Genomic DNA, 230,686 nt, shown 5'->3' with positions numbered 1-230,686 from the left:
TTGCTTTTTTTCTTCCTCCTCCTCCTGAAACAGATTACTACCGGAGAATCCTTCTGTATGGTAGTTCAGCATGATGATCTGCTCCGGCCTGTGCTGTTGATACAGGCCATCTAGCAAGATGTTTACATCCTGCTTGTATCGCTCCGGCCAAGGGAAGCTAGAAAAATCCTCGCATGCTTCCTGCAGGGATGCTGTATTTGCTGTCGTTTTAGCGGCCTGTACGTCTTTCCGATCCTCGGCAACCGAATCTGGCAGTTGTTCCCGATAGTTTGTGATCAGCTGGACCATCATTGCCACCATGCCATCCATTGCCGCGCATGCAAGTTCACATTTTTCCAAGAGCACATTGAATTCCTCTTCTGTAATTTCCACGGTCTCTACCTTCTTACCCTTGACGTAGCTTTGGTCTAACAAACGAAGCAGCTCGACGGATGGACTATCATAAGGGAAGATAGACAACAATTGGGGAGCCATTCCTTTTACCGATTTCATAAGGTGTTCTATGTTGTGTGATTTTCCCCCATTTATACCTACAGTAGCCTGGAAACCTTTGAGCCGTAGCTCCAAAAACTGATGCAACATAAAGGTTGCCTGTCCATAGTCGCCTTTGGCAATAAAATTATTTACCGCCTCCCTGAATTCGTCAGAACCCTTCTTGCATTTCTCGTAGTTTAACTGGGCAAGCTCTAGTAAACCTGTTATGGTTTTGTGTGATAACAACGGACTTTTTTTCTTTGATGCATTGAATAGCTCATGTTGAGGCAAGGAAGCATAGGTGTAGTATAGGCTCCCCTGCTTCAATTGATTTTGCCACTCTCCTGCAAGAATCATATCAAAAGGGATCTCAGTGGTATCCGACATGCACAGCGAGACGATGGGCGCCATCGTTTTAGGCGATAAGCCCTTGACCGGGTTGACGACTAACAAGAGATGGAGCTGCTCTTCTCCTAAAAAGGGGTAGGAAAAAAGAAAAATCCGGTGTAAGTCCATCCGCTTGGTCAATCGTTCGACAAGCAATTGTGTATTTAATGTTTTCATATAAATAAAGTTTATAAATATTTAGATTTTCTATACAAACGTATAGATAAAATTTAAATTAAGCAAATATATTTATAGATTTTCTATACAGAAAACAAGTTAAACTATACAAATGATTGCTCCCTTGCTACCACTAGATGAAGTTTTGGAACGGCGAAATACCTATTCTTGGCACTAAGGACGAATACATAACTTGTAAGACGATGTCAAAGGAACCTTTTCTTTAATCAATTTTTCAAGAAATTTCGTGTCACTTTTTCCTTCAAAAACTCATCGCGTGGAACTTTGCTTCATCAGTAGTGCCTCAACCTGCGTACAGCAAATTTTCTAGGCGATATTTAAGTGAAACGGAGGGTTTCTGAGGGCAGTCGTAAGAGGCCTAAACGTAGCGGAAACGGCCTGTAGGATACGCAAAGTAAGTGTATATTATAAATTTATGCGCATATTTGTATTAAATCAAGAATGGCTCATGAAAGCGAAACTAAATTTAACTATTGATGAACAGCTATTGGCGCAGGTAAAAGCATAGTAGTGTTTCCGAACTCGTAGAAAACTATTTTAAACCTTTTGTAAACAAACCGTCCGGAAAAGGAACCGTTCAGCTTATTGAGAGTTTATCTAAACCAAAAATATCACAGAGATACTTCGAAGATAACGCGGATAAATATGGCTTTTAATATCTTCCTGTAACATCACGCCCAGTCCGAGAAGGTATTAATGAAAATATAAGGGATATAAAGCTGTCCACTTCTGAACATCAACTGTTCGATATCGAACACATGGAAAACAACATTAACTACAACAAACTATATATCAGCAATTTAATATTTTGGCGTAAGATATGAAGCTACTTGGATCTTGATACTTGATAGTAAAAAACATATCTAAATACATTGTATTACATATTATGCTGAAAAACTACATCAAAATTGCTTGGCGTAACGTATTCAAGAACAAGAAATCTTCCTTTATTAACATTGCCGGATTGGCGATGGGGATGGCGGTATTTGTCCTGATTGCACTCTGGATATGGGACGAACTTTCGTACGACAAGTACCATAAAAACTATGACCGTATTGGACAGATCTTCCAAGCCAATCAATGGAATGGTGAAACGACCTCTCAGGAAGCCATTGCTGTTCCTTTGGGCGTTGAATTACGAACCAATTACAAAGATAATTTTGATTATGTTGTTCTTTCCTCCTGGCTGGAAAACCACGTGCTTTCAGACGACAAGCAAATCATCAAACAAGGAGGTATGTTTATGGACGTGGATGCACCCAAACTTTTTTCGTTAAACATTTTGAAGGGAAGCATTAATGGCTTAAATAACCCAAACAGTATCATGTTGTCTGCTTCTACAGCGAAAGCCCTTTTCGGAAATAACAACCCTATCAATGAGTTAGTGAAGATCGATCAAACACTTCCTGTGAAGGTTACAGCGGTCTATGAGGACCTTCCTTATAACACAAAGCTTAGAGGCACAAACTTTATTGCGCCCTGGCAATTATTTACAACCTCGCAGGAATGGGTAAAAAATGCGACTTCCCGCTGGGACAACAATTCTTTTCAGCTATTTGTCCAAATCAAAAAGGGACTATCGTTTGCGGAAGTGAGTAAACATATTGTACATGCTAAATCTAATCGTGTGTCGGATGAAGATAAACGCAAATTTCAACCGCAGATTATCTTACACCCAATGAAGGATTGGCATCTACTCAACGATTGGAAAGACGGCAAAGTCGTGGGTGGACTAATTGAATATGTCCGGCTATTTGCGATCATTGGCGTATTTGTGCTGTTATTGGCATGTATTAATTTCATGAATCTTAGTACTGCGCGTTCGGAAAAACGGGCGAAGGAAGTGGGGGTACGAAAAACCGTCGGATCACCGAAAAAAGATCTTATCTTCCAGTTTTTGAGCGAATCGATGCTTATTGCCTGCTTCGCCTTTTTCTTCTCCATTATATTCGTCGTTTTAGCATTGCCCTGGTTTAATGAAGTTGCCGATAAACAGATGAGCATGCCGTGGAATAATGGTTGGTTCTGGCTGGGGGGATTTCTGTTCACGTTATTAACCGGGCTTATTGCGGGCAGCTATCCAGCCTTTTACCTGTCATCCTTCAAACCCTTAATTGTTTTAAAAGGAACCTTCAAAGTGGGTAAATCGGCCACCCTTCCCCGTAAGGTACTCGTGGTTACTCAATTCACTATTTCCATTGCTTTAATTGTTGGCACCTTGATCGTGTTTCAACAAATTCAATATACCCAAAATCGCCCAGTAGGCTATAATCGGGACCGTCTTATGACGATGGAAATGTCGACTCCGGATTTTAATGAAAAGTTTGATGTATTACGCAGCGCCTTAAAAGAACAAGGAGCTATTGAAGAACTTTCCGAGTCTTCCAGTCCGCTTACTCAAGTAAATTCCCGTAACAGTGGTTATGATTGGGAAGGAAGGGATCCAGATCTTACGCCCGACTTTGCGGTGATCCGCGTGACGCATGAATTTGGGAAGATGGTCGACTGGAAGCTTAAAAACGGTCGGGATTTTTCGCGCGATTTTGCTACCGATTCAAATGCCATTATTATCAATGAAGCGGCAGTCAAATTCATGGGAATTCAAAATCCTATCGGAAAAAGCATTAAATCAGGGGCTGAGAAAACCTATCAGATTATTGGTGTGGTGAAAGACTTAGTGACAGAGTCGCCTTTTAGTCCTGTAATGCAAACCTTCTATTTTCTGGATTATAAAAACGTATACTATATTAATTTAAAATTAAATTCTCAAAAAAGCACATCGGAATGCCTAGCGACCATCGAAAAAGTTTTTAAGCAGGTGCTTCCGAATGAGGCCTTTGCCTATACATTTGTCGACAGCGACTATGCCAACAAATTTGCTCAAGAAGAACGGGTTGGAAAGCTTGCAAGTGTATTCGCTTCTCTTGCAGTTATCATCAGTGCGCTTGGTATATTCGGATTAGCCTCGTTCGTGGCCGAGCAACGAACGAAGGAAATCGGTATACGCAAAATCATCGGCGCCAGTTTTTTTCAGCTATGGCAATTATTATCCAAAGAGTTTATTTTACTAGTAGGTTTATCCTGTCTCATTGCCATACCAATTGCCTACTATTACCTGCACGAATGGTTACAAAAATACAACTATCACACCTCGATCTCTTGGTGGATATTTGCCATAACAATTGTCGGATCTTTACTATTGACCATTATAATCGTTAGTTTACAAACGATAAAAACAGTGCGGGCAAATCCTGTAAAGTCTTTGCGAAGCGAATGATCTGGGTTATTAGTTGCTCGTTATTGGTTAGTAGGCTAAAAAAAGATGTCGTCAGCGAGGTATAAGACTTAACTCTACAAATAGGGGTTTAAGAATATCTTGATACTTGATACTTAAACAAAAAAAGCCTGTATCTTTGTTCTGATATGAAACTTGATATTAGCTCCCTCAGGCAATACATTAGACCTTTCGATGCATTTAATCCTTATGAACTATATGCAATGTTAAGGCTTAGAAGTGAGGTTTTTGTGGTGGAGCAACAATGTGCTTTTTTGGATGCTGATAATAAAGATCAGCTTTCTCATCACTTATTAATTTATCAAGACGAACAATTAGCTGCTTATGCTAGGTTAGTTCCACCAGAAGTTTCTTATGCAGAAATGTCTATTGGGCGGATCGTTACCAGCAACCAGTCCAGAGGGACCGGCTTAGGCAAAGAACTAATGAAACGTTCCATCCAAGCCTGTTATGATCTCTTTGGGAAAGGCAATATTCGGATTGGAGCACAGGTGTATGCAATACCTTTTTATGAATCTGTTGGATTTATTCCAGACGGAGCAGTTTATGACGAAGACGGGATTGATCATATTGAAATGCTTAAGAAAGAAGAAATATAACCGACCTCATTGTTCGTTATCGAACACCCAGTGTTCAATAACGAACAGCATTTTCATTTAGAACCCCATTAATACCTTAGAAATCAATAGTTTTCATATTGGAATACTTTTAGCAGTTTCCCACTTAGCTTTTCCTTGCCTTTACAAGAGCTAAGAATTTATGCTTAAAAACTACATCAAAATTGCATGGCGAAATATGCTGAAGCATAAAACACATGCTGTTATCAACATCCTTGGGATGACCATCGCCTTCATTTGCAGTATATTACTGCTGCTTACCGTATATCAGGAATTTTCCTTTGATAATTTTCATCAGTATAAAGATCGTGTTTTTAAATTATATAATTTCTCTAATAGAGTTGAGGGTACGGAAGTGGGAACTTCCATGGGCTACCCGGTAGCCACCCATCTAAAGAAAGAGGTTTTAGGAGTAGATAAAGTAACACGGATAAAATCAAGGGGACGAGAAATTCGCTATCAGGATAAAGCATTAGACTTGGATATCCGTTTAGTAGACAATGACTTTTTTGATATTTTTTCATTTAAAATAGTAGATGGGCAACGCCAGTCGCCTTTAGCAAATCTAGGAGACATCGTAATAGATCAGAAAACCGCCAATAGCCTGTTTGGCAATCAGGAACCCATAGGCAAACCCGTTGAAATAAAAATAAATGGCGAATGGAAACCTTTAACGGTGTCTGCCGTCATGGAAGATGCTCCGCAGAATTCTTCTTTGCAATACCCGATTTTAGCGCGAACTGAGCTAGACCCCGATTGGAGTAGAACGAAAGAAGAATGGTATGAGCAACACCATGATGTATTTGTGCGCTTGGCATCGCAGGCATCACAGTCCCAAGTGGAGCCTCAGTTGCAGCAGTTTATAAATAAATACTTACATCTCGACAGTAACAGCTTGAAAAACCAAGGCTTTAAGGCCGATGCTAACGGAGCGTATCTGGGCATGAAATTACTATCATTAAATGATCTACACTTTAATAATAAATTAGGCCGGGGTGATACGGTAAGTAAAACTTATCTCTATATTCTCTTATTAGTTGGTGCGGTCATCTTATTTATAGCCTGCTTTAATTTCATTAATCTGCAAATAAGTTTGTCGTTCACTAGAACCAGAGAACTAGGTGTTAGAAAATGCATGGGCGCTCATGCAAGTCAGGTATGGGGACAGCTCTTTAGCGAAAATTTTTTACAGGTTGGCCTTTCTTTGCTTTTCAGTTTAGGCGCTGTTGTTTTGATAATTAGAGCCCTTGCACATCAGAGCATGGCTAAGCTGGATATCACCTTGCTTTACAATCCCACCATTATTAGCTGTTTAATCGGGCTTTTACTATTCGTTGCTGTGGTATCTAGCGGTTATCCTTTTTTTATTCTTAATAAATTAAAACCCGCAGCCATATTTAAGGGAAAAGTAGGTGTTGCCAAAGCAGGATTAGGTAGAAATGCGCTCATCTCCTTACAGTTTGTAATTGCAATAACACTTATCTGTACGACTGTTATCAGCTATTTGCAATTTCAATACTTACGCACTGCTTCCTTAGGTTATAACACCTCTTCCATTATAAGCATTCCTGTTAAAGATTTCATACACGGCAGAGATATTAGTGCGCAATTACGAAACCGTTTAGTCTCCAATCCCGCTGTTATAAGTGTTTCGGGGGGCGATGTTAACCTAGGTGTTGGTAAAGACGGAAGCACCAGTAAATCTCAGGTGGGGTTCGACCATGAAGGAAAACAAATTTTAACCACTTATATTTCGGCCGACTACGATTTTTTAAAAACACTATCCATCAAACCCATAGAGGGTCGTGATTTTTCCACTTCCTTTACATCGGATAGTACTTACGCGGTTATCATTACGGAAAGTATGGCAAAGCAATTGGGTAAGTCGCCGCTCGTTGGGCGTCTCATTAACACGGACTCAACGGGTACGCATGGTTGGCAGATCATTGGCATTATTCCAGACTTTCATTTGTATTCTATGTATGAAGAGACGAAGCCGCTTACTATCGCTTTGGAAGGGGATGCTCCGATTGACTATATTTTTGTAAAAGTGAACACACAAAATCCAGCCGCCACTATGGAGATGATAAAAAAGACATATGCAGGCTTGGAACCCAATGCGGAGTTTAAGGGAACATATGTTGATGAAAACATAGACCGCTGGTATAAAAAAGAAAAGCGCTTAGCAACCTTATTTTCGATCTCAGCCAGTATCGCTATTGTATTATCCTGCATGGGCCTCTTTGGTTTAGCGCTCATCATTATTGGTCAAAAAGTAAAAGAAATTGGTATAAGAAAAGTTTTAGGTGCTTCTGTTGCCCATATAACGAGCCGGGTTATTAGAGACTTTGTAAAACCTGTTATTATTGCCTTATTTATTGCGATTCCAATAGCGTGGTGGTCAATGAATTTATGGTTGCAAGATTTTATTTATCGCATGACAATGCCCTGGTGGGTATTTCCTATAGCGGGTATAATTGCATTAGCGATAGCTGTTTTAACGGTTGGCTTACAATCCTTGAAAGCAGCATCGGCCAATCCAGTGGACTCGTTGCGGAGTGAATAAGCTAGTTGCGAGTTACCAGTTGCCAGTTATGAGCTTGACCAAACGCGCAACACATAACTCATAACTTATAACTATAAAAAAAATGTTAAAACCATCCACCGCTGGTGGATAGCTGAAGCACCCTAAAAATAAACACGATGCTGAAAAACTATTTTAAAACCGCTTGGCGAAACTTGATGAGAACCAAGAGTTTTGCGTTCACCAATCTGCTGGGCCTAACGATTGGCATCACTTGCACCATCTTTATCTTATTATGGGTCAAAGACGAATTGACTTATGATAAATTCCATTCCAATTACAATGATATTCATGTTGTCATTGCAAATCGTGACTTTAACAATCGTGTTTTTACTGATTATAACATGGTGCTACCACTTGCAAAGGCCATTGAAGAAGAAAGTCCGCAAGTAAAAAACACTGTTGTCACGACGCAGTCGCAATCCATGGTATTTGCTTATGAGGATGTTAAGCTTAAAAAAAGTGGTTATACCGTTAGCGAGCATTTCTTTAATATGTTTTCCTGGAAATTTATAAAAGGAAATGCAGCAACTGCAATAAACAATCCTTCTTCGATTGTTCTTACCGAATCAGCCGCTAAAACCCTGTTTGGCAATGCCGACCCTGTAAATAAAGTAATTCGATTAGACAATAACAAAGATGTAAAGGTTTCTGCCATAGTAGCCGATCCACCCAACAATTCAAGTTTTCAGTTTGATTTTATCTTACCATTTAATTATGCCGATGAATTCACCAAACAGATGATGAACAATTGGAGTGGTTCTTCATGGCGGGTATATGTGCAGGCACAACCTGGCGCTAACATGAAACAATTGAATGAAACTATTAATGCCATAAAAAAACGACATGACCAGGGCGATAAGATCAGTACCTATTTTACTTTTCCCATGGAAAGATGGCGCTTGTACAGTGAGTTTAAAGATGGAAAAAATGTAGGTGGTATGATTGAATATGTCAAGTTGTTCACCATTGTCGCTATTATTATTTTATTGATCGCCTGTGTTAACTTTATGAATCTATCCACCGCACGATCAGAAAAAAGATCGAAAGAGGTAGGCATTAGGAAAACGCTGGGTTCTGGCAAAATGCAATTAGCACTTCAGTTCTTTTTAGAGTCAATGCTCCTGGTGCTGAGCGCATTTATACTCTCTATTATCCTCGTTTATTTTCTGTTAGGTCCTTTTAATTTATTGGTAAGTAAAAATCTATCACTCGAGATTAATCAACCCTATTTTTGGATAGGTTCGCTTATCATTATATTATTTACGGGAGCAGTTGCAGGTAGCTATCCTGCCTTATATCTTTCTTCATTTAACCCGATAAAAGTTTTAAAAGGGCTTTTTCAAACCGGTAGAAAAGCAGTTTTACCAAGACACGTTTTGGTAGTTCTTCAATTCGCTATATCAATTCTACTCATTTCGGCTACCTTTATTATTTACCAGCAAATTCAACATATAAAAAACAGGGATATGGGTTATGATGCCAGTAATTTAATTATGATTCCTGGTACTGCTGATATAAAAACGAACTATACAGTAATAAAACAGGAATTATTGGGAAGCAATTTAGTAAGTTCTGTTACCAAAGCCAGCTCACCTATTACAGAAGTGTGGTGGAAATCGGGAGCACCCGATTGGAATGGCAAACCAGCAGATCTTTCTATTATTGTTTCCGGCATACGTACGGATGTTGATTTCACTAAGACGATGGGTATAAAAATGCTGACGGGAAATGATTTTTCAGGAATGCCTGCTGATTCTTCGTCTATATTATTAAATAAAGCCGCTGTGGAAGCGATGAATCTAAAGAATCCCTTAGGCATGGAAATGCGTTTTGGAGACGAAAAATACAATGTCATCGGCGTAACCGACAATGTGATCATGGAATTACCTTATCAACCCGTAGATCCCATGTTAGTATTTTATAATTCCAACGAAGCTGGAATAATCAGTTTACGCCTTAAAGAAGGTGTATTACCACAAAAAGCACTACCATTTATCGAGTCAGTATTCAAAAAACACAATCCGGCATATCCGTTTGATTACCAGTTTGCAGATGCAGAATTTGGAAAGAAATTTTTAACCGAAGAATTGATTAGCACCATTACAAATATTTTTGCTGGCCTCGCCATTTTTATCTGTTGTATGGGTTTGGGTGGACTGGCCGCTTTCACTATTGAAAAACGTTTTCGTGAGATTGGAATAAGAAAGGTGTTAGGATCCACCGTTGCGCAAGTGCTGATGTTAATATCAAAAGAGTTTATGAAACTCGTTTTGATTGCTTTTGTTATTGCTGCTCCTATATCTTGGTGGCTCATGCATAATTGGCTGGCACAATATACCTATCACATTAATATAGGTATATGGGTATTCCTCGCCGTGGGTACTATTGTTTTATTGATCACACTGTTAGTGGTTAGTTTGAATACCATCCGTGCGGCAAACACCAATCCTGTTAGAAGTTTACGAACGGAATAGAAAGTTATGAGTTATCAGTTGCCCGTTGCAAGCATATCCGTCTCGCAACGCATAAAAAAGTATGTTGAAACCATCCGCCAACTAGCGGATAACTGGTTCGCTTTAAGAAACAAACACGATGTTAAAAACTCACTTTAAAACCGCTTGGCGTACATTGCTAAAAAGCAAGGGATATGCAGCCATTAACATATTAGGTTTGGCTATCGGTCTGGCCTGTTGTTTATTAATTAGCTTATATATACAGGATGAACTGTCCTACGATCGGTATCACATAAAAAAAGACCGAATTTATCGCGTATTACATGGATACAAAGAAAGTAGCACGGCCGGTTCAACAACAACGGATCAAAAAGGAAGTTTTACTTATCAGGTTTGGGGCAATGCACCAGTAGGCAAGGCATTAAAGGCAGATTTTGCAGAAGTACAAGAAGTGGTCCAGTTTTCTGGTCAATCATCTGTTCTGCTACGTTATGGCGATAAGGCCTTTCAAGAAGACAATGTTTTTTTTGCAGACTCAAATGTACTTGATGTATTTAATTGGAAATTACTTGCCGGCAATCCAAAAACAGCATTAACAACGCCCTATTCGGCACTGCTGACTGAAAGTGCCGCAAAAAAATATTTTGGTGATGAAAACCCCATTGGCAAAACCTTAGAAGGTGGCAATACTGGGGGAAGGGCTAACCCGGGACTCTACACTGTGACGGGTGTATTGGAAGATATTCCATCCAATTCTCATTTTACCTTCGACGTACTGATGTCTATGAGCTCTTTTAAGCAGTCGTGGGCAGAACCATTTGAACAATGGGGATATGTCGATTTCTACACTTATTTTGTGGTTCCTGAAAATTTTGATATCAACTCCTTATCCGCTAAAATACCGGCCTTCTTAAGCCGCCACCATGCAAACGATGATGGCCGTTACAGCATTTCGTTCGAACCAATGATGGGTGCTTATTTACATTCTACGGCCGAAAGACAACCAGGTGTTACCGGTAGCTTGGCTAACCTTTATATTTTCGGTGTAATCGGGATTTTTATTTTGTGTATCGCCTGTATTAATTTTATGAACCTGGCCACAGCACGCTCCATGGAACGTGCCAAAGAAGTAGGCGTACGCAAGGTTGTAGGCGCAGAAAGAGGAGAGCTGATTCGCCAATTTATGACGGAATCATTGCTGATGATTCTGATCGCTGCCAGTTTGGCTTTCCTGTTCATTTGGGTATTATTGCCGCTTACAAATAACTTTACGGGAAAACATTTTGAGTTTACTCGTCTGTTTGACTGGCACACCTTAGCGTTATACCTTCCCGTAGTGCTCGTTACGGGATTAATGGCAGGTAGTTATCCTGCTTTGGTTTTATCAGGGTTCAAACCAATTACCATCCTTAGAGGCGTGTTCCGCACTTCCACAAAAGGAATTGCCTTAAGAAGAGGGTTGGTGGTATTTCAATTCAGCCTTTCCATCGCACTTATTGCAGGCACCATAATCGTTATTTCCCAATTGGATCACCTACGACATAAATATCTTGGTTTTAAACAGGATAAAATGCTTGTCATAGATTTCAATTATGACCAATCAATAACTTCTCAATTGGAAGCTATCAAGCAAACCTTTCTAAACGAAAGAGAAGTACTTTCTATTTCAGCTTCACGCAGTATACCTGGCAGTTATTTTCCAAATGCAGGGACCAATATCGAAACATCAAATGGAACATCGGTTTCGGAGACTCCTGGTATATTCGAGGTAGATGTTGATTTCATTCCTCACTTTGGTATTGAAATGGCCGCCGGCAGGCCTTATTCAAGAGATTTCCCAGCAGATACAGTAAAATCACTCGTTATCAATGAAGCGACAGCGCGACTTTATGGTTACCGTAATCCACAAGATATTATTGGGAAACGCTTTTCGCAATGGGGCCGTGAGGGAACGGTAATTGGCGTGACTAAAGACTTTAACTACCTTTCGCTTCATAAACGCGTAGAACCTTTAACCATGCGATTAGCTCCTTTAGCCAGCAGGTTTCTTACACTTCATGTAAAATCTGAAAACCTGCCAGCAACTATCACTAAACTGGGAGAGATATGGGCAAAGCTCGCTCCTCATAGACCGTATTTATATAGTTTTCTTGATAATAGCTTTAACCGTCAATATGAAGCCGATCAGCGGTTTAGAAATTTATTTTCTGTTTTTGCCTCACTCGCCATACTTATCGCCTGTCTGGGGCTTTTGGGGCTGGCTACCTATACGGCTCAACAACGGACGAAGGAAATAGGCGTGCGGAAGGTACTAGGTGCTTCGGTGGGAAATATTGTTAAGCTGCTATCTACAGATTTTGTGAAGCTGGTAATAATTGCAGGCTTCATTGCCTCTCCCCTTGCTTGGTGGGCAATGAATAAATGGTTGGATAACTTCGCCTATCGAATGGAAATACACTGGTGGATATTTGCGGGAGCAGCGCTGACAGGGGTCATTATTGCTATACTAACGGTTAGTTTCCAAGCTATTAAAGCGGCATTGGCTAATCCGGTGGAGTCATTGAGGAATGAATAAATTTAGTTGTGCGTTACCAGTTGCCAGTTATGAGCTGGCCTAACTCGCAACGCACAACTCATAACTATAAAAAAGATGTTAAAAAACCATCTCAAAACGGCTTTCCGTACCTTACAAAAGAATGCGGTATTCAGCTTCATCAATATTACAGGTCTTACTGTGGGATTATGTGCTTGCATGCTCGTTTCAACAGTTGTTTTGGACGATCTGTCTTATGATAAATTCTGGAAGCGCTCCGATGATCTTTATCGTGTATCTGTTTCCAACAAAATGGGCGACGGGATTTATACCGAAGAAGCTTACTCCCCTGTGGGCTTAGGCACTGAGCTAAAAGAGCGGTTCCCTGAGGTTGAAACTTTTTCAACGGTTACGCCCTCCGTGTTACAACTTAAACCCACGGAAAAAGAAACAGATGGCATAAAAACACAAGTGCTTCTGTTGGATTCAGCTGCGACAAAAATGTTCGATTTCAAACGAATATCTGGACAAACCGACCACTATGTTCCCGGCCAACAAAATATATGGATAACAGAAAGTTTCAGTAAACGTTTCTTTAATGGAGTAAATCCGATAGGAAAAGTTATAACTGACGTACCATCGTGGAAAGAGGATGCCACTCCTTTTTTAATCACAGCAGTTATCCAAGACGTCCCTCAGAACACACACTTAAGGGCTGATGCTATTGTATTGAAAGCGCCGAGAATAGAACGGCTCAAAAAAGAAGGGGTTGCAGCATATGCTCCTGTTTATTATTTATTAAGGCCTGGTAGCAATGTCAAATCATTCGAATCAAAACTGAATGACTGGTATGCCCGGTTTCTGGATATTGAAAAAGGAAAAATAACCTTCTCTTTTCAACCTATTCGTGATATCTATCTCCACTCAGAATTTAATGCGCGGCAAGAAGTTCAGTCCAACATACGCTCGCTATATATTTTTGGAGGTATCGGCGTATTTATTCTAGTAATTGCCTGTATCAACTTCATTAACCTTAGTACGGCAAGAGCTATGCAACGCTTAAAGGAAAGTGGTATCCGCAAAATTTTAGGCGCTGAACGAAAACAACTAATTGGGCAATTTCTTACCGAATCGCTGTTATTCTTCTTTCTTTCTACAGCTTTTGCGCTGCTCCTTTACTTTGTATCGTTACCCACATTGGAAGTCTTTTTAGAACATGGGCTTACGGAAACAATCTTTGAGAAATGGCCTATTTTCATTTTAACCTTATTGATTATCTTGGTTTTAAGTTTATTTACCGGTTTCTACCCAGCAATATTTTTATCTAGATTCAATCCCTCCGATAGTCTTAAAGGACACTTGGGTAGTTCTTCCATGATTTCATCTACCATCTTCAGAAAGACTTTAGTGGTTATACAGTTTTCCATTGCTATAGTTACGCTACTAGCACTAATTGTCGTCCGTAGTCAGCTGCATTATATCAATCAAAAAGATCTTGGTTTTCGGAAAGACAATCTCCTTTATATAAATATGGTTTCCTGGCAGGGAAAAGGTGAGGCTATAAAGACCCGCCTAAACCAATTACCGGGAGTACTTAATGCATCGATCACCACTTGGCAGCCAGAGAATGGCACTAGCTCAGGGGGGATGACGATTGATCATCCCAGACGAAAAGGTGAACAGGTTCAGATGAATATTATATTCGGTGATGTCGATTTGGCCCAGACCATCGGTCTAGTATTAAAAAAGGGCCGCTTATTTAACAAGGCATATGGCACGGATACCCATTCTTCAGCCGCAAAAGACTCCACTTCAAAGAAAAACAACCTTTTTAATATTAATGAGGAAATGGAAGGTAGCTCACCGGCACTAATTACAGCAGCTACAGCGAGAGACTTTGGAATCGAAAAAGTCAATATGACGATTAGCGGTTCTTCTTATAGCGCCGTGGGCATTGTGAAAGACTTCTACTATGAATCATTGCATCATCAGCTCATGCCTACCATCATCACTATGGGAGAAGAGATCGATTTTGGAAGTATGTTTGTTCGTATAGTACCTGGTACTGAACAGCAGGTATTAACCGATCTACATAAAATATGGAAATCTTTTTATCCAGATAAATTATTAGCTACAAGCTGGATGGAAGATATTGTGCAACTCCAATACAAGAAAGAAGAGAAACAGCAAACCCTATTCACCATTTTTAGTGGGTTGATGTTTTTCATTTCTTCTTTGGGTGTCTTTGGACTGGTACTACATGCAGCAGAACAACGAGTGAAAGAAATCGGAATTCGTAAAGTACTAGGAGCAAGCGTTAGGAGTATTGTTGCATTACTGTCTAAAGATTTCGTGAAATTAGTGCTATTAGCCATCCTCCTAGCTATACCTGTAGCTTGGTGGGGTATGAGTAAATGGCTGGAGGCTTTTGCGTATAGGGTTGATATACAATGGTGGATGTTTGTAACGGCTGGAGGTATTGCAATTTTCATCGCTTTGACGACAGTGAGTTTCCATGCTATTAAAGCAGCCTTGGCAAACCCAGTGGATTCACTTAGGAATGAATAAATTAGTTGTGCGTTACCCGTTGCCAGTTATAAGCTTAACCTGACTCGCAACACATAACTCACAACTCACAACTATAAGGAAAATGTTAAAAAACTATTTCAAAATCGCGTGGCGTAATTTAATGAAGAGCAAGTTGTTCTCTTTTATCAACATTGCGGGTCTTTCTATTGGCATTACTGCCTGTCTCATGATTTTCTTGTTCGTGAAGCACGAATTTAGTGTCGATCGCTTTCATACGCAAGGTGATCGGATATACCGGGTTATGCGTGGTGTAGAACAGGATGGTGGTGGTCGGAAAGTTTCTTATCTATCCGCCCCCTATGCCCCTGCACTATTGAACGATTTTAAAGATGAAATAAAACGAGCTGTACGTGTGCGCCCGAATGATGGTTTAGCGAGCATTGGAGATCGATCATTTCGTGAGGAAAAGATTTATGACGTAGACGCCGACTTCTTCCAACTATTCTCTTTCCCATTGATAAGAGGTAATGCCGCTACTGTTTTAAAAGATCCAGCAAGTGTTGTCCTGACAGAAACCACCGCTAAAAAATATTTTGGAAGCGTAGATCATGCCATGGGCAAAGTAATCGAGCTTAACAAATACCTCCCTTTAAAAGTAACAGGTATTGCAAAAGATGTTCCATCGAATTCGCATCTTGATTTTGATCTTATCGTTCCTTTTTCCAACTATGAACAACAAGAAGGCATGAAAGTGTGGATCAATAATAGCTTGTATACGTACGTGCTATTAAATCCTGATGCAGATCCAAAAAAGATTGAAAGCCAATTCTCTTCTTTCATGAATAAATACATGGGAGAGGATATGCGACAGTTCGGCTATAAATTTACACTATCGCTTATGCCATTAAAAGATGTCTATTTTGATCATGCTTCTTTTGATGGAGCCAGACATACTGATCAAAAAGTCGTCTACATTTTTCTATCAATTGCGCTGCTTATACTATTAATTGCCTGTATTAACTTTATGAATCTTTCCACTATACGAGCAATCGAACGTGCTAAAGAGGTGGGCATGCGCAAGGTATTGGGCGCTTTGCGTAAACAGCTCGTTGGCCAGTTTATAGGAGAGTCCCTACTACTCACGTCTTTTGCTTGCCTGATATCCCTTGGGTTATTGGTATTATCCATGCCCCTTTACAGCCAATTATTGGGCTATCAATTGAGTTTTTCCTGGGGCAATTCTTACTTATGGCTTTTTCTTATTTGCTTAGTGCTATTTATTGGCCTTGTTGCCGGTAGCTATCCAGCGTTCTTTCTTTCTACTTTTTCGCCAATACAGGCCCTAAAGGAAAAACTAAAACTAGGAAGAGGGGCGTTCTTCAGGCAGGCCTTAGTTGTCGTTCAATTTAGTATTTCCGTCTTCTTAGTTATAGGAACGATCGTCATTTCGAACCAAATGAGTTACATCAAAAACAAGAATTTAGGCTACGATGAAGCCCAGACCCTGATAATACCTGTAAATAATGGAGCGATATACGACCATTTACACAGCTTCAAGATTGATCTACAAAAGGAAAGTGCCGTCGCTTCGGTATCGGTCATGTCTGGCGAGCCGGGAGGTTTTTTCGATGAACAAATATTCGAGGTGGACGAACATTCTGAAAAATGGCGAGGCCGCACTGTTTTTGCCGATGTTGATTACGTAAAAACGCTAGGCCTAAAGGTAATTGCTGGAAGAGATCTATCGCCTGCCTATGCTACAGATTCTACCGATGCTGTACTTATTAACCGAACAGCGGCTGCAAAACTAGGATGGGATCCCGATCTTGCGCTAGGGAAATGGATCAGAAATACGGTTCGGGATGATCATAGACGTAAAATAGTTGGTGTGGTTGAAGATTTTAATTTTGTTTCTCTTAAAGAAATTGTACAACCGCTGGTTATTTCGCCAAATGAAGATTGGCGAGTAATTCTTATCAAGTTAAATGCGGGAAACCTCAAATCTGGAATTGATTTGGTAAAACGCACCTATGAGAAATCAGCGCCCGACTACCCCTTCGAATATCGTTTTTTAGACCAGCAATTTGATAAATTATACCAAAATGATCTGCGCCAGCAAACGCTATTGAGTGTATTCGCAGGATTAGCCATATTCATTGCTTGCTTGGGTCTTTTTGGTTTGGCATCCTTTGCTGCTACCAAACGTATTAAAGAAATTGGCGTTCGGAAAGTGTTAGGATCATCCAGCCAAGAAATCGTAATCTTACTATCTAAGGATCTCATAAAACCAGTGCTTATTGCCACTTGTCTTGCCATACCTATCAGCTATTATGTCATGTATAACTGGTTGCAGAGCTTTGCGTACAGAATAAGTATGCATTGGTGGATATTTTTATTCGCGGCCTTAATCACATTTATTATCGCCTTAACAACGGTAGGTATTAAAGCAGTTAAAGCGGCTTTAGCCAATCCGGTGGATTCACTTAGGAATGAATAAATTAGTTGTGCGTTACCCGTTGCCGGTTATAAGCTTAACCTGACTCGCAACACATAACTCACAACTCACAACTATAAAGAAAATGTTAAAAAACTATTTCAAAATCGCGTGGAGGAATCTCCTTAGACAGCGGACTTTTTCGTCCATTAACATCCTAGGCTTGGCACTAGGATTAGCTACCTGTTTATTGATTAGTTTATATATATTCGATGAACTGAGTTTCGATCGATTCCATGAAAAAGCAGATCGCATTGTCAGAGTGGTCTTTAAAGGAACAACTCCTGGTGGTAAACTGAATGAGGCACATGTAATGCCTCCTGTGGCGCAGGCTTTGAAGACCGAATTTCCGGAAGTAGAAGACGCTACACGTTTTCGCAGGGCCGGTAAGCCGATTTTTCTTATAAATGGTAATCGCTTTTATGAAGAAGAAATGGCCTTTGCCGACGCCAACATCTTTAACGTATTTTCCCTACCACTTATCCATGGAGATTCAAAATCGGCTTTAAAAGAGCCTAATACGGTGGTTATTTCGCAAGATATGGCCAAGAAATATTTTGGTAGGATAAATGTTTTGGGAAAACTTTTGATCATCAAGGACTCCAATACGCCGTTAAAGGTTACTGGAGTAATGGAGAATATCCCTGCTAATTCGCATTTTCACTTTGATCTTTTTACCTCCATGGCGAGTTTTGGTCCAGCGAGCTCAACGTCTTGGATGGAATCGGAGTTTTTTACTTATTTATTACTTAAGAAAGGGGTTGATTATAAAGGATTGGAAGGTAAACTGCCTGCGGTATTTGAAAAATATGCGGGACCGCAGTTTCCGGAATCATTTGGTATGAGTTATGCTGCCTTCCAAAAGGCAGGCAATGCCATTGGCCTATTTTTACAACCGCTCACTGATATACACCTCCATTCGGATTTTGCATCCGACTTAAGTTCTCCCGGCGATATCCGTTACGTTTATATATTTGGATGTATTGCCGTATTTATGCTTATCATTGCCAGCATCAATTTTATGAACCTTTCTACAGCTGGGGCATCCAAACGTGCTAGAGAAGTTAGTGTACGTAAAGTTCTTGGATCGGGCCGTCAGGCACTCACTTACCAGTTTCTTATCGAATCTATCTTATTGGTATTTATTAGTTTGCTGCTCGCTGTCGGCCTTACTGTTGCCGGACTCCCACTTTTCAACCATCTTTCGGGAAAGGCACTCGATTTCCATGATGTTAGCAACCTTTGGTTATTGCCAGTGTTACCTGCTTTTGGACTAATTATTGGCTTGCTGTCGGGAAGTTATCCCGCATTTTTTCTATCGTCATTCAAACCGATTGCTGTACTTAAAGGAAAACTTTCCCCAGAAAATAAGGGATTAGGTATAAGAAGTGGCTTGGTCGTTTTCCAATTCTTTGTATCCATTGTATTGATATTTTGTACGATGGTAGTATACAATCAACTTTCCTATATGAGGAATAAGAAACTGGGTTATGATAAGAACCAAGTATTGGTTATACAGAGCTGGCCATTGGGCAAAAATGAAGCGTTGTTTCGCCAACAACTATTGGAAGATCCCCGTGTAGCGGATGTAACCAATTCGCCTTATGTCCCTGCCGGAGCATCGGGAAACAATAATTTTTTTGTTCATACGGAAGAAAAACCGTCGGAATGGGTAAAGACACTGCGCTACGATGTAGATGACCACTATCTATCAACGCTTGGTATCGAATTGAAGGAAGGCAGGAATTTCTCCAATACTTATGGAACAGATTCTTTAAGCGCTATTATTAACGAAACAGCTGCGGCCACCTTCAAATGGAAAGGTGGGGCATTAGGTCATACCATTACGAATAAAGATCATAAAACATTACGTATTGTAGGTGTGGTGAAAGACTTCCATTTTAGATCTATGCATGAGCGAATTTCGCCTTTGGTAATGGTAATGCAACAGAATTATGGCAACCTACTTCTAAAAGCAAAAACAGAGGATATCGATCCTTTACTTAAAACAATAGAGGCGCGCTATAAAGCACTACAGCCCGATCTGCCTTTCAGCTTTTCCTTTTTGGATGAAAGGGTTAATAATACCTATGCAACGGAAGCAAAAACAGGGTATCTCTTAGGCCTGTTTGCAGGGCTTACCATTTTTGTGGCTTGCTTAGGGTTATTCGGATTGGCCATGTTTACGGCAGACCAACGTACGAAAGAAATAGGTATTCGAAAGGTCCTCGGGGCTTCGGTGTCGGGAATTGTGAGCATGCTTTCCAAAGATTTTATTAAGTTGGTTCTGCTGGCATTTATCATTGCATCACCACTTGCTTGGTGGTTAATGAATCGCTGGCTGGAAGATTTTGCTTACCGCATCAATATCCAATGGTGGATATTCGCGAGAGCAGGAATAGGCGCCGTACTTATTGCTTTACTGACCGTGAGTTTCCAGGCCATTAAAGCAGCTCGGGCGAATCCGGTAGATTCGTTGAGGAATGAGTAAAGACAATAGACATAAGTAGCAAGACATAAGACTTAGATTCGTAAATAGGCCCTTAAGAATATGTTGATACTATTATAATAAAAAATTATTTCAAAACGGTACTCCGTACCCTCCAAAAGAAGGACGTATTCAGCTTAATTAAAATATAATGGGGTTACCAGAGAAGTGAGATATTATATAATTTAAAGTTTTTGTCTTTCGAAATAATTTGCAGATTCTTTGTCATAGATTGACAAAGAATTATTCTATCAAAAGGGTCGCGATGATGGAAAGGCAATGTTGAAATTTTTATTGTATCATCAAAGCTTATAGGCAAAAGTTGAAAACCGTTTGAGGATATAATATTTTCAATCTGAGCAAATGGCCTACCTAATTCGAGTTTCTGAAGACTAATTTTGATGGCAATTTCCCATAAGCTTGCAACACTAATGTAGTTTACGGTTCTTTCATTTTCGATACTTTTCTTGGCTTTTGACGAAAGTTGATTATCACCATTAACAAACCAAATAAAAGTATGTGTGTCAAGCAAATTGTGCTGCATTACATATACTCTTTAAAATCCTCCAATGGTTCGTCAAAATCATCATGCATTTTGAACATTCCTTTTGCACTGCCAAATTTTGGAGCTTTTGATTGCTGAGGCATCTCCTGACTTATTTTTGCTTTTGCCGTCAAAAAATCTATGAAGTCAGCTACTTCTGCTCTCATATGTTCAGGGAGAGCCTGCAATTTACTATATAGCAGACGATTATCCATAATATTCTTCCTAAGTATCAAAGATAGCAAAATTACTCCAATAATGTTCGTCTTATCCACACTCTATTTTTATAACATTTAAAGCACCCAGCCTAAAAAGGTAGCTGGGTGCGGCAGGGTTTACTTGACCGTTTGTCGTTTATTCAAATAGCTTCAATAGCTGTTCTTTATTCAAAGATTTCAGCACGCTGCTATCGGTTTGCACAAGTGTTTCTGCCAATGCTTTTTTTCCCTCCTGCAATTGTAGGATCCGTTCTTCGATACTATCCTTGCATACCATCCGGTAGGCCATCACATGCTTATCCTGACCAATACGGTAGCAACGATCGATGGCTTGTGCTTCTGCCGCAGGGTTCCACCAGGGGTCAAAAATATATACATAATCTGCTGCTGTTAAGTTCAATCCCGTTCCTCCGGCCTTTAAGCTGATCAAAAACACCCGACAGTCACTTTCTTCCTGAAAACGGTTCACTGCTTGTTGCCGCTGATCGCCACTTGTTTTTCCGTCAAGGTACGCATAGCCAATACCAACACTCTTCAACTCATCCTCCAATAAAGCAAGCATCTTGGTAAAGGAAGAAAAAATGAGCAGCTTATGTCCTTGCGTTTTCTCGAGGATATGTTCACGGATTTCTTCCAATTTGGCAGAGTGGTTTTCATACTTTTCGTTAGGAATAAGCGCAGGCGAGTTGCAAATCTGGCGGAGTTTCATGAGTGCTTCCAGCACGAACATCGTTGCCTGGTCTTTGCGCTCATCCATTTTATCCTCCAGCTCACTACGAAAACGTCTACGGTACTGCTCATATACCTTACGTTGTTCGGGTAGCATCTCACAGTAAAGCGTCATCTCTGTTTTTTCCGGCAAATCTTTGGCCACCTGCGCTTTGGTACGCCGCAGCATGAAAGGAGCGATAAGCTGCTGCAAAGATTCCTTCGTTTCTACGCTTGCTGTGCCATCCGCAATTCCGGGAAAGTTTCGCTTAAACTGGCCATATGTACCGAGAAACCCAGGATTCACAAAATCGAGCTGCGCGAACAGATCGGATATTCCGTTTTCTATAGGCGTGCCTGTCAACGCGAGTCGAAAGTCGGACCGTACCGCCTGTACACACTCGAACCGTTTGGATTGCGGGTTTTTGATCGACTGCGATTCGTCGAGAATAAGATAGCCGAATTTCTCCTTTGAAAGTAATTCTATATCTGAGATCAATGTACCATAGGTAGTTAGTAGGAGCTGGCCGGGAAATGTAGAAACTTCCATCAGCGATCGGTTAACACCATGGTGTACCAGCACCTTTCGGTGTGGGGTAAACTTTTTAACCTCCGCCTGCCAATTGAACAATAAAGAGTTAGGAACTACGATTAAAGAAGCGGGGCTATCTGGCGACTGTATATAATGGTATTCTAGCACCGTTAATATTTGAAGTGTTTTCCCAAGTCCCATATCATCCGCGAGCACTCCTCCCCAACCAAACTCTCGAAGAAAACCCATCCAACTAAAACCAGTTTCCTGGTAAGGGCGGAGAACTGCCTGAACTTTTTCAGGTTTAGGTAGTGGTTGTATCTTATCTAGCTGTTGGAGCTTTTTGCGCTGCAATTTCAACTGCTCGTGCAATTGCTTATCGGTAATTTTATTGGCAAACGATTGGATGGAGGTGAAGTGCTGAAGTGATATTTGTAGCAACCCGTTTTTTGTTTTCGTGGCAACAGCCATAAGTGGCAATATGCGCTGCTTAAACTCTCGTGGTATTCGGCCGACAGATCCGTCGGGTAACTGTATGATTTCCATCGTAGAGGCCAAGCAATCTCTTATGTCATCCAGGCCTATGCGCTGATCTCCGAAACAAATTTCCAATGCGATCTCTACATGATTCGTTTTTTTATAAATTTTCATATCCCATTTCATCGGATATGGATTAAAATGAAAGCCCACCAAGTTTTCCAATCCATCAATCTCGTAATTTTCTTCTGTAAAAAGTTTAACCGTATCTGCCAACCAGGAACCATGTTTTACTTTTTCAACAGGCAACCTAAACACCCCGAAAGGGACTTGACGTTGAAAGTCTTCATTGCAGGATAAAAAGATATTTCGCTCATTATCTTCGGACTCTTTATTCCTCAAGAATACTTTTTCATAACTGCCCTGCCATCCGAAAATACTATTTCCATCGGTAAAGGCGTCGATTATTACGTCGCAATCATAAACCAAATTAAAGGCAATCAAAAGTGTGTCTCCTTTAATAGTGAACATCACCTTTTTTTTCAGACAGTTTAGAATGTTCCTTACTTCGAAAAATTTATCATTTGCATCTCTGTTTTCACAGAAAATGGGATAGTGCACAGCAACTTTATCCAAGATTTCTCCTTTAAACTGTACATAGTCATTTGGCAACACAGTTATACAATAATCAATTTTGCTGAAACGACTTATTAACTCCGCGTCATGAGCTTTGTTCACGAGTGTGTATTTTCCTTTATCTTCTGTTGAAATAAAGAACCCAGAAGAGCTTGGAAATACCGAAGGATTTTCAATAAATTTATTCGCTATTTTAATTTGCATCCTAAATTTGATCACGCCTTCATTGTAAATCAATAAGAAAGAAATAATGGGATGTAGTAAACATAGGGATACACGAAACGATGGTAAAGTAACAGGTCGAATCAACGAAGAATCTTTAAGTGCTGAGTGAAAAGCAAGAACGAACTCGCTACTCAGAAGCGGTATTACCTCCTGCCACAATTCAAATAAAAGCTTATTTCTATAGCTTATAATAAGCTTATCCTCATCTAAATGTTCGTCAGATTCTCCATCTTCAAAATTAATCGACAACTTCTCCAATGAGAGGTTTGCAATAATTAACATTTCCTCACAAATTGTATTGATTGCACGTTGATTTTTAGTCAAATTTTTTGGTTTCTCTTCACTGGAATTCTGCAATAAAAAACTTTTATCATACTTAATGAAGGGCCTTTTTGAACCATGCCTCGGGTTTGGAGTTGCTAAGTATGGTATTAAAATAGGTTGCTGAAAATTGTAAGCGTCATCAGGTATTCCGAAAATTATTTTCTTATGGCTATCTGGCAAGGATTTCTTTTTTACAACTGGGGAGGAAAATCTGAATAGTAATTCCCTTTCATTTTTAAAGCCAAATACACGGCCATACCCTTCCTTAGGTTTAAATTGTATCCCATCAAAAGTAGTATCCACCGCCAATAAACGTCTATGCTCTAATGCAAGGTCTCTTATTTCTGGTAAATAAAACTGTTTAAAGAAGGTCTCGCCGTACCACCATAAGCAGTAGCGTAGAGAACTCCACAAGTGCAAACAAACATTTCCCTTGCACTTACAATCGCATTGAACAAATACACCATCTTTTTCTATTAAAAAATGAATCTGAAAAACACTTCCACAATACGCCTCTAAAGACAGGATATTTTCACAAAGATCGAAAGACAAATCGCGTGGATGAAAATAGCTTTTCTCGTATTTCTCATTTTTACTTTCTAGAATTAGGTTCTCTAACCTTTCTATGCTCAACTTAAAAGGCTTCCCATCTTCCCACGGAATAATAAAAGGATCAGAAGATTTCCTTTTTACAGAAAGAATTTCTTCCTCCCCATTAGCAATAATTTCATTCGCGTTTAAATTTTGTTCGGCTGTTTTCATATTAGATTTGATCATTTTAAGGTTTGGTTTCAGGCTGTATCTATTGAGAATTACAAAGACACATCACAAATATATATAATATTATTTAAAAGCATATTTAAATCTTTAAAAATAACTTTATAATATTAAATAATACACATTAAACAGTAGCCTCATCAGATTGGTTAAGGACATCTTTAGCTATGAGTTGCTTTCAAAAGCAAACCGTACGCCATCAAAAATTGTCAGCCAAAGCCTCAAAATACCGTTCAGATCTGAACAGCTAGTGTTCGGAAACGAACACCTTCCTATCAAAAAACGACACAACGAACACATTATCAATAAGTTATTATTTTGGCGCAATTCCTGTATTGGTTAATGGTGAGCATTGGCGATGCTAATTGCGTTGCTGAGCTAGCTAATCCTGTGGATCGTTAAGGAATGAGTGATCTGGTTATTAGCTGTTCGTTATTGGTTATTAGGCCGAATAAAGACATAGGCATAAAGACTTTGATCTATAAAAGCTCTTAGTAATATCTTGATACTTGATACTATAATGATAAAAAACTACTTTGGAACGGCGTGGCGCAGTCTTCTAAGAAATAAATATTTTACTTTAATCCATATCTTAGGACTTGGAATAGGCATTGCCTGCTGTATATTTATCTTTTTTTACATCCAATTTCATCTCAGTTACGATCGCTACCATAAACAAGCAAAGCACATCTATCGTGTTGTTCATGATCTCCATTTAGAAAAAATCGAACATGAAAGCGGCAGTTCTTATGCGATTTATGATGCCTTAAAATCGAAGGTTCCGGGTATTGAACACGCAGCCTTCTCCATGTCCCATCAAGATCTAACATTGAACGTTAACGGAAATCTCTTTTCTTCCAACAAAAAAGCTGCATTTACCTCTTCAGAATGGTTTAAACTATTTAATTACCATTGGCTACAAGGGAATGCAACAGCGTTAAATCAACCTAACACCGTGGCGCTAATGGCTTCGACAGCCGAACGTTTCTTTGGCAAAACGGAGGCAATGGGCCAAACTATTTACGTAGATGGTAAATACCCCCTTAAAGTAATTGGAGTTATTGACGACCAACCGACCAATACAGATCTCAAATCAGACCTCTATATTTCCGAGGCTTCCATTAAAACCGTTCTACCTAATATTCGGAACAACTATTTTACAGACTGGGGCTACATCAATACGACCAACCAGTTATATGTATCAATAAATGATTCATCCAATATAGCTTCCATTGAAAGTACATTACAACAATTGACCAACCGGTACTTTGGAGAAGAAACAGGTAAACTCTTCCATTTTAAACTACAAGCCTTAAAGGATATTCACTTCGATACCAATTTCGGGGGAAGTGTACAGAAGTCTCTCCTGTGGATATTAGGATTTATTGGTCTAAGTATATTACTAATTGCCACGTTGAATTACATCAATCTATCTTTGATACAGTATGCAAAAAGGAGTGCCGAAATAGGAACGAGAAAAGTATTGGGTGGATCGAGCAGTCAGCTATTTTTCCAGTTTATAACAGAATCCATTTGCGTTGTCGGCTTAGCTTGCCTACTGGGATTGGCTTTATTGCAGATTGTCTTTCCGATCGCCAATCAAATATTATTTATTAATGAGCCTATTGCTAAGCCTTCACTACTTGAATTATCCGGATTGAGTTTGGTTATTTGGAGCGTCATAAGTTTACTTTCTGGCATTTATCCCGCATATATGACCGGTAAATTGGCTATTGTAAACGCACTTAAGAACAATTTTTCACTCGGCTCAACAAATGGTAGGAAAGCGATGGTACTGGTGCAAAATATCCTATCACTGTGCCTTATCATTGCTACAATTGTAATGGTTGCACAAGTGCGTTTTCTCAGTTCAACGGATGTTGGTTTTAATAGAGAATCTGTTCTTCTAGTGCCACTACCAAAAAGGGCTATGGAAAAGGAGAAAGCGTTAAGAACATTTTTAGATAATAAGCTCTCCATTTCTAATTATAGTTTTTGTTTTAGGGCGCCAGCCATGCACGATTCAAGAGGTGGTACATTTTTGTTTGACCAAAGAGCCGATTATGAAGCTTGGGCTACCAAAGCCACGTTCGCAGATAGTGCATATATCTCTACACTAGACATCCCCTTAATTGCGGGTCGAAATATACGCGAAAACAAAACGCTTCCCGAATACCTGATCAATCAAAAAATGATGCATATGCTAGGATATAAGAACGAACAACAGGTCTTAGGAAAATCCTTACTGGGCGCGGGTATGCATGACGAAAAGCCAGGCATCATTGTAGGAGTAATTGCTAATTATAACACTAAATCTCTCCATGATCCTATTGATCCTACGGTTATTGGCTATGATAGAGAGTTATTTCAAACAGTAGCAATAAAAATCAATAGTCAGGGCTTAACTCATTTCATCAAACAGCTAGAACAAGAATGGCCTAAATGGTTTCCCAATACAATATTAAATTATCAATATTTAGATGAACAGATTGAAGAACTATATATTAAAGAAGCCATTCAACAAAAATTAATTTGGACAGCTGCAACCTTAGCTATTTTTATAAGTAGTCTTGGCTTGCTAGGATTAATTTCTCTGAGCGTATTACAGCGTACCAAAGAAATCGGTATCCGTAAAGTATTGGGAGCATCTTTATCCAGCATTTTAAACTTGCTTTCCAAAGATTTTATAAAGATTATTTTCATAGCATTGATGGTGGCGTCTCCAATTACTTGGTGGGCAATGAGCAAATGGTTGGAAGATTTTGCTTATCATATTGAATTACAATGGTGGATGTTTGTATTGGCCGGGTTGATGGCCTTAGTTATTGCTTTGCTTACCGTGAGCTGGCAGGCCATCAAAGCAGCACTAGCCAATCCGGTGGAAAGTTTAAGGAATGAATGATTTTAGTTATTAGTACTTGATTGCTGGTTATTCGTAGGCCTACCGACCAAGAATCAGAAGTCCGGCAATGAACGATGAATTGAACAACAAACAACGAAATGATAAAGAATTATTTCAAAATCGCTCTCAGAAATTTCAAAAAGAACAAGCTTTATAGCTTCGTAAATCTTTTTGGCTTAACGATAGGTCTGGTTACCTGTATGTTAATAGGTATTTACATCCGGAATGAGATCACGTACGACGATTTCCATGCGAACGCAGACCGCCTTGTTCGAGTAACGTCTGATCTTCGCATGTCTGGCTCTGAGCACCAGTTTGCACAGACGGGCACCAAGGTAGGACCTGCTTTTAAAAGAACTTTTCCACAAGTATTGCAGTATGTCCGTACCATGAAAAGTGCGGGTGCTATTACGGTAAACCAACAATCTTTTGATGAAAAGAATATACTCTATGCGGATGCAGCCTTTTTCCAAACGTTTTCTTTTCCGCTGGTACAGGGTAATGCAGCATCGGTGCTTAACGACCCGCAGAAGGCGGTGTTATCCCGTTCAACAGCAAAGAAATATTTTGGAAACGCAAACCCCATCGGCAAAACCATCCAATTGAACGGTGGCGAAGCGCATTATGAGGTGACTGGCATCAGTGAAGATGTTCCACTCAACTCCCAGATTCAATATGATCTGATTATTTCTTTCAATAGTTTGGATGCTGCAAAAACCGAAATATGGAGTACGGCTAATTATATTACCTACCTATTGCTTCAAAATTCCGATCAAATTCGCCCTTTGGCTAGCGCGATTACCGACTATATGAAAAAGGTAAACGAGGAAGAAATGGACATTCCGAAAACAGATTATTGGACCGTGCACTTAGAACCTCTAAAATCGGTACACCTATACTCTAAGCTGGCGGGTTTGGAAGCAAATGGTAATATCGTGTATATTTATGTGTTAACGATTGTTGCACTCCTTATTTTACTGATTGCCTGCGTCAACTATACGAATCTATCCATCGCACAATCAGCTAATCGTGGTGTGGAAATTGGTATCCGACAAGTGATGGGCGCTGAAAAAAGGCAGCTGATCAGACAATTTTTGGGTGAATCCACCTTAATCACTTTCTTCGCCCTGCTTATGGCCCTGCTCATTGCTACAGTTCTATTGCCGCTATTTAATAACATAACTGGAAAAGACTTTTCATTTAGTATATTCTTCCAGCCTTTATTTTTATTAGCCGCTATCTCATTAAGCCTTATAATTAGTTTGCTTGCTGGATTATACCCAGCCGTTATACTGAGTAGCAAACGATTAGCACTAACGTTAAAATCGGGCCTACAGATAACGAATTCAGGCGGAACGGTACGCAAGGGGTTAATTATCTTTCAGTTTTCCATCGCCATTTTTCTGCTGGCTACGACGTTCATTGTGCTGAAACAAATGAACTATATTCAAAATAAAAATCTAGGCTATGATCGCTCTCACGTTTTAGTTTTACCTGTAGATTCCAAAACCCACGGGGTATATGAGCAGCTAAAAAATGCATTTAAAGCGAATCCAAATGTATTGAGCGTTACGGGCTCTTATGAAGATCCTACATCCGTTGGCTGGGGGGATGGTATTCATGCAGAGGACGGTACAGGACCTAAAGATCTTTCGCTCAATGCAGCGCCAGTTGATCTCGACTATTTAAAAACCATGGGTATGGACTTAGTGGCTGGTAGAGATTTCGTTCCCGCTGATTTCGTCGCTGCCGAAAAGACTACCGTAGCCGGTTCACAGCATCAAACTGCTTACATTTTGAATGAAAAGGCTGTAAAAGAATTGGGATGGACTCCCGAAAAAGCCATCGGTCAAATTGTATCCAGAGGGATTCCCGGTCCGGTAGTAGGTGTCATAAAAGATTTCCATTTCGAATCACTTCATGCATCTATCGGACCGCTATTGATTTTTCCGGATACCTCCTTAGTGAGACAGCTTTTTGTGAAAATAAAGAGCGATCACATTGCCACAACATTAGGTACATTGGAAGAAGCCTGGAAAGCACGTGTCGGTCATCGCGCTTTCGACTACCATTTTTTGGATGACGACTTCCAATCGCTCTATAAGACTGAAGAACGGATTGCCCATTTGTTTTCAGTTTTCTCCGGTATCGCTATTGCTTTGGCCTGTATGGGATTATTTGCGCTTGCGGCTTTCACTACCATTCAACGGACCAAGGAGATCGGTATTCGGAAAGTGCTGGGTGCAGACGTAACGAACATCGTCATGCTGATCTCAAAACAATTTCTATTCTTGGTATTTCTCGCTTTTGTGATTGCCTGCCCTATAGCCTGGTGGATGGGTAGCGATTGGCTGAATGATTTTGCTTACCGGATGGAATTGAACAGCTGGATCTTTGCTTTCTCAGGTATAACGGCAATCTGTATCGCTGGAATAACGGTTAGCTTTCATGCGATTCGTGCCGCGTTAGCCAATCCGGTAGATTCGTTAAGGAATGAATGATTTTAGTTATTGGTGTTTAGTTGCTGGTTATTCGCAAAATATTTCTAGCAGCTCACACATAAAATAAAAACAATATCAGAAGTAAGATACAAGGTTAGGAACGGAAGCTGTACGCTTTTGCGCCATAAAGTGTACGCTTTCGAACACCAGCCTAAACAATACTCCCTTACTCAACTGTTAATCAGACATATATAATTTTGGCGCATTTCCTGATAAAGGTTTAACAGTATTTTATCTAAGCATTGTTAAGGCTTAACCATATATGAAACAACTGCACCTCACCTTACGTCATCTTTGGCGAAACAAATTGTTTACTGCCCTCAACATTTTAGGACTAGCCATTGGCATTAGCGCCTCCTGGATCATTTACCGAATGGTTAGCTATGAATTTAGCTATGATCAGCACGAGCCTGATAGAGATCGGATATTTCAATTTTATACCCACGGAGAAAAAGGAGATGGGAGCAGTAGAGATCAGATCTTCATTCCCAAGGCCATTCTTCCCCACGTGTTACATGACATTAGCGGTGTCGAAAAAACAGCGCCCTTATATTATCAAAATTTCTCCAGCGCTGTAACGCATGACGGCCGTACGTTAGATCAACTTGATGAGCAAGTAGCCACCCTTCCCGACTATTTTGAAATGCTCGGTTATCAATGGTTAGCAGGAAATTCAAAACAGGCAATCGCCCCAGATAAAGTAGTCTTGACAGCGAAACGAGCACAGCGTTACTTCCCCGGGAAAAGTCCGGACGACATAGTCGGACAAACCATCACCTACAATGATACGGTGCAGAAAACCGTCAGCGGGGTCATTGCCGATTTAGATTACCTGAACAGTTTCCCTGCCCAAGAGTTTTTCGCCCTTAACCAAGAGGATTTGGCCAATACCGACTGGCAACGTGTGTCATCCGAAGAATTGCTATTTGTCAAATTGAAAAAAGGTGTAAGCACAAACAGTGTGCTTGATCAATTGAATCGCATCAATAGCTCACTTAATCGTGATTTTTTCAAAGAGCACAAGTTCAAAATCGATTATAAGTTGCTCCCCTTGGCGGAGAAACATTTTGCCACACATTTAACCCTCCGTTCCCGCACAGTCAGCAAGCCGGTTTTGTTTGGTTTATTGGGCATAGCAGCTTTCCTATTGGCCTTGGCTTGTATCAACTATGTAAATCTCACCACAGCACAATTGCCCCAACGCGCCAAAGAAATCGGCATCCGAAAAACTTTAGGCGGTAAATCATCTTCTCTCATTTGGAGCTATCTCAAAGAAACCTTCGCTACCTGTATGCTGGCGGTACTTTTATCCGTCTTAATCACTACAATAGGCTTGCGCATCTTTGCAGAATACCTACCTGAGGGAATGAACCACTTTAACAATTATGCAGAGATGTTGCTGTTTTCTATAGCCTTAATTGTGGGAATCACGCTCATTGCCGGAATCTATCCAAGTTGGCTCGCCACACGCGTACAGACTGTACGCGTATTGAAAGGCGAAATTAACCAGTCGGTCGGCGGTTACCAGCTAAACTTGCGCAAAGGGCTTATCGTCTTTCAATTTGTAATCGCGCAATTATTCGCGGTCTGCGCCATTATCATCGGTCAGCAGTTACGGTATACCTTAAATAAAGATTTAGGATTTCAACATGAAGCAATCGTAACGGTAGACATCCCATATAAAGTACAGGCAGACAGCAGTTATCAAGGGAAACAGTTTGTTTTAAAACGTATGATCGAGCAACATGCTGAAATCAGCAATGTTGCTCTGGGCGACATCCCCATGAGTGACTGGATGAACGGTTGGGGGATGGATTATCGTAGCGATACGGGCACCGTCCAAAAGGGGCTACTATTTAAAAATGTGGATGCCGACTACCTTAAGGTTTATCAGATTCCTTTACTCGCAGGTCGAACGTTACAGGAAACAGACACCATGCAAGAGCTACTGATTAATGAAACAGCACTAAAAAATTTTGGTTTCCGTAAACCACAGGATGCGATCGGGCAAATCCTCTATCAAGGGGGAAGTCCGAGATTCATTGTGGGCGTATTTAGAGATTTTCATCAATTCAGCTTAAAAAGTGAGATCCCTGCGCTTGCCTTTTCCGCTGTAAAGCCACGCTTGTCGTCTTTCAACATCAAACTGGCGGGTAAAAGGTCTTCTTCTCTGGCAAGCACCATTGCCCTTGTCGAAAAGGAATGGAAACAGGTGTATCCCGGCTTTGATTTTCAATATCAATTTTACGATGATACCATTCGGAACCTGTACCAGCAGGAACGCCGTACAGCTAAACTCATCAGCGCAGCCACCATCGTTACCCTGCTAATCAGTTGTTTAGGCCTCTATGGCTTAGCCGCCCTAACTGCGTTTCAACGCACAAAAGAGATCGGCATACGTAAAGTATTGGGCGCTACAGTCAATGGTATCATTTCGCTATTATCGAAGGATTTTGTCAAGCTTGTACTAATAGCACTCCTTATAGCTACACCGATTGCTTGGTGGGCCATGAATAAATGGTTGGAAAACTTCGTCTATAAAATCGAAATCCAGTGGTGGATGTTTGCTTTCGCTGGTTTTGGAGCAATTTTTATTGCCTTGTTAACGGTTGGTTTCCAGGCAGTCAAAGCAGCGATAGCTAATCCGGTAGATTCGTTGAGGAACGAGTAATCTCAGTTGCGAGTTATGCGTTGCCAGTTATGAGCTTGACCAAACTCGCAACGCATAACTCACAACGCATAACTATAAAAAGATGTTAAAAAACTACTTAAGAACCAGTCTTCGCCACTTATGGCGCAAACGCTTATTCACCGCACTGAATATATTAGGTTTAGCTATTGGCATTAGCTCATGCTGGATCATCTACCGTATTATCCAGCATGAGTTCAGTTATGATGCCCAATTGCCACACAAGGAAAGCATCTATAAAGTTGTCTCCGCATTTGGTTCAGGCGATAAAATGGGGGGCATATCCGCGCCCTTATATCAAGGTATTCGAGAAGAAATACCTGGGTTAGACCATGTGGTGCCCCTGTTTTATCAATGGATCAATGCCGTTGAGATCAAGCGGGAAACCAAAACAGATTTCATCAAAGACGATCCACAACAAATAGCAGCAACTGATCGGGCTTATTTCGAAATGTTGCCCTATACCTGGCTTGCTGGGAGTAAGGCAAGCGCATTGAATACCCCCGAAAGTGTCGTGCTTACAGCAAGTAGGGCACAGGAATATTTTCCGGGGACCCCTCCAGAAGACATTCTACATAAAACCATCACCTACTTTGGGCGCGACACGGTACAACGAACCGTGACCGGCATTGTTGCCGATTATTATCGCCCTTCAGAATTTACCGCGCAAGAGTTTTTGACCTTACCCGAAAAAACTTTCGAAAAATATATGTGGACTAACACCAATGGTAGCGACAAACTGTATTTGCAGTTTAGAGCAGGAGCAAATGTTACTGCCATATTGGATCAAATCAATAAACTTGATCAAAGACATTGGAAAGCATTTGGAGAAGAACGGGGAAGTCCAATAAAAAGAGGCAAGTCTTACGAATTATTACCCCTTAAAGATATTCATTTCGCAACTGATGTTAGCGATTATGGGGTACGCAAAACAAGCAAAGCCGTGCTCTACGGGTTGGTTGGAATTGGTGTTTTCTTGCTGATTCTCGCCTGCATCAATTATATCAACATGAGTGTAGCGCAAATTCCCCAGCGGGGTCGAGAAATCGGTGTTCGTAAAACGCTAGGCAGTAATCGTTGGCACCTGATCGGTCAGTTTTTGTTAGAAACCTTCCTAACCACGCTCTTCTCATCTATACTGGCTTCCGCATTTATCCTATTGGGTTTTTGGATCGTAAGCGATATCATCCCGGAAGGCCTAACCCCTTATAGCAGCCCGCGCTTATTTCTAACTTTCACTTTAAGTCTGACGCTGCTGATTACCTTATTGGCGGGTCTTTATCCGAGCTGGCTAATCACCAGGGTAAAAACAACTTCTGTGTTTAAGAATTTCTTTTCAGGCGCAAGCGCGACGCGCCGCTTCAGCTTGCAAAAAGTGTTAATTGTCTTTCAATTTGTCATCGCTTTGATTTTTATCGTGAGCACCATCATCGTGAGCACACAATTACGTCATACGCTTAAAGCTGATATGGGTTTTAATAAAGAGGCTATTGTGCTCGTGGACGTGCCTTGGAAATATCAGAATAATCCTCGCTACAAAGACAAACAATTTACCCTTTTAAATCAGTTACGAAATCTACCCGGCATTGAGCATATAGCTTTAGGGTCTGCTCCCCTTTCTTCCGGCTATTCTTCGAGCCCTTTCGAGCTGATTTCGGATAAAAAAGATCCAGCCGGAATACAAGTTTTTAAAAAATGGATTGACACTGCCTATCTATCGATGTACCAAATGGAACTATTGGCAGGGAGGAACTTACATCATTCGGATACTACCAACGAATTTATCATTAATGAAACGGCAGCCAAGGCCTTTGGTTTCAAATCACCGCAAGAGGCCGTAGGAAAAATGATGCGGCAATCGGGAAACAGCGCGTTCTCCATTGTTGGCGTAGTAAAAGATTTCCATAGCCAAGACTTTTATACATCAATTGAACCCTTAGCCCTGATGTCGGACAAACAAAATTTACTTACCTTCAATATTAAGCTCAACACCCGGAATCCAAGCCAATGGCAGGCCACGCTAAAAACAATTAAAAAACAATGGGGCAATATTTATCCCCCCGATGCTTTTCAATATCATTTTTATGACGAAACATTGGAATCCCTATACATCCAAGAAAGACAACTGGCTAAGCTGATCAATCTGGCTACAGCCATTACAATATTGATTAGTTGCCTAGGCTTATTCGGTTTGGCTACATTAACCGCCTTTCAACGAACCAAAGAAATTGGCATCCGCAAAGTACTCGGAGCCACTATATCGGGTATTATAACCATGTTATCAAAAGATTTTATCCAATTGATATGCTTAGCTTTTTTGATTGCCTCTCCTATTGCCTGGTGGTGCATGAATAAATGGCTAGAAGATTTTATTTACCGCGTCGATATTGAATGGTGGATGTTTGCGGTGGCAGGATTGTCGACCGTATGCATTGCTTTACTTACAGTAAGTTTTCAGGCCATCAAAGCAGCGATAGCTAATCCAGTGGATTCGTTGAGGAATGAGTAACCTCAGTTGCAAGTTATCAGTTGCCAGTTGTGAGCTTGACCAAACTCGCAACGCATAACTCACAACGCATAACTATAAAAAGATGTTAAAAAACTATTTCAAAATTGCCTTTAGAAACCTGATTCGTCAAAAATCATTTTCGATACTCAACATCGCAGGTTTAGCGGTCGGTATGGCTGCCAGTATCTTAATTCTCTTATGGGTGCAAAATGAAAAAAGTTATGATCGCTTTCATAAGCATGCTGATCAGATCTATCGCGTTACCGCCGTTGCCACCGATGATTTCAAGGCGGCTATAAATGCTGCGGGCATGCCTGCCGCGCTTCAGGCAGAAATACCCTCCATAAAAAAAACCGTTCGACTGAGTCATCCTTCAAAAAAGACCTTTGAATATGGGGATAAAAAATTTGAGGAAGTAAGAGGCTTTTATGTTGATTCAACTTTCTTCGATGTTTTCTCTTTTCGTCTTATTTCAGGTGATATCAAAACAGCTTTGCAACGTCCAGATGGTATTTTGCTTACCGAAAACCTTGCCAAAAAATATTTCGGCGAGGTCCCCGCCTTAGGTAAATCCTTAAAGATGGATAACGATAAACTGCTTACCGTTACAGGTGTTTTAGCCAATACCCCTACAAATTCTCATTTACAGTTTAATTATCTGATGCCCATGGCAGCTATTGCCCATACGGATGAAGATCTAATTAATAATACTTGGCGTAATTTTAATTTTTATTCATACGTCTTATTCGACCGAGATTTCGATCCCAGTAAGGCTCATCTGTTATCACTGGAAAAACAAATAAACGAACTTTATAAGGCACATACCACTGAACAGAAAATAACCTTTCATCTACAGCCCTTAACTGATATCCACCTCCATTCTCATCTACAAATTGAGTTGACAGAGAATGGAGATATTCAATATGTTAATATTCTCTTTATCGTCGCCATATTTATATTAATTGTGGCATGTATCAACTTTATGAACCTCTCTACCGCTAGGTCTGCAAAACGTGCTAAAGAGGTCGGCTTACGAAAAGTAGTTGGCGCAGCGCGTGGACAACTTATCGGCCAGTTTTTGGGCGAATCTATCTTGATTGCGTTTCTGGCACTTTTTATTGCTATTGGACTGGTTTGGCTGGCACTACCTGCCTTCAATCATCTCGCAGGGAAGGAATTAGGTATTAGCTTATTTGATGGTAAGATGGTACTTATGCTAGTTAGCATCGCCCTCCTCACCGGGTTAATCTCCGGCAGTTACCCCGCTCTGTTCTTATCAGGTTTCCAACCGGTAAAAGTATTGAAAGGAAAAATGAATTTAGGTGGAAGGGGCGATTTGATTTTCCGTAATACATTAGTAGTCTTACAATTTACCGTTTCTATTATACTACTAATTGGCACAGTCGTAGTATATAATCAGTTACAGTATATAAAAAACATGAACTTAGGATACGAACGCTCAAATTTAATATATGTACCCATGCGGGGTGATATTTTCAATAAGTTAGATGCTTACAAAAGCGAGCTGGAGCAACATCCCCTGACAGCCAATTTCACGCTGACCAATATAATACCCACTAATGTTATGTCGGGCTCTTTTGACGTAGCATGGGAGGGAAAGGACCCTAACAATCAGCCCGTTATACCTAATTTGGATGTAAGTGAAAGTTTCTTTAAGGTGTTTCAAATGAAAATGGCTGCGGGGAGAGTCTTTTCTACCGATTTTAGGGGAGACTCAAGCAATTATATAGTCAACGAAAAACTTGTCAAGATGATGGGGCTGGATGCAGCTGAAGCTGTTGGAAAGCCAATTGCTTTGTATGGTAAAAAAGGTACTATCATCGGTGTGGTTAAGGACTTTAATTTTAAGCCTATACAACAAGCGATTGAACCACTCATCATGCGTCTAAACAATTACGGAGGCAATGTGGTGGTACGAACCCAACCGGGTACCACAGAGGCTACGATTAAAGTTTTGGAACAGATCACCACCAGCCTGAATCCAGAGTTCGCTTTCTCCTATGGGTTCTTAGATCAAGATTTGGATAATTTATATAAAGGAGAGCAACGTATGGGCAGCCTCTTTAATCTATTTGCCCTGTTAGCAACTTTCATTTCCTGTTTAGGGCTATATGGCCTGTCAGCATTTATGGCGGAGCAACGGTTCAAGGAAATTGGTGTACGCAAAGTATTGGGCGCTACGGTGTTTAGTGTGGTATACCTGCTATCGAAAAACTTTATCAAACTGGTATTAATTGCAATTTTAATTGCAATGCCTGTTGCCTGGTATACGATAGATAGTTGGTTGAATGGCTTTGCCTATCGGATAAATATAGGATGGATTGTATTTATTTTTTCCGCGTTAACCACAATAGCCATCGCCTTACTCACCATAAGCTATGAATCTATTAAAGCAGCACGTTCCAATCCAGTAAAATCGTTGCGGAGTGAATAAACTTAGTTGTGAGTTACCGGTTGCCAGTTATGAGGCTAACCAAATTCGCAACGCACAGCTCACAACTCAGAAACTATAAGCAGATGTTAAAACACTATCTCAAAACAACGCTTCGCTATCTATTCGAAAACAAACGTTTTTCGATCATTAACATTTTTGGGTTGGCGGTAGCGCTATGTATCGTTTATCTCATCTTTTTCTTTGTACGCTTCGAACTGAGTTATGATCAGTTTAACAAAAATGTCGATCGTATCTACCGCATCAGTACAGATATCAAAGGAGCCACTGGTGTCAACCAGGAAACGAGCGCTCCAGCTTTAGCAATTGCACTCGAACGGAATTTTCCCGAAGTGGAAAAAGCGGGTCGCTTCCTGCTCGATTATTATATTATCTCCAAAGAACACGAAAATTTCGGTGAAGAGACCTTGGCCTATGCTGATTCTTCCATTTTTTCCATCTTTTCTTTCCCTTTGTTAAGAGGCAATGTAGCTACAGCCCTTAATGCACCATTCAATATTGTACTCTCAGAAACTGCTGCAAAAAAATACTTTGGCACCACCGATTGTCTGAACCAAACCTTAACACTGGATGGAAAACATCCAGCGACCGTTACCGGGATAATGAAAGATATTCCAAGCAATTCGCATTTTAGAACGGACATACTGCTGTCTATGTCCACCTTGTTCTCTTCTCCTAACGCCAGTTATTCTACCGAAGATTGGAAAAAGTTCGGCTTCTCTACCTATCTACTACTAAAAGATAACACAAATATCAAACAGTTTCAACAAAAAATTGATGCATTCGCCAAGATCATTCCTATTGATAGCAAGCTGGAATATCGTTTTGTTCTGGAACCCTTGGCAGACTTGTATCACCACGGAAGTTTAAGAGGTAATAAAGCGGGATCAACCACCGTAGGAAATTATACCAACATCTACGTTTTCTCTTTTATAGCACTCTTTGTGCTCTGTATTGCTTGTTTTAATTACATTAATTTAACCACAGCACTGTCTATTAAAAGAGCTAAAGAAATCGGTGTGCGGCAGATGATGGGTGCTACTAAAAAACAACTGACCCTTCAATTTTTTATGGATGCAATCCTACTTGCTACTTTAGCCTTTCTTGTATCCATTGTTTTATGTGGGATTGCGATCCCCTGGTTCCATATCCTGACAGGAAAAACTATTATAGACGACATTAAAACTTATATTGCCTACCTGCCATATGCATTGTCGATCGCCTTACTTACCGGACTGCTTTCTGGTATCTATCCAGCTTTTTTTCTTTCTCGTTTTAAACCAACAGCTACTTTAAAAGGAAGGTTTATTGTCAGTAGCAAGGGACAAGATTTACGCAAATCCCTCGTAATTATTCAATTTGTTATTTTCATACTATTAACAGTGTCCACCTTGGTGGTATATCGGCAGTTAAACTTCATGCGTAATGAGAATTTAGGTTTTAAAAAGGCCCATAACTTAGTGATCGATTTTCACTATGATGAACGTATTAGAGAGCACCAAGATCAAGTTAAACAAGCACTTACCGAGATAGCAGGTATCGAACAAGCAAGCTTTTCAGCTTATATTCCAGGAAAACCCAACAGACAATTTGCCACCACTATGGAAGGGAAGAATGGAATGATGGAAGAATTTCAGTCGGATGTATATTTTATTGACGACGCTTTTTTGAAGCAATATGATATCCAGGTCATCGCAGGCCGAGGTTTTTCAAAGGCTTCCCCAGAAGATCTCCGCAAGACGATGTTAATAAACGAGTCTTGTCTTGCGCGCTTAGGCTATGCAAACCCGCAAGACATCATCGGCAAGCGCTTTTCTCAACGAGGGGGGACTGGCGAAGTCATCGGCGTTGTAAAGGATTTTCACTTTCATTCTATGCACGAGGAAATACAACCGCTGACGATGCAAATTTCCCCAGGATTCTTCACGTTCTTAACCTTATCGATTTCTTCTGAGCATATACCCGAAACCATTAAAGCAATTGAACAAAAATGGCATCATATAGCGCCGGGCCTTCCACTCATCTACTATTTTGCTGATGAGGCTTTCAATGCTCAATATCAGGCAGAAGAACGTTTTGGCAGGTTATTCATTTCCTTTTCGATATGTTCTATTTTTATTTCTTGTTTAGGACTATTGGGGTTGGTTTCTTTCAATACGCTACAGCGAACGAAAGAAATTGGAATAAGAAAGGTATTAGGCGCCTCTTCCGCCCATATTTTTACGCTGCTTACAAAAGAGTACATCTTTTTGGTAGGAATCGCCTTTCTCCTGGCCATTCCGCTCACTTGGGTGGTGATGAATCAGTGGCTCAAGGATTTTGCTTACCGTATCCAAGTTCAATGGTGGATGTTTCTGATTACTGGATTTGCAGCCATTGTAATTGCCTTATTAACCGTTGGATTTCTAGCCTTAAGAACGGCTGTTGCTAATCCCGTGAAATCACTGAAAGATGAATGAATTTAGTTATTCGTTATTGGTTGCTCGTTATTGGTTATTGGGCTGAGGCGAATAAATTGAAGCAAATGGAACATAAGCCTTAGAGTCATAAACAGCTCTTAAGGTGTTTTGTTTATTCGTTTTACTTCTTCCTCAAATTTTTTGATAAGACGTTTCAAACAGATGTTCCATTTTGCTTTATATAAAAAAAATATTGCTCTTTACAAAAAGCAAATTTTAAGAATAATGCTTTATATATGCAGCAATTCATTTATAACGAGTTACAGCTGTTGCTTTTCAAGATAGGCCTTACCTAATATAAAATGCATTACTCCGTTCGTAGTTTTCAATATCATTTTGCCTGAATGCAAAAAATCATGTAACACCTGCTTTAAATAAATCGGATAAATAGTGATATTACGGTCAACATATTTTGCTACTTCCTTGTATATTACATGAGGTGCCTGCTTCGTTTGGAAAAAGCCTCTGTTTATTAACCTTTGTAGCACGTAACGGATCTCGCTCTTGACTTTTTGCTCTTCATAAGGGGTGATTTTTCGAATGATTTCATAAAATTTGATGGGATCATTTACCTTAATCTTATCTTTTCTGATGAGCCAGGGATGTATAATCTTATAAAACAACATACCATCTTTTATTTCTTTTTGTACCCGAATCAATCTTTTCTCTTGATAGGTGTAAAATTCATCCCTCTCAAAAGGAGCCCCTTCTAAAAGCTGTCCGTAAAAGATACGGGATAAGATTTCTATGTCTTCATCCGACAGTCGGGATCCGTTCTCCATACGTTCATAATCTGTAAAATAATAAGGCGCTTTTCCCATCAAAAAAGACAATTCTTCTTCCGTATAATCGAATTTTATACGTGCATTAATATAAGCATAGCGTTGAGCAAGCTCATCCTGTGTAAGCATTCCTCCGTAGGTATCTGTTAGATTAGGTGTCATGTGGTTTAAAATTGATATACCACAAATATATAAAAATATTATTAAAAAGCATATTTAAATCTTACAAAATAATTATTAAACATCTATAAATACATTTTTAAAACAAATCGATAAATAAAAAATTAATACCTATATCGTTCTCTTTCACCCTTCTAAAAAGCTGAAAATCACAAAAATTATAACTTTTGTGGATTTGATTCCATAAAAAGCATAACTTTTGTGGATTTGATTCCATAAAAGTTATATATTTGAGTCATAATATTTTAAAATATGATACAGAGGAACCTAAAAGCTGGGCTACTAAAACGCATTGATTATAAAAAGGTTCTTATACTCTTTGGCCCCAGACAAGTGGGAAAAACTACACTGGTCAAACATGTCATCTCTGAGTTACAAGAAGACTCTATTTACTTTAATGGAGACGATGTAACTACGCGAAATATCTGGCGTCTAGATCAGATAGCTCTATTAAGACAAAGTTTTGAGAATAAAAAAATCATTGTGCTGGATGAAGCGCAAATGATCGCTGATATCGGTCTTATCTGCAAGCAACTCGTAGATCAAAATTCAGGTATACAGCTTATACTAACAGGTTCATCAGCATTAAATATTGCGAATATCACTCAAGAGCCGCTCACAGGCAGAAAATGGGAATATTTTCTTTATCCTATTAGTTTTTCGGAGCTAATAAGGTACGAAGGCCTGCTAACAAGTATACAAAAACTTCCACTATATCTCATCTTTGGCACATACCCTGAAATTATCACCTCACAACAAGATGCTAAGCAATTGTTAACGAATTTAACCAATAGCTATCTCTACAAAGATATTTTAACTCTTACCGGTGTCAAAAAGCCAATGTTGTTGGAGAAAATCCTAAAGGCGCTGGCATGGCAGGTAGGTGCAGAGGTCTCCTTAAATGAATTGTCAAAGATAGTAGCTGCAGATGTCAAAACGATAGACCAATATATCTACTTACTGGAACAGGTCTTTGTTGTTTACCGTATAGGAACCTACAGTCGAAACTTAAGAAACGAAATCAACACTAAAAAGAAGATTTTCTTTTATGATAACGGTATTCGAAATAGCCTTATTGGAAATTACAGTCCGCTAGAAGCCCGTCAGGATATTGGAGCACTATGGGAAAATTTTCTACTGTCTGAACGAAAAAAACTGCTTGCCTACAATGGCTTTTACGGATCAATCTATTTTTGGCGAAATAAGCAACAGGCAGAAGTGGATTATATAGAAGAGATTGATGGTAAATTATACGCTTTTGAGTTTAAATGGAATCCACGGACTAAGGTAAACTTCCCTAAAGCTTTTGTTGAAAACTACAAGCCAGAAAGGACTGAGGTTATCCATCGTGACAATTTTTGGGAATGGTTGCAGACATACCCATATTGATGCATAACTTTTGTGAGTTTGCTTCCACAAATTTTTTTGTATAAATCCCCGCAGTTTATGATAGCTGCGGGGAAAAACCACTATCTGGCAATTAGTGAAACAGGATCACACCAATCTCCTACACCATTACTATTTATTGCCCGCACCCGCAGATAATAGGTAATGCTTGGTTGTACTGCTTGCAGCATATTCTTCACAGAAGACGTGGTACTCATTCGATCGCTCCATAACAGTTCTCCGTTAGCATCTTTTTGGAAAGCATAACAATACTCATATATTGCATTGGAACCAACTTTATCGAAATCAAAGCGGATCTGTCCACTCAAAGGCCCATCACTCATACGTAAACGTGTGGGAATAGAAGGAACCAGGCCCGATATCGGTTGTGCAAACAAGGAAAAACCCGAGCTCAGCAACATCGGCATATTGCCTTCTGCTATGCTATTTACATAAAAAGCTAGCTTCTTCAAGACATTAGCCAAAATCAATTTACGCTCATTCTTTAGGCTAATATCCAAGGGGCTTCCTTTCTGACTGGCTTTGGCCAGTTTCTCTTGATAATCTTCAATAGCTGCTTGTACATCTTCCAATGCAGGCGTAGGATCGGGAAAATTAGCATTGCCGGTCATAGCTTGTGTAGGTCTGGGTGCGTAGCTAATCTGAGTATAGTTAAGATACTCGCGTTATCAACTGATATCTATCGCTATTTTTGCTACGAATCCCCCTTTTTTCATGAGTCTGTGTGCTTCCGTTAACTGTTCAAGCGAAAAAGTATGTGCAATATGCGGTTTGAGTTGTCCTCGTTCAATGAAGCCCTTTAATGCCAATAAATCTTCTGCATTGGGTTTTACGAAAACAAACTTCATATTCGGTTCGAAAACAACGTCAACAGCCGTTTTTACAATGCCTTTTATGTTATTCGTTTCGCCTCTGGTGGTAACAAAGAGCCCATGTTCTGCTAAATGATGTTTTAGGTCGCTATACGTATACATCCCTGCTGCATCAAAAATTAAATCAAACCGAGCGCCCGACGGGATTTGTTGGTTTTTATAATCAATTACTACATCACAGCCTATAGCATTAGCATAAGCACGGTGATTTTCGCTACAAAGCCCACTGATATGGGCATTCATGCTTTGAGCTAACTGCACCGCTGCAGCTCCCACCCCTCCTGTGCATCCCGTTATGAGTACATTTTCTTTTGCCTGCAACCTGCCCACTTTAAATAGTGCCTGATAAGCCGTTAAGCCAACAAGTGGAATAACCCCCGCTTCCAGAAAAGTTAAGTTTGTCGGTTTTAAAACAACTAAATCATCATCAATAACCAACTCTTCCGCATAGGCCCCTCCTTTAATTATTGGCCTCATTCCATATACTTCATCACCTTCCTTAAAAAGCCTGCTTTTGGATGCTATTACCCTGCCTGAAAAATCGCTTCCGATAATCTGGTTTGACAACCCCGCTGATGCTAAAACGGCCTTTCCTTGCCTTATCATCGTGTCTACCGGGCTTACAGACGAGGCATAATTTCTTATCCGTACCTGTCCGGATTTTATCGCTGGGCTTGGTAATTCTTTTATCTTAAATTTCGGAGATGCCCCAATTCTTTCCAATACTGCCGCTTTCATAGTTATTGTGCTATCTGTTAACAACATACAAATTAGACATTTATGCTTAACGGATTGTTGGCTCGGTCTCATATTGCTCATGGTTTTGTTACTTAAGTGTAAAGAGTTTTTGTCCACTTCCGAACGGCCACTGTTCGAAATCGAACACTTTCATTTCGACTACAAACCATAAACAACTCACAATCAATACATTGAATATTTGGTGATGTTTTAGTTATTTGCTAATTGTCTGTACTTGTGTTGCAAATGCTTAAAGCCTAAGCCTCGCGTAAAACATATAAGGATAAAAAAAGCAAAAATCATGATAAAAAACTATCTCAAAATTGCTTGGAGAAGTCTACTAAAAGGAAAAGGATATTCATTTATAAATATTTTCGGCTTAGCGTTAGGTTTATCCTGCTTTATGCTTATCAGCTTGTGGATAAGAGATGAGCTAAGTTACAATCACTTTTTAACTGATGCCGATAGAGTTTATGCCGTGCGTATAAACTCACTTTTTAATGGGGAAATACAAACTGGAAACATGACGCCTGGGCCGCTTGAACCAGCCCTTCGTTCTGATATTCCAGAAATCGAAGCCGTTACAAAATTAGGTTATGCGCCCAATCTCCTGTTGAGTACTGAAAATAAATCTGTAAAAGAAGTGGGTTGGTATGCCTCTTCCGACTTTTTTAAGGTCTTCCGTTTTAAACCCCTCAGTGGCAACCCCGCTCAGGCCTTGGCCTCAATTGATCAGATAGTAATCACGAAGACATTGGCGCTTAAGCATTTTAACACCACCAATGCAATAGGTCGGACAATCGAAGTGGATAAAAATAAAGTCTATACCATAGGAGCAGTAATTGATGATATTCCAGAGAATTCTACTCTACAATTCGCTTGGCTGTTAAATTTTAAAATCAATGAGCAGGATTGGATGAAAACTTGGGGAAATAATTCATTTCAAACCTATGTTAAGCTAAAGCCCAACACAACTGCCGCTCAGGCCATGGCTTCCATGAAAAACATTTACAATCGGTATCAAACCGATATGAAAAGTACTCCCATTCTTCAACCGATCAAGGATATTTATTTATATGGGAGTTATAAAAACGGCCAGCCGGATGGCGGCAGGATAGCTTATGTTCATATATTTCTGCTGGTAGCTTTATTTATTCTAGTAATTGCATGCGTTAACTTTATGAATCTGGCGACGGCACGTTCAGCAAAAAGAGCAAAAGAAGTGGGGGTTTTAAAAACTGTTGGTGCTCCACGTAAAACACTTATTATACAGTTCTATATCGAATCGTTGTTAACGACTTTAACTGCCGTCATATTGGCTTTTATATTTGTATGGTTATTTCTTCCCTACTTCAATAGTTCCTTTGAAAAGCATATCGCTTTAAGCAGTAGTGATCCTATTCTTTGGTGTGGCATTCTTGTTCTGGTTTTCTTCACCACTTTTATTGCTGGCAGCTATCCTGCTATCTTTTTATCTTCCTTCCAGCCAATAAATATTCTGAAGGGTACTTTCACGTCGAGAAACCGCGGACTGAAGTTAGATGTATTAACCATACGGAAAGGTTTAGTGGTGTTTCAATTTACATTATCAATTTTTCTTATCGTTAGCATTCTCGTTATTGGTAACCAAGTAAATTATATCCAAAACCTGAACTTGGGAATGGATAAGGAAAATGTCTTATACGTTCCTTTGGAAGGAAATTTATATACTAAATCTGAAACATTTCGCCAGAAGGCTGCATCCCTACCTTCTGTTGTTGCGGCGAGTACGGTAGGGATGTTACCCATGAATCTTCAAAGTACCTCCAACGATCTTTCCTGGGAAGGCAAGGACCCAAACTTACAGACTGCTACTACTGTGGCTTTAGTTGGTTATGATTTTACTAAGACAATGCATATTGATATCGTTTCAGGTCGAGATTTTTCTATCGAACATCCAGCTGATACCAGTGCATATGTTATTAATGAAACAGCAGCTAAGCTCATGGGGATGAAAGACCCAGTGGGTAAACAGATCAATTTTTGGAATGGTAAGCAAACCATCATTGGCGTGATGAGAGATTTTCACACGGAATCATTACATACACCGATCAAACCACTTGTTCTTTGTTTTTCGAATAAGGAAAACGGTTATATGATGGTAAGAACGCAGGCTGGAAAATTGAAAGAAGCATTAACCGCGCTTTCAACACTCACTAAAAACATGAATCCTGATTATCCTTTTGAATATCATTTTGCTGATGAGACATATGAAGAGATGTATAAAAGTGAACAACAGGTAAACCTGCTGGTTCGTTATTTTGGTGCACTTGCGATCATCATCTCTTGTATGGGATTATTCGCTTTGGTGTCATTCGCCGCAGAGCAACGAACAAAAGAGATCAGTATCCGAAAAGTAGTTGGAGCATCCTTAATTAATATTGTAAACCTACTCTCTAAAGATTTTTTAAAACTGGTTCTCGGAGCGGTATTTATTGCTTTCCCACTCGCCTTCTGGGCTGTGAACAAATGGCTTAATAGTTTTGAATATAAGATTGACCTTGGTTGGGAAATATTTGTGCTAGCCGGAGCAATTTCACTATTAATTGCCTTGCTTACGGTAAGCATACAAGCAATTAAGGCCGCGCTGGCCAATCCAGTCAATAGCTTGCGGAATGAATAAACTTAGTTGTCAGTTACCCGTTGCCAGTTATGAGCTTAACCAAAAGCGCAACACATAACTCACAACTATAAAAAATGTTAAAAAACTACATCAAAACAGCATGGCGTAACTTGTGGAAAAACAAGTTTTACTCGCTACTCAATATTTTGGGATTAGCCATTGGCATGGCTGTATGCATCGTGATCGTTCTTTTTGTAAATTATGAACGAAATTTTGATGCGATACATAAAAGGAACATCTATCGATTGAACGAGGTTCAAAAACCAGAGGGAATGGTATCACCTCAAAAAGTAGCCCTTTCTATGTATCCTATGGGCCCCGCTCTTCAGCAGGAATTTTCTGAGATTACGAACTTTACAAGAGTCAATCAATTTGGAAAAGCTTCTTTTCAAATAAATGGCATTCGACATATACTTTCTTCTACTTTTCTGGTAGATTCCACCTTTTTACAACTTTTTGATTTTAAACTGTTAAAGGGCGACCGGAAAACAGCACTTCAAAAACCGAATAGCCTTCTGCTTACAGAAAAAACCGCTGCCAGCATCTTCGGAAAAAATGAGGCCTTAGGAAAAACCATCACAACTTATGGTAGAGACACCACCAGTTTTACCATTACGGGCATTTTAGCTGATATACCCGAAAATTCACATATTAAGTTCGATGCCTTATTTTCTATTAATACTTACGTTGGCCCTCAACAGATGCAAAATTGGGGAAGTAATTGGCTCACCACTTACCTTGAAATAGATCCAAATGCCAATATCAAAAATCTCGAAAAGAAATTTCCCGTCTTCCTTAAAGAACATATGGATGAAGATCAGGTGAAAGGATATGAATTATTTTTACAGAGCCTTCGAGATGTTCACGCAGGATCTACCGACATTACACACGACTATATCAATTATCAGAAATTTAATAGCAAATACACCCTTGTCTTTTTAGCGATAGCTATTGTTGTACTTATTATAGCTTCTATCAATTTTGTGAACCTAACGACCGCCCGGTCAGCCGGACGAGCGAAAGAAATTGGTGTTCGAAAAAGTACCGGTGCAAAAAGGGAGCAACTTTATTTCCAATTTATTGGCGAGTCAATTTTTCTTTGTTGCATTGCTTTGATCTTATCCTGCGGGTTGGTAAAGCTAATGCTCTTATACGTTAACCATATAAGTCTTAGAGCAATAGACTTCCCTTTATTTAGCAGCCCGAAACTGGTGTTTTCTTTGTTTTTAGGCATGGTACTTTTAGGCCTTTTGGCCGGTCTTTACCCTGCAGCCTATTTATCTTCGTTCAAGCCGTCAACCGTGCTTAAAGGCACGGCTACCACAGGGAAAAGTAAAACATTTTTCCGTAATGTTTTGGTGGTTGGACAGTTCACCTGTGCCATCGTGCTCATCACCGCAACTTTGCTAGCGATCAAACAACTTCGCTTTATGCAGAAGAAAGATGTTGGTTTTACCCGTGAGCAGATTGTTTCCGTTGTTCTTGACAAGAATACCAACAGAAACTATGCAGCTCTGAAACAAGAGCTTCTAACGAATAGCTTAGTCAAAGGCGTTACAGCCAGTCAACAAAAGATGGGTAATAACCTGCATCAAACGGGTGTTCGATTCTATGGGGATGGCCCGGCCAAAGATTTGGTAACTTCCCAAATTATAGTAGACCCCGATTTTTTAAGTGTTTATCAGATTCCGCTCCTTGCTGGTCGCAATTTTTCAAAGGACAGACCAGCTGAAAATGGAAAAACTTATATCATCAATGAAACATTAGCCAAAGAGCTACTAAAGGAAAGCCCTAACCAATCGATTGCCTCTTTAATTGGTAAGCGTTTTGGGTTTAATGGTTTAGATTCTGCCAGTACTATTGTAGGTATTGCTAAAGATTTTAATTTCAATTCCCTACATCATAAAATTGAAACACTTTGCCTGTATAATCAAACGGAATTCGGGTATAATGAGCTTTCTATCAAGATTAATACAGCTAGAGCACAAGATGCTTTGGCATACATCCAATCCGTTTGGAAGCGTACCAGCCCCGACAGCGATTTTGAATATCAATTTTTAGACGACCATTTTGCCGAGCTTTATAAAACGGATCAAACAACCAGCGAAATTGTTGGCATATTGGCAGTACTCTCGGTTCTAATTTCCTGTATGGGCCTATTAGGCTTAGCCACCTTCATAGCCGAACAGCGAATCAAAGAAATTGGCATCAGAAAAGTGCTGGGAGCAAGTGTTCACGGCCTCGTTCAACTATTGTCGAAAGACTTTTTAAAACTAGTGGCTATTGCGATCATGATTGCTGTACCAATTGCCTGGTTAGGCATGAATAAATGGCTGGAAGATTTTGCTTATCGAATTGAAATCGAATGGTGGGTGTTCGTCGTTGCAGGTCTCGTTGCTATTTCTATTGCCATGTTAACGATTAGTTTCCGAACAATAAAATCAGCTCGAGCTAATCCCGTTAAGAGTTTAAGAACCGAATAAATTTCGTTATTAGTTCTTGGTTGTTGGTTATTCGCGATGCCTTACCAAGAACAAACAACTAACAACAAATAACTACAATGTTAAAAACGATCGTTCGCCAGCTTTGGCACAATAAGCTTTTTACATCCTTAAATATTTTAGGTTTAAGCATTGGCATCAGTGCCTGCTTTATCATTTACCAGTTAGTGAGTTTTGAATTCGGTTTTGAAACAAGAATTCCAATGCATGAGAACATCTTCAATGTGGTAAGCCATCTAGAATTTGATGGACAGGAAGGTCATAATGTTGGGGTACCTAAACCACTTGGACAAGCAATTGAGGCTGAAGTGCCGGGAATCAAATTTGTCGTACCGGTTGCAGAACAGTTTATGGAGGAGGTAACCGTTCACCAGATAAACGGTAAGGATAAGACTTTTAAATCGCCGGATCGTCAGGTGATGACGCAAGCGAGCTATTTTAACATGCTTCCTTATGAGTGGTTAGCCGGAACGATAGATCAAGCGCTCAGCACCCCCAATACCGTTGTCTTGACAAAAAGCCGAGCTGAAAAGTACTTCCCCGGCGTACCTGTCAACGACATCCTCGGCAAAACATTGATATATAACGACACCATTCAAAAAGAGATCAGTGGGGTTGTTAATGATTTAGCCTTTGCGACTAGTTTTTATGGCAAGGAGTTTTTTGCGTTGCCGAAAGACTATTTTTCACAGAGCGATTGGGGCTCCACTAACTCGAATGATAAACTATATATACAATTAGAAGAAAAAAATGCCGCATCAAAAGCACAGCAACATATAAATGCCCTTTCTGTAAAAAACACGAAAGACTTATTTGCGAAATGGCGATTTAAGCGCGATCAAAGAATTATTCCAATAGCTTCAATGCATTTTGCTACTCAATACGGAGAAAGCAATGTTCATAAAGCCAACAAACCAGTTCTATTGGGCTTAGTTGGCGTAGCAATCTTCTTGCTGATATTGGCCGTAATTAACTTCATTAATCTTAGTACCGCACAATTACCACGACGAGCGAAGGAAATAGCGGTTCGTAAAACGATGGGTAGTTCGGGTAAGCGATTAATTTATCAATTTTTAGGGGAAACCTTCTTTACGTGTATCCTTGCAGCCCTCTTTTCCGATCTTCTTACCTATTTGTTTCTTCTTTCGTTTAAGGACTTGTTCCCTGAAAATATGCAGGCCTACATTAACTATTATCAGGTTTTCGTATTATTCTGGCTTTTCTTGTGGCTCACAACTCTATTTGCCGGTCTATATCCCGGTTGGCTCATTTCCAGGGTTAACCCCATTCAGATTTTACGAAATCAAACCCTTATTTCATTTAGAGGAATCCGCTTGTCACTTCGTAAAACTTTGATAATTTTTCAGTTCGTTATCGCTTTGTTATTTATTGTATCCGCAATTATTGTGGGCCAGCAACTTCGATATACTTTAAATAAAGATTTAGGTTTTGAGAAGGATGCTATCCTTCTTGTTAATATTCCGTGGCGGAAAGTGAATGATGATAAAGGCACGAAATACGCCTTATTAAATGAATTAAGAGCTCTGAAAGGAGTAGAAGCCGTTTCACTTGCTGCTCCACCTTTAAGTAGTAATACGATGAGCAATAACTACGATTATATACCTGATAACGGCACTGCAAAAAAGGAATTACAACCCTATATAAAGAATATTGATACCGCCTATCTTGCTCTTTATAATATGCATTTACTAGCTGGTCGTAACCTTCTTCCCTTGGATACAGTAAAAGAATACTTAATCAACGAAACAACCTCAAAAGTACTCGGTTTCAAATCGCCAAAGGAGGCCATTGGAAAATTCATAGGGCCACAAGACGGTCAGCAAAGTCCTATTGTTGGTGTCGTTAAGGATTTCCATAATAAGAATTTCTATCAGTCGATTGATCCGATTGTTTTAATCATAGATAAGCAAACCTCTACTTATAATATAAAATTAAATGAACACTATCCAAAAAGTTGGCAAAAAACCATAAGCGAAATAGAAAAACACTGGAAAAAATTTTATCCAGAGGAGTCTTTTGAATATAAATTCTACGATAACAGTATTGAGGAATTATATACGCAAGAACATCATATGTCGAAGATTATTAATTTGTCAACGATGGTCGCCGTTCTGATCAGTTGCTTGGGTCTACTTGGGCTGATTACCCTAACGGCCTATCAGCGAACAAAGGAAATCGGTATACGAAAAGTGCTGGGGGCTTCTATATCAAGTATCGTTCAATTATTGTCGAAAGATTTCATACAACTAGTATTGATAGCTATTATTATTGCTTCACCCATTGCTTGGTGGGCCATGAATAAGTGGCTGGACGGTTTTGCTTATAAAATAGAAATACATTGGTGGGTTTTTGCTTTAGCAGGGTTTGTGGCAATTTGTATTGCATTTTTAACAATGAGTATACAGGCCATCAGAGCAGCAAGGGCTAATCCAGTGGATTCGTTGAGGAATGAGTAATCTTAGTTGTGAGTTATCAGTTGCCAGTTATGAGCTTAATAAAGTTCGCAATGTATAACTATAAAAGATGATAAAATCATGAGCCATGGAGGCCAATAGCTGAAACACCATAAAAGACGAACGCAATGTTTCAAAACTACATCAAAATCGCTTGGCGGAGTCTCATAAAGAACAGATTACACACAGTAATTAATATTGCTGGACTATCTACTGGTCTCACTGTAACATTACTAATTAGCCTTTGGGTACGAGATGAGTTAACTTTTGATCGCCAGCATCCCAACTATCAAAACATTGCGCAAGTAATGATTAATACACAGCAAAATGGGATCTTGGAAACATCCAAAACAGTGGCTGCTCCATTGGCTGAAGCCCTAAGAAGCAATTATAGAGACGCGTTTAAATCGGTTGTATTAGCCAGGCAAGCAGGAGATCATCTCTTACACTATGAGGATAAAACATTGCGTGCTACTGGTAAATTCGTAGAAAAGGAGGGTACAAACATCCTTCCTTTACAAATACTAAACGGCAAAAGAGATGGACTTATTAAGCCCAATAGCATTATGCTTTCGCAAGAAATGTCGCAAGCTATTTTTGGTGAGACCGATCCTATTGGGAAAACACTAAAAGTTGACGATAATATGCTGGTATCGGTAACCGGTGTTTATAAAGACTTGCCTAACAACTCGACATTCAAAGAAGTAAAATATTTAATTCCATGGTCACTCTTGGCAGCAGTCGATAAAAACTACAGCAAGCTTGAGAAGAGCTGGGAGTTCAATTGGTTTGAAATTTTTATTGAACTGAATCCTCAGATCTCTATGTCTAGCGTCTCAAAAGAAATAAAAGATCTTCAGAAAAATATTTTAAAAGACAACACTCCTCTTTCGACTTATAGCCCTTCCTTATTTCTACATCCTATGGAAAAATGGCATCTATATGGTGATTGGAAAGATGGTAAAAATACTGGTGGGCTTATTACGTTTGTTTGGCTTTTCTCCATCATTGGTTTTTTTGTCTTACTGCTAGCTGCTGTCAATTTCATTAACCTAAGCACAGCGAAGGCACAAAAGAGAGCAAAAGAGGTAGGAATCCGTAAAGCCATCGGTTCGAATCGGAAACAATTAATGTTACAATTCTTCTGTGAGTCTGTCTTAACAACCTTTCTATCATATTTATTGGCTTTGGCACTTGCTTATTTTTCTCTTCCTTTCTTTAATGATCTGTCAGTGAAATCTTTATATATACCATATACTGATCTTAATTTTCTTTTGATAAGTATCGGTTTCGTTCTACTTATTGGACTATTGTCCGGTGCTTATCCAGCGCTATTACTCTCATCATTTAATGCTATAAATACCTTAAGGGGCCTTTTTAGCACAAGTAAGAAGATGGTTACGCCACGACAAGTATTGGTTGTTATCCAGTTTACGATTGCTACTATATTAAGCATAGGTACGATTATCATATTTCAGCAAATTCAACATGCCAAAAATCGGCAGCTTGGATATAACCAAAAGGACTTAATAAGTTTCCGAATGAGCAATTTTAATGGCCGTAATGAAGCTTTCCGCAATAATTTATTACAAACAGGGGTATTATCCGATGTCGCACAAACTACCAGTCCGGCTACGGATAACTGGTCGAATGCTTCCGGTTTTTTTTGGGAAGGTAAAAATTCAACTTTCAAAGATAATTTTTCATTAGTGGCTGTGTCGCCCGATTACGGGAAAACACTTGAATGGAAAATGATGGCTGGACGCGATTTTTCTAAAGATTTTGTCAGCGACTCCTCTTCAGTCATACTAAACGAAAGCGCTATCCGCTATATGGGGATTAAAGAGCCTATTGGAAAAACGATTCGATGGAAGGATGAGACATTTAGTGACGCCTCTTATACAATCATTGGAGTAGTAAAAGATTTAGTGTCGCAATCGCCTTATGAGCCGGTGTATCAAACCATTTATTTTATGCAACCTGCAGCGAATTTTCTTTTAGCGAGACTCAAGCCTGGGATTAATACACAAGACGCATTGACAAAAATAAAAACTGTTTTTAACAAGTATGCGCCTGACGAGGCTTTTGAATTCTCCTTCGTAAAAGATGATTTTACGCAAAAGTTTTCTTTTGAAGAGCGAGTAGGCAAACTAGCTCTAATTTTAACCTTACTTACTCTTTTAATCAGCTGCATGGGCATTTTCGGGCTGGTAACATTTATGGCTGAACAGCGGAAAAAGGAAATTGGTATTCGAAAAGTCCTTGGTGCAAACATCCAGTCTCTTACCCAATTATTATCTTTTGAATTTGTTAAACTGGTAATCATTTCTACATTGATAGCTATTCCTTTTGCTTGGTGGCTAACGAATAAGTGGCTCGAAAACTTTTCATTAAAAATAACAATTTCTTGGTGGACCTTTGCCTATACAAGTCTAGCTATTCTCTTAGTTGCTTTATTCACCATCAGTTTTCAAACAGTAAAAACAGCCCTAGCAAATCCTGCGGATAGCTTGCGGAATGAATAATTTGGTTACGCATTGCTAAACTAACTCGCAACTCATAACTAGAAGGACTGTCCGTTTCCGAACACCGGTTGTGCACTATCGAACAGCCTAAGTATTTGCTGAAAACATAAAAAACTAGTTTACAATCAATTAACTTTTTTGGTTCCATTTATGCCTCTTTTGGTACGATTGGTTATAAATGACGGCTTCGAGTGGGGAGTACTACCTGCTCTTAGCCTTTTTAGAAGAAAGACAAACACGACGCTGAAACCACCCCGATCACTATCGGGATAGCTGAAGCACCATAAAAGATAGACACGATGCTGAAAAACTATTTCAAAATCGCTTGGCGAAATTTACAAAAGCATAAGTTTCATACGTTCATTAACGTCGTAGGTTTGGCTTGCGGTCTAAGTTTTGCTTTAGCCATCGGTGCTTATATCTGGCAAGAGTCAACCTTTGACAGTCAATTAAAAAACGTTAACAATCAGTATGTGCTACAGAGTGAATGGAAAAGTCCGGAAATGGGCATGCCTATTACGACACTCGGTGCTTTGCCAAAAGCTCTAAAAGAAGAATATCCAGATCTGGTACGAAATTATTACCGTTTTGATGGGATTACTTGCGTTTTATCATATGGCGACCAAACCTTTAATGAAGAAGCTGCCTTAGGTGACAGCACCCTTTTAAGTATGTATGGTCTTCCTCTTTTATATGGAAATGCAGCTACTGCTTTAAAAGATCCTTTTTCTCTGGTTATAACAAATGACATCGCCTTAAAGTATTTTGGCAAGACTGATGTGCTCGGCCAACAAGTGAACGTAAAAAACTTTACGGGAGAAACCCATCCATTTACTGTAACCGCTGTGTTAGATAAACTACCTAAAAACTCGGTTACCAACCTGAACGAATCGTTAAACAACAAGGTGTTTCTATCTTCTGAAGCTGTCGACTTCTTTAAGCGGAACCTAGATAGTTGGCAAAATGCCTTTATTGTTGGCTATGTGGAACTACAAGCAGGGATAAGCCCTGAGATGCTAAAGCAGCCAATGAAGGATCTATTAGTAAAACATACGGATGAAAAAGTTGTCAACAATCTTATACCAACGCTAAACCCACTATCTAATTATCATTTAAAAAAAGATAATGGTCTTATTGAAAAGATGCTATTTACACTTGGATGTATTGCTGGATTTATTCTATTAATGGCAGTCGTTAATTTCATAAATCTAAGTATCAATGGGTCCACTAGTCGATTAAAAGAAATTGGTGTCAGAAAAGTGATGGGTAGTAGTCGAAAGCAATTAGGTTTTCAATTTATCGGAGAATCCGTTTTGATGGTCTGTTTGGCTTTTTTTATTGCTGTATTGTTATATCCATTTATTTCACCAGCATTTTCAGCTATTTTGGGCCAAGAATTGCCGAAAATTTACACTTTTTCTTATTCTATTTGGTTATACATTTTTCTAGCATGTCTCGCCATTGGTTTATCGGCTGGGCTTTATCCTGCATTTCGCCTGTCAGCATTAAAAACAATAAACTCAGTGAAAGGAAAAATCCCACATAATCTAGGAAACACTTCCTTTCTAAGGTCATTAGTAGGCTTTCAATTCGTCGTTGCACTGAGTGTTATCATGGCAGCGGGGATTATTTCCCGTCAAGTTTCATTATTCTTCAGCAATAATTTAGGCTACGATAAAGAATCGCTAATCACCGTGAAGGTTCCTAGGGATTGGTCTGAAACCGGATTAAGTCACATGAAAGCCGTTCAACAAGCGTTAAAAGATCTTCCCCAAATCGAAAATATTAGTCTTTCTTACGATACCCCAGGAGGACAAGGTCAGATGGCTACCGGTGTTTTAAATTTTGCTCAAGACACCGGAAATGAGCAACCTTCAGTATCGGCTCAATATATCCTTGCCGACACCTCTTTTGCGGCTACTTATAAAATTCCTATGCTGGCAGGGAAATTTTTAGATGACAAGATTAATCAAGATTTGGCGAAAGTAGTTATCAGTGAAAAAGCATCTCAATTATTGGGTTTTAAAAATCCCAATGATGCACTGAATCAGCAAGTTTACTTAAAGCCCAATGATTTCCCAGCAACAATTGTAGGAGTAACTAAAGACTTTTATGCTGCTTCCATGCGAGACGCACAAACTCCGGTAATCTGGACAAATATTAAAGCCGACAATCTTTTTCGCTATTTCTCTATTCGTTTAAACGCTGGAAATTTAGGACAGCATCTAGCTAGCATAGAAAAAGAATGGAAAAAATTGCTACCCAATACGCCCTTTGAATACCAATTTATGGATGAAAGCATTGATGCTTTGTATAAAACTGAATTACAATTAAAAAATGCCGCTTATACGGCTACAATACTATCATCTCTTATCGTTTTTTTAGGTATTGTAGGTTTAGTATCTCTAAATGTACAAAAGCGAAGGAAAGAAATAGGTGTTCGAAAGGTTTTAGGATCAACAGTGAATGGTATTATTTCTTTATTTATGAAAGACTTGCTGATCACCTTTATCGTAGCTATTGTTATCGCCTGCCCGTTGGTATATCTGTTCATCAGCAAATGGCTTCAAAGTTATAGTATTCAGATTACGCTTACACCCTTATTTTTCATCCTTCCGATTTTGCTATTAGCATCCGTTGCAGCCGCCATTATCGGTTTACAAACAGTTAAAGCAGCAAAATCAAATCCGGTAGATAGCTTGAGAGATGAATAAAATAAACATAAGACGTAAGTATCAAGACATAAGATTATAAAGCGGAAAACAGAGAGATGAAAGCCCAAAAGATTTGACGTGCCATGAGTAGAAGTCTACTTAAAACGTATAATTGGAAAAAAGACACAAGGCAACTTAGATTCGTAGATACGCTTTTAAGAATATCTTGATACTTGATACTTGATACTTGATACTTGATACTTGATAAATAAAATATGAACACCAATAACCTAAAGATCGCATGGAGAGCAGCTTGGAAATCCAAGCTGTTTACTGTGCTTAATGTTTTTGGCTTAGCCATTGGGTTTGCCGGTTTTATTTTGGCATATGCTTATATCAATAGACAAAACAGTTATGATGCTTGGAACCCTCACTATGATAATATCTACCTGATTGGCCTGGAGGAAAATGGTAAAGCTTCCGACCTTAGCCCAGCGGCGCTCGCTCCTGCTATTAAAACTACTCTCCCCGAGGTCGAGCTTGTTGGCCGGATCGCCCAGGCACCGTTTGAGACACCATTCATTTCCAATGACGACATGTTTTATATAAAGCATTGGTTAGGCGCTGATCGTTCGATCGCTGAAATTTTTGATATAGAGGTATCAGGCATTTCCTTAAATGCTTCGCATGAAGGACAAATCGGCATACTCTCACCAGCAGTAGGAAAGAAATTATTTCCCAAAGAAAAACAGGGGGCCTTTACGGTGGCAAAAACGGTGGCCCTGTTGAATGAACAGAGCGGTTTTACGGAGAATATCCATGGGATCAGTAAACCACGACTCTTGTCGAATTTTGAATTTGATTATATTGCCCTTACGGAAGACATTGCTGCAGGCAGAAGAGACGGTGATACGCCAGTTTATCAAACCTATATACAGGTAAAGTCTGGGACTGACACTAAATTGTTGGCTTCAAAAATAAACAGCCTTTACCAAAACGACATCGCAAAGGAAAAGGAAACAACAAACTCATCGCGTGCAGAAAGTCAGGTCTACTTAGATCCCCTTAAAAATCTTCATTTACGCCCAAAACATGGTTCCAATATCGCCTATAAAATAACAATCGCCTTGGGTACTCTTTCCTCAATCATCTTATTATTAGCATGTATTAACTTTGCTAATCTAATGATTGTGCAAGCGCAGAAACGTTCAAAGGAAATTGGTTTGAAAAAGGTGTTTGGTGTTTCCAGAAAACGATTAATATTTCAATTTCTTTCAGAAGTCTTTGTGCAATGCCTATTAGCAGCTGCCATCTCAGGTTTCTTAATTATCCTTGTCTGGAATACGATGAATCGATTTTATGGTTATGATCTCTCGGCCTTTGATTTCACTCAGACAATTCTTGCTCAACTTTCGGTCGCTGTCTTATTTACTACCTTACTTTCCGGTTTATACCCGGCCATCATATTATCTAGATACAATCCTTTGGTGATTATTAAAGGAAATCTTCAGAGCGGACAAAAATCATCTGCTTTCAGAACGGCATTGTTAGTTTTTCAGTTTATTATCGCTTTTGTTTTTATAAGCTCCATGTTGATCATTAGTCGACAAATGGCTTTTATAAAAAGGGGTGACCGTGGCTTTAACCTAAGTGAAGTAGTGCATATTAAAAATTTATCTGTTTTCGATAAACCTGCCAAATTTATAGATATTCGAAATAAGATGAAATCGATTCCAGGCATTTTGGATGTAACCGTTACTACTAATATCCCCGGCGGTTTAGCCCCGAAACAGGAAGAATTTAGCTATTTGAATAAAACATATGGATTAAATCATATTGGTGTAGACTTTGAGTACTTCGAAACCTTGGGAATGAATGTACAAGAAGGAAGAAGTTTCTCTCCCCAATTTCAAAGTGATACAACAGGTGGGATTATTCTTAATGAAACGGCAGTTAGCACGTTAGGGTTAGCAAATCCATTAGGAGAAATGATCAGTATTTGTGACAATTCCTATAGGATTGTTGGTGTAGTGAAAGATAGCAAGATGCAGGGCTTTGAACATTTGGTAAAGCCAACGGCTTACACTTTACAGAGCAATTGCGGAATGCCAAATCATCCACCTAAATATGAAATCCTAGCTAAAATCGAAGCTGGAAAAGTACGATCTGCACTAACTGAATTAGAAAAACAGTGGCCAGCCATCAATAAAAAGGACGGAAAATACTTCTTATACGATTTTGTTGATCAAAAATATGCCGCGCTCTATGCGAAGCAAGAACAATTGCAACAAGCCTTTAGAGCTTTCACTTATCTTGTAATGCTCGTTGCACTAATTGGTCTCTTCAGTATGTCGGCCTACTCCATTAGTCGACGAGAGAAGGAAGTGGGTATTCGCAAAGTTTTAGGAGCAAATGCCCAACAGATATTATTTTTACTTAATAAACCTTTTATCAAAGTCGTACTGATAGCCATACTATTTGCAACACCTATCGCGTGGTGGATTGGCAATAAATGGTTGAATACTTTTGCCTATCGTATCGAATTACCTTGGTGGATATTTGCGGTTGGCGCCATATGTACCTTACTTTTAGCCTTTATTACTATAAGCTATCAGGCAATTAAAGCTTCTATTGTAAATCCGGCAAATAGCTTAAGAGATGAATAAATTTGGTTTTTAGCTCCTAGTTATTGGATATCCGTCATCCCTACTAAGAACTAGCAACGAATAACGAACAACTAATATTTTGATACTTGATACTCGATACTTACATACATGAAAAAGATTATATTTACTCATAACTAACGAAAATAACGTATAAAAACATATGATTCAACTTAGCAATATTTTTAAATGGTACAATGTGGGCGGTAACCGTTCCTTTGTGTTAAAGGATATCAATCTGACTATCAACGAAGGTGAATTTGTTTCCATAATGGGGCCATCCGGTTCCGGGAAATCAACCTTATTACATATTTTAGGGTTATTAGATGAGCCTAATGAAGGAAGTTATCTGTTCCAAGAACAAGAGGTGCTGCATCTAAAAGAAAAGCAGCGTTCAACCCTTTATAAAGAACATATAGGCTTTGTATTTCAGGCATATCATCTGATTGATGAGCTCACAGTCTACGAAAACATTGAAACACCTCTCATTTATAAAAACTTGAAAGGAAGTGAGCGAAAAGCCATTGTGGCAGATTTAATAGACCGTTTTGGCATAGTGGGAAAAAAAGACCTTTTCCCTGCACAACTTTCAGGCGGACAACAACAGCTGGTAGGTATCGCCCGTGCTTTAGCAACCACTCCCAAGCTCTTATTGGCTGATGAGCCAACAGGAAACCTTAATTCCAAGCAAGGTGAAGAGATAATGGAGCTTTTTAAGCAATTAAATCAAGAAGATGGTGTTACTATTATACAGGTAACCCACTCAGAGAAAAATGCAGAATATGGTAGTCGGATCATCGAATTGTTAGATGGGCAAGTTGTCAAATAATTTATAGTTAATATATCTTTTCAACCAAATAGGCATAAGGCTTAAGTGCGTGATGAATAAACACATTGGTCCCTGTGTCAGGGTATAATTTATAATATGCTTCATCGGGCTGGAGTACTATAGGGATTCCAGCTCTCATATAGTTCATACTCGGAGCATATGCGGGCTCTTGCATTTGGAGTAAAGTTTTCTTTACCTGCTTGAAAAGTGTCTTTCCCAGGTATTTATCAAAATTCTTTCGCGACTTCTTAGAAGACTTATCCAGCTTTCTGAAAGCGTGTTGTAAATACCATCTTACATAGAAGGGCTTTTGTTTTTTTAATGCCTCATTAACATTACTAAAAGGGTTTAATTGATTAAAATCGTCTAACGTTTGTAAAGAAAAGGGTGTTTCTGGAACCCAATCTGCGGCATTAACCACATTAAAAGCCCACCCGCCTCTTGTAAGGTAATCAAAATCATAAGCATAAAATATATTGCCCGGCTTTGGCGCCGCACTACAATACGTCTTAAGAACGAGCTCGTTTGGTAATTCACCGTCTGCTATTTGATATTTTAAATAAGAGGTTAACAGAAAGGCCAAAGCCCCACCTTGGCTATGCCCTATTACGTAAAGATTTTTCGTCCCCGTTTGCCTATACTGATTCTTGATTTTTTCAACGATGTCAGGGGCTAGAGAAGCAATTCCAACAGCCCATCCCACATGCACGCTCGCTTTTGAATCTTTTGCAAACTTATAATTAAAAGTAGTACTGTCGTTCAATTTTATCACACCACTCGCAGGTATCATCGCACTATAAAAATTCTCGAGCCAGCTCACAGCATTATTCACCGTTCCCCTAAGCGAGATAACCATCGTTTGTTTATCCCGACTAAGCCAAAAATCCCATCTATTTTTCAAACCAACCTCGGGAGATCGATATTGTCGTTCATAGTTTTTAGACGGTTCAATATAATTCGGCCCTGGTTTTAAAGTATCTGCTTGTCCCGCAAAAACACTTAATAACTCCAAATACTCTTCCTTACTAAAACCTGGCTTTAGCGATTGAGCAACAGTCGTTTGGACGACTAGAAGCAAAAGCACGATGGCGGCACAAAACTGTTTCATTCTATATTTTCTGTAATATCATTAGCAAAGTAATAAATGTATATGATAATAATATGAAGTAACCTCAGTATTCTCAATATTTTTTTAACTTCGTTTTTTAGCCCTTATTATGTACAAGCTGTTCAAAAGTCTATATTTCCAGGTAGTGGTAGCCATTTTCATCGGCATCTTAATAGGTCATTTCTTCCCTTCCGTAGGTGTTTCATTAAAACCTTTAGGAGACGCCTTCATCAAGCTGGTAAAAATGATCATTGCCCCGCTCATTTTTTGTACCGTAGTTCTGGGAATTGCCGGTATGCAAAATGTTAAAAAAGTAGGTAAGGTTGGCTTAACCGCCATTATCTATTTTGAGATCATGACAACCATTGCATTGCTATTGGGCTTATTAATTGTAAATGTCATACAGCCAGGGACCGGTATGAACATCGATCCCAAGTCGTTAGACAGTTCAAGTGTTGAAGATTACATTGTACAAAGCAAACATCAGGAAGGTTTAAAGGATTTTCTGCTACATATCATCCCAGATAATGTGATAGGAGCCTTGGCACAAGGTGATTTATTACAAGTATTATTCTTTGCTATTTTATTAGGTTTTGGCCTTTCTAAAATTGGCAAAACAGCCGAACCGCTTATGACTGTAATGGATTCCTTCCTTAAGGGCATATTCGCAGTTATCAAAATTATTATGCGAGCCGCACCTATTGGAGCTCTAGGTGCAATGGGTTTTACCATTGGGAAATATGGCTTATCTTCTCTCTCCAAGCTGGGTATGTTAATGGTTTGCTTTTATCTAACTTGTTTGATTTTTATCTTTTTGGTAATAGGAGCAGTTTTATATTTCAATGGCTTTAGCGTTTGGAAAGTGTTGAAATACATTAAAGAAGAGCTTCTCATTGTTCTTGGCACCTCTTCCTCCGAATCAGCCTTGCCCGGTATCATGCAGAAATTAGAAAAAGCCGGCTGCTCTAAACCCGTTGTTGGTTTGGTAATCCCTACGGGCTACTCCTTTAACCTCGACGGAACCTCTATCTATCTTACCATGGCCGCTGTTTTTATTGCGCAAGCATTGAACATGCATATGAATTTCAGTCAGCAATTAACCCTTTTGCTTGTTCTTCTTCTTACATCAAAAGGAGCTGCGGGCGTAACCGGAAGTGGTTTCATTATACTGGCAGCCACCCTTCCTATGGTGGGCCATGTTCCTGTTGAGTCTGTCGCATTAGTTTTCGGTATTGATCGTTTTATGAGTGAAGCACGCGCACTAACAAATATAATTGGCAATACTGCAGCAACAGTAGTTATTGCTAAATGGGAAAAAGAAATTGATATGGAGCAAGCAGCAATAATACGGATAGCTAAATAGTCGATTAACTAACAGCCAATAAACTGTCAAGTCTATTCAGTATCGGGTCACGGGGTCACCCTCACAACTCGCAACCCACAATTGACAACCCTACTGTCCGTTTTCGAACACTTGTTGCACGATTCCGAACGAAATAAAACGATCAAACTTTAATAACTTACTGTAAATAAAACATATAAGAATTTGGCTTGGGCTATGTATTCATTTGGCATAACAAAATTGCTACATGAATACTTTAAAAAAGACCATACTGTTTTTTCTTTATACATTTCCTTTGTTGGCTTACGGTCAGGATTCGCTGAAAACACATTACAATCTTGAAGAATGCATAAACCTGGCACTAGCAAACAATGCAGACGCGCAAAAAAGTGCAAATGCCAGTGCCTTATCCTCCTTGGATCTAAAGCAGGCAAAGGCGGCATTATTACCAACTTTAAGTGGAAACATGGGGCATGGTATTAGTACAGGATTCACGACAGACCCTATAACGAACGAAAATGTTTCTCGTAATATTACTTCAGGTACGCAACGATTAGATGCAAATGTCCTGCTATTTAATGGTCTTAATTTACTTAGAACCATTCGGCAACAGGCCTTTGCGTATAAAGCAACACAAATGGACGAACAGCGGATAAAGGATAATTTAACACTAGACATCATCTTAGCTTATTTACAGGTTATTACTACCCAAGATGTATTAGATCGAAACAAACAACAAAGGGATGTCACCTCAAAACAATTAGAACGATTAGCCTTAATGAATCAGGATGGCGCAATTGCTCCGGGTGATTATTATGATGTGAAAGGTCAGTTCTCAGGCGATCAGGTGGCCGTTTTAACAGCTGAAAACACATATAGGACAAATGTAATCACACTCACAAGATTGCTGAATATTCCTTACACTAACGATCTTTCTTTTGAGCCCATCAACCAACTCCCAGATGTCAACAACGAAATTCTCAATAACCAAACCTTATATGAGAATGCGGCAACTTCTTTAGGAACATTAAAAGCAGTCAAGTTCTGGAAAGAAAGTGCTGACTATGAATTGAAAGCCGCTCGTTCACTCTATTTTCCCTCGCTTTCTTTAGGGGGTAGTTTAGATAGCCGGTACTCTAACAGCGGTGATGGCACATATGCAGACCAGATTCGTGATAACCTTGGTAAGGGAGTGGGTTTAACATTGAGTATTCCTATACTAGGAGGTTTTCAAAAGCGCATTAGTGTCTCTCGAGCAAAAATAAAAGTACGAAATGCTGAAATCGATCTTGAAAACACGGAGAACAACTTACAACAGCAAACGGCGCAGGTATTGATCAATCTAGAGACAGCCAAAGAAAAATATTTGGAATTAAAAAACCAAGTAGAAGCCTATCAAGAATCGTTTCGTGTAGCAGAAGTACAATTTGAAGCTGGTGCGATCAATTCCGTAGAATTTCTTTTGCAGAAAAATAAATACGATCAGTCAAGTATAGATCTTGTTGTAGCCCAATATGAATGGCAGTTACGTCAACGTATTGCAAACTATTATAATGGTTCCCGCTAGGCACCGATGTCCTAATTTGTGCAGAACAGTCAAGCTCCCAAGGGGTGAAGTCACGCAAAAAATAACTATCTTGCGTGACTTATGGATGGTTTTGATTTTAGCTTTTTTAATGTCAGACTTCTAGATGTAATTGACATCTTTTTGGTGGCGATAATCATCTACTACATTTATAACCTGATACGGGGCACCATTGCTGTTAACATCCTTATTGGCCTATTTATTATATACTTGGCCTATTTGGTAGTTAAGCAATCTCATATGCGATTGTTGACTGAGATTTTTGGTGGCTTTATAAGTGTAGGATCTATCGCGCTAATTGTTGTCTTTCAACAGGAAATTCGCCGATTCCTAATCCATATAGGAAAAAATATATCTTTCCGGCGAAATCGAAAACTATGGACCCTTTTTTTGGGTAAAAAGGAAATTGAGAAAGACAATACCGCTCGCCTTAAACCCATTGTGGATGCTTGCCGAAGTATGTCGAAATCACATACCGGTGCATTAATTGTTTTCTCCAAATTTTTTGATGAAGAGTATTACCAGAACAGTGGCGAGTTTATCGATGCAGAAATTTCTAAACGTTTATTAGAAAGTATTTTTCATAAAAACAGTCCGCTTCATGATGGTGCCTTGGTAATAGTAGATTTCCGTATCAAGACGGCCAGCTGTATCCTCCCTCTCTCAGACAGCGAAGATCTACCACTCCAATTTGGACTTCGGCATCGGGCAGGCATTGGCGTTACAGAAATGAGTGACGCTGTAGCCGTAATAGTTTCTGAAGAAACCGGTGAAATTTCTTACGCAAAGCAGGGTAACGTCAACATGAACATCACGCATGAAGAATTGGAGCGCTTGCTCAACGAAGATGTTTAGTACTTAAGACAACGGGCTCCCTCCTCCTAAAAAAGGATTGTCCTCTTCTTGGAATTATAATAATCTTGTTATAATTTAGTATTATCTAAATCTATTTTCTATTATGACCAATTTGTACGTTAAGATACCTAAAAACCGTTTTTATAAAGACCGTTCGTATACGATCTTCATTGACGCAGAAGAGAGAGGAGAATTAAGTTATTACAACCCTGAATTAAGCGTAGATTTAGGTGAGGGAGAATATCTGCTCACCGTTGAATCGGATCATTATTTTTTTGAGGAAGTCATTTGCATCAGTGGTGCTACAAGCAAAACAATAAGTTTATACCCAACTGCCAACATAAAAATGATGGCTTTTGTTTTCTTCGGAATCATTGCGCTCAGTTTTATTTCTGCATTCTTTACAAATTTAAAAGCAAACGCATTAATTTCATTGGTGTTTTTTATGATTCCAACTTGTCTATTGGTTTACCAAAGCATGATAAGGGGCGAGAAAGAAAAATTGGTGTCTATTAAACCACATAAATGATAAATCCCGAGAAATATTCGTTTCTCGGGATTTATCGCATGTCATACTGTTTGTGTCCGACTAAACTAACAATATTCGTTAAAAGCGGCTATTAAATTATCCGCAATCATTTGTGCAGGTCTTCCTTCAATATGATGCCTTTCAATCATATGAACTAATTTACCATCTTTAAATAAGGCCATGGATGGCGATGAAGGAGGATAAGGTAACATATAATTTCTAGCTTTATCTACCGCATCTTTTTCCATACCAGCAAATACAGTAACCATTTTTGCTGGTTTCTTTTCATTCTGAATCGCCGCCTTAGCCGCCGGGCGAGCATTTGCTGCTGCACATCCACAAACAGAATTCACCACTACAAACACCGTTCCTTCACTGTTAATTGCTGAATCCACCTCTTCTGGCGTTGTTAGCTCTTCAAAACCTACCGTTGTAAGTTCCTTACGCATAGGTTCTACTAAATATTCTGGATACATCTTTTTACTTTTTTACGTTATATAATAAAAGCAAAGATACTAGATCCGAATTGGATAGGCAACACGACTATTTCAACATAATGTCAGATTCTATGCGGGGTAAATAAACCATCAGTTCTCCGAAATTATCTTTTCTGATCCAACTTTGCTTTAAATTCAGCGGCTGCTTTTGCTCGAAACTCCTCAGACCGCTGCGCCAGCGCAGCTGCTTTCTTTGCAAGCGCGTCTTGCTTTGCTTTAAATTCTGGTGATTCAAACTGCTTTTGAAAAGCTTCAGCACGCTCACTTAAATCTCGCGACCTTCTCTCTAAGGCCTCTCTTTTTGCCTTTACTTCGGGAGCATTTATTTTCTCTTCAATTCGTTTAGAAAGTTCTTCCAGCTTCTTGCTCTTCTCCTCCATTTCTTTTTCTTTCTGTTTCCACCCCTTGGATTCAAAATAAGTAGAATCGTGACCGCCTATCGCTTGAAGTCCCATCCCTAGTGCATGTTCTTGCACATCTTTCATCGCTGCCTTCCACTCAGGTGAATTGAAAAATTCGGTAGTCCCTAGCTGTGCCATTTCTGTAGCATTTTCTCCAAGCTCTTTTTGAAAGGTCTTCCATTCGGGTGTCTCAAATTGCTTCGCTACTGTTTCACCTATTTCTTTGCCATTGGCTTCAATCTCCAATTGCAAAGCCTTCCACTCTGGAGAAGAAAACAATTTGGCAACACTTTCAGTAGCGCCTAAATCGTCCAAGGTATCTAATTTTGGTAAAGGTGGCAATGGAGCTATAGGTGCTTTTGGCGCTACAGGCGCAAGCGGCACCACATTTTTTACTTTCGGAGCTGCTGGTGCTTCCGGTGTTGAGGGCATTTCTGGAGGAAGAGGTTTTACTTTAATTGATTTAGATTGAGACAATAATGTATCATTCGAAGGATGATAATTTGGCCCTGTCCATGCCAATCCAATCACTCCTGCTATTAAAAATGTCATCGCAGCAAGTTTATGCCGTGTATGAAATGTTGTTGTTTTCATAAGCGTAATTCTTTTAATTCGGTCAAGTAAATATTCTTTTTTATTGAATGCGCCAAGGGCAAAAACAGGGAGTTTCTCCGATCGAATACTTTCCAGTATCAATAGTGCCCTTGCATACACCAGTGCATTACCCGTAGTTTCCAGCACTTGATCGTCACAACTGTGCTCCCTTTCCTTTTCAAGCAAGCGCCCGAGAAACCACACAAAAGGATTAAAGAACAATAAAGCTTCTATCAAGCATTTTATAAGATTTATCGCATAATCATGTCGGCGGATATGGGTAACCTCATGAATCAAAATGCTTTCTACCTGTTTTATATCCAAAGCTGTCACTGCGGCCAATGGAAAGAGAATGATCGGCTTGAAATAGCCAATTACTGTAGGAATCTGTACCTTTTCCGATAAATAGAACTCTACTTTCCGACTGATGTGGAATTCCTTCAATAAAGCATTAAAGATATGTAACCATTCGTTGGTGACAGCATGCTTTTGTCCCCTTCTTAATTGGATAATACGAATATAGCCATACAATAGTGCAGCAAGCTGAAAGATCAAGCCTACCACATAAATGCCTGCTATATGTGGAAAATAGGATTCGAGTGAAAAAGAAGTGCTGTTAACTGCTGCTCCAGCTGCGCCATCAATTAGAAGAATTGTACTTCCGCTCCCCTTAGGAATTTGTGCCGGATTCAGCAAATAAGACATATACGTTCCCACAAATGCTACCAACAATAGGCATAATAGCGTAAACAATAGATTTGCTTTCTCTTTAGATGATAGATAGAATACTGATATCAGCACATAAGCAATTCCGCAGAGCAGCGCACCTTGCCATAATGAGTGGATCAAACTCCAACCCAGTGCAAAAACAAACGGTGTGATAAGCATATTAATTATTTTTTATTTTCCAATTCGTTCAATAACTGTTTTATCTTCTCCAATTCAGCATCGCTCGCTTGATGATTTCCTAATGCCTGCATAACCAATCGGGCGGCCGAGCCATCAAACACATCCTTAATGATCTTATTAAGCACCTGCTTCTCTGCTTTATCACGACTCACCAATGCTTTATAAATATGCGTCTTACTACTTTCATCACGCTCCACCAGCCCTTTCCCGTGCATAATTTGCATTAATTTTAAGGTGGTCGTATAGCCTATCTCTTTATTTGAAGCAAGTATTTCATGTACTTGGCGTACAGTACAATCACCATTCTCCCATAAAATCTTTAGAATATCTAACTCGCTTTCTGTCGGTTTTAACACTTTCAATTGATCAACTATTTAATACGAATCATTTCGTACATCAAATATACGAAGAGTTTCGTAATTCCAAAATAAATTTAATTTTTTCCTTATAAATGTCCCTTATTTTACCAAAGCAATATCTGTAACTCCTTAATATTACGCCTCGTAAACACAATTACTCCCAAATAGTTAGTAAATTTACATCGGTTTTAAGCGCAGCTTTGTGCTTTTGTGTGTCTTTTTTTAAAAGAGAAAGATTGTAAATTTTTGAATATTAACACTTTATATTAATAAACTATGTCATCAGTAGAGACAACATATGTACCTTACAAAGTGAAGGACATCAGCCTTGCAGCATGGGGCCGTAAAGAAATAGAATTAGCGGAAGCAGAAATGCCTGGTTTGATGGCACTTCGCGAAGAATATGGAGCATCAAAACCTTTAGCGGGTGCGCGCATTGCAGGCTGCTTACATATGACAATACAAACCGCCGTGCTGATAGAAACACTGATCGCGCTTGGTGCAGAAGTAAGCTGGTCGTCTTGCAACATCTTTTCGACCCAGGATCATGCAGCAGCAGCTATCGCAGCAGCAGGAATATCCGTGTATGCATGGAAAGGCCTTACGGAAGAGGAGTTTGATTGGTGTATCGAACAAACTCTTTTCTTTGGTGAAGATCGCAAACCATTAAATATGATTTTAGATGATGGTGGCGACCTTACAAATATGGTTTTTGATAAATACCCAGAATTGATCGAAGAAATCAGAGGGCTTTCAGAAGAAACTACAACCGGTGTTCACCGCCTATACGAACGTATGAAGAAGGGAACGTTACATTTACCCGCCATTAATGTAAATGACTCGGTTACCAAATCAAAATTTGACAATAAATATGGTTGTAGGGAATCTTTAGTAGATGCTATCCGCAGGGCAACAGATTTAATGCTTGCTGGTAAAGTAGCTGTTGTAGCGGGCTATGGAGATGTTGGCAAAGGTTCTGCAGAATCGTTAAGCAGCGCCGGAGTAAGAGTAATCGTAACTGAAATAGACCCAATCTGTGCATTGCAAGCTGCAATGGAAGGATATGAGGTTAAAAAGTTTGCCAATGCAGTTAAAGAGGCTGATATTGTAGTTACAACGACCGGCAATAAGGATATTGTTCGCGCAGAGCATTTCAAGACAATGAAAGACAAAGTGGTTGTTTGTAATATTGGCCACTTTGATAATGAAATCGACGTTGCGTGGTTAAATAAAAATTATGGCCATAGCAAAGTTGAAATTAAGCCACAGGTTGACAAGTATACCATCGATGGAAAAGATGTAATATTATTAGCGGAGGGTCGCTTGGTAAACTTGGGTTGTGCAACCGGTCACCCATCTTTTGTGATGAGTAATTCTTTCACTAACCAAACACTGGCTCAGTTGGAACTCTGGACAAACACCGGCCAATATGAAAACAAGGTGTATACTTTACCAAAGCATCTGGATGAAAAAGTTGCTCGTTTACATTTAGCTAAAATAGGTGTAGAATTGGATGTGCTATCGGAAGAGCAAGCGGCTTATATCGGGGTTACGGTTGAGGGACCATTCAAACCAGAACACTATCGTTACTAAAATAGAAAAGGAAGGGGCCTAGCGTCTCTTCCTTTATTTACCCTTTAATATTTCATACACATTTCCAAGATAGGCCGACTCGGTCAGTAAATCTTTCAGGTCTTCCCACTCCTCTTCAGCAAAGGCTAAATTTATTTCACTAGCTGGGCTTTGCATAATCAATCGCTCCTCACCATCGGGAAACGGTATAGCCCTTTCGTGAAAAACATAGCCTTTTATATGTGCTAGAAAAAGATAAAATTCCTTGTTTCCAAAATTCAACAACACATTATTATGCCAGATAAAATACATTCCACACTCCATGCATTGGCTTACCGTAGTACGATTCGTTTGACATAAGATTCTCGTATTGCACATATTGTCTATTTTACTTGCGCCTGGTTTACCCACGCCTATTTTAGTGCGTGGGCAAACAGGACTTTCTTTTGCTCTACAAATATGGATCTTATTTTTAATCATTCTAAATAAGATATTCGTTGTGACATTCAGATTACAATTGTCCCTTTAATCCGGTTCGGATGCGAAGAACAGATTTGTATTTTTGTTTTCATTTATATGCAAATGACAAAATTATCTGTAAATATTAACAAAATAGCCACCTTGAGAAACAGTCGTGGAGGCAATAATCCGAATCTGCTTAAAGTTGCATTAGATTGCGAAAAATTTGGTGCACAAGGGATTACTGTGCATCCCCGTCCAGATGAAAGACATATACGGTACCAAGATGTTTTTGATTTAAAGGCTTCTATCAGTACCGAATTTAATATCGAGGGAAACTGTAGAGAACAGAAATTTGTGGATCTTGTTATTGCGAACAAACCAGCCCAAGTTACACTGGTACCTGATGAGTTAGGGCAAATAACCTCTAACCATGGTTGGGACACGATTAAACATCAATCCTATCTACAAGATATGACTGCGCTATTTAAAGAAGCGGGTATCAGGGTTTCCATTTTTGTAGATCCGGATGTAAAAATGGTAGAAGCTGCCGCAAAGACAGGTACCGACAGAATCGAATTATACACAGAATCTTACGCAAAAAATTATCTGGATAATCCATTAGAAGCAATCAAGCCGTATCGAGAAGCGGCCCTGGTTGCAAACGAATTGGGACTTGGTCTAAATGCGGGACATGATTTAGATCTGGATAATCTTCAATACTTTTATACGCACATTCCTGGCCTTTTGGAGGTCAGTATTGGCCATGCCCTTATATCAGATGCTTTGTACCTAGGTTTAGAAGAAACCGTAAAACGTTATAGGATGCAATTGGTTTAAAGGTGAAAAATAAACAAATAGAAGTAAAGGTTCGAGCCTGCAATTAGGTCGATTCCTCTACCTCTATATCATCATGTTAGTACCTTTCTAATGCAGAGAAAAAGAAATTACCTTCTATTGCTGCATTCTCATCCGAGTCAGAACCGTGAACAGCGTTCGCTTCAATCGATTTTGCGAACTTGTTACGGATAGTACCGGCATCTGCTTTAGAAGGATCGGTAGCTCCAATCAATTTACGGAAATCTTCCACTGCATTATCTTTTTCTAAGATTGCGGCAACAATTGATCCTGAACTCATAAAACGAACCAAATCAGCATAAAAGGGCCTTTCCTTGTGAACCTCATAAAAAGCACCAGCCGTTTCTGCCGTCAAGTGCGTATATTTCATTGCAACGATTTTAAATCCAGCGGAAATAATATCATTTAAAATAGCTCCGATATATCCGTTATCAACGGCATCGGGTTTAATCATCGTGAATGTTCTGTTGGTAATCATCTATTTATCGTATATTTTTTGCAAAACTAAAGATTTAAAGCCACTTAATTTTCCTATTTTGTAATATTGTGCATATATATACAAAGACTATATCCTTTTCTTTGAATATCTATAAAAAATTTTAATAGCTTTGCAATCTTTAAAACGCTGCATGTTAACGATAACCACGCTCAAACAAATATTAGCCGAACCAAAGAAAATAGTTGTAACGACGCACTATAAACCCGATGGAGATGCACTAGGTTCTTCTTTGGCGATGTTTATGTGGTTAAAATCGAAAGGCCATCAAGTCCACCTGATTGTTCCATCGGATTACCCTGCTTTCCTTCATTGGATGCCTCAACAGGAGCAAGCTATTATCTACACCGAGAATAAGGTCATCTCTGATGAAATCATTGCACAGGCAGATTTACTTTTCTGTTTGGATTTTAATGGATTGGCGCGTACGCATGATATGCAAGAAGCCCTAAGAAAGGCTACTGCTCTGAAGCTTATGATTGATCACCATTTAGATCCAGAAGGTTTTGATGATTTTAGGCATTGGACACCCACTGCGGCCGCCACAGCTTTTTTAGCATACGATTTTATCGTAAATCAACTAGACGATCGAGCCAGTATTACACCGGAAATTGCTTCTTGTCTCTATACAGGTATTATGACCGATACAGGTTCCTTCCGATTTAGATCCACAACAGCAGAGGTTCATTTAGTAATTGCCGATCTGATTTCACTTGGAGCAGAGAACGCGCAAATACATGAATTTGTTTTTAATAGTTCTTCCGAAAACAGACTAAAATTTCTAGGTTTCTGCCTTTTAAATAGATTGGTGGTGCTCCCGGAATTTAATACCGCTTATTTTTCTATAACAAAAGACGACTTAACACGTTTTAATATTGTAACAGGCGATACAGAAGGCCTTGTAAATTATGCTTTATCCATCAGCGGTATCAAATTAGCTGCCCTTATCATTGACCGAACAAACCAGATAAAACTATCCTTACGTTCAATTGGTGATTTTCCCGCTAATGAGATATGCGCTAAATATTTTAATGGAGGCGGCCATAAAAATGCTGCCGGAGGGCATGATAATTTGCCTTTAGAAGAGGTCGTGCAAAAATTTAAAGCTATATTACCTTTATATACCGAACAACTAACTTCGTAAGTATTTCTAATAAACATAACAGATAACAAATATTCGAAACAAGTAAAAAGAAAACAAATAATGAAAAAGACAACCCTTATTTTAGGTTTGGCAGCTTTAACGTCGTTAGGAGCAACATCATGCCAAAGTTTTAAAGATGGCGAAGGAGGCATGCAATATAAGATTGTAAAAGAGGAAAGTAAAACCAAAATTAAAGAGGGTGACTTCATCTCTTTAGGTGCAATCATTACAACCGAAAATGATTCTCTTCTTAATAGCAGCTATGAAATGGAACAACCTTTTTATTTAGCAGCTCAAAAGCCAATGTACAAAGGTGATATTTTTACAGCTTTATCGATGCTTGGAGAAGGCGATAGTGCTGTATTCAAATTAAATATTGATTCCATGGTAGCGAAAAGCGGCCAACCAAAACCTCCATTCAAAGGTAAATACATTGTACATACCTTTAAAATAAACAAAGTAATTCCAAAAGGAAAACTTACGGATAGCTTGTTTAATATGGAAGTTGAAAAATACATCGCCCAAGATCGCGAAAAAGCAAAGAATTCAGAAGCAGGAAAGATCGAAAACTATATCAAAAAGAACAACCTTGACGTTCAAACAACTGCTTCGGGACTAAAATATAAAATTGAAAAGGAAGGCCAAGGGGCAAAACCAAATGTAGGCGACACTGTAGTTGTTCATTATACTGGTAGATTCTTAGGCGGAAAGGTTTTCGATACGAGTGTAAAAGAAGAAGCCAAAAAACCTGGAGGTACTTACAATGCCATGCGCGAGCCTTATGATCCAATAAAAATCCCTATTGGTGTTGGCGCCGTTGTCCCTGGCTGGGATGAAGGTTTAGCCTTACTTCCAAAAGGAGCGAAGGCCTTATTAGTTTTACCTTCAAAATTAGCTTACGGTGAACAAGGAAGTATGGGAATTCAGCCTTACACACCTCTTGCTTTTAGCGTTGAGATAATAGATATCGTCCCACAAAAAGCGAAACCCGCACCAACTGCGGCTGTTCCGCCAAGTGCAGGTCAAAATAAAAAGTAATAAAAGAAAAACGCCTCTGAGAATCTCAGGGGCGTTTTTCTTTTATTACTTTACATACATTTTATTCTTTAATATTTTTACATAAGTTTGCTCACATGCAGCTTACTGATACCCATACCCACTTATATTATAACGAAGGAGATATACTTGAAGAGCAACTGGCACGCTGTCTAAAAAACAATATTACCCGTTTATTTCTTCCCAATGTTGATACAGAATCTATTGAGAAAATTTTCAAAACGGTTCTTGCATACCCAGATTACTGTTTTCCAATGCTCGGCCTGCATCCTTGTAGTGTGAAAGAAAACTTTCGCGAGGAATTAGATATCATAAAAAGAAATCTTGATAACACAACGGTTTATGCCGTAGGAGAAATTGGTTTAGACTTATACTGGGATAAAACCACCTTAGCAGCGCAACAGGAAGCCTTCCGTATACAAGTTAATTGGGCAAAAGAACGTAATCTACCAATCGTTATACATTGTAGAGACGCTTTTGACGAGCAATTTGCCTTATTGGAAGAATTAAACGACGATAAGCTGTTTGGCATTTTCCATTGTTTTACCGGAAATATAGAGCAGGCGAAACAGGCTATTAAGTTGGGGTTCTATCTCGGAATTGGGGGGGTGGTAACGTTTAAGAATGCAGGACTTGATAAAGTTGTGGAACAAATCGATCTAAAGCATCTCGTATTAGAGACGGATGCACCTTATTTGGCACCCGTACCCTTTAGAGGGAAGCCAAATGAAAGCAGCTACCTGCTTTATATCGCGCAGAAAATAGCGGATTTACATAATACGTCGGTAGAGAACGTCGCAAATATTACCACACAAAATTCTAAAATTGTTTTTGGTATTTAATATATTTACATTTGGCTTCAACCTATAATGTCCATGTTAATATGAATAATGAATAATATACTAATTATCTATACTGGGGGGACGATTGGAATGGTTACTGATGAGACATCAGGAACTTTCGTTCCGTTTGATTTTGATCTGATCCATAAAAATGTGCCCGAACTAGGCCGCTTGAATTACCACCTTACCATTCATTCTTTTGATCCCATCATTGATTCGTCTAATATGCAACCCGCTATATGGGTACAGATGGCTCAATTAATTAAAGATAATTACGATCTTTATGACGGTTTTGTAATATTACATGGATCTGATACCATGGCCTTTTCTGCATCCGCATTAAGTTTCATGTTAGAAGGCTTGCAAAAACCTGTCATATTTTCAGGATCTCAATTACCTATAGGAGAGATAAGGACAGATGCACGAGAAAACTTGATAACTGCCCTAGAAATAGCATCAGCGAAAAAGCAAGGAAGATCCTTAATACAAGAGGTTTGTATTTACTTTGACAGCAAATTATTTCGAGGAAATCGTTCTTTTAAATATAACTCCGCTAAATTCGAAGCTTTTAGATCGCCAAATTACCCCGTGCTAGTGGAAGCAGGCGTTCACTTAAAATACAATCGCCCGGCACTCATGAACAATACCGGTAAAGAGTTTATTTTGCATACAAACATTGACAATTCTATATCCGTACTTAAATTATATCCAGGAATTAGCAAGCAAGTAGTAAAGGCTGTATTGGAATCGGATGCGAGGTCCGTCATTATGGAAACCTTTGGTTCGGGAAATACTACTACCGATGACTGGTTTTTAGATATGCTGAGAAGCGCTATAAAAAACGATAAAAACATTGTAGATATTTCTCAATGCAAAGTGGGCTCCGTAGAACTTGGTAGGTACGAAACAAGTCATTGGCTTAAAGACATGGGTATTTTAAGTGGCTTTGACATGACCTTTGAAGCGGCAGTAACCAAGCTCATGTATTTACAGGGTGAGTTTGAAAGCCAAAGTGAGGTTGCAAAATGGGTGGAAGTAAATATCAGGGGCGAGCTCACCGAATAGTTTACGCATTTAACAAGTTGAGTTGTTAAGTAGAGAAATAGTTGAACGAGCATTTATTGACAGCTCAACCATTCAACTACTTAACCATTTAACTAACCAACTATTCCACTATTCCCTCCAATGCAAACAGGAAAGCATAATTTAAGGCGATGTCTTTAAGATAATCGAATCTACCCGAAGCACCGCCATGTCCTACTTCCATATCCGTTTTCAATAAGAGCACCTTTTTATCTGTTTTTGTCGCACGAAGTTTAGCTACCCATTTTGCCGGTTCAAAATATTGCACCTGGCTATCGTGCAGCCCCGTCGTCACTAAGAGATTAGGATATGCCTTGGCTTCTATATTTTCATATGGAGAATAACTTTTCATATAATCATATGCCACTTTGTTTTTAGGATTTCCCCACTCGTCAAATTCATTTGTAGTCAACGGGATTGTTTCATCTAGCATCGTATTAACCACATCTACAAACGGTACCTGGGCAATTATGCCATTCCATAATTCAGGAGCCATATTCATTACAGCACCCATTAATAGCCCACCAGCGCTCCCGCCCTGTGCATAAAGATGCCCTTTAGACGTAAACTTCTGGTCGATTAGGTATTTCCCGCAATCAATAAAATCCGTAAATGTATTTATCTTCTTCATCATCTTACCATCTTCATACCATTGCCTACCCAGTTCCTGTCCCCCTCTTATATGTGCTATCGCATATACAAACCCCCTATCAAGCAAGCTTAAGCGTGTGCTACTGAAGGTAGGATCCATAGATGCTCCATAAGATCCATAGCCATAAAGTAATAAAGGAGTTGATCCATCCCTTTTAATACCCTTTTTATAAACCAGTGAAATAGGAACCTCCGTGCCATCCTCGGCCTTTGCATAAAGTCTTTCCGTTTTATAATCCTCCACATTATAACCACCAAGTACTTCTTGCTGTTTCAACAAATTCTTTTTACGATCAGCCATTTGATAGTCATATGTAGAAGAGGGTGTGGCGAGCGATGTGTAACTGTATCTTAAAACAGCGCTATTATACTCCATATTTGCAGTAGTATAAGCTGTGTAGGCAGCTTCACCAAAATCCAGGTAGTGCGCATCCCCGGTTTCTAGATTCCTTATGCTAAGCTGCGTAAGTCCATTTTTCCGTTCAGAGACAACCAAAAAATCCTTAAACTCATCCACCCCTTCTAATAATACCTCTTTCCGATGAGGAATAACTTCTTTCCAGTTTTCAATACCTGTTTTGTCAAGCGGGCATTCCATTAGCTTAAAATTTAAAGCATCTTTATTTGTTACGATTAGAAACTTATCTTCCAACGCCGTTACATCATATAAAACATCTTTTATTCGAGGTTGAAATATTTTGAAGGAAGCGTCAGGTTCATCTGCTGATATAAATCTAGTGTCGGAGCTTGTAGTGGCGCCTGAATAGATATAGATAAATTTACCAGATTTAGCCCTGCCCACTCCTATATAATTACTATTGTCTTTTTCTTCATATACTATCTGATCCTTTACTACATCTCCCCCTAAACGATGTTTCATGATTTTTTCCGTCAACAAGGTGACAGGATTTTTCGCCGTGTAGAAAAAGGTTGTATTGTCATTTGCCCAGGCAACACTTCCCGTAGTTCCCTTTATAACCTCCTTATATAACTCGCCCGTCATTAAGTTTTTAATGTAAATCACGTACTCTCTACGCGAAACTGTATCAACGCCATATGCCATTAATTTGTTATTCGGACTAATACTGAAGCCGGTTGCACTGTAATACGCATGCCCTTCGGCCATCTCATCCACATCTAATAAGATTTCCTCGGGCGCTTCTAGACTACCCTTTTTACGACAATATTTGTAATACTGTTTCCCTTCCTCTGTTCGGGTGTAATAGTAATAGCCATTTTTAAGATAGGGTACCGATTCATCCTTCTCTTTAATCCTTGCTTTCAACTCCTTGAATAGGCTTTCTTGAAAGGCCTTTGTTCCAGCCATCATCGTATCTAGATAGGCATTTTCGGCTTTTAGATAATCAACCACTTTATTACTATCAGGGCCTTTCTTAAAGTAGTCTATCATCCAAAAATAATTGTCGACTACCGTATCACCATGAGTTATTCTTTTAAAAGGTGTTTTTTCTGCTATAGGGGCGGTTACATTAGGCCAACTATAGGCTTGTTTATTCGTTTCTTTATCTGTACAGGAAGCGAAAAGGGTGAGTAGTATCATAGAAATATAGTGCTTGTTCATAAATTTAAAACAGGGTTAGGTCAACGTCAAGTATTTAAATTTTATTCCAATAATGACTCTAATATAAAAATAACTTTGATCTTTATTAGCGTGCTTTCCTATTTGCATATAAAAATCAATTTATCTATGTTTGAAAGATACCTTAACGTTTATTTTTTATCTTCTTTCTTTCTCAACATGAATCGTAAATTTTTAATGTTTCTCTGTGCATTTTTTTATTTCTTCCCCCTTTCCGCCCAAGAAAAATTATATGAAGAACAGCACGGGAAGTACGTACTTACGCCAGCTGGAGCCTCCCATTTAGCAAAGCTTCCGTTGAAATGTATGCAACAGGAGTTTCCTTATAAAACGAGTGTCACTTTTTCCGATTCTTCACTAATAACTAAACCGAAAGCCTATCATCCTGCTTTCTACGGATGTTTTGATTGGCACAGCAGTGTACATGGCCATTGGATGCTGGTAAGATTACTGAAACTTTATCCCGGGTTACCGGAGGCACCTGAAATTCGTTCCAAACTAACCGCCAATTTATCTGCCGAAAATATCGCTAAAGAGGTAAAAATTTTTGAAGAAGATGCTCAAAAAGGCTTTGAGCGCACATATGGCTGGGCATGGCTACTGGAATTACAAAGAGAGCTTTTAACATGGAATGATCCGTTAGGTAAGCAACTTAGTACCAATTTAGCCCCATTAGCGAAACAGCTAGTCCGCTTATATATCAATTATTTGCCGAAGATGAATTATCCAGTAAGGGTTGGGGAACATAGCAATCTTGCTTTCGGACTAACCTTAGCTCATGATTACGCTAAGCAAACGGATAACGATTCGCTTTTAAATATCATCAATGAAACGGCCATTCGGTTTTATAAAAATGACAGTGCTTGTCCTATTACTTGGGAACCTGGGGGTTCCGACTTTCTAAGTCCTTGTTTGGAGGAAGCAGACCTCATGTGGCGTATATTACCTACGAAAGTATACCAACAATGGATAGAAAAATTCTTGCCTAGTCTGTTTACGGGCGAAGTTACCTTACAACCTGGCACTGTCAGTGATCGAACAGATGGTAAATTAGTACATCTTGATGGTTTAAACCTAAGCAGGGCCTGGTGTTTATACGGTATCGCTCATCACACAAAGGAGAACAAGGCCTTCTTGATTAAATTAGCAAATGAGCATTTATTGGCCGCCTTGCCCCATGTAGCCAGTGGTGACTACATGGGAGAACATTGGCTTGCTTCTTTTGCTGTATATGCATTGACGATGCAATAATATATATGGGGAGGTAGACCGGTTTTACCTCCCAGCACTAAAATTTAAGGTTAAGTCCTAAAAGAAAATTCGTACCCGCCTGTGGGAAATAGAAGTTATTAGTATACACGGCAGGATCTCCTTGATAGATCGAGCTATATGTATATCCATTCGATTCATATTGCTGATCAAATAGGTTATTAACCAGCAATGATAATCCTACATTTTTTACGCCTTTAAAAGCTAAGTGATAACTTAACCGCAGATTATTAACAAAAAATGCATCCAAACTTCTGTTGGTGTCGGAAGTATTATCTAAATATTGTCTTGACACATATTTAGAAATAAAAGCTATTTCTGCTTTTGCAATAGGTCTATATGCTATTTCGCTTGATCCAACGAATGAGGGTGACAATGCAATATTAGTATTTGAATAATGGTTGACCTGTTGATCAGCAATACCCCAATTTTCATCATATATATTGATGTATTCGTAAAAATCTTTTATTTTATTTCTACTCCATGCAGCCGTTACTGCCCAAGAAAAGTTACTTATTGGTTGCCACGTTACATCTGCTTCAACTCCCATACGATAGCTATCCGGAACATTCATGCGTGTTTGTGCCCCTACATCATTTATTTGTCCGGTTAAAATAAGTTGATCTCTATAGAGCATTGCATAAGCATTTACACCTGCATTAAAATTAGCATGTGTGATGCGATAACCCATTTCAATATCTTGCATATGCTCATGCTTCGGCCTACTATCGGGTGTAGAATTCTCAAAATCGTCCCGTACGGGCTCTTTGTTTCCTATGGCATAAGAAATATAGGCATTACTGTTATTTTCGAACTGATAACTTAAGCCTATTTTAGGATTAAAGAAATTCATCGTACTGTTTTGCTGAACATTGTTTAAGTTGCGATCGAATCCGAGGAAGGAATAGGCAACCCTTCTGTATTGTAGGTCTGCAAAAAAACTCGCATTCCCTATTTTATACGCTCCCTTACCAAAAACATTGAAATCTGTTTTTTTAGCATCATTGAAATAATAGCGATATTTTGTGTCAAATGAATGATCTATCTCAAAGTTGTAGTTTTCCTGGCGCGTGAAAAGCGGATTTCTTGACCAGGTGATATCACCAAAATGGTCACCTTTATATTCATTGTAGGCACCTCCTAATGTGAAATTCAACCGATCACTCGGTTTATAGTCCGCAGAATAAGTAATACCGTAAAAATGATTGGATAACCAGCGCTCCCTTACAAGGTCTGTTTTGTTCAAGGTGCTGTCACCAATAACAACAGGCTGCAGACCGTAATCTCCATAGGAGGCCCCTGGCTTATATTCTTCGTAATAGCCCCTTCCTCGTGTATAATGTAAGGCGGCATTTAACACTAAATTAGTAACGGCATTGTTCGAGTACAGTAATTGATAATGATCTTGCTGATAATTATCATTTTGGTCTTTGTAAAGAAATGAGTTATACGTTCTTGGATTCGCATTCAGGATATTCTCTTCATCCCTGCCACCTAAACCATTTGCTGAAATATACCCTTCTAAATCGTCTGCATTACCAAACAATTTCTCCTCAGGAACACCATTCCAGGCCTGATATGTTTTCTCTTTACCTGAGAACACGTTTGCTCGCAGCAAACTATTCTTCCCATACCAGGCACCACTTAGAAAAAATGACTTTAGATCAGATGCACCCCTGTCTACAAATCCATCTGATTTAATGCTAGATAAACGGCCGTCAAATGTAAACTTATTGTTTATAAGTCCGGTGCCTATACGCACGGTATGTTTCCAGGTATTAAATGACCCAAAGGTATTATCCAGTTCTGCATAAGCCGTATCCGTTTTTGTGTTGGTTTGTATATTAATACTGGCACCAAAAGCCCCAGCACCATTTGTAGACGATCCAACTCCACGCTGAATCTGAATATTGTCAACAGAGGAGGCGAAATCGGGAAGATTTACAAAAAAAGAACCCATGCTTTCTGCATCGTTATAGGGTATACCATTAACAGTAACATTAATCCTTGTCGGATCACTACCGCGAATGCGTATCCCCGTATAACCAACGCCGGCTCCCGCATCCGAATAAGTTACGACTCCAGGGGTTTGGTCCAATAAATAGGGTAAATCTTGTCCGAGATTAGATTTAGCAAGCGTTTCTTTATCTAAATTCTTATAAGTTGTTGCGGAATTTGCATTTACCCTTGTAGCACTTACAACTACTTCATCCGCAACAAATTCCCTTGATTCAAGCATTAGTACTACTTGCTCATCAGCCGTTATTTCAATTTTCCTCTCAGCAGATCTGTATCCAAGATAACTGGCACGAATAAGGTATGTGCCGTCCTTTATATTTTTAAATGAGGAGTTTCCGAGGTGATTGGTCTGGCCATTTGCAAGTGATCCAACCAGCGAAATCGTTGCCCCAACCAAAGGCTTTTCATTCTTTTCATCCATAACTTTCACTGTTAGACTATTCTGAGCCCACAATAAAACCGGACTTGCTACTGCGATAGCCAATAGTGATAATACTTTCTTCACGATAATAATTTTTGTTAAAGTTCTTACTGCTTGCTGGGGTTGCAACAGCTTTTTCCAATAAATTCAATTAACCTTTAACGGTATTCCCTCCCTACGCCGGCATTATCCGGATCAGGTGCTCAGCAGAAAGCAACGATAGCCGTTCACTTCATACTGACGGGTATAATCTCAGCCTTGATTTGTGTTTTATAAAAAACAAGGCACCCCTTTAGCGATGTAGAAGCAAAGATAAGAAATAGTTTTCAAAATTGACTTGATGATTTGGTTTCAACCTCAGACGGCCTAACGTTCGATAAATCTCAACACTGCATAGCCTTCATTAAAAGTCAGTTGCCAAATAGAAAAGGAATATTTAATTTTTTCCACTTTCTTCCGCGGAAAGTGGAGCAAAGACTCATCGCTTGGAACTTTGCTTCATCGGTAGTGCATCAACTTGCTAACCGCAAATTTCCTAGGCGATATTTTAAGCAAAACGTAGGGATAATGCGCGCAAGCACAGATGTTCCAAAGAACGAAAAGGGCAGGAGCTTGTATAGAAAGCAATAGGCCCTATAGTCCGTCTCCAACATACTATGAGGTGGTTAAAAACTTAAATCCAAAAAAGAATTCTACTTGTAGGGAAAAAACACAAAATTCGCTCCTTCAGGTACCACTACAAACAAACACATATAATCTTCCGGCCTTTTATAGGTTTTTATGAAATGGTCTTTTCTATTCTTAAGAATAACACCCTTTTCGATAAATTCTTCTAGGGTAGATGCCTGTATCGTCCATTGCGTTCCCAACTCATTTCTATCCAAAATAAGTTCGCCTAGGCTCACCTCGTGCTGATGCGCAACAAAAATAGGATACTGAGAAAGTCCTTCAGCCATTATCTCGATCGCTACTTCTTTAATAGAATCCTTATAAAAGTTTAAGTCTGTCTTTAAACTTTTTAAAGGGCTTTCCTTTTTTGGTGTCTGGCCATCATCTCCTGCTTGGGCGGCTAATAATTCTTCTAAATCCATTTTATATTTAGTTATGAGCTACGAGTTGTTAGTTGCGAGATCACTTACGAGAACCAAATGTGTTTTTGCTCATAACACACAACGCATAACTATTTTAGTTCTAACAAAACGACATTTTCCACATGTTGCGTATGTGGAAACATATCCACTGGTTTTATTCGTTTAATCTCATATTTCTCAGCCAACAAAGCTAAATCCCGTGCCTGCGTAGCTGCATTACAACTTACATATACAATTTTTGGAGAGGCTAACTCAAGTAATCTTGCTATAACGTCAGGATGCATTCCAGCGCGTGGTGGATCTGTTATCACCACATCGGGTTTACCGTGTTCGCGCATGAAATCAGGCGTCAGCACGTCCTTCATATCCCCGGCAAAGAAACTCGTGTTGCCAATACCGTTCAGTTCCGAGTTCAGTTTAGCATCATCAATCGCCACCGGCACATATTCAATTCCTATTACCTGCTTTACGTCACGAGCAATAAAATTAGCAATAGTACCTGCTCCCGTATATAAATCGTAAACAAGTTCATCTCCTTTGAAACCAGCAAATTCTTTGGTTATCCTATATAATTCATAGGCTTGTTCAGAATTTGTTTGATAAAACGATTTGGCACCAATTTTAAATTTTAATTTAGTCCCCTGGTTATTAAAAGGCATTTCTTCAAAAATATGATCTATGCCCGCATAAAGGATGATATCCTGGTCGAAAATCGTATCGTTCTTTTTTTGGTTAACAATATATAACAACGAGGTAATTTCTGGAAACCTATTCTTTAAAAAATCCATTACCAGCCTTATTTGCTCTTCCTCTGCATAGGCAAAAACCACCACTACCATTAGATCTCCAGTAGTAGATGTCCTGATCATTAAATTACGCAAAGCACCTTCGTGATTTCGAAGATCATAATAACTTATCTGATTTTCGAGCGTAAAGCTTCTCAGTTCATTGCGAATGTTGTTTGAAGGATCTTGTTGAAGATAGCAATGTTCTATATCAAGAATTTTATCGAACCTTAAGGGAACATGGAAACCCAAAGCATTCATATTATGCTCTTCTTCGTTTGCAACATCCTCTGTTGTTAACCAACGTTTATTAGAAAAAGTATATTCTAACTTATTTCGATAATAGGTTGTTTTTTCTGAGGGAAGAATGGGTTCCATTGTGGTAGTATCTACCTTACCAATTCTAGTAAGCGCGTTATCCACACTCTTTTGTTTATAAAGCAGTTGAGCAGTATAATCCATATGTTGCCATTTGCATCCACCACAAACGCCGAAATGATCACAAAAGGCATCTCTCCTATGTTCAGATGTTTGTTTTATTTCTTTAATTTTTGCTTCAGCAAAATTCTTTTTCTTACGAAAAAGCTCCACATCTACGATGTCACCGGGTATAGCCTTTTCAATGAATAGCACCATATCCTCTGCTTTTCCTACACCTTTTCCCTCTTCAGCAATATCAATTACGGCTATATTTTCAATTACTCTTCTCTCTTGTGGATTTTTTTTTCTCATGGAAATGCAAAATTACACTTTTAGCAACAATTTTGCATACTTAGCTCATAAATGGTGTAAAAACCATTATTAAACATTTAGGAGAAGGTTTTCAAGAAAAAAGGGCTTTAATTAAAAGCCAAAAGTTTCTTTTCCTTACACTCCCTTTGTCGAAACGGCTGTCAATCATCATTGAAAAATGAAGTAGTTCACGGCGCATAACCTTCAAATTTCAATAAAAATAATATTTATATACCAAAAACCAAAATAGTTTTTTGCCTTAACACAAGTTTGTTTAACATCTATAGCTTGATGATTTTAAATGAAGGATTTCCTATTCAATTTTTTCAATTTGTGTTACTTTTTTCCGCAAAAAGTAACCAAAAACTCGCCGCTGCAAAATTTACAGGAACGTTAGTGCCTCCCTGTGCTAGACGTAAATTTTGGAGGCGGCATTTTCGACAGCCAATGGTAGGTGCTTTTAACAGGACGTGCCGTTGTTAGCCTATTTCAACGACTTCCCAGATAATTATACTGCTTGGCATAGCCCCTCCGTTCCATTTAAATATCGCCTAGGAATTTGCGATTTGCATGTTGATGTACTGCCGTTGTAGCAAAGTTCCAAGCGATGATTTTTTTGAATACTTTTTTTGCGGGAACCTCGAGCCTGTTGGCGAGAAGCTTGAATTCCTATGAAAACGAACTCGTTATGAAAAAAAAATATTTGGCGATGTCGCTGCCATTAAACGACAAATTAACCTTCATTTTAAAGACGCTTGCCTTCACACCTTAAACACATATACACAAAAGTATAAACCTTGACTTAATCCAAAGAAGGAAAAGAAATTCCCTTTATCTTTCTAAAAAGCTCTACAGCATATAAATCAGTCATGCTCGAAACAAAGTCCAAAACGGACCTTATTTTTTCATAGGTTGTTTTGTCGGTATTTTTATACTGACTGGGAATCAGGGCTACTACTTTTTTATCGTAAGCGGAGGAATTATGAATATATGCTGGTACAAACTCTTCCAACAAGCCGCTCATTACTTTATAACCTGCAACTTCAATTTGCACTACAGTGGGTGCATTGTATATTTTTTCGACCGAAATTTCCTCAATCTTATTCATAACCTCTTTTAGATGAGGATTTATATTGTCTATCAGTGATGCTTCGAATGTTCCATTCAGTATTGCCTGTTCATTTTCAAAAAATACTTGTGAACATTGTTGGATTAAAGTACTAATAGATTTTGCTCGAAGCAAACTTACCCGACTATCAACATCTTCAATGCTAGCTAATCGTTTAAGGATATTGTTGTCATTGGTTAACGGAATAAGTAATTCCTCCACTCTTTCGGGAGATAGGATGGATAAACGATGCGCGTCTTCCACATCAATAATATTATAACAGATATCGTCAGCCGCTTCAACGAGGTATACCAATGGATGGCGTTTATATACATCGCTATGATTTGCGTCTTTTAACATGCCGAGCTCTTCTGCAACCTTTATGAAAGATTCCTTTTCCGGTTGAAAGTAGCCGTATTTTTTACGGTGTAAGCCTTGTCCTTTCAGGTTTCCATCTATCGCTGCACAAGGATATTTCACAATTGCTGCCAACGTACTGTAGGTCAACGCAAATCCTCCACCTTCCTTTCCACTAAACTGGTGGGTTAATATCCGAAGCGCATTGGCATTGCCTTCAAAATGAACTAAATCCTGCCATTCCTCCTCCGTTACTTCCGACTTAAATTTAAGTCCTTCTCCATTAGAAAAGTAATGAGAAATAGCCGATTCACCGGAATGCCCAAAAGCGGGATTCCCCATATCATGGGCCAAACAAGCGCTAGAAACGATGTTTCCTATTTCTTGCAAATATGGGTATCTCTCATCTACCCCTTCCTTCGCTTCTTTGTACTTTGTATAAAATATACGCCCCAACGATCTACCAACACTTGCTACTTCAAGGCTGTGGGTAAGTCTATTATGTACAAAAACGCTGCCTGGCAAAGGAAAAACCTGTGTCTTGTTCTGTAGCCTTCTAAATGGAGATGAAAATATTAAACGATCGTAATCGCGTTGAAATTCAGATCTTGCAATGTCTTGATTTTTTATTTCGCGATGTTCATATCCCCAACGTTTTGCAGAAAGTAGCTTTTTCCAATCCATTCTCTAAGTTTTGCAACAAAGATAAGAATATCTTTTCTACCTCATCTCCAACCGTAAAACCTGCCGCCCTGCTGTTATGTAGAGTGTTTTTCCGTCATCAGCCAAGCAACAGTTAGATACGGCGTGCGACAGCTTTATTTTACCTATGGGAACATATTCATCGTTAAAAATCCATATTCCTCCAGGCCCGCTAGTAAAGATATTTCCTTGATCATCAATTTTAAATCCATCTGGTGCCCCGCCATACTTCTGGAAATTAAAAACTATTCCTGCTGCCTTTAAAGAATCGTTATTATCAATGTCGTAAGCGTATAACATTGGCTTTTGACCGTCAGAATTGCTTACGATGAGTTTATCTTCATTCGGACTAAGTGCCAATCCATTTGGTCTGCTTAAGGTATCGATAAGTAACGTTAACGTTCCCAAGGTATCAAGCTTATAAACACCATTAACACTTAGTTCCTTTTTCTCTATTTCTTGGTCATTTAAGCCATACGGTGGGTCCGTAAAAAATAGGTCGCCATTACTTCGTTGTATAATGTCATTCGGACTATTAAATTTTTTTCCATTAAATCTGTTTGCTAACGAAATATAGCTTGACTTAGGTAATACAAGAGGAGCATCCATCTTAGCTATTTGCCTATTGCCCTGCTGACACAGTACAAGGTTTCCATTTAAATCAAGAAGTAAGCCGTTCGAACCCATTTCTCCTCCTCTTTCAATTTTACCTGTGTAGCCAGCCAGTGTAAGATACTCCTCTAGTCCTTTTCTTTCTGACCACTTATAAACCTTATTGTTGGTGACATCCGAGAAGAGTAAGAATTGGTGTTCATCTACCCACAAAGGTCCTTCACTCCAGGTAAATCCTTCCGCAATTACTTCTACCTTAGCCGTTGGATTGATCAGCTTGTCGAGGCTAGTATGTAATCTTTCAACCGTTCCAACTGTTTTCCTTTTATCAACTTTTTCCTTATTATTATTGCTCCCACAAGCGATTAACATTAAAATTGCACAGATTTGAAGAATAGTATTCATTTAACTATAACTCACCGGTTTTAAATAAGTTTTTTTCTCTACATTCTTTTGCAACAAACGGAAGTGAGAGATAAATGGTGCGCTGCATAATGTGTATAAAAACCCTACAATGTTTAAGTGTTTGTAATAATCAGTTAATAGTCTTTTTATAACTTTGCACACAAATCAATCAAATGACAATATACACCAAATAAATGGTGGCTACAATAATTCTTATGACGGAATCAAGAAGATCCTTTTTAAAAAAAGCATCCCTATTGGCTGGCAGTACCGCGTTAGCCAATAACCTACCCGCTTCCATTCAGCGAGCTTTGGCGATCAATGCACTTCCCGGCACCACCTATTTAGATGCTGAGCACATCGTATTTCTAATGCAAGAAAATCGCTCCTTTGATCATTGCTATGGCACCCTTAAAGGTGTAAGAGGTTTCAATGATCCACGAGCTATCCACTTACCCAACGGCCTTCCCGTATGGTTACAAACAAACAAAAAAGAAGAAACGTTTCCTCCTTTTCGTCTCGATATCAAAAATACAAAAGCCACCTGGATGGGATCTTTACCCCATGGATGGAACGATATGGTAGAAGCCCGTAATTATGGAAAAATGGATACTTGGCTAGAAGCCAAAAAAGCTGGAAATAAAACCTATCAGCATATGCCATTAACGATGGGTTATTACGACAGACAGGATATTCCGTTTTATTATGCCTTGGCGGATGCCTTCACTGTATGCGACCAACATTTTTGCTCATCGCTCACCGGTACCAGCGCAAACCGCTCCTATTTCTGGTCGGCCTCCATACGCGAAGAGGCGCATAATCCACAATCAGTAGCTCATGTTAATAATGATCAGATTAACTATCAGAATGTGGGATGGAAAACCTTTCCGGAACGATTACAAGAGGCCGGTATTCCATGGAAAGTATATCAGAATGAGCTGAGTCTTCCCGTTGGTTTTGAAGGAGAAGAAGAAGATTGGTTAGCCAACTTCACCGATAATAACTTGGAATTTTCTAAGCAATATCATGTTCGATTTCATTCCGCCCATCGGGCATTTATGGAATCCGAATTGAAACGTTTGACGACTCTTTTAGAAAGGGGTAATTTAACCAAGAAAGCATTAAAAGAAACGCAAGAAAAAATTGCTACTTTGGAACAAGATATAGCATTGTACAGTGTGGCCAATTTTGATAAACTAAGTACACTAGAAAAGGAAATACATGCACGCGCTTTTGTGACAAATACTGCAGATCCGCATTATCATGAACTGGAAACTATCGCCATTGACGGCAAAGAAGTAAAGGCTCCAAAAGGTGATATCTTCCATCAATTTCGAAAAGACGTTACCTCAAATCAATTGCCTACGGTATCGTGGTTAGTAGCTCCCTGCAATTTCTCCGATCATCCAGGAGCGCCTTGGTATGGTGCATGGTATGTTTCGGAAGCTTTAGATATTCTAACGAAGAATCCTGAAGTTTGGAAAAAAACAATCTTTATCTTAACCTATGACGAAAATGACGGATATTTCGACCATATTCCTCCTTTCGTTCCACCGCACAGCGACAGAAAGGAAGACGGCGCGCTAGCTGATGGGCTGAAGACAGCCGATGAATTTGTGGATGAAAAAGATGCGATAGGTCTCGGCTTTAGAGTTCCATTGGTGGTGGCCTCACCTTGGTCGAAGGGTGGCTATGTAAATAGCGAAGTATTTGATCACACCTCTTCTCTACAATTTCTAGAGCACTTTATAGAACACAAAACAGGAAAAAGAATTATCGAGGAAAACGTGAGTGCTTGGCGACGCACTATATGCGGTAACCTAAGCTCCGTATTCCGCCCAAATGGTGAAGAGAAAGCGCTTAACTCTTTGACAATAGATAGAAATCAATATATTGAAGGTATTTTTTCAGCAAAAGAAAAAATGTTACCCGGCAACTTTAAAAAAGTTCCTCAAGATGCCCTGGATGAGATGGCAAAAAACCAAGATTGGCATGCAGTATTACCCAGACAAGAGCCCGGCATAAAACCCGCATGCTCCATTCCATACAACTTGGTTTTAAATGCTTTTTTAGACAAAAAGAGTCAGCAAATAAATTTTCATTTCTTATGTAAAGGTGATTTGCCAAAAACGAAGGCAATAGGTGCCCCTTTTCAGCTATACGCAATCAATTTTTTCGGCAATGAAAAGGAAATCGGCCATAACTGGAACTTTGCAGTAAAAGAAAATGAGCCGCTATCCTATCAGCTTCCATTAAACGCGTTTGATCAAAACAACTATCATTTCAGGGCCTACGCTCCAAATGGTTTCTACCGGGAATTCAAAGGTAATGATCAGGATCCTGAAATATTGGCCGAAGTAAGTGCTTTCAGCGATAAAACAAAGCTAAGGCTTCATCTTGAAAATCGATCTGTTAAAGAACTGTCATTGACAATAACGGATAGATCTTATAAGCAGGAGCCCAAAACCCTGCAACTTCCTGCTGGCGCAAGAGAAGTGCTCATGGAATTAAAAAACACTTCGGGATGGTATGATTACAGCGTACAAGTTGAAGGATATCCTCATTATGAGCAACGTTTCGCTGGTCATGTCGAAACAGGTACCGTAAGTACAACAGACCCCTATATGGGAGGTATGATTTAATAATACGTCTACTAAGTAGCGCTAAAAATGCGACTAATGAAGCAAGGCGATTAACCTCCCTCATCGATTTACGTTAATTCAACAAGGGACTTTACAGCCCCCTGTTGAATCAATTTATTGAACAGGTTTCTCCAGTACCTGCTCCTCATTTTTCAGTTGTTTTTCCAATGCGGCATAGGCTACATCCTGCACACCCACACCTTTATCAATAGCCAAGGAAGCGGCTAACGAGGCACTTTGACCGAGAATCATAAAAACGGGTTCCATACGGATACTGCCGAAAGCGATATGTGAGCTGGAAACGCAGACAGGCACCAATAGATTCGTGCATTCTTCTTTCTTAGGAATAAGAGCGCCATAAGCTATTTTATAAGGTCCTTTTTTCGGGGAGACGCCGATGTCCCCTTCGTTTTGAACGAAGCCATCTTCTTTCACATAACGTTGTACATTATGTGAATCCAAGGCATAAGATCCCATCCCAACTGGATCCTTGATTTCACGGTCGCTAAAGGTATCATGCTCCGTCATCACATAAGCACCAACTAACCTACGTGCCTCCCGCACATAAATCTGATGAGGCCAATTGCCATTGTCTTTAAATTCATCCTTTGCCAATCCCCATTGCGCCATTTCAGTACGTACATCGTCTGGCACCTTTGGATCATTTGCTAAGAAATACATCAAGCCCTGCTGATAATCCTCATGTTCCTTGATAATCTCCTTCCTTCGTTCATAACTGGCTTCCGGATAATCATAATTCATTCCAATGAAATCTGTGCTAAAAGGCCCATGGTTATTTGTGTCCGTTTTTCTATTGGGAATAGGATCGTACTTCTGGAAGGTCTCTCGCCAACCTGAAGCATATACACGAGCTAACAACTCATAGTTTTCTGGTTTATAGTTCTCAGGTTTAGGAAAGGGTACGCGATTGTCTGGATGATTGCTCAAGCACATACGGAAACAATAGGCTTGTACACGCTTATCGGCTTCACCGTAGTTACCTGGATCTTCGGCGGAAACACCATAAAGTAAACCACTTGTACTATCGCCCGCCACTTTGTAAGGACTGATGTTCGACTTAAACCAGTGCCCATGATGTAAGACACCTGTTTGCACGCCATTCCATTTTTCGCCATATTGGCTGTTAGCCTCGCGCCCTACATGGTAACTCACGTCTGCAGCAGCCATCAAATCACCTTCATAAGTAGCGTCAATAAACATCTTACCACGAAACACCTTCCCGTTTAAGGTCTTAATAGAAACGATTCTTCCGTCCCTTTTCTCCACCCCATTTTCCCGGTCGAGCCATTCGTCTCGGCGTATATCTATATCGAATTCCTTTACATAATCTTCAAAAACCAGTTCTGCCACGTGTGGCTCAAATATCCACATGGTTCGTGCATTTCCATCAATGGCGGGTGTCCCCTGTCCTTTATTGCCATATTCAGAATGCTTCTGCCAGCGCCAAGTAGCGCTGTCCTGATAGGCCATATAAACCCTATGATAAAAATCACGAGCTAAGCCACCAATAACCGACTTATCTCCCGTGTCAGTAAAGCCCAAGCCCCCCGATGAAAGTCCGCCTAAATGATTATCCGGAGAAACTACAATAACAGATTTGCCCGACTTTTTTGCCTGTACAGCGGCCGTAATTGCGGCCGATGTACCACCGTAAATAATAATGTCTGCTTCTTCTCCCTCTTGTTGTTTAGGGCTACAAGCACAAATGCTCAACAAGGTGAGGATACTCAAAAGTAATTTTTTCATCTGTATATAATTTGTTTTTTAAAGGTGATGAAGCTATCATGATTTATTTTTCACTTTTTGTATGTTTTTCCGCGGCGTTCAAGAGCGCTACGCTTAGTTCATTTTACTGTGTGATTGGCAAATCATGATGGTTTCATAAAAAGGAAAGTATATTGGTTAAAAAATTAATTCATGTCTTCTATATAATCTAAATCTTTGTGGAAGGTATCTTTCATTCCTCCTACGGCCCAGAAGGCTAAACCCAATAATAGTCCCCCTACTAAGGCTCCTCCATAAATCATTGATCCCGTCCATTGCGTCAGGAGGTGAAACAAAATAGTAGAGGGTACCAAGGCGCCCCTAGCGAAGTTGGGTGCAGTGGTTGTCACCGTCGACCGTATATTCGTCCCAAACTGCTCGGTGGAAATAGTCATAAAAATGACCCAGTAGCCTACAGAAAACCCTAGCAAACCGCATAAAGGGTAAAACCATGTTAAGGAGATGCCGGGCACAAAAAAGTAAACCGATATACTAGCCACCGCCAAAAACAAAAAGAGATATACCACTTTGACGCGGCTTTTCAGCGCCTGACTTAACAGCCCACTTGCAATATCTCCCAACGCCATCCCGCCATAACACCAAGCTACCGCAACACCCGCGTTAATATCACCCTTCACCCCTAAAAGTTTACCAAACTCCGGGGATAACGTAACCAAGATACCCACTACATACCACAAAGGCATCCCGATAAGAATACATCGGAGGTATTTTAGGAGATTAGCTTTCGATCTAAATAAACCCATAAAATCCCCGCGGCTTTCGGCCCTTTTGGCTTGATAGAACATCCCCGATTCGGCAACTCCCACTCGCAACAACAAAAGCAAAAGCCCCAAACCACCACCAATGAAAAAAGAGGTACGCCAATGAAATAAATCAGAGACAAAATAAGCAACCACAGCACCCGATATGCCCACCGACGCGACAAGCGTTGTTGCATACCCCCGTTTCTCCTTCGGCATTAATTCAGCAACAAGTGTGATACCTGCACCCAACTCACCCGCCAAGCCTAATCCTGCGATAAATCGATAAATGGCATATTCCGTAACTGAATGTGCAAAACCATTGGCCACATTGGCTAAGGAATACATCAAAATAGATCCGAAAAGCACCGATAATCGCCCCTTCTTATCCCCTAATATCCCCCAGGCAATTCCACCTATCAGCATGCCAACCATTTGAATATCTAATAACAAAATACCGGTGTCCGTCAACTCTTTCCCCGTCAAGCCCAAATCTTGGAGGCTCGCTACACGCACAATACTAAAAAGGAGCAGATCATAAATATCCACGAAATAGCCGAGGGCCGCAACGAAAATAGCGGCAGCAAGTTTAGTTTTTTGATTCATTTGTCGTTTTTTTCTTTTCGGATATGGAATTTAAGCGCTATTATTTTAATGTTGCTCAAACTAAAACCATCTAAATATACATTTTATCTTATAACTCTATTATTTAGCACCTTAATCCTCCGATGGAACGAACAAGACAGCGTTGGCAGCAACTGTCCCTTCCGTTCCTGCTGTTCCAAATTCTACATAAACGGGTTGTTCCGTCTTCACTGTTTCGAAAGAACCCACGGGAACCCACGTACTGGATGTCTGGCCTTTAATCTGTACCTCAGATAAGGCTAACAATTGTTTTTTCTCTTCCTGACCATTAAAAACCGTTAATGGTATTTGTGGTGCGCTCGTTTCTGTTTTGGGATAGTAAATATATACCTTGTATTTCCCCGAAGGTATGGTCTGGAAATTAAAGCGTGCTTTGTCTGCACCGTCGTTCGCCTTGCCTTCCAAGTAACTGTTTCCATAGCCCTTTGATAGTCCTTCTTCCCACTGTCCTTCTAGTTTAACAGACTTGCTATCTGTAGATAATACCAGGTAATCAACCTTCCGCAAGTCTGCTTTAGGGTTTGCAGCCAATACAGCCTTAATATCATCCGTAGCTACCTCCTGAACGTTGACATTTTTATCTATCGCTAAACAGGCCGCTACCGCAGCCGATTGCCCTAGCACCATGAAAACTGGCTCCATTCGGATCGAACCATAAGCTATATGGCTTGCAGACAAGCACACAGGCACCAGGAGGTTGGTCGCCTCGCTTCGTTTCGGCGTGATAGACCTATAGGATATCGGAAATGGCGGAAATCCACCAACCTCCACATTTCCCTCATTTTTCACTTGCCCATTTACCACTATACGGTCGCAATTATGCGAATCCATCGTATAAGCAGCGTAGCCCACCTCATCTTTTACCACTTCCTGGCCTTGACAGTGACGCTGTGTCATCACCAATTCTCCGATCATCCGTCGTGCCTCGCGAACATATAGCTGGGGGCTCCAATGGCCATTATTCACATATTCGTCTTTGGGGTAGCCCCATTTATTCATTTCCTCTCGGATGAAGGCCGGTACTGAAGGATCATGGCCAACAAAATAAAGTAGACCCTTCGTATAATCTTCATGCGCCTTGATAATTTCCCTACGACGCTCGTAGCTGGCATCCGGGTATTCCCAGCTCATTCCAATCATATCTGTTGAAAAGCCATTCCGATTATTGATATCGGTTTTGCCGTTCGGCATTAAACTCCAAATAAACACATCATTTAGTTCCTTCCATGGTTGAAGCTGCTTTTGTCTCCTCAACAGCTCATAACGCTTAGGATCATAGTTATCTGGTTTCGTAATAGGAATTCGGTTCGCCGGTACATTGGTCAGTGCTATCCGGTAATTATACGCCTGCACCTTTTTATCGCCCTTTCCTTTAGCGCTTACTGGCGCTGAATTGATTCCCCATAACAGCCCGCTATTTGGATTACCCGGCACAACATAGGGGTCAACTCCGTCTGGAAACTGGTGCCCTGTAAGCAGCTGCACGCCGTTTAAAGTTTCACCATATACCTTATTGTCTTCCCTTCCAACATGATATGACACCCCGGCTTTTGCTAAGAGATCACCCTCATAAGTACAATCCATGTACATCTTGGCCTTCACCTTCATTGAAACCGTTCCCAGCTTATTAGCCGATTGCAAGGTAATATCCGTAATCTGGGTACCTTGTTTCGATACATCCATTAACAGCTGCTCATAAACAACCTCTGCCTTGCACTGATCTATATACCATTTAAAGGTGTTCTCAGCTATATGCGGTTCAAAGATCCATTGTTCAAAGGAACTATAATGTTTTCCCAATCTCCGATAAAAATCTAACGCCAGGCCACGTACTACATATTTGTTACCAATGTCCGTCTGTCCAAGCCCACCGGAACTCATTCCTCCCAGCATTTTTCCCGGCTCAATAAGCAATACTGTTTTACCGGCCTTCGATGCCGTATAGGCTGCCATAACACCCGCGGAGGTACCGCCATAAATACATAGGTCTACTTGCTTCACAGGCTGAGCGAAGGAAGCGCTAAGCAAAAAAACGAGCCCAGTCAATATTAACCATCTTCTTTTCATCTGTAAATAATTATTAGTATCCCGGATTTTGTTCACCTTCCATTGCCTTGTTATATAATATCTCTGAATTTGGTAGCGGCCATAACATCACTTTATCCGCTACGGTAATGCCTTTAATCTCTAGAATCCGCTCTTTTGCAATACCCAACCTTACCATATCCAACCAACGTTTCCCTTCGTACATCGTCTCGTAACCTCGTTCTTCGATCACTTTATCCAAAAATGAATCCAGGGTAAAATCCTGTAACTTGAAATCAACCGGCGAAGCAACAGTTGAAGGATAGCCATATGCCCGTCTATGTACCTTGTTTAAACTTTCTAGTGCCGCATCTGTAGGAACTCCCTTTGCTCGCGCGTCTGCTTCCGCATGAAATAATAATAAGTCAGCATAACGATACCACGGGTAGTCGTTCGCTGCTCCGGCCGTTGCATCTGGATCTCTAAATTTTCTAAACAAACAGGTAGTAGGTCCTAGACCAATATCTACATTGTAAAGAATATGTTCTTTTCTAAGATCGGCATTGTCCCAGCTTTTGATGAAGGGGTTTTTCAGTGAGTCCGTATACTGCGCATATACACCTCCCGGTCCGTAGTAACTGTATTGAGCAGTTTTCCGATGCGCATAGCTCACCAAGCCAAAACCTTGCTGTCTATTAAACTTTAAATAAAAGATTTCTTCCGGTGTATTCACCACATCAGGGCCGAATATTTTCTGGAAATCTTCCGATGCAGAGACTTCGACCAAGCCAAACCTACCAGAAGAAATTACTTCGGATGATTTGGCGGCCGCCTGCTCCCAATTTTGCTGATACAGGTAGATTTCCGTCAACAAGGTCTTGGCCGCCCATACCGTCGGCCTTCCGAGATCTTGCACGGTAGGTGGCAAGCCTGCCTCTGCATCTATTGCATCCTGCAATACCAAATTAAACACCTCGTCCACAGAAGATCTTGGAACATCAGAAAGGTCTATATTGGCCTCTGTTCGAATCGGTAATCCGCCAAAACATCGAGCCAATGAGAAATACATCATCGACCGCAGGTATTTTGCCTCGGCGATGAAGAGTGCCTTGTCTTCATCGCTTATTTCTGTGGCTGAAGGCACTTTAGAGATAACGATATTAGCATTCCGAATGGATCGATATAAACTATCCCATACGGTGCTGACGCGGTTGATATTCGTATTGTCTAGTCCCTGGTAAGTACTTACCGGTGCTTGCGACCCCCTTGAGCTTCCATAATCGGGTAAGCCTTCTAATTGCGCCGGATAATTTAGTCCAAATGCTCCATCACCACGCATGGGCCCATATATCGCATTAACAGCAGCCTTCGCTTCAGCACTTGTATTATAAAAATTATCCTCGGCTTGGGATTTCGGTTTTTCTGTCAACTCATCTGAGCAGGCCGAAACAATGAGTAATAATCCTATAAGTCCTATTATTAAATTCTTCATCTTAATCTCTTTATTAAACGAATCCATTAAAAACTTGCTTTTATCCCAAACGTCAAGGTCTTTGCTGTTGGGTAAACATAGTGGTCTATACCAAGTACAATCGAATTATTACCCCCATAGGAATTCACCTCTGGATCATACCAAGAATAGTCTGTTAGCGTGAATAAGTTTTGCGCGCTTATATATACTTGCCCGCTCGATAACCACTTCAACTGCCATTTATCCGTTGGCAGGTTGTATGCCAGTTGAATATTCTTCACACGTAAAAAGGATCCATCTTCCACAAAACGGTCAGACATCTGTGCTTGCGAGTTGGTTTTAATGACGGGATATTTTGCGTTGGTATTTGTTGGTGTCCAATGATCGGTATACACTTCACGTAACATATTAAGCGCCTGCCCGTAATCATAACCCTGCCCTTGCGCACTCAGGTTATAAATATCGTTGCCCTTGCTTCCCTGCACAAAAATGGAAAGGTCGAAACGCTTGTAAGACATGGAAGAAGTAAGACCATATGTGAAGTCGGGATTCGGGTCACCAATAATTTGCTTATCTCCTTGATCTCGACTTCCATTATCATTGAAGTCTTTGTAAATAATATAACCATTCGCATCATAACCGTCTTCTACATATCCGTAAAAAGACCCCAGGGGATATCCTTCACGTAAGATATTGATATTATCGCTGAGCGCTGCACCGATAACACTTCCCAAAATATCATTCCCACTATAGAGTTCCATCACTTTATTCCTATTAAAGGATATATTTCCTCCAAGTTGCCAATTAAAATCTCCCTTTAATACCTCGCCCGTTACATTCAGATCAATCCCTTTGTTTCGAATTTTACCTACGTTCTGCACGGTGAACGAATAACCCTGCGAGGCGGGTAAGGTAACGTTGTTCAGCAAATCGCGCGTATTCTTTACATAAAAATCGGCTGTTATGCTTAATCTATTATTCAGCAATCCCAAATCAATACCAATATCCGTTTGCGCTGTTGTTTCCCATTTTAGGGGGCCAGCCAAGCGGTTGCTAGGTGAATAAGCAGGTACCAGGGCGTCGCCGAATACGACCTGACTAGAGACCAGCTGATTCAATGTAAAATATGGATCGATGGCCGTATTCCCTGTTTCGCCGTAACCAACACGCAATTTTAAGTCAGAGATCACAGGAATACTTTTAATGAAAGGTTCTTCAGAGAGACGCCATGCCAAAGCGGCAGAAGGGAAATAGCCCCATTTTTGCCCTTCGCTGTATCGCGAAGAACCATCCGTCCGAAAACTAATCGTAGCTAAAAAACGATTATCAAATGAATAATTTACCCGTGCTAAGTAAGAGATCAAACTCCATTTTGTATAAGATGACTTAGGTACGTTCTGTGTAGCCGCCGCTCCAATGTCATAGGTTTCTTGATTATCACTGATGAAACCCGTTCCTGAGGCCGAAAAAGTGGTTGCCACATAGTTCTGATAAGTAAAACCAGCCAGTGCATTGATATTATGTTTACCGAAGTCCCTTCGATAATTAACGGTATTTTCGCTCAGTACACTGGTTACTTTTGGTGTCGAAATGCTTGCCGAGCCTGTGGAATTGACAAATCTCGTTGTTCTATATATGTCCGTACGCTCATTTCCATTTTCGATGCCTCCTAAGGTTTTAAATATCAACCCTTTTATGGGTTCATAGCTCAGAGAAAGATTTGCAAGCACATTATCCGATTTCGTTTTGTTAGATTCTTGATGTAAAAAGTTCAAGGGATTCACAATTACGTTCGACCCCCAAGTATAAGCCTCTGTTAGGTTTGTATAGCTTCCATCGGCATTGTACAAGGCCATTGTGGGGTAACCTGAAAGCGCCGCCGAGATCAACGAACCTCCCCGATTTCCCTTTTCTGATTCCTTTCTGTTTTCATCAAAGCGGCTTAAAATACCACTGAAATCAAATTTTAATTTATCACTGATATCCGAATTTAAATTCACGCGCAAAGAATTCCGAACATATTCACTCCCTACGATGATTCCTTTCTGATTAAAATTGCCACCGGAAACAGAAAATCTTGTCTTATCATTTCCCCCACTGATTGTTACAGTATTACTGATGATCGGTGCACTACGGAACACCACGTCCTGCCAATCGGTACCTTCGCCAAAAGAAGCAACTTCATCCGCCGTAAAATGAGGCGCAAGACCATCGTTAGCGGCCTGTTCATTATAGAAATTCGCATATTCCGTTGCATTCATTAAGTCAAGCTTTTTACGCAAAGACTGACTACCGATGTAACCGTCGTAATCCACTTTAACTTTTCCCGATTTTCCCGTTTTTGTTGTGATGAGTACAACGCCATTTGCGCCCCTAGATCCATAAATGGCTGTGGCCGAGGCATCTTTTAAAATCTCAACCGATTCGATATCGGCGTTATTCAACAGTAAGGGAGAGCCGGAGTAAGGAAATCCATCTACCACGTAAAGAGGCTCATTACTGCCTTTTATGGAATTTGTACCCCGAATACGAACGCTGACAGGGCTTCCCGGTGAACCGGTATTTTGCGAAACATAAACACCTGAAGCTCTACCCGCCAATGATTGAACCATATTCGAGGAAGGTACCTGGCTTATTTCATCCGCTTTTATAGAAGCGACAGCCCCTGTGAGGTCGCGCTTTCGAGCGGTACCATAACCTACTACCACCACTTCATCTAAATCGCTTACCGACTCTTTCATCGTGACATTAATAGTTGTTTGATTACCAACAGCTTTTTCGATGGTTTCAAATCCTAGAATAGTAAATACCAGCACAGCCCCTCCGCTGCTCATGTTAATTTGGTAATTACCTTGCGCGTCCGTTGAGCTTGCCACCGAGGTCCCTTTTACTAATACTGTAACCCGTTCGATGGGTTTACCTTGCTCATCTGTCACCCGGCCGATTACACTTTTGGGTTGCATTTCTACAAATTTGGGTTGGTAAAGCCTGCTTGACTGGCTAGCTTTAATCACAATGGTGCCATCTTTCAGCGTCCATTCTAGCGACAAAGGTTTCAATAAAACGGTCATTGCTTCATCAAGTGGTGCATTTTTAAAATCCGCCTCCACTTTTTTATCTGCCAAATCTTTCCCGTTCAGAAAAAAAGGATGGCCACTTTGCTTCTGAATACCCCGCATCACCTGTGCGAGGGGAATATTCTTTGCTTTCAGCGTAATGGTTTGAGCAAAACTACCCGCAACCGCCTGCATCACAGAAAGAAGTGTAATGAAAACTGCTAGTTTCATAATCAGTAGCCATCGATAAGTCAAAGGCCAAAATGAACCTTTAACACATGCGTAAAAAATCATATGTTTGTACTGTTTGAATGGTGTAATATAAAATTGGTTAGATCCTTTTGCTACCCTCGTGGCAGCGATATTGCGCATCCAAATCTGCCGGGTAGTGTCTCCAGCACTATCCGGTTCATTGATGCTTTGGTTTACGTTACGTTTTTTTGTGCTTCATCATAATTGCATCTCCGTTTAATGGTTAATAATTTCATTTATCTCCTGTTGTCTCTATTCACCGCCCCCGTTTATTATGCGTACCTAGTACACAATAAGTTTATTTTTACCTGCTGCTTTTTCAATCTTAAACCTTACCCCTCCCTCCTGTAAAATTTTTAGTACGGCCGATAATGTTTTAGCTCTGCTTATTTCACCGTAAAAATAGGTGTCAGGCACTTTGCCACTATATACCACCTCCACATCATACCATCGGCTCAATTGTCTCATAGCATCCGCTAACCTCGTTTCATCAAAATAAAAAACACCCTTTTTCCAACTGATATAGGGTGTAAGATCTACTTTAGCAATTGACATTTCACCGTTTAGCACCGTACTTTGTTCACCTGGACTAAGGATTGTTGGTAAATTGCCAGCTTTATTTCCTATTGAAGAAGAGGGTATCACACGAACAGCTCCTTCTACCAAAGTGGTCTTCACTGTTTCTTCCTCTGCATAAGCCGAAATATTAAATTGTGTACCTAATACTTGTGTTAGTTGTCGGTCGTTTTTTACCAGGAAGGGCCTTTGCTTATCAGATGATATTTCAAAATAAGCCTCACCCTTCAGCTCCACCGTTCGGTTTTTATTATCAAAATTAGTAGGGTATTTCAGGACACTGGCAGCGTTAAGCCAAACACGCGAACTGTCGGGTAACACTATTTTATACTGTCCCCCTTTGGGTGTTTCTATGGTATTATATGAAATTGCTTCACTTCCATTCTTCGGAGTCGGCATCACCTCGTAAACAATCTGGCCGTCTGCTGTTTTGCTTATTTTAATCCCTTTTTCTTCCGCCAACGCTCCATCAGTAGCCATATCTAAATTTATCTTACGCCCGTCAGCAAGCGTTAATATCGCTTTATTACTGCCCGGATCGATATCTTCGCTGGCAGCCATTCGTTCCTGCTTAAAACCAGCAGATTCTTTCCTATAGAAATAGGCTCCTATACTCAACATAACAAGCAGTACAGAAGCTGCCGCGATCATGGAAATAACGCGCGATCTGTTATATTTTTTTTCTGAAGGGCCTGCATGCATATGCGACATCAGCCGGCTAAGCAGCCTATCCTGAATCACTTCCTCCCCGTCATAATTCGTAGGAAGCTCGGCGCTTTCATCATCATGGTTGTTGTACCAGGCTTCAAAATCGGCTTTTTCCGATTCTGTCAATAAGCCTCTTTCCCATTTATAGGCCAATTCCTTAATATATGCGCTGGAAAACTTCGAAGCCATTATATAGTACCTTTTATCTATAGTATCATAATTGACCAGACAACCTTAGTCGTACTGGATTTTTTTTAAAAATCTAGGGAAAATTTCGAAAGACTTATAAAAAACGGTATAAAGAAGCGATGGCGAGGCTTAATATAAAAGTTGGGTATTGTTTGCCTAATTCATTTCGAAGGTCTTTGGTGGCCTTCGTTAGATGTGCCTGGACTGTTTTTTCAGAAAGGCTTAGCTTTTTTGCGATCTCTTTGTAACTCATTCCCTGTTCGCTGCTCATTCGGTATACCAACTGACATTTATCCGGCAATTGTTTAATCGAATTTTCCAAGCTTTCCATCAATTCCTTTTCAAAGATATATTCGTCTACTGAAGACTCATCGTAACCGTATAACTCATCGTTCATTAGCTCTATGGTATGTGGCAAGCCTTTTTTATATTCCTCAGCCAGCATACGCATGCTTCTGTATTTCACAGCAACGGCCAAATAAGTGGCAAGAGTGTGCCGAAGGTTGATACTTTTTCGCCTTGCCCAAACAGAGATTAAAACATCAGACACGCACTCTTCCGCTCGCTCCGGAACGGATAAGCGGTTCAGTGCAACACTAAAGAGCTTTTTCCAATAGCGGTCAAAAATTTGGCGCATAGCTCCTTGATTGTCTTGTTTTAGCAATTCCATCAATTCAGCGTCAGAGGTTTGCCTATGCATATTCATTATCCATTAGATTGATTAGCATAAAGCGCAGCAATAGTTAAACTGGATACAAGGTTTAATTGGTTTTATGCTTTGCTTAATAATATTCCTCGAAAATAAACTATTTTTTTTGTTTCCAAGTATTCTTCCGCCGTAAATATGCTTATTCTATATGAGTGATTAAATACTTCTCTTTTAATTCAAGGCCGGCATTTCTATTACATGCCCGTTCAAATAGGGCTTCTTGTTTTCATTCCAATTTAATAGAATAAAGAAGAAACATCTATTGGATGAAAGCCCTGGAGTAAATAAAAAAACATTATTATTGTTCGTACTAAATGTTTCTAATAAAGAATAAATATATTAGATAATTAATCGTTAGCGATGCTTAAAAGACCTTACGACAGGCAAGATTATTTATTACTTTTTATCTTCAGTGGGATTCTCGGACTTGCAGCTAAATTTATCAGAAGAATAAATCATGTAGAATGCGATCTTGTTCGTATTTTACTAGGTTCATTTCCCAGTTTCTTTGCGGTTATTGGTATCGCTTTTCTTTCTTTGGCTTATACAAAGGTTAAGCATCAAAAAGGCATCTTTTTTTGTTTTTTGGGATCATTAATCTACGAGTTTGAACAAGTTTGGAGCAGCCGTGTATTTGATATTTATGATATTATAGCACTTCTATTAGGGTATCTTTTCGCTTTAGCCGTTTACAATTATGGAAAACCTAACATCAGTAACACCTTAGAGTTAAAAAGCTCCTCCTGCATAGATTATGTGGAAAAATAGCGTAAAGCAGTAAGATCTTTACTCTACACGTAGCCGAACTTTTCGCTTCGCTTGCAAGTAAATAAGCCCTCAGCATGATCGCCTAAAAAACAAAATGCCTTTGTATATTTACAAAAGTGTTTTTTTATTTATATGGAAGTACAAGCTTTATTACCAAATCTTTTTAGAACAGAGTATCAGAAGATTGTTTCGGTTCTTTGCTATTTATTTGGTATACAACATATTGAGATTGCAGAAGATATTGTGAGCGATACTTTCCTTTCTGCAACGGAAGATTGGAGTTTGAAGGGTGTGCCTCAGAACCCTACCGCATGGCTTTATACTGTTGCAAAAAATAAAACAAAAAATTATTTAAAAAGGAATACGCTTTTCGAGCAAAAGCTTGCGCCCGAAATAAGGTATACGGCTCCTAAAACGGAAGACATTGAAATTGATCTTTCTACCAAAAATATTGCCGACAGTCAGCTGGCTATGATTTTTACCGTATGTAATCCCAGCATTTCCTACGAATCACAAATATCTCTCGCTTTGAATCTATTATGCGGATTTGGTGTACAAGAGATTGCTGATGCGTTTTTAACAAATAAAGAAGTTGTTTATAAAAGAATCAAGAGGGCTAAAGAAAAGTTGAAAGAAGAGGATATCAAGATAGAGCAGCCAACCGTATCACAAATAACTGATCGACTGGAAACAGTGTTGACCACTTTATACCTACTTTTTTCCGAAGGATATTACTCCGCATCACAAGACACGCCCCTTCGTAAAGATCTTTGTGCAGAGGCCATGCGATTGACTTACCTACTCGTTGAAAATCAAATGACCAATAAACCAGCCGTAAATGCTCTATTAGCATTAATGTGCTTCCATTCTTCCCGCTTTGACGCACGAACAAACGATAGCGGTGAAATGATCTTATATCAAGATCAAGATGAAACACGGTGGAACAGCGAACTGATCGAACAGGGAAAGTATTACCTGAATCGGGCCTCTACCGGCAATGAATTAACCAAATACCACTTAGAGGCAGGAATTGCGTATTGGCATACTCATAAGGAAGATTCGGAAGAGAAATGGGAAAACATACTTCAGCTGTATAACCATTTGATCCTTTTAGCATATTCACCTATTGCTGCGATGAATAGAACCTTTGCGCTGGCAAAAACAAGTGGAAAAGAAGTCGCCATTATCGAGGCAGAAAAATTGAACTTAACCGATAATCACTTTTATTATTCCCTATTAGGTAATTTATATAGCGGTCTTGATAACAAAAAAGCATATGCACATTACCAGGCCGCGTTAGCCCTTGCGCGCTCACCCGGAGACAAGGCAACCATACGGGGAGGTATGAAACTTATTTCCAAAACACCTTATGTCTAACAAATAAAGGGGCTTTGGAATAATCCAAAGCCCCCTTGACACTTATTCTAATCCTTCGGGTGTTACAGCCATTCGAATTTCAACGTTCCCACCTAAATCTAAAATAGGACAACCTTTGGCTATTTCTGCGGCCTCCTCATAGTCTTCTGCCTTGATTAGGACCATGCCTCCAATGGATTCCTTAATCTCCGCATAAGGGCCATCTGTCACTACTTTACCTGATTTTACAATTTTTCCTTTCCCATCCCAACGCTGTAAAGGTCTGGCCAACTTATCTTGTGCAACAATTCCACCAAACCAATCTTGCCAACGCTTAAGCGAATTTTGTAATTGTTCTGGGGATGGCTGATCCTCCCTGGTTGAGAAATCTCTACGGAAAATTAATAAGAACTCGTTCATTTTATTTTTTATTAAGATATTTAACTATGCTTATCCGAATTGCCCTACCCTATAATCTCCCGGAATAGCTTGGAAGGCAATATTGAATCGGTTCCACGTATTTATAGCGGTGATAGACAGCGTTAAATCAATCAATTCCTCCTCAGAAAAACTTGCAATTGCTTGCTGAAAGACCTCATCAGATACCGTACAAGCATTTACCGCTTCCCCCCAAGCAAGAGCCGCCTGCTCGCGCTTGGTATAATAAGGCGTTTCCCGCCATGCACTCAAACCATATAAGCGTTGCTCTGTTTCTCCCGCAGCTCTTAACTCTTTTGAGTGCATGTCCAAACAGTATGCACATCCATTGATTTGCGATATCCGAAAGTTAACTAATTCTAACAAATTTTTGTCAAGGTTAGATTTTTTTAAGTAAGCACCGATTCCGAAAACAGCTTTTAACGCATTTTGTCCTTTTTCTTGGATGTTGATTCTTTGTTCCATGATATTAAATATTTATTTGTTTAAAACCCAATAACAATCAATCTTCAGAGATTGGACATTTTATTTTATTTTTTTTTCGATTTAACCTTTAAATGTTCCAGCAAGCTTAAATTTAGGCAGATAGAAAATCAAGCAGGATCCAAAACCACTGTAGCATAAGTCTATTTCTTCCCGTTTAGACCTTAGCCAAACCAAAGTCATAAAATCTCTTGGTCAAGGCCGTGCTTATTTTACTAACAGAAAACAAACAATATATGAAACACACAAACAAACTATTCCTCCTGATTTTTGGAGTAATTATTCTTTTTTCCGCATGTAATAAAACCGACTTTGACGAATTGGCAAGAGAGCAAGAAAGACAAGATTCTATCGAAGAAGCTCGTATAAAAAACCTTATAAAAGAACAAGCGCCCCTATTGAAAGCTTATGTAGAAAATCCTTCAAATGGATGGACCAACCCTATTTTGGATACTTCGAGGGGCATTTGGTATGAAATACTTACTCGCGGGCAAGAAGATTCTTATACTTACAAGCGTAGCGGTTCGGGGCAGATAGTCGCGCCAAAAATCGAAGTCAAATATAAGGGTCAATTGCTTAACGGAACTGTTTTTGATCAAACAGACGAGCAATCGACCAACAAGAAAACATTTATTTTCAATTTAGCACAGGACATCATTCCCGCTTGGACAATTGCCTTTTTACCGCAAAAAATTCCCTATAACGGACAGGATTACGCAGTAGGCGGATTAACCTCAACTGGATTAAAAAAAGGGTCTAAGATTCGCTTTGTCGCCCCTTCTCCTTGGGGATATGATACCAGAGAGCGCGATAAAATTCCCGCAAACTCCCCTTTAGTATTTGAAATTGAGGTCGTGGATATTAGCGATTCACAATAAACATCTGCGATTTATAGCACCATTATATTAACATCTCCTAGGTTTAAACCTTGGGGATGTTTTTATTTCAAATCATCCCTAATTACCATTCGTTGCTCCTCCACCTGCAAACATCTTGAAAGCTTAGTGTTTATTTTGTATAATAGCCGAACAGAAGTATAAGATTATGGAGGCGCTCACCACAGCTATTAAATCATTTATAAGGCTTTCTACTGAAGAAGAAAAGCTCATCTCAACCTTGTTTCGGGAAATGGAACTCAAGCCCGGCGAATATTTTTTAGAAGAAGGAAAGGTGTGCAAATACGTTGCTTTTGTCGTAAAAGGCTTATTGCGTTTTTACATAAACGACGATGGCGAAGAAAAAACAGGATATTTCAGTAACGAAGGGGATTTTTTATCCTATTACCCAAGCTTTCTCACTCAAACGGTGGCCGACAAATACATTCAAGCGCTGGAACCAACCAAATTATTTGTGATCGATTATGATCGTTTGCAGCATCTTTATAAAAACATTCAAGAAGGAGAAAGATTCGGTAGGCTAGCCATCGAACAGGTATATTTGTCGGCCGTTAGGCAACTTGATTCATTTTATAACGACCCGCCTGAAAAAAGATACCAGCAATTTCTTAATACCTATCCAAATTTAGTGCAAAGGATACCGCAATATTACATAGCCTCTTATGTAGGCATAAAACCACAATCGCTTTCCCGCATCCGTAAAAGACTCGTAAAAAAGCATTAATTAACCTGGGTGAACGACATTCACTTTTGAGTACAGGATATTTGTGTCATAAAATTTATGACACAAAATCAAAATTGATGAAACAGCAAGAATTTACATGGGGACCGCGTTCCCTCTCGTTTTGGCTAGCAGCCCTAATCTCCGTTGGAATAATTTTTATAGGTGTTCGTTATTCCCTTTCACCTATTGATGCCTCAAAAGACTTTGGACTTTCTTTACCCAACGATAAGACGGCATTGTATGGTAGCATTAAAGGTATTCGTGATATTTTTTCCGGACTAGCCCTTGCCTATCTCTTATATACTAGGAATGTGCGGGCCACCGCCTTTATTTTCATGTTTGCAACCTTAATTCCTATAATGGATGCCTACGTAGTTTATCAAGCAAACGGCCTTAGCAATATGCCGGCATTTCTCATACATGCATGTACAGCATTTTATGGTATCATGAACGTCTTTTTGTTATTTAGAGATAGCAAAAAATGATAAAAGTGATACCAAAAGATGAAGATCTTAAAAAGAAAGCTAATTAGCTTTCTTTTTAAGATCGCGCATTAGTTTCTTTACAACGGCCTTCCCGGCGTTAAATCCATTGGTACCATTTGGACTTGCCTTATAAGTATTCGATTCCCAGATTACCGCATCCTTCTTATCGATTAATTTGCCTACCAGCTCGTAAGAAGTGCCCCCCCAAGAGGTCGCGGTAATTCCTTTAGAAGCTGATATATCCACTTTTAGCTTAAAATCAGCATCTTCCGGGTTCTTTACTATTTTCCAATAGCCCCACTCATTTAAGCGGCCAAGCAGCTCGTCGATAGTTTTTACCGCGTTCTCATTTTTAGAGTCATTTTCTAGAAACACTTTGCTATCTTTTGAGACGGCAGCCAAATCTTGCGCAAAGCCCCCTTCTATTAACAGAAAAAAGCAGATGCAACTAATTATTTGTTTCATATATATTTTTAATTTAGCTGAATAAAATTCACGTATAACAAAACGTTGTATTACCATCAGCTAAAATTAAAACGAAACAAGTTAAATTCCTATCCCTTGAAACTGCCATTTTTTAGGATTGTAAGTATTAACAACATAGCGTCCTCATTCGTTTTGTGAGTTAGGGTCATTTTCTGTGCTACCAATAAAATTCATTATCTTTTCTAATACCAATTTTTGCTGTGCTTCTCTACTGATGTTCGCACGGCTATCTCCTAACTGGAAGCCATAATAACCAAATTGTGCGTGGTTACCGCCTTCTATTGTGGCAAATTTGGTGCTATCTGGTAACATGGTTTTATTCGCCATTACGTCCCTTAAACTCGCCACACCGTCCATGCTTCCGCTGATTTTCAGAATGGGGATGGTCAAAGCAGACATGTCTATATCCCGCGGATGTGTAGTACCCATTAAGATCAGTTTACTAATATAGCTAGGGTTTTCAAATACAAACTGAGCGGCCATTTTAGCACCTTGTGAATGACCTGCAAGGATGTAGGTTTTAGTGTTATCCTTAAACAGGCCAAGCTCTTCTGGCTTGTTATAGCCCAAATTGGCCATACGCCAAGGCATTTTAAAAATATGCACCTGCAAGCCCTGAGCAGCTATACTTCTACAAAGGGGCGCATAGGCCTTTGGGTCTACCATTGCTCCCGGATAAAAAATCAACACCCTCGTATACGCTTTATTAGGTGTAAAACTTATTACATCCGCTGTGTTAGATACTTTTACCTGTCCGTCGCTTACAAAAGTATCGGGAGGAAGATCTTTGGCCTGGTACGAATAAACCATCCAGCCAACGAATATTAATCCTAAACATATCCAAATGGTTCGAAATACTTTCCAGAAACTCCTTTTGCGTGCCTTATTTGTCATTTGCTTATAATTTAGCCAATTACCAGTATATTGCTCTTTATTTTACGTTTTTTAGGCGTAAAAATTACAAATGAGAAACGAAAATGACGAGTTCCATTAGAAGGGCTCTATCAAGAACACCCCTTTAGAAGTTCTTTGGAATCATCTAATGGCCTATCGACAAATAATATAAAGCGAAAAAGAACAGCGGATAAGACGATAAAAATGACATCATAAACGTATTCAGTCCCATAATAAAAGCCATTGCCAAATGAAAGGCCACTCCCATCACAAGCCAGCTAAATGAGAGAGGTGCAGCAACAAGAAAAATAATCGGAAAAGTAAGTTCCCATAACACAATCGTCCAACAGGTGAAACGCGATAAGTAGCTATTTTTCATTAAAAAAACCAGCGACGGCTGCCCGTAAATTTTTGTAGCCAGCACATTTTGAATGGCTTGGCCAGATCGCCATGTTTTAGATTTAATTTTATAATAACCAGAGATAAAGTAAGACAGACTAATCTGCGCAATAATGAACGCAATACCCACGAATCGCAAAGATGATGTTGGTCCGATAAGGTAATAAACAGTTAGTCCGAATAAGAGTACAGTAAGTGATTCATCAGCACCGTCCTTGCCCTGAAAATGGCGGATATTGAGCAAACATGACATACCAGATAATAAAGCCAGGCAGCTCCCTAAATAAGCATCCTTTCCCATACAGACAAAAGCTATAACTATCAGTAAAAGTCTCGTACCAATTAAAAAACCGAAACCATGTTTATCAAAAAGGTGATTTAACAAGCGGAGGCTCCACCCCCGGTATATCCAACCGGGTCTACTTTGGGTTACACTCCAAGAAAAAAAAGTCTCCTCACTAAATTTCCCTCTTTTCCAACTGAAGAGGTATTCAATGCTCATAAAAAAGGCAGTACACAATACCATCGCCGTTGTAATCCACACGGCTTTTTCTTCCGTTATAAATATATTCCACATAATATCTTTAAAAATTAAGTTAACAGATGACTATTCGAAATAAAAGCGATAGACAGCTGCCCATCATCTTCTATCGGCACGATCCTGCCTATCGCAAATTGCACATACTCACCTATATCATTAGCGCATAAATGATTTACATGATTCAGTAATAGCAAGTAAGGCATGGAGTAAACCAGTTCGTCTTGCTCGGTTGAAGGTCTGCTTACCAGCATCTGGCAAAGATCAAATAAAGATTTTCGGTCTCTTCTATTTGGATTCCAAAGAAAAGCATACCATTTGCGACCTTGTCCAAAACTAACGCTTCGCCAATAGGAGTCACTGTGCTCGGAGAATACTCTATAATAAAGGTAGTAATCTGTTTTATTAGGTTCCGGAGCGAAGAAGTTCCAGGTCGGAACAAGTTGTAAGCCATCTTTTGCGATGATCCAATCCTGAGCAAAAGGGAAGTATTTAAGAACCGAAAATAAGAACCAGCAACCTAACATGCCTGCCAGTACCAAAGCCATGTAATCGTTCATCTCTGTATCTTTTACCTTATACGCATATTTTTCTGAATAGCCTGCTGCCGAATGTTTACCAGTTGTTTTACCGAAATCATTCTGCCAGCGTCTAGCTGCGGGTTTATTACCTCTTCTCCTATCTTACCAAAATGCTTCGCACAATTACCTGCGGCAGTACCAACCGTAGCTACCAGTACACCAACAGTGACAGTTGCTACCAATGCTGCAGGTGTACACATTACTTCGCCTCCCACTTTACCGAAGTGCATCCCTGCCAATTCTTTGGGAATTCTAATTGCCTGAAGTTCCAATCTAGACAAGTTTGGCTGGTGTAATACCACCATGACTTTCGGAGTGGGTTGATCTTCTTTTTTAGACAAAATGGTAGTCCTAAATCTCTCTGGCTCAAATTCGCCACCGGTGAAGGAGAAAAACGCTCTCGTTATGTCTACCCCATTTACCGTAAATAGGTTTACAGCAATATTTTTGGTGTCATAATTAAGATCTACATAAGCCGGTGCTGCACCAAGTTTTTGTAGCGCCTCCCTATTAGATACCTTTTTTAATCTGCTTACACTGCGTTTGTTTCGCGTTACAATTTCATTGATTTTTTCCGCATCTTGCGATTTTACCGCACGTTCCAGTTCATCGAATAGGCTTGATGTAGGGTCGGCCATGATAACAGCACCACTGCCCGGAGGTAATAATTCTGTGGCGACACCACTTAACGTGTATACATTTGGCGTTTGGACCGACTCGATTCTTGTTGCCCGTTCATTTCGAAGGGACTTCTGTAATGTTTCCATAATGATTCCATTTGATTAATAATTACACTATTAGTCGGAAGGGAAGATCTGGAGGGAAACAAATTAGAAAAATTAAATTTCAAGCAAGTTTTAGACTACTTACCTGCGATCATTAATATTCTTTTTTGTTACTTAAATATTTGCGAATCGGTATATCATAGATAACCATTACCAGATACGCGAGACCAAACAAAAGAACGGTTCCTATCGTTACGATGAAAAATAATTGACCGGAACTAACTTGGTGACTATTGTAATAATTTCCAAACATCCAGATTGCGGGAATATGTGTCATATACAGTGGATAGGATATTTTTCCTAAAAAAATGCATAGCTTTTTATACCCTTTCGTAAGCGTTGCTCCCGCCCCAATCGCGATAAGTAGCGGAAAATAAAATAATACAATCATCGATTCTACGAGCCAGTTCCATTTAAAATAAGGTACGATAAACGTTAGCAGTAATAATATAGATAGGCCAATAAAACGAATTCTTGTTTTGATAATCCAATTAAAACGGTACACCAACAAGCCAGCTAAAAAAGAATAAGAGATCCGGGCACAACCATCCCAGAAACTACGGCCGTCCCACCCACCAATCAATGTTCCCGCACGATAACTAACAAAGCAAAGCGCACCTGCCGAAAGTGTTAGTAAGAGAAGTAAAGGGCCTCGTCTCATTTTATAAAGAAAGAGAACGTAAAAAATATTGGCCACATACTCAAAAAATAATGACCAAGACGGTGTATTAAAGCCAAATAGACCGAAGCCCCGTTCGGGCATCACAGGAAACGGGATAAGAAAAATAGAACTGAGGAATATGAGAAAAAGTTTTCCAGCACTGTAAGGCACCTGCTGTTCGGAAAATGGATCAACAAGGAAGCCTAGTAACCCAAATACAGCACCTAGGATAACCAATGGATGAAGTCTTATTAACCTTGCTTTAAAAAATTTCCAAACGCCAATTTTTTCAACACGATCATCATAGGCATACCCAATAACAAATCCAGATAAACAGAAAAAAAAGTCGACCGCCAAAAAACCATGGCCAAGGAAATTCTTACTATAGTCAAGATAAACAAACTCCAAAAAGTGAAAAACAACAATGGACACGGCGGCAACACCCCGTAATCCGTCTAACACTTCATAATGTGGCTTACTCTTCAGTTCAGAGGCAAGAAATTGTTTCATAATTATTCTCTATGGCTAGCGTACATAATTACTATAATTTTATAACAAAGCACTAAGAGATCTTAGCAAACTATTCAGTTAAGTTGGTAAAACACTCATTTAAGTAAAATAAAGCACTTCAATCTCCGTTAAAAGGCACTAAAACACTTCGTTATTTTCGAGAATTAGTGAAATATACTTTATATTTTTTATCTTGTCGTCATCATCCCCATTGATAATGGTGAGGTTAATAATTAAATTTAGTTCTGATTACAAAAATGACGAAAAATCAAGAACGTATACCTTTTCTCCAAGATGCTGGTACGTTTTTAGCTAGAAAATAAGACAGTAAATATAGCAAGCATTCCATTCGCGTAGATATTAATATGACAGACCGCTTTATCATCCATACATCTATAAGCCGATACTTCCTTATTTTCTGTTTTCTGTTCATTGCAGCTCATGCGGAGGCACAACTCCGAAAAGAAGGTTGGATAAAACGCTATGTTAACGCTGTTATTAACGATACTACCGGTACAGAGAACGCGACCTTAACTATTTATCCGACTTTTGCCACGGCCCCTGAAACAGGTATAGAACTTGGAGCCTCCATCATGAAGCTATTCTATGCCAATCGTGATACACTTAACCGCTTAAGCGAACTACAGGCGTTTTCATTTTTTACCTTCAAGGGACAGTACGGTCTTATCCTAGAAAATGCGATCTATGGTGACCAAGATAAATGGTTTTTTCTAGGGGACATGAAAATACAACAGTTTCCACTTTCATACTACGGGATAGGACCCAATTCACCGGAAGACAACCCGGCCTTGGTAAACTCCTTTAACGTATTATTTCGACAGCGAGTGCTCCGAAAGCTTCGAAAAAACTTTTTCCTAGGCCCGGAAATTGATTATCAACTAGTATCGGGCGTTCGGTTTGAACAGCCGGAAGAAGGCAATCCACATTATATCCCGCTGGGGGCGGACGGCACCAGCAATCTCGGATTGGGTATGGCATTGGTGTACGACGACCGGCACAATGTGCTGAATGTTCGCAAAGGCCGGTTCGGCGAGGTTGCCTATCTGCGTTATATGGACGATTTCGGTAGTGAATATAATTTTGGCAGTGTTAATATAGATCTCCGTTCTTATCATCCAATCGGAAAAAAGAATGTACTAGCATGGCAGATCAAGGGTAATTTTCTTCATGGTGAAGTCCCCTTCAATCAGTTGGCCCAACTCGGTGGCGATCGGTTGATGCGGGGATATTACCTAGGTCGCTTCCGCGACAAACATGCTATCGCTGCCCAAGTGGAGTATCGGATTCTTCCCTTTGCCTTTAGCAAAAGACTTGGTGCGGCCGTTTTCGCGGCCGCAGGAGCAGTTGCTCCTAAATTTAATGCCTTTGAAACCCGAAATATAAAGGCGACTGCCGGTGTAGGCTTAAGATATCTTCTTTTTCCTAAAAAGGATATTTACCTCCGTTTTGACATTGGCTTCACAAAAGAAGGCGCCAACTTTTATATTTTCAATGGCGAAGCTTTTTAATATCACAGAGGATTTATATATATCAATCTGAAAGCTCATCTACTTCTGCATCATTAAGCCAGCGACTGTACCTCCTTACTTCATCTATCCTACCACGAAAATGATTGGGTGATCCGGTATGTGACCCTTCGTAATTATAACTATAACACATATTTTCAGGCGGCTCTGAAGGATCTAATATTAAATCGCTCTGGTAATCATTAGAAAGGACCTTTTTTCCATTTACAAAAACCTCCAATAGCGACCGGCTCTTTGCCCAACGGAGCAAAATATGTTGCCATTTGTTTGGCTTAATTACCTTCTGGGTCTTTACAGTAACATCTCCTTCAGTATCCGCCCAATAAACCGTTAACGCGCTGTCGGTCGTTACAAACAAATTATTTGTCCTAGCGCTAAAATTATGGAAATACCCTTTAAGAAATAAAGGATGAAGCTTATTCAGCTCATATAGATTTATCCAAAAAGATAAACTACCTTCCTTTTCTCCAAGGCCTGAACCGACATTTACTCCTTGTTCATACAAGGTAGTATCTGCAATTCTAAGTGCACCATCCGGATTATTAAAGCGATCAGCGTCGAACGTTGCTCCCTTAACATCATAGGTTTCTTGACTTACCTGATCTATACTATTTCCATCGAACGGAAAATAATATACTAACCCGCTATCAAGGTTGGTAACGGGTTTTAAATCGTCATGGCCTTTATCACAGCCACTAATGAGCACACCCAAGAAAAGGATACCCATCAATTGTGAAAAACAATCAGCATTTTTCATAACTACTTATTTATTGGTTCATAAAAATTTCTTGCACTACACTTATGCAACGGGAGTTAGCCAAAGAGCAATGCACTAATTCAGCACAAAAACTTGTCCGCAATTGACTTTTTAGTTGGCAAATAAGGAAATTGTATCGTAGTAACATCTGTTCTCAGAAAATGGAGAAAAATGAGAATATTTGAGCACAAATGAGTATTAATGATGATCATTCTACGTTAATTTGAGCCTATGGCTTAAATCAAAAAGAAGGCGCTGGTTACGGCGCCCTCCTCATAGCGTAAAAGGTCTTCCGATAGGAAGACAAGGATATTAATTTTCAGCTAAGCGCTTAAAAATCCGCTTTCCGATATCGCTATTTTGCATAAAGCCCGTAAAATCAGTAGCCCCCACCCCATAACTGTATACAGGTATGGGAGCGCCTGTATGGTCGTTCGTGATGAACTCACCCAGCACAAAACCCTTTTTAGCGTCCCCGTCAACCAATACCAATCCACCGGTTTCATGGTCGGAAGTGACAACAATTAAGGTCCCCTCATGCGTATCAGCATACTGCAGTGCCTTGCCTAGTAATCTATCAAAACTCAAATATTCCTCTATGCACTGCGCGATTTTGTTGCTATGTCCCCCACCATCGATTTTGGCTCCCTCTACCATCATAAAAAAATCGTCCCCTTCTTTGTCCATTCGGCGGAGAGCTATCTCAAATGCATCTTCTAACATATGATAATCTGTCGCTGGATTGTCCTGTGCGAAACAAATAACCTGCTTGTCCATCGGTATCGCTTCAATGTCACGCAGATTATCTTGAATAAGGGTGTTCTTTCCTATTAATTGCTGCTTTAATTTTGAACTATCGGCAGCTAAAGCAGGATGACCTCCACCAATAAAGAGCTTTACCGGACTGTTCATTATGTCATAGGCAATTGCTACCGAGTGGTCCCGCTCGCTTTGATGCGCATAAAACGAAGAAGGTGTAGCGCCGGTAAGTTTATCATTGGTAAGGAGTGCGCTTGGAATGTTCAGATCGATCAGCCTTTCAGGTAAATTCGGCAACGCTTTACCTGTACTATCATTGCCAATATAGCGATTACGGGTCTTTTCTCCAGTAGCAAAAGCAGTAGCTCCGGCCGCAGAATCCGTGTTGTAATCATCTGCCGGCGTCGTATTCTGAAAACCTATATGCTTGAACTTCGTCATATTCAGTTGCCCACCATTAATGGTTGCAGCTGCCCATTGCTGGTTAAATCCCGCCCCATCACTGATCAACAAAATCACTTTTTTCACCTTTCCCTCCACACCATCATACTCGTAAGTTGGTTGGTATACCTCGTGCTTGCCTTTCCGCGTATAACTATTGGCGCTGTACTTATTCAAAAAAGTCGCTAGGGTATTTGGTGAGTCGGTATTTAAATAATCTACGCCCAATTTGATAAAGGCTTGCCAGGCAGTCTTCGTATCAGGACACCCCCAGAAACGTACTGGCTTACCAAGGCGATGGATCGAATCGACGAAAACCTTTACTTTCTGCCTTTCAGGTTCTGTGATCCTTCCCAATCCATTCCAGACGCTGAATGCCTGAAAGGGAGCACTGTAAAATGCAATTCTTTGCAGTTGTTCCGTGCTATAGTCGATATTGGCGCGTCCGTCAAAGAAAAATATCGAATCAAATTGTTTAAAGCGATCCGGCGAAGGCATATCTCCACTGATAACCAGACGTACTGCTTCTGGACGCTGATTCACGTCAAAATAAGCTCTAATCGGTGCCAATTGTTTTTCTAAGGCCCTTAAAGTAGGTTCTCCTTTTGTTTTCAGATCTATTAAAAACTGCAGTTTCCCCCCATCAGGATATATTTTTCCCTTTTGTAAGGAGAGTTCTTGCAATAAAGGCTTCAAGTACAGGTTTTGAATGGTGTGCCCTGGTTTGATTTCTTGTGCGTCATGCGCCACATAGAGTGAATCGTTCTTTAGAAATACATCAATCTCAATAGAGGCAAAACTATTGGCGTAGGCCGTATAAAACGGCTGGGCCTGTAGGTAATCGTTATGCGAATGCGCGTTCTTGTTTACCGAATACTGTTGCGCATGTGTGAGCAACCCGATACCTGCCAGGCTGCACATCATTATCCACTTTCTTATTTTCATTTATTCTATCTATGGTTGAAACCAAACTTTTGTATTATGAGTAGGCATCGTGCCGCCCATATTTTCATTTACCCATTTCACTAAATTGGGATTATTTTGCTCATTATCCGAATATACGTAACGGACGGGTATAGCTGCAATGACAGAAGGCCCCGGTTTTAGCTGTGGAAAGCCGGTGCGTCTCCAGGAGGCCCATGCTTCATAGCCATTCAAGAAAGCATCTATCCACTGCTGTTCCGCAATTTGCTTCAATGCTGTTTCCTCTCGAAGTGCTACGTCCGTGCGCGCCAAAAAGGTTGCCACTTCTGTTTGGCTAATATAGGGCATTTCTTCGTTGGATGCTTGAGACACCTGCGGCCACTTTGCCAATGAGGCGGTCAATCCCTCCGAGTAAACAGCGGCAGCATCTCCTTGAACACCCATATTGCGCACAATGGCTTCCGCTTTCAAGAACAAAAGTTCGCTATAAGAAAAAAGAAAGGCTCTGTTTTCCCTTCTAATACGTTTGCCGAGAACCGAAAAATCATCTTTATTCAACCCCGCTTCCTGATACAATGCGTTCTGTTCGAGAGAGCTCAACCCAACCTGTTGTCCGCGATATACATAAGTTGCATTAGGATTATTACGACTTGCATTGTATGAATTCTTAGTTGGTGCTACATAAATCTTTAAGCGAGGATCAGCAACATCTTGAAGCATGTTGACCATTGTTTCACTGACACGATCATTTCCATCAAAATTAACACCACTGCCATCCGCAGGAGGGTTGAGAATGAACCAGCGATATAGATCGGCATTGTTATTATATACTAAAGTTACTTGATCTTCTATCTTTTCGAACACCGGATACTCTGCAGGGTTATTGAACAGGGCGCTTACCGCCGCCGCGACATCCACCTTTTGCGATTCACGCATTAATATACGTAGCTTCAGCGAGTTGGCAAACTTCCGCCAAGCGCTTGTGTTGCCGTTATACAAAATATCGCGTTTAATTGTTAAAGAAGGATCTATGTTTTTCAACAATTGATTTGCTTGCTCCAGATCGACCAGCATAAGCTCATATACTTCCTGTTGCGATTGATAATTCGGGAATTCCAAACCCGCTACATCACCCTTTCCCGCTTCATTATAAGGTATATCGCCATATGCATCGCTCATAATAGATAAAATATACACCTTACAGATCAAAGCGACTGCTTCATAATGAGGCAGTTGATTTTGTTGTGCAAGCAAACGCAGTTGATTTACATCCTTTATAAGCCTCATAGCACCGTTCCACTCCTCACGGAAAGAGGCCCCTGTCAAATTATACCGACCATCTTCCTCGCTTGTACCTCCCAAATAAGCGATATGCTGAACAAATTGTCCCGCGCGGCTTCCGCCGCTTGCGGTCATAGTACTCACGGCTCCGCTGATAATTGGGGGCAGCAACATCTCAGGAGGCACCACATCTGGATTATTGGGATTCACATTAATGGCTTCAAAATCTTTACACGATCCCAATGTGAGTAGGAGGATCGATACCGAAAAATAGATAAACTTTTTCATCTGTTTATTTTATTCGTTTTTTTATGTTTTCTACGGAATTCATAACCCACTAAGTGAGCTATTTTTGTTCTAAAAGTTAATATTTAATGCGGCACCATAGCTACGCAGGGAAGGAAGCGAAAAGGCTTCTAACCCTTGAAATTGTCCATCATAGCCCGATACTTCCGGATCTATATTCGGTACGTCTGACCATAGCACCAGGTTGCGACCAACCAATGAAAAGCTCGCCTGCCTTATTGGTGTACGCTTCAATAATTTTTCTGGCAATCGATACGTAATTTTTACTTCCCGTAGCTTTATGTAAGAGGCGTCGAACGTGGCGATACGATCGTTATTATAATAAGCACGCCAATAATTGCGTACCGTAACTTCTGTAGTATTTGGCTCTCCAGTATCGATATCGGTCCCCCCTCCAACCATCGTTCCACCCCCATTTTCATCTCTGTTTACCAAGGATTCTTTTAAAGAACCACTATTTATCCCCTCAATATAGGTGCGGGAATGTACCACTCCACCTTTCTGAAATCCGAAAAGGAAACTCAGATCGAAATTACGATAGGAGAACTGGTTCGTCACGCCCCCCGTGTAATCGGGATTCACATTGCCCAAATAACCCCAATCGCCATTCTCTTCCTGAGGCAATCCGTTGCGATGCGTGAGATTGTCATTTTGGTAAATCAGGTAATCACCATATAAGGAGCCAAAAGAGCCATCTCCTTTGGTGTTCTCTGTCCGCATTTCAAGGGAAGCCCAGCGTTCGATCTGACGAATGCGCGAAATACCTATGTTTTCAGCTAAAGAGACCACTTTGTTCCGGTTTAATCCGAAGTTCACATTTACGTTCCAGCTAAACTGATTCGTCTTGATAGGTGTTAGGTCAACCATCAACTCAATCCCTTGGTTTTTCATCTTCCCTACATTCATAAGTTTTGTATCATAGCCCGCAGAAGGATTCAAGGTAACGGGAATGATCAGGTCTGTAGTTGTACTTCGATAGTACGTAAAATCGATGCCAACGCGATTATCGAAAAAGCGCGAGTCAAAACCAAACTCATAGGAGCTTACTTTTTCCGGTTTTATATCAGGATTCGGATAGTTATTATTATGTATCGCAACGGTTTCGCCGTTCCAGCCTTGTGTTATCTGGAAATTAGGCATCGTTTGATAAGGCTCTAGGTCGCGACGGACGGACGACAAGCTGCTACGCAGTTTCAAATAACTTAAGGCCTCACTACGCCAGCCAAAAAGTTCAGAAGCAACCACACTCAACGATGCCGATGGGTAGAAATAAGATCTATTCTGTTTAGGTAAGGCACTTGACCAATCGTTACGTCCGGTCAAATCCAGAAAAAGCGCATCTTTATATCCTATCTGAGCGGTTCCATAAAGAGAGTTTATTTTTTTCTGCTGGCGTATATTCCCCGCTACAATTGGGGAGGCATTATTTGTGAGGTTGTATACATTCGGGATCGACAAACGGTCCACGATGGCACCAAGTCTTTTCGACTCTTGGCTCATCAGATTTCCTCCCAAAGAGGCATTTACACTGAAATCGTCATTGATCTTGGTGTTATAAGAAAGCAAGGCATCGTGGTTCGTTTCCAGAAAGTAAACATCATCTTCCTGATAGTAACCATTAACATACTGGGCCGACGATACCGCATGACGCATGGTACGCTTATCATTGTAAAAATCACGTCCAGAACGGACCATTAAACTTAAATTTGGCAAGAAATTATAGGTGAATTTAACATTACCATATACCCTGTCGCGGTTATTGCCGTTCAAGTTTTCATAAGCCACGAAATAGGGGTTATTCAGCCGACTGCTATTCAATCCCCAGATAGGCGAACGTTGCTGGGTACGCTGTGGACCATCTGCCCAATAATCACGCAAACTATTAACGTCCACATTTCGCGGCATAAATAAAAATATTTTCATAATAGCATCATCATTCTTCGCCCCATAACTTGCCCGGTTATCACTTCCTGAATTCACATAATTCATATTTACATCCACCTTTAATTTAGGCGTAATAGCGTAACCGGTGTTCAACCCTATAGCATTCCGTTTCAAGTCGGTGTTAGGCACGATTCCTCGTTGTGATGTGTTCGTATAAGAGAATCGAAAGTTCAATTTTTCATTACTTCCGGCAATGGCAAGGTTATTTGTAAAAGTTGTTCCCGTTTGGAAAAAGTCTTTCAGTTGATTAGGATAAGCAACGAAAGGAGTTGCCATCCGCTCACCCGTATTCGGGTCCACTGGTGAATCATATTGTGGTATCAGCTGACCATTCAAGCGAGGCCCCCAGTTTTCCATCACGTTATCATTCAATCCTCCTCCCATGCCATCCACATAACTGTATTCACCATCTCGCCCTTGCCCATATTCGTACTGATAATCTGGCAGCTTGAGTGGCGTTTCGGCACTCGCTTGCGAATTAAAGCTCACACCAACCCCCTTTGTTCCTTTACCAGATTTTGTGGTGATCAGCACCACGCCGTTTGCGGCACGTGAGCCATAAAGAGCCGCTGCATTTGGACCTTTCAGCACGGTCATGCTTTCGATATCGTTGGGATCAAGTTCCCCGGCCGCGTTTCCATAATCCACTTCACCCTCACCAGCCGTGAAGTTCGGATTATTAAAATCCTGTCTTCCCGTATACGCCCGTGTAGATTGCTCATTGTTATTACTAATAGGCACCCCATCTACCACAAATAAGGGTGAATTATTATAGTTATAACCACTTACAAAATTCTGTCCACGGATCTGTATATTAGCAGAAGAACCGATCCCACCACTGGAATTGGTGATACGCACGCCAGCCACACGTCCGTTCAACGTATTGAGCAGGTTCGTTTCGTGCGATTCCTGAATGGTTTGACCGTCTACCTTTTGTTGCGAGAAACCGATCGACTTGGCCTCCCTCGATATTCCTAAGGCAGTCACTACCACCTCATTTAAGGGATTATTATCTTCTGTTAAGGTTATATTTATCTGCAGCTGTCCACCAACCTTCGTTTCATGTGATCGATAGCCCATATAACTAAATACCAACACGCTTTCTGCTCCAAGTACCTGCAATTGGTAATGACCACCATTATCTGTCACCGTTTTCTGGCTACCGCCTTTCACCTGCACATTCGCTCCGGTAATAATTGCGTTTGTGTTGGCATCGCGCACCTGCCCCTTCACTAGCAGCCCCTGCTGTACACGACGAAGAGAAATTGTTCCGCCTTGTTCGTCAAAGACTATATGCTCCTTCTTAAACAAATCACTAAGTATATCAGAGAGCTTACTGTTTTGATAATGTACATTGTTCAGTACCATATTCTCAAGGCGAATATCTTCCGTAAAGGCAAAATCTACTGCTGCCTTCCGTTCTATTTCTTTCAAAAGCGTGCGCGCATTTACTTTACTAAAAGAAAGTTGTATCCGTTTGTCAAGTACTTGTTCAGGTGTACGTGCAGAGGCGGTAGAATATACTGCCCATACATTTATCACCAATACAAGTATTAATAATGTTTGCTGCTTAAAGCACCAGCGTGTTAATTTCATTTGAGTTAATGGTTGAGATTATTAAAGATTGATTGTTTTTGTCTTCCTTTATGGAAGCCACGGAAAAAAATATAATGTTAGAAGATGGTCAAGTCTCCATTTTCCTCCTTTCTGTATTGCTTGTTCAACATGTGACAGATTAGCTGTGCCGTTTGCGTGGCACTGCGCTGATATTTTAGTTTGAGTGTATATCGACTTTTTAATACGGTTGTATCGTTGCTGAGTAGGGCTATACCGTAAACGTCCCGAAAGGAAAGAGCTAGATCTAAAAAGGCGGCCCGTTCTAGACCGATATCGCTGTTAAGCCATACACCATCACTACCGCTATTGCGTTTCTCGAACGATCGGCTAGTACGGTCATAGTCATATTTTTCACCTTTGTGCAGCAGAAACTTTTGGGTCTCAACCGCATCACTGATTTGCACTTTACCCGTGCTTACCGCTATTTGGACTTTCCTTCTATGGCTGTAGGCTTTTACATTAAAGGAAGTACCCAAAACCTGTACAGATACATCCTTGGTTTCCACATAGAATGGGCATTTAGCGGCAGTTTTCACCTGAAAAAAGGCCTCTCCATCCAATCGCACTAACCGTTGCCCATCACCGTAGCCAGCTATGATATCCAAGGAAGAATTAGCATTTATCCTTACCGTCGATCCGTCTGATAGCTTCAGTGTTTTACGTGCTCCAGGTCCGACAGAAAAGTGCTGAACGTACCGGCCTGTTTCATGGCGCTCATGAGCAGGCATACCGAATGGTTTATACAGCTGCCAATACGTTATTCCGCACAATAATATAACAATGGCCACCGCCGCCACCTTCGCCCATTGCCCAAGCCGCCGAATATTTCTCTTCCGAGTAGGAAGCGAAGCCTGCACATGTATGGCTAGACGACCTGCTAACCGCTCTTTGATACATCTCTTTTCTTCCGCATTCGGAAAATCTTTTGCTACACGTTGATCCCTTTCAAACGAATCGTACCACGCCTCCACCAATTGTTTTTCAATATCAGAGCTTTCTCCTGTATAGTACTTTTTTAATAATTTCTTGTAACCGTTAAATTTCACACGTTCCGTTTTTATATACCTATAGTGTATAAAAAGACCGTTCTCTACTTCAAGAAAAGATGGTTAAATTGTTAAGTTTTTGTAAAGAGGATGGTTAGTAAAGAATAAATAGGCAGGTGGGGATACGTTTCAATAAGTTTGTTTTTCAATCGTCTCAACGCTTCGGTATGGTTATTCCGGATAGTTTGATCGGCCAACTGTAAGGCAACAGCTATTTCAGCTACCGTATAATCCTGCATGCGCAATAGAAATACTTTACGCATATTTTCGGGGAAAGTACTTACCACTTCTGCAATGGTTTGCTCGAGCGCTACTACTTCTAGCGCGCCGAGTATGGTATCTTCCATTTCTTCCATCCGTTCAAAGAGATGTACCTGTAGGGCTTCTTCCCGTGCTTGCTGACTGGCCCAGTAGATAATTTTATATTTAAGCATCGCTTGCAGGTAAGACGTTAAGCCCCTGTGCACCTGCAACGCTGCCCGCTGGGTCCATAGATCAGCAAAAACATCCTGTACCATATCTTCAGCTAGCTCTCGGCTTCTTAATCGGTAGTAAGCACTTTTGTAAAGGCCGTCCCAGTAGTCCTCGAACAGTTGTTCGAAAGCTACCGCATCATCGTTCCGCATCTTATCCAATAAAGCAGACTCATATATGTTTGGGGCAGGTTGCATTTACATTACTCTTCAAGCAAAGATAGGTAGGTAATATTATGAAAATGTTAACCTTGTTATAAGGTAAAACTTAAGGCTTGGTAAGCTTGATGTTGCGACCATTCATCTCACTTTTTGTTTAATAATTTTTCAAATGCCATACGTGCCCCACCTCGAAAATGAACTTCCCCGCAATACTCATAACCCAGTTTCTCAAAGATGCGTAGCATCCCTTTGTTATCAAAGTTCGTATCAACTTTGATGCTGTAGACACAGCGGGCAATAGCAAGTGTTTCGACCTCTTTCATCACAAAGGTCGCCGTTCCTTTTGTTTTGATATCTTGTGCTACGGCCAGTCGATGTATTACCACATATTCCTGATTACTGAGCCATTTTCCCTCAAGTTCTTGATAAGCGGGTTCGCCATCAAAAATAACAGCCACATATGCTAAAATTTGACCTTCCGAAAGCAACACGTAGCCGTACCCTTGATTAATATCCTGCTGAACTACCCCTGCGTTGGGGTAGCCATCTTGCCATTGACTGCTTCCATCTTGTTTTCTTAGTTTGATAGCCTGTTGAAGAATCTCCCAGATTCTATCTTGATCTTCGTTTGTCGCTTTTCGTAAAGTAAATTCGCTGGACATATATTTTTTTACTGTAGATTCAAATGGATAGGAACGGAATGGGATACCCTAACAGGAATTCCACGTAATTTTCCTGGCACCCATTTGGGGCTACCACGTAGCACACGTACACCTTCTTCGCCAGTACCATGTCCGGCATCCTGCAATATCGTTATTTCTGCTGGCTTACCCAACGTATCCACGATGAAGCTTAGTATAACCGCGCCGGAAGCTCCTTGTTGATATGCTTGTCGTGGGTATCTGTAATTCATCCCAATGAATCGGTATAAGTTCTGCATCCCACCGGGATATTCTGGTCGTTCTTCTACTTTGCTGTAATGTACCTCTTTTCCTGTTGAGTCAATGCTTGTCCCTTCCAATAGTCTGCACTGTTCGTAGCGTTCTGTATACCTATATTTTTTTTTCAGAAATGTGCCTTTCCAATTGCCTTCTTTGTAACCATCCTTATATTCTCCCTCTTCACTATCTCCGTCATCATTGACCTCATGTACATACCCATTTCCATTTTTTACCAATTGCGTTCCAAGTGAATCATAAAACGACAATAGTTTCCTGGAAGGCGCACCCATTTTGAGGTTTCCGCTTTTTACCTGCTCAGATACCAGTATCTCTGATTTTAAATTCCCATTTTTATAATAGTATCGGCAAGAACCTTCCTGCGCACCCTCTTTATAATATTCCTCACTTATTTTTTTACCATCAGGTTGATAGGTCGTTACTAAACCTATTAATGTCATTCTATCATGACTAAAACGGGCTGTTCCTTTACGATATATCTCCCCGGTTTTATATTGTTCCGTTAAACTATAAGGCGCTTCCGGTTTCCCGTCAGGCGTTAAAATGCGTATATATACTGCACTATCCTTCTCTGCTACAATGTATTTATTTTTGTTTAGGTAAGTAACAATCTGATTTTGCGCAAGAATAGGCTGGGCAAAAAGACTCAAAAAAAATGTTAGCCCAGTTACTGCGAGAAGGCGGGAAGTAAAAATGTTCATATACCATCGTTTTAAACAATGGCTAAGATAGTATCCATTCGGTCAAATATCACCATTCGGATACAATTTCTTTTACATCCCTAAATTTCTTTAGGGTTATCGTTCGTCATTCTCCAACCTGCTCACTATACCGGCGGAAAAAAGACTGATTATAATAATAAGTAGTGCGTCCATCTATTAAACATTGATATTCCCAAAGGTAATAGAAGCTATATCTAGCTGGCCATACAAAGTAACCCAAGCAGCAAATATGAAGTGCGAAACAGCCAAAAGATTATATGAAGCGATTAGTTAAACAGGAGCCATGCGCTATATTAATGTCTATTTAACACTTTAGTGTAAGCCAAACCACTTTTGGTGTAACTTTTTTTACGCACAATTAAATATTTACTTTCTTGTGGAACATAAATAAATACATAATGTCTAGATGTCTTTAAAGCACTGTATTTATCATTTATGTTAATCATGGAGGCAATAGCAACAATTATGCATAAATCATTAGCCCTTACCTATTCAAAACAGCTCCATTTGCTTCAATCTGAAAACGGTGGTAGGTGCTTGAATCAAACCGAAATCTTTGATCTGATAGACGTCCATTTACCTTACTATGCCTTAATGGATGTATGTTTACATTCAGAAAGTGTTGTCACTGCCAAAATCTCTCCCGAACATCCGATTGGAAAAGAAGTTAATCCAATTGCATCCGCCGAAGCTTACCGACACCTCGCCACACTTGGTTCCGTATCTTGTGCGATGGTGAACCCCATTAAATCAAAGCACTACTATCTCGCTCGCAAAGGTGCTTTTAAGCGGGTTTCCCACAAAACCTATTCAACAAGTAAAGAGCTGATCTTGGTTGCTGAGTGTATATCCTTCGAAAAGGAAATCGCAACAATTAGAGCTTACATTCTTGATGGAGAAGATGATCTCATTTGTGGGATTGATATTAGTTTTCAGGTCATTCCCTCTGCTGTTTTTGCGGAGCTTTTCGCCAATACCTATCAACCCTTCTTTCCGGCTACTGAAAATCCATTTACAAAGAAGAATCAGCTCTCCGATATACAATTATCAAAAAATGGTGCTAAGGCCTTCTTAGGAAAAGTTTCTGCATATGATTCCGGGCACTTTCTTAATCACCCGGCCCTGCCAATAGCGATATTGCTGGGAGCACTTCTTGACCTTTGCGTCCACCTTATTCATCACACAACTAATAGTAAGACCCATATAAAGGTTAGAGAATTCACCTTACTCGCCGACAATCACGCCTTCGCAGAAGAGACCATTTTTTTACACGTTATACAGGAAAATTACACACAGCAGCCCTTTAAACTCCGGTGTACCGCTCAAACAGATACCGGAAAAAGTGTTGGAGATGTAACAGCAATTATCGATGTTATACGTTAGGCCAAAGCAAACGAACCGAATTTAGAGTTAGAGGGTGTCCGAAAAGTCGTGATTTCGAACACCCTCTACGGATTATTCCAGCTATTTTTTATTCATTTTCCATTAACTTTGTGGCCGTTTCCCCTTCTATTTCTGCCAGCTGTGTTTCTTTTGTCATCAAGAAACTTCCTTGCGTACGTGCCTTCGTCCATCTACCGAGTGAAAGATTATACTCCCCTCCAAGCATATAGAAATACCCCGCGTCGGACGGTGTGTGATAGGTTAGGGCTTTCACATTTGTACCGGCCCTATAAAAAGGCTGCTCTTTCATATCAACCGGATTGATGATATCATACCAATCCGTATTTGTAATACGGTAACCTATATTTGAGCCATTGAAAAGGCTTCCTCCTGTACCAACAAAAATGACATCAACTGGAACAGATTCTTTCGTAACATCCGTCCCCTCAAATACCGCAATACCAGATGCATTACCTGAATTTGCCAATAGATTGGTGGTGGCATTTCCGTAATCGAACCCAGGATTGGTATTGTATGCGTACGAGGTAATCCAATTAGCTTCCGCAATCACCGTTGAGTTGGTGCTGTTTATGCGCTTATTTGTGCCACCAACATAAAAATAGGTACCCTTTCGCGCAATACCTGTGTTAAGGTTGAACTTGTACGTACGCACACCGCCTGTGGCCCATCCATTTGCGGGAAACCCTGTAGGAGTCGAGGCGTTTGCATTGTTGGTAGTAACCAGTGAAAAGGGTGTCACCGAAAAATCGATATCTTCAGTTACCAATAACTGAATATATTCATTATTAGCATCTGTTCCCCGTGGGTCGCTCGCAAACCCAGAGATGATTACTTTTGGAACTGCGTATTCCGATAGCAAAGGCACAATATCCTCCTTTCTCCGGGGTTTATGATAAGGCACCAATGTACCGCTATCGCTTACATGGTTAAAAATTACACCAAAATAATTGGCCATTTTATAAAGTGTTTGCCCCGCAAAAGCGGCGCTGGCATCCGTCTCAATAGATAGATTACCAAATCCATCATTGATGGTTCTAATACCCCCCAAGGTTTCGCCCGGTTGCGGCATTGGGTTGAAGCCCCCTTTTACAATAGCCACTAAGGTGCTTTCATAGTCATTAGGTCTTTGCAATATTTGATCAATCGTTACAAGCCGAGCAGGCGTAGGAAGGCCATTTGCAACCCGCATTATCTTATCAGTACCTATACCCGTTAATTGCAATATACCATCCACCCGTTCCAACTTTGCTCCAAGAACATCGATCACCACCGAATCTCCAGGTAAGTAATCCGTTGCCGCACTACCAATGGGGATTGCTATCCCCCTTTGAAAGTCTAAACGACGCTTATCTTGCACGATGAGCAGACCATCAGGAAGATTACCTCCCCGGTGATCGGAAATGACCCAACCTGTGATCTGGCTGGAGCCTCCCAACGATTCCGCTGTCAATGTTATCGGGTGGTCCTTATACAAAGTACGCACATCATAAATGCCAACATAAGGACTCACATCCCCTCCAGGATAATTTGTTTTGGCACATGCCGAAAGCAACATAGCCATGGTTAGCATTCTTATTAATTTTTTGATCGTTTTCTTCATGTTTTTATGGTTTTTGCCACCAGACTCTCGTATTGATTTCATCAGGTCCTTGCTGTGCAAGGGCTAGCTTGTAATTCGTCGGATTTGACGACTGTACATATACCGGGTAATATAGGCGCGCCGGCATTTCGGCGTTATTTACCAATCCATTTCCTTTAGGTAACACCGGATAACCCGTACGCCTATATTCAAACCACTGCTGCAGATCTACTAAAAACAGTGCATAATATTTTTGTTGATGGATACGTGCCAATTTTTCCTCAAAATCGCTTGCCTCATTCCACTGCACGTCCGATGCTGCTAAGTGGGTTCTAATGGGCACATCCCATGCTGGAACCCACTGCTTAATACTGCTCTCAGCCCCACTATAAAAATAATCTTCCACAGAGCCCTCTATCCAGCCACGAAGCACTGCCTCCGCCTTTATAAACTGCAGTTCAGCATAATTCATGATCATCCCCGTCATAGGCTCGGTTTGCAAGCTATTCACGCCGCTATTCTGATCGTAAGAATAAAAATAGGACATTTTCGTATAGTCTTCAGAACCAGCCGCGTAACCCGAAGGTACGCCAACGAAATTACCCGATACGGGTGCGATTCCCAAACGGTTGATACCTGATGTACCATACTCAGGGATATTAATGCGCGGATCATTTGTATCGCGGAGAAAGTCTATAAAGAAGCTGCAAATAGCTGTTGCCCGGAAATCTTGTGCACGTGTAGTCATGTACGGCGATATATAAGCTCCTTCACCCGTCCACCGCAAAATGGCAGAATCATCGTTGCTTGCAAATACAGGGTATTTGGACGTATTTGTCAAGATCTCTTGTATTTTTGGTAAAACGATATCCTGCACGTCAGTCTTATGAGATATGCGCAGCAACAAACGTAAGTAGAGTGAATTGCAAAATTTTCGCCATTGACTCACATTGCCTGCATAAACTGGATCGTGTACTGCCTCAATAGCATCCCCGCCACTCAGCAAGGTATTCGCAGAATCCAGCTTCGCAAACATGTCCAAGTAAATATCCCGTTGAGCATCGAAGATTGGTTCGAGAATCAACGAATCACGTCCCATATTCGATTGCGTATAGGGAATGTCACCATAGGTATCCGTAAGGATGGAGTAAGTCCACGTCTGTAAAATCAAGGAAATACCCTGGTATGATCGATTAAAATTAATTTGATCCACGGCCTTGGCATACATATCCTTATAATTGGTTAATTGCGTATAGTGCCCGTTCCATAAATAATCTGCCCAGCTTCGTCGAAAATCATAGCGAAATACTCTCCCATCGCCATCGCCAATAGCCACCGTTACCTGCATCAACTCATTATTAAATGTGCGGTTGCGCGACATATTATACTCCACCGAGCTAATAAGCCCATTCGCCATAAATTGGTAAGGATAGGCATTTGTTGTTTTCGTTGGGTCTGTATTCAATTCCTCAAACCCTTTATCGCAAGAAGCAAAAAGGACGGAAGCAAGAAAGAATAACCCATATATAATATATTTGTTCATATGCTTAAAGCTTTAGAAGCCAACAATCAAGTTAAATCCGTAAGTCCTGGTAGAAGGAAACTGGGCAATCTCAAACCCTTTTACAATGTCTGCGCCATCGAGCGTGCCGAATTCCGGATCAAAACCAGGCCATTTACTCCAAATAAAGAGGTTTCGCCCGTATAGGCCCAGTGTAACCCGTTGCAATCCCCATCGCGATACGATCTTGGTAGACAGTGTATAGTCGAGCCGCGCCTCTCGGAATTTTATAAAATTTGTAGAATAGGTACTTCCCTCGGCGTTATCTGCACCGTAATGCGATCGATAATATTCATCAATATTTGTTGCAATCACATCATTTGGCCGATAAGACCCGTCTGCATTTTGGATCACACCTTTACCGATAATGCCGCTATAACGACCTGGAAGGGTGTTTTTAGTCTTACCCTGTTCAGCAAGCTTATAATGCGTCAGGGAATGCGCCACGGCACCCCATTGCGCATCGAAAAGCACGTTCAGCCGTAGGTTTCGATAGGAGAATGTATTTCCAAAGCTTATTTTTCCTTTCGGGATAGTATTTCCCAAATAAACAACATTGTTCGTAAGCCGGGCATAACCCGTATTTTCGTCGTAAACTACCTGCCCATCCGGCGCTCTTAGATAACCGATACCATAAAGATCTCCCATGCTGCCGCCCTCATATGCTACCAGTTGGCCAGAACCAACCGAGCGCTGCTGCAACACTAAGGAGCTATCTGCTAATTGCTCGATGCGGTTTTTGTTCATGCTAAAGGTGATCATGGAAGACCAGCTAAATCCGTCTTTGTTGTCAACCTGCTTTGTGTTAATTGCTACTTCCAATCCACGGTTACTCACTTCACCAATATTCATTAAGTAATTACGGTAGCCCGATGCCGCATCGATAACGCGGTAAAGGTGTTGGTTAAAAGTATTACCTTTATAAACAGCGACATCCACATTCAAGCGGCTATCGAACAAACGAACATCTGTACCAAATTCGATCGATCGCGTACGCAAGGGTTCAATATAAGGATTCACTAATGTTGTTGGATTCGCGAGCGACCCACCGATGAGGCTATTGGGAGAAGTATATACAAACTGTGTTTGATAAGGTCGTTGCACCCCCGATCCTACCTCTGCAAAAGAGGCTCTTAACTTAGCAAAGCTGATGACCCTTGGTAGATCAAAGAACTCCGACAATACAAAACTTCCATTCACCGAAGGATAAAAGAACCCTTTGCTCTTATTCGGGAACTGTGGTGTAGCGAGCGTACTGGTCCAATCGATACGACCCGTAACATCTAAAAATAGATAATCCCGATAAGAGCTCGTTAACAAGCCATAAAAACTGTTGATTTCAAAACGATCAATCACTTGGTTCGTTTTTACACCGTACTTCGAATTATTATGGTTAAAAACACCTGGGTAGCTCAAGCCATCAGAGCTGAGCGATTCCCTTCTATATTCATTTTGAAGGGTACTACCACCCAAAGTGGCACTAAAATCCACCGGCCCTTTTGATGCTGCATTATACCGAAACAAGAAATCGGCTGATGATTCTTTCGAAAAAAGTTGCTGTGTACGGTGGCTTCCCTCCGGAAGTCTAGATCCCGCATCATAGGGACGGTTCTGCGCGCGGTTTTCATTCGCAAAGTCAAGTGAGGCACGCAGCTGCACATTAAAATGTTTATCGAACTGATAAGCTGCCTGCGCATTTCCAGTAAAGCTATGACGGTTATTGCTGTTGATAAACTCATAAGAAACGGCATAAGGATTTTCAGGATACGTACTGTAAGGATATTTAATCTCTAAATTTTCCTTGCCATTTACCCAGTAGTTTTTCAACCAATTCAAATCCGCATTGGGTTGCCAAAAGATAAACCAATACATGAGCGACTGGTTACCATAGCCTGCTCCTGGTAAGTTATCGCTCCAGCGGTTATTATAATTGATCTTTGAACTGATACTCAACTTATCGCTTACCTTCGAATTTACAGATAAAGCAAAAGTATTACGCTTATATCCTGTATTCGGGGTAATCCACGAATTCTGCACATTAGTGGCAGAAAAGCGCGCAGATGTGCGCTCTGTACCACCGTCAATCGTTACACTGTTTGTAAAAGTCTTACCGGTTTCAAAGAAACTCTTAATGTTTTCGTGCGGTTGCCATAGCGTGCGCTCACTGCCCACAGCTTGTTTTTCAGGATCATATTGAAAAAAATATTGCCCATCAAATTTGGGTCCATAGGCAGAACTTGTACCGCTGGTACTAGCACCATCCACAGAAGTTCCATAAGAATAGTAGGCTGCCCCTCCCAAGCCCTGTCCGTATTCGTACTGAAGATCTGGCCAGCGGTTTACACTTTCAAGAGACGTATTTGAATTGAAGGTAATGCCGAGCCCTTTTACTTTACGGCTACCCGATTTGGTAGTAATTACCACGGCTCCATTTGCTGCGCGTTGACCATATAACGCCGCAGCCCCTGGCCCTTTCAATACCGTAATGCTCTCCACATCCTCTGGATTGATATCATCCATCCCAGACCCATAATCCACAGGCATATTATCGCTACCTGTGCCGTAAACAGCATCCGATCCATTAGCCGACCGACGCCCCGATCCATTGTTAATAACCACCCCATCCACCACAATTAGGGCCTCATTTTCTCCCGTAAGGTTATTTTCTCCACGCAAGATAATTTTTGTGGACCCTACGGGTCCTGCATTGGATCGCATTAGGTTCAGTCCGGCCACCTTACCCGAAAGAGCATCCATCCAGTTACCTGATAACGCATTCGTTAGTTGTTCACCTTTCACCGTCGTGGTAGAATAACCAAGCGCCTTCTCTTCGCGTTTGATACCTAAAGCTGTAACCACTACCTCACTTAGTTCACCCACTTTTCCCTTCAGCATCAGGTTCATTACCAGATTTTTTCCAGCTTCCAATATTATCTCCCTACTTACCGTTTCAAAGGCGAGGTGATTAACAGTCAGCTTATATGTCCCAGGTTGCAAAGACAGTGCAAAGTCTCCATTCTGATCAGTCATCGCACTCCGATTTCCTGCGACTAAAGTTGCATCGACCACTGGTTGTCCCTCTTCGTCTGTTACTTTTCCCAGCAATTTAACAGCCTGTTGTTTCTTATTCAGTATGATAAAACCATTCGCTTCTGTGTAACTTACATCTGTTTGTTTTAACATATATTGCAAAATCTGCTCTACACTTGCCTCCTCAAATGAATGGTCGGGTACTTCAATCTTGCCTAGACCAAGCTGTTCGGCGTTATACGCAAATCGTATTGCTTTTTTTTCCAGTCGCTGTACAACCGACCATGCATTATCTCCGGCAAGGCGAAGACTCACTTGCTTCTTTAGCAATTGTGCCACTGCCCCTTCGGCAGAAAGCAATTGCGTGATCACCAGCATATTAAGTATGATAACCGAAGATATTTTCATTGCTTGTTTAAAGTAGCATTTATCAATTTTCATTAAATTAGTAGTAGCGCCACTCTCTATTAGTAAAAAATAGGTTTGCAAACCACGCGAATTCCTATCTTTACTGTTAAAAAGTAGCTTTGCGTTTAACATCATTGCTATTTTTGCGATGGCAAGCGTTCCAAGGTATGCCATCTATTTTATCGGTTGGCGATTGACTTCGTCAACCGTTCATTCTTATCTAATAAATTATAATTGCATCGCCCTCCTTTCTAAATCGATTTTTATGAATAGCACATATGGCTTTTATCAGGTCTTCCTGCCGGATACTTCTATCCAGCTGGATGCTATAATGCTGACGTGCAACAGCCCTTTTTCCGGCTTTCAACAGCACACCATAGTTATTATGGAAAACCACAGACAATTCTGCAAAGGAGACCTCACTCAAGTAGGTTACGCCCGAGATCCAGGCTGTGCGCGTTTCCATGTCAACCTGCTTGGTAGTGCGCGCAAGGGTCGCTTTATCATACACGATTTCTTCTCCGGGTCGCAACACACCCAACAACTGTTTTTGGCTACCGCTAACCTGGACCATTCCTGTAGCCACCGATACACGTAACTCATTTAGGTCCTTATAAGACCTCACAGAAAACGAGGTACCAAGCACTCGCGTATCAAGACCATTCGCATGTACAATGAAGGGTTTTGCTGCATTAGGGTGTACATCAAAGAAAACCTCTCCTTCTAACAGCGTCACTTCTCTCGTTGTCCTGTTGTCAAAAGGAAGCGGAAAACCAATTTTGGTGCCGGCATTTAGCCAGACAAATGTGCTATCAGGTAATTGGACTTTTTTCAGCTTTCCCTGACCAGCACTCAGCTCTACCCATTTCTTCTTTTCCAACCCCGCTCTTGCCCCGCCATAATAAGCAAGAAACCAACCGCCTATACCAATAACTAAGAGCACGGCTGCGGCACCAACAATCTTAGGCAGTAGAAATCGAATTTGCTTTTTTTGCTTAGGCATATGGTCTGGAAATAGCTCTCGTTGGAGGCGAGTATGCAGCTCCTTGCGGAGCACTGCCTTCATTTTCCGGTCCTTTTCCGGGAACGTTTCGCCAAACGATGCATACCAATCTTCCACCAATTTTGTTTCTTCTGGAGAAGTTTCGCCTGCGCGGTATTTCCGCAATAACGCTTTAAATAAATGTGCTTGCACGTATCTGCCTTTTTAACAATACGTCTGCCCGAGGGAGGAAAATTACTTCTCGAAATTGTTATTTATTTATTAATAAATTATTAACAACCTGAAGAAAAGTGATCAAGATAGGTACCGTGATACCACGCAACCTGTGCAGCAGTTTTTTCCGTAGGCGTTTACCTGCTTCCGTATGGAGGTTGCTCACTGTCTGTTCAGCCAGGTTTAGACGTTTAGCAATATCAGGGGTACTTAGGTTCTCTAACCGCAGTAGAAAAGAGTTCCGCATATTTTCTGGCATTTTTTGTAATTCGTCTTCCAAAACATCCTCCACTTCGCGGTGGGACCAAGAGGCATCGGCTTGCTGTATAATTGTGTCCATCTGTTGGGAGGCACGGTCCAATACCCGCTTTTTCACCTGCTCAGATTGAAAATAATCGATCAGCCTATTTTTCAAAACACCTGTGAGATATTGCTTTACGGTGGTTCGGATAACAATGCTCTTTCGTCGTTCCCAAAAACTAATAAAAACCTCTTGGACAATATCCTTTGCGACATCTTCATCTTTGGTTCTATTCCAGGCAATCGCATAGAGTAGTTCCCAGTGTCGCAAGTAAAGCTGGTTAAATAGCTGCTGGTCGTCCCTTTGCCGGACAGCCTCCCACCAGCTAAAATCTAAGGTTTGATCCATCATTTTTAGATTGACCTAGCAAAGGTATGTGTGCTAAGTTAAGCTAATGTTAAATCTCCAGTGAAATAGTGATCGGCAAGCAACAGGATTGAACCCAAGCAAAAGCATTGTGATACTGCAAATCTATTTGTATTTTTAGAAAGTAATAATTTTTGCTTAACAAGGCTGTTCTACCTACGGAAACAGACATAGATACTTATGGCAAAAACATTGCATAGCAACATTAAAACATAAGGTTATGGTACAATTAATCGCCCAGATACTGACAGGATTAGTTGCATTAGAACATCTTTATATTCTATGGATGGAGATGTTTGCCTGGGAATCCACTGGTAAGAAAACTTTTAAGACCCTACCAGCAGAAATATTCAAGCCCACCAAGGGCATGGCGGCCAATCAAGGGCTCTATAATGGCTTCCTTATGGCGGGCTTGATCTGGTCATTCCTGATTGAAGATAGCCATTGGTCATTTAATGTGCGCCTATTTTTTCTCTGTTGTGTAGCCATTGCTGGTATTTTCGGTGCATTCACCGCCAGTAAAAAAATATTTTTCGTACAAGCACTCCCTGCGCTCTTAGCAATTCTATTTGTGCTAATCGCCCATTAAGTCTGAATAACTATTATTGCTTATCTTTAAAATTTCAGAAGAACATCCGTTATGAGCCGATTAGGATAATTAATCGGCTCAAAAGATCAAGAAAATATTTAATTTAATTTCTCCCTCAACAATTTCATACTTGCAGCAAAAAGCGCATCCACACGCTCCTTCGCCTGTAAGGCTTTTAGTTTTGCTCCTTCTGGATCGGTTGCCAGGGATAATACAGCCGGAAGAATTCGTTTAATATCTCCTGGTTTATCGACGTCGAATAACCACTCCTCTAAGCCAATATCTTTCCACATAATACCTTTAGATGTCTGTTCTTCAAACCTCCCCACTAAAGCCGGGATCCCATTGCCTATGCACATGATGGGCGAATGCATTTCGAGCCCAAATAGCCCTGCAGATTGCTTGTAAGTGCTGACGGCTTCGTCTGTTAGCCAATAGCTATCTTTCCAGACCACCTTGTTTCTTACATCTTCGGGCAGCTTGTCCATAATAATTTGCTTACCGAGTTTTACCTGCGTTCCATCTTCAGGACACACCAACACTTTCATAGACGTTTGACGTACCACAGCTATGATTGCTTCTCGAATGGGTGCATTATCATGCTCACGCATCTCCTCATTACGTGCGTTCTTTCGTTCGTTAAATTTCGCCTTCTTTTCGGGTAGCTCCCACCAGGGCGTGTAGCGCTGCCGAGGAATAGCACACAAGAATTTGCCTGGTTCCAGTTGATGTTCTTTTAAAAATTGCAACGCCGCGGCATCGTTGCTAAGGTCAACAGCAAAGGCGCCATCGGGCCCAAATTCCATGATAGGGCATTTTGCTCCATGCTCTTCGGCGAAGTGGAGCGAAATAGAATCTCTGAAATAACAAAACTGGGCAGCACTCAATAAATCAATATTACTCGCTAAGGCTTTCTCCTGTGTGGGCGTGGGTGGACCATAAAAACCGGGAAAAGTAATGCCGTAAATGCCGTACGGTTTACCGGTCTCATCTTTCCAGCGAGCAACGTCCCGAGCAGCCACCAAAGATGGTCCGGAGCCGTGCAGCAGAAAATCACTTTCTTGCCAGGCAAGTGCCACATCCGCTTCGCTTTGTACAATCTTGACCTTTGGAAAGCGCTTTTCCAGCATTTTATCAACACCGTTATTCACACTCATGGGCCATAGTCGAACCTCTACATCAGGCAAATGTTTTTCAAGCAATGCTAGCACACCAGGAGTATGCCCAATGTCACCAATATTAACCGTTTGCCATGACGACCGCAGCAAAATCACTTTTCTTTTTAAGCTGCCCGAAAATAATGTGTGAGAAAGCAGCATTCCTGCCGTTAATGCACTTAGGTTTTTTATATATTTTCTACGAGTTAACATATCTTTTACGTTTAATGTATTTGTTAATAACCTGGGTTCTGTTCCAATAATGGATTTACATCGATATCAAGTTGCGGCATAGGCAATAGCACATGGTAGGGTTGAATTTGAGCATTCCGATTAAAACTATTCTCCGCCTTAACGGCCTCAACCAGCCGACCAGTACGGATTAAGTCGAATCGACGGTTGTTCTCGAAAGTTAGTTCCAGGCGCCGCTCCAACCACACGGCCTCTTTGAACGACTGATAGTCGAGCCCTGATAAAGGTTCCAGTCCGGCTCTCTGGCGTACCCTATTAAGGGCTTCATAAGCGCTTACTGAGGGAGTGCCTTCGCTTTCGTTACTAGCCTCAGCATACATAAGCAGGACATCCGAAAAACGCAGTATTGGAAAGCTGGTACCTTCCCCACCATTCGTAGTAGCGCTTTTATCCCATAGCTTTTGGAAAGACACCGCATTTGCCGGATTCGGATCAGTCACTGATAACTGAACGGTTTTTCCTTGATAGCTATAGGAAGAGATAAACGACACGGCCTTCCGCTGGTCGTTTTCTTGATAGAGATTAAACAAGCTAGAAGTAACGCGTGCAATGCCAGCGCCACCACCTGGATAGATTGGTGCCGCTCGTACACCATATCCCCTGCCAAGACTATGTCCTCTCACATCTGTCAAATACTGTATTTCAAAGACGTTCTCTACACCTCCCCTGGCCGATAGGGAAAAAGCTTCCGCAAAAGTTGGGTAAAGGTCATAAACGCCTTGATCGATCACTTCCTTTGCTTTTATTACAGCCTGTTGCCAAAAAGGAGAACCACTTTCAGTGCCAGCCCTCGTGAGGTAAACTTTTGCCAAGATTCCCTTAGCAGCGCCCCGTGTAGCACGACCTTTATCTACCGCATCGTAGTTAACTGGAAGCACCTGTTCGGCGTCTGTCAAGTCCTGCTCAATCTGCGCATACACCTCCGCTACGGATGATCGTGGAATTTCCAGTCCCGCTAATCCTGCTGTTTCAGTCGTAACGATGGGTACTCCGCCGTAAAGTCTTACTAGATTGAAATAAGCAAGAGCACGCAAAAATTTTGCTTCAGCTATATAACGTTGCTTGAGCGTTTCGTCCATCTCAATTGTGGGCAAACGGTTGATAACAATATTGCAATGATTGATACTGGTATAAGCGCCCGGATAGAAGCGTATGAATCCGTTGTCGGGTGTGATATCGTAACGCCATAAAAGCGGTCGATTAGCATCCCCCGTAAGAAAGGGCACCGCATCGTCCGATCCTACAAGATCAATGAAGACATCTGGATTGCTTACACTATAATAACAGGCACCCAATGCAGCCTTGGCATCTTCCGCCGTGTTGTAATACGTAGCGTCTGTGAGGTTAGACTGCGGTGTGACATCTAACCGGCTCTCACAGGCGACACAGAGTAGCAGCAAAGCGCATAACATGCTACCAATCTGACTATATAAAAATGGTAATTGCTTTCTGTATTTCATGATCTGCATAATTAAAATTTAACATTAAGACCAATCAGATATGTTTTGGCCGCAGGGTAGGCCCCATAGTCAATACCTTGGCTGACAGTATCGTTACCAAACCGATTCACTTCCGGATCATAACCTGTATAAGAAGTAATGGTAAAAAGGTTTTGTCCAGTGAGATAGATTCTGCATTCACTTACGGAAAGCGATTGCAGCCAATGTTTAGGAAAAGTATAACCAAGCGATATATTTTTAAATCGGATATACGATCCATCTTCCACATGTAAAGTAGAAAGAAGCCTAGATCCACCTGCTGCATTCGCCCTTGGTATGGTATTGCTTGGGTGTTCAGGTGTCCATCGGTCTAAAACACGGGTCGACTGATTATTTCCACCTGTCATATTCATCTGATCGAACGTACCGTAATTCAGTATTTCATTGCCAAAAGTGCCCTGAATAAAAACATTCAAATCGAAGCCCTTATAAGTGAACGTGTTATTTAACCCGCCAAAAGCATCTGGATTGGCATTTCCGATAATCGTTCGATCATCGTCGTTGAATATGCCGTCACCATTAATATCCACATAACGTAAATCACCCGGCTTGGCATTCGGTTGTGCAGAGGCCGCAACCTCAGCTTCATTCTGAAAGATGCCATCTGTTTGAAAACCATAGAAATTTCCGATGGGTGTACCCACGCGCATCAAAATAGGGCTCACATTGGTATTATGTACCCGTGCGTCGCTGCCGCTTCTGAATTCCGTTCGATTATCCAACGCAAGCACCTTATTTTTATTAAAGGTGAGGTTGAAAGCAGTTGTCCAATGAAAGTCGTTCCCATCGATATTTATACTGTTGAGGGCTAGCTCGATACCACGATTTTGCACCCGACCAATATTTTGTAACATAGATGAGAACCCTGAATTGGTGGGGACACCCACACTGAACAGCAAATCGGATGTAGTTTTGGTATAATAATCACCAGTGAATAGCAAGCGATTATTAAAGAAGCCTATGTCAAAACCTAGATCTAACTGTGCATTTTTTTCCCAACGTAAGTTTGGATTAGCGATGCCCGATGGTCCATTCCCCGTTAGCAATGCACCGCCTAAAACATAAGACCATGGCGTTATATTAGCTAAAAAGCGGTAATTATCGATTTCCTGATTGCCCGAAAGCCCATAACTTACTCTTAGTTTAGCGTCCGACAAATGCTGGGCACTTGCCATCCATTTTTCATTTTTTAGTTTCCATGCGATCGCGCCAGATGGAAAAAATCCGAATTTATTATTGGGGCCAAAGCGGGAAGAGCCATCTCTTCTGCCGGTGAGCGTTACCAGAAACCGATCATCATAACCATAATTCACCCGTGCGATATAAGAGATCAACCGCCATTGATTTGCCCCGGAGCTCGCGGGTACAAGCGTTGAGCCCGCTTCTAGGTTATGATATTTTGCAAAATCATCATTAAATGTATTGGCCCTGCCGCTGACGGTTTCGTAATCCGATTGTTGATATGTATAACCAAGCAGCGCATTGATTTGATGTACATCGGCTATTTGCTTATCATAGGTAAGCGTATTTTCGTTTAACCAATTAATCGTTTGCGCAGATGACACTTCCGCACTTCCGCCCAAGGTAGCTCCTGCTATCACCAAGCGGGAAATATAGCTGCTTGCTTTATTTGCTTGTAAATCCGCTCCCAGTGTAGTGCGGAATTTGAGGTCATCCGTTATTTTAAATTCAGCATAAGTATTGGCCAAAAATCGGATCAATGATCCTTTATTGGTGTATTCCTGTGTCATCGCATAGGGATTATCGGCTCCTAAACCGTTCAATGGCCCCTGATTACTGAAATAAGTACCGTCGGTATTAAACACTGGAAAAGTGGGTGAATAATTCAGGGCAGAAGGAATGATACTTCCGTAAGCGGTATTACCTGCTACTTCTGTCTGCGCATTATTGCTGACCGTGTGTACCCCTTGTGCTGAGAGTCCGACCTTCAAGCGGGACGACACATCATTATCCAAATTGGCTCTCAACGAATACCTTTTGAAACCAGATCCGATTACAATTCCATCTTGCCCAAAATATCCCAGAGAGATCGCATAGCGTGTTTTTTCTGAACCGCCAGAGGCACCCAGTTGATGGTCTTGAATAGGAGCCGTACGGAGTATCACATCCTGCCAATCGGTGCCCTCTCCTAAGCTAGAAGGAAGTGCTCTCTCCTCACTACTCCCGTCAAAATAAGGTGCTATGCCATTATTCACGTTGGCTTCATTAACAAATTCCGCGAACTCCTGTGCATTAAGCAGGGGTATTTTCCGTCGCACAGATTGCTCCCCATAGTAGCCGTCGTAAGAGATAATGGAACGGCCTGCCTTACCTCGTCTGGTCGTCACCATGATCACACCGTTCGACCCCCTCGACCCATAAATAGCAGTTGCAGAGGCATCCTTAAGCACCTCCATTGATTCGATATCGTTGATATTAATGGAGTTAAGATTGCTTGTAGGAAATCCGTCTATCACGTAAAGCGGCTCGTTTCCCGCATTTACAGAACCTGTACCGCGGATGCGCACGGTGGTCGCTCCACCAGGTCTTGCCGAATTGGTCGTTACGTTAACACCGGCCACACGCCCTTGCATGGCTCGATCGAGTGCTACGATGGGTGTGGCTTGGATATCCTTTTCAGCCACGGTAGAAACCGCGCCCGTCAGATCGCCCCGTTTAACCGCGCCATAACCAACCACCACCACCTCATCCAACACCGATTCTTCTTCGCTAAGGACAACATTGATTTGTGTTCGACCATTGATAAGCTCTTCTTTCTTTTGATAACCGGTATAGGAGAAAACCAATGCTCTACCGCTCTTTACGGCAATTGAATAGTAACCATCCCTGTTAGTAATTGTCCCTGTTTTCGAATTATCTTTTAAAACGACGGACACACCTTCGAGTGCCTTGCCAAGATTATCTACCACGCGACCTTCCACAACCAATTGCAGCAGACCTTGCCCGCTGATATTTCTTTCCCTTGTACTAGAATTTTTACTTAATTTGAGCACAACCGTTTTATCTTCCTTTGAAATGACATCCACCACAAGTGGAAAAAAACATTGTGCCAACACTTCTTCGATAGGTTTTTCTTTTACATCAATGCTAATTTTTGGAAGCTCGCGAGAAAGATCAGCGTTGTAGATAAAATCATAACCACTGATTTTGCCCAGCCTAAATAACACCTCTTTTAATGAGGCATTGGTAGCCTTTATTGTAACGCGTTGGGCCTTGCTCGCTGCAAAGCAATGCGTAAATAGAATGGTTAGGATGAAGATGAGTTTCATTACCGCTAATAATTTCAAGAAATAGCCGCTCCTTGCATCGCTATTCCGTGCAGTATTTTTTTTGTACATTTGAATATTAGGTTATATGAAATATAATAGAGAATTTGACCTAATGTAAAGCGTAGCGCTAGCATACCAGAAGTGTTGACGCACTTCTGGTGTTGCTTATGCTTTGGTTTTTTATTCAGACATGATCTTAACCCTCCTTCCTGCTATTTTATAAGAAATCTGCCCCGTAGACGCAAAACTATCTAACAGCTTCTGCAGGCTTTTTTTCTTTGAAAAGGTACCAGCAAAAATTTTGCTTTTTACATTCCCTTGATAGGACACTTCTATGTCGTACCATCGACTAACCTTGGTCATTATATCGACAATACTTTCGTTATTAAAAATGAAGTACCCATTTTTCCAAGCGATGGCCTCATTAACGTCCCCAGCTATGATCTCCAAGTTATCGGCATTGGCATATGTTCTGGCTTCTTGCCCTGGCTGCATCAATTGTTTATGCGTGGCAGTATGTACCTGCACAGAACCTTCCAACAAGGTAGTTTTCATCATCTGGTCTTCCTCATATGCCCGAACATTAAATTTCGTACCCAACACGTGAATGGTTTGTTTAGTAGTTGACACAACAAAAGGAATTTTAGCATTACCCGTTATTTCAAAATAGGCTTCGCCAATAAGTGCTACCTTACGCTCTTTTGCGGGAAATCGAGATGGGAAACGGAGAGACGAGTTGGCGTTTAACCATACGTTAGATCCATCCGGTAACACCACCTGATACTCGCCACCGAGCGCCGTTGAAATGGTGTTAAAGGCAGGCTGTGCATCGTTGTGTACATCCGTCGGCATGTAGTTACAGCTAATTTTGCCGTCAGTTGTTTTAGTAATCTGAATACCCGCTCTATTGGTGGTTGCTCCAGCGGGTAAACTATCCAACGAAAGGATCGATCCATCCGTTAATATTAAATTCGCCTTATTTTGGCCACGCTCGATCGTTGGCTGCACAATTGTATCCAACAGCTGAGGGTTGTTACTCCATAATATTCCAACGCCCAGAAGCAATATAATAGAAGCCGCAAAAGCATAGTAGCGTCTTTTATTTTGTTTTTTTTGTGCTACCATACGATCTTTCCAACGGCCAATGGCAGGCTCCGCGTCGTACTGCTGCATCCTCTCTATCAACGGCTTAAGGGATCGCTCATCCCTTAACTTCTCGAAGAGCATGCGATTTTTATCGGATGTTTCCCGCCATTGTTGGATTTCACGCTCCTCATTATCCGAAAGTGTTTCTCGCAGTCTTTTAGACAAAAGATAAATAATCCGCTCCTCATCAAAAGAATTGTACGTCATTTCTGGCAAATTGGTTATAGATGAATACGACAATCCATCAAAAACGTACCTATAACATGATGTTTTTTTACGATAAGAAAAAATGAATGATGGCTATAATAGACATATCACCTGAGAACCGCTGTTTAAGCATCTTTAATGCCCTTACCTTATGGTTTTTGACGGTTTGGATAGACAAGGAAAGTTCTTTCGCCACCTCTTCATTACTCAAACCATCCACAAATTCGAGATGCATCACTTTTCTGCATTGTGTGGGTAGCTGGTTTATGGCTCGGTGAATCTCTGCAATCACTTCGGTGTGTATAAAGTTATGAAGATAATCTTGGTCTACCGCATCTATTTGCAAGCAGAGAGAGGCGTACCTTTTATCTTTTCTTCCCTGAATTTTTATAAAATCGAGACAAGCATTTTTGGTCGACTGATAAAGGAAAGATTTTAAATGAGCATTATTAAGCAGTATTTTTTTTTGTTTCCAGATCCGGAAAAAAAGATTTTCCACAATATCCTCGCTTTCGTCATCGCCAACATATTTAGACGCAAAGAAACAAAGAGCTGGATAATATGCACGATAAATCTCTTCAAATACAGCACAATCTCCTAAATTAATGACACTATCCATTTGGATGTCTTATGATCGATTATTGTTTATAATTGTGATTAGGCACCAGGAGGAATAGGGTGTACCCATACCTCACCATAAAGATATAAAAATTGTTTTCATTTCCCTGGCTCTAAGCCTCAAAAAAATCAGCCATCCAAAAGTCAATCGTCGACAAACTCTTCCTATTTCCCCAGATCCGTAAATCCGATATCATCCAGAATAAGTACACCGGAAGGAGATCGGTCAAAAATAAAACGGATGTTACGCAACCTATTCATTATAAATTCTGGGTGCTTTTTCTGTAGGGCATCCAGGTCAAAATAATAGAAATCTGGAATAGATTCAGCATCATCATTCGCATTTAAAAAAGTAAACTTCGTCAGTTTCTTCTGTATTTGGGGCTGCAAAGGACCGCATTCACTTAATGGAAAATGAACCTGGTTTCCTCCCCGGTCTGTTAATTCCACTGTAAAATCGATGGATTTCTTTTCTTCCTCATCTGTTTTAGCAGCCTTTTTCTCCGCTTTCCGCTCTTGCTTTTTTTCGGCTTTTGACTTTTTTCCTTTTTCAACATGAATAGAACTTTCATCGCTTTCTGCGAGGCTAAAGATAAGCGATTTCCCGTCTAACTGAAGATCTACACTGTCCGGCAACGTGAAGGTATACGTTGCTATTGCAGTATTGTTCTCATCTTTGTTCCACCCAATATAGGCAGCGCGGGTAATATGGTCTTTCCACATTAGCTCATGCAATGCTTCTCTCCAAACGCTTAAGTGATCGGAAGTGATGGAAACACCAGGCATGGTGGCGGTATGCACATTTAGGTCCTCTTCATAACGGGCGATGAAAGTCGACTGACTTTTTTCAAATTGATTAAAATAGATCTGATTTGGTAGCCATTGACGACCATAACGATAGTCAATAAAAAGTGGCCTATAGGCGGTCACCCCCTTCAGGTTCAAATCTAGAAAGGCGCTGATATACACCTTAGCGATCTGCTGTTGATCCTTGGCAGACATTAAATTGGTTATGTTATACAAATTGGCATAGGGGCTGCTTTGATCATATTTCCCCCAAGCCGTACTAAACTGGCCATGGTTGGCATGGTGCACATATAACCCTGCCTTCACCCCATTGTAGGAAGGAGAATACGAAATACGGTGAAAGGGTGCCAATCCCCCATATGATTGCATATCCATATCATGAGTTCCCTGGATAACAAAATAATTAATATCCCTGAGCGGAGCTCTGACCGTGGCCGGTTTATATTGTGCGTCCACGGGAGCAATAGCCACATATGCTTTTATATTGAAGTTAAAATTGAACACTTCATTTGCATTATCGGGATGATTGGGTAATGTATTAAACAAAGCAGCATGAGACATGGCCTCTCCTCCTCTTGAGTGGCCCATTAGAGCAATACGGTCCATATCTATCAGATGGAAAAAGGGATTGCCAGGCTCCTGGTTCCATTCTCTCCAAAGCTCCAGGTGTTTCAGCATTAGCCAACCTCTTACGCCATTTTCATCCTTTAGTCCTCCCCAAGGCATGTCTGTAAAACTCGTATTCATAAAATTCTCATCTACCGATGCAACAATATACCCTCTACTAGCCAATAATTCGGCTAGGTAATCATAGCCCTTTTCAGACCAGTCTTGTGCTAGGTGGTTACCATGCACCACGAGCACCAAAGGAGCGGGTCTCTGCAAATTTTCCGGATACCATACCATGGCATTCAAGGGTAATTCAGTTTGGTCAAACCCAAAAAACCAGGTGCGCAATTTACCAAAAATACCACTCCACGATTTAAGTAGCAGGGAAGCATCTACAGTAGGTGTTTTTATTTTTGCATCCTTGCCGTATATCGCACGGTTTTTGTCATTTCCTGATCCATAGGTGAGAAAGGAGACCTTGTAACTTCCGGGGAGGGAGGGGTCGTCAATAGTAATCGGCTGTGGTAGTTTAGCCTGCATTTTATAATTAGTGATAGGTTTTATAGGAGTGCCGGGATACAAGAAAAAATACAGTCCAATTATTGCACCTGCCAACCCTATCAGGAACGATAGTACGGTGATGGTTTTCTTACCCGTCCAACCAGCGCTACGGTGCCTCCACCAGTAAGATAGCCCTCCAAAGATCAGCGCGGGAAATACGATCAGCATCGTTATCAGCGGCCAGTTTGCCGAGCTTAGTCTGTAGAAATAAAAAATGCAAAAGATTGTAAAAACCACGCCGGTCCTAAAATAAGGGTGAGCTTTTGCTATCACAAAGATGGCCCAACTTATTATATAGGCCACCAGCAAGGCTGGAATGGCACGAACTAGAAAAGTAATTAGGACATAGCCAAATCCTACCCCCTTTAGTAGCCCGTCCGCCATGGTAAGAGCAAAGAAAAGCAAAGTAGCAATCAATATTCCACTGCCACTGGCCTTCATTGTTGCTTGTTCGGGAGTGATAAAAGAAATAGCGTTTTGAAGCCGATTCTTTATCCTTTTCCAGATGGGATGCGGGTTATGCTGCATGTTTTATTCGTAATTATGATAAACTTCAGTCCGTTTCCTATACTTAACACAGGACCAATTTATACAATTTTATAAAAAAATATCTTTTTTCATGGAAAGGAATTGTTTTACAGGCAGTTTAATAGGTTATGATTCATATAAGATATAAAAGAAGCCGTCCCCTCTGTTTTATAGGATACAACGGGGATTGTCACAGTAGGTTCTGATGGTTTCTCTATAGGCATTACAAGAGAGTCAATCGCTTCTACTTCATAGCGATCTAAGGCATATTCCAACTAAGCCGTAATAAATATCACCCACATTTCCTTTGATATGGGTGCAAAACAGGTAAATAATTGATTTTGCGAATTAATGGCGATTGTCCATTACGATATGAGATGAACACTTTTCTATCTGCATAATATTCTTCGAAATATCAAGTTTAAACTTCGGAGAGAAATTTTCCATTATTTCGATAAATTTCGGATAAAAGGAGCCAGTTCTTTTTCCATATTATTGGTACCTTTCTCCAAATGCTGAATGATTCTTTCCCGTTCCTCTTCCATTTTATTTTGACTCAACTTTTGCTGCCCCTGTAAAGATGTTATTTCCATTTCAAAAGCTACAATACCCTGCATCATTCCTTTTTTAAATTTTTCAGAAAGATCTTGCCACTGTTCCATATAAGACTGTTCATAAAAAGTTATCATCTGTTCTAAAGCCTTAAGCTTGGATGCATCATCTTTGATAATCTTGGCTCTTCCATAGGCATGTATGGCAATATAATCCCAAGTGGGTACACTTTCCTTCTTATTATAATGTTTTGGTGATATGTACGCGTGCGGCTCGGCAAATATAACAAGAGATGTGTTTGCTTCGATATACTTGGCCTGCTCATTGGCGATAGCAAAATGACCGCTTAAGCTCAACCCTTCGGAACTGCCATTCACGACAAAGGGTAATTGGGTAGCTATTGGAATCTGATCTTTACAGGTTACGATGGTAGCAAAACTGTACCGTTTCATAAAGGCAATCTTATCGGCCAGATTTTCGAATTTAAATGCATTGGGTATGTACATCGTGTTATGTTTTTTTTACAAAAATAGCTAAGGATATTCAGCAAATACAGTCTCAGTTTTGTTTTATTCGATAGATACAGTCAGTTAACCTTGTCGCTTTTTGTTTCATACATTCTCTAAAGAAAAAACAAGGGTTTAGACAAAACGCAATTTCATCAGAAAAGCCATCTCCCTGAAATAAGAGATGGCTTTTTTGGGTTCTAGACATGGGGGGGATTTTTACTTCCATCCGCCCCCTAAATCCCGATAAACATTCGTTACGGCATTGAGCTGTTCTTTTTTAGTTTCTATTAGTTCCAATTTAGAGGCTAAGGCATCTCGTTGCGTCATTAAAACCTCAAGGTAGTCGGCCCTCGCAGATTTGAACAGATCATTGGAAACGCCAATAGATCTAGTAAGTGCCGCTACTTCTTTTGACTTTAAATCATAACGCTGTTCAAGGTTATCGATTTTGGAGAGTTGGGTAGAAACCTCTAGATAAGCATTTAAAATGGTTCGCTCGTAATTATACATGCTCTGAAGCTGACGGGCATTGGCATTATTAAATTCTGCTTTGATACCCTTCTTATTAATTAGTGGCCCGGCGATATCTCCAGCTAAAGAGTAGAGGATTGATTCTGGAAATTTCACCAAATAGGATGGCTTAAATGCCTGTAATCCAAAAGCGGCAGAAATACCGAAGGATGGATAAAATTCAGCCCGAGCCACTTTTACGTCTAGCTTTGCTGCTACCAGCTCTAGTTCTGCTTTTTTGATGTCTGGGCGGTTTGCTAATAACTGTGACGGTATGCCTGAACGAACGGTTCCAGGTACTGCGCTTAAAAAACTATTTTTATCTCTTAGTATTTCTTTGGGGTATCGACCTAGCAAAAAGTTGATCCTATTCTCTGTTTCCTTTATCTTTTGAAGAACTTCAAACTCCAAGCTTTGCGAATTCAACACTTCCGCCTGAAATTTCTGAACAGCCAGTTCGGTTGCTCTGGCGGCTTCTTTCTGAACTTTTAAGATTCCCAAAGCATTTTTTTGCAGTTCGATATTTTGCTTAATAATTTCCAACTGGTTATCCAATGCCAGCAATTCATAGTACGAATTAGCCACTTCGGCAATCAGGCTGGTCAATACAAAATTTTTACCTTCCACTGTTGCTAAATACTTGGTTACAGCTGCCTTCTTTGCATTATGTAGTTTTTTCCAGATATCTACTTCCCAGTTAGCAAAAACCGCCGCAGTATAATCCATCAGCGGATCAGGAACCTCCTTTCCTGGTTCAATCTCTGTTGATGCATCGCCTGCACCTTGACTGGTATATCTTCCTACTTTTTCAACGCCTGCCCCCAATTTTGCACCAACCGTTGGAGACAACGGGCCTTGCTTGAATCGGATATCGTTCCTGGCGATTTCGATCTCCTGTAGCGTGATCATGAGCTCCTGGTTATTTTTCAGCGCCGTATCGATCAGGTCTACCAAGTTTTTATCTGTAAAAAAGCTTCTCCACTGAATCGTAGACATGGTGGTTGTATCCCGATTATTATTATAGGATTGGGGGACGGATTTGTTTTCTCTTTGCTGCACGATAGCGGGAACCTTACAGCTTGCCACAGCCAGACAAACACCCAGCAAGCTGATTTGCCGATATCTCCTAAATTTATGCATAGTTATCAATTTCTTCAGTTAAAGGATTTTCTTCTTCATTTTTAACAAGTACACGACCCTCAGCAATTTTGCCGAAAACGTAGTATAATCCCGGTATAAGCAGCACACCGAAAACAGTACCGAAAAGCATCCCTCCAGCAGCTGCTGTACCGATTGTTCGGTTACCAATGGCTCCTGGGCCTGAAGCAAAAACCAATGGGATCAGACCTGCAATAAAGGCGAAAGAGGTCATAAGTATTGGACGGAACCTTACCATAGAACCTTCTTTTGCTGCTTGCAAGACGGTCGCACCCGCTCGATGCTGCTGAACAGCAAACTCCACGATCAGCACCGCATTCTTACCTAATAAACCAATAAGCATAACCATCGCTACTTGCGCATAAATATTATTCTCTAATCCTAATAGCTTCAGTAGTAGGAAGGCTCCGAAAATTCCAGCCGGTAAAGAAAGAATTACTGCCAGCGGCAAAATAAAACTTTCGTATTGCCCTGCTAGAATGAGGTAAACGAAACCAAGACAGATGAGAAAGATATAAATGGGCTGATTACCTTGGGCAACTTGATCTTTGGATACACCTGCCCAGTCTATCCCAAAGCCTCTCGGTAGCGTTTTTTTCGCCACTTGGTTGATCGCTTCTATGGCTTCATAGCTACTATGCCCCGATGAGGGCGCGCCACTTATTTCTGAAGCATTATACATGTTGTACCTAGTGATTTCTGAAAGTCCGTATACCTTTTCCATTTTCATAAAAGCGGAGAAGGGTACCATTTCGTCACGATCGTTCTTCACGTACAGCTTCAATATATCTCTAGGCAACGCTCTATACTGGGGTAGTGCCTGTACCATTACCTTATAAGGACGGTCATATTTGATAAAGCTTGTTTCATAATTACTCCCTACCAATGTGGAAAGCGTGTTCATAGCATTTCCAATGCTCACTCCTTTTTGCTGCGCAATTGCATTGTCAATACGCAGCATATATTGAGGAAAACTTGCACTATAAAAGCTGAATATGGACGATAGCTCAGGGCGTTTGCTTAGTTCTTTCACAAACTCGGTGCTCACTTCTTCCATTCTTTTATAATCGCCAGACCCTTCTTTATCTAGTAAGCGCAGCTCGAAACCACCAGCAGCCCCATAGCCTGGCACAGCAGGTGGCTGGAAGAATTCAATGGTGGCTCCAGTTATGTCTTTGGACTTTTCTTCTAATTCTTCAATCACTTCACTAGCGGAATGTTTTCGTTCTTCCCAGCTTTTCAGGTTGACTAAACAAGTGCCGGAATTAGCTCCGGTTCCTTCCGTTAGGATTTCATAACCGGCAAGGGAGGAAACAGATTGTATGCCTTCGATACCTTCGGCTATTTTTTGTAGCTTCTCGGCAATTTGATTCGTTCTTTCTAATGATGAACCAGGCGGCGTTTGAATGATGGCATAGAACATGCCCTGATCATCATTAGGAATGAATCCTGAGGGAAGGCTATTATTTAGGAACCAGGTTCCAGCGCAAAAGGCTATCAGCACAATAAATGTAATAGCTCTTCGGTGAACAACAAGCCCAAGCACTTTTTGGTATTTGCCGGAAAGCCTATTGAATGCCTTATTAAACCCTCCTATAAATCTATCTACAGGCGTGATCTTCTTAGGTTTTCCGTGGGCGTTATTGAGAATAATCGCGCAAAGGGTGGGCGTAAGGGTAAGGGCCACAACTCCCGAAAGGATAATGGCGGTTGCCATCGTTATGGAAAATTGCCTATAAAATACCCCTACAGGTCCCGACATGAAGGCAACAGGAATAAATACCGATGCCATTAAAAAAGTGATAGCGACGATGGCACCACTTATCTCCTTCATTGCTTCCTTAGTAGCCTTGACTGCTGAAAGATGTTTTTCTTCCATTTTCGCGTGAACCGCTTCAATGACGACGATGGCGTCATCTACTACCACACCTATTGCCAGCACTAATGCAAATAGGGTAATGAGGTTTAAGGTAATGCCGAAGAATTGCATAAATAAAAACGTTCCTATAAGGGATATTGGCACCGCAATAGCAGGTATAAGGGTAGAACGTAAGTCGCCCAAGAACAGAAATACTACCAAACCTACCAAGATGAAGGCTTCCACGAGGGTGTGAATCACCTTGTCAATTGAAGCGTCCAGAAATTTAGAAACGTCATAGCTGATTTCATAATCCATTCCTTTTGGAAAAGAGCTTTCTTTAATTTCCTTTAATTTGGCTTTTACGTTATTGATGACTTCGCTGGCATTACTTCCATACGACTGCTTTAACACGATGGCTGCAGAAGGCTTGCCATTGAGATTTGAATAAATATCGTACATCGAGCTTCCAAGTTCTACATCTGCAACATCTTTCAGATGAAGTATTTCACCGTTCGCGCTGGACCTTAAAATGATGTTTCCATATTGTTCTTTTGTACTGAACCTTCCAGGATATTTTAGGACGTATTCAAATGCTTGCGATCTTTTACCTGAGCTTTCTCCCGTTTTTCCGGGAGAAGCCTCCAAGCTCTGTTCACCCAGTGCCTCCATTACTTCTTCAGCAGAAATCTTATAAGCCAACATGCGATCGGGTTTCAACCAGATCCGCATGGCATATTCACGAGTGCCTAGGATATTTGCCACCCCAACCCCGTCTACTCTTCTCAGCTCCGGTAAGATATTGATATCTGCATAATTATAAAGAAATTTCTCATCGGCATGTGGATCGTCACTGTGAAGGTTAACATACATAAGCATGTTGGGTTGCTCAAGGGTAATCTTTACCCCTTCTCGTACGACCAATGGCGGTAGTTTATTAACCACAGATGCGACCCGATTTTGAACATTTAAGGATGCTTGGTTAGGATCGGTTCCGAGATTGAATACCACCTGTATGCTCGCCTCACCATCGTTACCTGCATCTGAGGCCATATATTTCATCCCTGGCACACCATTGATGGCTCTTTCTAGAGGAATAACTGCCGATTTGATTAATAGTTCGCCATTTGCTCCAGGGTACTCTGCTGTAATATTTACTGTAGGCGGTGAAATCGAAGGAAACTGTGTTACTGGTAACTGGATTAGGGCCAGAATACCCAGAAAGACAATAATAAGCGATAAGGATATAGAAAGAACCGGTCGCTGTATAAATTTGTTAAACATAGTTTGTACTTTTTTAATTAAACTATTATTCCGTTCTCAATCGTAAATGGGAAATAACTTCGTTAGGTGCCTGATATTCATAATGAATCTTTTCATCATCTTTTGCTTTCTGAACACCTTCGAGCAATATCTTGTCGCTCTCTGAAAGGCCGCTTTCTACCACGTACAGATCAGGGATTTCGCCACCGATCGTAATATTTCTCGATTTTACTACATTATTTTTGTCTATTACAAAGGCATATAGCTTATCTTGGATCTCGTAGGTTGCTTTCTGTGGAATAACTAATGCCTTACTGAGTGGAACGGTCATGAGCACCTTTCCCGTTTCACCATTTCGCAAAAGTCGATCTGGGTTTTGAAATCGCGCTCGGAAGGCAATATTTCCAGTCTCGCTGTCGAACTCACTTTCAACGGTTTCCACATCTCCTTTGTAGGCTAATACCTGGTTGTTTGCTAATAGTAAGCTTACCTTAGTATTTCCACGACCTTTTTTATTGGTTTCGTAATCGAGGTACTCAGGTTCGGATACATTAAAATAAACGAACATCTGACTATTATCCGAAAGACTCGTGAGTAATTCGCCTTCGTCAATTAGGCTTCCTAATTTTAATGGAATACGGTCGATAGTTCCGTCAAAGGGAGCCCTGATCTCGGTGAAAGATAGGTGGAGTTTGGCGAGGGCAACTTCGGCCTTTGCCTGTTCAAGTTTGGCCTGTGCCATGGCTTGCTCATTTTTTGAGACGACATCTTTATCCACCAAAGTCTTGGTATTCTGCAGCTCTATCTCTGCCGCTTTAGCTTCAGACTCTGCCTTCAGCAATTCTGCTTCATACATCTTCGGCATAATTTTAAACAGCAGCTGACCTGCTTTCACAAACTGGCCCTCATCTACATAAATGTTTTGTAGGTAGCCTTTTTCTTGCGCTCGAATTTCAATGTTCCTAACAGATCGAATCTGTGAAACATACTCCTTAGTAAATGAAGTATCAATTTTTAAAGGACTGGTAGCCGTATATTTACTGGCTTCTTCCTTTTTTTCTTTTTTGGACGTGCAGCTTGTATAAGCAAATAGCCCACACAGACCCATGAGCATTAGTATTCTGTTCATGCTTTAAGTAATATTATTAAATGATTTGATGACTCGGAATCTAAATTCCGTAGAATGCGAAGAGATATCAGTTTACAGGTTTGAACCGGGAATTATTACGGTCCACACGCTGTCACTGACGTATTTAATGAATCAGATTCTTAATGTTCTTTGTAGAATGTACTTATAAGATGCTGTGTAAGAAAAATGTTTACAAAGAGGTAAACGCTTTTTTTCGTAATAGTATAAACAAAATAAAATAGATCCGTAGACTATTATTACAGAGCTATCGACTAGCAATATATCTTTTCGGGAAAAGACTTGACTATCATCTTCATTTTCGATATCGAAGAATTCTTCTTCTTCAATTAAGATCGTATTTTTTTTGATGATATGCCCTCGTTCGACCTTGCTTAATTTTGATTTTGCAATCTTTTGAATAGGTTGAATCTGGGAGTGGTAAGTACTACTATTATATTTTACCCCTGCATATGCACTATCATGCGCTTTTAGAAGCAGGGAAAAGAGGAATAAAAAATAGATAACTACAACTTTCATAAGTCGGCCTCAAAATTAATATCTTGCATGACAGTTATAGTGTACATAACATTTTTTTCAGTCAGAATTTTGTCATTAATATTAACTGACTTATGCGTACTTTATTGTGTTTGAAAAAGAGTCTATCACGTAGCCCTGAAAAAACTTCCTCTCACAGCGGTAATGGAATTCGTTTCAGCACTTGATCCTCTATTTTAATAGTGAATATACCATGTGTCTGCTATCTCTGAAAAAAGGAGTTTAATTTCTAAAAAGTACACAAAATCCTTTTTAGACAAATTTTACTTAATTTAAGCATCGTTTTTCGTTTTAGCATGGTGTCTTTATGCTAAAACGTGGATGAAGAAGATTTAACTTGTTTAGCTTTTATAATTTTAATTCGTTAACCATAAAAAATGATTACCAGAAGGGACTTTATCTCACATACCTGCATCGCTGCATCAGGATTTTTAATAGGTGGTACTACCTTAGCAGCGGCACCTAAACCAAGGTATAAAATGGGCCTACAATTGTTCACTATCCGCGATGCAATGGCTAAAGATCCTATTACGACTTTGAAAGAAGTGATGTCTATTGGCTATGAAGATACGGAGACCTATGGCTTTGACCCCAAGGTAGTTTCTTATTATGGTTTAAAAGCAAAGGATTTTAAGCAATTATTGGACGATAATGGATTGACCACCACGAGCGGCCATTATGATCTGTTTCGCTATTTAAATGTTCCCGACGCTGAATTGCTCGCTTATGTAGACCAATGTATCGTGGGAGCAGATGTGCTTAAGCAAAAATATATCACTTGGCCCTGGCTGGATCCCAAGGATAGGGACATCGAAAAATTTAAACTACTTGCATCAAAATTGAATACTGTTGGGGAGCGGATCAAGAAAGCAGGATTAGGGTTCGCCTATCATAACCATAACTTCGAATTTATCGACCATGATGGCGAAATCGGTTACGATATCATCATGGGGGAAACAGACCCTAACTTGGTAAAATTGCAAATAGATCTTTACTGGGTAGCGCGTGCATCGAAGCGTACACCCGCTGAACTTTTTAGAAAACAACCTGAACGTTTTGTGATGTGGCATATAAAAGATATGGACAAGGTCAGCCAAGACTATACAGAACTTGGAAACGGCTCGATTGATTACACGGCAATTCTTCCTGACACGGAAATTGCAGGAATGGAATTCTACTACCTCGAGCAGGGCGGTAATTTCCGTAAGAATTCTATGCAGAGTATAGCGGAGAGTGCAGCGTTTTTTAAAAGTAATTTACAAAGCTATTTATAGCGCACTGTGCGTCTGCCTCTTCCATAGCTACCATCCATGATTTTTTCAAATTCATAATCATAGTGTATTTAAGATAAATCACGGGAATCAGTGATCTTCCATTCGAGACAAGCCGTTACCTTTGAAAATAATTTTTAAAGAATGAGTAAGATAATCACTTTATTCGCTATTGGTTTCTATTGCACTGTTGGAACCGTTTCCGCACAACATCCTATCCCTGACTTTATAAATCACAGCATCGACACCGTTAGCTATACCGACAAATCTGGAAATCATATACTATTACTCAGCAGCTCAGGAGAGATCTCCGGATCTGAAGATGGCACCCACAGCAGCTTTATCCACATGACCCATCAACTCACCAGAAATGATAATAACCAAACACTTTGGGAGATTAAAGATGGTGTAGAGGATTGTCCGGTAGATGTGGAAGCCAAATTCCTAGCTAAACCTCGGTTTACAGATTTTAATAATGATGGCGTCATGGAGGTATGGATTATTTATCAAATGGCTTGTAAAGGCGATATTAGTCCTTCAACCGTTATTGTAAAAATGATGGATGAAAGGGGTATACCCTCTACATTGGAAAGTGCACAGCTTATAGAGTATCCTGACGGAACAACAGAAGGAGGAGATTCTTCTTTCGACATTAATTTTATGCAAAAAAGCGATATTTATCGAGCGTATGCACTTGCTTTCATAAAGGAATTTTATATGGTGAAATTTAAATAATTAGTAAATAAACTCTTCTTTATAGCCCAATCAACACCTAAAATCGTAGGCATATTTCACAAATATCAATATTAAATATATTTCGAATCATATCATTAAAATATATTTGTTGGAAGACATCGTTTCTGTATTCGATCTTTCCGTAACTTTAAATTTTTTTTTTACACTAAATTAAAAATAGCTTATTTTAATAAGGACCGTTATTTTCAATAAAGAACAAAAAACAACATCTTCTCTGAACTTAGTATATTTCCTCTATTACAATAAGCTCCAAATGGCAGAGGAGAGAACCAATAAACTGCTTTTATATGCCACGCGATTATATTGCATATAAAAAGCAATTTATCTAAGTTTGAACCTTACATTTATTAAAATGACGCTCAAGGCAACATGAAAATTGAAACACATAGAATAAACGACACAGAAATTGCAGAAATTATTTCAGAAGAGGTAATAATTGAATCTGCAGAAGATGGATTGGACTTATTGGGCAATATATATTATCTGGGCTTCGATAAAATGATCATTCACGAGAAAAACATCACGCCCGCTTTTTTTGATCTAAAGAATGGAATGGCTGGTGAAATACTTCAAAAGTTTTCTAACTACCGCATCCGGCTTGCATTAGTAGGTAGTTTTAATGACTATCTAGGAAAAAGTATAAAAGACTTTATTTATGAAAGTAACAACGTTGGACATATCAATTTTGTGCCTTCTGTAGAACTCGCTGTACAGGTACTTTCAAATTAAAGCATGCTGAATATGTCAACACATAGGATGGTTTCATGCTATGTGTTTCGATAGAAAAAATATATTGCCATTGGGTATCTATACTATAAATCGAATCTGATTAATCTTGATTTCGGAATGGTAGCATTGAATAGACTACACAAGCTAACAGACTACATAAATCCTAAAAGAGTATTAAAATACTTACTTGTTTGGTGTGAAAAAGGTAGTGCCACAATAATGGTTGACGAAAATCAGTTTTATCTCACCCAGCATCAAGTACTTACCATCACTTCTGGACAGGTTCACTTTTTTAAGGATATCAGTGGCCTTATTTATGTCTTGGAGTTCTCTCTTGATTTTATTTGCAAGGATGATAATGACATTGAACTTATCTTTCACAATGGTTTGTTCTGTCATTTCGGGATGAATGAAATCATCACCGTAAACCCGCCCGGTAATTTCAAAGCCCTACTAACAAACATAGCCAATGAATTACTGGTAAAACCATATCAATACTTCATCTCAATCCGTTCTTATATTCAACTCCTGTTAGTTGAAATGAATAGAGTAAAGATTAATAAGGGTGACAAGATATGGAAACCCGATGCTTTATTTCTCCGTTTTTTAGAAGAAGTACGAAATAATTTTTCAGCGAATTATTCTGTCGCCCAAATTTCGTTCAAACTACATACTACCGAATATGGCCTTAATGAGCTATCAAAAATACATACTAATAAAACAGCCCAAAATGTAATTTATAGCCTTATCATTTCAGAAGCTAAGCGTATGCTCATTTATCAAAATCTGCCAATAAAAGAAATTGCATTTCAATTAGGTTTTAATGATCCCTTCTACTTTTCTAACTTCTTTAAAAAGCATACTGACTTTTCGCCTAAAGACTATAGGAAAAGGTTTGCTATCTGATTTTATATGTTTTTTTGAAGATTATCTATTTTTTCAGCAGGTCTAACAGTGCACCTTTGTATTGTTGTTTGTATTGCTTTTAGATTCGAACGTTTTATTAGCAACATCCCAAGCCATATATAGGCGATAAATAATTTATTGAATGCTTAAATTATAAAAATTATGAGTACTGATATTAATGATTACATCGTAAAAAGCACAAGCACTGAATGGTTGCCGCTGATTGAAAAGGGGACACATTATGAAGGGATATTCGTAAAATCGCTTCGATATGATAAAGCTACACAACGCTCCAAAACTATTTTACTTAAGTTTGAGGCTGGTGCTAGTTACCCCTATCACATCCACCCAGGTGGTGAAGAATTATTTGTTTTAGAAGGGAATGCCATTATCGAAGGGACATTGCTCACTGAAGGAGACTATTTATATACACCACCAGGTTTTAAGCATGCTGTAAAAACTGATACTGGTTGCCAAATACTGCTTGTTATACCCCAAGAGGTTGAAATATTGTAATTGATGTTTCTCTATTAAATTGCTGTGATTTTTGGCATTGAAATTATAGTAGGAAATAACCGGTTTACAATCATTAGGCGATACCTATTTTTTTTGTTGAAAAATCTAATTCAATAGTTTAATAAAATTTTAAATGATTACCTCTGAAAGTCTCTTAGATATTGTACTTGTTCCCGGCTTTATGGCGGATGAAACATTATGGGCAGATATGGACATGGCACTACGAGAAGTTGGGCGACCTATAAATGCCTCGTTAACACATGGAAACACCATTCAGGAAATGGCTGCTCACATCCTTAATTCCGCTCCTCCGCATTTCATACTTATTGGTTTTTCTCTGGGTGGTTATATTGCCAGACAAATGCTACGTATAGCACCCGAAAGAGTAACAGCGCTTATCCTCATAGCGTCTTCCTTGCACCCAGATACCGTTGAACAGAGAAGAAGCAAAATCTCGGCTGTACAAGCGATGTCTTCTGCTTCTTTTGGAGGTTTAAGCAAGGCGGCTATAAAACTTTCCTTACATCCGCGGCTGGCTAATAACAATGCGTTATTAGAGCGCATCCGAATGATGGGAATAAGGCTTGGCAAGGATGTGTTTGTTCGCCAATCAATGCTGCAACGCGAAGACGATCGGGAGTGGTTAGGTGGCATTAACTGCCCAACTTTGGTTATCGGTGCAGACGAAGATCAATTGCGAAGCTTAAACGAAACGAAAGAACTGTATCATGCTATACCGAATGCTGAACTAAAAATGATATCCAATAGTGGGCATATGATACCTGTTGAACAGCCGCAAGTTCTCGCTGAAACAATAATTTCATGGATTAGAAAAAGGACTTAGCGAAACAAAGAGCTTTATTTTTATTTAAGGCCGCTATTAAAAAAAATAATCCGATGATAGTCGAACTTGCTGATGTTTATCGGAAAGTGAGGGATTACCTCGCTTTGTTCAGTGATCCCTGAAAAGGGGCTTCAAAGCAACATCAACCGCTCACCACGTTCGTTATTTTTGTTGTTTCTGATCTTTTGTTCGAGCAAGCTCGCAAAAGGCTAAAAACAACAAAACCCGGCTGTTGCCGGGTTGATATTACTTTGGCGGAAAGTGAGGGATTCGAACCCCCGGTCCTGTTACAGACAACGGTTTTCAAGACCGCCGCATTCGACCACTCTGCCAACTTTCCAGCGGCAAAGATATAAATTATATTAAGATGTACACATCTTATTTAATTTCTAGAATAGGACGTTTTATTTCCGGCGTTCTTTGGCAACAGAGATTATTTCCAATTAGTTTATCCTGCTAAATTTTCCTACACTTAATGGTTATAATATGATACTATTTTTAAAGGTATAACAAATACCACTACATGATTAAAAACCAATTCTTGGAAGGAAATCGCAGCATTTTTTATCTAAAGGTTAGCAAGCGAGCCTTATAAAAACTACTATTGTAGTTGTATAATTACAAAAATAGTTATATAATTGCTGTATGAAAAGACTGAGTGAAAAAGAAGAAGCTTTAATGCAAATTGTTTGGACGCTTAAAAAAGCCTTTGCAAAAGAAGTACGCGAAGAGTTACCGGAACCAAAGCCCCACATCAATACTGTTGCGACAACAATGAAAAGACTCGCTGATAAAGGGTTTTTGAAATTTGAAGATTTCGGTTCTACATATCGATACGCAGCCGCCATTACTAAAAAGGAATATACAACCCGCTTTGTAAAGCCCTTATTGACCGGATTGTTCGGTAATTCAATGAAAAATGTGGTTAGCTTTTTTGCTGAGGAAGAAGATATATCAGTAGAAGATCTTAAGGAAATCATGGATATGATTGAAAAGAAAAAAAGATAAAGCTATGGAATCATTGACTATATACTTTTTGAAAGTTAACATAATCGTATCTAGTTTCTATTTTTTCTATTACTTATTCTTTAGGAAAGAGAAATTCTTGGTTTGGAACCGTATCCTTTTACTTGCCGCCATCATATTATCTTTCACTCTGCCATTAATCCCATTAGATAATATTTTCAACTTTTCAAACAACCGTCCTGTACTCTTTCATATTAGTAAACTTTACGAAGTATCTGCAAAAATTAGCACCGTCCCAAACCATGCTGTGGTTGAAATCCAAAAGCAGGGGTCTTCTATTTATCAAGGCTTTCCTATATTTAATATATCCGCCAAACACCTAACTATCATTCTATATTTATTAGTAAGTGTGATATTAGTCGTTAGGCTTACTATACAGATGTTGAGAGTTTTACAGATAATTAAACGAAGCGAAAAATATAGATTAAAAGGCATTGTTTATTGTAATCCGCAAAAAAATACTGCTGTTTTTTCTTATTTTAATTACATAGTAATAAATGAAGAAAACTATAATTCGGAGCAGTATAAACATGTAATACAACATGAAGAAGCACATTGCAAACAATGGCATAGCGTTGATATCTTATTGATTGAACTTTTGCATATTCTTCTTTGGATAAATCCGCTAGTTTTACTATTAAAAAAAGACCTTAAATTGAATCTCGAGTATCTGGCGGACGAAGCCGTGATAGCTTCTGGTACCCCTATTAAAAATTACCAGTATTATATACTTGAGAAATCTATGAAGTCGGCCAATCTATTCTTAGCCAACTCTTTTAATGCCTCTAAAATAAAACAACGTATATGGATGATTAACAGAGAAAGACCTTCGAATATACGGTTACTTAAATATTCAATGCTTATTCCATTACTGTTTAGCATATACATCACACTTCAAGCATCACATAACATTCAAAAGCCAGAAAGTAATAGTGCCCTTTATAAACTTTATAATACTTTAACTGGTTACTATCAATTTATCAATGCCAAACATGTGCTTATACATATTATAAACCAAGATGGAAAACTTGTGTTGGAACAACTCTGGAATAATGAAAAGATCATTTTTGAAGAAAAAGATAATCTTGAATTCTATAATGAACACAGAGACTTTCCATTAAAATTCATTAAAGCAGGAGATGGAAAAATAAGACAGCTGTTAGCATTTGACAAAGATCTATGGAATAAAGTGGATGATTATAATGCCTTTCGTAAACACGAAATAAAATTGCCACAGGCACAATTAAAAGCAATGGAAGGTTATTATCAATTTGGAAACGACCCCAAATATTTTCAAATTATTTCTGATAATAAACATTTGATACTTAATGAACTATGGACAGGAAAAAAGATAAAATTATTCTCCGAATCCCCGTTCCATTTCTTTTCTAAACAAGGAATTTTCCCCTTGGAATTTATTTGTGAAGAAGATGGAAGCATTACTAAAGCAATAGCTTTTGACAAAGATCTATGGCATAAAGTAAAGGATTATAGACCGACTGTTAAACGAATTGTAGCACTCACTAATGCCCAATTGACGGGTTATGCAGGCAAATATAGTTCTAGAACGGATTGGATTTTAACTTTTAAAAAGGAAGGTAAACATTTACGAGTGTTCGCAAATGGAGAGGACCATGGCGTTATATTAGCTGAAAGTCAAAATAAGTTTTTTATGAAAGGAGATCCAACAACAACGGTCGAATTTATAAAAACACTAGATGGTACTTATAAAGCTCGTTTGATGCAGGAGGGTATTCCTATAGATGCTAAAAGAATTTTATAAAATATCTAAAATAGTACTATAATTTATAAGCTTGTCTATTTTTTGTATAAATCAAATATAATTAATCCTTACTAACCGCTTAAATATGAAAAATGTGCACCTAGCAGTATTGATTTATTTATTGTTTATAGCTCCTTTTCGTCCTTTGTCAGCGCAAACAAATGTACAACGTATAAATGTTACTGAACTAATAGATTCGCTTACGAGCACTTTGGATAATTATTATGTTTTTCCAGAAAAGGCTGAATTAATAAATAAGCATTTAAGACAGCAATTAATAAAAAAAGCCTATGAAGGAATAAGTGATCCCATGAAGTTGTCGGAAAAATTGCTTGATGATATACGATCTGTTCATACAGATCCACATATGCGGATCTATTATGACTCACTTTTCACAAATAGAAATAAAGGCGAACAGAAACCCTCGGCGGAAGAAATAGAAGAACTTAAGAGATTAGAAAAAGAACAGAATTATCTTTTTAAAAAGGTGGAAGTATTACCGGGAAATATTGGCTATCTTCTTTTCAATGGATTTTCAGGTGATATAGAGGGCTCTAAGTCTACCGTATCATCGGCACTCAAATTTCTAATTAATACAACGGCTATTATTATTGATCTACGATCGAACGGTGGCGGCAGCCCCGAAATGGTTAGTTATATCGAAAGTTATTTCTTCCAACAAAAAACACATATGAATGATATTATTGACCGACTAAGTAAGGATACTAGTTACTTTTATGCTGATCCTGCAAAGACAGCAGGAATAACACTGAAAATGCCCGTATATATCTTAACTAGTAAACGAACCTTTTCGGGGGCAGAAGATTTTAGCTATGGGATGCAAAGTGTAAAACGGGCAATTATTGTAGGTGAAACTACTGGCGGTGGGGCACATCCAACGAAGCCTTTTCTCCTTGGTCAGGGATTTCAGATTAATGTCCCTTTTGCAAGGTCATTAAATCCTTATACCAAAACGGACTGGGAGGGAACTGGAGTAAAACCTGATATTCAGTCTTCTGCAAATGAAGCATTGAAAATCACACAAACAACAATCTTGCAAAAACAACTCGCAGGTATTAAAGATGAACAACAAAAGAGAAAAATTCAATGGGCAATAGACCGATTATCTGCAAGTGAAGAATTTACCTTGTCTTCTGAAACACATAATCTATTTCCAAGTACCTATACGGGTGGATTGAATTTTTACGTTGAAAAAGACAAAATTTTATGTAAAAATAACGAAAGGGGTGGAGAAATTTTTGAGTTAAAGCCTATCAAAAAGAGTCTTTTCACACTGGATGAAAATGCTCACGTTGAATTTATTAAAGATAAAAGCGGAAAGATATCCTCCATCAAGTTACTTTTCGAAAATGGAAGGATTGTAGATAAACCGCGAATTAATTAAACCATTATAAAATCCAAATTATGCTGGCTAAGTCATTTAAACTTCTTTTGCCAATTTTCCTCTGTTTTTCTTTAATGGCAAATATTGTTGTAGCACAGTCTAATATTGACAATTCTTTGCTTAAAAATATGACTGGCTACTACAAACATGAGCAATTAAATGACATGTATATACAAATACTTGTTGAGGGAAATCAGCTCAAGCTGATTCAACAATGGGATTTTAAAGAGATACTTTTTAACCAGCAGTCGTCTTTTGAATTTATTAATACGGAAGAAAACTTTCCGTTAATATTTAGTAAAAATAAAACCGGTGAAATAGATCAGTTCTCCGCTTTTGGAAGAGATCTCTGGATCAGAGATCATAATTATAAGCCTGAAAATCCTAGAAATTTGAGTCCTTCCGAGGCGAAAGCCTTACAAGCGCTAATGGATAGCAAGGCAGAAAAGTTAATAAAATTAATTAATAGCCATTCTAACGATAGTATTAAAGCATTTTTGAAAGAACATTGTTCCGTATCCTTTCAACAATATCACAGTGACTATTTCAGAAATCGTATCCATATGGCCTATCGATTTACAGGTGAGCTCAATATTTGCAAAAACACTAGGTTTATTCATAAAGCAGCGCTAGCGGATTACCAGGCTAAAGGTAAAATCTTTAATAATGCTTTTGAGTTCAATATAAAACTGGATAAAGACAATAAAATTAAACTATTTAACAGTAGAGTGATTGCCAATAAATACCAAACAAAAAAGATAAAAACGGAGAAAGACTTGATAGAAGATGTTCAACATATCTTAACAACACTACAACAAAAAGATCTTTTTTCAGGAACTATATTAGTGGCAAGGGGAGATAGCGTGCTCTTACAATATGTCTGTGGTGACGCTGTAAAAGAATCACATAAAAAGAACGATTTGGATACACGAATTAATCTTGGTTCAATGAATAAAATGTTTACGGCGTTGGCAATTATGCAACTAGCTGAAAAAAATAAACTTAAAGTAGCTGATACCGTTTCTAAATATTTGGATACTAGCTGGCTGTCTAAGGAATTAGCTGATAAAATAACAATCCATCATTTACTCACTCATACTTCTGGTTTAGGAGACTTCTTTAACAGAGATTTTGATGATACCTCGGATGATACTTTTACAACTCTTGACGGATATAGACCCTTTATAAAAACAAGCAGCTTATCTTTTAATCCGGGATCAAATTGGCAATATAGCAATACCGGCATGATACTTTTAGGTGCAATTATCGAAAAGGTTTCTGGAATGAATTATTTTGATTACGTCAAAAAGCATATTTATACACTGGCAGGAATGACAGCAACTGATGTGTATAATATCGACGATAGCCCTCAAAATGTCGCTCTTGGATACACTTTTCAAACTGATGATAGTTACAAAAGCAATTTACACTCCAGTTATACAAGGGGTTCATCTGCCGGCGGAGCTTATTCTACAATAGGTGATCTGCACCGTTTTGCTATTGCACTCACTTCAAATAAGCTTGTTTCGGATTCCTCTCTCACAAAAATGTTTACCTATTATGCTGGAAAACAATATGGTTATGGCTTTCAGCTCTGGAGCTCTTCTAATAATCTAATTGTAGGTCATTCAGGTGGTGCTCCTGGTATCAGCGCTGTTGAATATATATTTCCTAAAAGCGGTTATACTATAGTTGTTCTATCCAATTATGACGTAGGATCTTATTATTTAGGGGAATATATATTAAATAGTGTGAAAATATTATTATCTACGAAGATATAGGCTAGTTAATTTTTTGTTGCTTTTTTTGTCACGGCAAACATGGTTCTTGTTAAAAGAGCTCCCATTTTTTACAGAAGCTCTTCTTTTCATTGTCGGGATGGCCGGATTTGAACCGACGACCTCCAGCACCCCATGCTGGCGCGATACCGGGCTACGCTACATCCCGAGGTTTTTGGGATGACAAACATATACAAAAAAAAATTTATTCGCAATTGTTTGCTAAATGGACTAATATAAAACAGCTGCCAAAAACTTTTATTCTTCTCACATTGTTTATAAGTATCTTATATGATTTCACATTAAAGTAAATGATAACCTGAGCAACTAAATATCAAACTATATATTTTAAGGTATATCTTCTGATTTTTATGCATTATATATCCATTTTTTTATAGGAAAATACGGATTCATATCGGACTTACTATGGACTCACTACGGACTCATTCATAATTTTATTATAATAGTGTCCTACTTTGGTTCTAACTTATACGAGCCATAATACAGTAACTATAACAAATTGGCAAGAAAGTATCAGATATCTTATAGGTTAGTCTAGTTGATGTCACTAAACATTGTACCTTTGAAAAAAAATAAAGGAATGCCCATAAATTTTTTTTCAGAAGACATTGTTTTCACATTGAAGAATAAAATAGCTATTAGAGAATGGATTAAAAATACCATTCACGCGGAAGGATTTAAAACTGGAGAAATCAGTTTTATTTTATGTAGTGATGAATACTTACTCAAAATAAACGTTGAATACTTAGATCATGATACCTATACCGATATTATAACATTTGATAATAGTGAAGAACAGGACGTAATAGCGGGAGATATATTTATTAGCTTGGAACGAATACAAGAAAACGCTGATAAGTTTAAAGTATTACTACAGGATGAACTTTGCCGGGTTATTATCCATGGAATTTTACATTTGTGCGGTTATGCAGATAAAACACCTAATGATAAAAAATTAATGACGGCAAATGAAAACAAGTATTTAGCATTACGAACTTTTTAACATTTTTTTTGCTGTTTAACAAAAAGAGCTCTAAAATTTAGAGCTCTTTTTGTTAAAAATACTATTTATGTATTAGTCTCTTGACCTAAATAATATACTTGCATAATAAACAAGTGTTGCTAATGATGATAATGCAGCTACTACGTAAGTCATTGCTGCCCACCATAATGCATTTTTAGCGCCATCATGCTCTTCTTTGCTCGCCATAATACCTTTATTCGTTTCCAACCAAGCCAATGCTCTGTTTGAAGCATCAAACTCCACTGGAAGTGTTACAAAACTAAATAAAGTAACTAATGCTAAAGCCGCTACACCAACCGCTAATACGTATATATTACCCGAAAAAATAACTAACATCACACCAATCATCAGTGTCCATGACGTGAGTGTTGAAGCAACATTAACAATAGGAACCATGGCAGATCTAAATTGAAGCCATGTATACGCTTTCGCATGCTGCACAGCATGACCGCATTCATGTGCTGCTACAGCCGCTGAGGCTACGCTTCTTCCGCTATATACTTCAGGACTAAGATTAACCGTTTTATCCGCAGGATTATAATGATCTGTTAACCTGCCTTCCACCGACACGACCTTCACATCATAGATATTATTATCGTGCAGCATTTTTTGGGCGATTTCACTTCCTGACATTCCACTACTTAGAGGTGTTTCAGAATGCTCCTTAAATTTACTTTTAAAGCGCCATTGCACTATAAAACTTATGATCGCGATCCCTATTAATAACAAATATTCTACTGGCATATCTTTTTATCCTTTTAATTCTTTTTATTACATCAAACTGTATACCGATATATGCTCATTTATTTAAACTAATAAATTTACCTATTTTTCTGATATTTTTAACCAAAATAAAACATTCATATTAGAATTGAATTAAAAATAACTGCTTAAGTGTCATCACTTTTGATATCAAACTGACATATTATCAGTTAACAATACATACATGATAAGCTATCATAACAAAATATTCAAAGCTAAAAACTAAAGGACACGGATATTTTGGTAAACGATAATATATTATAGCATTACAATAATAAGATCTTTTCTAGCTAACTTTGTCTCAAATTCATGCACAACCTATGGAAAATTTAGTTATTGTTATTTTACTGCTTGCTCTTCTATTTATTCTTTACAATTTCACAAAACGTACTAACCAAAACAATGAGGTCATTATTCAAGATAATCAGCAACGGGATGAGCTATTGATAAAAGTAGCGAAAGCCGAACAAAAGGCTGAAAGCTATCGATTGGAAAACGAACGTTTATTAACTGCAATTGAAACAGAAAGGGAAAGAGCTGCAGCTGCTGAAAGAACAATAGAAAGTATGAATGCATACTTTGAATCACAGAAAGATAAATTAGAAGAACAGAAGTTAGAGTTAAGTAATATTAAAAGTCATTTTAACAAAGAATTTGAGCTTATTGCAAATAAGATATTAGAAGAGAAATCAATCAAATTTACAGATACCAATCACAAAACAATCAATCAATTACTTGATCCTTTAAAACAGAATATTAAAAATTTTGAGGAGAAAGTTGAAAAAACATATACACACGAAGCTGCTGAAAGAAATTCACTGAAAGGTGTAGTTATGCAATTAATGGAACAAAGTAAATTAATTAAAGATGAAGCAATTAATCTTACAAGAGCGTTAAAAGGAGATCAAAAGAAACAAGGAAACTGGGGTGAAGTTATTCTAGAACGTGTTTTGGAACGTTCCGGACTTATAAAAGACAGCGAGTACCGATTACAGGTAAGCTACAATACAGAAGATGGAGCACGCATGCAACCAGATGCTATAATTGATTTACCTGAAGATAAACACTTAGTTATTGATGCTAAGGTATCACTTATTGCCTACGAGCGCTGGGTCAATACACCATCGGAAGAAGAAAAAGAATTATATGCTAAACAACATAGTACCTCTATTAAAAATCATGTGACTGAGCTGTCACGAAAAAACTATCAAGACTTATACAAGATAAATTCACCCGATTTTGTTTTGATGTTTATGCCTATAGAATCGGCTTTTAGTATGTCTATTACGTATGAGCCAGAACTATTTAGTGATGCTTGGGATAAAAGAGTTGTTATTGTTAGTCCATCCACCCTCCTTGCTACTTTAAGAACAATTGCAAGTATTTGGAAGCAAGAAAGACAAACACGTAATGTACTGGAAATAGCAAGAGAAGCTGGAGCGCTTTATGATAAGTTTGTCGGTTTCACTGAAGATATGGACAAAGTAGATAAGCAAATAACTATCTTAGCACGAACACATGAAGATGCAAGAAAAAAACTAGAAACAGGAAAAGGTAGTGTGATTTCAAAGGTAGAAAAACTTAAAAAGCTAGGTGCTAAGGCCAGTAAGCAGATAGATATTAACTTATTTGAGGATGATGAACTTATAGAGAGTCAACCCGTTTCACGTGAAACGGATTAAAAAACAGTATGAAATTTTTAAATATCTAATTATACACTCCCAGCATCTATCACTTAGAATATCTAGCTAAAAGCATTCCAGCCTTGCGCCTTAATCGGATGCATATTTCCCGCTTTTGAAATCAGATTACAGCCAGCATTTTCCTCTGTTATATAGCCTATTATACTTATATCAACGTCACCTTTAATCTTGTCATAGTCGGCTTGTTTCACCGTAAATAGTAGCTCATAATCTTCACCTCCACTTAATGCACAAATAGTAGGATCTAATCCAAATTCCCTAGCAGTATCAAAGGTCATCTGATCTATAGGAATTTTATCTTCATATAATTTACAACCTTTTTTCGATTGTTTACAAATATGTAATACTTCAGAAGCTAATCCATCTGAAACATCAATCATAGCAGAAGGTTTTATACCGATATCTTTAAACAAATGAATAATATCTTTACGCGCCTCAGGCTTCAATTGCCTTTCAATTATATAATCTTTACCTTCTAAATCTGGTTGGATATTAGGATTTTCCAAAAATATTTGCTTTTCTCTTTCTAGAAGTTGCAAGCCAACATATGCTCCTCCTAAATCTCCTGAAACGCATATTAAATCACCTTCCTGAGCACCATCACGATACGTTATATCCAAGTCATTAACATAACCAATACTTGTTACGCTTATTATTAGTCCCTGCTTCGACGCAGATGTATCGCCTCCAACTAAGTCTACATTAAATTTTTTACAAGCTAATATGGCACCTGCATAAATCTCTTCAACGGCTTCTAAAGGAAATTTACTTGATAGTCCTATAGAAAATGTTATTTGCGACGCAATACCGTTCATCGCATATATATCACTTAAATTTACTTGTACAGCTTTATAACCCAAATGTTTAAGTGGAACGTAACGTAAATCAAAATGTACCCCTTCGAGCAGCAAATCTGTTGATATAAGTGTTTGATTATCACCATAATTCATAACAGCCGCATCATCTCCAATTCCCTTTACCGTAGAACTCTCCGTTAATTCTATAGATTTAGACAGCAAATCTATCAGTCCAAATTCTCCTATCTTTTCAAGGTCAGTATTTTCTTTATTATCAAACATTACGAATTATTTATAATCCAAGCTTTTCTGAAATTTCCAACATTCTTTCTATAGGTTTGCGTGCTCTAAAAATGACATCTTCCGGTAAATCTATTTCAGGTAACTCAAAGCGCATAGCATTATAAAGTTTCTCCAATGTATTTAACTTCATATGTGGACAATCGTTACAAGCACAAGCATTATTAGGTGGTGCTGGGATAAACGTTTTACCTGGATTAGCTTTCTGCATTTGATGAATAATACCGCTTTCCGTAGCCACAATAAATGTATCTGCATCCTGCTGAATAGTATACTTAAGTAAACCTGTAGTAGACCCTATGTAATCTGCTTCACTTAAAATATGTTCTTCACATTCAGGATGGGCAATAAATTTAGCACCGGGATATTGTTCCTTCAATTTACCTATTTTTTCTTGAGAAAAAATTTCATGTACCATACATGCACCATTCCACAATACTAAGTCTCTACCAGTTTTACGTTTTACATAATCTCCTAGATTCTTATCCGGACCAAAAATTATTTTTTGATTTTTTGGAAGGCTTTCTACGATCTGTACTGCATTAGAAGACGTACAGACAATATCACTTAACGCCTTTAATTCTGCAGTACAATTTACATATGTTATCACGATATGGTCGGGATATTGCTCTTTAAACTTTGCAAATAGATGCGGCGGACAGCTATCGGATAAACTACACCCAGCCTTTAAGTCTGGTAATAAGACTTTCTTTGTTGGAGACAGTATTTTAGCAGTTTCTGCCATAAAATGAACACCAGCAAAAACAATAACTGATGCATCTGTCTTAGCCGCTTGCTGCGATAGCCCTAAACTATCTCCTATGTAATCAGCTATATCTTGTATTTCTGGCTCCTGGTAATAGTGCGCCAGTATAACTGCATTTTTTTTCTTTTTTAGTTTGTTGATTTCCTCTACTAAATCCAATCTGGGATCTATAGCCTCATCTATATAACCTTTTGCGTTTAGCTGTTCAGTGTAAGCTTCCATTATTTGGGGCTGTTATTTTTACATTACAAAAGTAAGCAAAGAAATTGAATTCGGATTTTCACAGTTTTTCACATACCAATAAAGAATAATAATCTTTTTTATAAAAAACTTTTTATTGTTTATTAGGGTGTTAGTATTGTTAAGAATTTGATATCATTTCTATTTGGTTTTACCTGTAGAATTAATTTGTTAACATTTTTTTAACATTATTTAAACCGTAAACTACTGATTTACAAACGACATTTATTTCAGCAGATTTTCTTTCAATATTTTTATGTCAGTTCTTTTAACAAATGTAATCGTTAATAACTGCTATATAAAGTTCTGAAAAGTAAGGCATAAATAAGTCAGCCTTGTGTGAAAAATGACTTATCAACTATTTATACATTTTATTCCACCGATATTTTACAAAAAAATCCACATCTTTAACATGGTTTTCCACCGTTTTGGTTACTTAATGCGCTATATAAATTTTTCAAGATGAAAGATGTTGATTTCTTGGTTGTAGGATCTGGTATTGCAGGTTTAAGTTTTGCACTTAAGGCTGCTAAACATGGTAAGGTACTGATAGTTACAAAGTCTAATGAAGATGAATCGAATACTAAATATGCTCAAGGTGGTGTAGCGGTAGTTGTGGATAAGTCTGACAGCTTTGAGAAGCATATCGCTGATACTCTGATAGCTGGAGATGGGTTGTGTGATGAAAAGATTGTGGAAAACGTTGTGAAGGAAGGACCGGATAGAATTAAAGAAATTATTGAATACGGTACCCATTTCGATAAGGTTAAGAAAGGAAGTTATGATTTAGCTAGAGAAGGTGGGCATTCTGAGCATAGGATTTTGCATTATAAAGACGTTACTGGTTTTGAGATAGAACGAGCATTGTTAGAAGAGGTACATCGTTCTCCGAATATAACCATTCTCACACATTATTTTGCGGTAGATTTAATTACGCAGCATCATTTAGGTTTGTTTGTTAATAAAACGAGTGATAATATCAACTGTTATGGAATATATGCTTTTAACACACGGACAAATGTTGTTGAAAAAATTCTAAGCAAGGTTACTGTGATGGCTTCTGGTGGCGCAGGACATATTTATGCTTCCACTACGAATCCAGTTATAGCTACTGGTGATGGTATTGCTATGGTTTATAGGGCGAAGGGAAAAGTTCGTAATATGGAATTTATTCAGTTTCATCCTACGTCGTTATATAATCCAGGTGAATATCCTTCTTTTTTAATTTCTGAGGCTTTACGAGGTTTTGGGGCTGTATTAAGGCGGCGGAACGGAGAGGAATTTATGCAAGAGTACGACGAGCGAGGTTCGTTGGCTTCGCGTGATATTGTGGCACGTGCTATTGATAACGAAATGAAGAAGTCCGGTGACGATTTTGTTTATCTGGATATTACTCATCGGAACAAAGCTGATTTATTAAACCATTTTCCAAATATTTATGCTAAATGTTTAAGTGTTGGTATTGATCTTACACGTGATTATATTCCGGTAACCCCTGCTGCACATTATTTATGCGGTGGAATATTAGTAGATGAATACGGATTGTCTTCTATTAGTCAGTTGTATGCTTGTGGAGAATGTTCATCTACCGGACTTCATGGTGCTAATAGATTGGCTTCCAATTCTTTATTGGAAGCATTAATTTATGCGCATAGGATTTATGAACATGCGGTGGCCAGCTTTAATATGGTAGAGATACCTAAAGGCATTCCTGACTGGGACGATACAGATACTTATTTATCTAATGAGGATATTTTGGTTACACATAATTTGAGAGAAACGCAGAAGATAATGAGCGATTATGTAGGTATAGTTAGGTCTGATTTTAGGTTAGAAAGAGCATTGAGAAGATTGAAGTTACTGTATGAAGAAACAGAAGAATTCTATAAGAATACTAAACTATCCGTCAAGCTATGTGAGTTGAGAAATGTTATTCAGGTATCTTATATAGTTATAAAGTCGGCCATGGCCCGAAAAGAGAGTAGAGGATTACATTACACGACGGATTATCCAAATCATTCTGAAAATATAGAAGACACAATATTTTAAATTAAGTTATGGCCTTAATAAAATCTGTTTTAGATAAAACGCCTCTAATAGGAAATGATTGTTTTGTAGCTGATAATGCTACCATTGTTGGTAATGTTGAGCTTGGTAACCATTGTTCTATATGGTTTAATGCTGTTATTAGGGGAGATGTTAATTACATAAGGGTCGGGAATTATACGAATATACAGGATGGTGTGGTAATACACGGAACCTATTTAAAAAATGGAACTGATATAGGAAGCTTTGTAAATATTGGACATAATGCGCTAGTACATGGTTGCGTATTAAGAGATCATACGTTGGTTGGCATGGGGGCTATTGTTATGGATAGGGCAATTATAGAGGAGTACGTAATTGTGGCGGCAGGTGCAGTAGTGTTAGAAAATATGGTGTGCGAAAGCGGATATCTATATGCAGGAATACCAGCAAAAAAAATTAAACCTTTAACAAGAGATCAGAGGCTTATGTTGGATAAGCTACCTCACAATTATGTAATGTATGCAAGTTGGTTTGAATAGTAAGATTTAAACTATTTTGTAAGTGTGTCTAGTTGTGGAATATCTATAGGCTCTTCCTGTTCCCAATTAGGTCTTACAGTGACGGTTTTATTGTGATACCATATTTTTTCAGGTTGCGTTTTATTTTCTACGTCGGCAGGATCCCATTGTTTATTGCGATTGATATCATATACTATTCGGATAGTGTACTTTCCACCAGGAAATTGCTTATACGTGAGTTTTTCCGATTTATTGATAGATCTTGATTCATAAATAATATCTTTTTTATCATTTGTAATCTGTACAAGATATTGGTTATCAATTGTATCGGGTGTATTTACTTTTAGAATGATGTCTCCAAAGTTTTCTGTTTCATCTAAAGTGAATTTTCTTTTAACAATTTTAGACTTCTCTCCAAAAAAGCCTAAAAAAGCTTCGTCATTTAATTCGAGTTCGTAGTTTCTTTTTGCACGCCATGCATAACGAATAATATACTTTTGATTATTGGCAGTGTCTGGAAATAGTTGGAAATTTGTTCGTGCAACAGAATCTTCTGTCAGTATTATGTTGGATTTATTTGCTGATTTTATTGGTGCTGTACTATTTAGTATGATATGCGTTATTTTATTTACTTTCTGGCTATTTAGATTGTCGGTAATAATTAAATCGCGATCGTATTTTTCATTTTTACTGCGTCTGATAATAACGGTATCTAAGGGCTTTTTATTTTCTACTAATTCAATTTTCAATGAATCAAATGACATATCAGATAACCACATGGAAGCGCTGTCATTTTTTAAGCTGTAATTGATCAGTTTATTTTCGTTAAGCGTTTGCGGAACAAGTACGTTAATCGAAGGATTTTTTAAAGGCTTGTTAAAAATGAAATTAACGGTTCCATTTTTTTGTATTTTTCTGTCTATTAATCTAAAATCTTTTACTATCGGTTTAGATATAGCTAATTTAATATTACTGGTATCTTTATTTAGATGGAAGGAGTCTGTAAGAAATCCAATTTCTTCTTCATCTGAATTAAATATTCTATCATTGTTTTTTTCTTTAAGCGCGTATATACGATAGGTATCTTCTTTTAAATTTTTAAGCTTAAAGTTTCCAGATGAATCTGTTAGGGTAAAAATATTTGCTTTTTTCTTTCCAAAAATTGAATCTTGTCTGGTTGGAATAAGCATCACCGTTGTTTCCTTTTCATCTTCGAGTGTCAGCGCATTGGTAACTTTACCTGTGATATTTAGCGAATCTATTTCATTGCCCGTGGCGAAGACATAGGAATAATTCAATAGCGGATTACCTTCGTTAAAATCGCCTATTGCTTTTCCAAAATTTATAGTGTATGTTGTCTTTTCTTCTAAGGTGTCGGGGAGTGTTATAACTAAATTTTTTTTCTTTACTTTATATATGGGTGCTTTCTCCATATCCGGCGTTATGCTTATTTCTTTTAGTTCATTTTGCAGTTTAACGAATTCATCGAACTGAATAACTATTTCCTTTTCTTTAAAATTTCTAGAAAGATTAGATGGGGTTTCTTTCAGAATTTTTGGAGGTATACTATCTTTTGGACCACCCATAGGTTGTTGGATGCTTGCACAATGTGTATTAAATAATAAGATACCTAAAAATAAAGCTAATATTAGCCATTTTAAATTTAAAGCCTTTTTTAGACGTTTTAAGGATGTTTGATGTTTTTTGGATATCTGCATTAAAATTACGAAAATAGTTTCTTATATCTATTTATTTTAAGTTGTAAGTTTTTATGTTATCGTATTGAAAATCAATGGTTTATAATTTTAAGACATATGAACCATTAAAACACTTACATCTGCTGGTGAGACACCGGATATTCTTGATGCTTGACCTAGCGTTCTTGGTTTTATTTTAATTAGTTTTTCTCTGGCTTCTTTTGATAAAGAGATTAATTGATTGTAATCGAAATTCGGATTAATTTCTTTATCCTCCATTTTTTTCATTCTACCTACTATTTCAACCTCTTTTTCGAAGTAGCTTTCATATTTCACTTTAATTTCGGCTTGCTCTATTACCTCTTGGTTATATTGTGATAACAGATTTTTAAGACCTTCATTGGCTTCAGCTATATTATGTATATTAACTTGAGGTCTTGTTAGGACATTAAACATTTTAATATTTTGAGTGAGTGAACTTGAGTTTAGTTCAGCTAATATTGGATTGATATTAGTTGCCTCAACAGATGTTTTCTTTAGATAGTTAACAATAACTTCTGAGTCTTGTATTTTTTTATTAACCTTTTGGAGTGTGTCATCATTTACTAAACCTAATTTATATGCTATAGGTGTGAGACGCGCATCCGCATTATCTTGTCTTAAAAGTAAGCGATGTTCGGCTCTTGATGTAAACATACGATAAGGTTCTTCTGTGCCCTTAGTAACCAGATCGTCAATTAATACCCCAATATATGATTCTGATCTTTTTAATATTAATTCGTGTTGGTCATTAATTCTTTGGTGAGCGTTAATTCCAGCAATCAATCCCTGACTAGCCGCCTCTTCATAGCCTGTTGTTCCATTTATTTGGCCCGCAAAGAATAGATTTTTAATTGTAAATGTTTCTAAAGTTAAATCTAATTGTATAGGAGGAAAATAATCATATTCGATAGCATAACCAGGACGGAACACTTTGACATTTTCGAAACCTGGAATTTTTGTCAATGCTTTATATTGTACATCTTCGGGCAGGGACGTCGAAAACCCATTTACATATATTTCATTTGTTTTCCATCCCTCAGGTTCTACAAATATTTGATGTCTATCCCGCTCGGCAAATCTGTTTATTTTATCTTCAATGGATGGGCAATATCTTGGTCCTAGGCCTTTAATTCTACCTGTGAACATAGGAGATTTTTCAAAACCTTCTTTAAGCGTTTCATGGACCTCATTGTTTGTATATGTAATCCAGCAACATCGCTGTTCCGTTGGAAGATCAATATCTTTGAAGGAAAATTTACTGCGTTTTTCGTCACCCCATTGTTCTTCCATTTTTGAATAATCGAGTGTTCGCCCATCTACTCTTGGTGGAGTGCCAGTTTTCATTCTGCCTGATTCGAAACCAAGACTTACCAATTGCTCTGTTAATCCAGTTGCTGCTTTTTCAGCAGTTCTTCCCCCACCGAATTTTTTTTCTCCAATATGAATAATGCCATTTAGGAAGGTTCCATTAGTAAGGACTACTGCATCACTCTCTATCCGTATACCAAGAGACGTTACCACTCCATTTGCCTTACCATTTTTAACTATAATTTCTTTAACTGTATCTTGCCAGAAATCAACGTTTGGAATATTTTCTAATTGTAGGCGCCATTCTTCTGCAAATCGCATCCGGTCGTTTTGCGTTCTAGGACTCCACATAGCAGGACCTTTGGATAGATTGAGCATTCTAAACTGTATAGTTGTTTTATCGGCAATTATTCCAGAATAACCACCCATTGCGTCGATTTCACGAACAATTTGGCCTTTAGCCACTCCACCCATAGCAGGGTTGCAACTCATTTGAGCAATAGTTGCCATGTTCATGGTTATTAATAAAACCTTCGAACCTAAGTTTGCCGCTGCTGCCGCTGCTTCGCAACCTGCATGGCCTGCTCCTACTACGATTACATTATATCTATTGAACATATTTTTATTGAAGTTTCACGTGAAACTAATCTCATTGTTTCACGTGAAACAATATTATATTAATTCCCCTAATTCTAACCAGCGTTCACTTTTAATAGCTAACTTATTGTTTAGTTCCTTTATTTCGTCTGCGATACTAATTAATTCAATATGGTTGTCCGTTTTATTTAAGGCTTGTGTTTTTGTCTTTAATAAATTTTCCAAATCAACTATTTCCTTTTCTAAATCATTAAACTCTTTTTGTTCTTTAAAACTGATTTTAGTTTTATTTTTTTCTTCTTTTACAGCAACTATTTGAGGTTTAGTTGTTTTTTGACTTTTTTTAGCTAATTCCTCTTCATACCTGTAGTCAGAATAATTTCCATTATAAATTTTAATTGGTTGATTGGGTTCTATTATAAAAAGCTGATCAACCAATTTATCTATCAAGTAACGATCGTGTGAAACTAATATTAGTACTCCCGGAAATGAAATTAAAAAATTCTCTAAAACATTAAGTGTGTCTATATCGAGATCATTTGTGGGTTCATCCAGGATAAGAAAATTGGGATTCTGCATTAAAACACGCATTAACTGTAATCTCTTTTTTTCCCCTCCGCTCAAATTTTCTACAAAGCCAAATTGTTTTTCGGGTGGAAATAAAAAGTGAGTTAGTAATTGTGAAGCAGTAATGGTTTCCCCTTTTGCCATGGTGATGTACTCCGCAACTTCTTTTACAATATCAATGACACGTTGGTTGCTCTTGAAGTTAAGTCCACCCTGTTTATAATAACCGTATACGGTTGTTTCACCGGGAATGATCTTTCCGTTATCAGGCTCTATTTGTTGCGTTATCAAGTTTAGAAGAGTCGATTTTCCACTACCGTTTTTCCCTGCTAAACCTATTCTATCTCCTTTTTTAAACGTATATGTAAAGCTAGGGATGATGGTTTTTTGATTAAAGGATTTTGTAGCATTATGTATTTCTAATATTTTGCTACCTTGCCTACTTACTTTAATACTTAACTCTACAGCGGCGTTATTATTCTGTGTTTTTGTCTTTTCTTCTAAGTCATAAAACGCATTGATACGCGATTTTGATTTAGTTCCACGTGCTTGAGGTTGCCGTCTCATCCATTCCAATTCTTTCTTTAAAAGATTTCTATTCTTTTCAAGAGTTGAATTTTCTGAGATTTCTCTCTCTGCTTTCTTTTCTAAAAAATAGCTGTAATTTCCTTTATAAGCATAAAACGCTTGTTGGTGAAGTTCTCTTATGTCCGTACATACATTATCTAAAAAATAACGATCGTGCGTTACTAACAAAACGGTTTTTTGACCTGTAGTCAATAGTTTTTCTAGCCACTCAATAGTTTCAATATCCAGATGATTTGTAGGTTCATCTAATATATAAACATCTGGATCGTCTATAAGTAATTTAGCGAGTGATAATCTTTTTTTCTGACCACCGGATAAAGAACTAATATCTTGCGAAAGGTTAGTTATACCTAAACGATTCAATATTGTTTTCAAATTGTCATCGTACGTCCAAGCTTCTTTGATGGTCATTTCTTCCATCACTTGTTCAAACTCTTTTTTGTCTGGATTTACTTGATTTAGTAGGGTTTCGTATTTTAAAACTAACTGCTGTATTTCATTTTCATCATTATAAATAAAATCATTGACTTTAGAAAGATTAGAAAAGTCAGGATCTTGTTCTAAATAACCTATTCTTATATCTCTTGCTTTTACTACAGCACCTTCTAAAGGATTAATTTTTCCAGCTAATATTTTGAGTAGTGTAGATTTTCCTGTTCCATTAATACCAACTAATGCTGTCCTATCTCCCTTTTGAAGTCCAAAAGTTAAACCCTTGAACAACCACTTGTCATTAAACGAATGACCAACCTGTTCTGTAGATAATATGCTCACGCTATTTTATTTAGTTCTTCTGGTAAGAAGATATTTATTCCTTTTGAATTATTAAGAGATTGATTATACATGGCTTTTGCAACGGTAAAAGCCTTTATTCCTTTATATTTCTTTAATGGTCCAATTAGGGCCGGATTAAGAACATGTAATATCTTGGCTGAAATATCTTCTGCACTACGTTTTTCTCTTCGTTGACCCAGAAGTAAAGAGGGTCTATAGATATTAATACTTTCAAAAGGTAAAAAAGATATGTCATTTTCTAATTTGCCTTTAGTTTTAGTATAAAAAAATAGCGATTCTTTGTTTGCGCCAATGCTTGATACTAGGTGAAAATGTTTGCAGTTATTTTCAATAGCAATAGCTGCAGCTATCAAAGGATAATCATGGTCTATCTTGTAATATTCTTTTTTGTCTGGGGTTTTCTTACGTGTTGTCCCTAAACAACAAAATACATGATCCGCTTTTAAATTATTTTTATGCTTTTTTATTGCATTGAACTCATCCAGAATTATCTGAACTTTTTTATTTTCAACATCAATTTTTTTACGAGTAAATATAATAATATTCTGATAATCAGTACTTTCTATTAAAAGTGAAAGTAACTGACTTCCAATTAATCCGGTGGCTCCATAAATTAATGCTGTCATATATACGGTATTGTCCCAAATTTATTGCAAAAGTACGCAATAATATCTATTATAATGTGGCAGAACAGCGGATAAAAGATAGCATGAATTTACTTTTACCTACCATTTACAAATTGAAAGAAATAATAGGGAATCATTTTGAAGGGTTAGGCCAAGCAATGCGATATTAATTGAGCTTATGATCAGGCATTAAATGAAATTTAGGAATAGTAACGTCAAATAAAGCACCATCCATCTCCCTAAGCATTTTATAGCTTCCTTGCATACTCCCCATATCACTCTTAAGATTGCAACCTGATACGTATTCATACTGCTCTCCCGGAGCTATTATAGGTTGTTGACCTACAACACCTTCGCCTTCAACCTCACGGTGTGTTCCGTTAGAATCAAAAATATACCAGTGCCTGCTTAGTAGCTGGACACTATATTCTCCAACATTTTCAATTGTAATGCGATAAGCAAACATAAAATGTTCGTTTTCTGGGTTAGAGTATTCGGGTTGGTATATTGCCTCTACCGAAACTTTTACTCCTTCGGTAATTTCTGTGACCATAATAAATGGATTTTTTGCCAAGATAGGAAATGAAGGAATAAAAGCGAAATATTGATTTGTTAAATTTATTTATTGGTGAATTTATCACGTTTATAGAACATGTTTTGATCTTTAATTACGTTAATAGGCTTACGTCAAAGCAACTTGATATTTCGTCCAAAGTTTCATGAATATGCTCAGCCTTATCAAGACTTACCAATCTCATTCTATATTCTTTGAAATTTGGAATTCCTTTGAAATAATTAGCATAGTGACGTCGCATTTCGAAAATACCTGTTTTCTCCCCTTTCCATTCTATTGATTTCGTAAAATGGGTACGGCAGACTTCTACTCTTTCTTCTATACTTGGACCAGGCAAATACTCACCGGTTTTAAAAAAATGTTTTATTTCTCGAAATATCCATGGGTAACCGATGGCGGCTCTACCAATCATAATACCGTCAACCTCATATTCCAAACGCCAAGCGGCTGCTTTTTCAACGCTATCGACATCACCGTTACCAAATATCGGAATGTTGATACGCGGATTTCTTTTAATCTCTTTGATAAGCTTCCAATCGGCTTGCCCTTTGTACATTTGTGATCTTGTACGGCCGTGTATGCTAAGCGCTTGTATACCGATGTCTTGCAGTCTTTCTGCTACCTCGTACACATTTTTGGTGTTATCATCCCAACCTAATCTTGTTTTTACAGTTACGGGGAGCTGAGTAGATTCTACAACAGCCTTAGTCATGGCAACCATTTTATCAATATCTTGTAAAAGGCTTGCGCCGGCACCTCTGCAAGCAACATTCTTTACGGGGCAGCCATAATTAATATCAATTAAATCTGGATCTGCTGCGCTGGCAATTTCGGTGGCCTCCCGCATGCTGTTGATCTCGCTTCCAAATATCTGAATACCAATTGGGCGTTCATATTCAAAAATATCTAATTTTTGCTTGCTTTTTGCGGCATGTCTAATAAGCCCTTCGGAAGATATAAATTCTGTATACATCATATCAACACCATTTTGCTTACATACAAATCTAAATGGAGGATCGCTTACGTCTTCCATTGGTGCTAATAATAATGGGAACGCTCCTAAATCAATATTATTTCCTATCTTAACTGACATTACCTATATTCAACCCAAAATTGTTTTAATAATTTGCAAAAATACAAAATTTTGGAAGCTTATCCTCATAATCGATCTGATAACCATCCAAGTATCTCATTATTTTATTTATTAATAACTGTATTGCTATCTGCCATTGTCTTCAGTTTTATAGGATTGGGGGTTGGTTATGCATTCTATGGAAAGGAGGCAATGGTTATTTCTGAAGCTAACTTTACGCAGTTGACGGATGATCAGCTTAATTTTCTAAGTATTGCTCAGATCTTTTCAGCAACGGGAACATTTGTTGTTCCTGCTTTACTTTTAAATAGGATTGAAAAAAATAATGCTGCTTATTTTGACCTTAAATTGCCCGATAAAGCAGTGTTATTTCTTTTTGTATTAGGTATTATGATTGCTTATGCTGAATTTTTTGAATGGACTATTTTCTTGAATGAGCAGATGAAATTTCCTTCCTTTTTAAAAGAAGTTGAGCAATGGATGAGAAATAAGGAAGATGAAACAGCTGCGTTAACAAATGCACTTTTATCAAGAAGTTCAATTTCTGGGTTTATAACGAACCTGTTCATGGTTGGGTTTTTAGCAGCAGTTGGAGAGGAACTCTTATTTCGCGGATGTCTTCAAAATATATTAAAAAAATGGCTTAATAATCCACATTTAGCTATCTGGATTAGTGCGGGGGTATTTAGTGCCATCCATTTGCAGTTTTATGGGTTTTTTCCTCGTATGTTAATAGGAGCATTATGCGGTTATTTATATTTTTGGGGCAAAAGTATTTGGCTCCCTATTCTAGCACATCTAACTAATAATATTTTTGCTATTGCTATCGCATTTTACTTAGCTAGATCTGGAAGACCTTTAAATTATTTTGAATATGACGCTAGTGAATGGCCGTTTGCAATAGCGGGATTCATTGCTGGCGGGTTATTATTATTTGCCTATAAAATTTATGCTAAAAAATTAAATCAGCTATAAGACTTTATTCATGAAAACACGGGCGATTACAGGATTCTTTTTTGTTGTTGTAATGTTAGCTTCCTTATTATTAGGAGCATATACCTTTAGTATATTCTTTTTACTACTTGCACTGTTCAGTGCAGAGGAGTTCTTTAAATTGATTGAAACGGATAATATTAAGCCAAATAGAATCTTTGGCTTTTTATTGGGAGCTACTTTATTCACTTGTGTGATATTACTGGAATTGAATTTAGGTAGCATAAGGTATCTAGTGTTTACGGTACCTTTTATTGTCCTAGTTTATGTAAGTGAGCTTTATAAAAAAGCGACTCAACCTTTTATAAATATAGCACTTACTTTCTTCGGAATAATTTATACAGTAATCCCTTTTCTTTTCTTCTATAGTTTGGGTTTTTTAAAGGGAGACTACAATTATCATTATCCATTGGCCTTTTTATTAATTTTATGGACAAATGATACAGGAGCTTATTTAGTAGGAATGAAATTGGGCAAAAACAAACTTTTCGAAAGGCATTCACCGAAGAAAACATGGGAAGGTTTTTTTGGCGGTGTATTTTTAAGTATTGTGGTTGCTTATGTAATTGCCCACTATTATACGGATACTGAAGTATGGAAATGGATTGTCATAGCCTTGATTATTTCCGTATTTGGAACTATTGGTGATTTGACCGAATCTATGTTAAAGAGAAGTTTTCAAGTAAAGGATTCCGGTTCATTGCTACCAGGGCATGGAGGATTATTGGATAGATTTGATGGTTTATTGGTAGCGGCACCTCTGGTTTATACCTTTTTGTATCTTACCAGCAGCTAAGATTTGTTCTGGAAAAACCTTAACTGCTGAAGAATATCTGTTAATTATTTTTTATCAAAAAGGTTAATAAGTCCTGTTTGGATAATTTCTGTTGCTCACCAGACTTCATATTTCTTAACGTTACTAAACCGGTTTCTAATTCTTCTTGTCCCAATAAAATAACGAAGGGAATCATTTTGTTATCAGCGTAAGCGAGTTGCTTTTTAAGTTTTGTTGTTGTTGGATAGAATTCTGCGGCAAATCCTTTTGAGCGGATTAGTTGTAAAATGTCAAGTGCAAGGTCTTCTGCCTTTATATCGAAATTGGTAATAAGCACTTCAGTACTTCTATTGGTGTTTTCTGGAAATAAGTTCAGTTCCAATAATACATCATAGATACGATCTGCTCCGAAGGAGATACCTACTCCTGTTAGGCCTTTTAAACCGAACATACCAGTGAGATCATCATATCTGCCTCCCCCACCGATGCTTCCTATATTTGCCTCATTCGTCTTTACTTCAAAGATGCTCCCAGTGTAATAATTTAGTCCTCTTGCAAGGGTAATGTCCACTTCGATAAAAGAGTCGACGAGCCGGTTTAATTTATGTGCATAACGAAGAACGGTTTCTAATTCTTGTATTCCCAATTTTCCAATTTCAGAATGAGCTAGTACTTTTTTTAATGTTTCAATTTTTGATTGATTAGTTCCCGTTAGGTCGATAATAGGACGGATAATGGATATATCTTGAGCATTAAAACCCTTCTCTTCCATCTCTTTAATGACGCCTTCTACACCAATTTTATCTAATTTATCTATTGCAACTGTCAGATCAATAAGTAAATGTGGTTTGCCTATTATTTCGCTAAAACCAGCTAAAATTTTTCTGTTATTGATTTTTATATGAAAGTCTGTTAACCCTAAATTAGCGAGGGACTCATGATAAATGAGAATAAATTCAGCTTCATTAATTAAGCTTTCTGAACCAATAACATCCACATCACATTGATAAAACTCTCTATAGCGGCCTCGTTGAGGTCTGTCCGCCCGCCAAACGGGTTGCATTTGAAATCTTTTAAAAGGCAAATTGATCTCATTTTGGTGCATGACAACGTATCGGGCAAAAGGCACGGTTAAATCATAACGTAAGGCTTTCTCCGATAAAAGCGGTGTCAAACTTTTAGCGGTAGAAGCAGCATACTTTTCTGGACTTATTTTAGATATGAAATCACCTGAGTTAAGAATTTTGAATATCAGCTTGTCGCCCTCTTCTCCATATTTACCCGTTAAAGTACTTAAGTTTTCAAATGAAGGTGTTTGAATTTCCTGATAGCCATATTTTTTAAAAACTTTTTTTATAACTCGAAAAATGTAGTTTCGCCTCTCCATTTCTTCCGGAGAAAAATCTCTAGTACCTTTAGCTAATGAAGGTTTAATCTGTGCCATAGCGCAAACTTAGAGAAAATTTTGTGGATATGAATTATTGAATATATCCTTCGGTCTTTTAAAAATATAAAACTTTTAATCAAATTGATTGTTTACAGTTGGAAATTAAATTCTTATCCTCAAAACATGAAAAATTTTTTTGTACTTTTTACCGTATTATGCTTTACTGCTCTGGGAGCATGTGCACAGCAAGATAAAAGTAAAAGGCCCAGTCCGCCTGCTAACGTAAACGTGGAAACAAGCAGTGGCGTTACCATCACCATCGATTATAGCAGACCTTCAGTTAAGGGCCGAACTGTTGGTAAAGATATTGCTCCTATTGGAGAAGTATGGAGAACTGGGGCAAATGAAACAACCACTTTTGAAATTTCAAAGGATGTAACGATTGATGGTAAAGCATTAAAAAAAGGGAAATATGGGCTGCATAGTATTCCCGGAGAAGGAACCTCAACGATCATTTTCAGTAAGGATTGGGATCAATGGGGTACTAAGTATGATGAGAAAGCGGATGTATTGCGTGTCGACGTACCAACTGTGGAAAATAGTGAATTTGTAGAACAGTTTACTATTACGGTCGACAAAGAAGGGTTGGTTCAATTACTTTGGGGAAATTATAAAGCGTACTTTACTGTTAAGTAAATCGTCAATTTAATTATAATATTGGGTTCGCTGTATAGGCGGACCTTTTTTATGCCTTTTATTTAGGTTGGTAATAAATCATTTGTGCAATCCGTATTTTACTTTTTCTATTACATAGCATTACTGAAGTGATGTAAACACTTTTTACGGATTAGAAATATCTAAGAAGTGGTTTGTAAGTTATTTTTTACATATATATTAAAATAAAAAGAAGAAATTTCGCCGAAAAGAAGAAAAACTCAGTATTTTTGAAAAAAATTTTAAATTTAAGGCGTTTGATTAAAAATTATATATTTACGAAGGTGATGGCTAGGGTTCAGATATTAATTTTTAAAAAAAGAAGAAGCTCCTTTGGGAGAGGAGCTTCAACGCTAACCAATTATAAACCTATATTAAACTGAGGGGGCAATTCCATAACAAAAGTTGAATAATGTCTTTTCGTCTTTTTGAAAAATTATTTCCTTTTGTTTGATACAAACATAATAAAACTTCATAATAATTACCAAATATTAAATTATAAAATTGAATTTTTGTTAAATTTTTAATATACATAGCTAATAATTTAGAAATACTTAAAAATCATGGAAAAAAAGTCCCAATATTTAGAACTTGATAACCTTGATACCCAAATTTTATCGATTTTGATGAACGATGCATCGGTTCCGTACACGGAAATTGCTAAAAAACTAGTAGTTTCTGGTGGAACTATACATGTTCGAATGAAAAAAATGGAAGAATTAGGGATTATTAGAGGTTCTAATCTAATTATTAACCCTCAATCTGTAGGTTTTGATATATGTGCCTTCCTAGGTATCTATTTAGAGAAGGGTTCTCAGTATAAAACAGCAGTTGAACAACTAAAACAGGTTAAAGAAGTAGTAGAATTACATTATTGTACGGGTCAATATAGCATGTTTGCTAAAATTATATGTAGAGATACTAACCATTTACGCCATGTTTTGAATGAAGACATCCAAGCAATCAAAGGAATTGCCAGAACTGAGACAATAATATCGTTGGAAGAGAGTATAAAGCGACAAATTAGTCTCATTTAATGTAGTTTTTGTTATAAAAACGATTAAAATGCGATTTTTTATAAAAACTACTATCAAACTAAAGTATATAAAAGATGTCTTTTTATCGTTTATATATTTTTTGAAGTTTTTGTTGTCGGACGATGATAATAATATAACGAGTGGATAATGTCGTTTTAAGAATATTCGTTTTGTAAACGTAAAAAAGGTCTGGTTACAACTAACCAGACCTTCTCTGTATTTTTATTGGGAAGCTTATTTAGCGTAAGACACTTCTTTTACAGCATTAACAATCTTCTTAATGCTTGGTAATGCTTCTTCAATTAGTGTGGGGGCGTAAGGTAAGGGTACGTCAGCGGAAGTAACTCTAACGATAGGAGCATCCAAATAATCAAAAGCGTTCTTTTGTACATTGAATGAAATTTCCGAAGAAATCGATGCCAAGGGCCAAGCTTCTTCTACAATTACCAATCGGTTGGTTTTTTTAACGGATTCGATAATTGATTTATAGTCAATAGGCCTAACAGTTCTTAAATCTAACAGATCTACTGAAATTCCTTCTTTTTCTAATTCTTCAACAGCAGGTTTTACTACGCGAGGGATCATTTTTCCAAAAGAAACGATAGTAACATCAGACCCTTCTTGTATTTTATGCGCTTTACCTAATTCAAGATAGTATTCTTCTTCAGGGACTTCTCCTTTATCTCCATACATTACTTCTGACTCCATGAATATCACTGGATCTGGATCAAGAATCGATTGTTTTAATAAACCTTTTGCATCGTAAGGATTTGATGGAACTACGACCTTTAGACCTGGACAGTTAGCATACCAGTTCTCAAAATTTTGGGAGTGTTGCGCACCAAGTTGCCCTGCATTACCTGTTGGTCCTCTAAAGACAATCGGGCAGGAATACTGACCGCCGCTCATAGAATGTATTTTAGCTGCGCCATTAATAATCTGATCTATTGCGACAAGGGAGAAGTTAAAGGTCATAAATTCTATGATTGGCTTTAATCCCTGCATGGCCGCACCAATACCGATACCAGCAAAGCCTAATTCGGCAATAGGGGTATCGATAACACGCTTAGCTCCGAATTCATCGAGCATACCTTGGCTTACTTTATAAGCACCATTATATTCTGCAACTTCTTCGCCCATCAAGAAAATCTTGTCGTCTTTGCGCATTTCTTCGCTTAGTGCTTCTCGAAGTGCTTCTCTGAACTGTATTTCTCTCATTAGATATAAGTAATGTAATGTAAAATCAATTTTTGTACGCAAAAGTACTTTAAAAAGTTGAAAATATGAAGGATGTTCTATATTTCATTTTTATTAAATTTCTACTTCTGGGCTAGTTATAGAGGATGTTCTGAAAAATTCTTCATATGATTCATTATAAGGTAAAATAACACCCTGATTGTGTTTAAAAGGTACAGCTGTATTAAAAATTTCTTCTAAAGTCTCTTTGAGTTTGATAACAAAAATTTCTTTCAATGTAGTTAATTTTTCACCTGCTAAAGGTTCTTTATCATTATAAAAGAAGGAGCCTTCTTCTTTTAATTTTCTTATCGTATATAAATGTGGTTCTACATTTGTTTTGCCACTTCGTTTTTCATAGATGTAGGTATAAAATAAAGTCTGAACAAGTGCTTTATTGAATTTAGTATCTGTGGCGTCAAATAGATCTTCATTGTTTTTCATGTATTCTAATGTATCGCTTCCGGTTTTATAGTCTACAATTCTAATATTCCCCCCTTTTTCGTCAACACGATCGATAATACCTTGCAGTTTTACTATTTTTTCCATCCCATTTACGATAATGGGAAAATCTACAACATAATCCTGATTGTTTTCAAGTTCAATGATTTTAAAGGGGGCGGTGTTTATATCTTCCTTTAAAATGATATGCGCATAATCCTCAACAATCTGTAGGATAATTTTTTCCATACTATTGGTTTTCTCGAATGTTAAGAAGTCTTTATCGTTGTAAAAGGTTTTCGAAAGGGCTTTTAAACAAAGATCAGCTAACTGAAGTTGCTTTCCTTTAATTCGGTCTGCTGTTATATTAGCATTTTCTTTTTTTAATTCTTCATAGAACCATTGCAATACTTCATGTAAAATGGAACCAATTTTATTCACTTGAAAATCTTCAATTAAAAGATCCGGTTCTTTAATTTGAGCAATATTTTTTAGAAAAAACAACAAAGGGGATTGTAAATAATTAGTCAGTGCAGTAGCTGAAATTTTTTTATTACCGTTTAAAAACATATTCAGTGTTTCGGCTACTTGATCTGTTTTTTTAATACTTAATGGGAGTGGCAATTCTGAAGTAGTTGTTTCTTGCTGTTGTTTAAGGATATTAAAGGTAAATTTGCTTTCAAAGGATAACTGTTTAATAAAACGGCTTATTTCACCTGTACTTGTGTCATCTATCTGGTTATTGTATACGATTGTTAACCGTTCTGTTCTATGTAATAATCTGTAGAATAGATATGCAGAAAGTGCTTCTTGATTTTCCAGTACGGGAAGACCATATGCTCTTCTGATTGCATCAGGAATGAAAGTACTAGCAAAATTCTTTTTGGGAAGAACACCGTCGTTTGCACCTAATAGATAAACCTCTTCAAAATCGAGATTCCTGCTTTCAAGCAATCCCATAATTTGTATACCTTTTAAAGGATCTCCCTCTATGGCCGCATTTATACTTTGAAAGTGTTTTCTAATCATAGCGATTATAAATGTAAGTGCTGCCTTTTGCAGAGAAGGATAGGAAGATATACTATCATATAAGTTATTTAATTCTTGAAATGTTTTAGTCAAAATACTTGCTTCTATTAGCGTTAATTGCCCATCTTCTCTTCTTTGTTGGAGTGTATTTTTCAATAATTCTTCGAGAGCTGTTATCAAGGAAAGCGCATTATATTCTTTCTTGAAAAAAGGGTTTACATCCGCATATTTTGCCATTTCTTCATAAGGGAACTGAATGAGATTATTTTCCTTTATTTTTTGTCGTATCGCTTTTTTGTCGGTCGAGGCCACCTTAATAAAAGGATGTGTTAGATAACGTTCAATATCTTTATATGAAATAGAATGGCTTTTAGTATTAAGGTAAGACTCTTGTACATTTAACCATATGTCAATAATGCCGTAAATGGGTGATTGATTTAAGGGGAACCCCATGGTAATATTAATGTCTAGCTCTTGCGGGATGCTTTGTAAGGTAGGTACCAATAAGTTCTCATCGGCAAGTAAAATGGCGGTAGAATCCACCTTATTGTGCAATAAAGCATCTAAAATCTTAGTCTGAGCAGTAAAACCAGAGGCTTCTACGATATTTATTTTTGCACTTTTAGTTTTAAGTAGATCTGGAAAATCTTCAAAAGCATTTTTCAATTGGAACTGATATAGATTTTTGCGAATAAAAAGACCGGCCTCTTGTAACTTATCCAGCACATAATATTGATCTGCATCGAAATAGAACAGTGCTTTACCTGTGTCTTGCCATTTTTTAAATAAGATTCCTTCTGCTTTGTTTAATGCATTAAAACCAACAAAAATTAATTTTATGAATGGATCTGTTAATTGGCTATTGGGATTCTGAGCGAGAGCCGCTTTCCTGTACATGCTTGCTGTAGTTGTTTTACCCTGCTTCTCAAGTGTGTTCTTGAAATGGGTATATAAAAGAGGCATTATCTTCCATAATTGGATGAACTTTTCTCTAATTTGTTCTTGCCCATACTGATTGAAGGATTTCCAAAAATTTTCCAAAAAGGAAATTTGCTCTTCGGTAAGAAACTGGAATTGCTTTTCAATTTTTGCAAGATCATGAACGTCTTGAAAAATGGCTTCAGGATCAACCAATTCGTAATCTATTTGTGAAAAATCGCTCAGGATGGTTTCAGCAATAGGAAAAAAGCGATCTATGCTTAAAGGTTCTTGTTTTTGTTCATGCAAAAGCTTCGTATAACAATCATGCAGTAACACAACCTGACTTATTTTGTCGGCCTCAACTTCTATATTACCCTGTTTAAAAAAATCTTGTATGGTATAAAATGAAGGACTCCAAATAGGTTTATTAAGTATTTCAGCGAAGTACTTTTTCATATACACTTCTGGCCGTTTGTTATTAAAAATGATGGCAATATCCTTTAGGTTATCGCCATATCTTCGGATTAGGTCTGCCGCAACGTCTTTTAAAAAGGGAATCATGTATTAAATATTTATTAATTCTATTGAACCGGAACTAATGTGTTAAAGAATGCATAGAACAGATAACCTTGAACGCTTGGGTATCCCATTTCTGATAACAGATTTTTGTATTCCTTTACTTGATTTATATGATCTTTATTAATGAAGCTTTCGTTCTTCTTGCCAGTAAACTTAAAATCAAGTATAATAGTTTCTGAGGGGCCAAAGAGTACTTTATCTGGACGGAATACCCTGCCATCTTTGTTTATTATACTTTGTTCATTTAGGCTTTTATATCCTCTTTCAAAAAGTTCTTTAATATCTCGATTATCAAGAATGAGAAGAATTCTTTCCTTAAGTATTGAAACCTCTTCCTTTTTGATAAAACCTTCTGCTAGCATTTTAGTCAATAAATGCGGTAAATCTTGAGGCGACATAATCTTAGATAATAATTCATGAAGCAATAAACCTAATCGGATATTTGCATCTTGCTCTCCAAGGACGAGAAGCTCTGTTTTGATTTTTTGGTTATTTAATGCATGATTAAGATGCTCACTAATAGGATATCTTGATAAGCTCCAAGTCCACAGCGCTCCATTACCCCAAAGGTTTACGCTTCCCTTTGCAACCTTTTTTGTTGTCATGAATTGTTTCTTTTTAAATGGATATTCTTCTTTTGGAAAGGTAATCCCCTGTTCATAAGGTACGTTTAATTCCTCATTGAATTGTTTTAATACATTGATTAATAAATCGGCAATGAGATTAGGGGAAGAAGTTTCTCCAGGTACGGTTATATAAAGTTCTCGAATGGTTCGAGTTGTTGCAACATATAACATATTTAACGCGTCTAGATAATTAAAGAGCATCTCTTCAAAATATGCTTTATATAAGCTTGACTTCCCTACTTTATTTGCATTATATTTAACAGGTACTGCTTTTAATATATCATAACTAGTATTTGTTGTATTTACCCAAAAGTCTCTTAAATGATTAGCATCTAAGCTCCAGGAGCAGAATGGAATCATTACGACATCGAAGGCGAGTCCTTTCGACTTGTGTATAGTAAGTATTTCCACGGCATCAATACCTTCTCCAGCTGGGAGTGCTTTTTTTACTCCTTCTTCTTTCCAATAAGTTAAAAAGGAAAGTATACTTTGTTCTCCCTGATGGGTAAATTTTGCAATAAGATCTTTAAAAGCTAGTAAATAAGGTATATCGCTTTCATTTGTATCGAGGCCATAACCACGAATAAGAAGTTCAATTAACTCACTGAGTGGACGTTGTTGAGCGGTCTCCCAATTCTCTTTTATTGAATGAGGTAAAGTGCGTCCCCATATATTGATATCTTGGCTATCTGTTAAATTAAACCAAATATTATTATTTATATCAAAGGATTCGTTTTCCTTTTGATGAAAAAGGTATAAGCAATTGGCTTTGAAAGTAGCCGCATCCTTGGCATTGCTTATCATTACGGTTAAGCTATTAATGAGGAGCTTTATGGCTCTGTTGTTAAGCAGCATCAAGGCTTCACCAGAAATTACATTAAACCTTTCTTCTGTAGATAATGATTGTTGAATGGATAGCAAATGTTCGATAACGTCTTGAGCTTCTTTATTTGTTCTTACAAGAATACCTATTTGGCCGGGCAGGTATTTGCCTATTTGTATCCACGCTAAAATTTGATTACCTAAAGCGAGCAAAGCGTGTTCTTTTGTTTGGGTTTGCCTGGAAGACCTGTTGCCTTTTTCTATAGGAAGCATTTTTACATTTACTTTCCCTCCTTTATTGCCACTGCCTTTATTAAGGGGTTTCTGTTGAAAACTTGTTTCATATGCCCTAACGATACTTTGATTAAAACCTTCTTTTTGCCACCATTCTTCATATGCCTCCTCTCCTATCCCATTTTTTACCTTATCATTGAGCTGTTCTTGTAACCACCTTGGGCCATGTTTATACAGAAAATTATTAAAGTCAATAATGTTTTCTAAACTTCTATAGTTCTCCTGTAAGCTATCTTCTTGTGTACGGTTTTTTCCTAAGTCGGAAACTACCTTTTTATCCAATAAGGTCCAGTCTCCACTCCTCCAACGGTATATACTCTGCTTAATATCTCCCACAATAAGGTGATCTGCTAGTGAAGTATTGGGTTCGGCTTCCGCCAACATATTTAATAAAAGAGGAACAAAATTGCTCCATTGATTGGAAGAGGTGTCCTGAAATTCGTCAAAGAGGAGATGCTTAAAATGAGTACCAACTTTCTCCCAGATAAAAGAAGTATTATCTAAGCTGGTTTTGTTTATTTCGTTCAGCAAAGTTTGAGATTCGCTTATAAGCATTACACCATTGTCCTCTCGGTAGTCACGTAATAGCGAACCCATTTCTTGTAAAAGATTTAGGTAATAAATATTCTCCTTTAATGCTTGTGCCAAATAATATTCCGGAGCATTTTCTTGATAATAACGGTGGATTTTTTTTAAAATAGGATTTAATTCATCGTAAAGGAACTGCATTTGATCACCAAGCCTTTTGGCCTGCCATTTCTCTGGCACATCAATAAAAGGCACTAATTTTTCATAAAGTGTAAAAAAGTTTATCGATTCAAAGGATTCTCCGAGCTTCGAGATAGGGTTTCTTGTTTTTCCCTGAAATTGATTAATATCAACGGCATGTTTAATGTAGCAGTTTTTTGCTTCTGTGAAATAAACAACAAAATCGTTTTCAAAGGATTTAATACTTTCTCTATTTATATCGCTAATGGTTTCAAAAACAGTAAACCTATCTTCCTTTTTTAACTCTTTGATTGCATTGTGAAAGGGCTGATAACGCTCTTTAAAAAGTTCGTTAGATAATTCTAAGAGCGTATTTGTATAATTCCAATGTTTACCGTTTTCAATTTGTTCCCGTGCGTAATTTATGACCCACTTAAGGAGATCAGGTCGATCATTTAATACGTTATTTAAACGCAAAGCAAGGTCCTTTTTAACCTTGTCTATATTCATCTCCAACCGGTAAGAAGAGCCTATTTCTAATTCATAACTAAAGCTCCTAATAATTTTTTGTACAAAACCATCAATGGTACTTACTGCAAACTGTCCATAATGATGAAGTATTTGTCTGTAAATATGTTGCGCTCGTAGGCTAATTTCAATGTTTGACAACTGTGGATTCAGTTTCTGTATAATATTTTTGTAATCGTCATATTCGCCGTTATCTAATGCCAAGCTCTCTAATACCGAAAGTATCCTGTGCTTCATTTCAGCTGTAGCCTTATTCGTAAAGGTTATAGCTAAAATTTGTGAAAAGCTACTATTTTCCTTGAAGAGCAACGAAATATAATGTGCCGTCAGGTTAAAGGTTTTTCCCGAACCTGCAGAAGCTTTTAATATTTTTACTGGTGATATATTGGCCATGTTGATAGAAAAACTTTACTTTGTAAAGTACGTAAAATTATAGGATGTGATGAAAAAAATCATAGGGATATTCTTTTTATATTGTTTTGTTATGAGTGTTGGCGTATCAGCACAGCAAGAAAAAAAGAAACTTTATAACCCTGATGCTGATGCTAGGTTAGCTATTGCCACTGCCGTGCAGAAAGCTAAAGCTGAGAGCAAGCATGTGTTTTTGCAGATTGGTGGTAATTGGTGCGTATGGTGCTTAAGGTTTAACGAGCTAGTAAATAGCAATGATACCTTGCGAAACTATATGCAAAAGAATTATGAGATAGTGCATGTCAATTATAGCAAAGAAAATAGAAATGAACAGGTATTAGCTTCTTTAGGGTATCCACAGCGATTTGGTTTTCCCGTTTTTGTGATTTTGGACGGTAAAGGAAATCGAATACATACACAAAATAGTGCTTACTTAGAAGAAGGGAAGGGACACGGTTCTCAAAAGGTTTTGGAATTTCTGAAAAACTGGTCGCCTCAAGCACTTGACCCTACCTCCTACAAGTAGCTATGCTAATTTTTTTCTTCTTTGTCTGCGTAGCCAAAAACTTTCTGTAACAAGGGCGTTGTTCGGCTGCCCCCTAAATTATCTCTTATTTTTAATTCTTCCTGAGCTATTTGGTAAAATAGACCATCTATAGCTTTTTGTGTTACATAGGTATTGAGATCTGCCTCCATCTTTTCTCTAACGAGCGGAATCTGATTATAGCTTGTTGCTACAGCATTCCAATGCTTAGAAACGTCAAATTTCTGTAGGTTTTCTGAAACGATCGGTTTAAATTTATTTGATAGTTCCTGGCTTGTATGCCCTTTAAAGTAAGTTGTTGCCGCATCTTTTTCACCCCCCAACAAGATCTTTGAAGCATCGGCTATGGTTAGTTGTTTTAAGGCGCTAACGAAAACAGGTCCTGCTTCACTTACGGCCGATTCGGCTGCTCTATTCAAGCTGGTGATAAGCTGATCAGTGAGCGATCCCAAACCAATTGCTTTTAATGCTTTTTCAGCTTTTTGCGCTTGAGGAGGTAGAAGAACTTTTATAGCTTGATTTCCTAAGAAACCGTCTTTTTGTGATAAAGATTTTATGCTTGACTGCAAACTCTTTTCCAAAGCTTGTTTTAAACCAGAGGATATCTCACTGTTATTAACACTTAGTGAGCTATTTGATGGCGTTTTCGTAGATGATGATGTTTTTGTGGATGTGGTATCTCCCTTTAACAGTTTACGCAGATTGATTTGGGCGTATGATACCTGATAAGAAAAGAAAAAGATATAGACAAGAATGGTTGCGAAAATTTTCATTATTCTGAGGGTTGTTTCTTTATAAAAATAATAGACGGAATGTTTTAACAAAGCAATAAATATTTAATAAATAAACCAAACAAATTTTTTATGGTTGTAACAAAAATACCCGATCAGCACTCGAAGAATAATACAATTATAAAAAACTAAAAAAATGAACGAGCGGAAGATTTTAATAGCGATACCCGACGTAACGCCGGACGAAATGATGCATATAATGCATGTAATAAAGGGGTTGAAGGAAGAAGATCTTGATCAATTTCTTTTTTTATACAAAGGTAAGAGAAAGAGTACGCAGGAGATAATGATAATGACATTGATTGGATTTTTAGGAGTTGCCGGTATTCAGCGCTTCATGGTAAAGCAGACCGGAATGGGTATTATTTTCTTATTGACATTGGGATTCTGTTATATAGGAACTATAGTAGATCTTGTGAACCACAAAAAATTAGCAAATGATCATAATCAACAGATGGCTGTTGAAAGTATTCAATTAATGAACATGTATAAAACCTAAAAGGTTGTATTGTTCGTTAGTTGGCAAGTACGGTTTGCATATTAGAAGGACTACTTTCATTCTTTAAGCGATCGACTGCTGTTACGACATATATATATCTTGATCCAGAACGGACCGACTGGTCGGTGTAAAAGTTGCGGTTTACGTCATAGATAATTTCTAGGATATTCCGAGCATTGTTTAAATTAATCTGCTCTCCCTCATTAAATCGATAAATCACATAACCGTACGCTTTTTCTCCATCAGATGCTGTTTCCGAGGCTATCCAGCGAAGAGAGATTCCTCCCGTGTTGAGGTTATGATAAGTGAGGTTTGTAGGCGCTAATGGAGGGACGCTATCCAGCCAAAGCATTGAAGGAGGTAGGGCCTTGTATCGATAAAAATTATACTGTAAGGAATCTCTAAAGCCACCGAGATTATTGACTAACGATCTGGAACTGAAATAAACGCTTCCTTGAATCTGGCTTTTTGTACGAAGAAACCTAATTTGGTCGGGAAGTTGATTTCTATTTCTCCATCCGCTTGTATTGTCTGCAGCCCTATAAGCAGCCTGACCAATATAAATATGCTTACCATAAGCATGCAGGCTCCACCAATTTATAAGCGTTTCAAAGGCAGCGGCTCTATTATTAAAGGGAAAATATATTTGAGGGTTAATGTAGTCAACCCAACCATTTTGCACCCAGGTTCTGGCGTCTGCAAATAGCTGTGAATAACCACTTAATCCCGAAGTTTCCGAGCCTTCTGGGTGTTGTTTTTTGTTTTGCCAAATTCCAAAAGGGCTAACACCAAACTTAACGAATTTTTTTTCTCGGTGAATACTATCGCTTAAGTTTCGGACTAATTGATTAACATTGTCTCTTCTCCAGTCGTCAATGCTAGAAAAGCCTTTATTATAACGTGCAAAAGTTTGTGCATCCGGTATAGATTGGCCGCCTGCCGGGTAAGGATAGAAATAATCATCAAAATGGACACCATCAATATCATAATTTTTGACCACATTGATGATAACATCAATAATATATTGTTGTACAGCAGGTATTCCAGGATTGAAAAGCTTCTTCCCCGCATAAGTGAAAAACCACTCAGGATGCTGTTTTGTAATATGCCCAGGGCTTACGTTGAATTCATTAAGATCAAAAGTTGCTCTATAAGGGTTAAACCATGCATGCAATTCCATTCCTCTGTTATGAGCTTCTTTTATGGCAAATTCAAGCGGATCATATAATGGGGAAGGACTGTAGCCTTGTTTTCCTGTTAGGAAGCGCGACCATAATTCTTTTCCATTTGAATAAATAGCATCTGCTGATGGTCGAACCTGCAAAAATATAGCATTTATACCCGCCCTTTGGTGGGCATCTAATAAGCGTAATAGCTCCTGCTTTTGCTCTGAGGAAGATAACCCTGGTTTGCTGGGCCAATCAATGTTGGCTACGGTGGCTACCCAAATGCCTCTCATCTCTCGTTTAGGTACGAAAAAGTTATTCACCTGCGAGTAAACTAGAGAAGAGTTAACTAAAAAAAATGCAATTAATAAGAATATATGGGATAAATCTTTGCGCTTCATTAATGGGAAATATAAATATATAAGTTCTTCGTAAGTAGATGTTATTAAAAGGCAGTAAAGATAAGTATATCATTGAGTATGAGAAAAAAAAAGCACAAATGACGGAAGTTAATAGATTGTCCTATTCCAGATACAAGAATAAGGAGGGTAAATCAAAAAACTGAGAGATAATTCGTATGAATGGTAATAAAATATGTTGGAACAATTTTTGCTTAACGGTAGAGAACCTAACGTGCTAAAAGTGGAAAAAATGGAAGAGAATGATGTTAAATATAAGCGTTCTTTTAATGGGGAAATTACTGTCAATGAGCAGAATAAAATGAACGATGGAGAAACTCCAGATAAAAGTAAGGATACAACAAAAATTTATTTTTTTATTGTAGCAATAATTACTTTGCTAGCCACAAATGTATATTTTTATGTGAAATATAGAAATTCTGACAGCCAGAATGTTACTATTCTGAGCGAAAAAAGCCAGATGGAATCTGAGCTTGACAGAATTGAGGTGGAATTAGATCGGGTAACAAAAGAAAATGTTAAGCTTACTGAGGATCTGAAACTAGCACAAGAAAGTGCCCGTATAAAAATCGATGAACTCCGAACTAAATTAACGCAAAATGAACTGGACAGGGCTGAAATTGAAAGGGCTCAACAACAGATTATTCAGTTGAGAGAAGCTGTCTCTAAGTATAAAAAGGACATAGAAAAACTGAAAAGTGAAAATGCATTACTTGTTTCTGAAAGAGATAGTTTAAAGGTATCTGCAAATAGCGCTATAGCCAAAGCGGATGAGTTGGAAAGTATCAACCATGATTTGGAGCAAAAAGTGGATGTTGCATCTGCTTTAAAAATTTCATCCATTAATGTAAACGCTTTGCGTGTGCACAGAAGCGGGAAAGAAAGTAGCGAAACGCGTGCTAAAAGAACTGATAAGCTGAAGATTGATTTTAATATTGCCGATAACCCTTTGGCAAAAAAAGCGATTTATGAAGTTTACATTAGGGTAATAGAACCAAGTGGCAATTTATTAATAGCAGATAATAATATTTTTGAAGTTGATGGTATTGAAATGCAATATACCGAAAAAACCGGTATTGAGTTTTCTAATGATGGAAAGTTATATTCTTTTGAATGGAAAGGCTTTGAAGAGTTTAAGTCAGGAACATATACAATAGTTCTTTATACGAGTAAAGGAACAATGGGTAAGGCCACCATCAGATTGTCTTAAGAAGTTATATTATTTTTTTATTGGTACATCAATGAAGAAAGTGGTTCCGTAACCAATATTGGTTGAATAAGTGATTGAACCCCCCATGCTTTCGATTGTTTGTTTAACAAAAGCCAAACCTAAGCCGGTTCCTGAGCTTTTGGTTGTAAAATTTGGCTGAAATATTCTATCTCTGACAGTGTCATCTATACCATTACCATTATCCTTTATCGCGATAAAAAGATGTTGGCTCTTTACATTTATTGAAATGGTTATGATACATTTTCCTCTTCCAAATTTTGCCTCTATGGCGTTTTTTAATAAATTACTAAAGGAGCGGCGGAGCTGATCTTTATCTCCACGAACGAGAACTTCAATCGGTTCCGAATAGAAGTGTATATCGACCGCAGCGCTATTGTTATAGATAGGGATAACCTTTTCTATCACATCAATGATATTAACATCCTCAAGCTGTGTGTCAGGCATTTTAGCAAAGTTGGAAAATTCGGAAGCGATGGTAGATAAGCTATCAATTTGTTCAATAAATGATTTACTGAATCTTTCAAATTTTTGATTAAACTTTGGATCATCCTCTTTCCATGACCGTTCTAAAAGTTGGATACCGAGCTTTAAAGGAGTTAATGGATTTTTAATTTCGTGGGCTACCTGCTTGGCCATTTCCCTCCATGCGGATTCACGTTCTGATTGGGCAATTCTATTCGCGCTTATTTCTAAGGCAGCAATCATATTGTTATATTCTTTAATCAGTGAACCGATTTCATCATTTCTTTTCCAAAATATTGGTTCATTAGATTTTCCAATAGAAGTTTTAGCAAGACTTCGTTGTACAAGTGTTAGTGGAGAAGTTATTCTATTAGCAATAAAAACTGCGAAAAGACCAAGAGCAACAATAACCAGGGCATAGATATTTATAAGCGTATTTAACAACATTCCTATACGTTCGGCATAATCCTTATCGTTGGAAAAATAAGGAAGGCTAAGGTAAGCTATCGTTTCATTCTGATCGTTTTTAATAGGAGAATAGGCTACCGTATAAGCTAAGTCGCCAATATTTTCCTTGTGAAAATACTCAGACCGTTCAAATCTTGACATATGTAACCATGCCTTCGCATTCATATATCTTGAAGTTAAGCCGAGTTCGTAAATTTTATTTTGTGTACTATAAAATAGTATACCATCAGTATTATATAATGTAATGTCAGCCGCGTTGGAGTTTGCGGTATTATGAAGCTCTTTTTCTATTTCAGCTGGCGGCTTACTTGCGGCGTACTTAAATACGGTAGATTCTAATCCAGAGGCGAGTTGATTTATCCTTTTTACTGTATTAATTTCTTGTTGGTAAGCATATTGGTTGCTTATGCTGAAAAATGTTATTACACCCGCAATAATTAAGGTGATAACAACTGCAAGAACAACAAAAGCCTGAATTCGTGTGCTATATAATATTTTGTTTTGCGTAATCCAAAAAGATCTTCTAACATTTCTTAGACTAAAATCGTAATTTTTTAACGTGATGATTAGCCACTGGCTAGCATAGGCAAGAATTGCAAAGATTAGCAATACAAGAAATAAAAAGGATAAAGAAGCAAACTGAACCCAAGTGCCTTGACTGTCCTTGTTTAGAACCATTAGTATATGATTATTGGGTCTATACATAAGTTCAATTTCTCCCCTATTATTGTTTATTTTTACGTATTGCTGTTGTGTTTTTGGGTATAAACGATCGGTTGTTGCAAAGAGATGATCTCCAAACTGGTTAACTAATTTTCCGTCTCTATACAAAGCAAAGGAATATTGTTCTAGGTTTTCCTGTCGGTTTAGTCGGCCATTACTTAATATCTCGGGAAAGGAAACATACCGCTCAAAGGCCTTACTATTAAGCTCTATTAATGTCGTACCAACTTCCTTTCCTTTTACTATAATTGGTATTAAACCGAAATACAATAAACTGCCAAAATTATTGTTTATTCGATAAAAATATTCTGAAACCTTAATGGAGCCTGATTCTATTTTTTGTTTGTAATAAGATAGTTTCTGGTAGCCTTTCGTATCCGCAGCATACTTTTCCGTTAGTTCATAAATGTTGTATTCATACCTCGAAAGATAGCCACTAAAATATTTTTGTTTAATATAGTCGTTCAATACATGGATATTATAACGCTGCGGAGCGTGGAAATAATTTAGCAGATAATGATCTTTTGCTACATTATTTTCAATACTATAAAAAATGAATACGGCATCGGGGTCGTCTGCCGATTCTAGTTTCTGCAATGATAATTTTTGAGCTTCAAGCGCTTTATCATTTATAAATTCAGTTTGCTTTAACGAAGCAATACAGGCAAATAACAGTAATGTGGCTATAAAAACAACTAAATTAAACTGATGGTTATTATAAAAGGTATACGCTCTTAAGAGGATAATGATGCTAAATAAGAAAAAGGGAATGGATAGGTGATTAAATATTAATTGGGCCGTAACGTAAATAGAAATAGTAATAAAGAACAAGATAAACCAAGCACGTTTGTCTATTTTAAAATTTAAGGAAATAGCAAACAGAATTTCTAGCAAAAGATATATATTTAGTATTACAAGACAGAGTGACAATATTCCCAACCAACTAAAAACATCTAATTTTAAAATGTTGGTAACATCAAATTGAATATTAGAGTTGCCAATCAAATCGTTAAATACATTTACAGATTGCGTGCTGATAACATAAATGAATATGGACGATAAAAGATAAAATGCAACACTGCTGGCCAAGCTGAATGTTTCTTGGGACTTTATTAATAAATATCTGTAATTATATACGTAACACATGAACCAGGCCGCTGCGCCGATGTTAAGAAGAAATGCGCCAAGAGAAGGAAAAATGAAACTTGATGCATAATATTTGGGGTCAAATATCTCATTAAAAAAATGAGTAGCTAGCCAACCTGTTTGAAGATCAATATACCTTGATACAATAAAAAAAAGAAAAAATGCCAGCACGGAAAGCTTAACATAACCTTTGCTGGCTATCCAAACACAAATGCTATTCATTAGAATCGTTGCGAAAAGCATAGCAGCAAGCCACATAGCCAATTCCAGATTAGAAGACAGGGTATTATATGTCTGTTGCTTCAGCTTAACAGAGATTAAATACTTGCCTTCTGCATTTCTTATATTATAAACGGGATTGTCATCATAGTTCGCTATAGAAAGATTTTGTGTTCGGATAAGGTCGGAAGAGAAATCTTCTGGCAAAAAATCATTTTTTAGGGAGTACCTAGATTTAATAGGGATTAGACAAACAACAGAAAATCCACCTTTGGTTTTTTTGATTGCTTCATACCAACCATTATCGGCAGGAATTAAAGAGCTTCCATCTGATAAACCGGCATCCGATTGCGGAACAATTTTATCCGCTCCCCAAAAAACCAATTCGCTGTTTGAATAAGTATAGACAAAAATTTGCTTCTTATTGCCTAAATATTCTACTACATGTTGTGTCAGTTTTTCGTTATTCTGAATAGTTTTAAGTGCATTAAACTGACTTGTATCTCCTAGAAAAGCTTGAACAAAACGCTCTTTTTTGTGTAAATTTTGCTCTATCTTTTTAGCCTCAATCCTAAGAGTCTCTTCTTTTTGAAAGGTAATATTTATTGTAATGGCTGTTCCAACGAAACAAAGCGTTAGCACCAAAAGTAAAACCCGTATTTTAAGAGAAGTATTCAAAGTAATGTGCACATTCTATGTTAAAGGTAAAAATATAAAAAAACCTCATACGTTTTGTCTAGCGTATGAGGTATATATACAAAAAGGATACTATTACCAATAAAAAAGGCAATTATCGAGCAAAATATTATTTGTAGGATGTAATAAAGGTGTTAACTTCTTATCATTTATCAAAGCACTTATATTTTTGCAGAAGAAGTTTCCATTTGCCTATTTACTTTTTTTACCAAACCTTGAAGAACATTCCCCGGACCCACTTCCGTAAAAGAGGAAGCCCCATCTTCTATCATATGCTCAATGGTTTGCGTCCACCGAACAGGGCCGGTTAGTTGCGCAATTAGATTTTTTTTGATTTCTCTTGGATCTTTATAAGGTAGGGCATCAATATTTTGATAGATTGGGCATATTGGTTCATCAATATTGACTTTCTCTATCGCTTCTTGTAGTTCTGCACGAGCAGCTTCCATTAAAGGTGAATGAAACGCGCCGCCGACATTTAGCTTTAACGCTCTTTTGGCGCCCGCCTCTAAAAGGAGCGTACATGCTTTTTCCACGCCCTCGATTGTTCCTGAAATAACTAATTGGCCCGGACAGTTATAATTGGCGGGTACGACAACTTCACTTACCCGCTGACAAATATCCTCAACTGTAAAGTCATCAAGCCCTAAGATAGCCGCCATTGTAGAAGGTTGAATTTCACAAGCTTTTTGCATCGCATTTGCACGCTTAGATACGAGGATTAAACCATCTTCAAAACTCAGTGCTTTACTTGCCACCAAAGCGGAAAACTCTCCTAATGAATGGCCAGCAACCATTTGCGGATCAAAAATGTCTCCAAGCGCCTTAGATAATATAACTGAATGCAAGAAAATAGCAGGTTGTGTAACCTTCGTTTGTTTGAGATCTTCTTCTGTACCTTCGAACATGATATCAGTTATCCGAAAGCCTAAAATATCATTTGCCTCTTCGAAAAGCTTACGGGTGTCCTCCCTGTAATCATAGAGGTCTTTACCCATACCAACAAACTGAGCACCTTGGCCAGGAAAAATGTACGCTTTATTCATTAAAATATAATTAGGTGTTAAGATTAGTCTAAACTTGCTGTAATTAATCGTAAGAACTCTGCTCTTGTGCGTTCATGTGCAAACTCTCCCGTAAAAGCGGAGGTTGTTGTTACGGAATTTTGTTTTTGGATTCCACGCATGGCCATACATAAATGTTTACATTCCATTACAACGGCTACTCCAGCAGGGTTTAATGTTTCTTGTATACAATCTCTAATTTCGTTCGTTAACCGTTCCTGTACTTGTAAACGACGTGCAAAAGCATCTACAACACGCGGAATTTTGCTAAGCCCTACAATGTGTCCGTTAGGGATATAGGCAATATGCGCCTTGCCAAAAAAAGGCAGCATATGGTGTTCGCACATGGAGTATACTTCAATATCTTTTACTACAACCATTTGGCTGTAATCCTCTTCGAACATAGCACTTTTTAGAATGGCAGCGGGGTCTAGATCATAACCGTGGGTTAAATATTGTAAAGCTTTCGCTACTCTCTCAGGGGTTTTCAAGAGACCTTGTCTATTAGGGTTTTCTCCTAATTTATCTAAAATATCATGATAATGATGAGCAATACTTTCTACTTTGTCGGTATTATATCGATCAATTTTGATATATCCGTCTAATTGTTCATCATCGTCATATAGCGCATCATTATTTGTAACGTTCATTTGATGTTGATTTAGTTGCCAAAATATTCAACAGAATTGTTTTCAGTTTCTTGTAATTTTATAGCATGAAGAATCGCACCTTCGGCTTGAATGGGATCTTTTAGCTGATTAAATATCTCAACGGCAAGTACCTCAGTTGATGCCATTTTACCTAGCATGAAATCTACATCTAAGTTAACATTTCGATGGTCTATTTTATCGATTACGTGGTTTAGAATGATAGTCTTGAGTGCTCTTAAATCAATTACAAAGCCAGTTATTGGATCTATTTCTCCTTTAACAGTTACAAAAAGCTCATAGTTATGGCCATGCCAGTTAGGGTTACTGCATTTCCCGAAAGCTGCCTCATTTTCTTCCAAGCTCCAATCATCGCGGTATAATTTATGTGCCGCGCTAAAACGTTCTCTACGTGTAATATAAATCATAACAATGAATTAGCCCGCAAAGATAAGCTTAATAATTTTAACATTTTAGGCTTTAAGGTCATTACACGTTAAAATAATGTCAAACATAAAGCAGCTACGCAGCTTCCTCGCCATCGTAATCCTTTATTTTGATAGAAATGTTTATATTGTCCTTTTATTACTATGAATCGATGCTTATTAGTTGCCGCTACTGCGGAAGAAATCAGTCCATTCCTTTCCATGTATGATCGTGAGGGCAAAGCCCTTGATATTCTGATTACGGGAGTAGGGATGGTTTCGACGGCTTTTTCTATGGGAAGGAAGTTGGCACAATCTAGGTATGACTTTGCACTTAATGTGGGGATTGCCGGTGCAATCTCCAAAGAAATGACGCTGGGTGAGGTTGTTTATGTAGAGGAGGATTGTTTGGCTGAACTTGGTGCGGAAGACGATGACTCTTTTTTGACCATCGAGGATCTAGGATTTGGAAAATCAGTCTTTCGCGCCATCTCTGGGGAAAAGAACGACTTGAAAAATCAACTGAAAAAAGTTACCGGTATAACCGTGAACAAAGTACATGGTAATGAACGATCTATAAGCGCTATCAAGGGTAGGCTATCTGCTCATATTGAAAGCATGGAGGGAGCTGCCTTTTACTACGCATGTGAGCAATTTGAACTACCTTGTGCCCAAGTAAGAAGTATTTCTAATTACGTTGAAAAGAGGAATAAGGAAAATTGGAAAATTGGGCTTGCGGTTAAAAACTTGAACGACTGGCTTATCGAGAATATGGATCAATGGCTGAATTAATAGCACAATGATTTCCAATGCTAGATGTTTTTTGCGTTAGATCTTTTTTGAGCTAAAAATGACATTTTAACTAAAAAAACTTAGAACGATTCCTATACATTTGTTTGACTGGAGCTATAGCCATATGCTGCTATTTAGTTTTTACTAAATGGGCTTCCCGTTACAAGCCTCTGAAAAAGGGGACTTCTATACAAATAAAACGTTATATTGATGAAATTGACATTAGGTTTTTCTCCCTGTCCGAACGATACTTTTATTTTTGATGCGATGATTCACCAGAAAATTGATACGGAGGGATTATCTTTTGACGTGTCTTATGAAGATGTGGAGACATTAAACCAGAAAACGTTTAATGAGGAGCTTGATATTAGTAAATTAAGTTTTCATGCCTATGCTTATACTATTGAAAACTATGTTTTACTTGATGCCGGAAGCGCGCTAGGCTTCGGTGTAGGCCCCTTACTTATATGTAAAAATAAGGAAATATTGGAGGCTACCCTCAAGAGTAGAGAAGAAGATATAAATTTAGGTCTACGTGTTGCGATACCGGGAGAATATACCACAGCGAATTTTTTATTAGGTCTTGCTTTTCCAAAGCTACAAAACAAGGTGCTTAAAGTTTTTTCGGAAATTGAACCTGCTTTGCTAAACAATGAGGTTGACCTGGGTCTGATTATTCATGAAAATAGATTTACCTATCAGGATAAAGGACTTATCAAAGTAATGGATTTAGGTGATTTCTGGGAAAAAGAAACAGGATGTCCTATTCCCTTAGGAGGAATTGTGATCAGGCGGAACTTAAGTGATGAAGTAAAAGCTAAAGTAAATCGCGTTTTAAAAAAAAGTGTTGAGTATGCTTTTAAACACCCCAAATCAGGAATTGATTTTATTCGTAAACATGCGCAAGAAATGAGTGAGGAGGTGATGTATAAACACATCGGTTTATATGTAAATAAGTATTCAATAGATTTAGGAGAGGAAGGAAAACAGGCTGTTCAGGTTCTGTTTGAGAAAGCTTTATCGCTAAATCTTATTCCATCCACAAAAAAATCGTTATTTTTAGATCGAACTAATATTGACGAATTAAAGAATCATTAAACACAAGACCGCTCTTTGTTGTTGTAAAGGAGAAAATATTTAAAGAATGGATAGACACACTTACCAAAGTGGAATAATAGGGAATTGTGCCTATATTGCGCATGTACAAAAAAACACAAATATCTCGTGGCTATGTTGGCCTTCATTTGATAGTTCTTTCGTTTTTGGCAGTAAGCTAGATAAAGAAAAAGGAGGTGAATTTTCAATCCTTCCAGACGGCGAGTTTACATCGGAACAGCGGTATCTACCAAATACTAATATCATTGAGACAACCATCAGCAATAAAGAGGGCGTTTATAAAGTGACAGATTTTGCTCCTCGCTTTAATCAATATGATCGTTATTTTAAACCCTTAATGTTAATCAGGAAAGTAGAGCGGGTTAGTGGAGAACCAAGGGTACGGATGCGTTGTTATCCGGTGACAGACTATGGACGAACGGGACAAGGAAGGCATAGAGGAAGTAACCATGTTGAGTTTACAGGGGGCACTGATAAAATGCGCCTTACCACAAATGTTCCAATAAGTCATTTTTTTGAAGAAGGAACGTATGTGCTTCATGACACTAAATATTTAATTCTGACTTATGGAGAGCCGATGGAGGCACCTCTTGAGAAAACAGTAGAAGTGTTTTTAAGGCAAACGATAAATTACTGGCGTACTTGGATAAAGCACACAACCATATCTCCATTTTATCAGGATGTTGTAATTCGTTCTGCTTTAGCCCTTAAATTACATCAATATGAAGACACAGGTGCATTTATAGCGGCAAGTACGTCCAGCTTACCGGAATCTCCGGGTAGTGGCAGAAACTGGGATTACAGGTACTGTTGGATTAGAGATAGTTATTATGTGCTTGCCTCTTTATTACGAATCGGGCAATTTGAGGAAATGGAACATTATTCGGAATTTATTGCCAACATTTCCGCTAATGAAACGGGAAGATACCAACCACTTTACAGCATTACTGGGAAAAAGGAATTAATTGAGGAGGAGCTGAGCCATTTAGCCGGGTATGAAGGAAATAAGCCTGTTCGATTAGGTAACCAGGCCTATGAACATATTCAAAACGATGTGTATGGTCAGGTATTACTCTCAATATTACCGTTATACACGGATAGTAGGTTTGTTGCTAAAGAGCAAAGCCATTCATCGAAATGGCTGGAAATGATTATAGAAAAGATTGAACAGACGATCGATGAAAAAGATGCTGGAATTTGGGAATTCAGAAATTTTGCTAATTTTCATTGTTACACCAACCTCTTCCAATGGGCTGGAGCTAAGGCCGCATTGCGCATTGCAAAAAAAATAGGAGCACCTTCTTTAGAGAACAGAGCTAAAGCATTGATAGATCGTGCCGCTCAACATATTGAAGACTGCTATGACCCAGAACGAAAAGTTTATACACATGCTGTAGGTAGTAAGCATCTTGATGCAAGCACTTTGCAGTTGATTATAATGAATTATTTGGATCCGAATTCAGAAAGAGCTAGGGATCATTTAACAGCCCTGGAAAGAGAGCTAAGAACTGAAAATGGATTGTTTTACCGGTATTTACATGCGGATGATTTTGGTAAACCAAAATCTACCTTTTTAATTTGTGCGTTTTGGTATGTAGAAGCGCTAGCATGCGTTGGAAGGACAAAGGATGCCATTGATACCCTTGAGAACTTATTGCCATATGCAAACCATTTATCGCTTTTTAGTGAAGATATTGACGCAACCAATGGAGATCAGTGGGGTAATTTTCCACAAGCATATAGTCATGTTGGACTCGTAAATGCAGTGTATCGAATTTCGGCAAAATTAGGAACCCCTCGGTTCCTAATAGACGAAGAAGGCTATTTTTCCTGAAGAAGGGATCGTAATAAATCCCTTACATCTTCCTGATTTTCTAGATAGTACTTTGCTGCTGAAACGTTACTTCCTACTTTAATGGTGATGGCAGAAGAAGGAAGGGCTTTAAAAGTATCTTCGTCGGTTCGATCATCGCCTATAGAGATAATAAAATCAAAGGTTGTATCATGTAACACGTTTAAAGTTGCCCGGCCTTTATTTACATCCGCGTTTTTGACCTCAACCACCTTATCGCCATCAAGCATTTTTAAACCAAAGGTGTTGAGATGATATTGTAGATTATCCATTAACTCATTTGCTCTTAGAGCACCCAAGCCCTTTTGTACTTTTCTATAATGCCAGGCTAATGAATACGTTTTCTCTTCAATAAACGAGCCCGGTGTCTTATCTGTATAAGTCTCCATCAACTTCCATACTTCGTCTTTCCAATTTGTTGACAAACCGGGAAGTTGCTCCCATAAGCCATTTGGAAGTTTTTTCCAAGCCCCATGTTCTGCAATTAATTCGTATTTTTTATTACCAAACCATTTTTCTAAGGTTATGTGCTTTCTTCCGCTAATAATAACAAGGGTATTTTTTTTATCAGCAACGAATTGATCTAAAAGCGCATAGAGTTCATTATCCGGTGAGGCGTCATCTATTTCTTTTTTGAAACCAACAAGTGTTCCATCGTAATCAAAAAGTAATAACCTGTTCGTGGAATTTTGGTACCTTTCTTGGATCGTTTGTTTAATAGACGATTTAACAAGGTTTGCCATGGAGTTGCGTTGTATTCTTTTTACGTCTTCCAAGCGATTCATAAAAATCTTTACCCAATGTTTTATATTGAACTTAAATACGACATTTCTCATCGCCTTCATCCTTTCTCTCATCTCTTCCTCAGGCATGTTCAGTGCTGTAATTAAGGCCTTTCTGATTTCACTAATATTGTTTGGATTTACTAGAAGGGCATCGTTCAGTTCTTTTGATGCACCTGCCAGTTCACTTAATATCAGTACACCGGTATTGTCATTTCTACTGGCCACGTATTCTTTGCTTACGAGATTCATACCATCCCGCATAGGTGTAACAAGGCATACGTCTGCTATGTTATAAAGGGCAGAAATAATTTCAATGGGATATCCATGATAGAAGTAAGCTATGGGATGCCATTCAAATGTTCTAAAGCGTGCATTGATATTGCCAACCAAGCGATCAATTTCATCTTTAAGTAGTTTGTATTGAGGCACTGTATCTCTTGAGGGAACAACAATCATATAAAGAATAATTTTTTCGATGTACTCGGAGTTTTTTTCCAACAGTAACTCAAAAGCATTCAGGCGCTGTATGATTCCTTTACTATAATCCAAGCGATCGATAGACAAAATAATTCGTTTCCCTTCAAAATTCTGCCGAAAGGAATTTATATGTTCAATTACTTCGGGATTTGCGCCCAGTTTGGAAAATTTGTCACTATCCATTCCCATAGGGAATGGTTCGGCCAAAACAATCCTGTTTTCTACTCTCAATCGATTGGCATCTGTGTGAATAGAAAGCAAATGAGTGGCCGCACTTAAAAAATGTCGAACATCATCAAATGTATGAAAACCAATGAGATCTGCCCCCAGCATTCCTAATAACAATTCTTTCCGCCAAGGAATGAGCCTAAATAGTTCTTGAGAAGGAAAGGGGATATGATTAAAAAAAGCAATAGAAACTTCTGGTTGTTTAAGTCGGACCAACCCCGGAACGAGTAATAGTTGATAATCATGGACCCAAACCGTATCTCCAGGCTCGAGGGAGCTAAGGATAGCATCAGCAAATTTTTGATTTACCTGAACATATGATAGCCAATTCTGATAATCATAATTGGCGTATGTTGATAAGTAATGAAAGATGGGCCATAGCACTTCATTGCTGAAACCCTCGTAGTAGCGTTTAATCTCCTCTTCATCTAAGAAGATCGGGATTAAGTTCATCGCTTTTAGTTGCTCCCGAATTTCATTTTGTTTGGCGAGATCTTCAATATTTATTCCGGGCCAACCTAGCCAAATGTTATTACCCTCTTTATAGATAGAGCCTAATCCTGTAGCGAGTCCGCCCTCACTTGGTATAAAGGATAAGGTGCCATTTTCTTCGGTGATTTTAACTGGTAAGCGATTTGATACAATAATAGTTTTACTCACGATATATTCTTTGATTTGCTTAATAACATAGTAACTTCATAAACTAACAGTCTGTTTGGGCAAGTTGTTAATTTTATTAATAAACGAGTGCGCAGGTTCTAAATGTACAATTTAATTGCTTAATAAGGGCAGAAAATATGAAATTGTTAAATTAAGATCTATCTTTAATGATTCTGAGTAATTAATATTAGGTTTGGGGAAAAATTGATGAGGAAGCTTCTACCCTACTTACTAATTTTTTTTGTTGTGCTATTTGGGTGGTATTATAAGGGTATGCCCGTACAAATAAAGAAAGCTTTTGGTAAAATATTAGCGTTAACAATCTTAATTTTATGGATTTATTTACTTTTGAGACACGCTTAAAGAGCTAATAGTTAAATAAGTGAGATATTTTTGATTTTTTTGGAATGAAATATTTATCTTTGCAGCCCCGCAGTATAAAGCTCCGGGAAATATGTTGAATACATAAATTATCAAAAATGGCAACTAAAATCAGATTGCAAAGATTCGGTAAAAAGGGAAAACCTTTTTATCATGTAGTGGTAGCAGATTCTCGCGCTCCTCGCGATGGTAAATTCATCGAACGTTTAGGTTCATATAATCCAAACACTAATCCAGCTACAATTGAATTAAACTTTGAAAAAGCGCTAGATTGGATGAATAAAGGTGCACAACCTACGGATACAGCACGTGCTATTCTTTCTTATAAAGGAGTGCTTTACAAAAAGCATTTATTAGGAGGAGTAAAAAAAGGTGCTTTTGACGAGGCTACAGCTGAAACGCGATTCGAAGAGTGGTTAACTGGAAAAGAATCAAAAATCGAAGGAAAAAAAGACAACCTTTCGAAATCTAAAGAAGAGCTTAGAAAAGCAGCTTTAGCAGCGGAAGCTAAGAAGAAGGAAGATAGAGCAGCAGCAATTGTTGCGAAAAATACACCGCCAGCAGCAGAAGAAGCTGCGGTAGAAGAAGCTCCTGAAACATCTTCTGAGAGCGATAGCGAAGAAGCTAACAGCGCTGAATAAGATTTTTCTTATCGATATGAATGCCATTCTAAGGTAAATACCTTTTGAATGGCATTTTACTTTTATATCGAAGAGAGCATATTTTAAGGAAGAACTCTTTTAGAAAAGATTAAGAACGTAATGGATATTGACAATTGTTTTTATATAGGTTACATCAGTAAATCCCGGGGTTTAAAGGGAGAGGTTCAAATTTATTTTGAATTTGAGGAATACTCCAGGTTGGATTTTGATGTGTTATTTATAGAAATTGAGAAAAAATTGGTGCCTTTTTTTGTTGATACAGTTAAATTGCAACAGAATAGGACGGGGTATTTTTATTTGGAAGATATTGACCATGTAGATAAAACAAAAGAATTATTACGCAAATCAGTATACTTAACAAACGATAAAAAACCTGTTCGTGATCCCGATGAATTTTATTTGACGGATTTGAAAGGTTATATTGTTTACGATAAAAAGCACGGAGAGCTAGGAGAGATTATAGAGATAAATGAACTTCCTCAACAAGATATTGCCGTGGTGCAGTATAAATTCAAGGAATTGATGTTTCCATTAAATGACGATTTTATTGTCGAAATTGATGAAGAAGAAAGGATGTTACATGTTGATCTTCCCGATGGTTTAATAGATATTTATGAATAGAATTGGGTAATTGTATAATAGCATATGAGGTTTGATATCATTACTGTATTGCCAGGCCTTTTGGAAAGTCCGTTCGCGCATTCTATCTTACAAAGAGCACAGAAAAAAGGATTAGTGGAGATTCATGTTCATAATTTGAGAGATTATGCAGAGAATAAGCATAAAAGTGTAGACGATTATCCGTATGGCGGAGGAAGTGGGATGGTGATGCAAATAGGTCCTTTTGCTGCATGTATAGAAGGGCTGAAAGCAGAACGAAACTATGACGAAGTTGTTTTTATGACTCCTGATGGTGTTACCTTGAATCAATCAATAGCTAATGGTTTTGCCCTTAAAGAGAATCTAATAATTCTATGTGGGCATTATAAAGGGATTGATCAAAGAATAAGAGATATCTATGTAACAAAGGAGCTTTCAGTTGGTGATTATGTTCTTTCTGGGGGGGAGTTGCCTGCGGCAATAGTAGTAGATGCGGTTACGCGATTAATTCCCGGAGTGCTATCTGACGAAACCTCTGCTCTTTCTGATTCGTTTCAAGGAGAGTTATTGGACGCCCCAGTTTACACCAGGCCCGCCGATTGGAAAGGTTATGTTGTTCCTGATATTTTGTTGAGTGGGAACCAATCAGCAATAGAAAATTGGCGATATGAACAGGCGCTTGCTAGAACAAAAGAGAGAAGACCAGATCTTTTGGACGAATAGTGAGCTAAGAATTTTTAGCGTCGTCAAAAAAGAAAAAATAGACTTTTAATTTCAAAATAAAATAACTAATATTGCAGTCCGATTTTTACGGGTTAAAAATCGTTGTTAATTACTTAAAATCATGGATTTAGTAAAATTTGTAGAAGAGCAGGCGGTAGCAAAAAATGAAGTTCCTGCATTTAAAGCTGGTGATACCGTTAGCGTTCACTATAAAATTCGCGAAGGTAACAAAGAACGTATACAGGTATATAAAGGCGTTGTAATTCAGAGAAATGCTGTTGGTAATAACGAAACTTTCACTGTTCGTAAGATGTCTAATGGTATTGGAGTTGAGCGTATTTTTCCTATTAACTCCCCTAATATTGAAAAAGTAGTAGTTGATACTTACGGTAAAGTTCGTAGAGCTAAGTTGTTCTATTTACGTGGTTTGACTGGTAAAGCAGCTCGTATTAAATCAAAGAGAGTTTAATTATTAACTCATATATATCCATTATTAAGTACGGTCTTAAATAAAAGGAGCACTCTATAATAGAATGCTCCTTTTATTTAAGACCGTTCCATTCGTCTAAGAACTGGGAAAGATAACGTTCCATAAAATGATGCCTGCTTTCAGCAAGTCTTTTAGCGGTACGAGTATTCATCTTATCTTTTAATAAAAGAAGTTTTTCATAAAAGTGATTAATAGTAGGGCCCTGGTTATTCTTATATTCTTCTTTTGTTTGTCCTAAAATTGGTTTTATCGCTGGATTATAAATCTCCCTGTTTTTAAACCCACCATAATGAAAGGCTCTAGCGATCCCAATCGCTCCTATAGCGTCAAGTCTATCTGCGTCTTGCACTATTTCCATTTCTTTCGAATGAAAATCAACACTTCCTAGGCTTGCTTTAAACGACATATATTTAATAATATTTTTGACATGAGCCACGATATTCTGTTCAACAGCTATGGAAGCAAGAAAAGCCTCTGCTCTCAAGGGTCCAATTTCTTCGTTTCCATCGTGGAATTTACTATCTGCAATGTCGTGTAGAAGTGCCGCTAGTTCGACCACTTCTTGATTAGCAGGCTCTTCTTTAAGAATTAATTGAGCGTTTTTCCACACACGTTCCACATGAAACCAATCGTGACCAGCCTCTGCATTCTTTAAAGTATCCTTTACAAAAAGGATTGTTTTCTCTACGTTAGAAAGGCTCATTATCTATTATTTTTTATAAAATTGATTTCGGAAGCCTTTACAATAATATATGCCCTTATCCAGGGGTCAGTATCTAAAAGCTTCCACTTATGGCCGTGTCCACTGATATCGGTTGCAATCAATATTTCTCCGGCTTTAAGAATAAAGACATCACCTAAAGACGTGGTAAATTCGAGTGTTCCTTTTAATGTAAGAACATATTGTACTTGCGGAGCTCTGTGCCAATCATAGGAAGAATGGGGTTCTGTTTCTTTAAAATGAATAATTTCAGCAGAAGAAACAATGTTTTCGTCTACAAATCCTGTTTCAAAATATGAATGGCCATCTTCTCCCGAATAAAGTTTATATGCTTTAATCATCAGCCTTTTCTTTTCTTCGGGTTCCGTCATAAAGCTCATAACAAAGGAGTCGACAGTCTAGCTTCCCGTTGTAGAATTCTATTTTTTTAGAGGCTCGAAGACCTATTTTTTTTGCCAGGTCTGGATTACCTGTAAAAACATATCCATTATAACCTTGGCAGTCTTTTTTCATAAAGTCGCCCATCCGTTTATATGTAAGTTCAAGCTGCGTGTGTACACCCAGTCGCTCACCATATTCGGGGTTAAATACTATAACGCCAGCCGTGTGAGGAACGGACGTTTTTTCAAAGTCACAGACTTCAAATGAAATCAATTGATCTACGCCCGCTGTTTTGGCATTCATTTGCGCAATTTTTATCGCATCAGCAGAAATATCGGAAGCAATAATTTTGAGGTCAACATTTTTTACAATTTGATCTTTCAGTTTTCTGCGTGCAGCAAAAAAAACAAGTTCGTCATACCCCAAAATATGCATAAATGCATAATTCATTCTATATAGTCCGGGCTTGCGGTTTGTTGCAATTAAAGCGGCCTCTATAGCTAAAGTACCTGATCCACACATAGGATTTATAAATGTGGATGATTTATCCCAATCGGTCGCCATCACAACACCTGCAGCTAAGGCTTCTAACATTGGTGCTTTTCCTGGATGCTTTCTATAACCGTGTTTTGCGAGCGTTTCCCCAGAAGTGTCCAGATAAATGCTGGCTTCATTACCCTGCCAATATAGGTGGATAACGGCCTTGTTTAGTTCTGGGCCAGAGTTTGGTCTGACTCCCTTCTTTTCTTTTATCCGGTCGACAATCGCATCTTTTACTTTTAAGTTAGCGAACAGCGGTGTGCTAATCGTTTCATTATTGACATTAGAATTAACAGAAAAGTATCCGTTAAAATCAAGAATGTCTTCCCATGCTATGTCTTTAATTTGACGATATAGTTCGTCTGGATTATGTGCTTCAAAGCTTTTAATGGAATATAAAATTTGGCTGGCACATTGGAGATTAAGATTTAATGTGATACAATCATTGACATCTGCTAAGAGCTCTACGCCTGTGGCAAAAGCCCTTTTTATAGTGAATCCTAATGATTGCACTTCTTGCTGCAATGCAGGAGATAGCCTCTTGTTGCAGGTAATGATAACTTTTTGTGGAGTGTTGAAAACTTGCATAGTTAATTGTGCGAAGTTACTGATTATTGTCGCCAAAAAACCTTAATTTTACAATTTATATCTTTTTAATATTATGGAAATAAAAGGCAAGGTACATGAAGTTGGTGCGGTACAGCAGGTTACAGACTCGTTTAAAAAACGGGATTTAGTGGTTCAATATGCTGAGAATCCGCAATTTGTAGAGTATATTAAATTCGAAGCAACACAAGATAGGGTTAATATTTTTGATAACCTGGCTCCTGGTGAAGATATTGAGGTTTCTTTCAATCTGAGAGGAAGACCATGGACGAATAAGGATGGCGTTACAACCTATTTTAACTCTTTAGTGGCATGGCGGGTTAATAAAGTAGCAGGAGAAATGGGTGCTCCACAACAACATGTACCTCCGGTTGATATTTCTTCTGCCCCTGGGGATGATGATTTGCCATTCTAGAGACAATTAAGATAATCTAAACAGAAAATATTGAAGGATAGCAGCCTTGTAAGGCTGCTATCCTTGTTTTAACACCTAAAAGCTGATGGGGAGATCCTTCTCCTGTGATCTAGATCAGAGCCGTTTTCAACATAAATTTTTAAAGTAATTTAAACTTATTGGCTATACAATACCCTAATAAAACGAAATAGAATTAAATTTTAAAACCGAATGTTTGTTAAAATTTGTTAAAAGAGTACTGATGAACAGCTTCTTGCGTATTTTTGTTTAATATGAAGCGTAAAAGTATAGGGTTGATTATAGGTTTAATGCTATTTGCTCTCCTCGGAGTAATAGCCATGCAATATTATTTTATCCACCAATCATATAATTTAAAGGCACAATTATTCGACGAAGCGGTGAATGCTGCACTTAATACCGTTGCCCTTAAAGCTGAAAAAAAGGAAGCTGTCGACTTCATACAGGCGCAGGAAGTGAAGGCTATCCGTAACAGAAAACTACAGGAGAAACGGGAAGCGGAATGGCAAGCTAAGATGTTTGTGGAGAAAATTAAGCGAGAGCAAAGGCAGCAGGAAATGGAGGTCCGTGATCTTGAGGCCAAGTTGCTCAGAGAGTTCCCCAGTGCAACATTAATTAAGAACGACTTCTATGAGACCTACATGAAAGACCCCAAGCTTAAAAGGTTAGTAAAAGTTGATATCGTTACAGCCCCTGAGGGTTTTTACCAGCGGAACAGACTGGATGTCTATGTGAATAAACCGGCTACTAATCCAAAGAAAGCGCTGGATGATAGTATCCGTTATGTGTTTATTGATCCCTATATGGGGGATATTGGTGTTGTCGCTTTACCGCCAAGAAAGAATAATCGCTTGGATGCTCAGATAAGAAGATACGAACAACAGGGGAGCATACTCCAAACGGGAGCCCTTTTAGACTCTTTTATGGAAATTGCGACAGCAGGAACTTCTGTAATAGAAAATCTGGCCAATGATTTTGAAATGGCTAAAAAACCGCTTAAAAATAGAATTGATCTTGATTACATAAGAGAAGAGCTTAAGGAAGAGTTTTTTAATAGAAAAATTAATTTGCCATTTGAATTAAAGATTACCGAGGGAAGGGAAGACTCCGTCCTATTTCAGTTAGCGGCATTAAATGGGCATTTTGAGGGTAAGAATGTTTATTCTACCATATTGTTCCCTAATAGTTTGGTGCGTTCGTCAGGAAAGCTATCTGTTGGGTTCCCTAATAAGCATTCTTTGATATTAAGTAATATGGGCATGATGTTGGGTTCCTCGGCTGCCTTGCTTCTGGTGTTGATAGGGTGTTTTGCTTATACGATATTTATTATTTTGAGGCAGAAGAAGATTTCAGAGATGAAAACAGATTTTATCAACAATATGACGCATGAATTTAAGACGCCTGTGGCTACTATTATGATCGCCAGTGAGTCATTAAAAGATCCCGAAATTGTTACCGATGCCAAACGCGTGGACCGTTTGGCGAATATTATTTATGATGAAAATGTACGTTTAGGAAACCATATAGAGCGAGTGCTTAATGTAGCAAAGATTGATAAAGGTGATTTAAGGATGGATAAGCAAGAAGTGGATATGAATGTGTTGGTTTCTGCAGTAGTAGATAGCATGGGCTTGCAACTCAAGAAGCGAGATGCGCAAGTAGATTTACGAATAGATGCTATTCAACCTATACTTCATGGAGATGAATTTCATTTATCGAATGTTATTTTTAACCTTATAGATAATGCAATAAAATATAGCAAAGAGGCCCCGGAAATTTCGGTTAGGACTTGGAATAGTGGACACGCTATTCATGTAAGTGTCGCTGATAAAGGAATCGGAATGAGCAGGGACCAGCTATCAAAAATATTTGATCAATTTTATAGAGTGTCTACAGGAAATTTACACGATGTAAAAGGATTTGGGTTAGGACTTAGCTATGTACAGGATATTATTAAACGGATGAAAGGTTCAGTGAAAGTGAAGAGTGAGAAGGGAAAGGGTACTGAATTTGAGCTAACTTTACCTATCGTAACTAAATAGATAAACAAGGAGATGCGAAAAATTTTATTAGCGGAAGATGATCCAAATTTAGGTGAAATACTGAAGGATTATTTAGAATTAAAAGGAAAGTTCGATGTGAAGCTTTGCCAGGACGGGGAAGATGCTTTACGTGCTTTTAATAGGGATGAGTACGACTTGTGTATCTTTGATGTGATGATGCCCAAAAAGGACGGGTTTTCTTTGGGGAAAGAAATTAGGAAAACCAACCAAGAGATACCAATTATTTTTGCTACCGCTAAAGGAATGATGGAAGACAAGACCGAAGCATTTAATCTTGGTGGAGACGACTACATTACAAAGCCCTTTCGGGTGGAGGAGCTACTTTTACGCATTAACGCTTTGTTAAAGAGAAGTCTTTCTCAGGAGAGATCAGCGGAAGAAGAGCTTCCTGTTAATTTCAATTTAGGTGAATATGATTTTGATTATACCTCGCAAATAATCGCTCGTAATGGACAGCAACAGAAGCTTTCAACGAAAGAAGCGGAGCTCCTTAGAATGCTTTGTTTAAAGAAAAATGATGTGCTCACCCGAGAAGAAGCCTTGATAAAAATTTGGCATGATGATAATTATTTCAATGGAAGAAGCATGGATGTCTTTCTAAGTAAGTTAAGAAAATACCTCCGCGATGATCCAAAGGTCGAAATCGTTAATGTGCACGGTAAAGGGTACAAACTTTTAGTTGGCTAATGTAAGATTTCACCAACATGTTTCCTGATATTTTCTGTAATTTTCCCTAGAGGTAGATCATTTGAATCAGAACCAAAGGGATCCTCAATCTCTTCGGCAATCAGTTCAAGTGAGGTTAATACATAAAAGGTGAACACAGCTGCCGGTATTACAAAATACCCTAGGGAGAACACGAAGCCATAAGGAAGTGTAAGTACATATACGGAAATAAACTTCTTAATGAATGAGGTATAAGTAAATGGAATGGGGGTGTTTTTAATCCGCTCGCAAGCACCACAAATGTCAGTAAAAGAGAGCAATTCACCATTTAAAATAATGAGCTGATCGCCGGTTATTATACCTGTTTTGTAAAGCTCATTCGTCCGCTTAAAAATCATAGAGGAAACCTGATTTGGCCCATGTTTGTTCTCATCAAGTCCCCTAAATTCAGGATGGTCTATTTCATCAAGCATGAAACGAGTCTGATTCGATTGAAGATGTTCTCTTAGTGTACTGGCAAAAAGGGGAATGCTCTTTCTAAAAAAACTTCTATTCACGTGGTCTGTTATCGGAAGTAAGCTTTCTATGCGAAGAGCTAAATTCCTGCTATTGTTTGTTAGTTGCCCCCATAACTTACGCCCCTCCCACCAGCGATCGTAAGCAGTATTCGTTCTAAATACCAATAGTATAGATAAAACGAAACCTAATAAGCTATGCATGGTAGGAATGTTGCGTAACCAACTTTGAGACGAAATTTTCAAATATTCCATCTCTATATAAGCTATTGCCCATGAGTAGAGTGCCATCAGAATTAAAAAAGGATATAATTTTTTAATCGTTTCAGAACGATGGAAAGAGATTACAGAATGAATCCAGTCTTTTGGGTTATAAACAATCATTTCAATTAGTTCAATAGTAGTGACATTGTCGCCATAAAACTAATTAAAACAATAAAATGATGGCGCATTTTTTTCACTAATGTTAAAGATCAAATTTAATACCCTGTGCCAGTGGAAGTTTATCAGAATAGTTAATGGTATTAGTCTGTCGTCTCATATAGGCTTTCCAAGCATCGGAACCGGACTCTCGTCCACCACCTGTTTCTTTTTCGCCCCCAAAGGCACCGCCAATTTCAGCTCCTGAAGTTCCTATATTCACATTAGCGATTCCACAATCTGAACCATTAACTGATAAAAAATGTTCTGCCTCTCTTAAGTTCAAGGTCATGATCGAGGAGGAAAGACCTTGCGGAACATCGTTTTGAATATTAATTGCTTCTGCCAATGTACTATATTTCATGATATACAATATAGGAGCAAAAGTTTCGGTCTTTATAATGTTAAAACTAGGGTCTACTTCGGCAATACAGGGTTTAACATAACAGGATGATAAATAATCGCTGCCCTTAAGAATCCCTCCTTCAACAATGAATTTTCCTCCCTCTTTCTTACAATTATCTATAGCTATTAAATATTGTTGTACGGCCTCTTCATCGATTAAGGGCCCAACATGATTTGTCTCGTCTAAGGGATTACCAACTTTTAATTGCTGATAAGCCCTTATTAATCGGTTTTTGAAATCTTCATAAACCCCTTCTTGAATAATAAGCCTTCTGGTAGTTGTGCATCGCTGCCCTGCAGTTCCCACAGCACCAAAAACACTTGCCAAAAGCGCTGTTTCTAAATCTGCGTTTTCGGTAATTATGATTGCATTGTTGCCACCAAGCTCTAAAATAGTTTTTCCTAGACGTGTAGCAACGGTTTGCGCTACCGATCTACCCATTGCCGTAGATCCTGTTGCAGAAATGAGTGGAATGTTGACGTCTGAAGCTAACGATTTACCGAGACGAGCATCTCCTTGGATGACGGTAGAGATATGCTGTGAAATGCCATTTTTGGCTAGTACGTCTAGAACAATATTTTGACAGGCTAATGCGGTGATAGGTGTCTTTTCCGAAGGTTTCCAGATGCAAACATTGCCGCAGATCCATGCTATTGTAGCGTTCCAGCTCCAAACGGCGACCGGGAAGTTAAAAGCAGAAATAACGCCAACTATACCCAAGGGATGCCATTGTTCATACATTCTATGTTTGGGTCTTTCTGATTGCGTTGTGAGTCCGTAAAGTTGTCTACTTAGGCCAACAGCAAAGTCGCATATATCAATCATTTCCTGTACTTCACCATAGCCTTCCTGAAGGCTTTTACCCATTTCGTAAGAAACCAGTGTGCCAAGGTCTTTTTTATGTGACCTTAGGGACTCCCCTATCTGTCTAACAATTTCACCTCGCAGTGGCGCCGGAACTTGTTTCCACTCTTCAAAGGCTAACGCTGATTTTTTTACCTGTTCATGGTAGCTTGCCCCGTCTGTTATTGGAACAGAACCTATGAATTGACCATCTACAGGCGAAAAACTCTTAATAGATGTAGCGTTGTCTTCGGTGCCTGTATGGATATTTAAGCGTGTTAAAATAGGAGAGATATTTAGGACAGCCATATTTATATTTGGTGTTTTTTGTTTTCATGAATGAAATACAAACCTAAAGATAAAATTACGAAATAAGAAGTCATGTTGGCTCCAGGGGAAAATTGCATATAATAACAATTTTGCGTAAATTTGTAAGGAAGGATTAGTTGGATGTTTTATATCTGCAATAGGCCTCTGCTGGTGAGAATTAAAAGAATTAAGGATTACTTAACAAAAAACAACAATTTAAACACCTCAAGTACAGATGTTTGGGGGTTTAGGTGGTTTTTTGTGGAAAACTAAATTGTTAAAGTAATGGTTTAAGAAGTAATTTGAAGGCATAAATTCATCAGCAAGTGAAATAAGTTGAGCACTTTGTTGATTGTATTCAATCTTGATTCATTGCAGATAGTGTTTCTTTCATATTCATAAAGAGATATGATTTGGAGCTTAAAAGAGTAACTGACGTACTAATATTAAATGCGATGGAAGACGATTTTGACTTTGAATTTTCTGAAGACCCTAAGTTTTCAGTTGAACGTTATGAAGAGATGATTCGTAACGAAGATCAATATTTTTTCGATGCTCAGGCTTTTGAAGGAATTATTGATTATTATATGGAGAAAAATGATCCCATAAAAGCGCTTCAGGTAGTGGATTATGCGGTTAACCAACATCCGTTTGCTGCCGTTTTTTTTATTAAACAGGCTCAATTATATTCAATTACGAATCAAATAGATCTTGCTTTGAAGGCTTTAGATAAGGCAGAATTACTGGAGGCTTCCGAACCTGATATTTATTTGATTCGCGGTGGCATTTTAGGAAGTATAGATCGTTACGAAGAAGCAATAGAAAACCTAGAAAAGGCATTGTCTCTAACTGAAAGTCCTGATGAAATTTACCTTCAGATGGCCATGCTTTTTCAAAATAAGGGCGACTATGAACAGGCAGTAAAATACCTAAAAAAGAGTTTACAGGTAAATATGGAAAATCAAGAGGCTTTGTATGAACTGGCCTTTTGTTATGATGTGTTGGATAGACAAGAAGAAAGTATTAGTTTCTATCTTCAGTATATTGATAATGAACCTTACTCTTACGCTGCTTGGTATAATTTAGGAAATGCTTATCACAAGCTTAGCTTGTACGAAAAAGCTATTGATGCATACGATTATGCTATTTTAATAAAGGAAAACTTTGCATCGGCCTATTTCAACAAAGGAAATGCTTTGGTAAACCTAGATAGGTATTCGGATGCGATAGATGTTTATAAGCAAACATTTGAATATGAGCCACCGAGCGCTGAAACGTATTGTGCGATTGGTGAATGTTATGAGAAGCTCGAACAAATGGATGATGCGCGATCCTATTATAAAAAAGCGGTTAAAATTGACCCTAAACTGGGTGACGGATGGTTTGGCATTGGTGTTACGTTAGATTATGAAGAACGATACTTTGAATCCTTGCATTTTTATAAGAAAGCACTCGATATAGACGATCAAAATCCGGAATATTGGTTTGCGATTGCGGACGCCCGCTATAAACTAAAACAAATAAGTGAGGCAGAAGCCGCCTATGAGCGAGTTGTTGAGCTTAATCCATTGGATATTGAAGCTTGGTTGGACTACTCGTCGATATTATATGAACAAGAAAAATTAAGTCAAGCAATCGAGGTTATTTCTGAAGCTATTAAGAATAATCCGGATGCTGCCGAACTATATTACAGAATGGTTGCTTACATGTTCGCTTCGGGAAAATACACGGAGGCGCTTAATTACTTAGAATTAGCCCTTACCGCTGATCCCGAAAAATATCATATATTGTTTGAGTACCTTCCTCAATTGCAAGATAATAAGGTGATTCTCGAGATTATCAATAAATTTACACGCTAACATTACAATTAATCAACACGAAAGTATTACAGTGTTGATTTTTTTTTTCACCTTTGCATTCCTATGAACTTTGAGTTAAACAACATCCCAATCCGGACTCTCAAGCCAAGGAATAATGGGATAACGATGGTGATGGATAAAGGTATGAGCACAAGACAAGCCCAAGATTTTATCGAGGTAGGGGCTCCCCATACAGATATAGTTAAACTTGGTTGGGCAACATCCTTGGTTACTCCAAAGCTTGAAGAAAAACTACAGATTTATCGTGATGCGCAAATGCCTTTTTATTTTGGAGGAACCCTTTTTGAAGCTTTTTTGGTGAGAAATCAATTTGATGAGTATCGAAGAGTGCTAGACAGATTTAAAATGGAGTTTGCTGAAATTTCGGATGGTTCCATAGAATTGCCTCATGAGGAAAAATGCAAATACATTGATATCTTAAGTAAACAAGTAACCGTAATTTCGGAGGTAGGATCTAAGGATGATAAAAAAATTATTGCACCTTATCGTTGGATTGAACTGATAAAGGCCGAAATACAAGCAGGCTCCTGGAAAGTGATTGCTGAGGCAAGAGAGAGTGGTAATGTAGGGATTTATAGAGAAACAGGCGAAGTGAGGCAGGGCTTAATAGATGAAATTTTGACACAAGTGCCACAAGAATCTATTATTTGGGAAGCACCAATAAAGGCACAACAGGTTTGGTTCATAAAGTTAATAGGAAGCAACGTTAATTTAGGGAATATTGCTCCTCAGGAGGTAATTCCTTTAGAAACAATTCGTTTGGGTTTGCGTGGAGATACATTTAATCATTTTATCTCTATTTAAATATGGAGAATCAAAACATAGTTATTTTTCGCTTGTTACACAGCTGTTGTAGTGACATGTTTAATAAATTAAACAATTTTAGTTTTAGTGATGAAGAAATTTGGATTGATTGGATATCCGCTTAAGCACTCATTTTCCAAGCAATATTTTAATGATAAATTCGAAAAAGAAGGGCTAAAAGAGTATCATTATGAACTGCTTCCTCTTCAAAATATTAGTGATCTTCCGGATCTTTTAAAACAACAACCTGAGTTATGTGGGCTTAATGTTACTATACCCCACAAAATAGGTGTTATGTTTTATTTAGATAAAATATCACCAGAAGCAAAAGAGATTGATGCTGTAAACTGTATTAAAATTGTCAAGTCAAATCCTGTAGAATCCTTTTTTAGCGGTGAAATGTGTATGAAAAAGGTGCAACTAGAAGGGTATAATACAGATGTATACGGTTTTGAAGAATCATTAAAACCTCTTCTTAAGAAACACCATACAAAGGCATTAGTGTTGGGTAATGGAGGTGCTGCTAGAGCTGTTTTTTATGTGCTTAAGAAACTAGGAATTGATTATGAAGTTGTTTCTAGAAGAGCAAATGCTAAACAGTTTTCATATGAACAGCTAGACCGCGAGATTATTGAGGCACATACATTAGTTATTAATACTACGCCTTTAGGAACCTACCCGAAGATCGAGGAAAAGCCCGAAATACCGTACGAATATATCGGTAATAAACACTTGCTTTATGATCTGGTATATAATCCAGAAGAAACGGCCTTTTTAAAAGAAGGAAAAGAAAGAGGGGCTAAAATCAAAAATGGTTTGGAAATGTTGCATTTGCAGGCGGAAAAAAATTGGGATATCTGGAACTCGTGATACGGAATAAAAATAAATTTTAGAGAAATTAACGTGATTAACAGCATATACAGATCCTTTATCTTTTTATTGCTTACTGGATTGGCTGTTTCTTGCGCGAATGACTATGCTCCTAAACCCAGAGGCTATTTCCGCATTAAATTACCTCCCAAACAATATAATATTTATAATGGAGCTTGTAGTTTTGCTTTTGAATATCCCAAATATGCAAAAATAGAAATAGACACAGCGCCAAATGCCAAGCCATGTTGGATGGATATCGTCTTTCCCACATTTAATGCGCGTCTACACCTTAGTTACTATAAGATAACGTCCGAAACAGCCCTTAATGCATTGGTGGAAGATGCACATACATTTGCCTTTAAGCATACTGTAAAAGCTACGGCGATTGACGAAGCGCTCATATCAATGCCAGATCATCATATGTATGGGATTCTTTATTCCATTCAAGGAAACAGTGCATCATCTTCACAATTCTTTTTAACAGACAGTTCCAGAAATTATCTAAGAGGAGCGCTCTATTTTAATGAGAAACCTCAAACAGACTCGATACAACCGGTGTTAGATTTTTTGAAAGAGGATATATATGCAATGATTAAATCGGCAAGGTGGAAATAGACTTTTTTGACTATTTTACCTAAGTTTGCTTGTATTATGATACAAATAAAAAGGTTCGAGAATAATCCCTTTTCCGAAAACACTTATGTACTGTATGATCAGAGCAGTGCGTGCGTAATTATTGATGCGGGAATGTATACAGTGAAAGAAGAGTCGGAAGTAGCTGAATTTATTAAAACAAAGCAGTTAAAACCAACATTGCTTTTAAATACGCATTGCCATGTAGATCATGTTTTAGGAAATAAATTTGTATATGAACGTTATGGCCTTATACCGTACTTCCATGAAAATGAGGCTGCGGTTCTATCTGATGTACAGGTCCGTGCGCCTATGTTCGGATTAAGATATGAGCAATCCCCTATTCCGGAAGACTTTCTGAAGGCTGAGGGAGAAATTCGTTTTGGCGATAGTGTTTTACAGCTAATCTTTGCTCCTGGGCATTCGCCAGGTCACTTATGTTTTCATAGCCCCAAAGACAATATTCTTATTGGCGGAGATGTATTATTTAATGGAAGTATCGGCCGTACAGATTTACCTGGAGGCAATCACCAACAGTTATTAAAGAATATCAAGGAAAAGTTATATACTTTAGCCGATGATACCATTGTGTTTCCCGGACATGGCCCCGAAACAACCATTGGAAAAGAAAAGCTTAGTAATCCTTTTGTTCGAGGCTAAAGGTAAAAATATGAATACTGCTGTTTTTATTGCCAGGCGTTACCTATTATCAAAAAAATCAGTTAATGCTATCAATGTGATTTCGAGCATCAGTATGATCGGTGTGCTCGTTGCGAGTGGCGCCCTAATAATCATTCTGTCGGCTTATAACGGATTGGAAAACCTTGTGTTAAGTATGTACAGTTCCTTTACCTCTGAACTTAGAATAGAGCCAGTGGAAGGAAAAGTATTTAATGCAAATACGCCTGTATTTAAAAGAATAAAAGATGACCCCCGCATATTAGATTATAATAACATACTTCAAGAAAAAGTGCTGGTTAAATACCATGACTATCAATATATTGGAACCCTTAAGGGGGTGGATGTTAACTACGGCATAACTAAAGATATGGATAGTTTATTATGGGATGGCTCCTTTTTCTTAAAAGAAGGCGACTTAAATTATGCGGTATTAGGTGCAGCAGTCTTCAGCAATCTCGGGATTAGTTTAAATAATGTGATGACTGAAATAGAAATTTTCTCGCCGAATAAAAATGTAACAAATGCACTGAACCCAACAGAAGAATTTACGATGCGGAGCATTTCTCCTGCTGCGGTGTTTAAAGCACAACAACAACTAGATGATATTATCATGGTGCCTATTAATTTCGCGAGAGATGTATTAGGCGAATATGATGAAGTTTCTGCTATTGAGATTAATTTAAAAAATCGGAAGAATTTAAATAAGGTGAAGCGAGACTTGGAAGAAACCCTCGGTGAAAAATATTTAATAAAAACTAGAGTACAGCAAAATCCAGAGCTTTATAAGCTATTAAATACAGAGAAATGGGGGGTGTTTTTTATTTTAGCTTTTGTGCTGGTTATTGCAGCGTTTAATATTGTAGGCTCTTTAACGATGCTTGTTATTGATAAGCAAAAAGATGTATCTGTTCTCAATAGTTTAGGAGCCTCTAAACGATTAATTAAACAAATCTTTTTTTTCGAAGGAATGTTTATTTCTATGATTGGCTGTATTGGAGGACTATTGTTAGGTTGTTTTTTTTGCATTCTACAACAACATTTCGGTCTGGTTCGTATGGGTACAGAAAGCATCATTACTGACGTTTATCCTGTGTCAATGCGTTTGACGGATTTTTTACTTGTATTTTTTACCGTTGTACTTGTATCTGGAATTGCTTCAGCGATCTCTTCCCGGTTGAGTGTAAAAAATATGGAACAATTAAAGGGGGCAGAGTGAGATCCCTTTCTCAATAATTTCTATCTTTGTATAAGGTGACTATTCAACAAATTTTAGAACAATACAAGGAAAGCCAACAGGTTAACTCTTTAACAAAGGCCCTTCAAAATAAAAATACTCGGATCCAACTGCGAGGCTTAATTGGATCAGCAGATGCCATGGTCGCTGTTTCTTCCTATAACCTTCAACAGAGACCTTTCATTTTTGTGCTTCCCGATTATGAAGAGGCGGCATTTTTTTTAAGTGATTTAGAAGGGCTTTTAAATCGACAGGTTTTATTTTTTCCATCTTCTTATCGTAAATCATTCGATTTCACACAAGCAGATAGCTTGCATGTATTGCAGAGAGCTGAAACCTTGAACACGCTTACGCATATCTCTGAATTACCCAAAATGGTAGTGACTTATCCGGAGGCATTAGCCGAAAAGGTTATTAATCGTAACGAACTAATTAAAAATACACTTGAGATACTCGAGAATGCAAAACTGGATATCGATTTCATAAATGAGTTTTTAATTGAATATGATTTCGAAAGGGTTGATTTTGTGTTTGAGCCTGGCCAATTTGCTATAAGAGGTGGGATCGTTGATATATTTTCCTTTTCAAATGACTTGCCTTATAGAGTTGAGTTTTTTGGCGATTTAGTAGAAAGTATTCGGACTTTCGATACGGAAAACCAGCTCTCCGTAAACAAAATTCATACAGTAACAATTGTTCCCAATGTTCAAGCGAAGTTCTTAACTGAAAATAATATTTCATTATTGGAATTTATTGATCGTGAAGCAGCTATATGGATAAAAGATGTTCAATTTACAATAGATATAATACAGAAGGGGTATAAAGAGGCCACTAAATTATGGGCAGCCCTTTCTGCAACTGACAAAGAACATAATCCTGATTGGATTGATCCGAAATTTAGCTTTAGTGACAGCAAAATCTTGGCGAATATGTTACAGGATTTTCCAGTTGTGGAATTTGGAAAACAATTCTTCTATGAAGCAGATCATCAGATAAACTTTGAATATCGGCCTCAACCATCTTTTAATAAAGATTTCAATCTTCTTATACATAATATAAAGGAGAACGACACACGAGGAATGCATAATTATATCTTCAGCGATTCTCCTAAACAAATCGAACGACTTTTTGCGATATTGGATGATCTCGACAAGCAGGTAAAATTTACGCCAATAAACTTGGCTCTTCGAGAAGGATTTGTGGATGAAAATTTGAAATTAGTTTGCTATACGGACCACCAAATTTTTGATAGGTACTATAAATATAAACATAAAAAAGGGTATGCGCGCTCACAAGCTATTACCTTGAAGGAGCTAAAAGATTTAAAAACAGGTGACTATATTACACACATAGATCACGGTATAGGGAAATACGCTGGCTTGGAAAAAGTAGAGGTTAACGGGAAGATGCAAGAAATGATTCGTTTAGTTTACGCGGATAACGATCTACTCTATGTCAATATCAACTCATTAAATCGTATAAGTAAATACTCAGGAAAAGAAGGAACAGTGCCCAAAATGAATAAATTAGGCACAGATACCTGGGAAAAGCTGAAGAAAACCACCAAAAAAAAAGTTAAAGATATTGCCCGAGACCTGATAAAGCTCTATGCGCAACGTAAGGCACAAACAGGAAATGCTTTCCTGCCAGATACCTATTTACAAACGGAGCTTGAAGCATCTTTTATCTATGAAGATACGCCAGATCAGGAGAAGGCTACTGCAGATGTAAAGCGAGATATGGAGGCGCCCCATCCGATGGATAGGTTAGTATGTGGAGATGTAGGTTTTGGAAAGACCGAGGTAGCGATCCGAGCTGCTTTTAAATCGGTAGCCGATAGTAAACAGGTAGCCGTATTAGTTCCGACAACTATTTTGGCCTCGCAGCATTTCAGAACATTTTCGGAGCGATTAAAGAACTTTCCTTGTAACATCGATTATATAAATAGATTTAAAACAGCAAAGCAGATTAAAGAAACATTGCAGCGCTTATCAAGAGGAGAAGTTGACATCATCATAGGAACGCATAGACTGGTATCTAAGGACATTAAATTTAAGGATCTAGGGCTGCTAGTTATAGACGAGGAACAAAAATTTGGTGTTGGCGTGAAAGAGAAGCTAAAACAGCTTAGAGTAAATGTAGATACGCTTACACTTACGGCAACACCTATCCCAAGAACACTCCATTTTTCTTTAATGGGAGCACGTGATTTAAGTATAATTAGTACTCCTCCGCCAAATAGACAACCTGTTCAAACAGAACTCCATATATTTAATGAGAAATTAATTCAAGAGGCTGTTGCGTTTGAAATTAATAGGGGTGGACAGGTCTTCTTTATCCACAATAGGGTCCAAGACCTTAAGCAACTCGGGGGCATGATCACAAAGTTGGTGCCGCAAGCGCGTTGCGGTGTTGCCCATGGCCAACTGGAGGGGGATGCACTAGAAGATGTAATGCTTAAATTCATTAATAATGAATATGATGTTTTAGTGGCCACAACAATTATCGAAGCGGGGCTCGATATTCCTAATGCTAATACAATAATTATCAATCATGCACATATGTTTGGTTTGAGTGATTTGCATCAAATGCGTGGTCGGGTAGGGCGATCAAACAAAAAGGCATTTTGCTATCTCTTGAGTCCTCCGCTATCTACGCTAACTCCTGAAGCCCGTAAGAGATTAAGTGCAATAGAAGAGTTCAGTGAGCTAGGTAGTGGTTTTAACGTTGCGATGAGAGATTTGGATATAAGAGGAAGTGGCAATTTGTTAGGGGCCGAACAGAGTGGTTTCATAGCTGAAATTGGTTTCGAAATGTATCATAAAATATTAGATGAGGCTATTCAAGAATTGAAAGATGACGAGTTTGAAGGCTTATTTAAAGATGATAAAGTAAGAACATATGTTAATTTTACGCAGGTTGATACCGATTTAGAGGTCTACATACCCGATTCTTATGTTACCAATGTTGGAGAACGATACAATCTCTACAACCAGCTAGCGGAATTGAAAGATGAAGATGAAATTGCAGTGTTTGAGAAAGAATTGAGAGATCGATTCGGACCTGTTCCTCTGCCAGTTAAGGAATTGATGAATACATTACGATTGCAGTGGTATGGAAAGAAAATTGGTTTTGAGAAAATTTCTTACAAAAAGAACATATTAAGAGGCTATTTTATTAGTAACAAGAAGTCGCCTTACTTTGAAAGTGAACAATTTGGGAGCGTGTTGCAATTTGTACAGCAAAACCCGTCTATTTGTAATCTTAAAGAAGTGAAAGGCAGCTTACGGATAGGTTTTGAAAGAATTCAAAGTGTTGATGAAGCAGTGTTACTTTTACAAGAGCTAGCTAATTAATTGATATGGAACAAGCAAATGAAACACTTAGTGAACTTATAAGCCAAAAAATGCCTTTTGGAAAATATAAAGATTGGCCAATTTATCGTCTACCTGAAAGTTATCTGGTTTGGTTTCATAATAAAGGATTTCCAAAAGGAAAGCTAGGGGGGTTATTAGCCACGATGTACGAGATTAAATTGAATGGATTAGAATATTTATTAAAACCTTTAGAAAATAAGTTTTCTTCCAACAAATAGAAATTTTACTTGTTATGTAATAATCGAATTCAGGTTAATACAAACAGAAAGGCTATGATTCAACTGAAAGTAATAT

Annotated in this window: 164 protein-coding genes and 2 tRNA genes (2 of these 166 cut by a window edge); 82 read left to right on the top strand and 84 right to left on the bottom strand. The window is 38.7% G+C overall.

Features of this window, described 5'->3' with window-relative positions:
• On the bottom strand, positions 1–1,038 hold the 5' portion of the coding sequence (locus tag BMY50_RS15760; protein WP_093326356.1) for a HEPN domain-containing protein. 702 nt of this gene lie to the left of the window's left edge; only the first 1,038 of its 1,740 coding nucleotides appear in the window; the start codon lies at positions 1,036–1,038; its stop codon lies off the left edge, out of view.
• 907 nt (positions 1,039–1,945) lie between these two features.
• Here BMY50_RS15760 and BMY50_RS15755 point away from each other — a divergent pair.
• The 8 genes from BMY50_RS15755 (at position 1,946) to BMY50_RS15720 (ending at position 20,058) form a co-directional block, all read left to right on the top strand.
• Positions 1,946–4,336, top strand: a complete 2,391-nt coding sequence (locus BMY50_RS15755; RefSeq protein WP_093326355.1) for an ABC transporter permease — start codon at positions 1,946–1,948, stop codon at positions 4,334–4,336.
• Positions 4,337–4,482: 146 nt separating this feature from the next.
• Complete coding sequence (locus tag BMY50_RS15750; protein WP_093326354.1) at positions 4,483–4,953, top strand: GNAT family N-acetyltransferase; 471 nt, start codon at positions 4,483–4,485, stop codon at positions 4,951–4,953.
• Between the two features lie 160 nt (positions 4,954–5,113).
• Entirely contained in the window at positions 5,114–7,537 is a 2,424-nt protein-coding gene (locus BMY50_RS15745) for an ABC transporter permease (RefSeq protein ID WP_093326353.1), read from the top strand.
• A gap of 137 nt (positions 7,538–7,674) precedes the next feature.
• Positions 7,675–10,032 carry an ABC transporter permease gene (locus tag BMY50_RS15740; protein WP_093326352.1) on the top strand — a complete coding sequence of 786 codons (2,358 nt, stop codon included), beginning with the start codon at positions 7,675–7,677 and terminating at the stop codon, positions 10,030–10,032.
• 118 nt (positions 10,033–10,150) lie between these two features.
• Entirely contained in the window at positions 10,151–12,586 is a 2,436-nt protein-coding gene (locus tag BMY50_RS15735) for an ABC transporter permease (RefSeq protein WP_093326351.1), read from the top strand.
• A gap of 75 nt (positions 12,587–12,661) precedes the next feature.
• Positions 12,662–15,112, top strand: a complete 2,451-nt coding sequence (locus BMY50_RS15730) for an ABC transporter permease (protein ID WP_093326350.1) — start codon at positions 12,662–12,664, stop codon at positions 15,110–15,112.
• A gap of 82 nt (positions 15,113–15,194) precedes the next feature.
• Positions 15,195–17,570, top strand: a complete 2,376-nt coding sequence (locus tag BMY50_RS15725; protein WP_093326349.1) for an ABC transporter permease — start codon at positions 15,195–15,197, stop codon at positions 17,568–17,570.
• Positions 17,571–17,652: 82 nt separating this feature from the next.
• Positions 17,653–20,058 (top strand): ABC transporter permease, encoded by a 2,406-nt coding sequence (locus BMY50_RS15720; RefSeq protein ID WP_093326348.1) that lies wholly within the window; start codon positions 17,653–17,655, stop codon positions 20,056–20,058.
• A 154-nt stretch (positions 20,059–20,212) separates the two neighbouring features.
• On the opposite strand, the gene BMY50_RS15715 is transcribed toward BMY50_RS15720, so the two are convergent.
• The 3 genes from BMY50_RS15715 to BMY50_RS15705 form a co-directional block, all read right to left on the bottom strand.
• Positions 20,213–20,599, bottom strand: a complete 387-nt coding sequence (locus BMY50_RS15715) for a type II toxin-antitoxin system VapC family toxin (protein ID WP_093326347.1) — start codon at positions 20,597–20,599, stop codon at positions 20,213–20,215.
• Entirely contained in the window at positions 20,599–20,814 is a 216-nt protein-coding gene (gene vapB / locus BMY50_RS15710) for a type II toxin-antitoxin system VapB family antitoxin (RefSeq protein WP_093326346.1), read from the bottom strand. Before vapB ends, BMY50_RS15715 begins: the two co-directional genes overlap by 1 nt.
• Before the next feature lie 139 nt (positions 20,815–20,953).
• Positions 20,954–24,481 carry a DEAD/DEAH box helicase gene (locus tag BMY50_RS15705; protein WP_162276609.1) on the bottom strand — a complete coding sequence of 1,176 codons (3,528 nt, stop codon included), beginning with the start codon at positions 24,479–24,481 and terminating at the stop codon, positions 20,954–20,956.
• Positions 24,482–25,016: 535 nt separating this feature from the next.
• Here BMY50_RS15705 and BMY50_RS15700 point away from each other — a divergent pair.
• The 6 genes from BMY50_RS15700 (at position 25,017) to BMY50_RS15675 (ending at position 40,029) form a co-directional block, all read left to right on the top strand.
• The gene (locus tag BMY50_RS15700) at positions 25,017–27,398 is read left to right on the top strand and encodes an ABC transporter permease (protein WP_093326344.1); all 2,382 of its coding nucleotides are present in this window, start codon (positions 25,017–25,019) and stop codon (positions 27,396–27,398) included.
• Positions 27,399–27,496: 98 nt separating this feature from the next.
• Positions 27,497–29,899 carry an ABC transporter permease gene (locus BMY50_RS15695; protein WP_093326343.1) on the top strand — a complete coding sequence of 801 codons (2,403 nt, stop codon included), beginning with the start codon at positions 27,497–27,499 and terminating at the stop codon, positions 29,897–29,899.
• Between the two features lie 262 nt (positions 29,900–30,161).
• On the top strand, positions 30,162–32,570 hold the full coding sequence (locus tag BMY50_RS15690) for an ABC transporter permease (RefSeq protein WP_093326342.1): 2,409 nt from the start codon (positions 30,162–30,164) through the stop codon (positions 32,568–32,570).
• Between the two features lie 82 nt (positions 32,571–32,652).
• Positions 32,653–35,097, top strand: coding sequence for an ABC transporter permease (locus BMY50_RS15685; protein ID WP_093326341.1), 2,445 nt, complete (start codon positions 32,653–32,655; stop codon positions 35,095–35,097).
• 82 nt (positions 35,098–35,179) lie between these two features.
• Positions 35,180–37,552 carry an ABC transporter permease gene (locus tag BMY50_RS15680; RefSeq protein ID WP_093326340.1) on the top strand — a complete coding sequence of 791 codons (2,373 nt, stop codon included), beginning with the start codon at positions 35,180–35,182 and terminating at the stop codon, positions 37,550–37,552.
• Positions 37,553–37,635: 83 nt separating this feature from the next.
• Positions 37,636–40,029: an ABC transporter permease gene (locus BMY50_RS15675; RefSeq protein WP_162276608.1), complete on the top strand. Its 2,394-nt coding sequence runs from the start codon at positions 37,636–37,638 to the stop codon at positions 40,027–40,029.
• Positions 40,030–40,289: 260 nt separating this feature from the next.
• Here BMY50_RS15675 and BMY50_RS15670 read toward each other — a convergent pair whose 3' ends face one another.
• Positions 40,290–40,973: a hypothetical protein gene (locus BMY50_RS15670; RefSeq protein ID WP_093326338.1), complete on the bottom strand. Its 684-nt coding sequence runs from the start codon at positions 40,971–40,973 to the stop codon at positions 40,290–40,292.
• Positions 40,974–41,243: 270 nt separating this feature from the next.
• Here BMY50_RS15670 and BMY50_RS15665 point away from each other — a divergent pair, with 270 nt between their 5' ends.
• Entirely contained in the window at positions 41,244–42,380 is a 1,137-nt protein-coding gene (locus BMY50_RS15665) for an ATP-binding protein (RefSeq protein ID WP_093326337.1), read from the top strand.
• An 80-nt stretch (positions 42,381–42,460) separates the two neighbouring features.
• On the opposite strand, the gene BMY50_RS15660 is transcribed toward BMY50_RS15665, so the two are convergent.
• Both BMY50_RS15660 and BMY50_RS15655 read right to left on the bottom strand, forming a co-directional pair.
• Positions 42,461–43,009, bottom strand: a complete 549-nt coding sequence (locus tag BMY50_RS15660) for a fibronectin type III domain-containing protein (protein ID WP_093326336.1) — start codon at positions 43,007–43,009, stop codon at positions 42,461–42,463.
• 57 nt (positions 43,010–43,066) lie between these two features.
• Positions 43,067–44,008, bottom strand: a complete 942-nt coding sequence (locus BMY50_RS15655) for an NAD(P)-dependent alcohol dehydrogenase (protein ID WP_162276607.1) — start codon at positions 44,006–44,008, stop codon at positions 43,067–43,069.
• Between the two features lie 301 nt (positions 44,009–44,309).
• On the opposite strand from BMY50_RS15655, the gene BMY50_RS15650 reads away from it, so the two are divergent.
• From BMY50_RS15650 to BMY50_RS15620, 7 genes are all read left to right on the top strand, one after another.
• Positions 44,310–46,670, top strand: coding sequence for an ABC transporter permease (locus tag BMY50_RS15650; protein ID WP_093326334.1), 2,361 nt, complete (start codon positions 44,310–44,312; stop codon positions 46,668–46,670).
• 74 nt (positions 46,671–46,744) lie between these two features.
• Positions 46,745–49,153, top strand: coding sequence for an ABC transporter permease (locus tag BMY50_RS15645; protein WP_093326333.1), 2,409 nt, complete (start codon positions 46,745–46,747; stop codon positions 49,151–49,153).
• A 77-nt stretch (positions 49,154–49,230) separates the two neighbouring features.
• On the top strand, positions 49,231–51,648 hold the full coding sequence (locus tag BMY50_RS15640) for an ABC transporter permease (RefSeq protein ID WP_093326332.1): 2,418 nt from the start codon (positions 49,231–49,233) through the stop codon (positions 51,646–51,648).
• A gap of 125 nt (positions 51,649–51,773) precedes the next feature.
• Complete coding sequence (locus tag BMY50_RS15635) at positions 51,774–54,170, top strand: ABC transporter permease (RefSeq protein ID WP_093326331.1); 2,397 nt, start codon at positions 51,774–51,776, stop codon at positions 54,168–54,170.
• Between the two features lie 299 nt (positions 54,171–54,469).
• Positions 54,470–56,884, top strand: coding sequence for an ABC transporter permease (locus tag BMY50_RS15630; RefSeq protein ID WP_093326330.1), 2,415 nt, complete (start codon positions 54,470–54,472; stop codon positions 56,882–56,884).
• Positions 56,885–57,099: 215 nt separating this feature from the next.
• Positions 57,100–59,490 carry an ABC transporter permease gene (locus BMY50_RS15625; protein ID WP_093326329.1) on the top strand — a complete coding sequence of 797 codons (2,391 nt, stop codon included), beginning with the start codon at positions 57,100–57,102 and terminating at the stop codon, positions 59,488–59,490.
• A 160-nt stretch (positions 59,491–59,650) separates the two neighbouring features.
• A complete protein-coding gene (locus BMY50_RS15620) occupies positions 59,651–60,316 on the top strand; it encodes an ABC transporter ATP-binding protein (RefSeq protein ID WP_093326328.1) in 666 nt (221 codons plus the stop codon).
• Positions 60,317–60,323: 7 nt separating this feature from the next.
• Here BMY50_RS15620 and BMY50_RS15615 read toward each other — a convergent pair whose 3' ends face one another.
• Complete coding sequence (locus BMY50_RS15615) at positions 60,324–61,424, bottom strand: lipase family protein (protein WP_093326327.1); 1,101 nt, start codon at positions 61,422–61,424, stop codon at positions 60,324–60,326.
• A gap of 109 nt (positions 61,425–61,533) precedes the next feature.
• On the opposite strand from BMY50_RS15615, the gene BMY50_RS15610 reads away from it, so the two are divergent.
• The 4 genes from BMY50_RS15610 (at position 61,534) to BMY50_RS15595 (ending at position 65,735) form a co-directional block, all read left to right on the top strand.
• Positions 61,534–62,787: a dicarboxylate/amino acid:cation symporter gene (locus tag BMY50_RS15610; RefSeq protein WP_317040845.1), complete on the top strand. Its 1,254-nt coding sequence runs from the start codon at positions 61,534–61,536 to the stop codon at positions 62,785–62,787.
• 226 nt (positions 62,788–63,013) lie between these two features.
• Positions 63,014–64,333, top strand: a complete 1,320-nt coding sequence (locus tag BMY50_RS15605; RefSeq protein WP_093326325.1) for a TolC family protein — start codon at positions 63,014–63,016, stop codon at positions 64,331–64,333.
• 81 nt (positions 64,334–64,414) lie between these two features.
• Entirely contained in the window at positions 64,415–65,206 is a 792-nt protein-coding gene (gene cdaA / locus BMY50_RS15600; RefSeq protein ID WP_093326324.1) for a diadenylate cyclase CdaA, read from the top strand.
• Positions 65,207–65,309: 103 nt separating this feature from the next.
• Positions 65,310–65,735, top strand: coding sequence for a hypothetical protein (locus tag BMY50_RS15595; RefSeq protein ID WP_093326323.1), 426 nt, complete (start codon positions 65,310–65,312; stop codon positions 65,733–65,735).
• Positions 65,736–65,800: 65 nt separating this feature from the next.
• Here BMY50_RS15595 and BMY50_RS15590 read toward each other — a convergent pair whose 3' ends face one another.
• From BMY50_RS15590 to BMY50_RS15580, 3 genes are all read right to left on the bottom strand, one after another.
• Positions 65,801–66,211: a BrxA/BrxB family bacilliredoxin gene (locus tag BMY50_RS15590; protein WP_093326322.1), complete on the bottom strand. Its 411-nt coding sequence runs from the start codon at positions 66,209–66,211 to the stop codon at positions 65,801–65,803.
• Between the two features lie 125 nt (positions 66,212–66,336).
• Positions 66,337–68,115: a M56 family metallopeptidase gene (locus tag BMY50_RS28615; RefSeq protein ID WP_093326321.1), complete on the bottom strand. Its 1,779-nt coding sequence runs from the start codon at positions 68,113–68,115 to the stop codon at positions 66,337–66,339.
• A gap of 5 nt (positions 68,116–68,120) precedes the next feature.
• Entirely contained in the window at positions 68,121–68,492 is a 372-nt protein-coding gene (locus BMY50_RS15580) for a BlaI/MecI/CopY family transcriptional regulator (protein WP_317040847.1), read from the bottom strand.
• Positions 68,493–68,771: 279 nt separating this feature from the next.
• Between BMY50_RS15580 and ahcY the strand changes: the two genes are divergently transcribed.
• Entirely contained in the window at positions 68,772–70,088 is a 1,317-nt protein-coding gene (gene ahcY, locus BMY50_RS15575) for an adenosylhomocysteinase (protein WP_093326319.1), read from the top strand.
• Positions 70,089–70,121: 33 nt separating this feature from the next.
• On the opposite strand, the gene BMY50_RS15570 is transcribed toward ahcY, so the two are convergent.
• On the bottom strand, positions 70,122–70,547 hold the full coding sequence (locus BMY50_RS15570; RefSeq protein ID WP_093326318.1) for a DUF6686 family protein: 426 nt from the start codon (positions 70,545–70,547) through the stop codon (positions 70,122–70,124).
• 102 nt (positions 70,548–70,649) lie between these two features.
• Here BMY50_RS15570 and BMY50_RS15565 point away from each other — a divergent pair, with 102 nt between their 5' ends.
• The gene (locus BMY50_RS15565; protein WP_093326317.1) at positions 70,650–71,366 is read left to right on the top strand and encodes a pyridoxine 5'-phosphate synthase; all 717 of its coding nucleotides are present in this window, start codon (positions 70,650–70,652) and stop codon (positions 71,364–71,366) included.
• 76 nt (positions 71,367–71,442) lie between these two features.
• Here the strand turns inward: BMY50_RS15565 and BMY50_RS15560 are convergent, their stop codons facing one another.
• Positions 71,443–71,862, bottom strand: a complete 420-nt coding sequence (locus tag BMY50_RS15560) for a nucleoside-diphosphate kinase (RefSeq protein WP_093326316.1) — start codon at positions 71,860–71,862, stop codon at positions 71,443–71,445.
• Positions 71,863–72,013: 151 nt separating this feature from the next.
• Between BMY50_RS15560 and BMY50_RS15555 the strand changes: the two genes are divergently transcribed.
• The 4 genes from BMY50_RS15555 (at position 72,014) to BMY50_RS15540 (ending at position 75,987) form a co-directional block, all read left to right on the top strand.
• Positions 72,014–73,024 carry a DHH family phosphoesterase gene (locus tag BMY50_RS15555; RefSeq protein ID WP_093326315.1) on the top strand — a complete coding sequence of 337 codons (1,011 nt, stop codon included), beginning with the start codon at positions 72,014–72,016 and terminating at the stop codon, positions 73,022–73,024.
• A gap of 60 nt (positions 73,025–73,084) precedes the next feature.
• Positions 73,085–74,062 (top strand): FKBP-type peptidyl-prolyl cis-trans isomerase, encoded by a 978-nt coding sequence (locus BMY50_RS15550; protein WP_093326314.1) that lies wholly within the window; start codon positions 73,085–73,087, stop codon positions 74,060–74,062.
• A 95-nt stretch (positions 74,063–74,157) separates the two neighbouring features.
• Entirely contained in the window at positions 74,158–74,922 is a 765-nt protein-coding gene (locus tag BMY50_RS15545) for a TatD family hydrolase (RefSeq protein WP_093326313.1), read from the top strand.
• 48 nt (positions 74,923–74,970) lie between these two features.
• Positions 74,971–75,987 (top strand): asparaginase, encoded by a 1,017-nt coding sequence (locus tag BMY50_RS15540; protein ID WP_093326312.1) that lies wholly within the window; start codon positions 74,971–74,973, stop codon positions 75,985–75,987.
• Between the two features lie 100 nt (positions 75,988–76,087).
• Here BMY50_RS15540 and BMY50_RS15535 read toward each other — a convergent pair whose 3' ends face one another.
• The gene (locus BMY50_RS15535; RefSeq protein WP_093326311.1) at positions 76,088–78,238 is read right to left on the bottom strand and encodes a S9 family peptidase; all 2,151 of its coding nucleotides are present in this window, start codon (positions 78,236–78,238) and stop codon (positions 76,088–76,090) included.
• Between the two features lie 177 nt (positions 78,239–78,415).
• Here BMY50_RS15535 and BMY50_RS15530 point away from each other — a divergent pair, with 177 nt between their 5' ends.
• Positions 78,416–79,507 carry a DUF2891 domain-containing protein gene (locus BMY50_RS15530; RefSeq protein ID WP_093326512.1) on the top strand — a complete coding sequence of 364 codons (1,092 nt, stop codon included), beginning with the start codon at positions 78,416–78,418 and terminating at the stop codon, positions 79,505–79,507.
• A gap of 37 nt (positions 79,508–79,544) precedes the next feature.
• Here the strand turns inward: BMY50_RS15530 and BMY50_RS15525 are convergent, their stop codons facing one another.
• The 5 genes from BMY50_RS15525 to BMY50_RS15500 form a co-directional block, all read right to left on the bottom strand.
• Positions 79,545–82,049 (bottom strand): TonB-dependent receptor, encoded by a 2,505-nt coding sequence (locus BMY50_RS15525; RefSeq protein ID WP_262496912.1) that lies wholly within the window; start codon positions 82,047–82,049, stop codon positions 79,545–79,547.
• Between the two features lie 608 nt (positions 82,050–82,657).
• Positions 82,658–83,056: a hypothetical protein gene (locus tag BMY50_RS15520; RefSeq protein ID WP_093326310.1), complete on the bottom strand. Its 399-nt coding sequence runs from the start codon at positions 83,054–83,056 to the stop codon at positions 82,658–82,660.
• An 89-nt stretch (positions 83,057–83,145) separates the two neighbouring features.
• Entirely contained in the window at positions 83,146–84,573 is a 1,428-nt protein-coding gene (gene rlmD / locus BMY50_RS15515; RefSeq protein WP_093326309.1) for a 23S rRNA (uracil(1939)-C(5))-methyltransferase RlmD, read from the bottom strand.
• Positions 84,574–85,375: 802 nt separating this feature from the next.
• Positions 85,376–86,722, bottom strand: coding sequence for a deoxyguanosinetriphosphate triphosphohydrolase (locus BMY50_RS15505; protein WP_093326307.1), 1,347 nt, complete (start codon positions 86,720–86,722; stop codon positions 85,376–85,378).
• Positions 86,723–86,758: 36 nt separating this feature from the next.
• The gene (locus BMY50_RS15500) at positions 86,759–87,724 is read right to left on the bottom strand and encodes an SMP-30/gluconolactonase/LRE family protein (protein WP_162276606.1); all 966 of its coding nucleotides are present in this window, start codon (positions 87,722–87,724) and stop codon (positions 86,759–86,761) included.
• Between the two features lie 248 nt (positions 87,725–87,972).
• On the opposite strand from BMY50_RS15500, the gene BMY50_RS15495 reads away from it, so the two are divergent.
• Positions 87,973–90,399 (top strand): phosphocholine-specific phospholipase C, encoded by a 2,427-nt coding sequence (locus BMY50_RS15495; RefSeq protein WP_093326305.1) that lies wholly within the window; start codon positions 87,973–87,975, stop codon positions 90,397–90,399.
• 114 nt (positions 90,400–90,513) lie between these two features.
• On the opposite strand, the gene BMY50_RS15490 is transcribed toward BMY50_RS15495, so the two are convergent.
• From BMY50_RS15490 to BMY50_RS15460, 7 genes are all read right to left on the bottom strand, one after another.
• A complete protein-coding gene (locus BMY50_RS15490) occupies positions 90,514–92,166 on the bottom strand; it encodes an FAD-dependent oxidoreductase (protein ID WP_093326304.1) in 1,653 nt (550 codons plus the stop codon).
• 164 nt (positions 92,167–92,330) lie between these two features.
• Positions 92,331–93,551, bottom strand: a complete 1,221-nt coding sequence (locus BMY50_RS15485; RefSeq protein ID WP_093326303.1) for an MFS transporter — start codon at positions 93,549–93,551, stop codon at positions 92,331–92,333.
• Positions 93,552–93,662: 111 nt separating this feature from the next.
• Positions 93,663–95,657 carry an FAD-dependent oxidoreductase gene (locus tag BMY50_RS15480; protein WP_093326302.1) on the bottom strand — a complete coding sequence of 665 codons (1,995 nt, stop codon included), beginning with the start codon at positions 95,655–95,657 and terminating at the stop codon, positions 93,663–93,665.
• 13 nt (positions 95,658–95,670) lie between these two features.
• Positions 95,671–97,107: a RagB/SusD family nutrient uptake outer membrane protein gene (locus BMY50_RS15475; protein ID WP_093326510.1), complete on the bottom strand. Its 1,437-nt coding sequence runs from the start codon at positions 97,105–97,107 to the stop codon at positions 95,671–95,673.
• Positions 97,108–97,133: 26 nt separating this feature from the next.
• The gene (locus BMY50_RS15470) at positions 97,134–100,373 is read right to left on the bottom strand and encodes a TonB-dependent receptor (protein WP_238383786.1); all 3,240 of its coding nucleotides are present in this window, start codon (positions 100,371–100,373) and stop codon (positions 97,134–97,136) included.
• A gap of 303 nt (positions 100,374–100,676) precedes the next feature.
• Positions 100,677–101,867 (bottom strand): FecR family protein, encoded by a 1,191-nt coding sequence (locus BMY50_RS15465; RefSeq protein ID WP_093326301.1) that lies wholly within the window; start codon positions 101,865–101,867, stop codon positions 100,677–100,679.
• 94 nt (positions 101,868–101,961) lie between these two features.
• Positions 101,962–102,567 (bottom strand): RNA polymerase sigma-70 factor, encoded by a 606-nt coding sequence (locus BMY50_RS15460; RefSeq protein ID WP_162276605.1) that lies wholly within the window; start codon positions 102,565–102,567, stop codon positions 101,962–101,964.
• Between the two features lie 369 nt (positions 102,568–102,936).
• Between BMY50_RS15460 and BMY50_RS15455 the strand changes: the two genes are divergently transcribed.
• Both BMY50_RS15455 and BMY50_RS15450 read left to right on the top strand, forming a co-directional pair.
• The gene (locus BMY50_RS15455) at positions 102,937–103,344 is read left to right on the top strand and encodes a hypothetical protein (protein WP_093326299.1); all 408 of its coding nucleotides are present in this window, start codon (positions 102,937–102,939) and stop codon (positions 103,342–103,344) included.
• A gap of 132 nt (positions 103,345–103,476) precedes the next feature.
• Positions 103,477–104,721, top strand: a complete 1,245-nt coding sequence (locus tag BMY50_RS15450) for an RNA polymerase sigma factor (RefSeq protein WP_093326298.1) — start codon at positions 103,477–103,479, stop codon at positions 104,719–104,721.
• Positions 104,722–104,763: 42 nt separating this feature from the next.
• On the opposite strand, the gene BMY50_RS15445 is transcribed toward BMY50_RS15450, so the two are convergent.
• Complete coding sequence (locus tag BMY50_RS15445) at positions 104,764–105,120, bottom strand: YciI family protein (RefSeq protein WP_093326297.1); 357 nt, start codon at positions 105,118–105,120, stop codon at positions 104,764–104,766.
• A gap of 30 nt (positions 105,121–105,150) precedes the next feature.
• Positions 105,151–105,603: a carboxymuconolactone decarboxylase family protein gene (locus BMY50_RS15440; RefSeq protein ID WP_093326296.1), complete on the bottom strand. Its 453-nt coding sequence runs from the start codon at positions 105,601–105,603 to the stop codon at positions 105,151–105,153.
• Between the two features lie 254 nt (positions 105,604–105,857).
• Between BMY50_RS15440 and BMY50_RS15435 the strand changes: the two genes are divergently transcribed.
• The 3 genes from BMY50_RS15435 (at position 105,858) to BMY50_RS15425 (ending at position 107,726) form a co-directional block, all read left to right on the top strand.
• A complete protein-coding gene (locus BMY50_RS15435; protein ID WP_093326295.1) occupies positions 105,858–106,499 on the top strand; it encodes an FKBP-type peptidyl-prolyl cis-trans isomerase in 642 nt (213 codons plus the stop codon).
• Positions 106,500–106,665: 166 nt separating this feature from the next.
• Entirely contained in the window at positions 106,666–107,241 is a 576-nt protein-coding gene (locus BMY50_RS15430; protein WP_093326294.1) for a Crp/Fnr family transcriptional regulator, read from the top strand.
• Between the two features lie 77 nt (positions 107,242–107,318).
• Positions 107,319–107,726, top strand: a complete 408-nt coding sequence (locus tag BMY50_RS15425) for a DUF4267 domain-containing protein (protein WP_093326293.1) — start codon at positions 107,319–107,321, stop codon at positions 107,724–107,726.
• A gap of 39 nt (positions 107,727–107,765) precedes the next feature.
• On the opposite strand, the gene BMY50_RS15420 is transcribed toward BMY50_RS15425, so the two are convergent.
• From BMY50_RS15420 to BMY50_RS15395, 6 genes are all read right to left on the bottom strand, one after another.
• The gene (locus BMY50_RS15420) at positions 107,766–108,191 is read right to left on the bottom strand and encodes a hypothetical protein (protein WP_139202273.1); all 426 of its coding nucleotides are present in this window, start codon (positions 108,189–108,191) and stop codon (positions 107,766–107,768) included.
• Positions 108,192–108,335: 144 nt separating this feature from the next.
• Positions 108,336–109,106 (bottom strand): alpha/beta hydrolase, encoded by a 771-nt coding sequence (locus BMY50_RS15415; RefSeq protein WP_093326291.1) that lies wholly within the window; start codon positions 109,104–109,106, stop codon positions 108,336–108,338.
• A 145-nt stretch (positions 109,107–109,251) separates the two neighbouring features.
• Positions 109,252–110,082, bottom strand: coding sequence for a hypothetical protein (locus BMY50_RS15410; RefSeq protein ID WP_093326290.1), 831 nt, complete (start codon positions 110,080–110,082; stop codon positions 109,252–109,254).
• 14 nt (positions 110,083–110,096) lie between these two features.
• A complete protein-coding gene (locus BMY50_RS15405) occupies positions 110,097–110,603 on the bottom strand; it encodes a hypothetical protein (protein WP_139202272.1) in 507 nt (168 codons plus the stop codon).
• A gap of 11 nt (positions 110,604–110,614) precedes the next feature.
• Positions 110,615–111,391, bottom strand: coding sequence for a hypothetical protein (locus tag BMY50_RS15400; RefSeq protein ID WP_093326288.1), 777 nt, complete (start codon positions 111,389–111,391; stop codon positions 110,615–110,617).
• A 112-nt stretch (positions 111,392–111,503) separates the two neighbouring features.
• Positions 111,504–112,580 carry an acyltransferase family protein gene (locus BMY50_RS15395; protein ID WP_093326287.1) on the bottom strand — a complete coding sequence of 359 codons (1,077 nt, stop codon included), beginning with the start codon at positions 112,578–112,580 and terminating at the stop codon, positions 111,504–111,506.
• 365 nt (positions 112,581–112,945) lie between these two features.
• Between BMY50_RS15395 and BMY50_RS15390 the strand changes: the two genes are divergently transcribed.
• Positions 112,946–114,109, top strand: a complete 1,164-nt coding sequence (locus BMY50_RS15390; protein WP_093326286.1) for a BamA/TamA family outer membrane protein — start codon at positions 112,946–112,948, stop codon at positions 114,107–114,109.
• A gap of 22 nt (positions 114,110–114,131) precedes the next feature.
• Here the strand turns inward: BMY50_RS15390 and BMY50_RS15385 are convergent, their stop codons facing one another.
• The 8 genes from BMY50_RS15385 to BMY50_RS15350 form a co-directional block, all read right to left on the bottom strand.
• A complete protein-coding gene (locus BMY50_RS15385) occupies positions 114,132–114,884 on the bottom strand; it encodes a LamG-like jellyroll fold domain-containing protein (protein ID WP_093326285.1) in 753 nt (250 codons plus the stop codon).
• A gap of 312 nt (positions 114,885–115,196) precedes the next feature.
• The gene (locus tag BMY50_RS15380; protein ID WP_093326284.1) at positions 115,197–117,029 is read right to left on the bottom strand and encodes an alkaline phosphatase; all 1,833 of its coding nucleotides are present in this window, start codon (positions 117,027–117,029) and stop codon (positions 115,197–115,199) included.
• 9 nt (positions 117,030–117,038) lie between these two features.
• Positions 117,039–118,577 carry a SusD/RagB family nutrient-binding outer membrane lipoprotein gene (locus tag BMY50_RS15375; protein ID WP_093326283.1) on the bottom strand — a complete coding sequence of 513 codons (1,539 nt, stop codon included), beginning with the start codon at positions 118,575–118,577 and terminating at the stop codon, positions 117,039–117,041.
• A 69-nt stretch (positions 118,578–118,646) separates the two neighbouring features.
• Entirely contained in the window at positions 118,647–122,135 is a 3,489-nt protein-coding gene (locus BMY50_RS15370) for a SusC/RagA family TonB-linked outer membrane protein (RefSeq protein WP_093326282.1), read from the bottom strand.
• Between the two features lie 77 nt (positions 122,136–122,212).
• On the bottom strand, positions 122,213–123,202 hold the full coding sequence (locus BMY50_RS15365) for a FecR family protein (RefSeq protein ID WP_093326281.1): 990 nt from the start codon (positions 123,200–123,202) through the stop codon (positions 122,213–122,215).
• Positions 123,203–123,273: 71 nt separating this feature from the next.
• Entirely contained in the window at positions 123,274–123,873 is a 600-nt protein-coding gene (locus tag BMY50_RS15360; protein WP_093326280.1) for an RNA polymerase sigma factor, read from the bottom strand.
• Positions 123,874–123,980: 107 nt separating this feature from the next.
• A complete protein-coding gene (locus BMY50_RS15355) occupies positions 123,981–124,499 on the bottom strand; it encodes a GNAT family N-acetyltransferase (protein ID WP_093326279.1) in 519 nt (172 codons plus the stop codon).
• 8 nt (positions 124,500–124,507) lie between these two features.
• Positions 124,508–125,497, bottom strand: a complete 990-nt coding sequence (locus tag BMY50_RS15350; protein WP_093326278.1) for an energy transducer TonB — start codon at positions 125,495–125,497, stop codon at positions 124,508–124,510.
• A 486-nt stretch (positions 125,498–125,983) separates the two neighbouring features.
• On the opposite strand from BMY50_RS15350, the gene BMY50_RS15345 reads away from it, so the two are divergent.
• Positions 125,984–126,901, top strand: a complete 918-nt coding sequence (locus BMY50_RS15345) for a hypothetical protein (protein ID WP_139202271.1) — start codon at positions 125,984–125,986, stop codon at positions 126,899–126,901.
• Positions 126,902–126,989: 88 nt separating this feature from the next.
• Here BMY50_RS15345 and BMY50_RS15340 read toward each other — a convergent pair whose 3' ends face one another.
• From BMY50_RS15340 to BMY50_RS15320, 5 genes are read right to left on the bottom strand one after another with little or no spacing between them, the layout of a single operon-like run.
• The gene (locus tag BMY50_RS15340) at positions 126,990–128,522 is read right to left on the bottom strand and encodes a DUF5689 domain-containing protein (RefSeq protein WP_093326508.1); all 1,533 of its coding nucleotides are present in this window, start codon (positions 128,520–128,522) and stop codon (positions 126,990–126,992) included.
• A gap of 4 nt (positions 128,523–128,526) precedes the next feature.
• Positions 128,527–130,044 (bottom strand): SusD/RagB family nutrient-binding outer membrane lipoprotein, encoded by a 1,518-nt coding sequence (locus BMY50_RS15335; protein ID WP_093326276.1) that lies wholly within the window; start codon positions 130,042–130,044, stop codon positions 128,527–128,529.
• 12 nt (positions 130,045–130,056) lie between these two features.
• Positions 130,057–133,674, bottom strand: coding sequence for a SusC/RagA family TonB-linked outer membrane protein (locus tag BMY50_RS15330; RefSeq protein ID WP_238383785.1), 3,618 nt, complete (start codon positions 133,672–133,674; stop codon positions 130,057–130,059).
• 46 nt (positions 133,675–133,720) lie between these two features.
• Entirely contained in the window at positions 133,721–134,695 is a 975-nt protein-coding gene (locus tag BMY50_RS15325; protein WP_093326275.1) for a FecR family protein, read from the bottom strand.
• 58 nt (positions 134,696–134,753) lie between these two features.
• Positions 134,754–135,368: an RNA polymerase sigma factor gene (locus tag BMY50_RS15320; protein ID WP_093326274.1), complete on the bottom strand. Its 615-nt coding sequence runs from the start codon at positions 135,366–135,368 to the stop codon at positions 134,754–134,756.
• A gap of 235 nt (positions 135,369–135,603) precedes the next feature.
• Here BMY50_RS15320 and BMY50_RS15315 point away from each other — a divergent pair, with 235 nt between their 5' ends.
• Positions 135,604–135,972: a DUF1304 domain-containing protein gene (locus BMY50_RS15315; RefSeq protein WP_093326273.1), complete on the top strand. Its 369-nt coding sequence runs from the start codon at positions 135,604–135,606 to the stop codon at positions 135,970–135,972.
• Between the two features lie 98 nt (positions 135,973–136,070).
• Here the strand turns inward: BMY50_RS15315 and BMY50_RS15310 are convergent, their stop codons facing one another.
• From BMY50_RS15310 to BMY50_RS15265, 10 genes are all read right to left on the bottom strand, one after another.
• Positions 136,071–137,342, bottom strand: coding sequence for a polysaccharide pyruvyl transferase family protein (locus tag BMY50_RS15310; RefSeq protein WP_093326272.1), 1,272 nt, complete (start codon positions 137,340–137,342; stop codon positions 136,071–136,073).
• Positions 137,343–137,365: 23 nt separating this feature from the next.
• Positions 137,366–138,841 carry a RagB/SusD family nutrient uptake outer membrane protein gene (locus tag BMY50_RS15305; RefSeq protein WP_238383784.1) on the bottom strand — a complete coding sequence of 492 codons (1,476 nt, stop codon included), beginning with the start codon at positions 138,839–138,841 and terminating at the stop codon, positions 137,366–137,368.
• Positions 138,842–138,852: 11 nt separating this feature from the next.
• Positions 138,853–142,239 carry a SusC/RagA family TonB-linked outer membrane protein gene (locus tag BMY50_RS15300; RefSeq protein WP_093326270.1) on the bottom strand — a complete coding sequence of 1,129 codons (3,387 nt, stop codon included), beginning with the start codon at positions 142,237–142,239 and terminating at the stop codon, positions 138,853–138,855.
• Positions 142,240–142,350: 111 nt separating this feature from the next.
• On the bottom strand, positions 142,351–143,523 hold the full coding sequence (locus BMY50_RS15295) for a FecR family protein (protein ID WP_093326269.1): 1,173 nt from the start codon (positions 143,521–143,523) through the stop codon (positions 142,351–142,353).
• A gap of 67 nt (positions 143,524–143,590) precedes the next feature.
• Entirely contained in the window at positions 143,591–144,142 is a 552-nt protein-coding gene (locus BMY50_RS15290; RefSeq protein ID WP_093326268.1) for an RNA polymerase sigma-70 factor, read from the bottom strand.
• 164 nt (positions 144,143–144,306) lie between these two features.
• Positions 144,307–146,646 carry a hypothetical protein gene (locus BMY50_RS15285; protein WP_093326267.1) on the bottom strand — a complete coding sequence of 780 codons (2,340 nt, stop codon included), beginning with the start codon at positions 146,644–146,646 and terminating at the stop codon, positions 144,307–144,309.
• A gap of 446 nt (positions 146,647–147,092) precedes the next feature.
• The gene (locus BMY50_RS15280) at positions 147,093–147,704 is read right to left on the bottom strand and encodes an FMN-binding negative transcriptional regulator (RefSeq protein ID WP_093326266.1); all 612 of its coding nucleotides are present in this window, start codon (positions 147,702–147,704) and stop codon (positions 147,093–147,095) included.
• Positions 147,705–147,923: 219 nt separating this feature from the next.
• Entirely contained in the window at positions 147,924–149,357 is a 1,434-nt protein-coding gene (locus BMY50_RS15275) for a TolC family protein (RefSeq protein WP_093326265.1), read from the bottom strand.
• On the bottom strand, positions 149,350–152,517 hold the full coding sequence (locus BMY50_RS15270; protein ID WP_093326264.1) for an efflux RND transporter permease subunit: 3,168 nt from the start codon (positions 152,515–152,517) through the stop codon (positions 149,350–149,352). The genes BMY50_RS15275 and BMY50_RS15270 overlap by 8 nt, the downstream gene beginning before the upstream one ends.
• 25 nt (positions 152,518–152,542) lie before the next feature.
• Entirely contained in the window at positions 152,543–153,625 is a 1,083-nt protein-coding gene (locus BMY50_RS15265) for an efflux RND transporter periplasmic adaptor subunit (protein ID WP_093326263.1), read from the bottom strand.
• 932 nt (positions 153,626–154,557) lie between these two features.
• Here BMY50_RS15265 and BMY50_RS15255 point away from each other — a divergent pair.
• From BMY50_RS15255 to BMY50_RS15230, 6 genes are all read left to right on the top strand, one after another.
• Positions 154,558–155,454 carry a sugar phosphate isomerase/epimerase family protein gene (locus tag BMY50_RS15255; protein ID WP_202907858.1) on the top strand — a complete coding sequence of 299 codons (897 nt, stop codon included), beginning with the start codon at positions 154,558–154,560 and terminating at the stop codon, positions 155,452–155,454.
• 141 nt (positions 155,455–155,595) lie between these two features.
• A complete protein-coding gene (locus BMY50_RS15250) occupies positions 155,596–156,186 on the top strand; it encodes a M949_RS01915 family surface polysaccharide biosynthesis protein (RefSeq protein ID WP_093326261.1) in 591 nt (196 codons plus the stop codon).
• Positions 156,187–156,576: 390 nt separating this feature from the next.
• Complete coding sequence (locus BMY50_RS15245) at positions 156,577–156,936, top strand: DUF4180 domain-containing protein (protein WP_093326260.1); 360 nt, start codon at positions 156,577–156,579, stop codon at positions 156,934–156,936.
• 117 nt (positions 156,937–157,053) lie between these two features.
• Entirely contained in the window at positions 157,054–157,842 is a 789-nt protein-coding gene (locus tag BMY50_RS15240; RefSeq protein ID WP_093326259.1) for a helix-turn-helix domain-containing protein, read from the top strand.
• Between the two features lie 162 nt (positions 157,843–158,004).
• Positions 158,005–158,358: a cupin domain-containing protein gene (locus tag BMY50_RS15235; protein ID WP_093326258.1), complete on the top strand. Its 354-nt coding sequence runs from the start codon at positions 158,005–158,007 to the stop codon at positions 158,356–158,358.
• Positions 158,359–158,491: 133 nt separating this feature from the next.
• Entirely contained in the window at positions 158,492–159,202 is a 711-nt protein-coding gene (locus BMY50_RS15230) for an alpha/beta fold hydrolase (protein ID WP_202907857.1), read from the top strand.
• A 252-nt stretch (positions 159,203–159,454) separates the two neighbouring features.
• Here the strand turns inward: BMY50_RS15230 and BMY50_RS15225 are convergent.
• Positions 159,455–159,542: transfer RNA gene (locus BMY50_RS15225), tRNA-Ser, on the bottom strand.
• 305 nt (positions 159,543–159,847) lie between these two features.
• On the opposite strand from BMY50_RS15225, the gene BMY50_RS15220 reads away from it, so the two are divergent.
• The 4 genes from BMY50_RS15220 (at position 159,848) to BMY50_RS15205 (ending at position 165,197) form a co-directional block, all read left to right on the top strand.
• Positions 159,848–160,210 carry a BlaI/MecI/CopY family transcriptional regulator gene (locus BMY50_RS15220; RefSeq protein WP_093326257.1) on the top strand — a complete coding sequence of 121 codons (363 nt, stop codon included), beginning with the start codon at positions 159,848–159,850 and terminating at the stop codon, positions 160,208–160,210.
• Positions 160,191–162,011 carry a M56 family metallopeptidase gene (locus BMY50_RS15215; protein ID WP_093326256.1) on the top strand — a complete coding sequence of 607 codons (1,821 nt, stop codon included), beginning with the start codon at positions 160,191–160,193 and terminating at the stop codon, positions 162,009–162,011. The genes BMY50_RS15220 and BMY50_RS15215 overlap by 20 nt, the downstream gene beginning before the upstream one ends.
• Before the next feature lie 85 nt (positions 162,012–162,096).
• Positions 162,097–163,416 (top strand): S41 family peptidase, encoded by a 1,320-nt coding sequence (locus BMY50_RS15210; RefSeq protein ID WP_093326255.1) that lies wholly within the window; start codon positions 162,097–162,099, stop codon positions 163,414–163,416.
• A 128-nt stretch (positions 163,417–163,544) separates the two neighbouring features.
• Positions 163,545–165,197, top strand: a complete 1,653-nt coding sequence (locus BMY50_RS15205; RefSeq protein ID WP_162276604.1) for a serine hydrolase domain-containing protein — start codon at positions 163,545–163,547, stop codon at positions 165,195–165,197.
• Between the two features lie 92 nt (positions 165,198–165,289).
• On the opposite strand, the gene BMY50_RS15200 is transcribed toward BMY50_RS15205, so the two are convergent.
• Positions 165,290–165,363: transfer RNA gene (locus tag BMY50_RS15200), tRNA-Pro, on the bottom strand.
• Between the two features lie 432 nt (positions 165,364–165,795).
• Here BMY50_RS15200 and ybeY point away from each other — a divergent pair.
• Complete coding sequence (gene ybeY, locus BMY50_RS15195) at positions 165,796–166,218, top strand: rRNA maturation RNase YbeY (protein WP_093326504.1); 423 nt, start codon at positions 165,796–165,798, stop codon at positions 166,216–166,218.
• Positions 166,219–166,290: 72 nt separating this feature from the next.
• Here the strand turns inward: ybeY and BMY50_RS15190 are convergent, their stop codons facing one another.
• The gene (locus BMY50_RS15190; protein ID WP_093326253.1) at positions 166,291–166,983 is read right to left on the bottom strand and encodes a zinc metallopeptidase; all 693 of its coding nucleotides are present in this window, start codon (positions 166,981–166,983) and stop codon (positions 166,291–166,293) included.
• Positions 166,984–167,321: 338 nt separating this feature from the next.
• Here BMY50_RS15190 and BMY50_RS15185 point away from each other — a divergent pair, with 338 nt between their 5' ends.
• On the top strand, positions 167,322–168,683 hold the full coding sequence (locus BMY50_RS15185) for a DNA recombination protein RmuC (protein WP_093326252.1): 1,362 nt from the start codon (positions 167,322–167,324) through the stop codon (positions 168,681–168,683).
• A 62-nt stretch (positions 168,684–168,745) separates the two neighbouring features.
• Here the strand turns inward: BMY50_RS15185 and thiL are convergent, their stop codons facing one another.
• Both thiL and nadA read right to left on the bottom strand, forming a co-directional pair.
• The gene (gene thiL / locus BMY50_RS15180; RefSeq protein ID WP_093326251.1) at positions 168,746–169,783 is read right to left on the bottom strand and encodes a thiamine-phosphate kinase; all 1,038 of its coding nucleotides are present in this window, start codon (positions 169,781–169,783) and stop codon (positions 168,746–168,748) included.
• Between the two features lie 10 nt (positions 169,784–169,793).
• Positions 169,794–170,789 (bottom strand): quinolinate synthase NadA, encoded by a 996-nt coding sequence (gene nadA / locus BMY50_RS15175; RefSeq protein WP_093326250.1) that lies wholly within the window; start codon positions 170,787–170,789, stop codon positions 169,794–169,796.
• A gap of 480 nt (positions 170,790–171,269) precedes the next feature.
• Between nadA and nadB the strand changes: the two genes are divergently transcribed.
• The gene (gene nadB, locus BMY50_RS15170) at positions 171,270–172,856 is read left to right on the top strand and encodes an L-aspartate oxidase (protein WP_093326249.1); all 1,587 of its coding nucleotides are present in this window, start codon (positions 171,270–171,272) and stop codon (positions 172,854–172,856) included.
• A gap of 8 nt (positions 172,857–172,864) precedes the next feature.
• Entirely contained in the window at positions 172,865–173,374 is a 510-nt protein-coding gene (locus tag BMY50_RS15165; RefSeq protein ID WP_093326248.1) for a gamma carbonic anhydrase family protein, read from the top strand.
• Between the two features lie 11 nt (positions 173,375–173,385).
• Here the strand turns inward: BMY50_RS15165 and BMY50_RS15160 are convergent, their stop codons facing one another.
• The 6 genes from BMY50_RS15160 to dusB all read right to left on the bottom strand — a co-directional run bounded on the left by BMY50_RS15160 (position 173,386) and on the right by dusB (position 181,240).
• Positions 173,386–175,071, bottom strand: coding sequence for an Ig-like domain-containing protein (locus tag BMY50_RS15160; protein ID WP_093326247.1), 1,686 nt, complete (start codon positions 175,069–175,071; stop codon positions 173,386–173,388).
• 87 nt (positions 175,072–175,158) lie between these two features.
• Positions 175,159–177,018 (bottom strand): tRNA uridine-5-carboxymethylaminomethyl(34) synthesis enzyme MnmG, encoded by a 1,860-nt coding sequence (mnmG, locus tag BMY50_RS15155; RefSeq protein WP_093326246.1) that lies wholly within the window; start codon positions 177,016–177,018, stop codon positions 175,159–175,161.
• A 54-nt stretch (positions 177,019–177,072) separates the two neighbouring features.
• Positions 177,073–178,926: an ABC-F family ATP-binding cassette domain-containing protein gene (locus BMY50_RS15150; RefSeq protein WP_093326245.1), complete on the bottom strand. Its 1,854-nt coding sequence runs from the start codon at positions 178,924–178,926 to the stop codon at positions 177,073–177,075.
• A complete protein-coding gene (locus BMY50_RS15145) occupies positions 178,923–179,573 on the bottom strand; it encodes an NAD-dependent epimerase/dehydratase family protein (protein WP_093326244.1) in 651 nt (216 codons plus the stop codon). The genes BMY50_RS15150 and BMY50_RS15145 overlap by 4 nt, the downstream gene beginning before the upstream one ends.
• Positions 179,574–179,739: 166 nt before the next feature.
• The gene (gene apaG / locus BMY50_RS15140) at positions 179,740–180,126 is read right to left on the bottom strand and encodes a Co2+/Mg2+ efflux protein ApaG (RefSeq protein ID WP_093326243.1); all 387 of its coding nucleotides are present in this window, start codon (positions 180,124–180,126) and stop codon (positions 179,740–179,742) included.
• A gap of 115 nt (positions 180,127–180,241) precedes the next feature.
• Complete coding sequence (dusB, locus tag BMY50_RS15135; RefSeq protein WP_093326242.1) at positions 180,242–181,240, bottom strand: tRNA dihydrouridine synthase DusB; 999 nt, start codon at positions 181,238–181,240, stop codon at positions 180,242–180,244.
• Between the two features lie 192 nt (positions 181,241–181,432).
• Between dusB and BMY50_RS15130 the strand changes: the two genes are divergently transcribed.
• Complete coding sequence (locus BMY50_RS15130) at positions 181,433–182,215, top strand: CPBP family intramembrane glutamic endopeptidase (RefSeq protein WP_139202269.1); 783 nt, start codon at positions 181,433–181,435, stop codon at positions 182,213–182,215.
• 10 nt (positions 182,216–182,225) lie between these two features.
• Positions 182,226–183,029 carry a phosphatidate cytidylyltransferase gene (locus tag BMY50_RS15125; protein ID WP_093326240.1) on the top strand — a complete coding sequence of 268 codons (804 nt, stop codon included), beginning with the start codon at positions 182,226–182,228 and terminating at the stop codon, positions 183,027–183,029.
• A gap of 40 nt (positions 183,030–183,069) precedes the next feature.
• Here BMY50_RS15125 and hisS read toward each other — a convergent pair whose 3' ends face one another.
• Positions 183,070–184,452 carry a histidine--tRNA ligase gene (hisS, locus tag BMY50_RS15120; protein WP_093326239.1) on the bottom strand — a complete coding sequence of 461 codons (1,383 nt, stop codon included), beginning with the start codon at positions 184,450–184,452 and terminating at the stop codon, positions 183,070–183,072.
• Positions 184,453–184,578: 126 nt separating this feature from the next.
• Between hisS and BMY50_RS15115 the strand changes: the two genes are divergently transcribed.
• Positions 184,579–185,091 carry a DUF2911 domain-containing protein gene (locus BMY50_RS15115; RefSeq protein WP_093326238.1) on the top strand — a complete coding sequence of 171 codons (513 nt, stop codon included), beginning with the start codon at positions 184,579–184,581 and terminating at the stop codon, positions 185,089–185,091.
• Between the two features lie 581 nt (positions 185,092–185,672).
• Positions 185,673–186,146, top strand: a complete 474-nt coding sequence (locus BMY50_RS15110) for an Lrp/AsnC ligand binding domain-containing protein (protein ID WP_093326237.1) — start codon at positions 185,673–185,675, stop codon at positions 186,144–186,146.
• A 234-nt stretch (positions 186,147–186,380) separates the two neighbouring features.
• Here the strand turns inward: BMY50_RS15110 and BMY50_RS15105 are convergent, their stop codons facing one another.
• From BMY50_RS15105 to BMY50_RS15095, 3 genes are all read right to left on the bottom strand, one after another.
• A complete protein-coding gene (locus tag BMY50_RS15105) occupies positions 186,381–187,364 on the bottom strand; it encodes a pyruvate dehydrogenase complex E1 component subunit beta (RefSeq protein WP_093326236.1) in 984 nt (327 codons plus the stop codon).
• Between the two features lie 93 nt (positions 187,365–187,457).
• On the bottom strand, positions 187,458–190,334 hold the full coding sequence (locus BMY50_RS15100) for a PD-(D/E)XK nuclease family protein (RefSeq protein WP_093326235.1): 2,877 nt from the start codon (positions 190,332–190,334) through the stop codon (positions 187,458–187,460).
• A 20-nt stretch (positions 190,335–190,354) separates the two neighbouring features.
• On the bottom strand, positions 190,355–193,723 hold the full coding sequence (locus tag BMY50_RS15095; RefSeq protein WP_093326234.1) for a UvrD-helicase domain-containing protein: 3,369 nt from the start codon (positions 193,721–193,723) through the stop codon (positions 190,355–190,357).
• Positions 193,724–193,772: 49 nt separating this feature from the next.
• Between BMY50_RS15095 and BMY50_RS15090 the strand changes: the two genes are divergently transcribed.
• Positions 193,773–194,267 carry a thioredoxin family protein gene (locus BMY50_RS15090; RefSeq protein ID WP_093326233.1) on the top strand — a complete coding sequence of 165 codons (495 nt, stop codon included), beginning with the start codon at positions 193,773–193,775 and terminating at the stop codon, positions 194,265–194,267.
• A gap of 5 nt (positions 194,268–194,272) precedes the next feature.
• Here the strand turns inward: BMY50_RS15090 and BMY50_RS15085 are convergent, their stop codons facing one another.
• Complete coding sequence (locus BMY50_RS15085) at positions 194,273–195,058, bottom strand: DUF4197 domain-containing protein (protein WP_093326232.1); 786 nt, start codon at positions 195,056–195,058, stop codon at positions 194,273–194,275.
• A 154-nt stretch (positions 195,059–195,212) separates the two neighbouring features.
• Here BMY50_RS15085 and BMY50_RS15080 point away from each other — a divergent pair, with 154 nt between their 5' ends.
• Positions 195,213–195,575: a TM2 domain-containing protein gene (locus tag BMY50_RS15080; RefSeq protein ID WP_093326231.1), complete on the top strand. Its 363-nt coding sequence runs from the start codon at positions 195,213–195,215 to the stop codon at positions 195,573–195,575.
• Between the two features lie 16 nt (positions 195,576–195,591).
• Here BMY50_RS15080 and BMY50_RS15075 read toward each other — a convergent pair whose 3' ends face one another.
• Complete coding sequence (locus BMY50_RS15075; protein WP_238383783.1) at positions 195,592–197,034, bottom strand: glycoside hydrolase family 10 protein; 1,443 nt, start codon at positions 197,032–197,034, stop codon at positions 195,592–195,594.
• Between the two features lie 358 nt (positions 197,035–197,392).
• Between BMY50_RS15075 and BMY50_RS15070 the strand changes: the two genes are divergently transcribed.
• Positions 197,393–198,370 carry a hypothetical protein gene (locus BMY50_RS15070; protein ID WP_139202268.1) on the top strand — a complete coding sequence of 326 codons (978 nt, stop codon included), beginning with the start codon at positions 197,393–197,395 and terminating at the stop codon, positions 198,368–198,370.
• Between the two features lie 9 nt (positions 198,371–198,379).
• Here BMY50_RS15070 and BMY50_RS15065 read toward each other — a convergent pair whose 3' ends face one another.
• The 4 genes from BMY50_RS15065 to BMY50_RS15050 form a co-directional block, all read right to left on the bottom strand.
• On the bottom strand, positions 198,380–202,099 hold the full coding sequence (locus tag BMY50_RS15065; protein WP_139202267.1) for a sensor histidine kinase: 3,720 nt from the start codon (positions 202,097–202,099) through the stop codon (positions 198,380–198,382).
• 167 nt (positions 202,100–202,266) lie between these two features.
• Entirely contained in the window at positions 202,267–203,151 is an 885-nt protein-coding gene (gene fabD, locus BMY50_RS15060; RefSeq protein ID WP_093326227.1) for an ACP S-malonyltransferase, read from the bottom strand.
• A gap of 23 nt (positions 203,152–203,174) precedes the next feature.
• Entirely contained in the window at positions 203,175–203,819 is a 645-nt protein-coding gene (folE, locus tag BMY50_RS15055; protein ID WP_093326226.1) for a GTP cyclohydrolase I FolE, read from the bottom strand.
• Between the two features lie 11 nt (positions 203,820–203,830).
• Positions 203,831–204,244 (bottom strand): 6-pyruvoyl trahydropterin synthase family protein, encoded by a 414-nt coding sequence (locus tag BMY50_RS15050; protein ID WP_093326225.1) that lies wholly within the window; start codon positions 204,242–204,244, stop codon positions 203,831–203,833.
• A gap of 162 nt (positions 204,245–204,406) precedes the next feature.
• Between BMY50_RS15050 and mqnB the strand changes: the two genes are divergently transcribed.
• The 3 genes from mqnB (at position 204,407) to BMY50_RS15035 (ending at position 207,983) form a co-directional block, all read left to right on the top strand.
• On the top strand, positions 204,407–205,033 hold the full coding sequence (gene mqnB / locus BMY50_RS15045) for a futalosine hydrolase (protein WP_093326224.1): 627 nt from the start codon (positions 204,407–204,409) through the stop codon (positions 205,031–205,033).
• Positions 205,034–205,243: 210 nt separating this feature from the next.
• Entirely contained in the window at positions 205,244–206,131 is an 888-nt protein-coding gene (locus BMY50_RS15040) for a menaquinone biosynthesis family protein (RefSeq protein WP_093326221.1), read from the top strand.
• Positions 206,132–206,177: 46 nt separating this feature from the next.
• Positions 206,178–207,983 (top strand): glycoside hydrolase family 15 protein, encoded by a 1,806-nt coding sequence (locus BMY50_RS15035; RefSeq protein WP_093326219.1) that lies wholly within the window; start codon positions 206,178–206,180, stop codon positions 207,981–207,983.
• On the opposite strand, the gene BMY50_RS15030 is transcribed toward BMY50_RS15035, so the two are convergent.
• The gene (locus BMY50_RS15030) at positions 207,971–210,151 is read right to left on the bottom strand and encodes a bifunctional alpha,alpha-trehalose-phosphate synthase (UDP-forming)/trehalose-phosphatase (RefSeq protein WP_093326217.1); all 2,181 of its coding nucleotides are present in this window, start codon (positions 210,149–210,151) and stop codon (positions 207,971–207,973) included. The genes BMY50_RS15035 and BMY50_RS15030 overlap by 13 nt on opposite strands.
• A 479-nt stretch (positions 210,152–210,630) precedes the next feature.
• Here BMY50_RS15030 and BMY50_RS15025 point away from each other — a divergent pair, with 479 nt between their 5' ends.
• From BMY50_RS15025 to rplS, 4 genes are all read left to right on the top strand, one after another.
• A complete protein-coding gene (locus BMY50_RS15025; RefSeq protein ID WP_093326215.1) occupies positions 210,631–211,173 on the top strand; it encodes a 30S ribosomal protein S16 in 543 nt (180 codons plus the stop codon).
• A gap of 120 nt (positions 211,174–211,293) precedes the next feature.
• Positions 211,294–211,815, top strand: coding sequence for a ribosome maturation factor RimM (gene rimM / locus BMY50_RS15020; RefSeq protein ID WP_093326213.1), 522 nt, complete (start codon positions 211,294–211,296; stop codon positions 211,813–211,815).
• Positions 211,816–211,839: 24 nt separating this feature from the next.
• Positions 211,840–212,517, top strand: coding sequence for a tRNA (guanosine(37)-N1)-methyltransferase TrmD (gene trmD, locus BMY50_RS15015; RefSeq protein ID WP_093326210.1), 678 nt, complete (start codon positions 211,840–211,842; stop codon positions 212,515–212,517).
• Positions 212,518–212,638: 121 nt separating this feature from the next.
• Positions 212,639–212,986, top strand: a complete 348-nt coding sequence (gene rplS / locus BMY50_RS15010) for a 50S ribosomal protein L19 (RefSeq protein ID WP_093326208.1) — start codon at positions 212,639–212,641, stop codon at positions 212,984–212,986.
• 73 nt (positions 212,987–213,059) lie between these two features.
• Here rplS and BMY50_RS15005 read toward each other — a convergent pair whose 3' ends face one another.
• Genes BMY50_RS15005 through BMY50_RS14995 form a run of 3 tightly spaced genes read right to left on the bottom strand, consistent with a single transcriptional unit; the run spans position 213,060 to position 215,237 of the window.
• Positions 213,060–213,710 (bottom strand): HD domain-containing protein, encoded by a 651-nt coding sequence (locus tag BMY50_RS15005; RefSeq protein ID WP_093326206.1) that lies wholly within the window; start codon positions 213,708–213,710, stop codon positions 213,060–213,062.
• Positions 213,710–214,069, bottom strand: coding sequence for a cupin domain-containing protein (locus BMY50_RS15000; RefSeq protein ID WP_093326503.1), 360 nt, complete (start codon positions 214,067–214,069; stop codon positions 213,710–213,712). The genes BMY50_RS15005 and BMY50_RS15000 overlap by 1 nt, the downstream gene beginning before the upstream one ends.
• A complete protein-coding gene (locus BMY50_RS14995; protein WP_093326203.1) occupies positions 214,062–215,237 on the bottom strand; it encodes a THUMP domain-containing class I SAM-dependent RNA methyltransferase in 1,176 nt (391 codons plus the stop codon). The genes BMY50_RS15000 and BMY50_RS14995 overlap by 8 nt, the downstream gene beginning before the upstream one ends.
• Positions 215,238–215,310: 73 nt before the next feature.
• Here BMY50_RS14995 and BMY50_RS14990 point away from each other — a divergent pair, with 73 nt between their 5' ends.
• The 3 genes from BMY50_RS14990 (at position 215,311) to BMY50_RS14980 (ending at position 218,438) form a co-directional block, all read left to right on the top strand.
• Positions 215,311–215,670 carry a DUF3127 domain-containing protein gene (locus BMY50_RS14990; RefSeq protein WP_093326200.1) on the top strand — a complete coding sequence of 120 codons (360 nt, stop codon included), beginning with the start codon at positions 215,311–215,313 and terminating at the stop codon, positions 215,668–215,670.
• A 272-nt stretch (positions 215,671–215,942) separates the two neighbouring features.
• Positions 215,943–217,730 (top strand): sensor histidine kinase, encoded by a 1,788-nt coding sequence (locus BMY50_RS14985; RefSeq protein WP_093326197.1) that lies wholly within the window; start codon positions 215,943–215,945, stop codon positions 217,728–217,730.
• Positions 217,731–217,742: 12 nt separating this feature from the next.
• Positions 217,743–218,438, top strand: coding sequence for a response regulator transcription factor (locus tag BMY50_RS14980; protein WP_093326195.1), 696 nt, complete (start codon positions 217,743–217,745; stop codon positions 218,436–218,438).
• On the opposite strand, the gene BMY50_RS14975 is transcribed toward BMY50_RS14980, so the two are convergent.
• Complete coding sequence (locus tag BMY50_RS14975; protein ID WP_093326193.1) at positions 218,435–219,316, bottom strand: bestrophin family protein; 882 nt, start codon at positions 219,314–219,316, stop codon at positions 218,435–218,437. The genes BMY50_RS14980 and BMY50_RS14975 overlap by 4 nt on opposite strands.
• Before the next feature lie 82 nt (positions 219,317–219,398).
• On the bottom strand, positions 219,399–220,910 hold the full coding sequence (gene amaB / locus BMY50_RS14970; protein WP_093326191.1) for an L-piperidine-6-carboxylate dehydrogenase: 1,512 nt from the start codon (positions 220,908–220,910) through the stop codon (positions 219,399–219,401).
• 455 nt (positions 220,911–221,365) lie between these two features.
• On the opposite strand from amaB, the gene BMY50_RS14965 reads away from it, so the two are divergent.
• The 9 genes from BMY50_RS14965 to BMY50_RS14925 form a co-directional block, all read left to right on the top strand.
• On the top strand, positions 221,366–222,769 hold the full coding sequence (locus tag BMY50_RS14965; RefSeq protein WP_093326188.1) for a tetratricopeptide repeat protein: 1,404 nt from the start codon (positions 221,366–221,368) through the stop codon (positions 222,767–222,769).
• Positions 222,770–222,832: 63 nt separating this feature from the next.
• A complete protein-coding gene (locus tag BMY50_RS14960; RefSeq protein WP_093326186.1) occupies positions 222,833–223,594 on the top strand; it encodes a phosphosulfolactate synthase in 762 nt (253 codons plus the stop codon).
• 90 nt (positions 223,595–223,684) lie between these two features.
• On the top strand, positions 223,685–224,464 hold the full coding sequence (locus BMY50_RS14955; protein WP_093326182.1) for a shikimate dehydrogenase family protein: 780 nt from the start codon (positions 223,685–223,687) through the stop codon (positions 224,462–224,464).
• A 33-nt stretch (positions 224,465–224,497) separates the two neighbouring features.
• Positions 224,498–225,082, top strand: a complete 585-nt coding sequence (gldD, locus tag BMY50_RS14950) for a gliding motility lipoprotein GldD (protein WP_093326176.1) — start codon at positions 224,498–224,500, stop codon at positions 225,080–225,082.
• Positions 225,083–225,118: 36 nt separating this feature from the next.
• Entirely contained in the window at positions 225,119–225,760 is a 642-nt protein-coding gene (locus BMY50_RS14945; RefSeq protein WP_093326173.1) for an MBL fold metallo-hydrolase, read from the top strand.
• A 10-nt stretch (positions 225,761–225,770) separates the two neighbouring features.
• Entirely contained in the window at positions 225,771–226,997 is a 1,227-nt protein-coding gene (locus BMY50_RS14940) for an ABC transporter permease (RefSeq protein WP_093326170.1), read from the top strand.
• A 35-nt stretch (positions 226,998–227,032) separates the two neighbouring features.
• On the top strand, positions 227,033–230,371 hold the full coding sequence (gene mfd / locus BMY50_RS14935; RefSeq protein ID WP_093326168.1) for a transcription-repair coupling factor: 3,339 nt from the start codon (positions 227,033–227,035) through the stop codon (positions 230,369–230,371).
• A 5-nt stretch (positions 230,372–230,376) separates the two neighbouring features.
• Complete coding sequence (locus BMY50_RS14930) at positions 230,377–230,610, top strand: DUF3820 family protein (protein WP_093326165.1); 234 nt, start codon at positions 230,377–230,379, stop codon at positions 230,608–230,610.
• Between the two features lie 54 nt (positions 230,611–230,664).
• Positions 230,665–230,686: the beginning of an NADPH-dependent FMN reductase gene (locus BMY50_RS14925; protein ID WP_093326163.1), read on the top strand. 536 nt of this gene lie beyond the right edge of the window; the window shows 22 of its 558 coding nt (coding positions 1–22); it begins with the start codon at positions 230,665–230,667; its stop codon lies beyond the right edge, outside the window.

The sequence above is a fragment of the Olivibacter domesticus genome (assembly GCF_900109575.1).
Lineage (GTDB): Bacteria > Bacteroidota > Bacteroidia > Sphingobacteriales > Sphingobacteriaceae > Olivibacter > Olivibacter domesticus.
The sequence above is the reverse complement of the archived record's forward strand: the minus strand, read 5'-3'. Positions and strand labels throughout refer to the sequence as shown.

Coding starts and splice junctions, on each gene's coding strand:
- BMY50_RS15630 (WP_093326330.1), top strand. CDS start 54,470: ATGCTGAAAAACTATTTCAAAATCGCTTGGCGAAATTTACAAAAGCAT.
- BMY50_RS15300 (WP_093326270.1), bottom strand. CDS start 142,239: ATGTACAAAAAAAATACTGCACGGAATAGCGATGCAAGGAGCGGCTAT.
- BMY50_RS15745 (WP_093326353.1), top strand. CDS start 5,114: ATGCTTAAAAACTACATCAAAATTGCATGGCGAAATATGCTGAAGCAT.
- BMY50_RS15480 (WP_093326302.1), bottom strand. CDS start 95,657: ATGAAAAGAAGATGGTTAATATTGACTGGGCTCGTTTTTTTGCTTAGC.
- BMY50_RS15740 (WP_093326352.1), top strand. CDS start 7,675: ATGCTGAAAAACTATTTTAAAACCGCTTGGCGAAACTTGATGAGAACC.
- BMY50_RS15590 (WP_093326322.1), bottom strand. CDS start 66,211: ATGTATCCAGAATATTTAGTAGAACCTATGCGTAAGGAACTTACAACG.
- BMY50_RS15270 (WP_093326264.1), bottom strand. CDS start 152,517: ATGTTTAACAAATTTATACAGCGACCGGTTCTTTCTATATCCTTATCG.
- BMY50_RS15090 (WP_093326233.1), top strand. CDS start 193,773: ATGAAAAAAATCATAGGGATATTCTTTTTATATTGTTTTGTTATGAGT.
- BMY50_RS15750 (WP_093326354.1), top strand. CDS start 4,483: ATGAAACTTGATATTAGCTCCCTCAGGCAATACATTAGACCTTTCGAT.
- BMY50_RS15240 (WP_093326259.1), top strand. CDS start 157,054: ATGGTAGCATTGAATAGACTACACAAGCTAACAGACTACATAAATCCT.
- BMY50_RS15755 (WP_093326355.1), top strand. CDS start 1,946: ATGCTGAAAAACTACATCAAAATTGCTTGGCGTAACGTATTCAAGAAC.
- BMY50_RS14955 (WP_093326182.1), top strand. CDS start 223,685: ATGAAGAAATTTGGATTGATTGGATATCCGCTTAAGCACTCATTTTCC.
- BMY50_RS15165 (WP_093326248.1), top strand. CDS start 172,865: ATGGCCTTAATAAAATCTGTTTTAGATAAAACGCCTCTAATAGGAAAT.
- BMY50_RS15355 (WP_093326279.1), bottom strand. CDS start 124,499: ATGTCCAGCGAATTTACTTTACGAAAAGCGACAAACGAAGATCAAGAT.
- BMY50_RS15390 (WP_093326286.1), top strand. CDS start 112,946: ATGACAGACCGCTTTATCATCCATACATCTATAAGCCGATACTTCCTT.
- BMY50_RS15290 (WP_093326268.1), bottom strand. CDS start 144,142: ATGGATAGTGTCATTAATTTAGGAGATTGTGCTGTATTTGAAGAGATT.
- BMY50_RS15005 (WP_093326206.1), bottom strand. CDS start 213,710: ATGAGCCTTTCTAACGTAGAGAAAACAATCCTTTTTGTAAAGGATACT.
- BMY50_RS15100 (WP_093326235.1), bottom strand. CDS start 190,334: ATGATTCCCTTTTTAAAAGACGTTGCGGCAGACCTAATCCGAAGATAT.
- BMY50_RS15075 (WP_238383783.1), bottom strand. CDS start 197,034: ATGAGAGGCATTTGGGTAGCCACCGTAGCCAACATTGATTGGCCCAGC.
- BMY50_RS15280 (WP_093326266.1), bottom strand. CDS start 147,704: ATGTACATACCCAATGCATTTAAATTCGAAAATCTGGCCGATAAGATT.
- BMY50_RS15235 (WP_093326258.1), top strand. CDS start 158,005: ATGAGTACTGATATTAATGATTACATCGTAAAAAGCACAAGCACTGAA.
- BMY50_RS14940 (WP_093326170.1), top strand. CDS start 225,771: ATGAATACTGCTGTTTTTATTGCCAGGCGTTACCTATTATCAAAAAAA.
- BMY50_RS15295 (WP_093326269.1), bottom strand. CDS start 143,523: ATGACGTACAATTCTTTTGATGAGGAGCGGATTATTTATCTTTTGTCT.
- fabD (WP_093326227.1), bottom strand. CDS start 203,151: ATGAATAAAGCGTACATTTTTCCTGGCCAAGGTGCTCAGTTTGTTGGT.
- BMY50_RS15370 (WP_093326282.1), bottom strand. CDS start 122,135: ATGAAATTAACACGCTGGTGCTTTAAGCAGCAAACATTATTAATACTT.
- BMY50_RS15395 (WP_093326287.1), bottom strand. CDS start 112,580: ATGAAACAATTTCTTGCCTCTGAACTGAAGAGTAAGCCACATTATGAA.
- BMY50_RS15680 (WP_093326340.1), top strand. CDS start 35,180: ATGTTAAAAAACTATTTCAAAATTGCCTTTAGAAACCTGATTCGTCAA.
- BMY50_RS15560 (WP_093326316.1), bottom strand. CDS start 71,862: ATGATTACCAACAGAACATTCACGATGATTAAACCCGATGCCGTTGAT.
- BMY50_RS14975 (WP_093326193.1), bottom strand. CDS start 219,316: ATGATTGTTTATAACCCAAAAGACTGGATTCATTCTGTAATCTCTTTC.
- BMY50_RS15500 (WP_162276606.1), bottom strand. CDS start 87,724: ATGTTAATCGCTTGTGGGAGCAATAATAATAAGGAAAAAGTTGATAAA.
- BMY50_RS15640 (WP_093326332.1), top strand. CDS start 49,231: ATGTTAAAAACGATCGTTCGCCAGCTTTGGCACAATAAGCTTTTTACA.
- BMY50_RS15505 (WP_093326307.1), bottom strand. CDS start 86,722: ATGGATTGGAAAAAGCTACTTTCTGCAAAACGTTGGGGATATGAACAT.
- BMY50_RS15555 (WP_093326315.1), top strand. CDS start 72,014: ATGTTAACGATAACCACGCTCAAACAAATATTAGCCGAACCAAAGAAA.
- BMY50_RS14985 (WP_093326197.1), top strand. CDS start 215,943: ATGAAGCGTAAAAGTATAGGGTTGATTATAGGTTTAATGCTATTTGCT.
- BMY50_RS15670 (WP_093326338.1), bottom strand. CDS start 40,973: ATGACACCTAATCTAACAGATACCTACGGAGGAATGCTTACACAGGAT.
- nadB (WP_093326249.1), top strand. CDS start 171,270: ATGAAAGATGTTGATTTCTTGGTTGTAGGATCTGGTATTGCAGGTTTA.
- rplS (WP_093326208.1), top strand. CDS start 212,639: ATGGATTTAGTAAAATTTGTAGAAGAGCAGGCGGTAGCAAAAAATGAA.
- BMY50_RS15095 (WP_093326234.1), bottom strand. CDS start 193,723: ATGGCCAATATATCACCAGTAAAAATATTAAAAGCTTCTGCAGGTTCG.
- BMY50_RS15540 (WP_093326312.1), top strand. CDS start 74,971: ATGAATAATATACTAATTATCTATACTGGGGGGACGATTGGAATGGTT.
- BMY50_RS15595 (WP_093326323.1), top strand. CDS start 65,310: ATGACCAATTTGTACGTTAAGATACCTAAAAACCGTTTTTATAAAGAC.
- mnmG (WP_093326246.1), bottom strand. CDS start 177,018: ATGTTCAATAGATATAATGTAATCGTAGTAGGAGCAGGCCATGCAGGT.
- BMY50_RS15430 (WP_093326294.1), top strand. CDS start 106,666: ATGGAGGCGCTCACCACAGCTATTAAATCATTTATAAGGCTTTCTACT.
- BMY50_RS15050 (WP_093326225.1), bottom strand. CDS start 204,244: ATGATTTATATTACACGTAGAGAACGTTTTAGCGCGGCACATAAATTA.
- rimM (WP_093326213.1), top strand. CDS start 211,294: ATGGATATTGACAATTGTTTTTATATAGGTTACATCAGTAAATCCCGG.
- BMY50_RS15605 (WP_093326325.1), top strand. CDS start 63,014: ATGAATACTTTAAAAAAGACCATACTGTTTTTTCTTTATACATTTCCT.
- ahcY (WP_093326319.1), top strand. CDS start 68,772: ATGTCATCAGTAGAGACAACATATGTACCTTACAAAGTGAAGGACATC.
- BMY50_RS15570 (WP_093326318.1), bottom strand. CDS start 70,547: ATGATTAAAAATAAGATCCATATTTGTAGAGCAAAAGAAAGTCCTGTT.
- BMY50_RS15650 (WP_093326334.1), top strand. CDS start 44,310: ATGATAAAAAACTATCTCAAAATTGCTTGGAGAAGTCTACTAAAAGGA.
- BMY50_RS15620 (WP_093326328.1), top strand. CDS start 59,651: ATGATTCAACTTAGCAATATTTTTAAATGGTACAATGTGGGCGGTAAC.
- BMY50_RS15615 (WP_093326327.1), bottom strand. CDS start 61,424: ATGAAACAGTTTTGTGCCGCCATCGTGCTTTTGCTTCTAGTCGTCCAA.
- BMY50_RS15435 (WP_093326295.1), top strand. CDS start 105,858: ATGAAACACACAAACAAACTATTCCTCCTGATTTTTGGAGTAATTATT.
- BMY50_RS15080 (WP_093326231.1), top strand. CDS start 195,213: ATGAACGAGCGGAAGATTTTAATAGCGATACCCGACGTAACGCCGGAC.
- BMY50_RS15230 (WP_202907857.1), top strand. CDS start 158,492: ATGATTACCTCTGAAAGTCTCTTAGATATTGTACTTGTTCCCGGCTTT.
- BMY50_RS15110 (WP_093326237.1), top strand. CDS start 185,673: ATGGAAAAAAAGTCCCAATATTTAGAACTTGATAACCTTGATACCCAA.
- BMY50_RS15385 (WP_093326285.1), bottom strand. CDS start 114,884: ATGAAAAATGCTGATTGTTTTTCACAATTGATGGGTATCCTTTTCTTG.
- BMY50_RS15645 (WP_093326333.1), top strand. CDS start 46,745: ATGTTAAAAAACTACATCAAAACAGCATGGCGTAACTTGTGGAAAAAC.
- BMY50_RS15660 (WP_093326336.1), bottom strand. CDS start 43,009: ATGACCGGCAATGCTAATTTTCCCGATCCTACGCCTGCATTGGAAGAT.
- nadA (WP_093326250.1), bottom strand. CDS start 170,789: ATGGAAGCTTACACTGAACAGCTAAACGCAAAAGGTTATATAGATGAG.
- BMY50_RS15340 (WP_093326508.1), bottom strand. CDS start 128,522: ATGAAGAAAACGATCAAAAAATTAATAAGAATGCTAACCATGGCTATG.
- BMY50_RS15675 (WP_162276608.1), top strand. CDS start 37,636: ATGTTAAAACACTATCTCAAAACAACGCTTCGCTATCTATTCGAAAAC.
- BMY50_RS15330 (WP_238383785.1), bottom strand. CDS start 133,674: ATGGCATACCTTGGAACGCTTGCCATCGCAAAAATAGCAATGATGTTA.
- BMY50_RS15635 (WP_093326331.1), top strand. CDS start 51,774: ATGTTTCAAAACTACATCAAAATCGCTTGGCGGAGTCTCATAAAGAAC.
- BMY50_RS15455 (WP_093326299.1), top strand. CDS start 102,937: ATGCTTAAAAGACCTTACGACAGGCAAGATTATTTATTACTTTTTATC.
- BMY50_RS14945 (WP_093326173.1), top strand. CDS start 225,119: ATGATACAAATAAAAAGGTTCGAGAATAATCCCTTTTCCGAAAACACT.
- BMY50_RS15685 (WP_093326341.1), top strand. CDS start 32,653: ATGTTAAAAAACTACTTAAGAACCAGTCTTCGCCACTTATGGCGCAAA.
- BMY50_RS15470 (WP_238383786.1), bottom strand. CDS start 100,373: ATGAAACTAGCAGTTTTCATTACACTTCTTTCTGTGATGCAGGCGGTT.
- BMY50_RS15550 (WP_093326314.1), top strand. CDS start 73,085: ATGAAAAAGACAACCCTTATTTTAGGTTTGGCAGCTTTAACGTCGTTA.
- BMY50_RS15415 (WP_093326291.1), bottom strand. CDS start 109,106: ATGACAAATAAGGCACGCAAAAGGAGTTTCTGGAAAGTATTTCGAACC.
- BMY50_RS15610 (WP_317040845.1), top strand. CDS start 61,534: ATGTACAAGCTGTTCAAAAGTCTATATTTCCAGGTAGTGGTAGCCATT.
- BMY50_RS15035 (WP_093326219.1), top strand. CDS start 206,178: ATGGATAGACACACTTACCAAAGTGGAATAATAGGGAATTGTGCCTAT.
- BMY50_RS15735 (WP_093326351.1), top strand. CDS start 10,151: ATGTTAAAAACTCACTTTAAAACCGCTTGGCGTACATTGCTAAAAAGC.
- BMY50_RS15535 (WP_093326311.1), bottom strand. CDS start 78,238: ATGAACAAGCACTATATTTCTATGATACTACTCACCCTTTTCGCTTCC.
- BMY50_RS15305 (WP_238383784.1), bottom strand. CDS start 138,841: ATGAAATACAGAAAGCAATTACCATTTTTATATAGTCAGATTGGTAGC.
- BMY50_RS15040 (WP_093326221.1), top strand. CDS start 205,244: ATGAAATTGACATTAGGTTTTTCTCCCTGTCCGAACGATACTTTTATT.
- BMY50_RS14990 (WP_093326200.1), top strand. CDS start 215,311: ATGGAAATAAAAGGCAAGGTACATGAAGTTGGTGCGGTACAGCAGGTT.
- BMY50_RS15475 (WP_093326510.1), bottom strand. CDS start 97,107: ATGAAGAATTTAATAATAGGACTTATAGGATTATTACTCATTGTTTCG.
- ybeY (WP_093326504.1), top strand. CDS start 165,796: ATGCCCATAAATTTTTTTTCAGAAGACATTGTTTTCACATTGAAGAAT.
- BMY50_RS15440 (WP_093326296.1), bottom strand. CDS start 105,603: ATGGAACAAAGAATCAACATCCAAGAAAAAGGACAAAATGCGTTAAAA.
- BMY50_RS15490 (WP_093326304.1), bottom strand. CDS start 92,166: ATGAAAAAATTACTTTTGAGTATCCTCACCTTGTTGAGCATTTGTGCT.
- BMY50_RS15720 (WP_093326348.1), top strand. CDS start 17,653: ATGTTAAAAAACTATTTCAAAATCGCGTGGAGGAATCTCCTTAGACAG.
- BMY50_RS15485 (WP_093326303.1), bottom strand. CDS start 93,551: ATGAATCAAAAAACTAAACTTGCTGCCGCTATTTTCGTTGCGGCCCTC.
- BMY50_RS15125 (WP_093326240.1), top strand. CDS start 182,226: ATGAAAACACGGGCGATTACAGGATTCTTTTTTGTTGTTGTAATGTTA.
- BMY50_RS15190 (WP_093326253.1), bottom strand. CDS start 166,983: ATGCCAGTAGAATATTTGTTATTAATAGGGATCGCGATCATAAGTTTT.
- BMY50_RS15725 (WP_093326349.1), top strand. CDS start 15,195: ATGTTAAAAAACTATTTCAAAATCGCGTGGCGTAATTTAATGAAGAGC.
- cdaA (WP_093326324.1), top strand. CDS start 64,415: ATGGATGGTTTTGATTTTAGCTTTTTTAATGTCAGACTTCTAGATGTA.
- BMY50_RS15705 (WP_162276609.1), bottom strand. CDS start 24,481: ATGAAAACAGCCGAACAAAATTTAAACGCGAATGAAATTATTGCTAAT.
- apaG (WP_093326243.1), bottom strand. CDS start 180,126: ATGGTCACAGAAATTACCGAAGGAGTAAAAGTTTCGGTAGAGGCAATA.
- BMY50_RS15460 (WP_162276605.1), bottom strand. CDS start 102,567: ATGCATAGGCAAACCTCTGACGCTGAATTGATGGAATTGCTAAAACAA.
- BMY50_RS15410 (WP_093326290.1), bottom strand. CDS start 110,082: ATGTGGAATATATTTATAACGGAAGAAAAAGCCGTGTGGATTACAACG.
- BMY50_RS15145 (WP_093326244.1), bottom strand. CDS start 179,573: ATGACAGCATTAATTTATGGAGCCACCGGATTAATTGGAAGTCAGTTA.
- amaB (WP_093326191.1), bottom strand. CDS start 220,910: ATGGCTGTCCTAAATATCTCTCCTATTTTAACACGCTTAAATATCCAT.
- BMY50_RS15380 (WP_093326284.1), bottom strand. CDS start 117,029: ATGAAAATAAGAAAGTGGATAATGATGTGCAGCCTGGCAGGTATCGGG.
- hisS (WP_093326239.1), bottom strand. CDS start 184,452: ATGGCACAGATTAAACCTTCATTAGCTAAAGGTACTAGAGATTTTTCT.
- BMY50_RS15070 (WP_139202268.1), top strand. CDS start 197,393: ATGGAAGAGAATGATGTTAAATATAAGCGTTCTTTTAATGGGGAAATT.
- BMY50_RS15420 (WP_139202273.1), bottom strand. CDS start 108,191: ATGAAACAAATAATTAGTTGCATCTGCTTTTTTCTGTTAATAGAAGGG.
- BMY50_RS15255 (WP_202907858.1), top strand. CDS start 154,558: ATGATTACCAGAAGGGACTTTATCTCACATACCTGCATCGCTGCATCA.
- BMY50_RS15375 (WP_093326283.1), bottom strand. CDS start 118,577: ATGAAAAAGTTTATCTATTTTTCGGTATCGATCCTCCTACTCACATTG.
- BMY50_RS14930 (WP_093326165.1), top strand. CDS start 230,377: ATGGAACAAGCAAATGAAACACTTAGTGAACTTATAAGCCAAAAAATG.
- BMY50_RS14965 (WP_093326188.1), top strand. CDS start 221,366: ATGGAAGACGATTTTGACTTTGAATTTTCTGAAGACCCTAAGTTTTCA.
- BMY50_RS15130 (WP_139202269.1), top strand. CDS start 181,433: ATGGTTATTTCTGAAGCTAACTTTACGCAGTTGACGGATGATCAGCTT.
- BMY50_RS14995 (WP_093326203.1), bottom strand. CDS start 215,237: ATGCAAGTTTTCAACACTCCACAAAAAGTTATCATTACCTGCAACAAG.
- BMY50_RS15655 (WP_162276607.1), bottom strand. CDS start 44,008: ATGAAAGCGGCAGTATTGGAAAGAATTGGGGCATCTCCGAAATTTAAG.
- BMY50_RS15625 (WP_093326329.1), top strand. CDS start 57,100: ATGAACACCAATAACCTAAAGATCGCATGGAGAGCAGCTTGGAAATCC.
- trmD (WP_093326210.1), top strand. CDS start 211,840: ATGAGGTTTGATATCATTACTGTATTGCCAGGCCTTTTGGAAAGTCCG.
- dusB (WP_093326242.1), bottom strand. CDS start 181,240: ATGTCAGTTAAGATAGGAAATAATATTGATTTAGGAGCGTTCCCATTA.
- BMY50_RS15690 (WP_093326342.1), top strand. CDS start 30,162: ATGAAACAACTGCACCTCACCTTACGTCATCTTTGGCGAAACAAATTG.
- BMY50_RS15700 (WP_093326344.1), top strand. CDS start 25,017: ATGATAAAAAACTACTTTGGAACGGCGTGGCGCAGTCTTCTAAGAAAT.
- BMY50_RS28615 (WP_093326321.1), bottom strand. CDS start 68,115: ATGCTTATCACACCGTTTGTTTTTGCACTGGGTTGGAGTTTGATCCAC.
- BMY50_RS15115 (WP_093326238.1), top strand. CDS start 184,579: ATGAAAAATTTTTTTGTACTTTTTACCGTATTATGCTTTACTGCTCTG.
- BMY50_RS15265 (WP_093326263.1), bottom strand. CDS start 153,625: ATGAACAGAATACTAATGCTCATGGGTCTGTGTGGGCTATTTGCTTAT.
- BMY50_RS15405 (WP_139202272.1), bottom strand. CDS start 110,603: ATGAACGATTACATGGCTTTGGTACTGGCAGGCATGTTAGGTTGCTGG.
- BMY50_RS15205 (WP_162276604.1), top strand. CDS start 163,545: ATGACTGGCTACTACAAACATGAGCAATTAAATGACATGTATATACAA.
- folE (WP_093326226.1), bottom strand. CDS start 203,819: ATGAACGTTACAAATAATGATGCGCTATATGACGATGATGAACAATTA.
- mqnB (WP_093326224.1), top strand. CDS start 204,407: ATGAATCGATGCTTATTAGTTGCCGCTACTGCGGAAGAAATCAGTCCA.
- BMY50_RS15495 (WP_093326305.1), top strand. CDS start 87,973: ATGACGGAATCAAGAAGATCCTTTTTAAAAAAAGCATCCCTATTGGCT.
- BMY50_RS15160 (WP_093326247.1), bottom strand. CDS start 175,071: ATGCAGATATCCAAAAAACATCAAACATCCTTAAAACGTCTAAAAAAG.
- BMY50_RS15360 (WP_093326280.1), bottom strand. CDS start 123,873: ATGCAACCTGCCCCAAACATATATGAGTCTGCTTTATTGGATAAGATG.
- BMY50_RS15085 (WP_093326232.1), bottom strand. CDS start 195,058: ATGAAAATTTTCGCAACCATTCTTGTCTATATCTTTTTCTTTTCTTAT.
- BMY50_RS15000 (WP_093326503.1), bottom strand. CDS start 214,069: ATGATTAAAGCATATAAACTTTATTCGGGAGAAGATGGCCATTCATAT.
- BMY50_RS14960 (WP_093326186.1), top strand. CDS start 222,833: ATGAACTTTGAGTTAAACAACATCCCAATCCGGACTCTCAAGCCAAGG.
- BMY50_RS15025 (WP_093326215.1), top strand. CDS start 210,631: ATGGCAACTAAAATCAGATTGCAAAGATTCGGTAAAAAGGGAAAACCT.
- BMY50_RS15245 (WP_093326260.1), top strand. CDS start 156,577: ATGAAAATTGAAACACATAGAATAAACGACACAGAAATTGCAGAAATT.
- BMY50_RS15665 (WP_093326337.1), top strand. CDS start 41,244: ATGATACAGAGGAACCTAAAAGCTGGGCTACTAAAACGCATTGATTAT.
- BMY50_RS15450 (WP_093326298.1), top strand. CDS start 103,477: ATGGAAGTACAAGCTTTATTACCAAATCTTTTTAGAACAGAGTATCAG.
- BMY50_RS15545 (WP_093326313.1), top strand. CDS start 74,158: ATGCAGCTTACTGATACCCATACCCACTTATATTATAACGAAGGAGAT.
- BMY50_RS15445 (WP_093326297.1), bottom strand. CDS start 105,120: ATGAACGAGTTCTTATTAATTTTCCGTAGAGATTTCTCAACCAGGGAG.
- BMY50_RS15335 (WP_093326276.1), bottom strand. CDS start 130,044: ATGAACAAATATATTATATATGGGTTATTCTTTCTTGCTTCCGTCCTT.
- BMY50_RS15210 (WP_093326255.1), top strand. CDS start 162,097: ATGAAAAATGTGCACCTAGCAGTATTGATTTATTTATTGTTTATAGCT.
- BMY50_RS15465 (WP_093326301.1), bottom strand. CDS start 101,867: ATGGCTTCGAAGTTTTCCAGCGCATATATTAAGGAATTGGCCTATAAA.
- BMY50_RS15715 (WP_093326347.1), bottom strand. CDS start 20,599: ATGCAGCACAATTTGCTTGACACACATACTTTTATTTGGTTTGTTAAT.
- BMY50_RS15425 (WP_093326293.1), top strand. CDS start 107,319: ATGAAACAGCAAGAATTTACATGGGGACCGCGTTCCCTCTCGTTTTGG.
- BMY50_RS15310 (WP_093326272.1), bottom strand. CDS start 137,342: ATGTTAACTCGTAGAAAATATATAAAAAACCTAAGTGCATTAACGGCA.
- BMY50_RS15185 (WP_093326252.1), top strand. CDS start 167,322: ATGGAAAATTTAGTTATTGTTATTTTACTGCTTGCTCTTCTATTTATT.
- BMY50_RS15400 (WP_093326288.1), bottom strand. CDS start 111,391: ATGGAAACATTACAGAAGTCCCTTCGAAATGAACGGGCAACAAGAATC.
- BMY50_RS15520 (WP_093326310.1), bottom strand. CDS start 83,056: ATGGATTTAGAAGAATTATTAGCCGCCCAAGCAGGAGATGATGGCCAG.
- BMY50_RS15285 (WP_093326267.1), bottom strand. CDS start 146,646: ATGCAGCATAACCCGCATCCCATCTGGAAAAGGATAAAGAATCGGCTT.
- BMY50_RS15565 (WP_093326317.1), top strand. CDS start 70,650: ATGACAAAATTATCTGTAAATATTAACAAAATAGCCACCTTGAGAAAC.
- BMY50_RS15315 (WP_093326273.1), top strand. CDS start 135,604: ATGGTACAATTAATCGCCCAGATACTGACAGGATTAGTTGCATTAGAA.
- vapB (WP_093326346.1), bottom strand. CDS start 20,814: ATGGATAATCGTCTGCTATATAGTAAATTGCAGGCTCTCCCTGAACAT.
- BMY50_RS15250 (WP_093326261.1), top strand. CDS start 155,596: ATGAGTAAGATAATCACTTTATTCGCTATTGGTTTCTATTGCACTGTT.
- BMY50_RS15530 (WP_093326512.1), top strand. CDS start 78,416: ATGAATCGTAAATTTTTAATGTTTCTCTGTGCATTTTTTTATTTCTTC.
- BMY50_RS15695 (WP_093326343.1), top strand. CDS start 27,497: ATGATAAAGAATTATTTCAAAATCGCTCTCAGAAATTTCAAAAAGAAC.
- thiL (WP_093326251.1), bottom strand. CDS start 169,783: ATGTTTGATAATAAAGAAAATACTGACCTTGAAAAGATAGGAGAATTT.
- BMY50_RS15345 (WP_139202271.1), top strand. CDS start 125,984: ATGCATAAATCATTAGCCCTTACCTATTCAAAACAGCTCCATTTGCTT.
- BMY50_RS14980 (WP_093326195.1), top strand. CDS start 217,743: ATGCGAAAAATTTTATTAGCGGAAGATGATCCAAATTTAGGTGAAATA.
- BMY50_RS15730 (WP_093326350.1), top strand. CDS start 12,662: ATGTTAAAAAACCATCTCAAAACGGCTTTCCGTACCTTACAAAAGAAT.
- BMY50_RS15275 (WP_093326265.1), bottom strand. CDS start 149,357: ATGCATAAATTTAGGAGATATCGGCAAATCAGCTTGCTGGGTGTTTGT.
- BMY50_RS15220 (WP_093326257.1), top strand. CDS start 159,848: ATGAAAAGACTGAGTGAAAAAGAAGAAGCTTTAATGCAAATTGTTTGG.
- BMY50_RS15320 (WP_093326274.1), bottom strand. CDS start 135,368: ATGATGGATCAAACCTTAGATTTTAGCTGGTGGGAGGCTGTCCGGCAA.
- BMY50_RS15350 (WP_093326278.1), bottom strand. CDS start 125,497: ATGAACATTTTTACTTCCCGCCTTCTCGCAGTAACTGGGCTAACATTT.
- BMY50_RS15105 (WP_093326236.1), bottom strand. CDS start 187,364: ATGAGAGAAATACAGTTCAGAGAAGCACTTCGAGAAGCACTAAGCGAA.
- rlmD (WP_093326309.1), bottom strand. CDS start 84,573: ATGAGAAAAAAAAATCCACAAGAGAGAAGAGTAATTGAAAATATAGCC.